Annotated in this window: 224 protein-coding genes, 3 tRNA genes and 2 riboswitches (1 of these 229 only partly in view); of the genes, 114 read left to right on the top strand and 113 right to left on the bottom strand. The window is 71.0% G+C overall.

Annotated features, from left to right (window positions below; all coding sequences use genetic code 11):
• Positions 1–334: the 5' end (the start) of a hypothetical protein gene (locus HCU73_RS09725; protein WP_168623205.1), read on the bottom strand. The gene continues 335 nt to the left of window position 1, outside the view; the window shows 334 of its 669 coding nt (coding positions 1–334); it begins with the start codon at positions 332–334; its stop codon lies beyond the left edge, outside the window.
• A 334-nt stretch (positions 335–668) separates the two neighbouring features.
• Between HCU73_RS09725 and HCU73_RS09720 the strand changes: the two genes are divergently transcribed.
• The 4 genes from HCU73_RS09720 (at position 669) to HCU73_RS09705 (ending at position 6510) form a co-directional block, all read left to right on the top strand.
• On the top strand, positions 669–1301 hold the full coding sequence (locus HCU73_RS09720; protein ID WP_168623204.1) for a tyrosine-type recombinase/integrase: 633 nt from the start codon (positions 669–671) through the stop codon (positions 1299–1301).
• 399 nt (positions 1302–1700) lie between these two features.
• Positions 1701–3611 carry a hypothetical protein gene (locus HCU73_RS09715; RefSeq protein WP_168623203.1) on the top strand — a complete coding sequence of 637 codons (1911 nt, stop codon included), beginning with the start codon at positions 1701–1703 and terminating at the stop codon, positions 3609–3611.
• Positions 3612–3733: 122 nt separating this feature from the next.
• Positions 3734–3991, top strand: coding sequence for a hypothetical protein (locus HCU73_RS09710; protein ID WP_210730548.1), 258 nt, complete (start codon positions 3734–3736; stop codon positions 3989–3991).
• 2 nt (positions 3992–3993) lie between these two features.
• Positions 3994–6510: an Hsp70 family protein gene (locus tag HCU73_RS09705; RefSeq protein WP_168623201.1), complete on the top strand. Its 2517-nt coding sequence runs from the start codon at positions 3994–3996 to the stop codon at positions 6508–6510.
• A 219-nt stretch (positions 6511–6729) separates the two neighbouring features.
• Here HCU73_RS09705 and HCU73_RS09700 read toward each other — a convergent pair whose 3' ends face one another.
• Positions 6730–11370: a DUF3320 domain-containing protein gene (locus HCU73_RS09700; protein WP_239025493.1), complete on the bottom strand. Its 4641-nt coding sequence runs from the start codon at positions 11368–11370 to the stop codon at positions 6730–6732.
• Between the two features lie 517 nt (positions 11371–11887).
• Positions 11888–11990: riboswitch (SAM-I-IV-variant riboswitch) on the top strand.
• 43 nt (positions 11991–12033) lie between these two features.
• Between HCU73_RS09700 and HCU73_RS09695 the strand changes: the two genes are divergently transcribed.
• Positions 12034–12678 carry a hypothetical protein gene (locus HCU73_RS09695; protein WP_168623199.1) on the top strand — a complete coding sequence of 215 codons (645 nt, stop codon included), beginning with the start codon at positions 12034–12036 and terminating at the stop codon, positions 12676–12678.
• 128 nt (positions 12679–12806) lie between these two features.
• Here the strand turns inward: HCU73_RS09695 and HCU73_RS09690 are convergent.
• Positions 12807–12882, bottom strand: a tRNA-Thr gene (locus HCU73_RS09690).
• Positions 12883–13004: 122 nt separating this feature from the next.
• Here HCU73_RS09690 and HCU73_RS09685 point away from each other — a divergent pair.
• Entirely contained in the window at positions 13005–13880 is an 876-nt protein-coding gene (locus tag HCU73_RS09685) for a hypothetical protein (protein WP_168623198.1), read from the top strand.
• 10 nt (positions 13881–13890) lie between these two features.
• On the opposite strand, the gene HCU73_RS09680 is transcribed toward HCU73_RS09685, so the two are convergent.
• Positions 13891–14157 (bottom strand): DUF2312 domain-containing protein, encoded by a 267-nt coding sequence (locus tag HCU73_RS09680; protein ID WP_168623197.1) that lies wholly within the window; start codon positions 14155–14157, stop codon positions 13891–13893.
• A 146-nt stretch (positions 14158–14303) separates the two neighbouring features.
• Between HCU73_RS09680 and HCU73_RS09675 the strand changes: the two genes are divergently transcribed.
• Both HCU73_RS09675 and rsmA read left to right on the top strand, forming a co-directional pair.
• Positions 14304–14519, top strand: a complete 216-nt coding sequence (locus tag HCU73_RS09675; protein WP_168623196.1) for a hypothetical protein — start codon at positions 14304–14306, stop codon at positions 14517–14519.
• A 43-nt stretch (positions 14520–14562) separates the two neighbouring features.
• Entirely contained in the window at positions 14563–15402 is an 840-nt protein-coding gene (gene rsmA, locus HCU73_RS09670; protein ID WP_168623195.1) for a 16S rRNA (adenine(1518)-N(6)/adenine(1519)-N(6))-dimethyltransferase RsmA, read from the top strand.
• Between the two features lie 3 nt (positions 15403–15405).
• Here the strand turns inward: rsmA and HCU73_RS09665 are convergent, their stop codons facing one another.
• The 6 genes from HCU73_RS09665 to HCU73_RS09640 form a co-directional block, all read right to left on the bottom strand.
• Positions 15406–16047: a DUF4167 domain-containing protein gene (locus tag HCU73_RS09665; RefSeq protein ID WP_168623194.1), complete on the bottom strand. Its 642-nt coding sequence runs from the start codon at positions 16045–16047 to the stop codon at positions 15406–15408.
• A gap of 231 nt (positions 16048–16278) precedes the next feature.
• Positions 16279–17130, bottom strand: a complete 852-nt coding sequence (gene prmC / locus HCU73_RS09660) for a peptide chain release factor N(5)-glutamine methyltransferase (protein WP_338052055.1) — start codon at positions 17128–17130, stop codon at positions 16279–16281.
• Positions 17131–17199: 69 nt separating this feature from the next.
• On the bottom strand, positions 17200–18255 hold the full coding sequence (gene prfA / locus HCU73_RS09655; protein WP_168623193.1) for a peptide chain release factor 1: 1056 nt from the start codon (positions 18253–18255) through the stop codon (positions 17200–17202).
• Between the two features lie 31 nt (positions 18256–18286).
• The gene (locus HCU73_RS09650) at positions 18287–18742 is read right to left on the bottom strand and encodes a DUF1499 domain-containing protein (RefSeq protein ID WP_168623192.1); all 456 of its coding nucleotides are present in this window, start codon (positions 18740–18742) and stop codon (positions 18287–18289) included.
• Positions 18743–18747: 5 nt separating this feature from the next.
• Positions 18748–19920, bottom strand: a complete 1173-nt coding sequence (locus tag HCU73_RS09645) for an acetate/propionate family kinase (RefSeq protein ID WP_168623191.1) — start codon at positions 19918–19920, stop codon at positions 18748–18750.
• The gene (locus HCU73_RS09640; protein ID WP_168623190.1) at positions 19917–21290 is read right to left on the bottom strand and encodes a bifunctional enoyl-CoA hydratase/phosphate acetyltransferase; all 1374 of its coding nucleotides are present in this window, start codon (positions 21288–21290) and stop codon (positions 19917–19919) included. Before HCU73_RS09640 ends, HCU73_RS09645 begins: the two co-directional genes overlap by 4 nt.
• A gap of 253 nt (positions 21291–21543) precedes the next feature.
• Here HCU73_RS09640 and HCU73_RS09635 point away from each other — a divergent pair, with 253 nt between their 5' ends.
• A complete protein-coding gene (locus HCU73_RS09635) occupies positions 21544–21750 on the top strand; it encodes a cold-shock protein (protein ID WP_168623189.1) in 207 nt (68 codons plus the stop codon).
• 75 nt (positions 21751–21825) lie between these two features.
• Here HCU73_RS09635 and HCU73_RS09630 read toward each other — a convergent pair whose 3' ends face one another.
• Both HCU73_RS09630 and HCU73_RS09625 read right to left on the bottom strand, forming a co-directional pair.
• Positions 21826–22653: a universal stress protein gene (locus tag HCU73_RS09630; protein WP_168623188.1), complete on the bottom strand. Its 828-nt coding sequence runs from the start codon at positions 22651–22653 to the stop codon at positions 21826–21828.
• Positions 22654–22824: 171 nt separating this feature from the next.
• Positions 22825–24594 carry an IlvD/Edd family dehydratase gene (locus tag HCU73_RS09625; RefSeq protein WP_168623187.1) on the bottom strand — a complete coding sequence of 590 codons (1770 nt, stop codon included), beginning with the start codon at positions 24592–24594 and terminating at the stop codon, positions 22825–22827.
• A 151-nt stretch (positions 24595–24745) separates the two neighbouring features.
• Between HCU73_RS09625 and HCU73_RS09620 the strand changes: the two genes are divergently transcribed.
• The 3 genes from HCU73_RS09620 to HCU73_RS09610 are packed head-to-tail and all read left to right on the top strand — an operon-like array spanning position 24746 to position 29041.
• Entirely contained in the window at positions 24746–25462 is a 717-nt protein-coding gene (locus HCU73_RS09620) for an ABC transporter ATP-binding protein (protein WP_168623186.1), read from the top strand.
• Positions 25463–25470: 8 nt separating this feature from the next.
• On the top strand, positions 25471–27828 hold the full coding sequence (locus HCU73_RS09615) for an ABC transporter permease (RefSeq protein WP_168623185.1): 2358 nt from the start codon (positions 25471–25473) through the stop codon (positions 27826–27828).
• Between the two features lie 4 nt (positions 27829–27832).
• A complete protein-coding gene (locus tag HCU73_RS09610) occupies positions 27833–29041 on the top strand; it encodes an efflux RND transporter periplasmic adaptor subunit (protein WP_168623184.1) in 1209 nt (402 codons plus the stop codon).
• 91 nt (positions 29042–29132) lie between these two features.
• Here the strand turns inward: HCU73_RS09610 and HCU73_RS09605 are convergent, their stop codons facing one another.
• From HCU73_RS09605 to HCU73_RS09570, 8 genes are all read right to left on the bottom strand, one after another.
• Positions 29133–29336, bottom strand: a complete 204-nt coding sequence (locus tag HCU73_RS09605; RefSeq protein WP_168623183.1) for a formate dehydrogenase subunit delta — start codon at positions 29334–29336, stop codon at positions 29133–29135.
• Complete coding sequence (gene fdhD / locus HCU73_RS09600) at positions 29326–30135, bottom strand: formate dehydrogenase accessory sulfurtransferase FdhD (RefSeq protein WP_168623182.1); 810 nt, start codon at positions 30133–30135, stop codon at positions 29326–29328. Before fdhD ends, HCU73_RS09605 begins: the two co-directional genes overlap by 11 nt.
• Entirely contained in the window at positions 30132–33026 is a 2895-nt protein-coding gene (gene fdhF / locus HCU73_RS09595) for a formate dehydrogenase subunit alpha (protein ID WP_168623181.1), read from the bottom strand. The genes fdhD and fdhF overlap by 4 nt, the downstream gene beginning before the upstream one ends.
• Positions 33027–33144: 118 nt before the next feature.
• Positions 33145–34641: an NADH-ubiquinone oxidoreductase-F iron-sulfur binding region domain-containing protein gene (locus tag HCU73_RS09590; RefSeq protein ID WP_168623180.1), complete on the bottom strand. Its 1497-nt coding sequence runs from the start codon at positions 34639–34641 to the stop codon at positions 33145–33147.
• Complete coding sequence (locus tag HCU73_RS09585; protein WP_168623179.1) at positions 34638–35114, bottom strand: formate dehydrogenase subunit gamma; 477 nt, start codon at positions 35112–35114, stop codon at positions 34638–34640. Before HCU73_RS09585 ends, HCU73_RS09590 begins: the two co-directional genes overlap by 4 nt.
• Positions 35115–35246: 132 nt before the next feature.
• Positions 35247–36128: a LysR family transcriptional regulator gene (locus HCU73_RS09580; RefSeq protein WP_168623178.1), complete on the bottom strand. Its 882-nt coding sequence runs from the start codon at positions 36126–36128 to the stop codon at positions 35247–35249.
• Between the two features lie 44 nt (positions 36129–36172).
• Positions 36173–37066, bottom strand: a complete 894-nt coding sequence (locus HCU73_RS09575; protein WP_168623177.1) for a homocysteine S-methyltransferase family protein — start codon at positions 37064–37066, stop codon at positions 36173–36175.
• A gap of 24 nt (positions 37067–37090) precedes the next feature.
• Positions 37091–37175: transfer RNA gene (locus HCU73_RS09570), tRNA-Leu, on the bottom strand.
• 241 nt (positions 37176–37416) lie between these two features.
• Between HCU73_RS09570 and HCU73_RS09565 the strand changes: the two genes are divergently transcribed.
• Positions 37417–37908, top strand: a complete 492-nt coding sequence (locus HCU73_RS09565; RefSeq protein WP_239025492.1) for a Hint domain-containing protein — start codon at positions 37417–37419, stop codon at positions 37906–37908.
• A gap of 4 nt (positions 37909–37912) precedes the next feature.
• Here HCU73_RS09565 and HCU73_RS09560 read toward each other — a convergent pair whose 3' ends face one another.
• A complete protein-coding gene (locus tag HCU73_RS09560; RefSeq protein WP_168623176.1) occupies positions 37913–39511 on the bottom strand; it encodes an NAD(P)H-hydrate dehydratase in 1599 nt (532 codons plus the stop codon).
• Between the two features lie 143 nt (positions 39512–39654).
• Here HCU73_RS09560 and HCU73_RS09555 point away from each other — a divergent pair, with 143 nt between their 5' ends.
• Entirely contained in the window at positions 39655–39993 is a 339-nt protein-coding gene (locus tag HCU73_RS09555; protein ID WP_168623175.1) for a P-II family nitrogen regulator, read from the top strand.
• Between the two features lie 75 nt (positions 39994–40068).
• Entirely contained in the window at positions 40069–41475 is a 1407-nt protein-coding gene (gene glnA, locus HCU73_RS09550) for a type I glutamate--ammonia ligase (RefSeq protein ID WP_168623174.1), read from the top strand.
• A 214-nt stretch (positions 41476–41689) separates the two neighbouring features.
• On the opposite strand, the gene HCU73_RS09545 is transcribed toward glnA, so the two are convergent.
• From HCU73_RS09545 to HCU73_RS09515, 7 genes are all read right to left on the bottom strand, one after another.
• Positions 41690–41884 carry a hypothetical protein gene (locus tag HCU73_RS09545; RefSeq protein ID WP_168623173.1) on the bottom strand — a complete coding sequence of 65 codons (195 nt, stop codon included), beginning with the start codon at positions 41882–41884 and terminating at the stop codon, positions 41690–41692.
• A gap of 109 nt (positions 41885–41993) precedes the next feature.
• Positions 41994–42671, bottom strand: coding sequence for an SMC-Scp complex subunit ScpB (scpB, locus tag HCU73_RS09540; RefSeq protein ID WP_168623172.1), 678 nt, complete (start codon positions 42669–42671; stop codon positions 41994–41996).
• Positions 42668–43471 (bottom strand): segregation and condensation protein A, encoded by an 804-nt coding sequence (locus HCU73_RS09535; protein ID WP_168623171.1) that lies wholly within the window; start codon positions 43469–43471, stop codon positions 42668–42670. The genes scpB and HCU73_RS09535 overlap by 4 nt, the downstream gene beginning before the upstream one ends.
• On the bottom strand, positions 43464–44477 hold the full coding sequence (locus HCU73_RS09530) for a glycoside hydrolase family 3 protein (RefSeq protein WP_168623170.1): 1014 nt from the start codon (positions 44475–44477) through the stop codon (positions 43464–43466). Before HCU73_RS09530 ends, HCU73_RS09535 begins: the two co-directional genes overlap by 8 nt.
• 6 nt (positions 44478–44483) lie before the next feature.
• Positions 44484–45437, bottom strand: a complete 954-nt coding sequence (locus tag HCU73_RS09525) for an SPOR domain-containing protein (protein WP_168623281.1) — start codon at positions 45435–45437, stop codon at positions 44484–44486.
• A 108-nt stretch (positions 45438–45545) separates the two neighbouring features.
• Entirely contained in the window at positions 45546–47276 is a 1731-nt protein-coding gene (argS, locus tag HCU73_RS09520) for an arginine--tRNA ligase (RefSeq protein WP_168623169.1), read from the bottom strand.
• Positions 47277–47339: 63 nt separating this feature from the next.
• The gene (locus HCU73_RS09515; protein ID WP_168623168.1) at positions 47340–48509 is read right to left on the bottom strand and encodes a deoxyguanosinetriphosphate triphosphohydrolase; all 1170 of its coding nucleotides are present in this window, start codon (positions 48507–48509) and stop codon (positions 47340–47342) included.
• A gap of 185 nt (positions 48510–48694) precedes the next feature.
• Between HCU73_RS09515 and HCU73_RS09510 the strand changes: the two genes are divergently transcribed.
• A complete protein-coding gene (locus tag HCU73_RS09510; RefSeq protein WP_168623280.1) occupies positions 48695–49021 on the top strand; it encodes a HesB/IscA family protein in 327 nt (108 codons plus the stop codon).
• Between the two features lie 2 nt (positions 49022–49023).
• Here HCU73_RS09510 and HCU73_RS09505 read toward each other — a convergent pair whose 3' ends face one another.
• Positions 49024–49947, bottom strand: coding sequence for a Hint domain-containing protein (locus HCU73_RS09505; protein WP_168623167.1), 924 nt, complete (start codon positions 49945–49947; stop codon positions 49024–49026).
• Positions 49948–50098: 151 nt separating this feature from the next.
• Here HCU73_RS09505 and xth point away from each other — a divergent pair, with 151 nt between their 5' ends.
• From xth to ugpC, 5 genes are all read left to right on the top strand, one after another.
• Entirely contained in the window at positions 50099–50881 is a 783-nt protein-coding gene (xth, locus tag HCU73_RS09500; RefSeq protein WP_168623166.1) for an exodeoxyribonuclease III, read from the top strand.
• Between the two features lie 184 nt (positions 50882–51065).
• Complete coding sequence (gene ugpB, locus HCU73_RS09495; protein ID WP_168623165.1) at positions 51066–52391, top strand: sn-glycerol-3-phosphate ABC transporter substrate-binding protein UgpB; 1326 nt, start codon at positions 51066–51068, stop codon at positions 52389–52391.
• A gap of 68 nt (positions 52392–52459) precedes the next feature.
• Entirely contained in the window at positions 52460–53347 is an 888-nt protein-coding gene (ugpA, locus tag HCU73_RS09490; protein WP_168623164.1) for a sn-glycerol-3-phosphate ABC transporter permease UgpA, read from the top strand.
• Positions 53348–53360: 13 nt separating this feature from the next.
• Positions 53361–54209 (top strand): sn-glycerol-3-phosphate ABC transporter permease UgpE, encoded by an 849-nt coding sequence (gene ugpE, locus HCU73_RS09485; protein ID WP_168623163.1) that lies wholly within the window; start codon positions 53361–53363, stop codon positions 54207–54209.
• A 3-nt stretch (positions 54210–54212) separates the two neighbouring features.
• Positions 54213–55274: a sn-glycerol-3-phosphate ABC transporter ATP-binding protein UgpC gene (gene ugpC / locus HCU73_RS09480; RefSeq protein WP_168623162.1), complete on the top strand. Its 1062-nt coding sequence runs from the start codon at positions 54213–54215 to the stop codon at positions 55272–55274.
• Positions 55275–55352: 78 nt separating this feature from the next.
• Here ugpC and HCU73_RS09475 read toward each other — a convergent pair whose 3' ends face one another.
• From HCU73_RS09475 to HCU73_RS09450, 6 genes are all read right to left on the bottom strand, one after another.
• Positions 55353–57116, bottom strand: a complete 1764-nt coding sequence (locus HCU73_RS09475; RefSeq protein ID WP_168623161.1) for a SulP family inorganic anion transporter — start codon at positions 57114–57116, stop codon at positions 55353–55355.
• Between the two features lie 61 nt (positions 57117–57177).
• Positions 57178–58851 (bottom strand): bifunctional protein tyrosine phosphatase family protein/NAD(P)/FAD-dependent oxidoreductase, encoded by a 1674-nt coding sequence (locus tag HCU73_RS09470; protein WP_168623160.1) that lies wholly within the window; start codon positions 58849–58851, stop codon positions 57178–57180.
• A gap of 82 nt (positions 58852–58933) precedes the next feature.
• On the bottom strand, positions 58934–59818 hold the full coding sequence (locus HCU73_RS09465; RefSeq protein WP_168623159.1) for an MBL fold metallo-hydrolase: 885 nt from the start codon (positions 59816–59818) through the stop codon (positions 58934–58936).
• 21 nt (positions 59819–59839) lie between these two features.
• Positions 59840–60277, bottom strand: coding sequence for a DUF6691 family protein (locus HCU73_RS09460; RefSeq protein ID WP_168623158.1), 438 nt, complete (start codon positions 60275–60277; stop codon positions 59840–59842).
• A 4-nt stretch (positions 60278–60281) separates the two neighbouring features.
• Positions 60282–60716 (bottom strand): YeeE/YedE family protein, encoded by a 435-nt coding sequence (locus HCU73_RS09455; protein WP_168623157.1) that lies wholly within the window; start codon positions 60714–60716, stop codon positions 60282–60284.
• A gap of 183 nt (positions 60717–60899) precedes the next feature.
• A complete protein-coding gene (locus HCU73_RS09450; protein ID WP_168623156.1) occupies positions 60900–61571 on the bottom strand; it encodes a Crp/Fnr family transcriptional regulator in 672 nt (223 codons plus the stop codon).
• Between the two features lie 221 nt (positions 61572–61792).
• On the opposite strand from HCU73_RS09450, the gene HCU73_RS09445 reads away from it, so the two are divergent.
• From HCU73_RS09445 to HCU73_RS09435, 3 genes are all read left to right on the top strand, one after another.
• A complete protein-coding gene (locus HCU73_RS09445; protein ID WP_168623155.1) occupies positions 61793–63382 on the top strand; it encodes an ABC transporter substrate-binding protein in 1590 nt (529 codons plus the stop codon).
• Between the two features lie 100 nt (positions 63383–63482).
• A complete protein-coding gene (locus HCU73_RS09440) occupies positions 63483–63782 on the top strand; it encodes a hypothetical protein (protein ID WP_168623154.1) in 300 nt (99 codons plus the stop codon).
• Positions 63779–64705 (top strand): DUF6635 family protein, encoded by a 927-nt coding sequence (locus tag HCU73_RS09435; RefSeq protein ID WP_168623153.1) that lies wholly within the window; start codon positions 63779–63781, stop codon positions 64703–64705. The genes HCU73_RS09440 and HCU73_RS09435 overlap by 4 nt, the downstream gene beginning before the upstream one ends.
• A gap of 7 nt (positions 64706–64712) precedes the next feature.
• Here the strand turns inward: HCU73_RS09435 and HCU73_RS09430 are convergent, their stop codons facing one another.
• Positions 64713–65645 (bottom strand): L-lactate dehydrogenase, encoded by a 933-nt coding sequence (locus HCU73_RS09430; protein WP_168623152.1) that lies wholly within the window; start codon positions 65643–65645, stop codon positions 64713–64715.
• Positions 65646–65776: 131 nt separating this feature from the next.
• Between HCU73_RS09430 and HCU73_RS09425 the strand changes: the two genes are divergently transcribed.
• From HCU73_RS09425 to HCU73_RS09395, 7 genes are all read left to right on the top strand, one after another.
• The gene (locus HCU73_RS09425) at positions 65777–66451 is read left to right on the top strand and encodes a lysophospholipid acyltransferase family protein (protein WP_168623151.1); all 675 of its coding nucleotides are present in this window, start codon (positions 65777–65779) and stop codon (positions 66449–66451) included.
• The gene (locus HCU73_RS09420; protein ID WP_168623150.1) at positions 66448–67395 is read left to right on the top strand and encodes a phosphatidate cytidylyltransferase; all 948 of its coding nucleotides are present in this window, start codon (positions 66448–66450) and stop codon (positions 67393–67395) included. The genes HCU73_RS09425 and HCU73_RS09420 overlap by 4 nt, the downstream gene beginning before the upstream one ends.
• A gap of 301 nt (positions 67396–67696) precedes the next feature.
• Positions 67697–69244, top strand: coding sequence for an ABC transporter substrate-binding protein (locus HCU73_RS09415; protein WP_168623149.1), 1548 nt, complete (start codon positions 67697–67699; stop codon positions 69242–69244).
• 172 nt (positions 69245–69416) lie between these two features.
• Positions 69417–70379, top strand: a complete 963-nt coding sequence (locus HCU73_RS09410) for an ABC transporter permease (protein WP_168623148.1) — start codon at positions 69417–69419, stop codon at positions 70377–70379.
• 4 nt (positions 70380–70383) lie between these two features.
• The gene (locus HCU73_RS09405; RefSeq protein WP_168623147.1) at positions 70384–71331 is read left to right on the top strand and encodes an ABC transporter permease; all 948 of its coding nucleotides are present in this window, start codon (positions 70384–70386) and stop codon (positions 71329–71331) included.
• On the top strand, positions 71331–73034 hold the full coding sequence (locus HCU73_RS09400; RefSeq protein ID WP_168623146.1) for an ABC transporter ATP-binding protein: 1704 nt from the start codon (positions 71331–71333) through the stop codon (positions 73032–73034). Before HCU73_RS09405 ends, HCU73_RS09400 begins: the two co-directional genes overlap by 1 nt.
• 151 nt (positions 73035–73185) lie before the next feature.
• Positions 73186–73758, top strand: coding sequence for a peroxidase-related enzyme (locus HCU73_RS09395; RefSeq protein ID WP_168623145.1), 573 nt, complete (start codon positions 73186–73188; stop codon positions 73756–73758).
• 40 nt (positions 73759–73798) lie between these two features.
• On the opposite strand, the gene HCU73_RS09390 is transcribed toward HCU73_RS09395, so the two are convergent.
• Positions 73799–75220, bottom strand: a complete 1422-nt coding sequence (locus HCU73_RS09390) for a tetratricopeptide repeat protein (protein WP_168623144.1) — start codon at positions 75218–75220, stop codon at positions 73799–73801.
• Between the two features lie 180 nt (positions 75221–75400).
• Between HCU73_RS09390 and HCU73_RS09385 the strand changes: the two genes are divergently transcribed.
• The 5 genes from HCU73_RS09385 to HCU73_RS09365 all read left to right on the top strand — a co-directional run bounded on the left by HCU73_RS09385 (position 75401) and on the right by HCU73_RS09365 (position 80989).
• Complete coding sequence (locus tag HCU73_RS09385) at positions 75401–76858, top strand: UbiA family prenyltransferase (protein ID WP_168623143.1); 1458 nt, start codon at positions 75401–75403, stop codon at positions 76856–76858.
• Entirely contained in the window at positions 76855–77286 is a 432-nt protein-coding gene (locus HCU73_RS09380) for a GtrA family protein (protein ID WP_338052052.1), read from the top strand. Before HCU73_RS09385 ends, HCU73_RS09380 begins: the two co-directional genes overlap by 4 nt.
• A complete protein-coding gene (locus HCU73_RS09375; RefSeq protein WP_168623142.1) occupies positions 77283–78605 on the top strand; it encodes an FAD-binding oxidoreductase in 1323 nt (440 codons plus the stop codon). The genes HCU73_RS09380 and HCU73_RS09375 overlap by 4 nt, the downstream gene beginning before the upstream one ends.
• Complete coding sequence (locus HCU73_RS09370; protein ID WP_338052051.1) at positions 78602–79348, top strand: SDR family oxidoreductase; 747 nt, start codon at positions 78602–78604, stop codon at positions 79346–79348. The genes HCU73_RS09375 and HCU73_RS09370 overlap by 4 nt, the downstream gene beginning before the upstream one ends.
• A gap of 198 nt (positions 79349–79546) precedes the next feature.
• Positions 79547–80989 (top strand): hypothetical protein, encoded by a 1443-nt coding sequence (locus tag HCU73_RS09365; RefSeq protein WP_168623141.1) that lies wholly within the window; start codon positions 79547–79549, stop codon positions 80987–80989.
• 109 nt (positions 80990–81098) lie between these two features.
• On the opposite strand, the gene HCU73_RS09360 is transcribed toward HCU73_RS09365, so the two are convergent.
• The gene (locus tag HCU73_RS09360) at positions 81099–82127 is read right to left on the bottom strand and encodes an SUMF1/EgtB/PvdO family nonheme iron enzyme (RefSeq protein WP_168623140.1); all 1029 of its coding nucleotides are present in this window, start codon (positions 82125–82127) and stop codon (positions 81099–81101) included.
• A 2-nt stretch (positions 82128–82129) separates the two neighbouring features.
• Entirely contained in the window at positions 82130–83851 is a 1722-nt protein-coding gene (locus tag HCU73_RS09355; protein ID WP_239025491.1) for a hypothetical protein, read from the bottom strand.
• A gap of 338 nt (positions 83852–84189) precedes the next feature.
• Here HCU73_RS09355 and HCU73_RS09350 point away from each other — a divergent pair, with 338 nt between their 5' ends.
• From HCU73_RS09350 to HCU73_RS09340, 3 genes are all read left to right on the top strand, one after another.
• Positions 84190–84801: a tetratricopeptide repeat protein gene (locus HCU73_RS09350; RefSeq protein ID WP_168623138.1), complete on the top strand. Its 612-nt coding sequence runs from the start codon at positions 84190–84192 to the stop codon at positions 84799–84801.
• A 122-nt stretch (positions 84802–84923) separates the two neighbouring features.
• Complete coding sequence (locus HCU73_RS09345) at positions 84924–86531, top strand: hypothetical protein (RefSeq protein WP_168623137.1); 1608 nt, start codon at positions 84924–84926, stop codon at positions 86529–86531.
• Positions 86528–87124: a DUF3726 domain-containing protein gene (locus HCU73_RS09340; protein WP_168623136.1), complete on the top strand. Its 597-nt coding sequence runs from the start codon at positions 86528–86530 to the stop codon at positions 87122–87124. The genes HCU73_RS09345 and HCU73_RS09340 overlap by 4 nt, the downstream gene beginning before the upstream one ends.
• A 14-nt stretch (positions 87125–87138) precedes the next feature.
• On the opposite strand, the gene HCU73_RS09335 is transcribed toward HCU73_RS09340, so the two are convergent.
• The 5 genes from HCU73_RS09335 to phnD all read right to left on the bottom strand — a co-directional run bounded on the left by HCU73_RS09335 (position 87139) and on the right by phnD (position 91416).
• Positions 87139–87756: a DapH/DapD/GlmU-related protein gene (locus tag HCU73_RS09335; RefSeq protein ID WP_168623135.1), complete on the bottom strand. Its 618-nt coding sequence runs from the start codon at positions 87754–87756 to the stop codon at positions 87139–87141.
• A complete protein-coding gene (gene phnE, locus HCU73_RS09330; protein ID WP_168623134.1) occupies positions 87753–88613 on the bottom strand; it encodes a phosphonate ABC transporter, permease protein PhnE in 861 nt (286 codons plus the stop codon). Before phnE (HCU73_RS09330) ends, HCU73_RS09335 begins: the two co-directional genes overlap by 4 nt.
• Positions 88610–89536: a phosphonate ABC transporter, permease protein PhnE gene (phnE, locus tag HCU73_RS09325; protein WP_168623133.1), complete on the bottom strand. Its 927-nt coding sequence runs from the start codon at positions 89534–89536 to the stop codon at positions 88610–88612. The genes phnE (HCU73_RS09330) and phnE (HCU73_RS09325) overlap by 4 nt, the downstream gene beginning before the upstream one ends.
• Positions 89537–89549: 13 nt before the next feature.
• Entirely contained in the window at positions 89550–90359 is an 810-nt protein-coding gene (gene phnC, locus HCU73_RS09320) for a phosphonate ABC transporter ATP-binding protein (protein WP_168623132.1), read from the bottom strand.
• 136 nt (positions 90360–90495) lie between these two features.
• Positions 90496–91416, bottom strand: a complete 921-nt coding sequence (gene phnD / locus HCU73_RS09315) for a phosphonate ABC transporter substrate-binding protein (RefSeq protein WP_239025490.1) — start codon at positions 91414–91416, stop codon at positions 90496–90498.
• A gap of 383 nt (positions 91417–91799) precedes the next feature.
• On the opposite strand from phnD, the gene HCU73_RS09310 reads away from it, so the two are divergent.
• Both HCU73_RS09310 and HCU73_RS09305 read left to right on the top strand, forming a co-directional pair.
• A complete protein-coding gene (locus HCU73_RS09310) occupies positions 91800–92951 on the top strand; it encodes an alpha-D-ribose 1-methylphosphonate 5-triphosphate diphosphatase (protein WP_168623130.1) in 1152 nt (383 codons plus the stop codon).
• Positions 92951–93784 (top strand): sugar phosphate isomerase/epimerase family protein, encoded by an 834-nt coding sequence (locus HCU73_RS09305; RefSeq protein WP_168623129.1) that lies wholly within the window; start codon positions 92951–92953, stop codon positions 93782–93784. The genes HCU73_RS09310 and HCU73_RS09305 overlap by 1 nt, the downstream gene beginning before the upstream one ends.
• 74 nt (positions 93785–93858) lie before the next feature.
• Here HCU73_RS09305 and HCU73_RS09300 read toward each other — a convergent pair whose 3' ends face one another.
• Positions 93859–95004 (bottom strand): alpha-D-ribose 1-methylphosphonate 5-triphosphate diphosphatase, encoded by a 1146-nt coding sequence (locus tag HCU73_RS09300; RefSeq protein WP_168623277.1) that lies wholly within the window; start codon positions 95002–95004, stop codon positions 93859–93861.
• Between the two features lie 43 nt (positions 95005–95047).
• On the opposite strand from HCU73_RS09300, the gene HCU73_RS09295 reads away from it, so the two are divergent.
• Positions 95048–95734: a DUF1045 domain-containing protein gene (locus HCU73_RS09295; protein ID WP_168623128.1), complete on the top strand. Its 687-nt coding sequence runs from the start codon at positions 95048–95050 to the stop codon at positions 95732–95734.
• On the opposite strand, the gene phnN is transcribed toward HCU73_RS09295, so the two are convergent.
• From phnN to HCU73_RS09275, 4 genes are all read right to left on the bottom strand, one after another.
• Positions 95716–96261, bottom strand: coding sequence for a phosphonate metabolism protein/1,5-bisphosphokinase (PRPP-forming) PhnN (gene phnN / locus HCU73_RS09290; protein ID WP_168623127.1), 546 nt, complete (start codon positions 96259–96261; stop codon positions 95716–95718). The genes HCU73_RS09295 and phnN overlap by 19 nt on opposite strands.
• Entirely contained in the window at positions 96258–96938 is a 681-nt protein-coding gene (gene phnL / locus HCU73_RS09285; protein WP_168623126.1) for a phosphonate C-P lyase system protein PhnL, read from the bottom strand. The genes phnN and phnL overlap by 4 nt, the downstream gene beginning before the upstream one ends.
• Before the next feature lie 4 nt (positions 96939–96942).
• Complete coding sequence (gene phnK, locus HCU73_RS09280; RefSeq protein ID WP_168623125.1) at positions 96943–97713, bottom strand: phosphonate C-P lyase system protein PhnK; 771 nt, start codon at positions 97711–97713, stop codon at positions 96943–96945.
• 178 nt (positions 97714–97891) lie between these two features.
• Complete coding sequence (locus HCU73_RS09275) at positions 97892–98728, bottom strand: alpha-D-ribose 1-methylphosphonate 5-phosphate C-P-lyase PhnJ (protein ID WP_168623124.1); 837 nt, start codon at positions 98726–98728, stop codon at positions 97892–97894.
• A gap of 34 nt (positions 98729–98762) precedes the next feature.
• Here HCU73_RS09275 and HCU73_RS09270 point away from each other — a divergent pair, with 34 nt between their 5' ends.
• Positions 98763–99113, top strand: a complete 351-nt coding sequence (locus tag HCU73_RS09270; RefSeq protein WP_168623123.1) for a hypothetical protein — start codon at positions 98763–98765, stop codon at positions 99111–99113.
• 2 nt (positions 99114–99115) lie between these two features.
• Here the strand turns inward: HCU73_RS09270 and HCU73_RS09265 are convergent, their stop codons facing one another.
• From HCU73_RS09265 to phnG, 3 genes are read right to left on the bottom strand one after another with little or no spacing between them, the layout of a single operon-like run.
• Positions 99116–100207, bottom strand: a complete 1092-nt coding sequence (locus HCU73_RS09265) for a carbon-phosphorus lyase complex subunit (RefSeq protein ID WP_168623122.1) — start codon at positions 100205–100207, stop codon at positions 99116–99118.
• Positions 100208–100210: 3 nt separating this feature from the next.
• Complete coding sequence (gene phnH / locus HCU73_RS09260; protein ID WP_168623121.1) at positions 100211–100777, bottom strand: phosphonate C-P lyase system protein PhnH; 567 nt, start codon at positions 100775–100777, stop codon at positions 100211–100213.
• A 4-nt stretch (positions 100778–100781) separates the two neighbouring features.
• Positions 100782–101234, bottom strand: coding sequence for a phosphonate C-P lyase system protein PhnG (gene phnG, locus HCU73_RS09255; protein ID WP_168623120.1), 453 nt, complete (start codon positions 101232–101234; stop codon positions 100782–100784).
• 97 nt (positions 101235–101331) lie between these two features.
• On the opposite strand from phnG, the gene phnF reads away from it, so the two are divergent.
• Entirely contained in the window at positions 101332–102048 is a 717-nt protein-coding gene (gene phnF / locus HCU73_RS09250; RefSeq protein ID WP_168623119.1) for a phosphonate metabolism transcriptional regulator PhnF, read from the top strand.
• On the opposite strand, the gene HCU73_RS09245 is transcribed toward phnF, so the two are convergent.
• Genes HCU73_RS09245 through pobA form a run of 5 tightly spaced genes read right to left on the bottom strand, consistent with a single transcriptional unit; the run spans position 102045 to position 106260 of the window.
• Positions 102045–103319 (bottom strand): FAD-dependent monooxygenase, encoded by a 1275-nt coding sequence (locus tag HCU73_RS09245; RefSeq protein ID WP_168623118.1) that lies wholly within the window; start codon positions 103317–103319, stop codon positions 102045–102047. The two genes, phnF and HCU73_RS09245, sit on opposite strands and share 4 nt — an antisense overlap.
• A gap of 3 nt (positions 103320–103322) precedes the next feature.
• Entirely contained in the window at positions 103323–103922 is a 600-nt protein-coding gene (gene pcaG, locus HCU73_RS09240) for a protocatechuate 3,4-dioxygenase subunit alpha (protein ID WP_168623117.1), read from the bottom strand.
• Positions 103923–103925: 3 nt separating this feature from the next.
• Positions 103926–104654, bottom strand: a complete 729-nt coding sequence (pcaH, locus tag HCU73_RS09235) for a protocatechuate 3,4-dioxygenase subunit beta (protein ID WP_168623116.1) — start codon at positions 104652–104654, stop codon at positions 103926–103928.
• Positions 104651–105031 (bottom strand): 4-carboxymuconolactone decarboxylase, encoded by a 381-nt coding sequence (gene pcaC, locus HCU73_RS09230; protein ID WP_168623115.1) that lies wholly within the window; start codon positions 105029–105031, stop codon positions 104651–104653. Before pcaC ends, pcaH begins: the two co-directional genes overlap by 4 nt.
• A 59-nt stretch (positions 105032–105090) precedes the next feature.
• The gene (pobA, locus tag HCU73_RS09225; RefSeq protein ID WP_168623114.1) at positions 105091–106260 is read right to left on the bottom strand and encodes a 4-hydroxybenzoate 3-monooxygenase; all 1170 of its coding nucleotides are present in this window, start codon (positions 106258–106260) and stop codon (positions 105091–105093) included.
• 93 nt (positions 106261–106353) lie between these two features.
• On the opposite strand from pobA, the gene HCU73_RS09220 reads away from it, so the two are divergent.
• From HCU73_RS09220 to HCU73_RS09190, 7 genes are all read left to right on the top strand, one after another.
• Positions 106354–107244, top strand: coding sequence for a helix-turn-helix domain-containing protein (locus tag HCU73_RS09220; RefSeq protein ID WP_168623113.1), 891 nt, complete (start codon positions 106354–106356; stop codon positions 107242–107244).
• Between the two features lie 79 nt (positions 107245–107323).
• A complete protein-coding gene (locus HCU73_RS09215; RefSeq protein WP_168623112.1) occupies positions 107324–108172 on the top strand; it encodes a bifunctional allantoicase/(S)-ureidoglycine aminohydrolase in 849 nt (282 codons plus the stop codon).
• A 61-nt stretch (positions 108173–108233) separates the two neighbouring features.
• Positions 108234–108944: a ribonuclease activity regulator RraA gene (locus tag HCU73_RS09210; protein ID WP_168623111.1), complete on the top strand. Its 711-nt coding sequence runs from the start codon at positions 108234–108236 to the stop codon at positions 108942–108944.
• A complete protein-coding gene (gloA2, locus tag HCU73_RS09205; protein ID WP_168623110.1) occupies positions 108941–109345 on the top strand; it encodes an SMU1112c/YaeR family gloxylase I-like metalloprotein in 405 nt (134 codons plus the stop codon). Before HCU73_RS09210 ends, gloA2 begins: the two co-directional genes overlap by 4 nt.
• Positions 109346–109408: 63 nt before the next feature.
• Positions 109409–110596, top strand: a complete 1188-nt coding sequence (locus tag HCU73_RS09200) for an aminotransferase-like domain-containing protein (protein ID WP_168623109.1) — start codon at positions 109409–109411, stop codon at positions 110594–110596.
• Between the two features lie 9 nt (positions 110597–110605).
• Entirely contained in the window at positions 110606–111274 is a 669-nt protein-coding gene (locus HCU73_RS09195; RefSeq protein WP_168623108.1) for an RraA family protein, read from the top strand.
• Positions 111275–111329: 55 nt separating this feature from the next.
• Positions 111330–111746 (top strand): VOC family protein, encoded by a 417-nt coding sequence (locus HCU73_RS09190; protein ID WP_168623107.1) that lies wholly within the window; start codon positions 111330–111332, stop codon positions 111744–111746.
• A gap of 1 nt (position 111747) precedes the next feature.
• Here HCU73_RS09190 and HCU73_RS09185 read toward each other — a convergent pair whose 3' ends face one another.
• The 4 genes from HCU73_RS09185 to denD form a co-directional block, all read right to left on the bottom strand.
• Complete coding sequence (locus HCU73_RS09185) at positions 111748–112803, bottom strand: Ldh family oxidoreductase (protein WP_168623106.1); 1056 nt, start codon at positions 112801–112803, stop codon at positions 111748–111750.
• Entirely contained in the window at positions 112800–113207 is a 408-nt protein-coding gene (locus HCU73_RS09180) for a cupin domain-containing protein (RefSeq protein WP_168623105.1), read from the bottom strand. Before HCU73_RS09180 ends, HCU73_RS09185 begins: the two co-directional genes overlap by 4 nt.
• Positions 113188–113478, bottom strand: coding sequence for a putative quinol monooxygenase (locus HCU73_RS09175; RefSeq protein WP_168623104.1), 291 nt, complete (start codon positions 113476–113478; stop codon positions 113188–113190). The genes HCU73_RS09180 and HCU73_RS09175 overlap by 20 nt, the downstream gene beginning before the upstream one ends.
• Positions 113479–113593: 115 nt before the next feature.
• Positions 113594–114574: a D-erythronate dehydrogenase gene (gene denD, locus HCU73_RS09170; protein ID WP_168623103.1), complete on the bottom strand. Its 981-nt coding sequence runs from the start codon at positions 114572–114574 to the stop codon at positions 113594–113596.
• Between the two features lie 141 nt (positions 114575–114715).
• On the opposite strand from denD, the gene HCU73_RS09165 reads away from it, so the two are divergent.
• The 4 genes from HCU73_RS09165 to HCU73_RS09150 all read left to right on the top strand — a co-directional run bounded on the left by HCU73_RS09165 (position 114716) and on the right by HCU73_RS09150 (position 118570).
• Positions 114716–115780 carry a dipeptidase gene (locus tag HCU73_RS09165; RefSeq protein WP_168623102.1) on the top strand — a complete coding sequence of 355 codons (1065 nt, stop codon included), beginning with the start codon at positions 114716–114718 and terminating at the stop codon, positions 115778–115780.
• 68 nt (positions 115781–115848) lie between these two features.
• Positions 115849–117192 (top strand): aspartate aminotransferase family protein, encoded by a 1344-nt coding sequence (locus HCU73_RS09160; protein WP_168623101.1) that lies wholly within the window; start codon positions 115849–115851, stop codon positions 117190–117192.
• Complete coding sequence (gene kce, locus HCU73_RS09155) at positions 117192–118118, top strand: 3,5-dioxohexanoate:acetyl-CoA acetone transferase (RefSeq protein WP_168623100.1); 927 nt, start codon at positions 117192–117194, stop codon at positions 118116–118118. The genes HCU73_RS09160 and kce overlap by 1 nt, the downstream gene beginning before the upstream one ends.
• The gene (locus HCU73_RS09150) at positions 118118–118570 is read left to right on the top strand and encodes a GNAT family N-acetyltransferase (RefSeq protein WP_168623099.1); all 453 of its coding nucleotides are present in this window, start codon (positions 118118–118120) and stop codon (positions 118568–118570) included. Before kce ends, HCU73_RS09150 begins: the two co-directional genes overlap by 1 nt.
• Positions 118571–118573: 3 nt before the next feature.
• Here the strand turns inward: HCU73_RS09150 and HCU73_RS09145 are convergent, their stop codons facing one another.
• The 3 genes from HCU73_RS09145 to HCU73_RS09135 all read right to left on the bottom strand — a co-directional run bounded on the left by HCU73_RS09145 (position 118574) and on the right by HCU73_RS09135 (position 122532).
• Entirely contained in the window at positions 118574–119731 is a 1158-nt protein-coding gene (locus HCU73_RS09145; protein ID WP_168623098.1) for a DUF1501 domain-containing protein, read from the bottom strand.
• A 4-nt stretch (positions 119732–119735) separates the two neighbouring features.
• A complete protein-coding gene (locus tag HCU73_RS09140) occupies positions 119736–121097 on the bottom strand; it encodes a DUF1800 domain-containing protein (RefSeq protein WP_239025489.1) in 1362 nt (453 codons plus the stop codon).
• A gap of 130 nt (positions 121098–121227) precedes the next feature.
• A complete protein-coding gene (locus tag HCU73_RS09135; RefSeq protein WP_168623097.1) occupies positions 121228–122532 on the bottom strand; it encodes an ATP-binding protein in 1305 nt (434 codons plus the stop codon).
• Here HCU73_RS09135 and HCU73_RS09130 point away from each other — a divergent pair.
• From HCU73_RS09130 to HCU73_RS09110, 5 genes are all read left to right on the top strand, one after another.
• Positions 122531–123454 (top strand): MBL fold metallo-hydrolase, encoded by a 924-nt coding sequence (locus HCU73_RS09130; RefSeq protein ID WP_239025488.1) that lies wholly within the window; start codon positions 122531–122533, stop codon positions 123452–123454. The two genes, HCU73_RS09135 and HCU73_RS09130, sit on opposite strands and share 2 nt — an antisense overlap.
• A gap of 70 nt (positions 123455–123524) precedes the next feature.
• Positions 123525–123599 (top strand) — tRNA-Asn (locus HCU73_RS09125).
• Positions 123600–124039: 440 nt separating this feature from the next.
• Positions 124040–125038, top strand: coding sequence for an isopenicillin N synthase family dioxygenase (locus HCU73_RS09120; RefSeq protein WP_239025487.1), 999 nt, complete (start codon positions 124040–124042; stop codon positions 125036–125038).
• A gap of 200 nt (positions 125039–125238) precedes the next feature.
• A complete protein-coding gene (locus HCU73_RS09115) occupies positions 125239–125586 on the top strand; it encodes a TfoX/Sxy family protein (protein WP_168623094.1) in 348 nt (115 codons plus the stop codon).
• 131 nt (positions 125587–125717) lie between these two features.
• Positions 125718–125882, top strand: coding sequence for a hypothetical protein (locus HCU73_RS09110; protein ID WP_168623093.1), 165 nt, complete (start codon positions 125718–125720; stop codon positions 125880–125882).
• Positions 125883–125963: 81 nt separating this feature from the next.
• On the opposite strand, the gene ndk is transcribed toward HCU73_RS09110, so the two are convergent.
• Entirely contained in the window at positions 125964–126386 is a 423-nt protein-coding gene (gene ndk, locus HCU73_RS09105; RefSeq protein ID WP_168623092.1) for a nucleoside-diphosphate kinase, read from the bottom strand.
• Positions 126387–126488: 102 nt separating this feature from the next.
• Here ndk and HCU73_RS09100 point away from each other — a divergent pair, with 102 nt between their 5' ends.
• From HCU73_RS09100 to HCU73_RS09090, 3 genes are read left to right on the top strand one after another with little or no spacing between them, the layout of a single operon-like run.
• The gene (locus HCU73_RS09100; RefSeq protein ID WP_168623091.1) at positions 126489–128339 is read left to right on the top strand and encodes an ABC-F family ATP-binding cassette domain-containing protein; all 1851 of its coding nucleotides are present in this window, start codon (positions 126489–126491) and stop codon (positions 128337–128339) included.
• A complete protein-coding gene (locus tag HCU73_RS09095; RefSeq protein WP_168623090.1) occupies positions 128336–128953 on the top strand; it encodes a MarC family protein in 618 nt (205 codons plus the stop codon). The genes HCU73_RS09100 and HCU73_RS09095 overlap by 4 nt, the downstream gene beginning before the upstream one ends.
• Before the next feature lie 50 nt (positions 128954–129003).
• Positions 129004–129585, top strand: coding sequence for a retropepsin-like aspartic protease family protein (locus HCU73_RS09090; protein ID WP_168623089.1), 582 nt, complete (start codon positions 129004–129006; stop codon positions 129583–129585).
• Here HCU73_RS09090 and HCU73_RS09085 read toward each other — a convergent pair.
• Both HCU73_RS09085 and HCU73_RS09080 read right to left on the bottom strand, forming a co-directional pair.
• Positions 129582–130040 (bottom strand): DNA polymerase III subunit chi, encoded by a 459-nt coding sequence (locus tag HCU73_RS09085; protein ID WP_168623088.1) that lies wholly within the window; start codon positions 130038–130040, stop codon positions 129582–129584. The genes HCU73_RS09090 and HCU73_RS09085 overlap by 4 nt on opposite strands.
• A gap of 5 nt (positions 130041–130045) precedes the next feature.
• A complete protein-coding gene (locus HCU73_RS09080) occupies positions 130046–131512 on the bottom strand; it encodes a leucyl aminopeptidase (RefSeq protein WP_168623087.1) in 1467 nt (488 codons plus the stop codon).
• A gap of 178 nt (positions 131513–131690) precedes the next feature.
• On the opposite strand from HCU73_RS09080, the gene lptF reads away from it, so the two are divergent.
• The 5 genes from lptF to pdxA all read left to right on the top strand — a co-directional run bounded on the left by lptF (position 131691) and on the right by pdxA (position 138364).
• Positions 131691–132824 carry an LPS export ABC transporter permease LptF gene (gene lptF, locus HCU73_RS09075; protein WP_168623086.1) on the top strand — a complete coding sequence of 378 codons (1134 nt, stop codon included), beginning with the start codon at positions 131691–131693 and terminating at the stop codon, positions 132822–132824.
• The gene (gene lptG / locus HCU73_RS09070) at positions 132821–133915 is read left to right on the top strand and encodes an LPS export ABC transporter permease LptG (RefSeq protein ID WP_168623085.1); all 1095 of its coding nucleotides are present in this window, start codon (positions 132821–132823) and stop codon (positions 133913–133915) included. Before lptF ends, lptG begins: the two co-directional genes overlap by 4 nt.
• On the top strand, positions 133912–136056 hold the full coding sequence (locus HCU73_RS09065; protein WP_168623084.1) for an LPS-assembly protein LptD: 2145 nt from the start codon (positions 133912–133914) through the stop codon (positions 136054–136056). Before lptG ends, HCU73_RS09065 begins: the two co-directional genes overlap by 4 nt.
• A gap of 77 nt (positions 136057–136133) precedes the next feature.
• Positions 136134–137384 carry a peptidylprolyl isomerase gene (locus tag HCU73_RS09060; protein ID WP_168623083.1) on the top strand — a complete coding sequence of 417 codons (1251 nt, stop codon included), beginning with the start codon at positions 136134–136136 and terminating at the stop codon, positions 137382–137384.
• Positions 137381–138364, top strand: coding sequence for a 4-hydroxythreonine-4-phosphate dehydrogenase PdxA (pdxA, locus tag HCU73_RS09055; protein ID WP_168623082.1), 984 nt, complete (start codon positions 137381–137383; stop codon positions 138362–138364). The genes HCU73_RS09060 and pdxA overlap by 4 nt, the downstream gene beginning before the upstream one ends.
• A gap of 9 nt (positions 138365–138373) precedes the next feature.
• Here pdxA and HCU73_RS09050 read toward each other — a convergent pair whose 3' ends face one another.
• Genes HCU73_RS09050 through HCU73_RS09040 form a run of 3 tightly spaced genes read right to left on the bottom strand, consistent with a single transcriptional unit; the run spans position 138374 to position 139198 of the window.
• Positions 138374–138562, bottom strand: coding sequence for a hypothetical protein (locus tag HCU73_RS09050; protein ID WP_168623081.1), 189 nt, complete (start codon positions 138560–138562; stop codon positions 138374–138376).
• A gap of 36 nt (positions 138563–138598) precedes the next feature.
• Positions 138599–138841, bottom strand: coding sequence for a hypothetical protein (locus tag HCU73_RS09045; protein ID WP_168623080.1), 243 nt, complete (start codon positions 138839–138841; stop codon positions 138599–138601).
• Between the two features lie 39 nt (positions 138842–138880).
• Positions 138881–139198: a TraR/DksA family transcriptional regulator gene (locus HCU73_RS09040; protein WP_168623079.1), complete on the bottom strand. Its 318-nt coding sequence runs from the start codon at positions 139196–139198 to the stop codon at positions 138881–138883.
• 166 nt (positions 139199–139364) lie between these two features.
• Between HCU73_RS09040 and HCU73_RS09035 the strand changes: the two genes are divergently transcribed.
• From HCU73_RS09035 to HCU73_RS09025, 3 genes are read left to right on the top strand one after another with little or no spacing between them, the layout of a single operon-like run.
• Positions 139365–139796, top strand: coding sequence for a protein tyrosine phosphatase family protein (locus HCU73_RS09035; protein ID WP_168623078.1), 432 nt, complete (start codon positions 139365–139367; stop codon positions 139794–139796).
• A 5-nt stretch (positions 139797–139801) separates the two neighbouring features.
• Positions 139802–140677, top strand: a complete 876-nt coding sequence (locus HCU73_RS09030) for a DMT family transporter (RefSeq protein ID WP_168623077.1) — start codon at positions 139802–139804, stop codon at positions 140675–140677.
• A gap of 33 nt (positions 140678–140710) precedes the next feature.
• Complete coding sequence (locus tag HCU73_RS09025; protein ID WP_168623076.1) at positions 140711–141628, top strand: lysophospholipid acyltransferase family protein; 918 nt, start codon at positions 140711–140713, stop codon at positions 141626–141628.
• A 7-nt stretch (positions 141629–141635) separates the two neighbouring features.
• Here the strand turns inward: HCU73_RS09025 and HCU73_RS09020 are convergent, their stop codons facing one another.
• A complete protein-coding gene (locus HCU73_RS09020; RefSeq protein WP_168623075.1) occupies positions 141636–142352 on the bottom strand; it encodes a DUF1223 domain-containing protein in 717 nt (238 codons plus the stop codon).
• Positions 142353–142440: 88 nt separating this feature from the next.
• Positions 142441–142890 carry a methyltransferase family protein gene (locus HCU73_RS09015; RefSeq protein WP_168623074.1) on the bottom strand — a complete coding sequence of 150 codons (450 nt, stop codon included), beginning with the start codon at positions 142888–142890 and terminating at the stop codon, positions 142441–142443.
• 233 nt (positions 142891–143123) lie between these two features.
• Here HCU73_RS09015 and HCU73_RS09010 point away from each other — a divergent pair, with 233 nt between their 5' ends.
• The 3 genes from HCU73_RS09010 to HCU73_RS09000 all read left to right on the top strand — a co-directional run bounded on the left by HCU73_RS09010 (position 143124) and on the right by HCU73_RS09000 (position 145496).
• Positions 143124–143936, top strand: a complete 813-nt coding sequence (locus tag HCU73_RS09010) for a hypothetical protein (protein ID WP_168623073.1) — start codon at positions 143124–143126, stop codon at positions 143934–143936.
• An 82-nt stretch (positions 143937–144018) separates the two neighbouring features.
• Positions 144019–144747: a sulfotransferase family 2 domain-containing protein gene (locus HCU73_RS09005; RefSeq protein WP_168623072.1), complete on the top strand. Its 729-nt coding sequence runs from the start codon at positions 144019–144021 to the stop codon at positions 144745–144747.
• A 137-nt stretch (positions 144748–144884) separates the two neighbouring features.
• Complete coding sequence (locus HCU73_RS09000; RefSeq protein ID WP_210730547.1) at positions 144885–145496, top strand: fused DSP-PTPase phosphatase/NAD kinase-like protein; 612 nt, start codon at positions 144885–144887, stop codon at positions 145494–145496.
• Here HCU73_RS09000 and HCU73_RS08995 read toward each other — a convergent pair.
• From HCU73_RS08995 to HCU73_RS08985, 3 genes are read right to left on the bottom strand one after another with little or no spacing between them, the layout of a single operon-like run.
• Complete coding sequence (locus HCU73_RS08995) at positions 145483–146277, bottom strand: glycosyltransferase family 25 protein (RefSeq protein ID WP_168623070.1); 795 nt, start codon at positions 146275–146277, stop codon at positions 145483–145485. The two genes, HCU73_RS09000 and HCU73_RS08995, sit on opposite strands and share 14 nt — an antisense overlap.
• A 1-nt stretch (position 146278) precedes the next feature.
• Entirely contained in the window at positions 146279–147310 is a 1032-nt protein-coding gene (locus HCU73_RS08990; protein WP_168623069.1) for a glycosyltransferase, read from the bottom strand.
• Positions 147307–148059 carry a glycosyltransferase family 25 protein gene (locus HCU73_RS08985; RefSeq protein WP_168623068.1) on the bottom strand — a complete coding sequence of 251 codons (753 nt, stop codon included), beginning with the start codon at positions 148057–148059 and terminating at the stop codon, positions 147307–147309. Before HCU73_RS08985 ends, HCU73_RS08990 begins: the two co-directional genes overlap by 4 nt.
• A 117-nt stretch (positions 148060–148176) precedes the next feature.
• Between HCU73_RS08985 and HCU73_RS08980 the strand changes: the two genes are divergently transcribed.
• Positions 148177–148992 (top strand): glycosyltransferase family 25 protein, encoded by an 816-nt coding sequence (locus HCU73_RS08980; RefSeq protein WP_168623067.1) that lies wholly within the window; start codon positions 148177–148179, stop codon positions 148990–148992.
• 4 nt (positions 148993–148996) lie between these two features.
• On the opposite strand, the gene HCU73_RS08975 is transcribed toward HCU73_RS08980, so the two are convergent.
• The 4 genes from HCU73_RS08975 to acnA all read right to left on the bottom strand — a co-directional run bounded on the left by HCU73_RS08975 (position 148997) and on the right by acnA (position 155102).
• Positions 148997–149875, bottom strand: coding sequence for a Hint domain-containing protein (locus HCU73_RS08975; RefSeq protein WP_168623066.1), 879 nt, complete (start codon positions 149873–149875; stop codon positions 148997–148999).
• A 188-nt stretch (positions 149876–150063) separates the two neighbouring features.
• Positions 150064–150993 (bottom strand): Hint domain-containing protein, encoded by a 930-nt coding sequence (locus tag HCU73_RS08970; protein WP_239025486.1) that lies wholly within the window; start codon positions 150991–150993, stop codon positions 150064–150066.
• A gap of 116 nt (positions 150994–151109) precedes the next feature.
• Entirely contained in the window at positions 151110–151625 is a 516-nt protein-coding gene (locus HCU73_RS18915) for a Hint domain-containing protein (RefSeq protein WP_420853576.1), read from the bottom strand.
• A 717-nt stretch (positions 151626–152342) separates the two neighbouring features.
• Entirely contained in the window at positions 152343–155102 is a 2760-nt protein-coding gene (gene acnA / locus HCU73_RS08960; protein WP_168623065.1) for an aconitate hydratase AcnA, read from the bottom strand.
• 277 nt (positions 155103–155379) lie between these two features.
• Between acnA and HCU73_RS08955 the strand changes: the two genes are divergently transcribed.
• A complete protein-coding gene (locus HCU73_RS08955; protein WP_168623064.1) occupies positions 155380–155526 on the top strand; it encodes a hypothetical protein in 147 nt (48 codons plus the stop codon).
• Positions 155527–155611: 85 nt separating this feature from the next.
• On the opposite strand, the gene HCU73_RS08950 is transcribed toward HCU73_RS08955, so the two are convergent.
• Positions 155612–156352 (bottom strand): YebC/PmpR family DNA-binding transcriptional regulator, encoded by a 741-nt coding sequence (locus HCU73_RS08950; protein ID WP_168623063.1) that lies wholly within the window; start codon positions 156350–156352, stop codon positions 155612–155614.
• 136 nt (positions 156353–156488) lie between these two features.
• Between HCU73_RS08950 and ccmA the strand changes: the two genes are divergently transcribed.
• The 5 genes from ccmA to HCU73_RS08925 are packed head-to-tail and all read left to right on the top strand — an operon-like array spanning position 156489 to position 159298.
• Positions 156489–157109 carry a heme ABC exporter ATP-binding protein CcmA gene (gene ccmA / locus HCU73_RS08945; RefSeq protein WP_168623062.1) on the top strand — a complete coding sequence of 207 codons (621 nt, stop codon included), beginning with the start codon at positions 156489–156491 and terminating at the stop codon, positions 157107–157109.
• Positions 157106–157762 carry a heme exporter protein CcmB gene (gene ccmB, locus HCU73_RS08940; protein ID WP_168623061.1) on the top strand — a complete coding sequence of 219 codons (657 nt, stop codon included), beginning with the start codon at positions 157106–157108 and terminating at the stop codon, positions 157760–157762. The genes ccmA and ccmB overlap by 4 nt, the downstream gene beginning before the upstream one ends.
• Before the next feature lie 56 nt (positions 157763–157818).
• Entirely contained in the window at positions 157819–158550 is a 732-nt protein-coding gene (locus HCU73_RS08935) for a heme ABC transporter permease (RefSeq protein WP_168623060.1), read from the top strand.
• Positions 158550–158705 carry a heme exporter protein CcmD gene (ccmD, locus tag HCU73_RS08930; RefSeq protein ID WP_420853575.1) on the top strand — a complete coding sequence of 52 codons (156 nt, stop codon included), beginning with the start codon at positions 158550–158552 and terminating at the stop codon, positions 158703–158705. The genes HCU73_RS08935 and ccmD overlap by 1 nt, the downstream gene beginning before the upstream one ends.
• A complete protein-coding gene (locus HCU73_RS08925; RefSeq protein ID WP_168623058.1) occupies positions 158702–159298 on the top strand; it encodes a DsbE family thiol:disulfide interchange protein in 597 nt (198 codons plus the stop codon). Before ccmD ends, HCU73_RS08925 begins: the two co-directional genes overlap by 4 nt.
• 217 nt (positions 159299–159515) lie before the next feature.
• Here HCU73_RS08925 and HCU73_RS08920 read toward each other — a convergent pair whose 3' ends face one another.
• The 3 genes from HCU73_RS08920 to HCU73_RS08910 form a co-directional block, all read right to left on the bottom strand.
• Complete coding sequence (locus HCU73_RS08920) at positions 159516–160013, bottom strand: MarR family winged helix-turn-helix transcriptional regulator (protein ID WP_168623057.1); 498 nt, start codon at positions 160011–160013, stop codon at positions 159516–159518.
• Between the two features lie 79 nt (positions 160014–160092).
• The gene (locus HCU73_RS08915; RefSeq protein WP_168623056.1) at positions 160093–160353 is read right to left on the bottom strand and encodes a succinate dehydrogenase assembly factor 2; all 261 of its coding nucleotides are present in this window, start codon (positions 160351–160353) and stop codon (positions 160093–160095) included.
• A gap of 4 nt (positions 160354–160357) precedes the next feature.
• Positions 160358–160762, bottom strand: a complete 405-nt coding sequence (locus HCU73_RS08910; RefSeq protein ID WP_168623055.1) for a helix-turn-helix domain-containing protein — start codon at positions 160760–160762, stop codon at positions 160358–160360.
• Between the two features lie 110 nt (positions 160763–160872).
• Between HCU73_RS08910 and HCU73_RS08905 the strand changes: the two genes are divergently transcribed.
• From HCU73_RS08905 to HCU73_RS08860, 10 genes are all read left to right on the top strand, one after another.
• Complete coding sequence (locus HCU73_RS08905) at positions 160873–162075, top strand: pyridoxal phosphate-dependent aminotransferase (protein WP_168623054.1); 1203 nt, start codon at positions 160873–160875, stop codon at positions 162073–162075.
• Between the two features lie 158 nt (positions 162076–162233).
• Positions 162234–162767, top strand: a complete 534-nt coding sequence (locus tag HCU73_RS08900) for a histidine phosphatase family protein (RefSeq protein WP_168623053.1) — start codon at positions 162234–162236, stop codon at positions 162765–162767.
• Positions 162768–163317: 550 nt separating this feature from the next.
• Complete coding sequence (locus HCU73_RS08895) at positions 163318–163944, top strand: class I SAM-dependent methyltransferase (RefSeq protein ID WP_168623052.1); 627 nt, start codon at positions 163318–163320, stop codon at positions 163942–163944.
• A gap of 132 nt (positions 163945–164076) precedes the next feature.
• Complete coding sequence (locus tag HCU73_RS08890; RefSeq protein ID WP_168623051.1) at positions 164077–165099, top strand: ligase-associated DNA damage response exonuclease; 1023 nt, start codon at positions 164077–164079, stop codon at positions 165097–165099.
• A gap of 49 nt (positions 165100–165148) precedes the next feature.
• Complete coding sequence (locus HCU73_RS08885) at positions 165149–166036, top strand: alpha/beta hydrolase fold domain-containing protein (protein WP_168623050.1); 888 nt, start codon at positions 165149–165151, stop codon at positions 166034–166036.
• Complete coding sequence (locus HCU73_RS08880; RefSeq protein WP_168623049.1) at positions 166033–167631, top strand: ATP-dependent DNA ligase; 1599 nt, start codon at positions 166033–166035, stop codon at positions 167629–167631. The genes HCU73_RS08885 and HCU73_RS08880 overlap by 4 nt, the downstream gene beginning before the upstream one ends.
• Before the next feature lie 88 nt (positions 167632–167719).
• Entirely contained in the window at positions 167720–168073 is a 354-nt protein-coding gene (locus tag HCU73_RS08875; protein ID WP_168623048.1) for a GerW family sporulation protein, read from the top strand.
• A 4-nt stretch (positions 168074–168077) separates the two neighbouring features.
• Positions 168078–168587 (top strand): hypothetical protein, encoded by a 510-nt coding sequence (locus HCU73_RS08870; RefSeq protein WP_168623047.1) that lies wholly within the window; start codon positions 168078–168080, stop codon positions 168585–168587.
• On the top strand, positions 168584–168853 hold the full coding sequence (locus HCU73_RS08865; RefSeq protein ID WP_168623046.1) for a hypothetical protein: 270 nt from the start codon (positions 168584–168586) through the stop codon (positions 168851–168853). The genes HCU73_RS08870 and HCU73_RS08865 overlap by 4 nt, the downstream gene beginning before the upstream one ends.
• 16 nt (positions 168854–168869) lie before the next feature.
• The gene (locus HCU73_RS08860; RefSeq protein WP_168623045.1) at positions 168870–169052 is read left to right on the top strand and encodes a hypothetical protein; all 183 of its coding nucleotides are present in this window, start codon (positions 168870–168872) and stop codon (positions 169050–169052) included.
• Between the two features lie 3 nt (positions 169053–169055).
• Here the strand turns inward: HCU73_RS08860 and HCU73_RS08855 are convergent, their stop codons facing one another.
• The 12 genes from HCU73_RS08855 to HCU73_RS08800 all read right to left on the bottom strand — a co-directional run bounded on the left by HCU73_RS08855 (position 169056) and on the right by HCU73_RS08800 (position 178337).
• The gene (locus tag HCU73_RS08855) at positions 169056–169709 is read right to left on the bottom strand and encodes a helix-turn-helix transcriptional regulator (protein WP_338052064.1); all 654 of its coding nucleotides are present in this window, start codon (positions 169707–169709) and stop codon (positions 169056–169058) included.
• A 22-nt stretch (positions 169710–169731) separates the two neighbouring features.
• Positions 169732–170028 carry a hypothetical protein gene (locus tag HCU73_RS08850; protein WP_168623044.1) on the bottom strand — a complete coding sequence of 99 codons (297 nt, stop codon included), beginning with the start codon at positions 170026–170028 and terminating at the stop codon, positions 169732–169734.
• A gap of 108 nt (positions 170029–170136) precedes the next feature.
• Positions 170137–170823 carry an LCCL domain-containing protein gene (locus HCU73_RS08845; protein ID WP_168623043.1) on the bottom strand — a complete coding sequence of 229 codons (687 nt, stop codon included), beginning with the start codon at positions 170821–170823 and terminating at the stop codon, positions 170137–170139.
• Positions 170824–170948: 125 nt separating this feature from the next.
• Entirely contained in the window at positions 170949–171728 is a 780-nt protein-coding gene (locus HCU73_RS08840) for a gamma-glutamyl-gamma-aminobutyrate hydrolase family protein (protein WP_168623042.1), read from the bottom strand.
• A 122-nt stretch (positions 171729–171850) separates the two neighbouring features.
• Positions 171851–172234: a RidA family protein gene (locus HCU73_RS08835; protein ID WP_168623041.1), complete on the bottom strand. Its 384-nt coding sequence runs from the start codon at positions 172232–172234 to the stop codon at positions 171851–171853.
• A 2-nt stretch (positions 172235–172236) separates the two neighbouring features.
• Positions 172237–172626: a RidA family protein gene (locus HCU73_RS08830; protein ID WP_168623040.1), complete on the bottom strand. Its 390-nt coding sequence runs from the start codon at positions 172624–172626 to the stop codon at positions 172237–172239.
• Complete coding sequence (locus HCU73_RS08825) at positions 172623–173042, bottom strand: GlcG/HbpS family heme-binding protein (protein ID WP_168623039.1); 420 nt, start codon at positions 173040–173042, stop codon at positions 172623–172625. The genes HCU73_RS08830 and HCU73_RS08825 overlap by 4 nt, the downstream gene beginning before the upstream one ends.
• A gap of 110 nt (positions 173043–173152) precedes the next feature.
• Positions 173153–175297 (bottom strand): malate synthase G, encoded by a 2145-nt coding sequence (locus tag HCU73_RS08820; protein ID WP_168623272.1) that lies wholly within the window; start codon positions 175295–175297, stop codon positions 173153–173155.
• A gap of 120 nt (positions 175298–175417) precedes the next feature.
• Positions 175418–176308 carry a Hint domain-containing protein gene (locus HCU73_RS08815; RefSeq protein WP_168623038.1) on the bottom strand — a complete coding sequence of 297 codons (891 nt, stop codon included), beginning with the start codon at positions 176306–176308 and terminating at the stop codon, positions 175418–175420.
• Between the two features lie 43 nt (positions 176309–176351).
• A complete protein-coding gene (locus HCU73_RS08810) occupies positions 176352–176522 on the bottom strand; it encodes a DUF2256 domain-containing protein (RefSeq protein ID WP_210730546.1) in 171 nt (56 codons plus the stop codon).
• Between the two features lie 40 nt (positions 176523–176562).
• Complete coding sequence (locus HCU73_RS08805; protein ID WP_168623037.1) at positions 176563–178104, bottom strand: FAD-binding domain-containing protein; 1542 nt, start codon at positions 178102–178104, stop codon at positions 176563–176565.
• Positions 178105–178157: 53 nt separating this feature from the next.
• A complete protein-coding gene (locus HCU73_RS08800; protein WP_168623036.1) occupies positions 178158–178337 on the bottom strand; it encodes a hypothetical protein in 180 nt (59 codons plus the stop codon).
• Positions 178338–178536: 199 nt separating this feature from the next.
• Here HCU73_RS08800 and pepN point away from each other — a divergent pair, with 199 nt between their 5' ends.
• Positions 178537–181140: an aminopeptidase N gene (gene pepN, locus HCU73_RS08795; RefSeq protein WP_168623035.1), complete on the top strand. Its 2604-nt coding sequence runs from the start codon at positions 178537–178539 to the stop codon at positions 181138–181140.
• A 58-nt stretch (positions 181141–181198) separates the two neighbouring features.
• Here the strand turns inward: pepN and HCU73_RS08790 are convergent, their stop codons facing one another.
• The gene (locus tag HCU73_RS08790) at positions 181199–181963 is read right to left on the bottom strand and encodes an acetyltransferase domain-containing protein (protein WP_168623034.1); all 765 of its coding nucleotides are present in this window, start codon (positions 181961–181963) and stop codon (positions 181199–181201) included.
• 132 nt (positions 181964–182095) lie between these two features.
• Between HCU73_RS08790 and HCU73_RS08785 the strand changes: the two genes are divergently transcribed.
• The gene (locus tag HCU73_RS08785; RefSeq protein ID WP_168623033.1) at positions 182096–182506 is read left to right on the top strand and encodes a hypothetical protein; all 411 of its coding nucleotides are present in this window, start codon (positions 182096–182098) and stop codon (positions 182504–182506) included.
• Between the two features lie 4 nt (positions 182507–182510).
• Here HCU73_RS08785 and HCU73_RS08780 read toward each other — a convergent pair whose 3' ends face one another.
• Both HCU73_RS08780 and HCU73_RS08775 read right to left on the bottom strand, forming a co-directional pair.
• A complete protein-coding gene (locus HCU73_RS08780; RefSeq protein ID WP_239025485.1) occupies positions 182511–183320 on the bottom strand; it encodes a transglycosylase SLT domain-containing protein in 810 nt (269 codons plus the stop codon).
• A gap of 78 nt (positions 183321–183398) precedes the next feature.
• Complete coding sequence (locus tag HCU73_RS08775) at positions 183399–184007, bottom strand: transglycosylase SLT domain-containing protein (protein WP_338052043.1); 609 nt, start codon at positions 184005–184007, stop codon at positions 183399–183401.
• A gap of 172 nt (positions 184008–184179) precedes the next feature.
• Here HCU73_RS08775 and gatB point away from each other — a divergent pair, with 172 nt between their 5' ends.
• The 3 genes from gatB (at position 184180) to HCU73_RS08760 (ending at position 187534) form a co-directional block, all read left to right on the top strand.
• Positions 184180–185694 (top strand): Asp-tRNA(Asn)/Glu-tRNA(Gln) amidotransferase subunit GatB, encoded by a 1515-nt coding sequence (gene gatB / locus HCU73_RS08770; RefSeq protein WP_168623032.1) that lies wholly within the window; start codon positions 184180–184182, stop codon positions 185692–185694.
• Positions 185695–186079: 385 nt separating this feature from the next.
• The gene (locus HCU73_RS08765; RefSeq protein ID WP_239025484.1) at positions 186080–187006 is read left to right on the top strand and encodes a Hint domain-containing protein; all 927 of its coding nucleotides are present in this window, start codon (positions 186080–186082) and stop codon (positions 187004–187006) included.
• A 111-nt stretch (positions 187007–187117) separates the two neighbouring features.
• Positions 187118–187534, top strand: coding sequence for a DUF4177 domain-containing protein (locus tag HCU73_RS08760; protein WP_168623031.1), 417 nt, complete (start codon positions 187118–187120; stop codon positions 187532–187534).
• Here HCU73_RS08760 and HCU73_RS08755 read toward each other — a convergent pair.
• Positions 187531–187788 carry a BolA/IbaG family iron-sulfur metabolism protein gene (locus HCU73_RS08755; RefSeq protein WP_168623030.1) on the bottom strand — a complete coding sequence of 86 codons (258 nt, stop codon included), beginning with the start codon at positions 187786–187788 and terminating at the stop codon, positions 187531–187533. The two genes, HCU73_RS08760 and HCU73_RS08755, sit on opposite strands and share 4 nt — an antisense overlap.
• A 77-nt stretch (positions 187789–187865) precedes the next feature.
• Between HCU73_RS08755 and HCU73_RS08750 the strand changes: the two genes are divergently transcribed.
• Together HCU73_RS08750 and HCU73_RS08745 are read left to right on the top strand one after the other, a co-directional pair.
• A complete protein-coding gene (locus HCU73_RS08750; RefSeq protein ID WP_168623029.1) occupies positions 187866–188495 on the top strand; it encodes a J domain-containing protein in 630 nt (209 codons plus the stop codon).
• Positions 188496–188632: 137 nt separating this feature from the next.
• Entirely contained in the window at positions 188633–189823 is a 1191-nt protein-coding gene (locus tag HCU73_RS08745) for a BaiN/RdsA family NAD(P)/FAD-dependent oxidoreductase (RefSeq protein ID WP_168623028.1), read from the top strand.
• A gap of 102 nt (positions 189824–189925) precedes the next feature.
• On the opposite strand, the gene HCU73_RS08740 is transcribed toward HCU73_RS08745, so the two are convergent.
• Positions 189926–191374 (bottom strand): TrkH family potassium uptake protein, encoded by a 1449-nt coding sequence (locus tag HCU73_RS08740; RefSeq protein WP_168623027.1) that lies wholly within the window; start codon positions 191372–191374, stop codon positions 189926–189928.
• Between the two features lie 212 nt (positions 191375–191586).
• Here HCU73_RS08740 and HCU73_RS08735 point away from each other — a divergent pair, with 212 nt between their 5' ends.
• Both HCU73_RS08735 and HCU73_RS08730 read left to right on the top strand, forming a co-directional pair.
• On the top strand, positions 191587–191811 hold the full coding sequence (locus HCU73_RS08735) for a hypothetical protein (protein WP_168623026.1): 225 nt from the start codon (positions 191587–191589) through the stop codon (positions 191809–191811).
• Positions 191812–191854: 43 nt separating this feature from the next.
• Positions 191855–192181, top strand: coding sequence for a hypothetical protein (locus HCU73_RS08730; protein ID WP_168623025.1), 327 nt, complete (start codon positions 191855–191857; stop codon positions 192179–192181).
• 74 nt (positions 192182–192255) lie between these two features.
• Here HCU73_RS08730 and folE2 read toward each other — a convergent pair whose 3' ends face one another.
• The 4 genes from folE2 to metZ form a co-directional block, all read right to left on the bottom strand.
• Complete coding sequence (gene folE2, locus HCU73_RS08725; RefSeq protein WP_168623024.1) at positions 192256–193347, bottom strand: GTP cyclohydrolase FolE2; 1092 nt, start codon at positions 193345–193347, stop codon at positions 192256–192258.
• Positions 193348–193468: 121 nt separating this feature from the next.
• Entirely contained in the window at positions 193469–194203 is a 735-nt protein-coding gene (locus tag HCU73_RS08720) for a glutamine amidotransferase (protein WP_168623023.1), read from the bottom strand.
• Positions 194200–194697, bottom strand: a complete 498-nt coding sequence (locus tag HCU73_RS18710; protein ID WP_168623022.1) for a GNAT family N-acetyltransferase — start codon at positions 194695–194697, stop codon at positions 194200–194202. Before HCU73_RS18710 ends, HCU73_RS08720 begins: the two co-directional genes overlap by 4 nt.
• Entirely contained in the window at positions 194694–195896 is a 1203-nt protein-coding gene (gene metZ, locus HCU73_RS08710) for an O-succinylhomoserine sulfhydrylase (RefSeq protein WP_168623021.1), read from the bottom strand. The genes HCU73_RS18710 and metZ overlap by 4 nt, the downstream gene beginning before the upstream one ends.
• A gap of 74 nt (positions 195897–195970) precedes the next feature.
• Positions 195971–196049: riboswitch (SAM riboswitch) on the bottom strand.
• Positions 196050–196184: 135 nt separating this feature from the next.
• On the opposite strand from metZ, the gene HCU73_RS08705 reads away from it, so the two are divergent.
• From HCU73_RS08705 to HCU73_RS08670, 8 genes are all read left to right on the top strand, one after another.
• The gene (locus HCU73_RS08705) at positions 196185–197075 is read left to right on the top strand and encodes an alpha/beta fold hydrolase (RefSeq protein WP_168623020.1); all 891 of its coding nucleotides are present in this window, start codon (positions 196185–196187) and stop codon (positions 197073–197075) included.
• 222 nt (positions 197076–197297) lie between these two features.
• On the top strand, positions 197298–198212 hold the full coding sequence (locus HCU73_RS08700) for a 5-bromo-4-chloroindolyl phosphate hydrolysis family protein (protein ID WP_168623019.1): 915 nt from the start codon (positions 197298–197300) through the stop codon (positions 198210–198212).
• Positions 198213–198222: 10 nt separating this feature from the next.
• Entirely contained in the window at positions 198223–199398 is a 1176-nt protein-coding gene (locus HCU73_RS08695) for a toxic anion resistance protein (RefSeq protein WP_168623018.1), read from the top strand.
• Positions 199399–199408: 10 nt separating this feature from the next.
• On the top strand, positions 199409–200341 hold the full coding sequence (locus HCU73_RS08690) for a DUF2927 domain-containing protein (RefSeq protein WP_210730545.1): 933 nt from the start codon (positions 199409–199411) through the stop codon (positions 200339–200341).
• 37 nt (positions 200342–200378) lie between these two features.
• Positions 200379–201503 (top strand): SPFH domain-containing protein, encoded by a 1125-nt coding sequence (locus HCU73_RS08685; RefSeq protein WP_168623017.1) that lies wholly within the window; start codon positions 200379–200381, stop codon positions 201501–201503.
• A 284-nt stretch (positions 201504–201787) separates the two neighbouring features.
• The gene (locus HCU73_RS08680; protein WP_168623266.1) at positions 201788–202879 is read left to right on the top strand and encodes a tyrosine-type recombinase/integrase; all 1092 of its coding nucleotides are present in this window, start codon (positions 201788–201790) and stop codon (positions 202877–202879) included.
• 128 nt (positions 202880–203007) lie between these two features.
• Positions 203008–203586: a TetR/AcrR family transcriptional regulator gene (locus tag HCU73_RS08675; protein WP_210730544.1), complete on the top strand. Its 579-nt coding sequence runs from the start codon at positions 203008–203010 to the stop codon at positions 203584–203586.
• Between the two features lie 60 nt (positions 203587–203646).
• Positions 203647–204657 (top strand): alpha/beta fold hydrolase, encoded by a 1011-nt coding sequence (locus HCU73_RS08670; protein WP_168623015.1) that lies wholly within the window; start codon positions 203647–203649, stop codon positions 204655–204657.
• On the opposite strand, the gene HCU73_RS08665 is transcribed toward HCU73_RS08670, so the two are convergent.
• The gene (locus tag HCU73_RS08665; RefSeq protein ID WP_275403023.1) at positions 204627–205208 is read right to left on the bottom strand and encodes a LysR substrate-binding domain-containing protein; all 582 of its coding nucleotides are present in this window, start codon (positions 205206–205208) and stop codon (positions 204627–204629) included. The two genes, HCU73_RS08670 and HCU73_RS08665, sit on opposite strands and share 31 nt — an antisense overlap.
• Between HCU73_RS08665 and HCU73_RS08660 the strand changes: the two genes are divergently transcribed.
• Positions 205117–205416, top strand: a complete 300-nt coding sequence (locus tag HCU73_RS08660; protein WP_168623265.1) for a DUF4260 family protein — start codon at positions 205117–205119, stop codon at positions 205414–205416. The genes HCU73_RS08665 and HCU73_RS08660 overlap by 92 nt on opposite strands.
• Before the next feature lie 17 nt (positions 205417–205433).
• Positions 205434–205991 (top strand): cysteine hydrolase family protein, encoded by a 558-nt coding sequence (locus tag HCU73_RS08655; RefSeq protein ID WP_168623013.1) that lies wholly within the window; start codon positions 205434–205436, stop codon positions 205989–205991.
• An 11-nt stretch (positions 205992–206002) separates the two neighbouring features.
• On the opposite strand, the gene HCU73_RS18825 is transcribed toward HCU73_RS08655, so the two are convergent.
• The 4 genes from HCU73_RS18825 to HCU73_RS08640 form a co-directional block, all read right to left on the bottom strand.
• Complete coding sequence (locus HCU73_RS18825; protein ID WP_275403015.1) at positions 206003–206137, bottom strand: hypothetical protein; 135 nt, start codon at positions 206135–206137, stop codon at positions 206003–206005.
• 370 nt (positions 206138–206507) lie between these two features.
• The gene (locus HCU73_RS08650; RefSeq protein WP_168623012.1) at positions 206508–208445 is read right to left on the bottom strand and encodes a serine hydrolase domain-containing protein; all 1938 of its coding nucleotides are present in this window, start codon (positions 208443–208445) and stop codon (positions 206508–206510) included.
• A 30-nt stretch (positions 208446–208475) separates the two neighbouring features.
• Entirely contained in the window at positions 208476–208688 is a 213-nt protein-coding gene (locus HCU73_RS08645; protein WP_168623011.1) for a hypothetical protein, read from the bottom strand.
• A gap of 26 nt (positions 208689–208714) precedes the next feature.
• The gene (locus tag HCU73_RS08640; RefSeq protein ID WP_168623010.1) at positions 208715–209365 is read right to left on the bottom strand and encodes a pyridoxamine 5'-phosphate oxidase family protein; all 651 of its coding nucleotides are present in this window, start codon (positions 209363–209365) and stop codon (positions 208715–208717) included.
• Between the two features lie 51 nt (positions 209366–209416).
• Here HCU73_RS08640 and pdxR point away from each other — a divergent pair, with 51 nt between their 5' ends.
• Both pdxR and HCU73_RS08630 read left to right on the top strand, forming a co-directional pair.
• Positions 209417–210880, top strand: coding sequence for a MocR-like pyridoxine biosynthesis transcription factor PdxR (gene pdxR, locus HCU73_RS08635; RefSeq protein ID WP_210730543.1), 1464 nt, complete (start codon positions 209417–209419; stop codon positions 210878–210880).
• 102 nt (positions 210881–210982) lie between these two features.
• Positions 210983–212107 carry an acyltransferase family protein gene (locus HCU73_RS08630; RefSeq protein WP_168623008.1) on the top strand — a complete coding sequence of 375 codons (1125 nt, stop codon included), beginning with the start codon at positions 210983–210985 and terminating at the stop codon, positions 212105–212107.
• A gap of 23 nt (positions 212108–212130) precedes the next feature.
• Here the strand turns inward: HCU73_RS08630 and HCU73_RS08625 are convergent, their stop codons facing one another.
• The 4 genes from HCU73_RS08625 to HCU73_RS08605 are packed head-to-tail and all read right to left on the bottom strand — an operon-like array spanning position 212131 to position 214400.
• Positions 212131–212733: a DUF1349 domain-containing protein gene (locus HCU73_RS08625; RefSeq protein WP_210730542.1), complete on the bottom strand. Its 603-nt coding sequence runs from the start codon at positions 212731–212733 to the stop codon at positions 212131–212133.
• Positions 212730–213635 (bottom strand): GNAT family N-acetyltransferase, encoded by a 906-nt coding sequence (locus tag HCU73_RS18620; RefSeq protein WP_210730541.1) that lies wholly within the window; start codon positions 213633–213635, stop codon positions 212730–212732. The genes HCU73_RS08625 and HCU73_RS18620 overlap by 4 nt, the downstream gene beginning before the upstream one ends.
• Positions 213632–213847, bottom strand: coding sequence for a helix-turn-helix domain-containing protein (locus tag HCU73_RS08610; protein WP_168623007.1), 216 nt, complete (start codon positions 213845–213847; stop codon positions 213632–213634). Before HCU73_RS08610 ends, HCU73_RS18620 begins: the two co-directional genes overlap by 4 nt.
• Before the next feature lie 10 nt (positions 213848–213857).
• Positions 213858–214400 (bottom strand): DUF2975 domain-containing protein, encoded by a 543-nt coding sequence (locus HCU73_RS08605; RefSeq protein WP_168623006.1) that lies wholly within the window; start codon positions 214398–214400, stop codon positions 213858–213860.
• Positions 214401–214496: 96 nt separating this feature from the next.
• Between HCU73_RS08605 and HCU73_RS08600 the strand changes: the two genes are divergently transcribed.
• Both HCU73_RS08600 and HCU73_RS08595 read left to right on the top strand, forming a co-directional pair.
• Positions 214497–215192, top strand: coding sequence for a CPBP family glutamic-type intramembrane protease (locus HCU73_RS08600; RefSeq protein WP_168623005.1), 696 nt, complete (start codon positions 214497–214499; stop codon positions 215190–215192).
• A 73-nt stretch (positions 215193–215265) separates the two neighbouring features.
• Entirely contained in the window at positions 215266–217098 is a 1833-nt protein-coding gene (locus HCU73_RS08595; protein WP_168623004.1) for an SGNH/GDSL hydrolase family protein, read from the top strand.
• The last annotated feature ends 82 nt before the right edge of the window (positions 217099–217180 follow it).

Genomic DNA, 217180 nt, shown 5'->3' with positions numbered 1-217180 from the left:
TGACGTTCCGGTAGGCTCCTTGCTCCTCGCTGCTTCTAACTTCGATGTCCTGCACGTCAAAGCCTACGTATTTCTTGAAGTCATCCCGCTTGATCCACGAAGGCCAGTACTTCACATGCTCAGGCAAGCAACGGCCAAGCGCATAGGCGAGGCGGCTCTCTTTCACCAGTTTCTCGGCTGCTTTAACGGTTTCGTAGGCGTTCTTGAGCTCCGGGTCCGCCTCTGGCCGTGCTGCCTTGTGAGCGGCATCGGAGTAATTCTTAAGTGCGGCGGCGAGAGAGGCTGTCGCCTCTCGGAGAATTTCAGCCTGAGGCTTTGGCGCTTCCGGAGCCATGAGAGAGTCCGGCTTCTCAGGGGCTAGGGGCTGCCTTTTCTTCCAGAACACGGCCTTACACTCCAACCCCTCACGTCCAATTTGGGAAGCTTGCGTTGTCGGAGTTCCCTACTGGAGCGCACATTTAACTCGAGCCTGAGAGGCCATTCCAGCAATTTTTGCCAACAATCGCTTCTCGCGAATGTCCGACCCAGCGAGACAGATCGGTATTCTTGCGTTCGCAGAGAAGGTCCGGTTCCCGCCGGATGCGCGGACAACGCTCCCGGAGTCGTGATATCCTGCGCCTGTCGGCAAGACCGAAGAAGGGTGGGCACGGTGGACAGGGGGTAGTCCCATGTCTGTCGATCTTCTTCCCGTCCTCCGTCCTGTCCGAGTTCCTTGGAACAAGGGCCGCATCATCGGCCAGAAACGTCCGCTCCTGCCGCAGCATGTTTGGTCCATCCGCGTCCGCCTCGACATGGCAGGCAACGCACGCGACCTCGCCCTTTTCAATACGGCTGTCGACAGCAAGCTGCGGGGCTGCGATCTTGTCGGCCTCCGAGTCCGCGATGTCTTCGCCGCCGGGCGCGTGAAGGAGCGGACCTCGATGATCCAGAGCAAGACCGGGAAGCCGGTCCGGTTCGAGATCACAGAGACCACGAGGGTTTACCTCGAGCGCTGGATCGGCGACCCGGAGATGATCGGCCTCGAGTTCCTGTGGCCCAGCCGGATCCACGGCAGCCCGCATCTGTCCACGCGACAGTATGCCCGGATCGTCCGGGGTTGGGTGACGTCGCTCGGCCTCGAGCCGGGCGCCTACGGCACGCATTCCATGCGAAGGACCAAGGTCGCGCAGATTTACAAGAAGACCGGCAACCTGCGTGCGGTCCAGCTGCTGCTGGGGCACACGAAGATGGACAGCACGGTGCGCTACCTCGGTGTCGACATCGAAGACGCCTTGTCACTCTCCGAGGGGATCGACCTGTAAACACTCCACCGGCCGGCACACCATGCGCCGGTCGGCCCAGAGCCGCCACTCCCTTCATTTAGTGCAGCGATCCGAAGCTGCCTTTCGTGGCGCCGTGCAGCATCGTCCGGCAGGTCGAAGGCCGCGGTGCTTACCCTCCGGAACTTCTTCGTGCGAGCTCCTCCCCCTACACCTGACCGGCTAGCCCCGCGCATGACAGGCTCGTGATATCTTAGGCGTGTTCGCCCAAGTTCTGCCATCCAAGAGCGTGATCGATGCGCGCGTCGCGGCTACGCTGCATCGCCGTGATCCCCAGAAAGGGATCCTTTATGCAACCTACCTGCTTGTGACCATTGGGAAATGTGTGACACCTTGCTAAAATCAGGAATCAACCTAGCGTACTCCGTGAACAGGGAGCGCATGCCTCACAAAACCTTTTCCCTGGAGAACAATCCGTTTCGAGTTCTCAAAGCCAATTATAGATCATCTGCAGCCGAGATCTCTGATCTTGTCGAGGATGCGGAACTTGATGGTCTTCACCACGAAGATGAGTTGCAGAAGGCCCGTCAGGCCCTCGTCACTCCGAAGTCACGCCTGCTTTTCGAGCTGTCGTGGTTGCCCGAGCTGAGCCAGCTCCAAAAGAGCAAACTCGAGGAACTCTTGCGTCAGGCCGACCCGGCCGTCATTCTGACCCAAATTGATCACTTTCCAGATCTGGCGAGAGCGAACATCGCCGCACACCTCTGCTCCAAGGGGAATGCCTCAATTGAGGTCGTGCATTCATTGGCTCAAAGTTGGGACGAAATTGATGAGGCACACCTCCTTAAGTTCTTGAATGAGGAACGTCGCTCATCTGGTTTTCCAGCGGTGGAAGAGAACCAGCTCCGGGACGGATTGAGGGATATCCGCCAGCGCCATGCCACCGCCGCTGCGAACTGGATATGGTCGCTGCCGCTTCCAGGGAAGGGGATGAATGGCGTTGTAGAACGGGAGCTGGAGAGGAATCCCGAAGCATCGTTCCTTCGGCACCTTGTCGAAATGTATGACAAGGAGAGTGAACCTCATCTTGCCGTTATCAAGGAATCCGTACTGACTGCGACCACGGCGGCCAGGAAGGTCTCGGCTGATTTGCCTCAACATATCAAGGATATTGAGAAACTACTCGAATCATGGGATTCGATCAATCAGCCAGTCCAAGTGTATTCGCAGTTTCGAGGTCAGGAGGAAGGACGCTCCAAGCAATTATATGAAATCGTCCGCAAGCTGTGCCTTGAGCTTGCCAATGATCACGGTCGTTATGAGGAGGCTTTGAGGCTTTCGAGCGCTCTCCTGACAACGTTTCCAGAGCTTGAATCGGTAGCGGAGTCGCTCAAAGAGGACATCACCGCCCTCGAGTCCTTGTCCCATCAGAAGAAGATCTCCGACAAAGTGGATTCGCTTGTTGAGGCCTGCGAGCGCGCGAAGAAGAACGCATCGCGTTTCGGTCATGCCTTGAGGTCTAATGGCTTTTCTGAGAGCGGTGGCCGAATTCTGAGTGATGTCGTGAAATCCTTTCACGATGCGAGAAAGTCTCTTCCAGAGCCTGGTGTTGCTTACCTCGTCGTGCGGGATTTGGCACTTTCGCTCAACAACGAAAGCAACGATTCGCAGTCTGCATTTCTTTTGGTTGACGCCCTGATTGAACTTGGCATTGGTAAGGGGCCCAAGGAGGTACTCGAAAAGCTGCGGGAAGAGAGAGCTATCCTGCACAAGAACTGGAAGATGAAGGAACTGGAGCGCCAAAGTGGAAATCTGAATGGAATGCTTAAGGTCGTCGATGACATGCTTGTCTTCGCCAACCCTGCGGACCGTCGAGATTTGGAGAAGCTCAAGTCCAAGATTGAAGGCAAGAGGTTTGCCAAGAAAGCAAAGTTCGTGATCTTTGCAGGGATCGGTGCCGTCATTCTCTATTTCGTGCTGATAGATGAGTTCAGCCGACCAGCATCCAGAACTACTTACAGCCCGCCTGTCTCAGAACGAAGCACGGCAGCGGCACTGCCGAGCGTTTCAGATCCATATCAAGAGGACATGCCGCCGGTGGGAACTGGGCGATCCTTAACTCGCAACCAGGTTAGATACTGTATCTTCCAAGGTGTTCGCCTAGACTATATCCGCCCGTTGACTACGACCAACAGCCAAATAGACAGGTTCAACGCCTTGGTGGCGGATTTTAATGCCAGGTGTGGGAATTTTCGCTACACATCCGGAGTACTTGAGTCAATAGAACGAGAGGTAGCGGGTAGAAGCGCTGCGCTAAGAGCCGACGCGCAAAGGATTGTGAGCTCGTGGTAGGGAGTCTTGAGATATCAGGTGTCGATCAGGAGTTGGTCGCACGTCTTTGTGTGGAGTACTGGAAGCTCGTTAGGGCTAGCCAACGTGCAGCCCAGCAAATGCCAGACAAGGATGGAAAGCGCATGGCGGCTCAGGTAAAGTTTTCCGATTTGCAGCTTACGACTATCTCTGGACAGCTTGGCTTGAACCTCGTTTCTTTTGATGGTGAGCCATTTGCGGCCGGAATGCCCGCATCGGCCGACAACGGAGACGACTTCGGCGAAGACGATGACCTCGTTGTCGCCAAGACGATCGAGCCTGCCGTCGTTCGAGAGATGAAGGTGGTCCACAAAGGACGGGTTCTTGTTGCAAAGCGCAGCGATGAAGAGCAGGAGGAATAGCTTTGTACCTGGGTATTGATCTCGGAACGTCCAATTCAGCGGTCGTGGGCAACATCAATGGGTCAACGAGGCTCTTCAAGACTTCAGATGGCTCCGATGTCCTTCCTAGCGTTATCTACCTAGACAAGCGTGGACATCGGTTTGTTGGGAAAGCGGCCCAGGATCGGATCACCTCGGCGCCCGCAAACGTCGCGGCCGGGTTCAAACGGCTGATGGGCACCAAAAGCCCGGTTCGAATTGGAGGCCAAGAGTGGTCTCCCGAAGAATGCAGTGCGGAGATCATCAAGACCCTTGTCGGGCAAGCTCTGACCGAGAGCGGCGAGCGAATGGTTGAGGGAGCGGTGATTACTATTCCCGCGGCCTTCAACCAAATGCAGAGTGAGGCAACGATCACCGCGGCGAGGATGGCGGGCCTAGAGAGAGTGAGCCTCCTCCAAGAACCGGTGGCTGCAGCGATGGCCTCAATCGCGCACAGCAAGCAGAAAGACGGGGTCTTCCTTGTCTATGACTTGGGTGGCGGGACCTTCGACGTCGCTCTTGTGATGAGTACAGGCGGTGCAGTGACAGTGGTTGCACATGAAGGCATCAATATGCTCGGCGGTCGGGACTTCGATCGCATCGTGTTTGATAGCGTGGTACGTCCGTGGCTACTCGACAACTTTTCGTTGCCGTCGGACTTCCAGAAAGATGCAGCGTACAGGCACCTCTCGACAATCGCACATCGTGCAATTGAGAAAGCAAAGATTCAGCTTTCTGCATCGGAAACAGCATCAATTTTTGCAAGTGAAGACGAAGTTCGTGCCGCTGATCAAGATGGAGAGGACATTTACCTGTCCATAGATTTCACCCGCGGACAGCTCGTTTCACTCATCGGGGATCGTCTCGAGGATTCGATCAATCTGTGCAGAAAAGTCATCACAGAAAATGGATATAGCCATGGAGATATTTCCCGCATTGTGCCAATTGGCGGCCCTTCAAAGATGCCAATTGTTAGGGAAATGCTTCAATCCCAACTCGCGATTGAAGTAGAGCAGGGTCTTGATCCCATGACTGCTGTCGCGGTGGGCGCCGCGATATTTGCAGAAAGCAGACAGTGGGAAGGCGATCAGTCAGCCCGTAAGACGAGTCGTGGACAGGAGACCGTAACTGGTACGATTTCGCTGACTTTGGATTTCAAGTCGAGGATCGCGGAAGATAGCGCCCGGGTGAGAGTAACTCCTACCTCTGAGATTCCTAGCGGGTTTGAGATCGAAATCGTGGACGAAGCTGGCGGTACAACTGGTCGGAAGCCATTTGACGGGGTCGTGAATCTGAGCGTGCCGGTTCGGAAAGATGGGGAGAATCGCTTCGTCCTGACAGTTCATAATGCTGCAGGTCGAAGTGTGGAGGACCTTAGACGCGAGATCATCATAGTTCGCACTCAGGCGAGCGCTGCGAGCATTCCCATGACTTACACGCTCGCAGTCAAAACGCAGACAGGCACGGTTGGCTATGAGCGGAACCGTCTGGAGCCGATCCTAAAGAAGAGCACCGCACTGCCTGCTGAAGGGCGGCATAGGTTTCGCGCGGGCAAACCGCTCAAAGCTGGGGAGGATGACTTCATCACTTTCGAATTCTACGAGATGCGCGAAGGTATCGATGATCCTGAGCGCAATCTTCATATTGGTGATTTCAGGATGAATGGTCGGGAGGACCTGGAGCGAGGAGAGCGCATAAACCGCGGAGACGACCTGATTGTTCACTGGAAAATGAGTGATAACGGCACCCTAAGTTTCGCGGTCGAGTTGCCGCACCTCGGGCGCTTGATCGACTCCCATAACCTGTACCTCGCTCCGGGAGGACACATTAACTTCGACGGGCAACAGGGAGCAGAAGTGGCTTCTATGCTTTTGGAGCGGGCCCAAGACGACCTGCAGGAACTCAACGAGACGCTCGGCGGCAAGGCGGATCCGTCAGGTGATCTCCGGGCGCGCATAGAGCGCCTTGATGCCGCGCTCTCCACCTCTGTTGATGCTGATACGCACAGATCCGTTGCGGAAGAGGCGCGCCGGTTGCGGCAGGAGGTGGCTCTACTGCGCTTGGCACCGGAAAATGAAGAACGGGTGCTGACGAAAGAGGTCAATGAGCTCGAGGTTCAGTTTGACGACATTCGGGACGACGCTCACCCGGTTGACGCAGATCGGCATGAGAAGTTGCTGGCGACAACGCGTCGGGCCATCCGCGAGCGTGATTTTGATACTGCGAGGAATTCACTTGATGAAATGCGGAGTATTCGGCTCAAGGTCTTGGCCGAAAGCCCTGAGTTTTTGCTCGCGATCTTCCAGAGCCTCGGAGAAGAGAAATTCCTGGCCATTGATGAGCAGCTGCATGACCGTCTTGTTGCGGCCGGTATTGCGGCGGTGAAATCGAACGATGTGTCTGGATTGAGAGGCGTTATCGGTCAGATGTTTGCCAACAGGGTATCCGGTGGCGGCGACGCTACCGACATCGTCGAACTGGCACACATCCTTGGGGGTTGATGAGGCAGTGGCAGCGGCAGTTTGATCGGAATGTTTGGGGAGGGTGATGATTCTTTTGTGCGTGCTAACCGAGCTCTGTAAGGGCCGGTCACTGCGCATCGCGTCGATCGCCGGGCAAGGCGTGTACGACAGCTGTCTGTGAATTGCCGCGCATGCAATGCCGCAACCTCATGGGCCGCTCTACGCCCCTCGCGCACGCGGCCACGCGCTTGCCTTGAGCTAAATGTTTCGAACAAGCGCGCTTACGATTGCAGCAGACAATTCAGCCCCGACCCTCTGAAATCCCATGAGCCGCGCTACTGCACGGACAAGGTCTTCTTGCGGCACCTCCCCGCTCTCCTGCAGGACAACCCTTGCAGCTGCAGCTATCTCCACTGGGGGCAGGTAAGCAGCCTTGAGAAGTGCCCCTGTTTCCGCGCTTCGATCTCGGACCGGAGGTGCTTCGGCCTGTTTCCGTGTCATCAGAAACGCGCCATCACGTTGCAAGTCCTTGTCCCGCTGCATGGCCGAACGCACAGCGCGGACAGTCGCATCAGCGATGCGATTACCCGTCCGCGACCGCCCGAAGGCCGCTGCGATCCGGCGCGCAACTTCATCGCTATGGATCGGTCCTTCGATCGCCACGATGCGCGATACAAGCTCGGCCAGCTGTTGTACCGGCGCCTCATGGGGTTCGATCGAGGAGCGGATCGACAGATCGGCCCTGACATAAGCGGGCGCCTTCAATGCGAGATGGCCGATGTCGATGGCATCAGGCTGTTTCGCAACAGGCTCGGCCGGCAGCGTGGCGCGTTCGCTTCCGTGATTTGCACCGCGCACCCGGATGCCGTCATCCATGGCGGCGCGAGCGCCTTCCAGCGCGGTCCTGAGACGTTCGATCTCGCGGGCGCGATGGTGGAACCAGTCCGTGCTCCAGATTCTGTGAAAACGCCATCCGAGATTCTCGAGAATGCCCTGCCGGAGCCTGTCGCGTTCCCGCGCCCAGAGCGCCGCATGATAGGCCGCGCCATCGCATTCCACGGCGAGCAGGTACTGGCCGGGCCGGTCGGGGTGGCGCACACCGATGTCGATGCGAAAACCGCGGCTGCCGACCTGCGGATCTGCCAGAAAACCCTGTGCGCGAATGACCCGTGCCACATCCTCTTCGAACGGGCTGTCGGCATCGAGGCCGGTTGGCGCATGGCTTTCGATCTGGCCAGTCTTGGCGAAATCGAGGAAGCGCTTGAGAACACGCGGCCCTTCGCGGCTGCTGCGCGAGGGGTCGATATCGCCCGGATCGAACGAGGCGAAAACCTCGCAGCGCACGCGTGAGCGGGAAAAGAGCACATTCAGCCGCCTCTCGCCACCTTCCCCGTTCACGGGCCCGAAGCTCATGGCGGGCAAGCGCCCATTGGGCTCTTGCGGGCCGTAGCCGACCGAGATCAGGATCACGTCCCGCTCGTCACCCTGAACATTCTCGATGTTCTTGACGAATACGTCCTCCGCCTTGCCCTCACGGAGGAAGCCGTCCAACACCGGGTCGCGGCGACGCTGCAGTTCCAGTACCTCGGTCAGCATCGTCGCCTGCGCCTTCGAAAAGGCGACGACCCCCAGCGACAGGTCGGGCCAGTTCCTTGCATGATCGGCCATCGCGGCTACCACGGCCTCGGCTTCGATACGGTTCGTGCCTTGACGCCCCAGGCCGCTGCCGCCCCGAGCATAAACACCCGGCACGCGGCGGAATTTCAGCCCGTAGTCGGGATCGAGCTGGAGGGGAGAGGGGGGCAGGACCAGCCGATCCTCGTAGAATTCAGCGTTGTTCACCCGGATCAGCGAGGGATCGCGCGATCTGTAGTGCCATTCCAGCATCCGCTGCCGCAAGCCGCGCGCCTCGCACAGCGAAAGGATGCTCTCCATGTCCGAGGCGGTTGCACCGACGACCGTCTCTTCCTCGTCCTCATCGTTCTCTTCGACATCATCAACAAGGCGGTCGAAGAAGGATGTCGGCGGGAGCTGTTTTTGATCTCCGACCACGACGATCTGGCGCGCCCGCGCGATCACGCCGAGGGCATCTTCGGGGCGGATCTGCGAGGCTTCGTCGATCACGAGGATGTCGAACTGTGCGCTGCCCGGAGGCAGGAATTGCGCGACGGAAATCGGGCTCATCAGCATGACGGGTTTGATCCGTTGCACGATCGAGCCTGCGTTGCGCATGACCCAGCGGATCGGCTTGTGCCCGCGCTTGCGTGCAATCTCGCCTCGGATGATGCCCATTTCCCCCATCGTTCCGCGCGGCATCTGTTCGAAATGCCGGGACAGGATCAGGTTGCGCGCTGTGTCGATGCGATCCTTCTCCAGATCGGCGAAAAGGCTGACGAGATCATGCCGGTTCAGTTGGGGCAGGTCGTTCAACTCGGGACGGACGCGTCGGGCGGCTGTCCATCGGGCCTCCGCGCAGGCATAGGCGAACTCCTGTGCCGCACGCGCAGGCGGAACGCGCTCATCGGCCACGGCATCCACGACCCCTTCGGCGCCCGCCGTGACAGCGGTGGCGATAGCCCGGGCAAGACCGACCCAGTCGCTATAGCGATCAGGTTCGGCAGCCATTTGGGCAAACGCATCGCGGACTTCGGCCAAGGACGTGCGGTCGATCGGGCTGCCAAGGTCCGCATGGGTCAGATCAAGCTGCAGGCGCGCGATGGGCGCACTGATCCGTTGGAGGGCAGTGGCCGTCAGTGCTGCAAGGTGGTCGGCGGCCTTGACCGGATCCGGCATGGCATCCAGCGCAGCGCTGAGTTGTTCGCCGTTGGCGATGGCGCCCGTCTTGTTCAACCGGGCCATCCAGCTTGCAGCCGCGGCTGCCTTGGCGAATGGCATTCGTTCACCGCGCCAGGCCGGTCCGAGCGTGGCTTGAAGCCAGGGTTCCTCATCCGCCAGCGCGCGCCGCAGCGCCTGAATCTGCACGATGCGATCCACCAGTGCGATGCGCTCGGCAGCACTTTTGGGCAGAGGTCCTGCAAGAAGACCGGCCAGTTCCCCCGAAGCCCGGCGATAGCCGCCGAACAGGCGCGAGAAGAACGAGGCTTGCCCACGCGCGAGCGCGGCGCGCATCTCTGCGACATCGGTGGTCCATGCGGCGACGGCGAAATCCGCATCGGCTGCCTGCCGAGCCTCAGACCAGGCCGATCCTGTGGCGAGCGCCTCGGCCAATCGGGGCGATCGGGCGTGATCGAACAGGGGCGCGATCCAGTCTCGCGCGTCAGGCGGCTGGCCACCAAGGCTGCGCAGGGAGGCCACAAGGCGGTCGACCTCATCGAGCGTCGTCGGCGCGCGAAGGCCGGTGATCGTGGCCAAGCGCTGGCCTTCGGCCGAGAGCACATCAATCGCACTGATCGCTTCGGCCAACTCATTCTCAAGACGGGCCAGATCCGTCGGTTGAAGATCCAGCGCACCGGTGCCGCGGAAGGGATGCGCCTCGGGCGGGCCGGAACGCCCCAGCGCCTCGGCATAGGCGGTCAAGGCAGCGCAAGCGCGGTCGCGCGTGGTTCGGTCGAGAGATTCCAAGCCATCCAGCGGGACGCATGGTGGCGGCGCCCCGTCGCCGATGAAGCCGACGATTTCGGTGATGGCGCGAAACGGCGTGTCGCCAGTTGGAGATAGGGGATCGTGGAGGAGCGACGTGATCCGGTTCAGCCTGTCGCGGGTGTCGCGCAGCCGGGCCGGGTCGGGCGCGCCGGGCAGCGCCTGGGCGCTGGCCATCAATGTGCGCCCCAGTTCCTGGGCGAGCGCCTTCTTGTTGGCGGTGCGGGAATGCAGTTCGAGGCAGATGTCCCGAAGCCCCGCGCGCACCAGACGATCATGCACGACCGACAGCGCGGCCATCTTCTCGGCCACGAAGAGCACCGATTTGCCGTCATGGGCCGCGGCTGCGATCAGATTGGTGATCGTCTGCGATTTCCCGGTGCCTGGCGGCCCTTGAACGACAAGGCTCGATCCCCGCCGGACTTCTTCGATCACGATCGTCTGCGAGGCATCAGCGTCGATGACCTGCACGATCTCCGCAGGATCGAGAATTTCGTCCAGTCGGTCGCCGGGCCCGAAGATAGGGCTCGGCGCGTCGAAGCCTTCGGCCAGAAGCCCGCGCAGAAGGTCATTCTCTGCAAAGGCACCCTCGGGCCAGGTCGAGGGGTCGAGGTCGCGATGCATGAGCAATTTGGCGAAGGAGAAAAAGCCCAACTGCATGCCATTCGCATCCAGCGTCCAACCGGGTTGACCGGAGACGGCATCTCGCACGGTGGCGAAATAATCCGAAGGCTTCCAATCCTCACTTTCCTCGATCTCGGGCATGGAGATGCCGAAATCGGTGCGCAGGCGCTGCTGCAACGGGAGGTTCGTCGCGATGTCGTCGTCGCGGCATTGGATGTCGTATGTCGAGCTGCGCTCATTCCGCGTCAACTGAACCGGGAGCAGGATCAGCGGCGCCTCGCGCGTTGTCTCGGAGGCCGGGCTCTCGCGCCATTGCAGGAAACCCATGGCCAGGTAGAGGATGTTGAGACCCTGCTCTTCCTCGGCCGTCTTTGCGTCGGTTGCCAGCCGTAGAAGCCTGCGCGCCAAGGCGTCGGGGCCAAGAGGGGTCTCGAGGATCGCATCAGTTAGGCGGTCCGCGCCTTCCGGAATGTCAGGCTCGGGCAGCGCCAGAAGCATGTCTTGCCCTTCGCCACCCTTGTCTTTCCCCATGGCCTTGAAGCGCATCTTGCGGGAAGACGCACGAAGGATCTCGTACACTGCATCGGAGCGCTCGTTGATGATGTTCAGGCAGTTCGCACGGGTATTGGCCCGGTTCACATGGATCAGGCGGTTCCGCGTACCCGTGTCCAGCAACCTGCGACGCGCAGCCTCGAGAACCCTTGAAATCGCTGGATCCGTCAAGACGACCTCGTGAACTAAACTCTCAATTAAAATCAATAAGGTAGAAAATGCCGGAACATGTCAATCCTGCCTCTATCGTGACGTAGTTCCTCAAGCTGTGTCTACCCGAAAGCGCCTGTACGTGTGCTGTTGAATGTAGTCCTGCAAACGGCTCCTTGCCGGCGTTTCATGAGGAGGGCGTCTCGCCGCTCCTGGCGCTATCGCAAACCTTCGCGTCCTTCGGTCGGCTTCCGCCCTTGTCGGAATCATGCTTCCCGCAGCGATCGTCCGGTTTCCGCCCATCGTGGCGGATACTGCTCGGGACACCACAGTTCGAGAAGAGCTCTTTGGGGTCGTTCACTGCGGTCCGCAGCAACGTCTGAACTCCAGCGGTAAACCGACGCTTCGCTGTACCTGGAGGAGGCGCGATCGGGATGCGTAGCTCGGTACGTCAAACCTACTCACTCCCGGCCTTTTCTGATATGAGGTCAACCGTCATCAAGAGCGGGGCGTCGCCCCCACCAACCTGCCCGACCCGGCAAGGTGGTCGTCCTTCGGGAGATGTGGCCGATCCGGCAATCTACGGGTGCAGCCTCATCAGAGTTGCGGTCGCCTTGTCCTTCCACTGAGGATCACATGCTGTCGCGACGAGATTTCCTGGCTGGCACTTCTGCCGTCGCCCTAGCGCCGCACGTGGAGCGCATCCTTGAGCATCACCTGCGCAGCGATGCTCCGCTGTTATCCGCGCCTGCAAGGCCGGAGCGCATCCTCTACATCGATCGCGATCCTGGGCAGCATGGCTTCCAGATCGTCACGGACGCTCTGCCGTTTCCGCGCAGGCTCGTGAAATACGACGTGATCGAGAATGCCTTCGGAGAGGGCGGTTTCCGCAGGCTGACGCAGCGCGATCACTGGCGCCTCATCGATGAAGGTCGTTTTCGTCGCGAGGATACCTTCCAGCCGTGTTTCGGCGACGGGTTTTACGCTGCATGGCTTGCCAACCATTCGCCCGCAGGCGAGGCCGCAGGTCTTCTTCTGGATCTGGGCCTTGGTCCGGAAACCGATGCCCCGGGTGACCACGGTCTCAGGTTCGAGGGGTGCGACGATGACGACGGTCGGAACCCAGCGGTCTGTTGTGAAAGCCCGGCATCGATCAGCCTACTGCGGGCTGTCCTTGACATGAAAGCCTGCATGATCGAGGTGCGGTTCCAGCAGCGTCCCAGCCACGCCGTCACGTGGGATGATCTCTTCCGGAATGGAGGGAACGTATCGGGGATCTAGCAGATGGTTGCCTGATGGCTGCCGGTGATGGTTCGGGCGATCGTCAACACAGGGGTGGCCAAAAAGGTGGACCAATTATAGACTCTTGATAATTAATAGCAAAAATTCAATAATTTAACGGGTTATTGTGGTGCCCCCAGAGAGACTCGAACTCCCGACCCTCTGATTACAAATCAGATGCTCTACCAGCTGAGCTATAGGGGCACGCCCGGCCCGAATACGCCAAGCCCCGCGGCTTCGCAAGCGCGGCGCGGGTTGGCAGCGGGCGGGCGGGCGGTATAGGGTCGCGGCCGGGCAGCAGTCCTTCGGGCAAGGATAAGGGCAACATGCAGGTCGTCTTCCATCTCGGCGCGCCAAGCACCGATCTCGGCCTCCTGCTGTCCTCGCTCCTGAAGAACCGCGTGGCGCTGGCGCGCGAGGGGGTGCAGGTGCCGCCGCTCGGCCGCTTCCGGGCCGTCCTGCGCGACACCGCCCGCGCGCTCCGCGGCCGCGCCGCCACGCCCGAGGTGCAGGAGGCGCTGCTCGAGGCGATCATCGACGACGCGCCGGTCGACCGGCTGGTGTTTTCCGACCCGCGCTTCGTCTGCATCAACCGGCTCGTCGTGCAGGGCGCGCAGATCTGGCCGATGATCGACCGCCAGGCCAGCGGGCTGCGCCGGCTGTTCCCCGAGGCCGATGTCGAGTTCTTCATCGGGATGCGCAACCCCGCGACCCTGATCCCGGCCCTGTTCACCGCCTCGAAGTTCAAGGATTTCCGCGAGTTCACCGACGCGATGCAGCCCCGCGCCGTGGCCTGGTCCGAGATGCTGCGCCGGCTGCGCGCGGCCCAGCCCGACGCGCCCGTCGTGGTCTGGTGCAACGAGGACACCCCGCTGCTGTGGGGCGAGATCATGCGCGAGATGGTCGACCTGCCCTTCGAGGTGCCGCTCGACGGGCTCGACGACCTGGCCGAGACGATCATGGACCGGACCGGCTTCACCCGCATGCAGCGCTATCTCGCCGACAATCCGCCGGCCTCGGAGATGCAGCGCCGGCGCATCGTGGGCGCCTTCCTCGACCGCTACGCGCTCGACGCCGAGATCGAGGAGGAGCTCGACCTGCCCGGCTGGACGCCCGAGCTGGTCGAGGAGATGACCCGCGCCTACGAGGACGACATGGCCGAGATCGCCCGCATCCCGGGCGTCACCCTCCTGACCCCGTGAGGCCCTAAGCTCAGCGCATGCCGAGCGCTTCCTTGTACATCTCCAGCACCGCCTCTTCCTCGGCGATGTCGTCGGGCTGGCGCTTGCGCAGCGCGATCACCTTGCGCATCACCTTGGTGTCGTAGCCGCGCCCCTTGGCCTCGGCCATCACCTCCTTCTGCGCGTCGGTGATGTCCTTCTTCTCGGCCTCCAGCCGCTCGTAGCGCTCGATGAACTGGCGCAGCTCGTCGGCGGTGACGTGGTAGCTGTCGGGGCGGGGGGTCTCGGTGTCGTCCATCGCGTCTCTCGCTCAAGCTGAAGGGGCGCGCCGGGGCGGCGCGGCAAAGCCTTCGTCTAGCCAGCCGCGCGGCCCGCCACAAGCCTTGCCAGCGGGAAAGTGCTGGCCTAGGTCAAGGGTTGCACCTGCAGGAAAGGACAGCGCGGATGGCGGCCCTCGTCTATGTCGGAACCGGCCTCGCGCTGATGGGCCTGCTGGCGCTCGGCTACTGCATCTGGGCCGCAGTTTCGGCGAAACGCGCAGGGCTCCCCGACCCGGAACTGCGCGCGCGCCTGCAGCGGATCGTGACGATCAACATGGGGGCGCTGCTCCTGTCGGTGATCGGGCTTATGTGCGTGGTGCTCGGCGTGTTCCTCGCCTGATCGCGCTTGCGCCGGGGCGCGGTTTCGCGGCAAGGCTTCCCCCATGAGCGCCATCGACAGCCTGCCCCCCCTGCGCGAGGTCATCGCCACCCACGGCCTGTCCGCCCGCAAGGCGCTGGGGCAGAACTTCCTGCTCGACCTGAACCTGACGTCCAAGATCGCGCGGCAGGCGGGTGACCTCACCTCCTGCGACGTGCTGGAGGTCGGGCCCGGTCCCGGCGGCCTCACCCGCGGGCTGCTGGCCGAGGGCGCGCGCCGGGTCGTGGCGGTGGAAAAGGACGCCCGCTGCCTGCCCGCGCTGGCCGAGATCGCCGCGGCCTACCCCGGCCGGCTCGAGGTGCTGAACGCCGACGCGCTGGCCGTCGACTGGGCCGCGCACCTGACCCCGCCGATCAAGGTGGTGTCGAACCTGCCCTACAACGTCGGCACGGAACTGCTGGTGCGCTGGCTGACGCCGCCCGCCTGGCCGCCGCTCTGGCAGTCGCTGACGCTGATGTTCCAGCGCGAGGTGGCCGAACGGATCGTGGCGCCGCCTGGCTCCAAGGCCTATGGTCGGCTTGCCGTGCTGGCCCAGTGGCGCTGCGACGTGCGGATCGCCATGACGCTCCCGCCCGAGGCCTTCACCCCGCCGCCCAAGGTGCGCTCGGCGGTGGTGCACCTGCAGGCCCTGCCCGCGCCGCGCTTCGCGGCCGATCCGGGGGTGCTGGAACGGGTGGTGGCCAAGGCGTTCAACCAGCGCCGCAAGATGCTGCGCGCGGCGCTGAAGGGGCTGACGCCCGACATCGAGGACCGCATCGTCGCGGCCGGGCTGTCGCCCACGGACCGCGCCGAGCAGGTGCCGATCGAGGGGTTCTGCGCGCTCGCCCGCGCGGTGGCGGGCTGAGCCTTATTCGGCCGCTTCCTGCGGCGGGCTGCCCTCGGCGTCGCCGCCACCCTGGCCGCCATCGTCCTGCTTGCGCGGACGGCGCGAGCGGCTGCGCTTGGGCTTCGGCGTGCTTTCGGGGGTCTCGACAAGGCCGGTGTCGGCCTCGGCGCCGGTGTCGATCACCGCATCGAACCCGCCACGGCCCTCGCGCTCGGCGCGCGGTTCGCGGTCGGCCCGGGGCTCGCGCTCGGCCCGCGGTTCACGCTCCGCCCGGGGCTCCCGCTCGGCGCGCTGCTCGCGCTCGGGCTGGCCCGTGTCGGCCTGCGGCTCGCGGTCGCCGCCCTGCTGGCCGCCGCCCTGCTGGCCGTGCTGCTGCGGGCGCTGCTGCTGCTGCTGGTGCTGCTGGGCCTGCTCCTGCTCGCGCTGCGCCTCGGCCAGCATCCGCAGGTAATGCTCCGCGTGCTGCTGGAAGTTCTCCGCCGCCACCCGGTCATTGGCCAGCTGCGCGTCGCGGGCAAGCTGGTTGTACTTGTCGATGATCTGCTGCGGGGTGCCGCGGACCTTGCCCTCGGGGCCGGACGAATCGAACACGCGGTTGACGATGTTGCCGACCGAGCGATTGCGGTTCCCCTTGGACCGCGAGCGGTTCTTCGATGATCTCATGTGTAAAATACGGTTCCAGTTGTCCTGGGTTGGCAGCGGACCGGGCGCAGGGCCCGGGGGACGCTCGTCACCCGTACCGGCGCGGTGGCGGATCGGTACGGAAGATGGGGCAGAGCCGCGGGGGAAGGTCCTGCGACGTTCCCTCCCGCTGGGGCCGAGTAAGCACGCACGGCGGCGCATGACAAGGCGAATCTGCGCGATTCCCGCGGAAAACCACCCGTTTGCGCCGAATTACGGCGGATCGTGGCGCATCGGCATCGTGCCCGACACCACGCGCGGCTTGCCATTGATGTCGGGATGCACGGCCACCGCGTCAAGCCCCGCGGCCGCGAACAGGGCCGCGACGGCCTCGCCCTGCCCCGCCCCGATCTCCACCAGGCAGCGCCCGCCCGGCGCCAGATGCGCGCCCAGCCCCGCCGCGATGGCACGATACGCCGCCAGCCCGTCGCCCCCCGGCGTCAGCGCGCCGCGCGGCTCCCACCCGGTGATCTCGGGGGCAAGCCCGGCATACTCCGCCTCGGTCACGTAGGGCGGGTTCGACACCACGAGGTCGAACACCCCCTCCACCCCGTCCCACCAGTCGGCGTTCAGAAAAGACAACCGCCCCGCCACCCCGTGCCGCGCGGCGTTGCCCTCGGCCACCGCCAGCGTCGCCACCGACAGGTCCGTCGCCACCCCGGTCGCCGCCGGCCGCTCGGCCAGCAGCGTCACCGCGATGGCCCCCGTCCCGGTCCCGAGGTCGATCACCCGACGGAACGGCGCCGCCAGCGCCAGCTCCACCAGCGTCTCGGTATCCGGCCGCGGCGTCAGCGTGTCCCGCGTCACCGCAAAGCGCCGCCCGAAGAACCCCCAGTCGCCCAGGATCTGCGCCAGCGGCTCCCGGCGCATCCGCCGCGCCAGCAACGCGTCCGCCCGCGCCGCGGCACCGGCCTCCAGCGCCTCGCCGCCCGCCACCGCCACCTGCGCCGGGCTCCAGCCCGTCGCGTGGCCCAGCATCAGCCGCGCCTCGCGCGCCGCCGCCTCGGCCCCGATCACCGGGGCCAGCGCCGCCCGCGCCGCGGCCAGCCAGCCGCCCGCGCTCACCCCTTCATCTTTCCCCAAATACGCATTCCTCCGGTGCCGCCCCGCGCACCCGCCGGGGCAAGGGCGCCCTCACGCTTCCATCGCCGCCAGCTGGCGGGCCTGCGCATCCGCCGTCAGCGCGTCGATCACCTCGTCGAGGTCGCCGTTCATCACCGCGTCGAGCTTGTAGAGCGTCAGGTTGATCCGGTGGTCCGTCATCCGGCCTTGCGGGAAATTGTAGGTGCGGATCCGCTCCGACCGGTCCCCCGTCCCCACCTGCGCCCGCCGGTCCGCGGCCATCGCGTCGGCCGCCCGCCGCCGCTCCAGGTCGTAGAGCCGCGCGCGCAGGACCTGCATGGCGATCTCGCGGTTGCGGTGCTGCGATTTCTCGGAACTCGTCACCACGATCCCGGTCGGAAGATGCGTGATCCGCACCGCCGAGTCCGTCGTGTTCACATGCTGGCCGCCCGCGCCCGAGGACCGCATCGTGTCGATGCGGATGTCGGTGGCGGGGATGTCAATCTCCACCTCCTCGGCCTCGGGCAGCACCGCGACCGTCGCCGCCGAGGTGTGGATGCGCCCGCCCGACTCCGTCTCGGGCACCCGCTGCACCCGGTGCACGCCGCTCTCGAACTTCAGGCGGGCAAAGACGCCGTCGCCCTCGATCCGCGCCGTGACCTCCTTGACCCCGCCCAGCTCGGTCTCCTGCAGGTCCACGATCTCCATGCGCCAGCCGCGCGCCTCGGCATAGCGGGTGTACATGCGGAGCAGGTCGCCCGCGAACAGCGCCGCCTCGTCCCCGCCCGTGCCCGGCCGGATCTCGATCATCGCCGGCCGCGCATCGGCCGCGTCCTTGGGCAGCAGCGCCAGCTGCAGCGCGGCTTCCGCCTCGGGCAGCGCGGCGCGCAGGCGCGGCAGCTCCTCCTCGGCCAGCGCCCGCATCTCGGGGTCGGCCAGCATCGCCTCGGCCTCGGCGATGTCGGCCCTGAGCTGCCGCCAGCCGGCGATCTGGGCCACCACGGGCTTCAGCTCGGCGTAATCCCGGCTCACCCGCGCGATCTCGTCGGGCGCCGGGCCGGCATTCAGCCGCGCCTCGAGATACTCGAAACGCTCGGTGATCTGGGTCAGGCGGTCCTCGGGCAGCATGGGCGCGATGTGACGGGCGCGCGAGCGCCGGTCAAGGGCCGGTCTGCGCGCGGGCGGTCGAAATCCAGCGCTCGACCCGGGCCGCGTTCACGCCGATGTCGGAATGGCCGAAGCGCGACCGGGAAAAGATCTCCACCCGCGTGCCCTGCCCCACGGGCACCAGCCGGATCGACACCGCGTCGGGGTAGCCCATCAGCCGCGAGCGCACGATATAGGTCATGTGCCCCTCGGCCAGCGACCCGCCGATCAGCGCCGCGCCCTCGACCGCGGCGATGGCGTCGAGCCGTGCCGCCATCACGTCGGGCGTCGCGTCGAAGACCGGGGCGCGCTCGCCCACGCGCAGGTCGAAGTTCGGCGTGGCCGGCGGCGTGACCGCGGCGGGGTCCACGTGCCAGGTCTCGGCCGGCATCGAGACGGTGCGGAACCAGATCGCCGCGCCGATCGTGGCGGCGGCGAGGACGGCAAGGAGGATCAGGGCGATGCGCATGGCGGTCACTTCGTCTGGTCAGGTGCGGAGGTCAAGAGCGCGCGCGCCGCGGCGCGGGCGATGATGCGCTCCTCGTCGGTCGGGATCACCAGGATCGGCACGGGGCCGGCGTGGATCGCGGGGGCGTTGGCGGCGTTGGCCGCGGGGTCGAGGGCAAGGCCGAGGAACCCCAGCCGCGCCAGCGCCTGCGCCCGCACCGGCGCGGCGTGCTCGCCGATGCCGCCGGTGAAGACCAGCGCGTCGAGGCCGCCCAGCGCGGCGGCCAGCCCCCCTATCTCGCGCGCGAGGCGGAAGGTGAAATAGGCCACGGCCTCCGCCGCCTCGGGCGCGTCCGAGGCCAGGAGCACCCGCATGTCGTGGCTGATCCCGGACAGGCCCTTGAGGCCGCTCTCACTGTAGAGGAGCCGGGTGATCTCGGCCGCGGTCATCCCCTGCCCCATCAGGTAGAGGACGACCCCGGGGTCGAGCTGGCCCACGCGGGTGCCCATCGGCATGCCGTCGAGCGCCGAAAAGCCCATCGTCGAGGCGACGGAGCGCCCGGCCTCGAGCGCGCAGAGCGAGGCGCCGTTGCCGAGGTGGGCGACGATGACGCGGCCCGCCGCGAGGTCGGGGTGATCGGTGGCGAGCCGCCCGGCGATGTAGTCGTAGCTGAGCCCATGGAACCCGTAGCGCCGCACCCCCGCGGCGTAGAAGCGGCGCGGCAGGGCGAAGGTGTCGTTCACCCATGGATGGCCGCGGTGAAAGGCGGTGTCGAAGGCCGCGACCTGCACCGCGTCGGGGAATTCGGCCAGCGCGGCGCGGACGCCCGACAGGTTGTGCGGCTGGTGCAGCGGCGCGAGCGGCGACAGCGTGTCGAGGTGGTCGATCAGGTCGGGCGTCAGCACCCGCGGCCCGTCGATGTCGGGGCCGCCGTGGACGATGCGGTGGCCGACCGCCGCGATGGGCCGCCCGGCGCGGAGCGGCGCCAGCGCCGCGACAAGCCGCGCGAGCCCGGCCGCGTGGTCGGCCGGGCCGATCTCCGTGACCGTCCTCTCGCCGCCCGTTTCGATCTCCAACCGCGCGGCGGGCCCCAGCGCCTCGACCTGCCCGCGCGCCTCCTCGCGGGGCTCGTCGGCGGCGGCATAGAGCCCGACCTTGATCGAGCTCGAGCCCGCGTTCAGGGTCAGGATCAGGCTCACCGCAGGCTCTCGGCATAAAGCGCCGCCACCGCGCAGGACGCGAGCCGCGCCTTGTCGTCGTCGGCCCGGCTTGTCAGGATCACCGGCACCTGCGCCCCCATCACGATGCCCGCCGCCTCGGCATGGGCGAGGAAGGTCAGCTCCTTCGCGATCATGTTCCCCGCCTCCATGTTCGGCGCCACCAGGATGTCGGCCCGCCCCGCCACCAGCCCGGTCAGCCCCTTGGTCCGCGCGGCACCCGGATCGACCGCGTTGTCCATCGCCAGCGGCCCGTCGACCAGCCCGCCGGTGATCTGGCCGCGCTCGGCCATCTTGGACAGGACGGCGGCGTCGAGCGTGGACGGGATCGACGCCGTCACCGTCTCGACCGCCGACAGGATCCCGACCTTGGGCTGCTCCAGCCCCAGCGCGCGGGCGAGGTCGATGGCGTTCTGGACGATCGACACCTTGCACTCGAGGTCGGGGGCGATGTTGATCGCCGCGTCGGTCACGAACAGCAGGTGATCGAGCCCCGGCACGTCCATCACGAAGACATGGCTGAGGCGCCGGTTGGTCCTGAGGCCCCCCTCCTTCTTCAGGATCGCGTGCAGGAGCTGGTCGGTGTGCAGGTGCCCCTTCATCAGCGCCCGGCCCCGGCCCTCATGGATCAGCGCGACCGCCCGGAGCGCTGCGGCGCGGTGGTCGGGCACGTCGACGATCTCGATGCCCGCGATGTCGGCCCCGGCCTCCTGCGCCGCCGCCGCGATCCTGGCCGGGTCGCCGACGAAGACCGGGTCGATCAGGGTGTGGTCGCGCGCCATCACCGCGCCCATCACCGCGTCGGGGCTTTCGGGGCATACGACGAGGGTCGGCAGCGCCGGCAGCGGCTCCGCGCGGGCCAGCAGCGCGTCGAAGTGGCGGTGGGACTGCACCGTCAGGCCCGGCACCTCGACCCCGTCGAAGCGGCGCGCGGCGTCCGGCGCCTGCACGGTCGCCTCGCCCTCGGCGATGCGGCCCGCGGGCCCGTCGACCCAGACCGACAGGCGCACGACGCCGCCCGGCAGCTTTTCGGCCACCCGCACGCCGACGGCGAGCGTCTCGCCCGCGTGGGCCCGCCCGGTGAAGCGCAGGGACTGGCTCAGGTACAGCGTGCCCGGCCCCGGCAGCTGGTTGCCCAGCACGCCCGAGATCAGCGCCGCGACCCAGGCGGACGGCGCCACGGCCTCGGGGCGGCCGTCGCCGTCGCCGTCCAGCTCGGGCAGGTGCATCGGGTTCAGGTTGCCGCTGGCATGGGCGAAGACATAGAGGTCCTCGGCGCGGCAGAGCCGCGTCGTGCCGGCCTCCTGCCCGACGGCCAGGTCGGCCCAGGGCGTGCTCGTGAGAATGGTCATGGGCGGTGTCTGGCTCCCTTGTCCGGCCGGGGCAGACTAACCCGCCGGGATGGGCCGACCTTGACATGGGTCAGCCCGGTTGCCCCGATTTTCCTTTACTTCGCGGCGAAAACGTCGCATCACCCGCGGTGCTATCTCTACTCTATCGACCCCTGTCTTACGCCCATCGGCCAAGACTTGTGCTCTCGATCTGCATGAGTGACGCCGGGCTGCCGCATGGTGCGGGCAGCGTGACAAGACAGGAGACACGGGAATGGCCACTGGCACCGTGAAATGGTTCAACGCCACCAAGGGTTACGGCTTCATCGCCCCCGATGGCGGCTCCAAGGACGTGTTCGTCCACATCTCGGGCGTCGAGCGCTCGGGCCTCAAGGGCCTTCAGGACAACCAGAAGGTGACCTTCGACCTCGAGAAGGGCCGTGACGGCCGCGAGAGCGCCGTCAACATCAAGCTCGTCTGAGACGACGCTTCGTCCGATCGGACCAGGCGGGGGCGCATCGCGGGATGCGCCCCCGTTTTTTTGTTCGGCCGGGCCTCAGCGGCCGCGGGTCACCAGCAGGTCGCAGGGCGGGCGGCGGATCAGCTCGGCCGCGAATCCCCCCAGCGGGTGCAGCGCCGGGCCCGGCCGCGTGTGGGCCCCGATCGCCACGAGGTCGGGGGCGACGGTGGCCAGTTCCCGCTCCAGCACCTCCACCACGCCGCCATGGACGAGCACCGGGCGCGGCAGGCCCGCGGGCAGCCGCGCGGCCCAGTCCTCGGCCAGGGCGCGGGTCTCGGCCTCGACGGCGGGCGCCATCTCGGACCCCGCCCCGCCGGTCAGGCCGCCGAAGGGCACGAGCCAGGCATGGACCGCGCGGCAGCTGGCCCCGGGCGCGATCTGCGCGACCGCCGCCAGCGCCGCCGCGCAGGACGGCGAGAAGGACACCGGCACCAGCGCGCGCGCGTAGGGCCCGGTGGCGAGGTCGCGCACCAGCAGCACCGGCTTGCGCACGCCCTGCACGAGACGCTCCATCGTGGTCTGGCGCAGCCCGTCGAGGAAGGTGCGCGTCCGGTGCACCCCCAGCACGGCCAGGTCGACCTCGGGACCGTTCAGGTGCCGCAGCAGGATCTCGACCACGTCGCCCGCCTCGACATGGATCGTGGTGACGACGTCGTCGCCGGGGCGGGCGTGGTCGAGATGCTGGCGCACCCGCGCCGTGAACTCGTCGCGCAGGGCCGGCGGATAGGCGCCGTCGACGGCGGAGACCACGCTCAGCCGGGCGTCGTGCGCGCGTGCGAGCATCACCGCCCGGTCGAGCGCGCGGTCCGAGCGCTCCGACAGGTCGGTGGCGACCATGATGGTTCGTAACTTGGCGTCGGTCATTCCCGGCCCTCCCCTGCGCCGAGGATAGCGCAGCAATCGGGGCGCCGGTCGTTGATCTCGGTCAAGCGGGGCGGGGCGCGCACGTCCTTGCAAGGACGTGGCGGCCCTTGCAAGGGCCGCGGCAGAGCCTTGCAAGGCTCTGGCCACGGTCTTGCAAGACCGTGGCGCCGCTCAGTGGTTGTCGCGCGGCAGGGTTTCGGCGATGCGCTGGTAGGCCGTCGCCAGCTCCAGGCACCCGCCCTGCGCCAGCTGCCCCACATGGGTTCGGTAGATCTCCTGCCAGGGCGTCTGGTGGAGGATCTCGGGTGGCTGCCACGCGGCGCGGCGGGCCGCCCACTCGGCCGGCTCCACCACCGCGTTCAGGGTGCCGGCCGTCAGGTCCAGCCGCACCCGGTCGCCCGTCTGCAGGAGCGCGAGGCCGCCCCCCACCGCCGCCTCGGGCGAGGCGTTCAGGATCGAGGGCGACTCGGAGGTCCCCGACTGCCGCCCGTCGCCCACCGTCGGAAGGTGCCGGATGCCCGCCCGGATCAGCGCGTCGGGCGGCTGCATGTTCACCACCTCGGCCGAGCCGGGGTAGCCGACGCAACCCACGTTGCGGATGAACAGGATGGTCGTCTCGTCGATGCCGAGGGCGGGGTCGTTGATGCGGTCGTGGTAATCCTCGGGCCCTTCGAACACCACCGCGCGGCCCTCGAACACGCCATTCTTCAGGAACCGCGCGCGGAAGTCGGCCGAGATGACGCTGGTCTTCATCAGGGCCGAGTCGAACAGGTTGCCCGACAGCACCACGAACCCCGCCTCCTCGCGCAGCGGCCGGTCGAAGGGGCGGATCACGTCGTGGTCGAGGCTCCGCGCGCCCGCCAGCGCCTCGGCCAGCGGCTTGCCCGCGGCGGTCATCACCGCCCCGTCCAGTTGCCCCGCGGCCAGCAGTTCCCCCATCACCGCCGGCACGCCGCCCGCGCGGAAGAAGCCTTCGCCCAGGTATTCCCCCGCCGGCTGCATGTTGACCAGCAGCGGCAGCTTCAGCCCGTGCGCCTGCCAGTCGGTCACGTCGAGCTCCACCCCCATGTGCCGCGCGATGGCCTGCAAATGCGGCGGCGCATTGGTCGACCCGCCGATCGCCGTGTTGACCTTGATCGCGTTCAGGAATGCCGCCCGGGTCAGGATGTCGGACGGCTTCAGGTCCGCCTCGACCATCTCCACGATGCGGCGGCCGGTGAAATAGGCCATCTCCATCCGCTCCCGGAACGGCGCCGGGATCGCGGCGGCACCCGGCAGCGTCATCCCCAGCGCCTCGGCTAGCGCGTTCATCGTGCTCGCCGTGCCCATGGTGTTGCAGTGCCCGAGCGACGGGGCCGAGGCGCAGGCGCGCTCCATGAACTCGGCATAGTCGATCTTGCCTTCGGCCAGCAGCCGCCGGCTTTCCCAGATGATCGTGCCCGAGCCCGCGCGCTTGCCCTTCCACCAGCCATCCAGCATCGGCCCGCCGTTCAGCGCGATGGCGGGCAGGTTCACCGTGGCCGCCCCCATCAGCAGCGCGGGCGTGGTCTTGTCGCAGCCCGTGGTCAGGACCACCCCGTCGATGGGGTAGCCGTGCAGCACCTCCACCAGCGACAGGTATTGCAGGTTGCGGTCGAGCGCCGCCGTGGGCCGCTTGCCCGTCTCCTGGATCGGGTGGACCGGGAATTCCATCGGGATCCCGCCCGCGTCGCGGATGCCGGCCTTGATCCGGTCCATCAGGAAGACATGGATCTTGTTGCAGGGCACCAGGTCGCTGCCCGTCTGGGCGATGCCGATGATCGGGCGCTCGGACTGCAGCTCTCCCTTGGTGAAGGTCTGGTTCTGGTAGCGCTCCAGGTAGAGCGCCGTCATGCCCGGGTTGTTGGGGTTGTCGAACCATTCCTGGCTGCGGTAGCGGCGGTTGGCGCGGGTGTCGGACATGGCATGGTTCCAGATAGTGAAACACGGGGCCGGATAGTGAAACCCCTGCCCCAGTGGTAGCGGAGCCGCCCCCCGCCCCACAAGCCCCATCGGGGCCGGTTGAGGCAGATCAAGTCGCCGCGCGGCCGATCATGTGAGACAGTGGGCCATCATGGCCGACCGTCCCGACACCGTCTTCCGCACCGAGGGCCTGACCAAGGTCTACGACACCGGCGGCGCAAAGGTCCACGCGCTGGCCGGCGTCGACCTGGAGCTTTACGCGGGCGAGCTGTCGGTGCTGCTGGGGCCGTCGGGGTCGGGCAAGTCGACGCTCCTGAACATCCTCGGCGGGCTCGACCACGCGACCGGCGGCCGGGTCTGGTTCCGCGATCTCGAACTGACCCGCCTCGGCGACCGGGCGCTGACGCGCTACCGGCGCAACCATGTCGGCTTCATCTTCCAGTTCTACAACCTCGTCCCCTCGCTCAGCGCGCGCGAGAACGTGCAGCTAGTCACCGACGTGGCGCCGAACCCGATGGACGCCGCCGAGGCGCTGGAGCGGGTGGGGCTCAAGCACCGGCTCGACCATTTCCCGGCCGAGATGTCGGGCGGCGAGCAACAGCGCGTGGCCATCGCGCGGGCCATCGCCAAGCGGCCCGAGGTGCTCTTGTGCGACGAGCCCACGGGCGCGCTCGACAGCAAGACCGGCGTGCAGGTGCTGGAGGTGCTGCGCGAGATCAACGACGAGTTCGGCACCTCGACCGTGGTCATCACCCACAACGCCGGCATCCGCGCCATGGCGCACCGGGTGGTGCGCTTCGCCGACGGCCGCATCGCCAGCGTGGAGGTGAACGACACCCGCGTCGCCCCCCACGAGATCAGCTGGTGAGGGCGCGGATGCAGGCGATCGACATCAAGCTGATGCGCGACTTCCGCCGGCTCTGGGTGCAGGGGCTGGCCATCGCGGTGGTGCTGGCCTGCGGGGTGGCGATCCTGCTGACGGCCTTCGGGATGCACACGGCCCTGACCGACACGCGCGCGGCCTACTACGAGCGCAACCGCTTTGCCGAGGTCTTCGCCGACGCCCGCCGCGCGCCCGACCGGCTCCTGCCCGAGATCCGCGAGATCCCCGGCGTCTACTCGGCCGAGGCGCGGGTGCAGGGCATGGCGGTGCTGGACCTGCCGGGCCGGGTCGCGGTGGCGATGGGGCAGATGCTGTCCTGGCCGGCCGACGACGACCCGCTCCTGAACGTGCCGATCCTGCGCACGGGCCTCTACCCCGCGCGGGCGGGCGAGGTGATGGTGACGACCAGCTTCGCCGAGGCCAACGGCTTTCGCATCGGCGACACCTTCCACGCCAACCTGAACGGCCAGCGCCGCGAGCTGACGATCACCGGCACCGCGCTCAGCCCCGAGTTCATCTACACCATCGGCCCCGGCGCGCTGATGCCCGACAACGAGGGCTTCGGCATCATCTGGATGCCCGAGGCCGAGCTGGAGGCCGCCTTCGACATGGCTGGCGCCTTCAACCACCTCGCCCTGCGCCTGACCGCCGACGCGGTGGAGGCCGACGTGCTGGATGCGCTCGACGCGCTCCTCGACCCCTATGGCGGGCTGGGGGCCTACGGCCGGGCGCAACAGGTGTCCGACGCCTTCGTCTCGGCCGAGATCGACCAGCTGCGCGGGATGGCGGTGGTGGTGCCGCCGATCTTTTTCGCCATCTCGGCCTTTCTCGTCGGCATGGTGATGAGCCGGATCGTGGCGCTGGACCGGGCCGAGATCGGGCTCCTGAAGGCGCTGGGCTACACCGACCTGGAAATCTCGCTGCACTACCTGCTGCTGGCCGCCCTGATCGCGGTGATCGGCGTGGGGCTGGGCTGGGGGCTCGGGACACTGCTCGCGCGTGCGATGGCCTGGCAATACGCGCGCTTCTTCGAGTTTCCCTACCTCCTGTTCCGGGTGCCGAGCTGGGTCTACGCCATGTCGGGCCTGGCGGCGCTGGCCACCACGATGCTGGGCGCGCTGCGCGCCGCGCTGATGGCCGCGCGCCTCGCCCCCGCGGTCGCGATGCAGCCCCCCGCCCCGCCGGTGTTCCGCAAGACGATCCTCGACCGCGTGATGGCGGCGGCCCGGCTGAAGCAGACCACCATCATGGTGCTGCGCAGCCTTATCCGCTGGCCGGTGCGCAGCGCGCTGACCATGCTGGGCCTCGGGGCCGCGACGGCGGCGGTGATCTCGGCGAGCTTCATGTTCGACGCCCTCGCCCGCATCATCGACCTCGCCTTCAACCAGTCCTACCGGCAGGACGCGATGGTGCTGTTCGCCGACGACGTGCCCGACACCGCGCTGTCCGACCTGATGCGGCTGCCCGGCGTGATGCAGGCCGAGGCGCAGCAGTTCCACGCCGCCACGCTCCGCAACGGGCCGCGGGAAAAGCGCGTCTCGATCGAGGCGCGGCCCGAGGGCGCGACGCTCAGCCGGGTGATCGGCGCGGACGGCACGCCGATCGACCCGCCGCCGGGCGGCATCCTGCTGTCCGACCGGCTGGCCGCGCAGCTGGAGGTGGGGGTGGGCGATACCCTGGAGGTCGAATTCATGACCGGCCGGCGCGAGACCCACGAGATGGTCGTCGCGGGGCTGGTGGAGCAATATTTCGGCCTCGGCGCCTATGTCGAGATCGGCTACCTCGACCGGCTGTTCCGCCGCGCGCCCACCATGTCGGTGGGCAACATCCTGATCGACGAGCCCGACCTGCCCGCGCTCCACGCCGCGCTGCAGGACACGCCCCGGCTGTCGGGGCTGATCCTGATGCGCGAGAACCGCGCCGCCTTCGAGGACACGATCAGCGAGAATGTCACCGTGGTGAACACGGTCTATGCCGTCATCGCCATCCTGATCACGGTCGGCGTCGCCTACAACGGCGCGCGCATCCAGCTGTCGGAACGCGCCCGCGAACTGGCCAGCCTGCGCATCCTCGGCTTCACGCGGGCCGAGGTGAGCCGGGTTCTGGTGGGCGAGACGATGCTGCTGGCGCTGCTGGCGCAGCCGGTGGGCTGGCTGATGGGGGCCTGGATCGCGCGGGCGCTGGCCTCGAGCTTCACCTCGGATCTCTACGCGATCCCGCTGGTGCTGGAACCCAAAAGCTTCGCCTGGGCGAGCCTGGTGGTGCTGGCCGCCAGCCTCGGCTCGGTGATGATCGTCCGCCGCCGGATCGACCGGATGGACCTCGTCGAAGTGATGAAGACACGGGAGTAACGCCATGGTCTGGACCACGCGCACGATCGCGCTTTCGCTGGCCGGGGCGGCCCTGATCGGGGGGCTGGCCTGGGTCGCCTTTCGCGAGGACCCGGTGCCGGTCGACCTGATCGAGGTGACGGCGGGGCCGATGCAGGTGACCATCGACGCCGACGCGCGGACGCGCATCCGCGAGGTCTACGAGGTGGCCGCCCCCATCGCCGGCACCGCGCTGCGGGCGCCCGTGGTGGTGGGCGACCCGGTGGCGGCGGGCGTGACGGTAGTGGCGCGGGTGGAGCCGGCCTCGCCCGCGCTCCTCGACGCGCGCAGCCGGGCGCAGGCCGAGGCGGCGGTGGCCGAGGCGCAGGCCGCGCTGGAGGTCGCCCGCGCCGACCTGACCCGCGCCGAGGAGGAGCGCGCCTTCGCCGCGATGCAGTTCGACCGCACGCAGGCGCTGGTGCAGCGGGGCGTGTCGAGCGTGACGCAGCTGGAGACCGTGACCCAGCAGCTGGCCGTGGCCGACGCCGCCGTCGCCGCCGCGCGCTCGCGCATCGCCATGTCCACGGGCACGCTGGACCGCGCGCAGGCGGCGCTGATGGGCCCCGAGGGGGGCGCGGCACCGGCGGCCTGCTGCGTCGACCTGACGGCGCCGGCGGACGGGGTCGTCCTGTCCATCGCCACGATCAGCGAACACCCGGTGCAGGCCGGCGCGCCGCTGGTGACGGTGGGCGACCCCGGCGACCTGGAGATCGTGGCCGACCTCCTGTCGTCCGACGCGGTGCGGATCGGGCCCGGCACGCGGGCCATCGTGGAGCGCTGGGGCGGGCCGGGTGCGCTCGAGGCGGTGCTGCGCCGGGTGGAGCCGGCGGCCGAGACGCGGGTCTCGGCGCTGGGGATCGAGGAGCAGCGGGTGGACGTGATCTTCGACCTGGTGACGCCGCCCGAGGCGCGGGCGGGGCTGGGCCACGGCTTCTCGGTGTTCCTGCGCGTGGTGGAGTGGGAGACGGACAGCGCCGTGCAGGTGCCGCTCGGCGCGGTCTTCCGGCGCGGGGACGGCTGGGCGGTGTTCGTGGTGGCCGACGGGCTGGCCGAGGAGCGCGCGGTGACGCTGGGCCGGCGCGGCGCGCGGACGGCGGAGGTGCTGGCGGGGCTGACCCCCGGCGAGCGGATCGTGACCCACCCCAGCGACGCGGTGGCCGACGGGGTCGCCGTGGTGGACCGGCGGGCGATGTGAGGCGGCAAAAGCCTTGCAAGGCTTTTGCCAGAGCCTTGCAAGGCTCTAGCGAGGGTCTTGCAAGACCCTTGCGCCGTCCGACCCCGCGCCGTCAGATCAACGGCAGCGCCCGGCGCACCAGCTCGTCGAGTTCGCCCTCGTGCCCCTTGGCATGGGCCTTCAGCTCGGCGCGCATCCGCGGGTCCCAGTAGTCCTTCAGGTGCTGGGCCACGCGCTCGGCCTGGTCGCGGCCCGGCTGGGTCTTGAAGAAGCCGGCGATCTGGTTCGCCATGCGGGTCAGCTTTTCAGGCGACATCGGTCTGGTCTCCCTGCAGTCTCTCGGAATGGGTGAACACCTCGACCCGCGCGCCGCGGGCGAAGGCGGCCACCGTCAGCCCCGCGGCCTCGGCCAGCCGCAGCGCCTGCGCGGTCGGGGCCGAGGCCGCGATCAGCAGCCCCGCGCCCGCCAGCACCGTCTTTTGCACCATCTCGACCGACACCCGGCTGGTCAGCACGACCGCGCCCGCCGCGGGGTCGATCCCCGCGCGCAAAGCCGCGCCGATCAGCTTGTCGAGCGCGTTGTGACGGCCCACGTCCTCGCGCGCCAGCACGATCCCCCGCCCCGGCATCAGCAGCCCCGCGGCATGGACGGCATGGGTCAGGTCATGGAGCGGCTGGTGCCCGCGCAGCGCGTCGAGCGCACCCGCCGCCTCGGCCCGGGTCAGCGTCGTCCGGGCGCTGACCGGCGGCAGCACCCGCAGCGCCTGCTCCAGGCTCTCGATCCCGCACAGCCCGCAGCCCACCGGCCCCAGCATCGCGCGGCGCCGTGCGCCAAGCTCTGCCGCCGCCTCCTCCGCGATCCAGAGCCGCGCCTCGATCCCGGCCTCCGCCTCGAGGATCTCCACCCGCTCGATCTGGTCGGGCGTGGCGTAGCCCTCGGTTAAGGCGAAGCCCACCGCGAACTCCTCCAGGTCGGCCGGCGTGCACATCATCACGGCCTGCGTCGTGCCGTTGCAGGTGACGGCCACCGGCACCTCCTCGGGCAGCGCGCGGGTCACCTCCCGCGCGCCGTCGGGGCCCAGCGCCGTGGCGCGGATCGAGACGCTCGCCTTCATTCCGCCGCCGGCAGGATGCGGCGCGACCGCTCCGCCTGCGCCTCGTAGCTCTCCTGCCACTCGGTCGGCCCGTTCGACAGCCCGACCTGCACCGCCGTCACCTTGTATTCCGGGCAGTTCGTGGCCCAGTCGGAGTAATCCGTGGTGATGACGTTGGCCTGCGTGCCGGGGTGGTGGAAGGTCGTGTAGACCACGCCGGGGCTGACCCGATCGGTCAGGTGCGCCCGCAGCGCCGTCTCGCCCGAGCGGCTGGCGAGCTTCACCCAGGCGCCCTCCGTGATCCCCCTGACCTCGGCGTCATGGGGATGGATTTCCAGCACGTCCTCGGTGTGCCAGACCGTGTTCGCCGTCCGCCGCGTCTGCGCGCCGACGTTGTACTGGCTCAGGATGCGCCCGGTGGTCAGCAGGAGCGGGAAGCGCGGCCCGGTCCGTTCCTCGGTCGCCACGTATTCGGTGACGATGAACCGCCCCTTGCCGCGCACGAAGCCGTCGACATGCATGATCGGCGAGCCCTCGGGCGCCGCGTCGTTGCAGGGCCACTGCACGCTGCCCCGCTCCTCCAGCATGGCGTAGTCGACATGGGCGAAGCCCGGCGTCGTCGCCGCGATCTCGTCCATGATCTGCGAGGGGTGAGTATAGTGCCAGCCCGCGCCCATCGCGTTCGCCAGCAGCTGGGTGATCTCCCAGTCCGCGTAGCCGTTCCGCGGGGCCATCACCTTGCGCACCCGGTTGATGCGCCGTTCGGCATTGGTGAAGGTCCCGTCCTTTTCCAGGAAGGTCGAGCCCGGCAGGAACACATGCGCGTAGTTCGCCGTCTCGTTCAGGAACAGGTCGTGGACGATGACGCACTCCATCGCCGCCAGCCCCGCCGCGACATGCTTGGTGTCGGGGTCCGACTGCAGGATGTCCTCGCCCTGGCAGTAGAGGCCCTTGAACTGCCCGTCGACGGCCGCGTCCAGCATGTTGGGGATGCGCAGGCCCGGCTCGGGGTCGATCTCGATGCCCCAGGCGGCCTCGAAGATCGCCCGCACATCGGCGTTCTTCACATGGCGATACCCCGGCAGCTCGTGCGGGAAGCTCCCCATGTCGCAGGAGCCCTGCACGTTGTTCTGGCCGCGGAGCGGGTTCACCCCCACCCCCTCGCGCCCGATGTTGCCCGTCAGCATGGCGAGGTTGGCAATCGCCATCACGGTGGTCGAGCCCTGGGAATGCTCGGTCACGCCCAGCCCGTAGTAGATCGCCCCGTTGCCCCCGGTGGCGTAGAGGCGCGCGGCGGCGCGCAGCGCGTCGGCCGGCACGCCGGTCAGCATCTCGGTCATCTCGGGGGAATGGCGGACGTCGCTGACGAACTCCGCGTACTCCTCGAACTCGTCCCAGTCGCAGCGGCTGCGAATGAAATCCTCGTCGAACAGCCCCTCGGTGACGATCACATGCGCCATCGCGGTCACGACCGCCACGTTGGTCCCGGGCCGCAGCGCCAGGTGATGCGCCGCCTCCACATGGGTCGATTTCACTAGGTCGATCCGGCGCGGGTCGATCACGATCAGCTTCGCGCCCTGCCGGAGCCGCTTCTTCAGGCGGCTTGCGAAAACCGGGTGCCCGTCGGTCGGGTTCGCCCCGATGATGACGGCGACATCGGTGTGCATCACGCTGTCGAAATTCTGGGTGCCCGCGCTGGTGCCGAAGGTCTGGCCGAGGCCGTAGCCCGTGGGCGAATGGCACACCCGCGCGCAGGTGTCGGTGTTGTTGTTGCGGAACACCGCGCGCGCCAGCTTCTGCACGAGGTAGGTTTCCTCGTTGGTGCAGCGGCTCGACGTGATCACGCCGACCGACTTGCGCCCGTGCTTCTCCTGGATGCCCCTGAGCCGTGCCGCCGCGAACCCGATCGCCTCCTCCCAGCTCACCTCGCGCCAGGGCTGGTCGATGCTGTCGCGGATCATCGGGTTCAGGATGCGGTCGGCATGTTGCGCATAGCCCCAGGCGAACCGCCCCTTCACGCAGCTGTGCCCCCGGTTCGCCGCCCCGTGCTTGTAGGGCACCATCCGCACCAGCTCGTCGCCGTTCAGCTCGGCCTTGAAGGAACACCCCACCCCGCAATAGGCGCAGGTGGTGATCACCGACCGCGTCGGCGTGCCGAGTTCGATGACGGATTTCTCCTGCAGCGTCGCCGTCGGGCAGGCCTGCACGCAGGCGCCGCAGCTGACGCAGTCAGATGACAGGAAATCATCTCCCGCGGCCCCCGCCGACACCCGGCTCTCGAAGCCCCGGCCTTCGATGGTCAGCGCGAAGGTCCCCTGCACCTCCTCGCAGGCCCGGACGCAGCGGTTGCAGACGATGCATTTCGCCGGGTCATAGGTGAAATACGGGTTGCTGTCGTCCTTCGGCAGCCACTCGGGGTTCGCCTCGCCGCTGGTGTTCCGGGCGAAATGGGTGCGCATCCCGTCCTCGGGCGCGGTGTAGCGCACGTCGCGCAGGCCCACGGCGCCGGCCATATCCTGCAACTCGCAATCGCCGTTCGCGGCACAGGTCAGGCAATCCAGCGGGTGGTCGGAGATATAGAGCTCCATCACCCCCTTGCGGATCTTCTTCACCTGCTCCGACTGGGTGCGCACCACCATCCCCGCCGCCACCGGCGTCGTGCAGGAGGCCGGCGTGCCCCGCCGCCCCTCGATCTCCACGACACACAGCCGGCACGACCCGAAGGCCTCCAGGCTGTCGGTCGCGCAGAGCTTCGGCACCTGGATGCCCGCCAGCGCCGCGGCCCGCATGACGCTCGTGCCCTCGGGCACCGTCACCTCGAACCCGTCGATCGTCAGCGTGACCGGCGCGCCCTCCCTGGCGGGCGTGCCCATGTCACGGTCGTCGTTCCAGGGAATGATGAAATCCTTCATGGCCTTGCAGCCTCCCTGCCCATCTTTGCTTCCAAAATACTCCGGGGGAGCGCGAGGGGGCTGGCCCCCTCGCCCGGGTCGACGCCGCAGGCGGCGACCCCATGTGTCCTCGACCCGCTCACTCCGCCGCCTCCCGCAGCAGCCCGAACTCCTCGGGGAACTGCCGCAGCGCGCTCATCACCGGGTAGGGCGTGAAGCCCCCCAACGCGCAGAGCGACCCGTGCTTCATCGTCTCGCAGAGGTCCACGAGCAGCGGCACCGCCGCCGCATCCCCCGCCCGGATCCGGTCGATGGTCTCCACGCCGCGCACCGCGCCGATCCGGCAGGGCGTGCATTTCCCGCAGCTCTCGACCGCGCAGAACTCCATCGCGAAGCGCGCCATCAGCGCCATGTCGACGGTGTCGTCCGCCACCACGACGCCCGCGTGCCCGATCAGCCCGCCCTGCCCGTCGAACTCCTCGTAGGCGAAGGGCGTGTCGAACTTCGCCGGCGCGAACCAGGCGCCCAGCGGCCCGCCGACCTGCACCGCCTTCACCGGGCGCCCGCTGGCCGTGCCGCCCGCGATGTCGTGGACCAGCTCGCCCAGCGGCATCCCGAAAGCGGTCTCGAACAGCCCCCCGCGCGCCACGTTGCCCGCGATCTGCACCGGCATGGTGCCCCGGGACCGGCCCAGCCCGAAGGACGCGTAGTGATCCGCCCCCTTCTCCAGGATCACCGGAACGGTGGCCAGCGAGATCACGTTGTTCACCACCGTCGGCCGGCCCAGAAACCCCTCCAGCGCCGGCAGCGGCGGCTTGGCCCGAACCACCCCGCGCTTGCCCTCGAGCGAGTTCAGGAGCGAGGTCTCCTCGCCGCAGACATAGGCGCCCGCACCCACGCGGATCTCGATATCGAACGCATGCGATGCATGAACACCGCCCCCGAGAATTTTGTTTTTCCTCGCGATCTCCACCGCCCGCGTCATCACCGCGATGGCGTCGGGATACTCCGACCGGATGTAGACGAAGCCCTTCGTCGCCCCCACGGCCAGCCCCGCGATCGCCATGCCCTCGATCAGCGTGAAGGGGTCGCCCTCCATCAGCATCCGGTCGGCGAAGGTGCCGCTGTCGCCCTCGTCGGCGTTGCAGACGATGTATTTCCGGTCGCCCGGGGCGCGGGCCACCGTCTCCCACTTGATCCCGGTCGGAAACCCCGCCCCGCCGCGCCCGCGCAGCCCGCTCGCCTTCACCTCGGCCAGGATGCCCTCGGGCCCCAGCGCCCGCGCGCGGCGCAGGCCGGCCAGCCCGCCATGGGCCTCGTAGTCGGCCAGGTCCAGCGGGTCGATCAGGCCGCAGCGCGCGAAGGTCAGGCGCTGCTGACGGCCGAAGAAGGGGATGTCCTCGACCCTGCCGAGGCTTTCGGCGCGACCGGCGAGGATCGCCGGCACATCCCCCGCCGCGACCGGCCCCCAGGCCCGGCGGACGCCGTTTTCCTCAATTTCCACAAGGGGTTCCAGCCAGATCATCCCGCGCGACCCGTTGCGGATGACGGCATGGCCCGCGGCCTCGAAGGCGGCGGCGACAGCATCGGCGCCCAGCGCGCGGGCGGCGGCGTCGCGGGGGACGTAGACCCTCATGCGCCCACCTCCGCCAGCAGCGCGTCCGCCCGCACGCGGCCGCGCGGCTGGCCATCGACCATCGCCGCCGGCCCGCAGGCGCAGAGGCCGAGGCAATAGACCGGCTCCACCGTCACGCGCCCGTCGCGCGTGGTGCCGCCCCAGTCGAGGCCGAGCCGCGCCAGCACCGCCTCGGACAGCGCGCCGGCGCCGACCGCCTGGCAGGCTTCGGCGCGGCAGATCCTGACCACGTGAACGCCGGCCGGTTTCTCCCTGAAATCATGGTAGAAACTGATGACCCCATGCAGCTCGGCCCGGGTGATGTTCAACGCCTCGCAGATCGGCGCCTGCGCCGCGGCGGGGACATGGCCGAAGCGCGCCTGCAGCGCGTGCAGGATCGGCAGCAGCGGCCCCTCGAGATGCAGGTGATCGGCCACGATGCGGGCGATCTCGGCGACCCGGTCGGCGTCGGGCAGGCGGGCAGTGGTCGTCATGGCAGGCTCCGGAACTCTGGCCGCAGCTTGCGCGTTTTCGATCGACCATCAATATCGCTGTTCCGTCAATCGATCGGAATTTTCAATGAAACACCGCCGACCCTCTGCGCGCCGAAACCGACACCGCCGGGGTCAGGCGGCGAGGTCCGCGGCTTCCGCGAGGAGCGCCTCGAGCACGGGCGTATGGGGCTCGCGGTAGGGCGCGACGAGCCCGACCTTGTGCTCGACGTGGCCGCCCGCGATGGGCACGATGGCAAAGCGTTTCCCGGACGCCAGAAACCGTGCCATTTCAGCGGGCAACACGGTGACCCAGCCGCCCTCCTCGACATGGGCGGCCAGCACGACGGTGGAATTCGACTCGACCAGCGCATCGGGCGTCACGTCGGCCTCCATGAAGCACTGGTTGATGATGCGCCGGTTCTGCATGTCGGGGGTCAGCAGGCACAGCCGCTCGCCGGCCAGGTCGGCCCACGTGACCTCGGTCTCCAGCGCCAGCGGGTTGTCGGCGTGGCAGACCAGCGTGTAGCGCTCGGTGTAGAGCGGCGCGGTGGTGACGCGGCCCAGGGGTTCGTTGTCGAGGTAGGACAGCCCGGCGTCGACCTCCAGATTCTCCAGCATCTTAAGGATCTCGGCCGAGGTCCGCGACAGGATGGTGAAGCGCACCTTGGGGTGCCGCGCGGCGAAGCGCGCCGACAGCTTCGCGGCCCAGGTCAGCGCGGTGGGGATCACCGCCAGCCGCAGGTGGCCCGACAGCCCGTGGCGGCTGACGCGCATCTCCTCGCGGAAGGTGCGGCTGTCCGACACCAGCCGCCGCGCCCAGACCAGCGCGCGCTGCCCCTCGGGCGTCAGACCGCCGTAGCGCGACCCGCGGAAGATCAGCTGCACGCCCAGCTGTTCCTCCAGCTGCTTGATGCCGGTCGAGAGCGTCGGCTGGGTGATCCCGAGACTTTCGGCGGCACGGCCGAAATGCCCCTCCTTGGCCACCGCGATGAACATTTCGAGCTTGTTGATCATGCGCGGCAGTATGCAATCGAACGCGCAAGGATCAATCGAAATCCTCAATCGTGCAGGCCGGCCTCCCGCAGGCGGCGGGCGATCTCGGCGATGTGGGCCGGGCCGGTCTCGCAGCAGCCGCCGAGGATCGTGGCGCCCTGCCCGACCCAGCCCATGGCGTGGTCGGCGTAGGCCACGGGCCCGAGGTCGCGGCGGGGCGACAGGGCGTCGACGGTCGGGCGGTCCTGCAGGAACGCCTTGGTGATCCGGGCGAAGCCGTTGGCGTAGGCGCCGAAGGGCAGCCCCGCCCGCGCCAGGATGTCGAGCCCCGCCGGCATGGCCTCGGGCGCCGAGCAATTGGCCAGGACCGCCGCGGCGCCGCCCTCCGTCACCACCGGAAGCACCTCGGCCAGCGACTCGCCCGAGCGCAGGCGCGTGCCGTCCTCGTCATCGAGCGTGACGGCCAGCCACACCGGCCTGCCCGCCGCCACCGCCCCCTCGAGCGCGGCGCGGGCATGGGCCACGGAGGCGACCGTCTCGACCAGGATCAGGTCGACCCGCGGCGCGAGGAGCCGGGCGACCTCGGCATAGAGCGGCACCGCCTCGGCGTGGGGCGGGTGCAGGTCGGGCCGGTAGCTCGCCCGCAGCGGGCCGATCGACCCGGCGATGCGGCCGCGGCCGTGGGCGGCGCGGGCCGCCGACGCCTCGCCGAGCGCGGCGGCCATCAGCGGCGCGAAGGCCTCCTCCAGCCCGTCCGGGCGCAGCCGGTCGCGGTGGATGGCGTAGGTGTTGGTGGTGGCGATGTCGGCGCCCGCGGCGAAGTAATCGGCGTGGATCTGCTGCAGCAGCCCCGGGTGGTCCATCATGGCCCGCGTGGACCACAGCGGCGTCGGCCGGTCGCCCGCGCGCGCCACCATCTCCTGCCCGATCCCGCCATCGAGAAGCGTGACACCCGCCATCGCGGCCCCCTCCTGCCTGTCGCCTGGTGCGGGTGGAGGGACTTGAACCCCCACGCCTTGCGGCGCCGGAACCTAAATCCGGTGCGTCTGCCAATTCCGCCACACCCGCCTGGAGCGCGCTCTAGCAAAGCCGCGGCCCGAGGGCGAGATGGAAAACGCGGGGTCCGTTTACCCGGCGCTAACCCGGCCCCGGCAGTCTGGCGGCCATGACCGCCCGACTTTCGCGCAACACTTCCCCCCGCATCCCCCCGTCCCGGCGGGATTTCCCTGTGCAGGCCGGGGGGGCCGCGCTAGGGTTTATCCACAACCAACAGGGCGCACAAAGCGCCCGTGACCGAGCAGGTTTCGACATGATGCACTTGATCCCGACTGCGGCCGGGCTCCGGGTGGACGACATGGGCCAGGCCAGCCCCGTCGCCCTCGCCCCCGGCAGCACCGTGCTGACCCTCGACGGCGCGCTGCCGGTCGAGCATCTCTACGCCGGCGACCGGCTGGTGACGCGCCACGGCGCGCGGGCGCTGGTGGCGATCGACCGGGTGACGCTGCCGGCGGGCACGCCCATCGTGGAAATGACGCGCAACGCCCTCGGCGGCCGGCCGGACCGCGACGTCTGGCTGCCCGCGGCGCAGCGCGTGCTGATCCGCGACTGGCGCGCCAAGGCGCTCTACGGCCAGGCGCAGGCCTGCGTGCCGGCGGGGCAGCTGGTGGATGGCGAGTTCATCCGGCTGGCGGAGCTGGAGGCCGAGGTGACGGGCTTCGCGCTGCGCTTCGGCCGGCCCGAGGTGCTCTATGCCGACGGTCTGGAGCTGGCCTCGGCGGATGTGCTGACGGTGCCCGCCTGAGCCGTCAGGCCCCCAGCGGCCGCAGAACGCCCGGCAGCGCCTCTGGCAGATCCTCGGCGATCAGGCCGGGGCCAAAGGTGCGCGCGGCCTCCACATGCAGCCAGGCCGCGGCGCAGGCGGCGTCGAAGGGCGCGTGTCCCCGCGCGATCAGCCCGGCGATGAGGCCCGCCAGCACGTCGCCCGCCCCCGCCGTCGCCAGCCAGGGCGCGGCGCGGTCGTAGGCGGCGGCGTGGATCGCGGCGGTCCCATCGGGCGCGGCGATCACCGTGTCGGGCCCCTTGAGCAGCACGACGCAGCCCGCCCGCGCGGCGGCGGCACGCGCGGCGTCGAGGCGGGACCAGGCCGGGCCGCCGCCTGGCTCGGCCTCCAGCCGGCTGGCCAGGTCGGGGAACAGCCGCGCGAATTCGCCGTCATGGGGCGTCATCACGCAGCCGCCCGCCGCGGTGATTTCGGCCAACAGCTTCTCCCGCTTCTCGGGCGGCCACGAAAACAGCGTCAGCGCATCGGCATCGAGGACGATCCCGCGGCCCTTCGCCAGCGACCGCATCTGCAGCGCGGTCAGCACCATGGCCCGGGCCTCGGTCTGCCCGGCGCCCTCCGGCGCGAGGCCCGGACCGAGGCAGACGGCATTGATCCGGTCATCCGCGAGCAGATCGCACAGGTCGTTCGACCCGTCCGCCTGCCGCAGCATGATCGCCGTCAGCTGCGCCGCGCATTCCGGCATCGCGGCGGCAGGCGCGGCCACCGTCACCAGCCCCGCCCCGACCCGCAGCGCCGCCCGCGCCGCCAGACGCGCGGCCCCGGTGCGGCCGAACCCACCCGCCACCACCAGGGCATGGCCATGCCTGTACTTGTGCCCGCCGGTCTTGGCCGTCCGGCGCGCGGCCCAAGGCCCGATCCAGCGCACGGCCCCCGGGACCGGCGCGTCGGGCAGGCCGATGTCGGCGATGACCAGCCGCCCGCACAGCGCCGGGCCGCGGTCGAGGACATGGCCGGGCTTGGCGCGGTGGAAGGTCACCGTCAGGTCGGCGGGCAGCGGGCGGCCGAGCGGGCGGCCGCTGTCGGCGCAGAGGCCCGAGGGGACATCGACCGCCACGGTCAGGGACCGGCCCGGGTCGCTGTCACGGGCGCCGCGGACGGCGTCCAGAACCTGCTCCAGCCCGGTCGGCAGGGGCCGCCCGATCCCGGTGCCGAACACCGCGTCGACGACCAGGTCGGGCGGCGCCGCGTCGCGGGCGGCCGCCATCGGCTGCACTGGCCCGGTCCGGGCCCAGGCGTCGTGATTGGCGCGCGCGTCGGGCGGCAGGCGGTCGGGGTCGCCCATCAGGTGCACATCGACCGTCCAGCCCCGCGCCGCCAGGAGCCGCGCGATGACGAAGCCGTCGCCGCCGTTGTTGCCGGGCCCGCAGAGGACCAGCGCCCGGTGCGCGCCCTCGGCCAGCGCCGGGCGCTCGGCCAGCGCCGCCGCGACCACCCCCGCGCCCGCGCGCTCCATCAGCTGCAGCCCGGTGACGGACCCGCCGTCGATGGCCGCGCGCTCCGCCGCGCGCATCTGGGCGGCGGTCAGCAGCTCTGCCCGGCCACCGGATTCAGTTTCGTCCATTTTCGGAGCGCTTTGCCTATTTTTTCATCACATGCCGTCGGAATCCCGGGGATCGCGACCGGCCGCCACCGTAGCGCATGGACGCCCCCCGCTCAAAGTGCTGTCAGGGGTCCGCGCATGTTGGCGAGGAGGCTCCGCGACCGATGAAGAAGATCGAGGCGATCATCAAGCCGTTCAAGCTCGACGAGGTGAAGGAGGCGCTCCAGGAGATCGGCATCCAGGGCCTGAGCGTCACCGAGGTCAAGGGCTTCGGCCGCCAGAAGGGCCACACCGAGCTCTACCGCGGGGCCGAATACGTCGTGGATTTCCTGCCCAAGGTGAAGATCGAGGTGGTCCTGTCCGACGACATGGCCGACGCCGCGATCCAGGCGATCATCGACGCCGCCAAGACCGACAAGATCGGCGACGGCAAGATCTTCGTCTCCGACATCAGCCAGGCCATCCGCATCCGCACCGGCGAGACCGGCGACGACGCGATCTGAGCGCAGCCCGTTTTCGCGGCCCCGCCGGGCCGCACACCGAACACCACAGGACCACTACGTCAAGGGAAGGTCACGATGAGCAAGAAACACGTCCTGAACATGATCAAGGAGGAGGATGCCGCCTACGTCGACATCCGCTTCACCGATCCGCGCGGCAAGCTGCAGCACGTCACGGTGATGTCCGAGCTGGTCGACGAGGACTTCCTTGAGGAAGGCTTCATGTTCGACGGCTCCTCGATCGCCGGCTGGAAGGGCATCGAGGCCTCCGACATGAAACTGATGCCGGACACCGAGTCGGCCTATGTCGACCCGTTCTATGCCGAGAAGACGATCTGCATTCACTGCACCGTCGTCGAGCCCGACACCGGCGAGTCCTACAACCGCGACCCGCGCGGCACCGCGCTCAAGGCCGAGGCCTACCTGAAGTCGTCGGGCATCGGCGACGTGGCCTACTTCGGCCCCGAGGCCGAATTCTTCGTGTTCGACGACGTGCGCTACGCCGTGTCGATGAACAAGGTGTCCTTCGAGGTCGACGCCGTGGACGGCGCCTGGAACACCGACACCGAGTACGAGATGGGCAACACCGGCCACCGCCCGGGCATCAAGGGCGGCTACTTCCCGGTCAACCCGATCGACCCCGGCCAGGACCTGCGCTCGGAAATGCTGTCGACGATGAAGCGCATCGGCATGAAGGTCGACAAGCACCACCACGAGGTGGCGTCGAACCAGCACGAGCTGGGCCTGATCTTCGACAGCCTGACCAAGCAGGCCGACGAGCTGCAGAAGTACAAGTACGTCATCCACAACGTGGCGCACGCCTACGGCAAGTCGGCGACCTTCATGCCCAAGCCGATGTCGGGCGACAACGGCACCGGCATGCACTGCAACATGTCGATCTGGAAGGACGGCAAGCCGCTCTTCGCGGGTGACAAGTATGCCGACCTGTCGGACGAGGCGCTGTACTTCATCGGCGGCCTCCTCAAGCACGCCAAGTCGCTGAACGCCTTCACCAACCCGTCGACCAACTCCTACAAGCGTCTGATCCCCGGCTTCGAGGCCCCGGTTCTGCGCGCCTACTCGGCCCGCAACCGGTCGGGCTGCATTCGGATCCCGTGGACGGAGAGCCCGAAGGCCAAGCGCGTCGAGGCCCGCTTCCCCGACCCGTCGGCGAACCCCTACCTCGCCTTCGCAGCCCTGCTGATGGCCGGCCTCGACGGCATCGAGAACAAGATCCACCCCGGCGAGCCGTCGGACAAGGACCTGTACGACCTGCCCCCCGAGGAGCTGGCCGGCATCCCCACCGTCTGCGCCAGCTTGCGCGAGGCGCTGGAGACGCTCGAGAAGGACCACGACTTCCTGCTCAAGGGCGGGGTGTTCGACAAGGACCAGATCGAGGCGTACATCGCGCTCAAGTGGGACGAGGTCTATGCCTTCGAGCACACCCCGCACCCGGTCGAGTACAAGATGTACTACAGCTGCTGATCGCGGCGGACAGGATTACGGGAACGGGCGCCTTCGGGCGCCCGTTTTCGTTTGCGTCGGAGGGTGAAGGGGGCGTTTTGCTGCAGCAAAACGCACCGGAAAACCGCAGTTTTCCGGTGCGAAAAACTCGAGTTTTTCGCTGCCTCAGGAATGAAGCGGGCACCTCGGGTAGCGGCGGGCGACCCTCAGAAGCGCCCGATCCGGCGGGCGTCTCTCAGAAGCGCCCGATCCGGCGGGCGACGCGCATCGCCTGCTTGGCGGTCCGCGCGCTCTGGCGGGCCTGCGCCTGCTGTTCGGGCGTCAGGTCGCGGCCCGAGCCGCGGGTGGCGCGCTCAATCCCGGCGTCGACGCCGCGGTTGATCAGCCGCCCGAGCACGCGGTTGATCAGCATGTTGATGATCCGGTCCATCCTGTCGCCTTTCCGCTGCCCCCGCCGACCGCGAGGGGCGATGATCGTGCCGTCAGCGTCAGATATAGCACGACTGTGGCGAAATTCTGCCCCCCGTAACGGCGCCGGCTCAGTCCTCGCCGTCGTCACCGGCCGGCCAGGCCTCGGCGTCGTCCTCGAACATGTCGCCGGTGTCGCCGTCGCGCGGTTCGGGCGGCTCGGCCCCCTCGGGCGGGCGGCTGTCGAGAAGCCCCGCCTCGCGCAGCTCCTTCAGCCCCGGCAGGTCGCGGGCGCTTTCCAGCCCGAAATGATCGAGGAAGCCCTGCGTCACCACGTAGGTCACCGGCCGGCCCGGCGTCATCTTGCGGCGGCCGAAGCGCACCCAGTCCAGCTCGATCAGCTGGTCCACCGTGCCCCGGCTGACCGAGACGCCGCGGATCTCCTCGATCTCGGCGCGGGTCACGGGCTGGTGGTAGGCGATGATCGCCAGCGTCTCGATCGCGGCCCGGCTGAGCTTGCGCGTCTCCACCGTCTCGCGCGCCATCAGAAACCCGAGGTCGGCCGCGGTGCGGATGGCCCAGGCCTCGCCCACGCGGGTCACCTGCACCCCACGCCCCTCGTAGCGGCGGCGCAGGAGCTGCAGCGCCTCGGCGGCGTCGCAACCGTGGGGCATCCGCGCCTCCATCTCGGCCAGGGTCAGCGGCGTGGGGCTGGCGAACAGCATCGCCTCGACCATGCGCTCCTGCTCGGCCAGGGGCGGCGCGCGGAACAGGCCGTCGCGCCTGGGGTCGGCGGGCGCGTCGGTCATCGGTCGTCCCTGCGGCGCAGCTGGATCGGCGCGAAGGTCTCGGACTGGCGGATCAGAACCTTGCCCGCCTTGGCCAGCTCCAGCGCCGCGGCGAAGCTGGCCGCCGTGGCGGACCGCCGCCGCTTGGGGTCGCCGCGCCAGTCCTTGGGCAGGTAGCTCGACAGGTCAGTCCAGTCGCCGGCATAGCCGATCAGGCCGCGCATCCGTTCCAGCGCCTCCTCCATGGTCAGCACGTTGTCGCGGTCCATGACATAGGGGCGGAACTCGTCGCGGGTGCGGATGCGGGCGTAGGCCTGCATCAGGTCCAGAAGGCCCGCGGTGTAGGTGATCCGGCGCGAGGTGGCGATCTCCTGCGCCGCGCCGCGCGGGAAGCGGTCCTGGAACAGCCGGTCGCGCGCCATCAGCTTGGCCGCGCAGTCGCGCATCGCGGCGAGGCGTTCCAGCTGGAAGGCCAGATAGGCCGCCATCTCCTCGCCGGTCGGGCCTTCCTCGGTCGGGTCGGGGGGCAGCAGCAGGCGCGATTTCAGGAAGGCGAGCCAGGCCGCCATCACCAGGTAGTCGGCGGCCAGCTCGATGCGCAGCTCGCGGGCCTGCTCGATGAAGGCGAGGTACTGTTCGGTCAGCTGCAGGATCGAGATGCGCCGCAGGTCCACCTTCTGCGTGCGCGACAGCGTCAGCAGCAGGTCGAGCGGCCCCTCGAACCCGTCGACGTCGACGATCAGCGCCTCGGCCGCGCGGCGCGAGGCGACGGCGTCCCACTCGGGCGCGGCGTCATTGGCGGCGACGGGCCTGTCAGCCATAGACCTCTCCGTCCAGAAGGTCGGCAAGGTCGGCCTCGGCCGCCTCGATGTCAAGCGGCTCGGGGTCGCGCCGCAGGGCCAGCGCGGCCTCGGCCCGGATCAGCGCGGCGCCGTCGAGCGTGCCCGACGCGGCCACCACCGGCGCCATCTCGGCGCGGTCGCCGTTGCAGTGCAGGATCAGGTCGCAGCCCGCCGCCCGCGCCCGCGCGGCACGCTCGCCGATCGGCCCCGGCAGGGCGCCCATCGACAGGTCGTCGGTCATCAGTGCGCCGTCGAACCCGATCTCGTCGCGGATCAGCCGGATCATGTCGGGCGAGAAGGTGGCGGGCAGCGCCTCGCCGAACGCCTCGTAGACGATGTGGGCCGTCATCCCCAGCGGCAGGTGGGCCAGCGGGCGGAAGGCCGCGAAGTCGACGCGGCGCAGCTCCTCCAGCGGCGCAGAGACGCGCGGCAGGGTCAGGTGGCTGTCGACCTCGCCCAGCCCATAGCCCGGCAGGTGCTTGAGCACCGGCAGCACGCCGCCTGCGACCAGCCCCTCGGCCACGGCGCGGCCGGCGCCGATGACGCTGTCGGGGGCGCTGCCGTAGAGGCGGTTCTTCAGCACCGGGTGCGTCGTCTCGCGGGCGACATCGGCCAGCGGCATGCAGTTCACGTCGATGCCGACGGCGCGCAGCTCGTGCGCGATCAGGCGGGCGCGCAGATACATGGCGCGGGCGGCCCGCGCGGGGCCGGCCTGCGCCATCTGGTCCAGCGCCGGGCGCCACTGCCGCCAGTGCGGCGGGCGCAGGCGCTGGACGCGGCCGCCCTCCTGGTCGATCAGGATCGGCGCGTCGCGCCCCACCGCCGCGCGCAGGTCCGAGGTGAGCGCCCAGAGCTGGGTCGGGTCGACCACGTTGCGGGCGAACAGGATGAAGCCCCAGGGCTGCGCCTCGGAGAAGAAGCGCGCCTCGTCGGGCGAGAGGTGCGGGCCCTCGCAGCCGAGGATGGTGGCCGAGAGCCCCGCCACGGCGCCCTAGCGGACCGTCACGGGGATGCAGGGGGCGTTCTGGGCCATCAGCGCGGCGCAGAAGCGGCGCGAGGCGGCGAGGTCCTCGAACCCCGCGGCGCGCAGCCGGTAGAAGGCCGAGCCGCCCGAGGACGCCTCCTGGATCACGCGGGCGCGGCCGTCGAAGTAGTCGGGAAAGCGGTCGGTCAGGCGCGCCCATTCGGCGCGCGCGATGTCGGGCGTGTCGAAGGCGCCCAGCTGCACCAGCCGCGTGCCTTCGGGCAGGGTCGCGGCGTCGATCTCCTCGGTCACGGGCGCGGCCGCGACGGGCGTGGGGGCGCGGGCCTCGACGCCGGCGGGGCGCGAGGCCGGGCGCAGCGACCGGGCGACGCCGGGCACCGAGGCGGGGATCACCTGCGCCGTCGCGGGGTCGGCGGCCACGGCCGGCAGCACCTCGGGCTCGGCCCCGGGTGCAGGCAAGGGCGCAGGCGCGGGCAGCGCGGCGGCCTGCGGGGCGACGGGCGCCAGCGGCTCGGCGCGGGCGATCAGGCGGTCGATCAGGGCCTGCGTCTGGGCGCCGGCGGCGGCGGGCGTCGGCATCTCGGGCGCACGCGGCGCGGCGGTCGAGGCCGAGGCGAGCTGCACCGCGGCAAGGTCCACGGGCGGCGGCGCCAGCACCAGCCTGTCGGGCACAGGGCCCGCTTCCGCGCCTTCGGCGAGGCGGTTGACGGCAAGGCCCTGGTGTTCGGCCTGCACCCCGCCCGGATCGGCCGGCGGCACGCGCATCGGGCCTTCGAGCGCCCGGATCACCGGCACCCCCGACACGTCGCGCATCGTCAGCTGGAAGGCCCAGACGGCCATGCCCACCACCAGCCCAAGCGACACAAGCGCCCCGGCCCAGTTGACCAGAAGCCCGAGCCGCGGGGGCTGCGCGCCCGCGGACCGGGCGCGGTCATCCTCGAAATACTCGATATCCGCCATAGCCACCTGCCATGCCTGCCCTAGCGCCCCTCTTGTGATTGCGCCCGAATGGGCGCCCCGGGGGCTGTCTTGCCTGTCGGACCCGGCCGGCGGGAGGTCTGCGGCGCCTCACATCTTCTCGGCCGGGGTCACGCCCAGAATACCAAGACCGTTGGAAATGACAATCGCCACGGACCGAATCAGGGCCAATTTCCCGCGGGTTGCCGCCGGGTCGTCTTCCTGCAGGAAGCGCAGGGAGGGGTCGGCGTTGCCCTTGTTCCACAGCGCGTGGAATTCCGAGGCGAGGTCGTAGAGGTAGAAGGCGATGCGGTGCGGCTCGTGCGCCTCGGCCGCGCCCTCGACCATCCGGGGCCAGTGGGCCAGCCGCGCGACCAGCGCCAGTTCCGACGGATCGGCGATGGCGGCAAGGTCCTCGGGCCCGCCGGGGAAATGCCCGGCCTCGGCCGCGCGGCGCAGCACCGACTGGATGCGGGCGTGGGCGTATTGCACGTAGAAGACCGGGTTGTCCTTGGACTGCTCGCGCACTTTGTCCACGTCGAAATCGAGCGGCGCGTCGTTCTTGCGGGTCAGCATGACGAAGCGGGTCACGTCGGGGCCGACCATGTCGACCACGTCGCGCAGCGTGACGAAGGTGCCCGCGCGCTTGGACATCTTCAGCTCCTGGTCGCCGCGCCGCAGCTTCACCAGCTGCATCAGATTGATGTCGAGCGGCACGCGGTTGCCCGAGAGCGCCGCGACGGCCGCCTTCATGCGCTTGACGTAGCCGCCGTGGTCGGCGCCGAAGATGTCGATCAGCTCGTCGAAGCCTCTGGAAATCTTGTCGTAATGATAGGCGATGTCGGGGGCGAAATAGGTCCAGCTGCCGTCCGACTTCATCACCGGGCGATCGACGTCGTCGCCGTAGCCGGTGGACTTGAACAGGGTCTGGCTGCGCGGCTCCCAGTCCTCGGGGGTCTTGCCCTTGGGCGGCTCCAGCACGCCCTCGTAGATCAGGCCCTTGCCGCGCAGGTCGTCGAGCGCCGCCTCGATCCGGCCGGTGCCGTAGAGGGATTTCTCGGAATAGAAGACGTCCATCTTCACGCCCAGCGCCGCCAGGTCCTCGCGGATCAGCTCCATCATCCGGTCGGTGGCGAAGTCGCGGATCTCGGCCAGCCAGGTCTCCTCGGGCTGCCCGACATAGGCGTCGCCCACCTCGGCGGCCAGCGCTTCGCCGACCTCGATCAGGTAGTCGCCGGGATAGGTGCCGTCCTCGAAGGCGACGGTCTGGCCGTGGGCCTCGAGGTAGCGGAGGTAGACGGACCGGGCCAGCACCTCGACCTGCGCGCCGCCGTCGTTGATGTAGTATTCCCGCGTCACGTCATGGCCGGTGAAGGCCAGCAGGCTGGCCAGCGCGTCGCCGAACACCGCGCCGCGCGTGTGGCCCACGTGCAACGGGCCGGTGGGGTTGGCCGAGACGTATTCGACGTTGACCCGCCGCCCCTGCCCCATGCCCGACCGGCCATAGGCGTCGCCCGCGGCCAGGATCGCGGCGACCACGCCGCGCCAGGCGTCGGGCGTCAGCCGCAGGTTCAGGAAGCCGGGGCCCGCCACCTCGGCGCCGGCGATGCGGGGGTCGGCCATCAGCCTGCCGGCCAGCGCCTCGGCGATGTCGCGCGGCTTCATGCCCGCGGGCTTGGCCAGCACCATCGCGGCGTTGGTCGCCATGTCGCCATGGGCCGGGTCGCGCGGCGGCTCCACCGCGACGGCGGCGGTGTCGAGGCCGGCGGGCAGCGCGCCCTCGGCGGCGAGCGCGTCGAGCGCGGACAGGACGGCGGCGTGGATTTCGGCGAACAGCGTCATCTTCAGGTCCTCGGGAACGATCCCGAGCCTCCTACCACGGTGGCGGCAGAGGTCAATCAGCCCTCAGGCCCAGACCCCGCGCGCCGTCACCGTGCGCCCGAACAGCCGCGCGTGGGTCTGCAGCGCGAAGCGGTCGGTCATGCCCGAGATGTAGTCGCAGACGATGCGGGCGAGCTCCGTCTCGTCGCCCGCGACGGCCTCCACGTCCTTGCGCCACTGTTTCGGCAGCTCGTCGGGGTGGGCCATGAAATGCGGGAACAGCTCGCGCACCACGGCGGTGACCTCGGCCCGCATCTCGACCACGGCGGGGGCGCGGTACATGCGGTGGAACAGGAACTCTCGGATCACCTTGAGATCGGCGAACAAGGGCGCCGAGAAGCGGATGATCGGCCGGCCCGCGCCGCGGATGTCGGCGGGGTTGCGGGGGTCGAGGGCGGCCAGCTCGGCATGGGCGTAGGCGATCACGTCCTCGACCAGCACCCCGAAGAAGCGGCGCAGCGCCTCGTGCCGGCGGCGGTAGTAGTTGAGGCCGGGGTAGAGGCGGTCGACCTCGGCGAAGCAGCCGTCGAGGATCGGCAGCCCGGCCAGCTCGTCGGTCGAGAACAGCTCGGCCCGGAGACCGTCGTGCAGGTCGTGGTGGTTGTAGGCGATGTCGTCGGCGATGGCGGCGACCTGCGCCTCGGCGCCGGCGTGGGTGGCCAGTTCCAGGTCGTGGCGGTGGCAGTAGCCGGCCAGCGCCCAGGGGATCGGCGGCGCCACGGGACCGTTGTGTTTCGCAATGCCTTCAAGGGTTTCCCAGGTCAGGTTCAACCCGTCGAACTCGGCGTAGTGGCGTTCGAGGTGGGTGACGATACGGATCGCCTGCGCGTTGTGGTCGAAGCCGCCATGGGGCGCCATCAGCGCCTGCAGCGCGTCCTCGCCGGTGTGGCCGAAGGGCGGGTGGCCGAGGTCATGGGCCAGCGCCACCGCCTCGGTCAGATCCTCGTCGAGACCCAGCGCGCGCGCCATGGTGCGGGCGACCTGCGCCACCTCGAGGCTGTGGGTCAGGCGGGTGCGGAAATAGTCGCCCTCGTGCTCCACGAAGACCTGCGTCTTGTGCTTGAGGCGGCGGAAGGCCGAGGAATGGATGATCCGGTCGCGGTCGCGCTGGAAGGGCGAACGGAATGTGCTCTCCTCCTCGGGGACGAGGCGGCCGCGGCTACGCGTCGGATCGCAGGCATGGGGGGCGCGCATCGGGCCAGCCTTTCAACACCGGGTTCGGGCGCCTTATAGGTCGGAAAGATCAGCGAATACAGGGGGGCAAACCCGGCCCATCACGGGGCCGGCGCGGCGGGCGGCGGCACGCCCCATTGAGGCGGCGGCGCAGGGTCCATATATTCCCCCGCAGGAGTTGCCGGAGCCTCGCCATGACCCTGACCCTGACCGTGCCCCCGAAAGTGACCGACCGCGCCTTTGCCCGGCTGGCCGAGATCAACGCGGCCATGGGCGAGACCAAGGCGCTGCGCGTCGCGGTCGAGGGCGGCGGCTGCTCGGGGTTCCAGTACGAGATCAAGCTCGACGAGCCCGCGGCGGACGACCTCGTTCTGGAGAGCCAGGGGCAGAAGGTGGTGGTCGACGCGGTGTCCCTGCCCTTCCTCGCCGACGCGGTGATCGACTTCACCGAGGAACTGATCGGCGCCCGCTTCACGATCGAGAACCCCAACGCCACGTCCTCCTGCGGCTGCGGCACGTCGTTTTCGATGTAGCCTCAGGCGGCCCGCGCCAGGGCGGGCGACTGCAGCAGCGCCGCCTCGTGCCGGCGCAGGATCCGGCGCGCGGGCGTCAGCATCGCGGTGCGGCCGGCCATCCCGGGAAAGAGCGCCGCCATCTCGTCGCCGAGTTCGGTGCCCTCGCGGCACAGGTAGGCGCCGGGCAGGAAGCTTTCGGTCGCCAGCCCCTCGGCCCGCAGGATCTCGTGCGCGTCGAGCAGGATGTGGAGATAGGTGACCGCGGTGCAGGGGGCCGGGCGGATCAGGGCGCCGTCGACCAGCATGTGCGCCGCGCAGAGCACCGACGCCTCGCCGAAATACAGCTCGGCCCGCCAGTCATCGACCAGGACGCGGTGCTGCGGCGACAGGCAGAGCGCGCCGTGATCGCCCAGCGCCCCCGCGGCGAAGCGGATCGGGGCGAAGGCGCCGCGCCCCGTGACCCGGCGCCGGCCGATCCAGCGGATCGGCCGAGGGCCATGGTCCAGCGTCTCGACCAGGTCGCCGACGCGCAGATCCTCGACCCGCGCGAGCCCGCCCGGCACGGCGATCCGCGTGCCGAGGGTGAAGCAGGGCGGCCCGAGGTTGCCGACCGGGAACTGCGTGCTGGCGGTGACGAAGGTCACCCGCGTCGCGGTGCCGCCATCGGTCAGCACCGACCCGTCGGAGGGCGTGAAATAGCGCCCGCCGTCATCGGTGTAGAAGGTCACCCCGGTGATGCGGACGCCGTTGATGGTGACGGTGTCGCCGACCCAGACGGCGTTGACGTTGCTGCCGTTGATGGTGTCGCCCGAGTTGGGCCGGATGAACCCGTCGCCGTTGGCGTCGTTGATCGTCATGGTCACGACGGAGATCGTCGTGGGCAGCGGGGGCGGCACACCGGGGTCGAAATTGCCCGCGATGGTCTGGTCGGTGTAGATCGGCATACGGCAGTCTTGCCCTTCAATCGTTGACCGAGCCCTAACGGCGGGATCGGCCCCGATTGCGGAAAGACCCGGGCAGCTTTATGGAATTGACCGGCAAGGACGGCCGCCGCCGCGGCCCGCCCCTCCCTGACCCCGAAAGGCGGGACCGCCCATGAAGATCGCGACGTTCAACATCAACGGCATCAAGGCGCGGATCGCGGCGCTGTCGGACTGGCTGGCCGAGGCGCGGCCGGACGTGGCGCTGTTGCAGGAGATCAAGTCGGTCGACGAGGGTTTCCCGCGCGAGCATTTCGAGGACATGGGCTACCGGGTCGAGACCCACGGCCAGAAGGGGTTCAACGGCGTCGCGATCCTGTCGCGGCTGCCGCTGGAGGACGTGGCCCGCGGCCTGCCCGGCGACGACAGCGACGAACAGGCGCGCTGGATCGAGGCGACGGTGATCGGCGACGCGGGCGCGGTGCGGGTCTGCGGCCTCTACCTGCCCAACGGCAACCCGGTGCCGGGGCCCAAGTTCGACTACAAGCTGGCGTGGATGGCGCGGATGGAGGCCCATGCCCGCGCCCTGCTGGCGACCGAGATGCCGGTGGTGCTAGCCGGCGACTACAACGTGATTCCCCAGGACGAGGATGCCGCCCGCCCCGAGGCGTGGCGCGACGACGCGCTGGCCCGGCCCGAAAGCCGCGCCGCCTTTCGCCGGATCCTGAACCTCGGCTTCACCGAGGCGATCCGCGCGCGCACGCAGGCCCCCGGCCTCTACAGCTTCTGGGACTACCAGGCCGGCGCCTGGGAGCGGAACAACGGCATCCGCATCGACCACCTGCTGCTCAGCCCGCAGGCCGCCGACCTGATGCAGGACGCGGGGATCGAGGCGGCCGTGCGCGGGCGCGACAAGCCCTCGGACCACGTGCCCGTCTGGGTGGATCTGGCCGCCTAAGGGCCGCGCCCGCCCCGTTTTTTACCGTTTGGTCTGATTGTGACAAACGGTCTTGCGCGATCTTTCTGCCCGCGTAACATGCCCGTCACAAACGAGCGCTAAGCGCCACGCAGAGGGGGGCATCCTCTCCCCTTTGCACTCCAACAGCACTGACGCCGGACATCCCGGCCGGAGGAGAGACAGAATGGATATCCGCAAACTCGCGGCGCTCGGCGCCGTCAGCACCCTTGCCCTGGGCACCGCCGCCGCGGCGCAGACGCAGATCGACTGGTGGCACGCCATGGGTGGCGAGCTGGGCGAGAAGACCGAGGCGCTGGCCACCGCCTTCAACGCGACCCAGTCCGAGTTCGTCGTGGTGCCGAGCTACCGCGGCTCCTATACCGAGACGATGACCGCCGCGATCGCCGCCTTCCGCGCCGGCGAGCAGCCCGACATCGTGCAGGTGTTCGAGGTCGGCACCGGCACCATGATGGCCGCCGAGGGCGCCATCGTCCCGGTCTACCAGCTGATGGCCGACGCGGGCGTCGCCTTCGACCCCTCCGCCTTCCTGCCGGCCGTGGTCGGCTACTACACCGACCCGCAGGGCAACATGCTGTCGATGCCCTTCAACTCGTCGACGCCGATCCTCTACTACAACCGCAACGTCTTCGAGGCCGCCGGGCTCGACCCGGACACCCCGCCCGCGACCTGGGCCGAGGTCGAGGCGTTCTCGCGCCAGATCATGGAATCGGGCGCGGCCGAGTGCGGCTTCACCACCGGCTGGGTCAGCTGGGTGCAGCTCGAGAACTTCTCGGCCTGGCACAACCAGCAGATCGGCACGATGGAGAACGGCTTTGCCGGCATGGAGACCGAGCTGACGGTCAACGGCCCGGTGCAGGTGCGCCACTGGGAGAACCTGGCGCGCTGGCAGGAAGAGGGCGTGTTCCAGTACGGCGGCCCCGGCGGCGGCAACGATGCGCCCCCGCTGTTCTATGCCCAGACCTGCGCCATGTACATGAACTCGTCCGCCTCGCGCGCGGGCGTGCTGGCCAACACCCCCGACTTCGAGGTCGGCTACGGGATGCTGCCCTACTACGACGACGTCGAGGGCGCGCCGCAGAACTCGATCATCGGCGGCGCCACCCTGTGGGTGCTGTCGGGCGGCAGCGACGAGGAGCAGCGCGGCGTGGCCGAGTTCTTCCGCTTCCTGTCCTCGCCCGAGGTGCAGGCCCAGTGGCACCAGGACACCGGCTACCTGCCGATCACCCAGGCCGCCTATGACCTGTCGACCGAGCAGGGCTACTACGCCGCCAACCCCGGCGCCGACATCTCGATCCAGCAGATCACGCTGAACGAGCCGACGCCGAACTCCAAGGGCCTGCGCTTCGGCAACTACGTGCAGATCCGCGGCATCATCGACGAGGAGTTCCAGCGCCTGCTCGCCGGCGACGTGGACGCCCAGGGCGCGCTCGACGCCGTGGTGGCGCGCGGCAACGCGCTGATCCGCGACTTCGAGGCCGCCAACAACTGATCCCCTCGTGATCCCGTGGCCCGCGCCCCCGACCCGGGCGGCGCGGGCCCGCTTTCTGCGGAGACGGCATGCAGACCAAGCGCACGATCTTCGGCAACAAGGGGCTGCCCTACCTGCTGCTGGCCCCGCAGCTTGCCATCACCGCGGTGTTCTTCCTGTGGCCGGCCGGGCAGGCCGTCTACCAGTCCTTCCTGCGCGAGGACGCCTTCGGGCTGTCGACCACCTTCGTGGGGATGCGCAACTACGAGGCGCTGTTCAACAGCTCGGAATACCTGAATTCGCTGCAGGTCACGGTGGTGTTCTCCATCGCCACGGTCATCGCCTCGCTCGGCATCGCGCTCCTGTTGGCGCTGGCCGTCGACCGGATGATCCGCAGCGCCGCGCCCTACACCACGCTGCTGGTCTGGCCCTACGCGGTGGCGCCCGCGGTCGCCGGCATCCTGTGGTGGTTCATCTTCAACCCCGCCATCGGCATCCTGCCCTACGCGCTGGAGATGACGTTGGGCTATGACTGGAACCACAACCTGAACGGCAACGACGCCATGATCCTCGTCGTCGTCGCCTCGGTGTGGAAGCAGATCAGCTACAACTTTCTGTTCTTCGTGGCGGGGCTGCAGTCGATCCCGGCCTCCCTGCGCGAGGCCGCCGCCATCGACGGCGCGGGCCCGGTCAAGCGGTTCTGGACCATCACCCTGCCGCTCCTGTCGCCCACGACCTTCTTCCTGCTCGTCGTGAACGTGGTCTACACGCTGTTCGACACCTTCGCCGTGATCCACGCGACCACCTCGGGCGGGCCGGCGCAGGCGACCAACACGCTCGTCTACAAGGTGTTCGACGACGGCTTCATCGGGCTCAACCTCGGCTCCTCGGCGGCGCAGTCGGTCGTCCTGATGTGCCTCGTGATGCTCCTGACCTTCGTGCAGTTCCGCTACGTGGAACGCCGGGTCACCTACTGAGGGGGGCGGAGACATGGTCGAAAACCAGCGCTGGCTCGACATCCTGGCCCATGCCGTGCTGATCTGCGGCGTGGCGCTCGTGGCCTTCCCGGTCTACGTCGCCTTCATCGCGTCGACGCACGAGCCCTCGGCCTTCGCCACCGGCACCATCCCGCTCCTGCCGGGCGACAACATCGCCACCAGCTACACCGGGGTCATGGCCGGCGGCATCTCCTCGCAGATGTCGGTGCCGATCAGCCTGATGCTGTTCAACTCGATGGTGATGGCGCTGCTGATCGCGGTGGGCAAGATCGTGATCTCGATCGTCTCGGCCTTCGCCATCGTCTATTTCCGCTTTCCGTTCCGGGTGCTGGCCTTCTGGCTGATCTTCATCACCCTGATGCTGCCGGTCGAGGTGCGGATCCTGCCGACCTACGAGGTGATCGCCGATCTGGGAATGCTGAACAGCTACACAGGCCTTACCGTGCCGCTGATGGCGTCGGCCACGGCCACCTTCCTGTTCCGGCAGGTGTTCCTGACCATCCCCGACGAGATGATGGAGGCCGCCCGGATCGACGGCGCCGGCCCGATGAAGTTCTTCCGCGACATCCTGTTGCCGATGTCGCAGACCAACATCGCGGCGCTGTTCGTGATCCTCTTCATCTACGGCTGGAACCAGTATCTCTGGCCGATCCTCGTGACGACGGACGACAGCTTCTACACCATCGTCGCGGGCATCAAGCGCATGGCCGACGTCGTCGACAGCGAACCGAACTGGAACTACATCATGGCGGTCACCGTGCTCGCCATGCTGCCGCCCGTCGCGGTGGTGATCCTGATGCAGCGGCTCTTCGTGAAGGGCCTCGTGGACAGCGAGAAATAACGCATGGCCGAGTTGAAACTTCGCAACGTGGGCAAGACCTACGCAGGCGGCGTGACCGCCGTCACAGGCGCCTCCGTCGACATCGCGGACGGGGAATTCATCGTGCTGGTGGGCCCCTCGGGCTGCGGCAAGTCGACGATCCTGCGCATGATCGCGGGGCTGGAGACGATCACCGAGGGCGAGGTCGAGATCGCCGGCCGCGTGGTGAACCGGCTGGAGCCCGCCGAGCGCGACATCGCCATGGTGTTCCAGAACTACGCGCTCTACCCGCACATGTCGGTGCGGCGGAACATGGAATACGGGCTCAGGAACCGCGGCACCCCGCGCCCCGAGATCGACCGGCGCATCGCGGCGGCCGCCGAGACGCTGCAGATCACCCAGTACCTCGACCGCAAGCCGCGGCAGCTGTCGGGCGGCCAGCGCCAGCGCGTCGCCATGGGCCGCGCCATCGTGCGGGAACCTGCCGTGTTCCTGTTCGACGAGCCGCTGTCGAACCTCGACGCCAAGCTGCGCACGCAGCTGCGGGCGGAACTCAAGGACCTGCACGCGCGGCTCAAGGCGACCTTCGTCTTCGTGACCCATGACCAGGTCGAGGCGATGAGCCTGGCCGACCGCATCGTCATCATGTCCGAGGGCCGGATCGAGCAGATCGGCACGCCGATGGACCTGTACCAGCGCCCGGCCAGCCGCTTCGTGGCGGAATTCATCGGCGCGCCGCCGATGAACGTCTACGAGGCGGGCACGGCGGGCGGCGCGGCGGTGGCGACGCTGGGCGGCGGGCTCCGGCCCGGGGCGGCGGCGCTGGGGGTGCGGCCCGAGGCGCTGCGCATCTCGCGCGAGGGGCCCGAGGCCCGCGTGGTGCTGGTCGAGGCGCTGGGGGCCGAGACGCTGGTGCACCTGGCGATCGGCCCGGACCGGATGATCCTGCGCGACGGGCACGGCACGCAGATCCGCGAGGGGCAGACGCTGCGCCTCGGCGCGGACCCCGAGGCGGTGCTGTTCTTCGACGCCGAGGGGCGGGCGATGGAGCGCGGCAGCCGCCCGGCGCTGAGCGTGGTGGACTGACGGGGGCGTTTTGCTGCAGCAAAACGCGGCGGAAAACTGCAGTTTTCCCGTGCGAAAAACTGCGGTTTTTCGCCCCCTTTACTCCGCCGCCTGGCGCTCGGGTTCCGGCGCGGGCGCCTGCGTCAGCGCCACCCAGGCGTCGAACTGCGCGAGGAACACGCGGCCCGTCAGGTCGTGCAGGAAATGCGACCGCTGCAGCCGGTCCATCACCGGGCCCTTCACCTCGGACAGGTGCAGCGTGATGCCCATGTCCTTGAGCCGCAGGTTCAGCGCCTCGAGCGCCTCGAGCGCCGAGAAGTCGATCACGTTCACCGCCGAGCACATCAGCACGACGTGTTTCACCGCCTTGTCGCCTGCGACGCGGTTCAGGACGTAATCCTCCAGGAACCGGGCGTTCGGGAAATACAGGCTCTCGTCGATGCGGATGGTCAGGACGGCCGGGTCGGTGTCGACCGCGTGGCGGTGGATGTTGCGGAAATGCTGGGTGCCGGGGACGAGGCCCACCTCGGCCACGTGCGGCTTGGACGTCTTGTAGAGGTGCAGGAGGATCGACAGGAGCACCCCGGCGGTCACGCCCGTCTCCACCCCCATGCCCAGCGTCAGCAGGATGGTGGCGGCGACGGCGGCGAAATCGGCCTTGGAATAGCCCCAGCTGGTCTTGAGGATCGAGAAGTCGACGAGGCTCAGGACCGCCACGATGATGGTGGCCGCCAGCGTTGCCTTGGGCAGGAAGAAGATCAGCGGCGTCAGCGCCAGCGCCGCGATGGCGAGGCCGACGGCGGTGTAGGCGCCGGCCGCCGGCGTCTCGGCGCCCGCGTCGAAGTTGACGACCGACCGGGCAAAGCCGCCCGTCACCGGGTAGCCGCCGGTGAAGCCCGCGCCGAGGTTGGCGGCGCCCAGCCCGATCAGCTCCTGGTCGGGGTCGATGCGCTGGCGCTTCTTGGCGGCCAGCGTCTGGGCGACCGAGACGGATTCCACGAAGCCGATCACCGAGATCAGCAGCGCGGGCACGAACAGCGCCGAGACCAGGTCCGCCGACAGGTCGGGCATCGTCAGCGGCGGCAGCGACTGCGGCACCGCGCCCACGATGGCGACGCCCTGCTCGGCCAGCCCGAAGGCCCAGACGATCAGCGTGGTGACGACCACCGCGCCCACCGGCCCCGCCTTCTGCGCGATGTCGGCCAGGCGCGGCCGCACGCCCATCCGCAGCAGGAGCGGCTTAAGCCCCTTGCGCACCCAGAACAGGAAGCCCAGCGCCCCCAAGCCCAGCGCTATGGTGACCGGGTCGGCGTCGTTCATGTTCTCGTTGAGGGTATAGAGCACCTCGGGCAGCGTGTGGCCGTGCGCGTCGATGCCGAGGATGTAGCGGACCTGGGAGGCCGCGATCAGGATGCCGGACGCGGTGATGAAGCCCGCGATGACCGGGTGGCTGAGGAAATTGGCCAGGAACCCCAGCTTCAGCAGCCCCATCGCCAGCAGGATGCCCCCCGACAGCACCGCCAGCGTCAGCGCGGCCACCGCGTAGCCCGCCGTTCCCTGCTCGGCCACCTGCCCGATCGCCGCCGCCGTCATCAGCGACACCACCGCCACCGGCCCCACGGCCAGCGCGCGGGAGGTGCCGAAGATCGCGTAGAGCACGATGGGCAGGATCGAGGCGTAAAGCCCCGCCTCGGGCGGAAGCCCCGCCAGGAGCGCGTAGGCCAGCGACTGCGGGATCAGCATGATCGTCACGATCACCGCCGCCAGCAGGTCGTTCTGGAACGCGTCGCGGGTGTAGCTGCGGCCCCAGTCGAGGACGGGAACGTAGCGTTTCGCGAGGGCGAGGATGTCGGTGCGGGTCATGCCGGTCGTCTTTCTTGTGCTCGGGCGGCCCCGGTCGCGGGGCCGCCGCCTCGGTGTCGTGTCAGCGGGCGGTGACCTTCTCGGGCTTCACCATCCACTCCTTCCCGCGCAGCATCGCCTTCCAGTAGAAGGGCGGCAGCACGGTCTCCTTCAGGAACCACGCCGCGCGGGTCGGCTTGGTGCCGTCGATCAGCCAGCGCGGGAAGGACGGCAGCAGCGTGCCGCCATAGCCGAACTCGGCCAGCACGATCTTGCCCTTCTCCACCGTCAGCGGGCAGGAGCCGTAGCCGTTGTAGATCGCGGTGGGGGACCGCCCGTCGATGTCGTCGGCCACGTTCTCGGCCACGATGGGCGCCTGCATCCGGGCCGCCGCGGCGGTCTTGGCGTTCGGCGCGTTCATCACGTCGCCGAGCGACCAGATGTTCTCGTAGGTCTTGTGGCGCAGCGTCGCCTGGTCCACGTCGACCCAGCCCGCGGCGTCGGCCAGCGGCGAGACCCGGATGAAGTCGGGCGCGGTCTGGGGCGGCACGACATGGATCATGTCGAACTCCACCTCGACGGTGCGGGCCTCCTTCTCGGGCTCCTTCACCTCGAACCACGCCTTTTTCGCAGGCCCGTCGATGGCCTTGAGATTGTGGAAGAAATTCAGCTCGGCCTTGTAGCGGTTCATGTAGGACTGCAGCGCCGGGACATAATCCTTGACCCCGAACAGCACGCCGCCCGCGTTCATGAACTGGATGTCGATCCGGTCGAGCACGCCCGTGCGGAACCAGTGGTCGCCCGAGAGATACAGCGCCTTCTGCGGGGCGCCGGCGCACTTGATCGGCATCGGCGGCTGGGTGAACACGGCGCGGCCCTGTTTCATCCCCTTGACCAGTTCCCAGGTGTAGGGGGCGAGGTCGTAGCGGTAGTTCGAGGTCACGCCGTTCTGGCCCAGCGTGTCGACCAGACCCTCGACCTTGTGCCAGTCGAGCTTCAGCCCCGGCGCGACGATCAGGCGGCGGTATTTCACCACGCGGCAGCCGTCGAGGATGACGGCGTTGTCCTTGGGCTCGAAGGCCGCGACGGCGGACTTGATCCAGTGAACGCCCGCGGGGATCAGGCTGCCCATGGTCTTGGCGGTGGTCGCGGCGTCGAACACGCCGCCGCCCACCATGGTCCAGCCGGGCTGGTAGTAATGGATGTCGGCGGGGTCGATGATCGCCATCTCCAGCCCCGGCTTGCGCGCGCGGAGCGAGGCCGCCACCGCGATGCCCGCGGCGCCGCCGCCCACGATCACCACGTCGAACTGCGCGTCGGCGCGGTCGGTGGGCGTCTTGCCGCCGTTGGCGATGCGGCGCACCACGCCGCCCATGTCGTAGCCCGCCGCCTTGGTCGCGGCGAGGATGTCGGCCACCGGCTTGTCCTTGGCCACGGCCAGCGACCACAGCGTCGCCGACCGCGTGCCGGTGCGGCAGTAGGCCAGCACCGGGCCGGGCAGTTCCGTCAGGAGGCGGCCGAAGGCGGCGGCGTCCTCGTCCATGACCTTGCCCGCCGTGATCGGCAGGTAGCGCGCCTCGAGGCCGAGGGCCTTCGCGGCGGTCTCGATCTCCTCGAAGTTGGGCTGGTCCATGCCCTCGCCGTCGGGGCGGTTGCAGATGATCGCGCGAAAGCCGTGGTCCTTGGCCGTCCGCAGGTCGTCGGCGGTTATCTGGGGGCTGACCGACAGGCCAACCGTGATCGTCCGGGCATCCATGGCGGTGCCTCCTCCTCAAGGGGCCCCTCGCCCCCGGGTTGCGTGGGGCGGGCGCGTCCTGCGCCCGCCCGCCTGGCAGGGATCAGAGCGCGTTGACCGGCACCTTGAGCATCGGGCGGCCATCGCGGTCCTTCGGCACCTCGCCCGCGCGCATGTTCACCTGCAGCGAGGGGATGATGAGCCGCGGCATGTCGAGCTGCGCGTCGCGCTCGGTGCGGAACTTGACGAATTCCTCCTTCGTCTTTCCGCCGCCGACGTGGATGTTGTGCGCCTTCTCGTCGCCGACCGTGGTCTCCCACTGGATGTCGCGGCCGTTCGGGCCGTAGTCGTGGCACATGAACAGGCGCATCTCGTCGGGCAGGGCCAGCACCTTCTGGATCGAGTCATACAGCGTGCCCGCGTCCCCGCCGGGGAAGTCGGCCCGCGCCGAGCCGCCATCGGGCATGAACAGCGTGTCGCCGACGAAGGCCGCGTCGCCCATCACATGGGTCATGCAGGCCGGCGTGTGGCCCGGCGTGTACATCGCCACCGCGCGCATCCCGCCGATCTCGTAGCTGTCGCCGTCATCGAACAGCGCGTCGAACTGCGAGCCGTCGCGCTGGAACTCGGTGCCCTCGTTGAACACCTTGCCGAAGGTGTCCTGCACCACGGTGATGTTGCGGCCGATGCCGATCTTGCCGCCCAGCTTGTCCTGGATGTAGGGCGCGGCCGACAGGTGGTCGGCGTGGACGTGGGTCTCGATCAGCCACTCGACCTTGAGGCCCTTGTCCTGGACATAGGCGATGATGGCGTCGGCGCTTTCGTAGGTGATGCGGCCGGCGGCGTAGTCGATGTCCATCACGCTGTCGACGATGGCACAGCTGTTGGAGTTGGGGTCCTTCACGACGTAGGAGATCGTGTTGGTCGCGGGGTCGAAGAAGGGCTCGACCTCGGGGTGGACGTTCATGTTCACGGGATAGTCGGTCATTTACAGGGTCCTCCGGGGTTCTCAGGAAGCCGCCTGCGCCTTGGGGCGCGACAGCGATTGCAGGTATTTCGCAGCGAAGATGCCGCCGAGCATGGCGATCACGAACAGGATCACCTCGGTCCGGCCGGTGCCGAGCGCGGGCAGCGCGCCGCCCGGGCAGAAGCCCGCGATGCCCCAGCCGACGCCGAAGACGGCGGACCCGCCGATGAGGCGCGCGTCGAGGTTGCGGGCGGTGGGCAGCATGAACTTGCCCTCGAAGATCGGCCGGCCGCGCAGGAACACGAGGCGATAGCCGATGGCCGCCACGATCAGCGCGCCGCCCATCACGAAGGCGAGGCTGGGATCCCAGCTGCCGGCCACGTCGAAGAAGTTGATGACCTTGGCGGGGTTGGCCATGCCCGACACGACGATGCCGGTGCCGAAGACCACGCCGATGAGGTAGATCAGGATCAGGTGCATCGCATTACCCTCCGATGACGTGGCGGACGACGAAGACGGTGACGGCGGTCGTGGCCATGAAGGTCAGCGTCGCCGCGATGGACCGCGGCGACAGCCGCGCCATGCCGCAGACGCCGTGGCCCGAGGTGCAGCCCGACCCGTAGGTCACGCCGACGCCGACGATAAAGCCGCCGACCAGCAGCATGGGCGTGGAGACCGGGACGGTGATCTCGGGCATGCCGCCCGTGACCAGCCAGAACACGGCCGGGCCAGTGACCATGCCCGCCAGCAGCGCCACGCGCCAGCTCAGGTCGTAGACCGAGGCCGGGGCGAAGATGCCGGCCAGAACGCCGGTCGCGCCCATGATGCGGCCCGCGACGAGCATCAGCAGCACCGCCGCCAGCCCGATCAGGGCGCCGCCGCCCAGCGATTGCCAGGGTGTGAACGCGGTTTCGATCATGCCTTTCCCCCCGATGCGAATCGCATCTGATTCCGAATGATTTCAGCCATTTGTGCTGACTCCTTGCCTGTTCGCAGGGTCAGATATACCGGCGCGGGCCGGCCCGGTCTGTGATTAGGTCACACAGCAGGATCGGACGGCGCGGCGCGGCCGGCCTTGATGCAGGTCAACCGTTGGCGGCGATCAGCTTTCGGCCAGCCCGCGCAGCCCGTCGCAGTCGAGGATCTCGATGGCGCCGCGCGACTGGGCGATCCAGCCGCGGCGCTGGAACTCGGCCAGCTGGCGCGAGATCACCTCGCGCGCGGTGCCCAGTTCCGCGGCGAGCTGGGCGTGGGTGGCCTTGAGCACGCCGGTGTCCGCGCGCTCGATGATCTTCTGCGCAAGGCGGATGTCCATGCGGCGGAAGGCGATGTCCTCGATCACGTGGAACAGGTCGGTGATCCGCCGCGAATAGGCGCGGAACACGAAGTTGCGGAATTCCTTGGACGACGCGATCAGGTCGTCGAACACCGCCCGCGGGATCGCCGCGGCCTCGATGTCGGTCTCGGCCACGCCCTCGGCGGCGTAATCCTCGTAGGCCAGCATGCAGGCCGTGGTCAGCACGCAGCTTTCGCCCGCCGTGACGCGGTAGAGCACCACCTCGCGCCCGTTCTCGGCCAGCTGCTGCACCCGCACCGTGCCGTGCAGCAGCAGCAGCAGGTTGTCCGGCGACTTGCCCGGCCCGAAGATCACCGTGCCCGCCGGCACCCGGATCACCTGGCTGCGCGCGGTCAGCAGGTCGCGGACCCGCGGCTCGAGACGGCTCAGCCCCTCGAACCGCTCGATCCAGTCCCCTTGCTTGGCGGTGGCGGTCATGGGTGTCTCCCCCGGGATCAATCGCTGCGCAGTCTGCACCTATATGGGGCGGAGACAAGATGCATCCCCCGGCCGGCTTCCCGCCTTGCGGGAATTGCCCTTGCGGGCATCCCGCCGGGGTTGTTCCGTGGACCGGACGGTCGGCCCTCGGCTGGACAAGCGGGAAAACCTATCCATACTCGGCCGCCGGAACGCCAACACCAAGAACAGGGAGTCTTTCAATGACCATGCGTTTTGCCGCCTTCGGGGCGGCGCTTCTGGCCACGACCGCGCTGACGACCGCGGCCGCCTCGGCCGAAACCATCCGCTGGGCGCGCGCCGCCGAGGCGCTGACGCTCGACCCGCACGCCCAGAACGAGGGCCCGACCACCACGCTGATGCACCAGATCTACGAGCCGCTGATCGTGCGCAACCACGCCGGCGAGATGGAGCCGGCGCTGGCGCTGAGCTGGGAGCCCTCGGCCGACGACCCGAACGTCTGGGTGTTCCAGCTGCGCGAGGGCGTGACCTTCCACGGCGGCGAGACCTTCGACGCGGAGGACGTGGTGTTCTCGCTCAACCGCGCCCAGTCCGAGACGTCGAACTTCAAGGAACTGCTGACCGGCGTGACCGAGGTGCGGGCCGCGGGCCCCTACACCGTCGAGATCGTGACCGACGGGCCGAACCCGCTGCTGCCCAACAACCTGACCAACATCATGATCATGGATGCGGGCTGGGCCGCGGCGAACGGCGCCGAGGAGGCGCAGGACTACGCCGCCGGCGAGGACACCTACGCCGCGCGCAACACCAACGGCACCGGCCCCTACGTGCTGCAGAGCCGCGAGGCCGACGTGCGCACGGTGATGACGCTGAACGAGACCTACTGGGGCATCGGCACCTTCCCGATGGACGTGACCGAGATCATCTTCACCCCGATCCAGAACCCCGCGACCCGCGTCGCAGCGCTGCTGACGGGCGAGGTCGATTTCATCCAGGACGTGCCGGTGCAGGATCTTGCCCGCGTGGCCGAGGCCGACGGCATCGGGCTGGCCACCGCGCCGCAGAACCGGGTGATCTTCTTCGGCATGAACGTCGGCGACGCCGACCTGACGCTGGACAGTGTCGAGGGGGCGAACCCGCTGGCCGACCTGCGCGTGCGCCAGGCGATCGACATCGCGATCAACCGCGAGGCCATCCAGCAGGTCGTGATGCGCGGCCAGTCGGCGCCCGCCGGCGTGATCTCGCCCCCGCCGGTGAACGGCTGGACGGCCGAGCTCGACGCCTACCCGGCCTATGACGTCGAGGCCGCCCGCGCCCTGATGGCCGAGGCGGGCTACGCCGACGGCTTCTCGATCCAGCTCGACTGCCCGAACGACCGCTACGTCAACGACGAGGCGATCTGCCAGGCCGCCGTCGGCATGCTGGCGCAGATCGGGATCACGGCGAACCTGTCGGCCCTGCCCCGCGCCCAGCACTTCCCGCTGATCGCGAACCTGGAAACCGACTTCTACCTGCTCGGCTGGGGCGTGCCGACCTATGACGCCGAGTACATCTTCAACTTCCTCTACCACTCGCGCACCGAGGGCCGGGGGTCGTGGAACGGCACCCGCTACCTCAACCCCGAGATGGACGCGATGATCGAGTCGCTGACCTCGAACACCGACCTCGCGGCCCGCAACCAGACCATCGCCGAGCTGTTCGCGATGGCCGAGGAAGAGCTGATCTACATCCCGATCCACAACCAGGTGCTGAACTGGGGCATCTCGGATGCCTGGACCACGCTGGTGGACGCCGACGACTCGGTCAGGTTCAAGTATTTCGAGATGAACTGACCGGTCCGGCATGACCGACAGGGGCCGCCCCGGGCAACCGGGGCGGCCTTTTCTTGTCACCCCTCTGGCGCGGGCGCGGGCGGCGCCCCAGATTCCCGGCATGGACAGGCTCATGGCCCTCTGGCGGGGCGATCTTTCCCTCGGCGAGGCGTTCTGGACCTGGGCGGTGCTGGGCGCGCTCGTGGTCAACGTCACGACCAGCGTGGCGTTCCTCGCCCTCGTCTCGGCCGACCGGCCCTGGCTGGCGCTGGCGGCGGGCTATGCCCTGTCGGTGCCCTACAACCTTGTGGTGCTGGTGGGGGTCTGGCGCGCGGCGGCGCGGGACGAGGGGCCGGCGCTCTGGGCCGACCTCGCGCGGGTGGCCAGCCTTGTCCTCTTCGCCGTCCTGAGCCTGACATGACCGCGCCCGCCCCCGACATGGCCCCAAGGGCCCGGCGCGCGCAGGTCGAGGCCTTCGTCGCCCGGCACTTCCGCTGGCCGGGCAGCCTGCGCCTGCACCGCGCGGCGCTGGGGCGCGACATCCTGCGGGCGCCGGTGAACGTGGTGCTGTCGCCCGTCCTCGTGCTGACCCGCCTCGCGGCGCTGGTGGCCCGGCTGACCGGCGCCCGCCGCGCGGCGGCCTGGCTCGGGGGGCGCCGGCTCCTGCTGCGCACCGCGGTCGCGGCGCGCGTCGAGGCCGCGGTGCTGGAGGACCTGCTCGAGGTGCCCCTGCCCGACGGTCCGCCGGCCGACGCCGCCGCCCTGTCGCGCGCGATCCTGTCGGCACCGGCCTACGCCGAGGCGCTGCGCCGCCAGGGCAGCCCCGAGGGCGCCGCGGCCATGGCCGACCGCATCGCCGGGGCGCTGGCCGACTACACGGCCACGCGCTCGGCGGTGGCCGAGATCACCACGGCGCTTCTGGCGGTGGCGGTCGGTGCGGCGCTGTTCCAGACGCTCACGCCCGGCATGGTCTCGATGGCGCCCGGCGTCGCCGAGGCGGTGGCCCGGCACACCGCCATCGCCGATTTCCCGCTGGGCGACCGGCTGGGGCGGCTGTGGTACGGGGTGATCCCGGTCGGCCCCTCGCCGGGCCTTGTCGCGGCGACGCTGGCGGGGCTCCTTGCCACGGGCGCGGTGGTGGCGGCCTTCGCGGGCGCGCTGGCCGACCCGGTGCTGGCGCGGCTGGGCGTGCACCGGCGCCGGCTCCTGCGGCTCATCGCGCGGGTCGAGGCCGAGACCCGGGGCCGGCCGGGCGCACCGGGGCTTGCCGGCGAGCACCTGCTCGCGCGCGGCTTCGACCTGTGGGACGCGACCCTGTCGATCCTGCGCCTGTTCCGCGGCTGACGCGGGCCTAGAAGCGCAGCGTCTCGACCTGCGCGCGCAGGATCGTGGCCGAGGCCAGGAGCGCCCCGGTCTCGGCATCGTCGAGTTCGGGCCAGAGCGTCGCCGTGACCCCCTCGCGCCCCACCAGCCGGGGCAGCGACAGGGCGACGGGCCCGACGCCCAGCACCTCGGGCTCGACCGTCGATACCGACAGCACCGCCTGCTCGTCGCCCCGGATCGCCGCCACGATCCGCGCCAGCCCCGCCCCGATCCCGTGCCAGGTGGCGCCCTTGCCCGCGATGATGGTGTAGGCCGCGCGGCGCACGCCCTCGTCGATGCGCTCGCGCACGGCGGCGGTCAGCGGCGCGCCGACCTGCGCGGCGAAGCTTGCCAGCGGGACGGACCCCGCCCGCGCGTTGGACCAGGCCAGCACCTCGCTGTCGCCGTGCTCGCCCAGCACATAGGCGTGGACCGAGCCCGGCGAGATGCCGAGGTGCCGGCCGACCAGCCAGCGGAACCGCGCGGTGTCGAGGATGGTGCCCGACCCGATCACGCGCCCCGGCGGCAGGCCCGACAGCGCCTGCGCCACCTGCCCCATGATGTCGACCGGGTTGGTGGCGACCAGCAGGATCGCGCCCGGGCAGGCGGCCATCACCGCGCCGACCACCTCGCGGAACACCGCCGCGTTGCGTTCCAGCAGCGCCAGCCGCGTCTCGCCCCGCTTCTGCGACACCCCGCAGGCGAGGATGACCACCCCCGCCCCGTCCAGATCGTCGAAATCGCCCGCCCGCACCACGGCGGGGGCGGCGAAGGGCACGGCATGGGCGATGTCCTCGGCCTCGGCCCGGGCCCGGGCCGCGTCGCGGTCGACCAGCACCAGCTCGGTCGCGATGCCCTTGAGGATCAGCGCGAAGCCCGCCGCCGACCCGACCATGCCCGCGCCCACGATCCCGACCTTCATCGCGCACCCATTACAAGACTCACCGTCGTGACGAGATGGGAGCACAAGTTTCGCGGCGGAGCCAGCGTGTGCTGAGGCCTTGACGCCGCATCGGGGGCGTCGTCACTGTCGCACCCCAAGGGAGGACGGACATGGCGGCACAGACACCCCGGCGCAGCCTGCCGCGGCGCGTCGCGGCGCGGGCGGTCGGCCATGTGCTGGTGTTCGTCGCGCGCTTCATCACCGCGGTGCGCGCAGACTGGCGCGGGGTGGAGCCGGTGGCCCGGCAGCGGGTCTACTACGCCAACCATGTCTCGAACGCCGACATGCCGATGATCTGGGCCTGCCTGCCCGCCCATATCCGCCGCCGCACCCGGCCCGTGGCCGCCGCCGACTACTGGCTCAAGACGCCGCTGCGCGCCTTCGTCGGGCCCGAGGTGTTCAACTGCGTGCTGGTGGACCGCCGCCGCGAGGAACGCACCGAGGACCCGATGGAGGCGATCCTGGCCGCGCTCGACGAGGGATCGAGCCTGATCATCTTTCCCGAGGGCAACCGCAACATGGGCGACGAGCCGTTGCTGCCGTTCCGGGCGGGGCTCTACAACATCGGCAAGGCCCGGCCCGACGTCGACCTGGTGCCGGCCTGGATCGCCAACCTCAACGAGATCATGCCCAAGGGCGAGGTCATCCCCCTGCCCCTGATCTGCACCGTGACCTTCGGCGCGCCGGTGCGGGTGGCCGAGGGCGAGAACCGGGGCAATTTCCTGGCCCGCGCCGCCGCCGCGCTGGTGGCGCTGCGCCCCGAGCCGCCGGACACCGCGCCATGACCAGCCAGACGACGCTCGACATCCTGCTGCTGTCCTTCGGGGTGATCGGCCTTTTGACCGCGCTGACGCTGCTTGGCGAGTTCCTGCGCGCCCGCCAGCCCGAGGGCCGCGCCGACCCGGTGGTCGAGACCTTCATGACCCGCGTCCATTCGTGGTGGGCGATGGTGATCCTGTTGTCGCTGGCGGTGCTGACGGGCGAGGTGGCGGTGCTGCTGCTGTTCGCCTTCGCCAGCTTCGCGGCGCTGCGCGAGTTCCTGACCTACGCCTACAAGCGCCGGGCCGACCACCTGTCGCTGGCGCTGGCGGCCTTCGTGATCCTGCCGCTGCAATACGTCTTCGTCGGGCTGGGGTGGACGGGCCTGCTGGCCGTGTTCATCCCGGTCTACGCCTTCCTGCTCCTGCCGATCGTCTCGGCGCTGCGCGGCGACCCGCAGCGGTTCCTGGTGCGCGTGGCCGAGATGCAGTGGGGGCTGATGATCTGCGTGTTCTGCGTCAGCCACGTGCCCGCGCTCCTGACCTACGAGGTGGGCGACGGGGCCGAGGACCGGTCGGTGCTGCTGATCGTGTTCCTGGCCATGGTGGTGCAGTTCGGCGAGTTCTTCGACTACTACGCCGGCCGCCGCTTCGGCCGCCGCAAGCTGGCGCCGGCGGTGTCGCCCAAGACGCTGGAGGGGGTGCTGACGGGCATCGCCGCGGCGGCGCTGATCGGGGCGGGCCTGAGCTGGATCACGCCCTTCGGCCTGGCCGGCGCGGCGGCGATGGCGGCGATGGCGGCGGCGGCGGGGATGTTCGGCAGCCTCGTCTTCGCCGCGATCAAGCGCGACAAGTGCGTCAAGGACTGGTCGCACCTGATCCCCGGCCAGGGCGGGTTCCTCGACCAGCTGGCCGGCGTGATCTTTGCCGCGCCGCTGTTCTACCACGTCACCCTGCTGGTTTGGGGGTGAGGACCGATCCGGCCCCCCAGGGGCCGGTGGAGGCTCCAGTGGAGCCTCCAAGGTCCGAACGGGCGGAGCCCCGGGAGACAGGACCGGTCCGCCCCCCCCCGGGGCCGGTGGAGGCTCCGGTGGAGCCTCCAAGGTCCGAACGGGCGGAGCCCCGGGACAGGACCGGAGCGCCCGCTCGTTGACAGGGACCATCACGCAGGTGTGAGCGTCCGCAGGGTTCCCTTTCCCGCGCGCGGCGGGCCAGTCTTGCGGCCCGCGCGCGCGGCCCGCGCCTGCGCACCGTTCATGAAGGGACAATCGCATGACACGCCTGTTCGCGGCCGCCACCCTGGCGGCCGGCCTCGCCTTTCCCGCGGCGGCCGAGACCTTCCGCTGGTCCTCGACCACCGACCCCTCGACGATGGACCCGCACGCGGTGTCGTCGACGCCGGTGCTGGGCTTCCTGACCAATGTCTACGAGGGGCTGGTGCGGCGCGGCCGCGACATGACGATCGAGCCCGCGCTCGCCACCCGGTGGGAACCGCTGCCCGACGGCGCGGGCTGGCGGTTCTACCTGCGCGAGGGCGTCACCTTCCACGACGGCGCGGCCTTCACCGCCGAGGACGTGCGCTTCAGCTACGAGCGCGCGGCCAGCGAGGCCTCCGACGTGCGCAGCTGGTTCGCCCCCGTCAGCGACCTTGTGGTGGTCGACGACTACACCGTCGACATCCTGACCAGCACGCCGCAGCCGATCTTTCCCGACTCCATCGCCAACTGGATGATGATGGACAGCGGCTGGGCCGAGGCCAACGGGGCCGTCGCCGTCGCCCGCGACGCCGAGAACTTCGCCACGCTGAACGCCAACGGCACCGGCGCCTTCCGCCTGGTGTCGCGCCAGCCCGACCTGGAAACGGTGCTGGAGCCCTTCGCCGGCTGGTGGGGCGAGGTCGAGCACACGGTCACGCGCGCCGTCTTCACCCCGATCCAGAACCCCGCGACGGCGGTGGCCGCGCTCCTGTCGGGCGAGATCGACATGATCAACCCGGTCCCGGTGCAGGACGCCGAGCGCATCGACGCGGCCGACGGCACCACGGTGCTGCGCGGGATCGAGACGCGGGTCATCATGCTGGGCTTTGCCCATGACCATGCCGAGCTGCAGGGCGGCGGCGACAACCCGTTCAGCGACGTCCGCGTGCGCCGCGCGGTGGCCCACGCCGTCAACGTGCCCGCGATCCTGCAGACGATCATGCGCGGCTCGGCCGAACCGGCCAGCCAGCTCGTGCCGCCCTCCGCCCGCGGCTTCAGCCCCGCGCTCGACAGCCGGCCGGCCTACGACCCCGAGGCGGCCCGCGCGCTGCTGGCCGAGGCGGGCTATCCCGACGGTTTCGCCTTCTCGCTGTCCTGCACCAACGACCGCTACATCAACGACGAACAGGTCTGCCAGGCGGTGACGGGGATGCTGGCGCAGGTCGGCATGACCGCCACGCTCGAGGCGATGCCGGTCTCGAACTACTGGCCGGAACTGCGGGCGGACAACTTCGACATGTACCTGCTGGGCTGGTCGCCGGGCACCTTCGACGCCGAGCACCCGCTGCGGTTCCTCGTGCACACGGCGGGCGACCGGCTCGGCACCTGGAACTTCGGCGGCTACACCAACCCCCGCATCGACGAGCTGCTGCCGATGATCCAGTCCGAGATCGACGACACCGCCCGGCAGGCGATGCTCGACGAGGCCGCGGCCACCGTGCAGGACGACATGGTCTACGTGCCGCTCTACGTGGAGCCGCTCCTGTGGGGCCTGCGCGACGGGATCGAGGTGACCCAGCGGCCCGACAACTTCTTCGTGCTGCGCTGGGTGAACCACCGCTAGGCCCCGCGCTTTCCAACCTGCCGCCCAAGGCGGCGCGGCGCCCGCCCGGCGCCGCGCCCTGCATCGCCCGGGGGCGGCGGACGCCCGCGCCGCGCCGCCCCCGGCCTCCAAGGCTTGACGGGCGGCGGCGCAGCGGGCAGTCCTGACCCTCGCGAACAGGGATGCCAGGCACATGCTCAGCTATATCTTCCGCCGAATACTCCAGTCGGTGCTCGTGCTGCTCGTGGTGGGGCTTGTCGCCTTCGCCATGTTCCGCTTCGTCGGCGACCCGGTCGAGACGATGCTGGGCCAGGAGCGCACCGTCGAGGACATCGAACGCCTGCGCGAGAACCTCGGGCTGAACGACCCGTTCTTCGTGCAGTACTGGAATTTCCTCGTCCGCGCCGTGCAGGGCGATCTCGGCATCTCCTACAGGCAGGGCCGGCCGGTGGCCGAGATCATCGCCGAACGCCTGCCCGCCACGCTGGAGCTGGCCGCGGTCTCGGGCCTGTTCGCGCTGGTCTTCGGGATCGTCTTCGGCGTCTTCACCGCGATCCGGCGCGACGGCTGGGCGGCCAACGCGATCATGACCCTCAGCCTGATCGGGGTGTCGCTGCCGACCTTCCTGATCGGCATCCTGCTGATCTACGTCTTCGCGGTGGAACTGTCCTGGCTCCCCTCCTTCGGGCGCGGGGAGGTCGTCCAGCTCGGGGGCTGGTCCACCGGCTTCCTGACGCAATCGGGCCTGATCGCGCTGATCCTGCCGTCGATCACGCTGGGGCTGTACCAGATGACGCTGATCATGCGGCTGGTGCGGTCCGAGATGCTGGAAGTGCTGCGGCAGGACTACATCCGCTTCGCCCGCGCGCGCGGGCTGTCGCAGAAGGCGATCAACTTCCGCCACGCGCTGAAGAACACGCTGGTGCCCGTCATCACCGTGACGGGTCTGCAGCTGGGGTCGATCATCGCCTTCGCCATCATCACCGAAACCGTGTTCCAGTGGCCGGGCGTCGGCCTTCTGTTCATCAACGCGATCCAGTTCGTCGACATCCCCGTGATGGCCGCCTACCTGATGCTGATCTCGGTCATGTTCGTGGGCATCAACCTGATCGTCGACCTTCTGTACGTCGCCATCGACCCGCGGCTGAGGAGCTGAGGCCATGACCGACACGCCCACCCCCGTGACCCGCCCCCGCTCGCGCCTGTCGCTCGCCTGGGACAGCGACGTCGCCCATTCCTTCCGCCGCTCGCCGGTGGCGATGGTCTCGGCGGCGGTGACGGTCCTCTTGATCCTGTCGGCGGTGTTCGCGCCGCTGATCGCGCCGCACGACCCGTTCAACCCCGCCACGCTGAACCTGATGAACGGCTTCACGCCGCCGAACGCGCCCAACATGTTCACCGGCGAAAGCTTCCTGATGGGCACCGACGACCAGGGGCGGGACGTGTTCTCGACCATCCTCTACGGGCTTCGGATCTCGCTGTTCGTGGGCTTCGCCGCGGTCGGCTTCGCCATGGTGCTGGGGATCACCCTGGGCCTGATCGCGGGCTATGTCGGCGGGCTGGTCGAGACGATCATCATGCGCGTCGCGGACGTGCAGCTGACCTTTCCGGCGATCCTTGTGGCCATGCTGATCTTCGGCATCGCCAAGGGGATCACGCCGCCCGAATACCGCAACGACGTGGCGATCTGGGTGCTGATCATCGCCATCGGCCTGTCGGACTGGGTGCAGTTCGCCCGCGTGGTGCGCGGCGCGACGCTGGTCGAGAAATCCAAGGAATACGTGGCCGCCGCCCGGCTGATCGGGCGCTCGCCCGCCGCGATCATGCTGCGCCACATCCTGCCCAACGTGCTGTCGCCGGTGCTGGTCATCGCCACCATCTCGCTGGCGCTGGCCATCATCGCCGAGGCGACGCTGTCCTTCCTCGGGGTGGGCGCGCCGCCGACCGAGCCGTCGCTCGGCACGCTCATCCGCATCGGGCAAGGCTACCTGTTCTCGGGCGAGTGGTGGATCCTGTTCTTCCCCGCCTGCACGCTGCTCGCGCTGGCGCTCGCCGTGAACCTGCTCGGCGACTGGCTGCGCGACGCGCTGAACCCGAGGCTGCGCTGATGGCTTTGCTTGAAATCGAGAACCTGACGGTCGAGTTCCCGACGCGGCGCAAGACCTTCGTCGCGGTCAAGGACGCGCATCTGACGGTGGAGCCGGGGCAGATCCATGGCCTTGTCGGCGAGAGCGGCGCGGGGAAATCCACCATCGGGGCCGCGGTCATGGGCCTTCTCGATCCGCCGGGGCGGATCTCGGCGGGGCTGATCCGGTTCCGCGGGCAGGAGATCTCGGGGCTGGATGCGGCCGCGATGCAGGCGCTGCGGGGCAGGAAGATCTCGATGATCTTCCAGGATCCGCTGACCTCGCTGAACCCGCTGTTCACGGTGAAGCAGCAGCTGGTCGAGACGATCCAGGCGCACCTCGGGCTGTCCGAGGCCGAGGCGGGCGCGCGGGCCGTGGCGCTGATCGAGCGGGTGGGCATCCCCGACGCCGCGAACCGGGTGAACCAGTACCCGCACCAGTTCTCGGGCGGGATGCGGCAGCGGGTGGTGATCGCGCTGGCGCTGTGTTCGGAGCCCGACGTGATCATCGCGGACGAGCCGACGACGGCGCTCGACGTGTCGATCCAGGCGCAGATCCTGGAGCTGATCAAGGAACTGGCGCGCGAGCGGCAGGTGGGCGTGATCCTGATCACCCACGACATGGGCGTGATCGCCGACACCACCGACGTGGTGACGGTGATGTACCAGGGCGAGGTGGTGGAAAGCGGCCCGACCGCGCAGGTGCTGGGCCGGCCCGAGCACCCCTACACCAAGTCGCTGATCGCCGCCGTGCCACGGCCGACGGTCAAGCTGCACCGCTTCCCGCTGATCGCCTATGGCGGGCGCGTGACGGGCTTCGCCATCGAGGATCTCGCGCGCAGCTGGCCCAAGAGCGAGGCCGCGCGGGGCACGCCCCTGATCGAGGCGGAGGGGCTGACCAAGCGCTTCGTGTCGAAGCGGGCGCTGTTGCCGTCGAACCGGGAGTATTTCACCGCCGTGGACGGGGCGAGCTTCGAGATCCGGCAGGGCGAGGTGTTCGGGCTGGTGGGCGAGAGCGGCTCGGGCAAGTCGACCATCGCGCGGATGATCGCGGGGCTCTATGCCGTCGACGGGGGCAGCGTGCGCTTTGGCGGCCGCGACGTGACCGCGACGGCGCGGGGCGTGCCCGACTGGTACCGGCGCGAGATCCAGATGATCTTCCAGGACCCCTATTCCTCGCTGAACCCCCGGATGCGTGTGGACGAGATCGTGGGCGAACCCGCGAAGCACCACGGCATCCTGAAGGGCGCGGCGCTGAAGGCGCGGGTGGCGGAATTGCTCGACCGGGTGGGGCTCGGGGCCGAGGCGGGGCTGAAGTACCCGCACGAGTTCTCGGGCGGGCAGAGGCAGCGGATCTCGATCGCCCGCGCGCTGGCGACCCAGCCGCGGTTCCTGATCTGCGACGAGCCGACCTCCGCGCTCGACGTGTCGATCCAGGCGCAGATCCTGAACATTCTCAAGGATCTGCAGGAGCATCTTAACCTGACCATGCTGTTCATCTCGCACGACCTGCCGGTGGTGCGGCAGATGTGCGACCGGGTCGGCGTGATGAAGAACGGGCAGCTGGTGGAGGTCGCCGACACCGAGACGCTGTTCGCCGAGCCGCAGCATCCCTACACGCGCGAGCTGTTGTCGCTGATGCCGCGGCTGGACGGGCTGAGCGACGAGGGGCTGGCGGTGGCCTGAGGGGTTTCGCCTGCTTGCGCAGGCGACCCGTGCGAGGGGGCTGTCTGCCCCCTCGCGCTCCCCCGAGAGTATTTCGGAAGCAAAGATGGGAGGGGTTGCGGCCCGATGCCGGCCGGACCAGTCTGGCGGCGTCCGAGGAGGAGGAGCCGCCATGCCGCAACCCGATCACGTCTCATTCTACGACCTGCCCGATCCCGCAGACCTCGACGAGGACATGCGGCGGTATTTCGAGATCTGCGAGGAAAAGCTGGGGATGGTGCCGAACGTGTTGCGCACGTTTTCACGCAACCAGGACAAGCTCCGGGCCTTTGCGCAATACTACAACACGTTGATGCTGGCGCCCTCGGGCCTGTCCAAGCTGGAGCGCGAGATGGTGGCGGTGGTGGTGTCGTCGGCGAACCGCTGTTTCTACTGCCTCGTGGCGCATGGGCAGGCGGTGCGGAAGCTCTCGGGCGAACCGCAACTGGGCGAGATGCTGGTGATGAACTACCGGGTGGCGCCGCTGGAGGCGCGGCAGCGGGCGATGCTGGATTTCGCCTGGAAGCTGACCACCGCGCCCTGGGAGGTGGACGAGCCGGACCGGCAGGCGCTGCGGGAGGCGGGGCTGAGCGAGGGGGAGATCTTCGACCTCGCCGACGTGATCGGGTTCTTCAACATGTCGAACCGCTTTGCCATCGCGTCGGACATGATGCCGAACCCCGAGTATCACGGGATGGATCGCTGAGGGATTTCAGCGGGTTCCGCAGCGATCCTCATGTGAAACCTTAATCCCCGAGCTCCCGCGCACCGCCCAGCGTGCCGGGGCCGACGATGCCGTCGATGGCGCCCTGGTAAAGACCGCGGGCCTGCAGGATCAGCTGGAACTCGATCGCCGTCTGGCGGTCCCAGCCGGGGGGACGCGGGCCGCCCGCGGCGCGGAGGTCGTCGACATCGACCTCGCCGGTTTCCAGCGCGGCGACATAGCCCTGCGCGGCGGCGACCGGGTCGGCGGGGGCGCCGAGGCCCTGTTCGCGCAGGTAGGCCAGCGCCGCGATGGCGGGCGGGTGGCCGGCCTCGGCGGCGACGCGGGTCCAGCGCAGGCGCGAGGGGGCGTTGGGCGGCACGCCCTCGGCGCCATCGGCGTAGAGCCGGGCGAGCGCGAGCGCCGCGTCCATGTTGCCCGCGCGGGCGGCGGCGGCCAGGAGCGGCACGGCGGCGCGCGGGTCGGGGATGCCGAGGGCCGCGTCGCTGCCCCCCGGCACGCCCTCGCCGGTCAGGTAGGTCTGGGCGAGGTTGACCTGCGCGAAGTGGTAGCCCTGGTCGGCGGCGGCGCGGAACAGGCGGATCATCTCGGCCGGGTCGCGCGACACGCCGCGGCCGAGGCGGTACATGAAGGCGAGCGTCGCGGTGCCGGCGGGGTCGTCCAGATCGGTCGCGGCGCGGTAGGCGGCGATGGCGCGGTCGAGGTCGGGGCGGATCGGGCCGATGCCGAAGTTGTAGTAGTCGCCGAGGCGGGTGTGGGCGGCGCCGATGCCGGCGGCGGCGGCACGCTCGTAGAGGGCGACGGCCTCGCGGTGCTGGCCGCGGGCCTGGGCCACGGTGGCGAGGTGGAAGAGCGGCCCGCCGGCCTCGGGGGCCAGTTCGGCCGCCTCCTCGCAGGCGGCCAGCGCGGTGCGGAGCCGGTCGAAGACGGCGCGCTGGGCGGCCTCGCTGACCGGCACCCCGGCCGAGGCGGGGCCGGCGGCGTCCATGCAGGCGGCGACGGCGGCCTCGGCGCGGGCGCGGGCGGCGCGCTCCTCCGCCAGCCGGGCGAGTTCGGCGGCGATGGCATCGCGGCGGGCGGCTTCGGCGGCCTCGGCTTCGGCCGCGGCGGCGGCCTGGGCGGCGGCGCCCGAGGCGGCGGCGGCGGCGGCCTCGGCGGCCAGACGGGCGGCCTCGCGCTCGGCGGCGAGGCGGGCGATCTCGGCGGCGATGGCGGCGCGGCGGGCCTGCTCGGCGGCCTCGGCCTCGGCCAGCGCGGTGGCCTGGGCCGCAGCGGCGGCCGCGGCCGCGGCGGCGGCGGCCTCGGGGGTCACGGCGGGCTCGGCCGCGGGGGCGGGCGTCTCGGCGGCGACCTGCGCCTGCAGGGGGGCGAGTGGCGCGAGGACAAGGCCGGCGGCAAGGCCGAGGGGGCGCAGGCGGGGCAGCGGCAGGGCGAGGGGCGGCACGGCAAAATCCTTGGGCTGCAAACGGATAGCGGCAGGATAGCCGCGCGGGAGGCCGGCTGTCGAGGGCGGTGCACGGCAGAAAGCGCTGGCTTTGGCCTGCGCGCTGGTGCAGGGTCTGGCGCGATTGAAAACGCAGGGAAAAACCGAAGGGAGCCCGCCCTGAATGCGTCGCAGGATCCGATGACCGGGGCAAGCCCGGTGGCGCCCGGGCCGGCGGCGGGGGGCCGGGTGCTGGTCGTCGACCTCGACGGCACGCTCCTGCGCTCGGACATGCTGCACGAATGTTTCTGGAACGCGCTGTCGCGCAACCCCCGCGTGCTGGCAGGCAGCGTGGCGGCGCTGCGGGGCGGGCGGGCGGCGCTGAAGGACTGGCTCGCGGCGCGCTGCGACATCCCGGTGGCCACCCTGCCCTACGACCCCCGCGTGATCGCGCGGGTCGAGGCGTGGCGGGCCGCCGGCGGGCGCACGGCGCTGGTGACGGCGACCGAGGCGCGCATCGCGCGGGCCATCGCCGACCACCTCGGCCTGTTCGACGAGGTGCACGGGACGGCGGAGGGGGTGAACCTCAAGGGCGCGGCCAAGGCCGATTTCCTGACGCGGACCTACGGCGCGCGGGGCTTCGACTACATCGGCGACAGCGCGGCGGACCTGGCCGTCTGGGACGTCGCGGAGGGCGCGGTGAGCGTCGGCGCCGCGCCGCGGGTGCGGGCGGCGCTCGACCGGCGCGCGGGCGCGCGGGCGGAGCACCTGCCGCCGCTGGCGCCCGCCGGCCCCGCGATCCGCCGGGCGCTGCGGCCGCAGCAGTGGCTGAAGAACCTGCTGGTCTTCGTGCCGATGCTGGCGAACCTGCACGTCGACCCCGCGGCGCTGCTCGCGGCGGTCGGGGCCTTCGTCGCGCTGAGCCTGACGGCGTCCTCGGGCTACGTGCTGAACGACCTGCTCGACCTGACCGACGACCGCAGCCACCCGCGCAAGCGCCTGCGCCCGTTCGCGCAAGGATCCCTGTCGGCGGCGACGGGAACCTGGCTGTTCCCCGTGCTGCTGGCGGCGGGGCTGGCCGTGGCGCTGGCGGTGGGGCCGCTGCTGTTCGCCGTGGTGGCGCTCTATTTCGTGGCGACGATGGCCTATTCGGTCAGCCTGAAGCGGCACACGATGGTCGACATCTGCATGTTGGCCACGCTGTTCACCCTGCGCATCATCGCGGGCGGCGTGGCGATCGGGCTGGAACTGTCGGTGTGGCTGTTGGCCGTCTCGATGTTCCTGTTCTTCGCGCTGGCGGCCGTGAAGCGGCTGGCGGAACTGACCGACCTGCAGGCCGCGGGCCGCGACGTGTCGCGGCGCGGCTACCGGGTCGAGGACCGGGGGGTGTTGAGCCAGATGGCGGTCGCCTCGGGCTACCTCGCGGTGCTGGTGCTGGCGCTCTACATCGACGAGCCGGGCGTGCAGGAGAAATTCGGCGCGCCCTGGATGCTGTGGGGGGTGTGCCCGCTCCTGATCTTCTGGATCAGCCGGATGGTGATGCTGGCCGCGCGCGGCGAGATGCAGGACGACCCGATGGTCTGGGCGCTGGAGACGCCGACCAGCCGCAAGGTGCTGGTGCTGATCGCGGTTTTCGTCGTGCTGGCGGTGGTGCTGTGAGCGGCCCGCCGCGGGGGCCCGTGCTGGCGCTGCGCTACGCGGGGTTCGCCGTGGTGGCGACGCTGGCCAACCTGGGCGCGCAACGGGCGGTGCTGGCGCTGGGCGACCGCGAGGCGGCGGCGGTCTTCGCCGTGGCGATGGTGACGGGCACGCTGGTGGGGCTGGTGGTGAAATACCTGCTCGACAAGCGCTGGATCTTCTACGACCGCACCGCGGGCGTGGCCGCGCAGGGGCGGCAGTTCGCGCTCTACACGCTGATGGGGGTGGCGACGACGGCGATCTTCTGGGTGACGGAAACCGCCTTCTGGCTGACCTGGCGCACCGACGCGGCGCGCGAGGCCGGGGCGGTGATCGGGCTGACCATCGGTTATGTCACGAAATACCTGCTCGACCGGCGCTTCGTCTTCCGCGAGGGCGGCGCGGCATGACGCGGCTGGCGGGATGGGGCCGGTTCCGGCCGGTCGAGGCGCGGGTGGCGCGGATGCGGTCGGAGGCCGACGTGGCGGTGGCGCTGGCGGCGGGCGGGCCGGTGATCGCGCGCGGGAACGGGCGCGCCTATGGCGACAGCGCGGTGAGCCCCGGCGTCACGCTCGACATGCGGGGGATGGACCGGATGCTGGCCTTCGACCCCGCGACCGGCGTGCTTGTGGCCGAGGCCGGGGTGCTCCTGTCCGAGATCATCGCCTGCCTGTTGCCGCGGGGCTGGTTCCCGTCGGTCACGCCGGGCACGCGCTATGTCACGCTGGGCGGCGCCATCGCGGCGGATGTGCACGGCAAGAACCACCATGTCGACGGGGGCTTCGGCGCCTTCGTCGACTGGGTCGAGGTGATGGGGCCGGACGGCCGCGTCACCCGCGCCGAGGCGGGGAGCGATCTGTTTTCCTGGACCGTGGGCGGCATGGGCCTGACCGGCGTGATCCTGCGGGCCGCAATCCGTCTGAGGCGGGTCGAGACGGGCTGGATCTGCCAGGAGACGCGGGCGACCGCGGGCCTCGACGAGGCCATCGACGTCTTCGAGGGCGCGATGGACGCGCCCTATTCGGTGGCCTGGATCGACTGCGTGACCGAGGGGCCGCATCTGGGCCGCAGCCTTGTCATGCTCGGCCGGCACGCGGGTGTCGGCGACCTGCCGGCGGCGCGGCGGCGCGATCCGTTCGGGGTGCCGCGCAAGCGCCGGCTGACCGTGCCGCTGGACCTGCCGGGTCTGGCGCTGAACCGCTGGACCGTGGGCGCCTTCAACGCGGCCTACTATCGCCTCGGCGCGCGCAAGCCGGGCCCGGCGCTGGTGCCCTGGGACAGCTATTTCTACCCGCTCGACGCCATCGGCGACTGGAACCGGATCTACGGCCGGCGCGGCTTCGTGCAGTTCCAGTGCGTGCTGCCCGAGGACAGCGCGCGGCGCGGGCTGCACCGGCTGGTCGAGGTGATCGCCGCCTCGGGCCAGGGCTCGTTCCTGTCGGTGCTGAAGCGCTTCGGGCCGCAGGACAGCCGCTTCGCTTTTCCCCGCGCGGGCTACACGCTCGCGCTCGATTTCCCAGCCCATGACGGGAGCCTAGACCTGATGCAGACACTGGACCGGATCACGCTGGAGCACGGCGGGCGCTTCTACCTCGCCAAGGACGCGCGGATGCCGCGCGCGGTGCTGGAGGCCGCCGACGACCGCGTGGCGGCCTTCCGCGCGATGCGGGCGGCGACGGGCGCGGCGGGGCGCTTCGTGTCGCTGCAGTCGGAAAGGCTGGGCCTGTGAGCGGGCGGGTGCAGGGGCCGGTCCTGATCCTCGGGGCCACGTCGGACATGGCGCGCGCCATCGCGCGGGACTTCGCGGCGCGGGGCTGCGACATCCAGCTGGCGGCGCGCGAGCCTGAGCGGCTCGAGGCCGACCGGGCGGATCTCGTGACGCGCTACGGCGTGGGTGTCACGCTGCACGCGGTGGACGCGCTGGACGTCGACAGCCACGCGGGATTCGTGGCGGGTCTGCCCGCCCTGCCCCGCGTCGCGGTCTCGGCCATCGGGCTGATGGGCGAGCAGGCGGAAAACGCCGCCGACATGACCAGGGCCGCCACCATCCTGCGCGCGAATTTCGAGGGGCCGGCGAGCCTCATGGGTGTTCTGGCCAACGCGATGGAGGCCCGCGGGTCGGGCACGCTGGTCGGGATCAGCTCGGTCGCGGGCGAGCGCGGGCGCGCGTCGAACTACGTCTACGGCAGCGCCAAGGCGGGGTTCACGGCCTACCTGTCGGGGCTGAGGAACCGGCTGGCCAAGAAGGGCGTGCATGTGGTGACGGTGCTGCCGGGCTTCGTGGCGACCAGGATGACCGAGGGCATGGACCTGCCCGCGCGGCTGGTCGCCCAGCCCGAGGAGGTGGGCGCGGCGGTGCTGGCCGCCGTCGAAAAGGGGCGCGACGTGATCTACGTGCGGCCGGTCTGGCGGCTGATCATGGCCATCATCCGGGCCCTGCCCGAGCGGGTGTTCAAGAAGACCTCGATCTGAGCCCGTGCCCCGCCCGGGCGGGCCGGTTTCCGCGCAGGACCCCGCCGTTCTGGCGGATTTCCGCCGGAATCCGGGGGGCACCGGGTGAATGGCTTTGCGGATTATTGTGATCTTTACCGGTTCCGCGTACCCAAGGTTCCCATGAATGGGACAGTGTTGGCGCAGCCTCAGGCGCGCAGTTCGGGCCGTATCTCCCGCATGATCGAAACGCCGAATGCCGTGATCGCGGCTCTGGTGCTGTCGACCTGCGTGGCGGCCATATCGGGATACGCCGTGGTGACGGCAGCCTGGCCGCACCTGCTGCGGCCGGAGGCGGGGGCCGAGCTGGCCGCCGTCGATGCCCCCGTCCGGCCGATGCCGCGCCCCGCGGCGGCGATGCGCCCGGCCCTGCCGGTGGCGCCCGACGGGGCGACCGCGACGCTGGGCTTCGCCGATCCGGGCCTCGCCCGCCGCGCCCCCGACGCGCTGGCCGAGGCGACGGTGCAGGACCCGCCGCGGCTGGCCGCGCCGGTCCGCGTGATCGCGGGCCGCCCGGCGGTGCTGCCGTCCCCGCGCCCCGAGGCCGGCAGCGGCCTTGTGACCCTCGCCCGCAGCCTGACGCCGGCCCGCGCCCTCGGCCTGCCCGGCCCGACCGCCCGGCCCGCGGGGCTGGGCGCAGCCCCGGCCCCGGCGCCCGTCGCGGTGGCCGACGCCGCCGCCGCGCGCCCGGCGCAGCGCCCGGTGACCCTGTCCACCCGCGCCCCCGCCCCCGAGGAGGCCGGGATCGTGCTCGCCGCCGCCAGCCCCGACGCGGCCGAACCCCGCGTCTCCCCCCGCCTGTCTGACCCGGTACCGCCGCGCGCCGGCGCCAACCCCTGCTCGTCGCGCCTGTCGCGGGAGATCCCGCGCCGGCCCGGCAACGCCCGCGGCGGCGCGGCCGTGATGGCCGCCGTCGGCAACGGCTCGGGCTCGGGCCGCGACGACGCGCTGGTGGCCGAGGCGCTGCGCGGCAACATCCCCGATTTCCTGCGCGACCTGCAGCCGGTGCGCTTCACCGGGCTGGTCGGCGGGCGCCAGACCGAGATCACGCTCTGCGTGACGCCCGACTACCTGGCCATCGGCTCGGACGCCGACCACGTGCGGGTGCCGCTGGGCCTGCCCGCCGCGCTCCGCGTGGCCGATGCCTTCGACATGATGCTGCCGACGACGCGCATGGTCGACGCGATCTACGCGCAGGCCGACGTGCGCGTCGCGCCCTCGCCGATGCCGCCGACCTCGGCGATGTCCTCGACCGACTACTTCCTGCGCCACGACGCGACGGTGGACGCCCAGTTCGCCCGCGCCGGCGCCCGGCCCGGCCTGCTGGTAGCCGGCCACAAGAAGGACGTGGTCATCGCCAACCGGCTGGCGAACGCGCCGGGGCGCGTGGCGATCTACGGCTGGCACCGCACCAACGGCAGCCCGATCCAGCCCCTGTCGACCGTGCACGGCGAATACTACGCCGACTACAGCCACGGCATCCGGCTGGTGGCGCGCACGGCCTATGTCGACGGGCGCGCGGTGGACCTGCGGGGCCTGCTGACCGACGGGCAGTATGCCGGGCTTCTCAACAGCGACGGGCCGCTCAACGGCCCGACGGTGCGGCTGGCCTCCCTGCGCTGACGGCGCGGCGCCACGGTCTTGCAAGACCGTGGCCAGCCTCTTGCAAGAGGCTGGCAGAGCCTTGCAAGGCTCTGGCAAATCCCTTGCAAGGGATTTGCCGCGCCCCGGGTCAGCGCACGTCGCGGAAGCAGCGGAAGCCCAGGTGGTAGTTCCGGTGGCTGCCCTCCGACATCACCCGGCTGCCGTGCCAGAACGGCGCCCGCCAGCGCGCCCAGTGCTCGTGCGCGCGCACCGTGTCCCAGATGAACCACGACCCCTTCATCTCGGTCACGCCCAGGCTGGTCGAGCCGCGGCTGGCCATCTGGTCCTCGCTGAGGGGCAGGTTCATGTGCTCGGCCGCGTTGCCGTCGATGTCGTAGACCCCGAGCGGCGAGCGGCAGTCGGGGAAGGACCCCGCCGGGTAGGTGTTCGACCCGCAGCCGGTGAAGGACCCGCCGTTGCACGACGCGTTCTTGAAGCTGCCCGTCGCGCAGACGCCCGAGCGCCACTGGCCGATCGAGTAGAGGTTCGAGGTGCTGGCGTAGCGCGCGTTGTGCAGGCCGCGCATGGTGTTCACCGCCGCCGAGCCGCTCATCCCGCGGATGCGGTCGAAGGGGTAGTCGGGCGGCAGGAGCTGGCCCGCCGCCGCCCCCTCCCACTCGTGGGCGTCGCCGATGCGCTTGCCCTCGGCGGCGCAGAGCTGGGCGGCCTCCATGGCGCGGACCCAGACCACCGGGTAGGCCATCGGGATGTTGGGGTACTCGAACATGTCCGCGCAGACCGTGGCGTCGCGCGGGGTCTGCGTCTCGGGGTCGTAGAGCGGCACCATGAAGGGCTCGCCGCAGATGCGCTCGTATTCGCGGTTGCGGTAGCTCTGCTGCACCTGCGCCACCGACCCGCCCAGCCGCGCCGCGGCCTCCTCGGGGGTCAGCGGGTGGCGCGTGACCGCCGGGTTGCCCTGCCCCATCCAGCCGTTCGGCGAATTGGCGAAGATCTCGCGGATGCGGGCGATCTCGGCGTTGGTGACGCCGCGCACCTCCTGCATCTGGCGGAACATCGCCTCGTTGCGCTCGGCCAGGCTCTGCGCGCCCGCCGCCCCCGCCATCACCACGCCCGCCAGCGCGGCCAGCGCCGTTTTCAGCATCGGTCGGACCTTCATCCTCACTCCCTCCGGACCAGGTAGAAGAAATCGCGATTATCCGGCGCCTCGACGAAGCGCGGGATGCGCCCGCCGTTGTCGCGCGGGTCGCTCTCGGCCATGCCCGAGACCAGGTGGTGCGTCTCCAGATCTCCGTCGTCGCGGGTGTAGACGGCGAGGTAGGTCAGCTCCTGGCTGTTCATGTCCAGGAGCATCGCGTAGTCGCACTGGTAGGCCTGGAAGGTGCGCGCCATGCCCGAGGGCGTCGCGGTCGAGAAATAGGCGTAGATCAGGAAGGGCCGGTCCCCGACCGTGCGCAGGCAGGCGCCCGCGCGCAGCGTCCGCAGGTCCGCCTCGGCCGAGCCCGACCAGTTGCCGCCGCCCCAGCTGGTCACGCGGTCGCCCGGCACCCCGTTCTCGATCAGCGGCACGCCGTTCTGGCGGGCAAAGACCATCCGGTCGAGCATGTCGGCGTCGTCCTCGGTCCAGGTGCGCATCCCCACCGTGCCGTCGTCGAGCACGTAGAGCGTGGCGAGGTTCGGCCAGAGCCGCGAGAACAGCACCCCGTGGGTCAGGAAGCCGTAGTGGTGGCCCCAGTTGAAGGTCGCGTAGTCGCCGAAGCGCCAGGCGCCGTGGTCGCGCTTGAAGCCGCCGGTGAAGGTGGCCGCCACGCGCTCGTAGAGGTTCGGCGACAGCATCCCGTTGAACACCAGCGGGTCGGGCCGGTCGAAGCCGTCGGGCCCCGGCCCCTGGTAGTGGCGCCCGCCGCCCGAGGGCCGCGAGGACCAGCCGAGGCTCGGGTGGTCGGTGCCGACCTCGTAGCCCAGCTCGAACTGGGTCAGGTCGAAGGCGACGAGGTAGACGTCGGCCCGGTTCTCGACCCCGTCGAGCCCGTTGGCGCCGCGCACGTCGAAGACCTCGCGGGCGATCATGCCGGGCTGCATGACGCTGGCGTAGACGCCGGGCGCATCCTCGACCGCGTACCAGTTGCCCGCCGTCATCGCGCCGCCGTCGGTGCCCTCGAGGTCGAAACCCATCGAGGGGCGCATCTGCGGCGTGGAGGACAGGAGCGCGCTGCCCAGAAGCGCGACGCCGTCCACCTCCTCCTCGGCCTCGAAGCCCTCGGAGGAGACCATGAAGGCGTCCTCGTAGAAGGCGCCCTTGATCAGGTTCACGATGGAATCGCCGAACAGCACGTTGTCGCGCAGGAACTGCGACACCGCCTCGCGGGTGGTGCGGTTGCCGCGCACCGGGTTGCGGACGAACAGCGACCAGTCGCAGACCGGGGCGAAGGGCAGGTCGCTGGCGCGGGCCTCCTCCAGCTCGCCGTCCTCCCAGGGGCGGCACTGCATCTCGTCGCCGTCGCGGTCGATCACCAGCGCCGGCGCGTCGCCGGCGGCCAGCGACAGGGCGATGGCGGCGGGATCGCCGCTTTCGAGGTGGTAGCTGGCCGAGCGGCCCGAGGCCGGGGCGACCTCGAGCACGAACCACGCGTTCACATGCGGGTTCAGCGAGGTCAGCGTGTAGGTGGTGCCGTCGGCGGCAGTGGCCGTCTGGGCGTTGCGATAGGGGTTCAGCGCCCAGATCGAGCCCGGCACGGGGCGCTCCATCTCGGCCATCTGCGCCTCGAGCTGCGCCGCGTCGGGCAGCCCGATCCCCTCGGCCGTGACCGTCGCGGGCGACATGCCGGCGAGCGCGACGGACAGGACGGACAGGGAAAACAGGACAGGCAGGGGCCGGGGCAAGGCAGACTCCATGGCAGCGGACAACGCAGGGGCGATCGGGGCAGACCGCGCGACACCCTGAGTGTTGCAGCAACTCGGCCCATGACGCAACGGCGGCAAGGAAAACCTTACCCCCGGCGGCGCAGGGCCCGGCACCGGCGGCGCGGCGCCGATCGCCGCCCGGACGACGAGAAGCGGATTCTCAAACCGTTAACCAAGTGTTAACCGACCTCGGCAAGGCTTCGGAGCGGGGGGCCAGGCGGGCACGCGGGCGGGAATCGGACGACCGATCCGGCGACAGGCGCGGCTGACCCGGGCAGGCTGCCCCGACAGGACAGGCGGGAACCGGGGGGCTGGGCATGGCGCGACACACGGCGATCGAGGAGCATCTGGCCGAGGCGGCCGGCTGGCAGGCCGCGGGCGCGCATGACCGGGCGGCCGAACGGGCGGCGGCGGGGCTGGCCCAGGCGCCGGATGCGCCCGAGCTGCTGCGGCTCCTGCTCAGGGCGGAACTGTCGCGCGGCGCGCTCGACGCGGCGCGGGACGCCGCCGGGCGGCTGGCCGCGCTGACGCCGCAGGGCCGGGCGCTCGACCTTCTGGTCGAGACGGCGCTCGATCTCGGGCAGGGCCAGACGGCGCGGACGCTGCTGGCCGGGGCCGAGGCGGACGGCACGGCCGCCCCGGCGCAGGCGGCCCAGCTCAAGGCACGGATCGCGATGGCCGCGGGCGACCTCCTGGCCGCCAAGGCGATCCTCGTGACCGCGATCGAGGCGGCGCCGGACCTGCCGGCGCTGCGCGCGCTCCTGGCCGAGGTCATGGTGGCGGCCGGCACCGCCGCCGACGCGCGGGCCGTGCTGACCCATGTCGGCCAGCCGCCGGTGAACCCCGCCCCGCCCCCGGACGACGCCGGGGCCACGGAGGACACCGGGGCCACGGCAGACGACGGCCTGCCGGACAGCCGGATCGGCTGAGGCGCACGCGCGCGGGTTTGGTTTGACCTTCGCCCCGGCCCGTGCCCATGGTGCCGGGGAAGGACGGGACAGCCGATGCGCACCGACAGGCGACCCCACGCGACAAGGACCGGCCCGGCCCGGTGCCGGTCGATCCTCTGCGCGCCGAGGGGGCCTGCGCGATGACCGGGCCGACGGGACTGGGCCTTGCCGGCCACGCGCGCCCGCCCGAGCAGGTGATGCGGCTGTCGCGCCTCGGCGCGCAGCTGCCGTGCCGCCTGGGCTTTGCGCGGCAGCTGACGCGGCGGATGGCGCGCAGGGGCTGGCGCATCGCCTGCGCCGACTGGGCGCTGGACGCCGCGGGGGCCGGCCATGCCGTCTACAGCATCGACACCGGCGCACGGCGCTACGCGGTCGTGGCCGTCACCACCGCCGGGTCCGGGCCGGGGCCGGCCGCCGGGGCCATCCTGGTCGACGGCCTGCCCGGCCCCGCCGACATCGCGCGGCTTGCCGACGCCCTGCGCGGGAGCCCCGCGCCCCGGCTGACGGCGCGCGAGCTCTGCCTCGTGCAGCTCGCCGGGGCAGCGCCGGTCTGGGAGCGGTTGATCGACACCCTCGCCGCCGGGCAGCAGCCCGACGCCGCGTGGCACGCGGACGCGGGCGGCGTGCTGTTGCGGGCGACGGCGGTCCATGCGGCGGGGCGCTGCGGCACCGCCGACCACGGCGTGCTCGCGCACCGGCCCGAGCTGCACGCGCCGTTCCAGGCCGAGCTTCTGACGCTGTACCTGGCGCGGGTGTTCGCGCGCGACCTGGCCGATCACCTGGCCCGCGCCCGCGGCGGGGACGGGGCGGCGCGGCTCGACCCCGGGGCCGCCGGGCGGCTCGGCATCGGCACCACCATCGGGGCCGACATGGCGCCGTTCCTCGTCGCCCACCCCTGCCTGTGCAACAACTGGGTCATGGCGCGCGAGGAGGCGATCGCCCGGGTCTCGGCCCTGCCCGCCGTGACCGACGCGCAATGGCAGCGGGTGGCGGGGCTGGCGGCCCGCCTCGGCGCGGGCGCGGGGGCGGCGCTTGCGGCCGATCTGCCCCGGCTGGGCGACCGGATGGCGGCCGGGCCGCGCGGCCCGCGGCCCTGGGTGCGGCTCCTGTCCTGGGCCGACACCGCGCTGTCGGCCGAGGGGCAGGAGGCGCTGGCGTCGCTGATGCTGGAGCCTTACGGCGCGCTGGTCGACGGGCTGGGCCACTGCATGTCGGACGCGCTGGACAGCGGGTTCCGCATCGACGGGGCGGTGCCCGTGGCGCGGATGCGGGAGCTGATCGAGGGCGTGTTCGGCCCCGCGCCGGCGCGCAGCCCCGAGGCCGAGGCGGCGGCGGACGGCCGGGCCGAGACCCCGGCGGCCGTCGCGCGCGACGCGGGACTGGCGCGCCGGGCGATGGCGGGCTGGCCGGGCGAGGCGCCGGTCGCGGCCTTCCTGCTGCGCCACCCCGAGCACCGGCGGGCGATCCGGCGGGCACAGATCGCGGGCTTCGCGCCCTATTCCGAGATCCGCGACGACCTCGGTGCCGAGGCCGGGGAGGCCGCCCTGCACGCGCTGGTGCGGGCGATCCTGGCCTTTCTGGGCGCGACGGACGTCGTGCCCCAGCCCGGCGGCGCGGTGCGCGGCCGGCTGTTCGCGGGCGCGCCCTACCCCGAGACGCTGGCGACCGGCACCGCCGATCTCTGGCCCCTGTCCGATACCCGGCCATGACCGGGGATCGCGCCCTGAGCGAGGTCGAGGCGCTGGCGCGGCGGGCGGCGCGCGGGGCGGGCCTGCCCTGGGGGCTGGCCGACGAAGCCGGGCGCGCGGTGCGCGGGCTGGCGCTTGCCGAGGTCGACGGCTGCGCGCTGCTGGCGCGGCTCCTGGCCGAGACCGCGCCGCGGCCGCACCAGACGCTGGCGCCGGCGCGGCTCGACCGCGGGGCCTGGCAGGCCGCGGACGGCCCGCTCTGCCCGATCCGCACCGGCGCCAGCCTGTCCGACATGGCGCGGATGCTGCCCGCCGAGGGCATCGCGCTGCGGCAGGTGCTGGTGCCGGCGCTGATCCTGCCCTTCGTGGGCGACATGGCCGGGCTGCAGGACGGGCCGGTGACGCTGTCGTGGCAGGGCGGCATCATCGGGATCGGGCCCGAGGGGCTGCCGCGCACGGCGGGCATCGTCAAGCTGGTGGAGGTGGACGAGACCGACCTGTTCCTGCATCCCGGCGGCCCGGCCCTGCCCGCGGCCCCGGCGGCGGCCCGCGCCCGCCCCTCCGCCGCCGCATGGGCCGCGCTCGAGGCGCTGGCGGCGCGGGCCGGCCCCTGAGGCCGGCCGCCCGCTCAGGGGCGGTATTTCTCGATGAAGGCGTCGATCGGGAGCGCGCGGAAATCCGGGATCGCGGCGCCGAAGCGGTCGTGGTCCCAGTCCCACCAGGCGATGTCCATGAGCGCGGCCTCCTGCGCCTCGGTGAAGCGGCGCCGGATCGGGCGCGCCGGCGCGCCGGCGACCACGGTGTAGGGCGCCACGTCGCGCGTCACCACCGCGCCCGCGCCGACAACGGCCCCGGTGCCGATGCGGACGCCCGCCGTCACGGTCGCGCCGTGGCCGATCCACACGTCATGGCCGACCGTCACCCAGTGCGCCCGGCGCCAGTCGAAGAAGGCGTCCTCGTCCGCGCCGAAGCCGTACATCGACGCGCGGTAGACCGCGTGGTGCTGGGTGGCGCGGTCCATCGGGTGGTTGCCCGGGTTCAGCCGCACCATGTTGGCGATGTTGGTCCACTTGCCCACGCTGGTCCAGATCACGTGGCCGAAGTCGCAGATGTAGGAATAGTCGCCCAGCTCGCAGTGGCTGAGGCTGGTCATGCGGCCCACCTCGGTCCAGCGGCCGAGCGTGACGCCGGGGCCGACCTCCGCCTGCGGGTGGACGGTCGGCGCCTCGGACAGTCGCTTGGTCATGGGTGGTGCCTCTCGCCGATGGCCCAGAGACGCACGCGCCTGGACAGCCAGTCAATCGCGAAGATCAGGACCAGCACGTTCAGCACCACGAAGGCGACCTGGTCGTAAAGCTGCGCGCGGAAGCGTTCGATGATGATCATGCCGATGCCGCCCGCGCCCACGATGCCGAGGATGGTGGCCGAGCGCGTGTTGCTTTCGAGGAAGTAGAGCGACTGCGAGATGAACACCGGCAGCACCTGCGGCACCACGCCGAAGCGGATCACCGACAGCGGCCCGGCGCCGGTGGCGCGCACGCCCTCGACCTGCTTGCGGTCGATGTTCTCGATCGCCTCGGCATAGAGCTTGGACAGGGTGCCGAGGTCGGACACGAAGATGGCGAGCACGCCGGCCAGCGGCCCGAGGCCCACCGCGCGCACGAAGACGAGGCCCCAGACCAGCTGGTCGATGCCGCGCAGGACGTCGAGGAGCCGCCGCACCGCCTGCCGCAGCAGCCAGACCGGCGTCACGTTGCGCGCCGCGAGGAAGCCCAGGACCAGCGCCCCGAGCGTGCCCAGCAGCGTGCCGAGAAACGCCATCGCCAGCGTCTGCGCGATGCCGAGGTAGATCGCGCCGTAGGACCAGGTCGCCATGTCCTCCCAGACCACGAAGTTGGTCAGGAGCACCCAGACCCGGCCCGACGCGTCGAGAAAGCGGCCGATCTCGAAGAACCACAGCGACCAGACCAGGTAGGCCAGCGCCAGCGCCCAGGGCCCCCAGCGGCGCAGCTGCGCCCCGGCCGAGCCGAAGGCGCCGGGGTGGGCGGCGCGGAGTTCGGCCACCTCGGCGTCGGTGAGGGCGGACAGGGATGCGATGCTCATGCCGGGGTCTCCCGCCCGATGTAGGCCAGCCGGATGCGCTCGGACACGAGGTCGATGATCGTGACCATCAGCACCACCAGGATCAGCACGGCCAGCACCCGGTCATCCGAGTAGAACGAGATCACCCGGTTCAGCTCCTGCCCGATGCCGCCCGCGCCGACGAAGCCGATGATCGACGAGGCGCGCACGTTGATCTCGAAGCGCAGGAGCGCGTAGCTGAAGAAATTGGGCGCGACCTGGGGCACCACGCCGTAGGCCATCTGCTGGGACCAGCTGCCGCCGACCGCGGCGATGCCCTCGACCGGGCGGGGCGAGGCGTTCTCGTTCACCTCGGCGAACAGCTTGCCCAGCGCGCCGGCGGTGTGGATGGCGATGGCGATCACGCCCGCCAGCGGGCCGATGCCGATCATGAACACCAGCACCAGCGCCAGCAGGATCTCGGGGATGCCGCGGCAGAGCTCGAGGAACCGGCGCGAGACCCAGTAGACCCGGCCGTTCGGCGCCAGGTTCGCCGCCGCCGGGAAGGACAGCACGAAGGCGACCCCCGCCCCCAGCAGCGTGGCGGTGATCGCCATCAGGATGGTTTCCCAGATCAGCTCAAGGTAGGTCCACAGGTCGGCATACCAGAACGTGAGCGAGCCCGGCACGGCGCGCCCCTCGGCGGTGCGGCCCTCGAACAGCAGGTCCCACCGCAGGTCGGGCAGGATGGTGCCGAAATACTCGAAGATGCGCGGCAGCCCGGCGGCCAGCCGGTCGGGGTAGAACTGGCTGACCCAGACCGACAGCCCGAGGCACAGCCCGAAGGCGCCCAGCGCGATGACGGTCCAGACCCGGCGCGCGGCGCGCAGCTCGGCCCGGTGGCGCTCGAACACCGCGACGGCGTCGCGCGGCGCGTCGTCGCCCGCAAGGGGAAGATCGGTCATCGGCCCGGGCCCATCAGGCGGGGACGCGCTGGCGCGCCGCGGACGGGGCGAGCGCGGTCGAGGTCGCGGTCTCGTCGAAGGCGGCGTCGGCCTCGGCGCCGTAGATCTCGCGCGCCATCTGCGTGGTCAGCAGGTCGGGGGTGCCGTCGAACACGATGCGCCCGGCCTGCATCCCGATGATCCGGTCGCAATACTGCCGCGCGGTGTCGAGGGTGTGCAGGTTGCAGATCACCGTGATCCCGTCGCGGCGGTTGATGTCGCGCAGCGCGTCCATGACGATGCGCGCGTTCAGCGGGTCGAGCGAGGCGATCGGCTCGTCGGCGAGCAGGATCCTCGGCTCCTGCACCAGCGCGCGGGCGATGGCGACGCGCTGCTGTTGGCCGCCCGACAGGGTCTCGGCGCGCTGCAGCGCGGTGTGCGCCATGCCCAGACGGTCGAGCGCCCGGATCGCGAAGGCGCGCTCGCGCGGGGTGAAGACCTGCGCCATCGCGCGCCACGGCGGCATCTCGTGCAGCCGCCCGGTCAGCACGTTGGTCAGCACGTCGAGCCGGCCGACCAGGTTGAACTGCTGGAAGATCATGGCGCAATCCGAGCGCCAGGCCCGGAGCTCGCGCCCCTTGAGCGCGGCGACATCGGTGTCGCCGTAGGTGATATGCCCCTCGGAGGGATCGACGAGGCGGTTGAGCAGCCGCAGGAGCGTGGACTTGCCCGCGCCCGAGCGCCCGATGATGCCGACCATCTGGCCGTCGGGGATGTCGAGGCTGGCGGCATGGACGGCGGTGGTGTCGCCGAAACGGCGGGTCAGCTTGTCGAGTCTCAGCATGGATCGCGTCCCCTGTGTGCGGTGGTCGGTGGGCCCCGTCTGGCGCCGCGCCCTCCCCTCGGCGCGCGGCCGGGCCCCGGCTGCGGGATCGGGGCCGGTCGTGGACCGGCCCCGCCCGCCGTGGCGTGGCCCCGGATCAGCGGCTCTCGGTCTGCATCCGGCGCATCTCGACCACCGGCTCGAAGAAGCTGTGGTCGACGGCGACGAAGCCCTGCCCCTCGCCCGCGGTTACCGCGTAGTAGCAGGCCGGGTCGTCCTGCAGCAGCGAGTCGAGGTAGTCGACGATGATGGTGCGGGCCTCCTCGGGGATGCCCTGGCGCACCACGATCGGGCCGTTCGGGATCTGGCTCGACTGCCAGATGATCCGCAGGTCGGCCATGTTCAGCAGCCCGTTGTCGATCATCGAGCGCAGGTTGCCGCGGGTGTAGCCCTCGGCCGGATCGCCGACGCCCGACACCCAGGTCACGCCGGCGTCGTACTGGCCGTTCAGCACCGCGACCACGGCCTGCTCGTGGCCGCCGCCGAAGCCGGTCTCGGAGAAGTAGCTGCCGATGTCGATGCCCTGCCGGGTCAGCTCGGCCTGCGGCACCAGGTAGCCCGAGGTCGAGTTCGGGTCGGCGAAGGCGAGGCTGCGGCCGGCCATGTCCTCGAGCGAGGCGATGCCGCTGTCGGCGCGGGTGTACATCACCGCGAAGTAGCCGGTGGACCCGTCCGATTCGGCGGACACGAACAGCGGCTCGACCGCCTCGGGGTCCTGCAGGTAGATGCCGGCATAGGCCGAGGCACCCAGCTGCGCATAGTCGAGCTGGTCGGCCAGCAGGCCCTGCATGACGCCGGCGTAGTCGGGCGCCGGGAACAGGTCGACCGGGATGCCCAGCAGGGCCTCGAGGTCTTCCTCGAGGCAGGCGTTGTCGCGCAGGCGGTCGGCGTCGTTCTCGCCGCCGAGCAGGCCGACGCGGAGCACGGGCAGCTCGCTGCGCCAGTCCTGCGCGAGGGCCGCGGTGGAGGTGAGGGCGGTCGCGCCCAGGGCAAGGGCGGCAAGGGTCGTCTTGAACATCATGGCAATCCTGTCAGAGGCGTCGATGACCGCGGAGCGACGCAACCGCGCCGCCCCGATCGACCGCAGGCCTAGGCGGCTTGCGTGATGGGTCGGTAACGGGCCGGTGAAGAGTTGATGACAGGGGGCCAAGCCGTTCGGCCGCCTCGGAAACCCTCCCCGCACCCCGCGCACCGACGCCGCCGCGGCGCTGTCCCTGACCCGACAACCGGCGGATCTGTCGAAAAAAAACACGCCCAAGGGCTGCACCGCCGCGGCCGACCTCGCCCGGGGGTGGCGAATCGCGGCGCCGGCGGCCCCGCGCCGTCACCAAAGCATCACCGCCGCGCCATCGCCCTGTTACACTGCTCGCGTTGAGAGGCGTCACCGCCAGGGAGAGACCCATGTTCGACGCGCAGCTGCCCCCCGCGCTCACGCTCAGCCACGCCCGCATCGTGACGCCCCGCGGCATCGTCGAGGGGTCACTGACCATCGAGGGCGGCCGTATCGCGGGGCTGGGCCGCGCCCGCGACGGGATCGACCTGCGCGGCGCCTTCCTGATCCCCGGCATCGTCGACCTGCACACCGACCACGTCGAGCGCCACACCCATCCGCGCCTGTCGGTGACCTGGCCCTGCCTGCCGGCGCTGCTGGCCCATGACGCGGTGGTGATCTCGGGCGGCACCACCACGGTGTTCGATTCGCTCTCGGTCGGCGCCTCGATGAAACGGCCCGAGCGCCGCGAGATCCTCGGGCCGCTGATGGCCGCGCTGGCCGAGGGTCAGGCCGCCGGCGCCTTCCGGGCCGAGCACCTGGTGCACCTGCGCTGCGAGGTGTCCGACCCCGCGACGGTCGCGCTGGTCGATGCCGCCATCGGCCATCCGCTGACCCGCCTCGTCTCGGTCATGGACCACACGCCCGGCGACCGGCAGAGCCCCGACATCGGGCAATGGTTCCGCCACATGATCCACGAGATGGAGGTGGACGAGGCCACGGGGCGCGCGATGATGGACGACCTGTTCGAGCGCTCCCGCAGCCGCGGCGCCGCGGTGCGCGCCCATGTCGCCGCCGCCGCCCGCGCCGCCGCGATCCCGCTGATGAGCCATGACGACCGGACCGCGGCCCATGTCGACCTCGCCCGCGCCGAGGGCTGCGCGATCTCCGAGTTCCCCACCACGCTGGCCGCCGCCCGCCGCGCCCGCGCGGCCGGCCTCTCCATCGTCGCCGGCGCGCCGAACTACCTGCGCGGCGGCTCGCAGTCGGGCAACGTCTCGGTGGCCGAGCTTCTCGCCCACGGCCTCGTCGACGCGCTCGCCTCCGACTATGTCCCTCGCTCGCCCCTCGACGCCGCCTTCCGCCTCGCCGCAGACCCCGCCCTGCCCATCGACCTGCCCGCCGCGCTCACCCTCGTCACCGGGGCGCCCGCCCGCATGACGGGGCTCGACGACCGCGGGCGGATCGACGAAGCTCTGCGCGCCGACCTCGCCGCGGTGCGCCTCATCGACGGACAGCCGGTGGTGCAGGCGGTCTGGCGCGAAGGGAGACAGGTGTTCTGATGCTGCCCCTCAAGATCGGCGCGGCCCTGATGGTCTCGCATCTTCCCACGTACCGCGACTGGCTGATCGAGGCGCAGCGCGACCTCGAGATCCAGGATTTCTTCCGCCCCGAGGTGCTGCTCGGCGACTGGCGCGGCCTGGTGGCCGAGGCGCGCCGCCAGCTCGACGGCTTCGAGGGCCGGCTCGGCATCCACGGCCCCTTCTACGACCTCCCCCTCGACACCGCCGACCCCGAGATCGCGCCGATCGTCTCCCGCCGTTACCGCACGGCGGTCGAGGCCGCCGCCGCCCTCGGCGCGACGCAGATGGTCGTCCACTCCCCCTTCACCACCTGGGACTGGTTCAACTTCGGCGACCACCCCCGCCGCGGCAACGCGCCCTCCGACCGCGAACGCAAGATCGCCCGCACCCAGGCGCTGCTGCGCGACGCCGTGGCGCTGGCCGAGGCCGAGGGCGTCACCCTTGTCATCGAGAACATCGAGGACATCGACCCCGCCTACCGCCGCGACCTCGCCGCCAGCTTCGCCTCCGACGCCGTCCGCCTGTCCATCGACACCGGCCACGCGCATTACGCCCACCACGCCACCGGCGCGCCGCCCGTCGACTATTTCGTGACCGACGCGGGCGCCATGCTCGCCCATGTCCACCTGCAGGACGCCGACGGCTTCGCCGACCGCCACTGGCCGCCCGGCCGCGGCACGGTGAACTGGCACGCGGTGTTCCGCGCCATCGCCGCGCTGCCCCAGCGCCCGCACCTCGTGCTGGAACTGCGCGACGCCGCCGATATCCCCGCGGCCATGACATACCTGACCCGCGAGGGGCTCGCCTGCTGAGCCCGCCCTTGCCCCTTCATCTTTCCCCAAATACGCCCTTCGGGGGCACCGCCCGCGCGCGCGCGAGACGTGGCTCAGGCGACCCGCGCCCCCGCCGCCCAGACCCCGCGCAGCACCGGCACGCCGTCCACCAGACGGAACCGGATCACGTCGGCCCGCATCCCCTCGGCGATCACGCCGCGGTCCACCAGCCCGGCCGCCCTTGCCGGCGCGGCGGTGACCGTCGCCATGGCGCAGGCCATGTCGCCCCAGAGCTCCCCCAGCAGCACGGCGGCATAAAGCAGCGCCGCGGGCACGTAATCCGACGAGACAACGTCGAGGAGGCCCTCGCCCGCCAGCGCCATCGCCGAGACATTGCCCGAATGCGACCCGCCCCGCACCAGGTTCGGCGCCCCCATCATCACCGCGATGCCGTGGCTCCGGCACGCCCGCGCGGCCTCCACCGTGGTCGGGAACTCGGCCAGCGCGATGCCATGCGCCGCCGACCGCACCACATGCGCGACCTCGGTGTCGTCGTGGCTCGCCAGCACGGCGCCAAGCCGCTGCGCCGCCTCCACCGCCGCCGCCTCGTGGGCATCGCGCACCGCCGCGCCCAGCGCTACCCGGGTCCGCACATGCTCCTGGAACACCTCCTCCGACAGCCCGTGCTTGCCCTTCATGTAGGTCGCGTACTGCCCGATGTCGGCGAACTGCCGCTGGCCCGGCGTATGGTCCATCAGGCTCAGGATGCCGACCCGGTCCTCGGGCCCGAACTGCGCCAGCTCCTCCACCAGCGTGTGCGAGCAGATCTCCGCCCGCAAATGGATGTGGTGGCTGATCTTCAGCGCCCCGGCCGCCCGCATCGCCAGCAGCTCGTCGGCGAGATCGCGCGCATAGCGCGACCAGCCGACGCCCCCCTTGCCCTCGATCGACCCCACCCGGATCGCGTCGAAGACGGTGGTGATCCCGCAGGCCGCCAGCTCCGCGTCATGGGCCACGATCGCGGGCTTGTGCGGCCAGTGCGCGGATGGCCGCGGCCGGATGTGCCGCTCCAGGTTGTCGGTGTGCAGCTCCACCAGCCCCGGCGCCACGAGGTCGCCGCCGCAATCGACCGCGCCCGCGGGCACCGCGCTGCCGCCCGCGACCTCCACGATCTCGCCGCCGCGCAGCGTCACGCGGCCCGTCATCTCGCCGCCCGGCAGGATGAGCCGGGCATTGGCAAGGGTCAGCGTCTCGGGCATCGGGGCATGGTCACGGGGCATGGGCGGCTCTGAAAGGAACGGAATGGACGGCTTCGCACGATACGGTCTCTACGTGGTGCCCGGCGGCGCGCTCTACCGCGCGGGCGCGGACTGGCTCGGCTGGGACAGCGTGGCCGGAACCGCGGTCGCGCAGCCCGACCTGCCCGGCCTGCCGGACGCGCCCTCGCGGCTGACCGCCACCCCCCGCAAATACGGCTTTCACGGCACCGTCAAGCCACCCTTCCGGCTGGCCCCCGGCGCCACGGCGGCCGCGCTCGACGCCGCGGCCCGCGCCTTCTGCGCCACGCGGCCGCCGGTCACGGTCTCCCGCCTCGCCGTCCGCCGCCTCGGATCCTTCGTCGCCGTGGTCCCCGACGCGCCCGCGCTCGATCTCGCCGCGCTTGCCGCCGCGACCGTCGCGGCCCTCGACCCCTTCCGCGCGCCCCCGACCGAGGCCGAGCTCGCCCGCCGCCGCAAGGCCCGCCTCACCGACCGGCAGGAGGCGCTGCTCGCCCGCTGGGGCTATCCTTACGTGATGGAGGAATTCCGCTTCCACATGACCCTCACCGGCTCCCTCCCGCAGGACCAGGCCGAGGCCGCCCGCGACGCCCTCGCCGCCCATCTCGCCCCGGTCCTGCCCGCGCCCTTCGCCATCGACAGCCTCTGCCTGATGGGCGAGGACGACGCGGGGATGTTCCACCTCGTCCACCGCTACACCCTCGCGGGATAGAGCGCCGCCAGCGCCGCGGCGACGGCCTCGTCCAGCCGCCCGGAATTGTCGATCTCGGTCACGCGCAGCCCCTCGGGGAACGCCGGCGCGGGCCGCGCCAGCCGCCGCGCGATCTCGGCCCGCCCCTCGCGGCCGCGCCCCGCCAGCCGCGCCGCCAGCACCTCGGGCCGGGCGGTGATGTGCAGCACATGCAGCTCCGGGAACACCCGCGCCGCGCGGCCCAGCATCGCCCGCGACAGGTTGGCCAGCGCATCCTGCCCGCGGCCCAGCACATCGTGCACCTCGCGCGGGATGCCGTAGAACAGCCCGTGCGCCTGCCAGTGCAGCGCGAAATCGCCCCCCGCCGCGCGCGCCGCGAACAGCGCGGGGCTGATCCCCTCGAACTCCTCGCCGCCCGCATCCGCCGCCCGCGTGATCACCCGGCGCACCCGGACAAGATCGGGGCGCGCGGCGACAAGCGCCTCCATCACGCTGTCCTTGCCCACGCCGGACGGGCCCACCACCGCGATGAGGCGCCCGGTGCTCATGCCGCCCCCGGGGTGAAGGCCGACACGTCCACCTCCCGGTCCGCGACCCGCGCCCGCGCGGCAAGGTCATGGAAGATGCCGACGATGGCGGCCCCGCCCGCCTTCGCCTCCTCGATCAGCTCCAGCACCGTCTCGCGGTTCACGGCATCGAGGCTGGCCGTCGGCTCGTCCAGCAGCAGCGCCGGATAGGCATGGGCGAACCCGCGCGCGATGTTCACCCGCTGCTGCTCGCCGCCCGAAAAGGTGGTGGGCGACAGCGACCAGAGCCGCTCGGGGATGCGCAACCGCGCCAGCAGTTCCCGCGCGCGGTCCAGCGCCTCCGCCTCGGGCCGGCCCAGCGCCAGCAGGGGCTCGGCCACAACCTCCAGCGTCGGCACCCGCGGCACCACGCGCAGGAACTGGCTCACGTAGCCCAGCGTCTCGCGCCGCAGCCGCAGGATCTCCCGCGGCTCGGCGCGGGTGATGTCCACCCCCCCGATCCGCACCGACCCGCCCTGCGCCAGGTAGTTGCCGTAGAGGATGCGCAGGACGGTGGATTTCCCCGCCCCGCTCTCGCCCGTCAGGGCCACGCACTCGCCGGGCGCGACGGTAAAGCCCGCGCCCGCGATCACGGGGATGACCGCGCTGCCCTGCGTGTGCAGGGTGAAGGACTTGGCCAGGTTTTCCACGTGGATCATGGGCTTACGCCTGCAAGACGGAGCTGACGAGCAGCTGCGTATAGGGCGCCTGCGGGTCGTCCAGCACCTGGTCGGTCAGCCCGGTCTCGATCACGCGGCCGTCCTTCATCACCATCAGCCGATCCGCCAGCAGCCGCACCACGGCCAGGTCGTGCGTCACCACGATGGCCGACAGCCCCATCCGCCGCACCAGCCCCCTGATCAGGTCGAGAAGCCGGGCCTGCACGCTCACGTCGAGGCCCCCCGTGGGCTCGTCCATGAACACCAGCCGCGGCCCCGTCACCAGGTTGCGCGCGATCTGCAGCCGCTGCTGCATCCCCCCCGAGAAGGCGCTCGGCCGGTCGTCGATCCGCCCCTCGGCGATCTCCACCCGCGCCAGCCAGTCGGCGGCCTGCGCCCGGATCTCCCCGTAATGCCGCGCGCCCACCGCCATCAGCCGCTCGCCCACGTTGCCACCCGCGGAAATCCGCATCCGCAACCCGTCGCGCGGGTTCTGGTGCACGAAGGCCCAGTCGGTCCGGCCCAGCATCCGCCGCTCGGGCTCGGTCATCGCCAGCACGTCGCGCGGCCCCTCACCCCGCGTGTCGAAGATCACTTGGCCCGCATCCGGCGCCAGGTGCCCCGCAAGGCAGTTGAGCAGCGTCGACTTGCCCGACCCGCTTTCGCCCACGATCCCCAGCACCTCGCCGGGCCAGAGGGTGAAGGACACCTCGGCACAGCCGATCCGCCCGCCATAGGCCTTGGTCAGGCCCCGCACCTCGAGCAGCGGCGTCATGCGCCCCTCCCCTTCATCTTTCTCCAAATGCGCCCTTCGGGAGCGACATCGCCGACCCCGCACCCCGCCCCGGAAAGGGCGCCGTTTTGCTGCAGCAAAACGGACCGGAAAACTGCAGTTTTCCGACCCGGAAATCCCGGGATTTCCGGCGCGAAAAACGCGCGTTTTTCGCCCCCGCTCATGCCGCTGCCTCCCGCCGCCCGGCGCAGTAATCCGTGTCGGAACAGACGAACATCCGCCCCCCCGCGTCGTCCACGATCACCTCGTCGAGATAGCTGTCCTCCGCCCCGCACAGCGCGCAGGGGTGCGCCGCCTTCGACGGGTCGAAGGGGTGATCCTCGAAATCGAGGCTCACTACCCGGGTATAGGGCGGCACCGCGTAGATCCGCTGCTCCCGCCCCGCCCCGAACAGCTGCAACGCCGCCGACTCGAGCTTCGGGTTGTCGAACTTCGGGATCGGCGAGGGGTCCATCACGTAGCGCCCCTCCACCTTCACCGGGTAGGCATAGGCGGTGGCTATCTCGCCATGCCGCGCGATGTCCTCGTAGAGCTTCACGTGCATCAGCCCGTAGTCCTCCAGCGCGTGCATCTTGCGGGTCTCGACCTCGGAGGGTTCGAGGAACCGCAGGGGTTCGGGGATCGGCACCTGGTACACGAGGATCTGGTCCTCGGTCAGCGGCAATTCGGGGATGCGGTGGCGGGTCTGGATCACGGTGGCCTCGGCCGTCCGCTCCGTCACCGCCACGCCCGCCGTCTTCTGGAAGAACTTGCGGATCGACACCGCGTTGGTGGTGTCGTCGGCGCCCTGGTCGATCACCTTCAGCCGGTCCTCGGGCACCAGGCAGGCCGCCGTCACCTGCACGCCGCCGGTGCCCCAGCCATAGGGCATCGGCATCTCGCGGCTGGCAAAGGGCACCTGGTAGCCCGGCACCGCCACCCCCTTCAGGATCGCGCGGCGGATCATCCGCTTGGTCTGCTCGTCGAGATAGGCGAAGTTGTAGTCCGTGCCGCTCATGTCATCCCCGCGAAATCGCCATCATGATGCCGGATTGATCGCCCAGACCCGCGCCACGTCCCGCAGCCCCGGACCGCCCGCCATGTACGCGCTGATCTTCGCCATCCTCTGGACCGTGGTCAGCACGGCGCTGATCCTCGGCACCCTGTCCGAGCTGGCCGATTGGGAACGGGCGCTGGCGATCCTCGTCCCGGTGTTCGGCCTGTTCGCGATCCGCGCCAGCTGGCTTGCCCTGCGCCGGCGGCGGAGCCTCCGGGTCGAGCAGGAGGGCGGGCTGTCCGTCTACGTGTGGATCGAGATGGACGGGACCGAGCGCCGCTCCACCCGCGACCCGCGCGACGACTGGGATGGGGACGGCGACGGCGACGGGGATGGCGGCGACTAGGCTCATTCCGCTGCCTCCCTCTGCGCCGCGCCCATCGCCTCGGCCCTGAGCCGCCGGACCAGCTCCAGCTCGGACTGGAAATCCACGTAATGCGGCAGCTTGATGTGTTCGAGGAACCCCGTCGCCTGCACGTTGTCGGCGTGGTACAGCACGAATTCCGCGTCCTGCGCCGGCGCGCCGACATTGTCCTCGCCCAGCTCCTCCCAGCGCAGCGCCCGGTCGACCAGCGCCATGGAGATCGCCTTGCGCTCGGTCTGCCCGAAGACGAGGCCATAGCCGCGGGTGAACTGCGGCGGCTCGGTCTTCGAGCCGGTGAACTGGTTCACCGTCTCGCATTCGGTCAGCATCACCTCGCCGATCTCGATGGCAAAGCCCAGCTCGGGGATGTCCATCTCGACCGCCACCGTCCCGATCCTGAGTTCGCCCACGAAGGGGTGGTTGCGCCCGTAGCCGCGCTGGGTGGAATAGGCCATCGACAGGACGAAGCCCTCGTCCCCACGGGTCAGGGCCTGCAGGCGCAGGGGCCGGTCGGCGGGGAAATCCAGCGGCTCGCGGGTCAGGTCGCGGGGCGTGGCCGGGCCCTCGGGCTCGGGCTGGATCAGGTCCTCGGCCGCGAGGAAGCCGGTGACATGGGGCACCGGGGCGGCCGACGCCTCGGCCTGCGGGGCCGCCGGCGGGTCCAGCCCCTCGGCCGCCAGCGCGAAGTCGAGCAGCCGGTGGGTATAGTCGAAGGTCGGCCCGAGGATCTGGCCGCCGGGCAGGTCCTTGAAGGTGGCACTGATGCGCCGGTCGCAGGCCATGGCGCCGGTGTCGACGGGGTGCGAGGCGCCGAAGCGGGGCAGCGTGGTACGGTAGGCGCGGATCAGGAACACCGCCTCGATCAGGTCGCCACGCGCCTGCTTGATCGCCAGCGCCGCGAGGTCGGGGTCGTAAAGCGAGCCCTCGGCCATCACGCGGTTCACGGCCAACGCCAGCTGTTCGCGGATCTGCGGCAGCGACAGCTCCGCGACGGACGGATCGCCCCGCCGTTCCTCGGCCAGCCAGGCGTGGGCGTTGTCGATGGCGCGCTCGCCGCCCTTGACCGCGACATACATGGCCTAGCCCTCCGCCTGCGTGCTGCGCGGCAGGCCGGCCAGCCGGTCGCCGCAGGTGAAATAGCTGTCGAAGCCGAGGGGAAAGCGGCGGCGGTTCTGCCGGAACGCCTCCGTCTCGGGCAGCGACAGGCGCGCCTCGGTCTTAATGCCGGGGCCGGTGAGGGTGGCGCCCTCGTTCGTCAAGACGTCCACCTCCACGATCAGTGTGGCCGAGCGGTCGGGGTATTCCGCCGTGCCGATGGCGAAGCGGGTGACGGGCTGCAGCGCGGCCCAGGTGCCCAGCGCGAACATCGCCTCCGCAGCCCCCACCAGCGGCGCGCCGGTGTGGAAGGTGATCCAACCGCGCAAGGCGGGGTCGTCATGGGACGGCGCGAGAAACAGCGGCGTGGTGGTGTCGCAGAGCGTCAGGATCAGCGCGCCGGCGGCCACCGAACAGGGCGCGGGCGGCTGGACCCCCGCCACGACCTCGATCCGCCCCGGCCGCGCCATCGCCTGCAACGCGGCGCGGAAGGCATGGGCCGCGTCGCGGGCGGGGTCGGCGAAACCGCCCTCCAGATGGGTCACGTCCATCGCGCTATTCCCCCCGGACCATGGTGAAGAACTCGACCTTCGTCGCCGCGGCCCTTGCCGCCCGCGCGGCCTTGCGCGCCGCGTCCTCGGCGCGCAGGGGCGCAAGGATCGCGGCCTCGACCGCTTCCCCCTGCCCGTCCTCGGCCAGCGCGTCGATCAGCGCCGCCGCCAGCGCCGCCGCCTTGTCGCGCCCCTGCACATGGCCGTGGCCCACCGCGCCCGAGGCCAGCCGCACCGAACAGCGCGTCACCGTCATCTCGCCAAGGTTGAAGGGCGCGCCCGTGGCCCCCGCCCGGCCGCGCACCATCACCGTGCCGATCTCGGGCGCGCGCAACAGCCGGTGCGCGGGCGGCTCGGGCGCATGGGCCCGCCAAAGCGCCAGCAGCCGGTCGGCCGGCGCGCGGGCCAGCGTCGAGAGGCGGGCCTTGCGGGCCTCTAGGGGATCTTGCGCAGACATCTTGGCAAGTTGTCCAATTATTATACAACTATACAAACTCCATCGCACAGGGCCCGAGTCGGTTCAAGCCTGCCCTCGTGAAACTTCGGTGACAGCCATGGGCCGCAGCCCCCTCTGGACCTCGATCCGCGACCAGATCTCGGCCGAGATCGCGCGCGGCCACTACGCCCCCGGCGACCGGCTGCCGACAGAGGCGCAGCTGGCCGACCGTTTCGGCGTGAACCGCCACACGGTGCGGCGCGCGCTGGCCGACCTCGCCGCGGCCGGCACCGTCCACGCCCGCCGTGGCGCGGGCGTCTACGTGCGGCACCGGCCCACCGCCTACCCGCTGGGCCGCCGGGTGCGGTTCCACCAGAACCTGCTGGCCGCCGGCCGCGTGCCGGAGAAGCGCATCCTGATGCTGGACACCCGCGCCGCCGACGCCGAGGAGGCGGCCGCCCTCGCCCTGCCCCCCGGCGCGGCGGTGCATGTCTACGAGGGCCTCAGCCTCGCCGACGGCGCGCCGATCGCGCTGTTCCGCTCGGTGTTCCCGGCCGACCGCCTGCCGGGAATGCTGGCGGCGCTGCGGGCCCACCCCTCCGTCACCGCGGCGCTGGGGGCGCAGGGCGTGGCCGACTACACCCGCGCCACGACCGAGATCACCGCCAAGCCCGCCACGCCGACGCTGGCCGCGCAGCTGCAGCTGCCCGCGGGCGCGGCGATCCTGCGGACGGTGGCGGTGAACGTCGATGCGGAGGGACGGCCGGTGGAATTCGGGCGCAGCTGGTTCGCGGGCGAGCGGGTGGCGCTGACGCTGGGGCCCGAGGGGCTCTAGCCGACCCGCGCGCCGGGCGGGATCGTGGGGGGCGCGGCGTTGAGCGTGTCCTTGGCGAAGCCGGCGGCGGCCTTGTAGCCGGCCATGAAGGCCGCGCGTTCCTCGGGCGGGATCACGGCGTCGATGTCGTCGAACACGCCGCCGCAGCGGTCGTTCAGAAGCGTCAGCAGGCCAAAGGGCCCCGCGCCCCGGTTGCGGAGTTGGAGCGCCGAAACAGGGGCGCAGAGCCTGTCGTCATAGGCGGCCAGCGCCGCCGGGGTGACGCCGTGGGCGAGAAGCATCGCGCCGAGCGTCCGGGCATCGACGATGGCCTGGCTCGCGCCGTTCGAGCCCGTGGGATACATCGCGTGCGCCGCATCGCCCATCAGCGCCAGGCGCCCCTGCACCCATGTCGGCAGCGGCTCCCGGTCGATCATCGGGTTCTCCCAGGCCGCCTCGGCACCCTCCAGCATCGCCGGCACGTCCAGCCAGTCGTAGCGGAACCCGTCGAAATGATGCACGAAATCGGCCACGGCCACGGGGCGGAACCAGCCCTCCTGCTGCCAGCCGTGGGCGGGGTCCACCGTCACCTCGGCGATCCAGTTGATCAGCGCCATGCCGTCGGCATCCGGCGCCGAAATCGGGTAGATCACCATGCGCTGCCGGTGCGTCCCGAGGCCGACGAAGGACGACCCGGTGCGCAGCGGATTCGCCCGGACCGTGCCGCGCCACATGATCCCGCCGCCCCATTGCACCCCGGGGTCGTCCGGGTGCATCTGCGCCCTGAGCGCCGAATGGATGCCGTCCGCCCCGATCAGCAGCGCGCCCTGCACCTCCGACACCGCGCCGTCAGCATGGGCAAGCCGCAGCGTGACGCTGTCCGCCGTCTGCGCATAGCCCGTGGCCCGCGCCCCCAGCGTCACCGCCCCGGGCCCCAGCCGGTCCCGCACGGCGTCGTACAGCGCCATGTGGAACGCGCCCCGGTGCACCGCGTATTGCGGCCAGTCGTAGCCGGCGAAGGTGCCGCGCGGCTCGGCATAGACCTCGCGCCCGTTCAGGCCCACCAGCGCCCATTCCCGCACCGGCACGCCGACGCGGTCGAGGACATCCGCCCCGAGGCCAAGGTCATACAACTCCCGCACCGCGTTCGGCTGCAGGTTCACGCCCACGCCCAGCGGCCGCATCTCGCGCGCGGCCTCGAACACCCGCACCGGCACGCCGACCTGGTGCAGGGTCAGCGCCAGCGCCAGCCCGCCGATGCCGCCGCCCGCGATGAGAACCGGCCCGGTCACGGCTCAGAGGTCGAGGAACACGGTCTCGCCCGCGCCCTGCAGGCGGATGTCGAAGCGGAACCGGCCCTCGCCCGTCTTCTTCGCGATCAGCGTCTCGACGCGCGGGCGCTGTTCGATCCGGGCGAGCAGCGGGTCGGCGGAATTGTCCTCGTCCTCGAAGTAGATCCGCGTCTGCAGCCCGATGTTGATGCCGCGCGCCACGATCCAGAGCGAGATGTGCGGCGCCATCCGCCGCCCGTCTGGCAGCGCGACCGCGCCGGGCCGCACGGTGCGCAGCGTGAACTCGCCCGTGTCCTTGTCGGCGGCGAAGCGGCAAAAGCCCGACACATGCGGGTCGGCGCCGGGCGTGCCGGGATAGCGGCCCTGGGCGTCGGCCTGCCAGCTTTCCAGCATCGCGTCGCGCATCGCCCAGCCCATGCCGTCATGGACCGCGCCGGTGATGGTGACGATCTCGCCCTGCGCCCCCTCCGCTATGGGTGACAGGCCAAGGTCCTCGGGGTAGACACCGGCCAACCCCGCGAAGCTGGGGATGCAGCCGATATGGACGTAGGGCCCCGCCGTCTGGCTGGCGGTTTCCACAAGCAGGTCAATCGGTTGCACCATGGCTCACATCCCTTGCGGCTTGTTCTCGAACATCGTCTGCCGGCGGCCGCGCAGGACGATGTCGAACTTGTAGGCGAGGTAGTCCATCGGGCGGGAATTCTGCAGGTCGAGCGGCGCCACCAGCCGGTCGAGCTGGGACCGGTCCCTGACCGTCGCGGCGATGGGGCAGCGGGCGATCAGCGGGTCGCCCTCGAAATACATCTGGGTGATCAGGCGCTGGCCGAAGGCGTGGCCGAATACGGAAAAATGGATGTGCATCGGCCGCCAGTCATTGGCCCGGTTAGGCCAGGGGTAGGCGCCGGGGCGGATGGTGAGGAACTCGTAGCGGCCCTCGCCATCCGTCAGCGTCCGCCCGCAGCCGCCGAAATTCGGGTCGAGCGGCGCGAAGTAGGTGTCCTTGACGTGCCGGTAGCGCCCGCCGGCATTGGCCTGCCAGATCTCGACCAGGGTGTGGGGCACCGGGCGGCCGGTCTCGTCCAGCACCCGGCCATGGACGCGGATGCGTTCGCCCACAGCCGGCGCCTGACCCTGGGTGAAGTTCAGGATCAGGTTGTTGTCGAGCGGCCCGATCAGGGAATGGCCGAAGCGGGGGCCGGTTTCCTCGGACGGGGTCGATTCCATCGACAGGAGCGGCCAGGTCGGCGCGCGGCTGACCGAGGTCTTGTAGTCGGGGTCGCTGGCGACGGGGTGGACCTCGCGCCGGCGGGGCATCAGGCGGCCGGTGCCGGTCATGCCGCGCCCTCCCCTTCGGCGAAGATGCGCTTGGCGATGCGGATCGCGCTGTTGGCCCGCGGCACGCCGGCGTAGATGGCGACGTGCTGGAACACCTCCATCACGTCGCGCTGCGTGGCGCCGGTGCGGGCGGTGGCGCGCAGGTGCAGCGCCAGCTCCTCCTCGTTGCCGAGGCCCGCGAGCAGCGCCAGCGTCAGCATCGAGCGTTCCCGCCGGGTCAGCGCCTCGGACGCCCAGACGGTGCCCCAGGCGGTTTCGGTGATCATCTGCTGAAACGGCGCGTCGAGGTCGGTCTTGGCGGCCTCGGCGCGGTCGACATGGGCGTCGCCCAGAACGGCGCGGCGCACCTCCATGCCCTTCGCGTGGCGGTCTGTCATCGCAACTCCTCCCCTTCTCCCCTTGTGGCACGGTCCGCCGCGCCGGGAAATGCCCGCCGTCAGAACGGCAGGCCGATGTAGTTCTCCGCGAGATCTCGGCGCGCGGTCTCGGACTGCGACAGGTGCAGGAGCGTCGCCTTGCGCATCTGCGCGGCAAAGCTGTCCTCGCCGTCGAAGCGGTGCAGCATCATGGTCATGGACCAGGAAAACCGCATCGCCTTCCAGATCCGGGCCAGCGCGCGGGCGGAATAGGCGTCGATCCCGGCGGTGTCGCCCCGGCGGATCGCGGCGATCAGCGCCTCGTGCAGGTAGTAGACGTCGGAGACGGCGAGGTTCAGGCCCTTGGCGCCCGTGGGCGGCACGATGTGGGCGGCGTCGCCGACGAGGAACAGACGGCCCCAGCGCAGCGGTTCGCAGACGAAGGAGCGGAGCGGCGCGATGGATTTCTCGACCGACGGGCCGGTGACGAGGGTGGCGGCCACCTCGGCGGGCAGGCAGGATTTCAGCTTGTCCCAGAAACGGTCGTCGGGCCAGTCCTCGACCCGCTCGGTCAGGGGCACCTGCACGTAGTAGCGGCTGAGCATCGGGTTGCGCATGGAGGCGAGCGCGAAGCCGTTGCGCGAATTGGCATAGATCAGTTCCGCGTGCGCGGGCGGGGTGCGGGACAAAAGGCCGAGCCAGCCGAAGGGGTAGACGCGCTCGAACTCCTGCCGCTTGTCGGCCGGGATCGTCTTGCGGCTGACCCCGTGGAAGCCGTCGCAGCCCGCGATGTAGGCGCAGTCGATGCGCCGCGGGGCGCCGTCCTGTGTGAAGGTGACGTAGGGCGCGTCGGTGTCGGCGTCGTGTATCGCCACGTCGGCCACCTCGTGCAGGATCGTGGCGCCCATGGCGTCCTGCGCAGCGTAGAGGTCGGCGGTCACCTCGGTCTGGCCGTAGACCATGACGCCGGTGCCGGTCAGGTCGCGGAAATCGACGCGGACCATCAGGTCGTCGTCGCTGAAGATGCAGCCGTCGTGCGGGATGCCCTCGCGGTCCATCCGGTCGCCCGCGCCCGCCTCGCGCAGCATCCGCACGGTGCCGGCCTCCAGCACGCCCGCCCGGATCCGAGACAGCACATGGGCGCGGCTTGCGCGTTCCAGCACCACCGTGGCGACGCCCGCCCGGTTCAGGAGCTGCGACAGCAAAAGGCCCGAGGGCCCGCCGCCGATGATCACGATGTCGGTCTTCAAGGCTCCGTCCTCCCCCGGGGCTTGTGTGCATCCTAGGCGCGGGCGGGCGCGGACCGAATGGACGGCACCGGCCGGCACTGGTAGGAATCGGACATGACCGAGGCCGCGCCCATCCCCGTCTTCACCCTGTTCGGGGAAACCGCGCCCTTTCCCGACATCCTGCACGTCGAACGCATCGCCGACCGCGCCCCGGCGCTGGGCTGGACCATCGCGCCGCACCGGCACGGGCAGCTGGCGCAGCTGTTGCTGATCGAGACCGGCGCGGCGGCGGCCATGCTGGACGGCGCGGCGCTCGACCTTGGGGCTGGCGCCTTTCTCTACGTGCCGCCGGGAGTGGTGCATGGCTACGGGTTTCGCCCCGGCAGCACGGGGCATGTGGTGACGCTGACCCGGGCGGTGCTGGCCTCGGCCGCGCCCGGGGCGCCGGGACTGGCCGCCGCGCTGGCCCGGCCACGCCACGGGGCGGCGGACGACAGGCTGGTGCAGCTGGTGCGGCTCCTGTCCGACAGCTTCGGCGACACGGGTAGATTTCGCGCACAGGCCGTGCTGGGGCTGGCGCAGGCGCTGCTGGCGCGGCTGGCCGAGACGGCCGAGGGCGGCGGCCCCGGCGCGGCGGCCGACCCGCGGCTGGCGCGGCTCGACGCGCTGATCGCGGCGCAGATGGCCGAGGGCTGGCAGGCGGCGGATTACGCCGCCGCCCTGTCGGTCTCGACCGGGCACCTGAGCCGGCTCTGCCGGGCCGCCCGCGGCGTCGGGGCCAAGGCCTACATCGAGCAGGCGGTGATGGAGGAGGCCTGCCGCCTGCTTGCCTTCACCACCCTGCCCGCCGCCGGGATCGGCTACCGGCTGGGCTTCGACGACCCGTCGCATTTCTCCAAGCGGTTCCGCGCCGCGCGGGGCCTGTCACCGACCGAGTACCGCCGCACGCTCGAGGGCCGCGGCGCGCCGGCACGGCCGGAAGAAAATCCGCCGCCGCCCCCGTGACGCCGCCCGGCTTTTGCGCCATCGTCGCCGCCGCGCCCGCGCGGCAGAGTCGCCCGCGCCCGACAGACGGACCCCGCCCATGACCGACACGCCCCACCCCGCCCGCGTCTACCAGGGCCCCATCGGCGGCCTGCCGCCGCAGACCCAGGTGATGACCGACCGCGCCGTGTTCACCGAGGCCTACGCGGTGATCCCCAAGGGCGTGATGCGCGACATCGTCACCAGCTACTTCCCCTTCTGGCGCGACACCCGCGCCTGGATCCTCGCCCGGCCTTTGACCGGCTTTGCCGAGACCTTCTCGCAATACATCCTCGAGATCGCCCCCGGCGGCGGCTCGGACGCGCCGGAACCCGACGCCGGGGCGCAGGGCGTGCTGTTCGTGACCGCGGGGGCGGTCGTGGTGACGCTGGACGGCGCCGACCACGCGCTGGAGCCCGGCGGCTACGCCTACCTGCCCGCGGGCAGCGGCTGGACGATCCGCAACGCCGGGGACGCACCCGCGACGCTGCACTGGGTGCGCAAACGCTACCGGGCGGTGCCGGGGCTGGACGCGCCCGAGGCGTTCTTCACCAACGAGACCCGCGTCGCCCCCGTGGCGATGCCGGGCACGGACGGGCGCTGGGCCACCACGCGCTTCGTCGACCCGTCCGACCTGCGCCACGACATGCACGTCAACATCGTGACCTTCGAGCCGGGCGCCTGCATCCCCTTTGCCGAGACCCACGTGATGGAACACGGGCTCTACGTGCTCGAGGGCAAGGCCGTCTACCGGCTCAACAAGGACTGGGTCGAGGTCGAGGCCGGGGATTTCATGTGGCTGCGCGCCTTCTGCCCGCAGGCCTGCTACGCCGGCGGGCCGTGGCGGTTCCGCTACCTGCTCTACAAGGACGTGAACCGCCACGCCGAGCTGCCCGGCGGCTTCGGCTGACGCGCGCTCCGATCACACCGGGCCGGGCGAGGCCCGCACCATACCACCAGAGGGGACATTGATGACACTCGACGCCACCACCATCGAGACGCTCAAGGGCGTCTCGACCGCCACGCTGACCACGATCCTGCTCAAGAAGGGCCTGCGCAACGTCTGGATCCGCGGCGCCATGCCGATCCGCGAGGGCCAGCCGCGGCTGGTCGGCCGCGCCTTCACCCTGCGCTTCGTGCCCGCGCGCGAGGATCTGGCCACGCCCGCCAGCTGGGGTTCGCCGATCTCGACCCGGGCCGCGATCGAGGCGATGCCCGAGGGCTGCATCGCAGTGGCCGACGCCATGGGCATCACAGACGCCGGCATCTTCGGCGACATCCTGTGCAACCGCATGGTGCAGCGGAAGGTCGCGGCCCTGATCACCGACGGGGTGGTGCGGGACGCGGCGGGCGTGCTCGGCACCGGCCTGCCGGTCTGGTCGCGCGGCATCGCGGCGCCGCCGTCGGTCGCGGGCCTGACCTTCGTCGGCTGGCAGGAGCCCATCGCCTGCGGCGGCGTGGCCGTCTTCCCCGACGACGTGATCGTGGTCGATGACGACGGCGCGGTGCTGATCCCGGCGGCCTTCCTCGACGAGGTGCTGGCCGAGGCCCCCGAGCAGGAGCGGATGGAGGCCTGGATCATGACCGAGGTCGACCGCGGCGTGGAACTGCCCGGCCTCTACCCGATGAACGCCGAGACCAAGGCCCGCTACGAGGCGTGGAAGGCGTCGCAGGGGTTGTGAGCCACGGCGCGCCGATCCTGCGGGGGATCCACCACGCGGCGATCATCTGTTCCGACTATGCGCGGTCCCGCGCCTTCTACACGGAGGTGCTGGGGCTGCGCGTGATCGCGGAAAACCACCGCGCCGAGCGGGACAGCTGGAAGCTCGACCTCGGCCTGCCGGACGGCGGGCAGGTCGAGCTGTTCTCCTTCCCCGATCCGCCGCCGCGCCCCACCACGCCCGAGGCGCAGGGTCTGCGGCACCTCGCCTTCACGGTGGCCGACGTGGCCGCGACCAAGGCGTGGCTGGAGGCGCAGGGCGTGGCGGTGGAGCCGGTCCGCATCGACCCCCACACCGGGCGCGCCTTCACCTTCTTCCGCGACCCCGACGGCTTGCCGCTGGAGCTCTACGAGGCCGGCTAGCCCCCCTTGCGCCCGGCCGCGTGGCGGTATCCTCTGGGCCCGACCGACACCGGAGGCCCCCCGATGACCCCACGCTTCGCCGCCCGCATGGACCGGGTCCAGCCCAACGCCATCGGCGAGTTGCTGGCGCTGGGGGCCGACCCCGGGATCATCTCCTTCGGTGGCGGCTACCCCGACCCCACCCTGTTCCCCGCCGCGGCGCTGGAGGCGGTGTTCTCCGAGGTGATCCGCGCGCCGGGCGGCCTGTCGATGCAATACGCACCCTCGGACGGGCTGCCGCGGCTGAAGGAACAGGTCGCCGCCCTGATGACCGCGGACGGCACGCCCTGCGGGGCCGACGACGTGCTGATCCTGCAGGGCAGCCAGCAGGGCCTCGATTTCGCGGCCAAGATGATGGTCGACCCGGGCGACGTGATCGTGACCGAGGATCCCACCTTCCTCGGCGCGCGCATCGCCTTCGACCCCTGCGAACCGGCCTATGCCGCGATCCCGATGGATGCCGAGGGGATGCGCATGGACGTGCTGGCCGAGGTGCTGGCCCGCACGCCCCGGGCCAAGATGATCTACACGGTGCCCGAGTTCCAGAACCCGACCGGCGTGACCCTGTCGCTCGCCCGCCGCAAGCGGCTGATCGAGATGGCCAACGCCCACGACCTCGTGGTGCTGGAGGACACGCCCTACCGCCAGATCCGCTTCGAGGGCGACCATCTGCCCACGCTGAAGTCGCTCGACACGCAGGGCCGCGTGATCCACCTCGGCTCCTTCTCCAAGGTGCTGGTGCCGGGGCTGCGGGTGGGCTGGGCGGTGGCGTCCCCGGCGCTCCTGCACAAGATGAAACTCCTGAAGCTGGCCGCCGACACCCAGACCTCGACCCTGAACATGGCCGCCGCCAGCCTGTTCCTCGACCGCCACGACCTGTCCGCCCACATCGACCTGCTGCGCGCCGCCTACCGCCGCAAGAAGGACGTGATGCTGGACGCCATCCGCCGGCATTTCCCGCAGGATGTGGCCGTGACCGACCCCGAGGGCGGGCTGTTCACATGGGCCAGTTTCCCCGAAGGCTTCGACGCCACCGCCTTCATGCGCGACGTGGCCCTGCCGAAGGCGCGGGTCGCCTACGTGCCGGGCGGCAGCTTCTTCCCGGTGACCGAGCGGCCGAACCACGCCCGCTTCAACTATTCCGCCCAGTCCGAGGCGCGGATCGAGGCGGGTATCGCCGCCCTCGGCGCCGCGCTGAAGGCGCAGATGTAAGGCCCGCCCATGTCCGTGACGCTCCACCCCGCCCCCGCCCCCCTGCCCGACGCCGCCCTTGCGCCCTGGCGCGAGGTGCCCGTGGCGCTCGCTGTCGACTGCGCCCCGGGCGCGCGGCAGATCGACCCCGCGATCCGGCCCCTGCGCCCGGCGGGGCAGCAGCCGCGGCTGTTTGGCCGCGCGGTCACGGTGCAGGTCAGCCCGCCCGATTTCGGCGCGATGCTATACGCGCTCGACGTGGCGGGGCCGGGCGACGTGCTGGTGGTGGACGCCGGCGGCGACGCCGTCACCGCGATGATCGGCGAGATCCTGTCGGGCCACCTGCGCCGGAGGGGCGTGGCGGGGATCGTGCTTGATGGTGCCGTGCGCGACGTGGGCACGCTGGCCGGATGGGAGGATTTCGCCGTCTTCGCCCGCCACGTCACACCGCGCGGGCCCACGGGCGCGGCGGGCGGCACGCTGAACGCAAAGGTGACGGTCGGCGGCGTGACCGTGGCGCCGGGCGACCTGATCCTTGGCGACGACGACGGCCTCGTCTGCCTGCCGCCCGCGACGGTCCGGGACGGGCTCGGGCCGGTGCAGGCGAAGGCCGGGAAGGAGACGGAGTGGGAGCGCCGCCTCGCCGCCGGGGAAAGCGCGGCGGCGGTCTTCGGCCTCGCCCCGCCCGCCCGCGGTTGACCCGCCCGCCCCGCCGCGCCAAGCCTTGAGCCCGACCCCGCAGGGAGGCCCGCCGATGAAGCTCGAGTTCCACCACATCAACTACGTCGCCGAGGACGTGGAGCGGCTGCACCGCTTCTACACCGAGGTGCTGGGCCTCGACGACATCCCCATCGCCAGCTTTCCCCGGCCCGAGGTCAAGGACGGCAAGGGCTTCGGCGGCACGATCCGCTTCGCCACCGACGGCAGGATGCAGATGCACCTGGCCGAGAAGGACCTGACCGTCGCCTTCCGCAACGGCGCGGTCATCAACCCGGTGGAGCGCGGCCACATCGCGTTCCGCACCGACGACATCGACGGCTTCAAGGCGATGCTGGACGCGCGCGGTATCCCCTATTCGGACTACGGCACGGCCTTCGCCAAGGAATGGCACCAGGTGTTCTTCCACGACCCCGAGGGGAACGTGATCGAGGTCCACCAGCAGGTGGCGTGACCTACGCGAAGGGCGGCGTGACCCCCAGCCGGGCCGCCCCAGCGGCCAGTTCGGCCGCCACGTCGCGCGGCAGGATCAGCCCCCCGGCGCGGGCGGCGGCGTCGGCGCGGGCCTCCATCTCGCCGGGGTAGAAGATCTCGGCCACGCCCGGCGCACGGGGGGCGGATTTCAGGGTGGCGATGAGCGCCTCCATGTCGGCCTCGAATTCCGCCAGCGGGCGCAGCCGCGCGATGTCGATGGCCATGGCGAAATGCCCCGCGCCCGACCGGCCCTCGGGCTTGTAGGGGCCGACCACGTCGGGGGCGAAGGCGCTGCCCGACAACAGGCCCGACAGCACCTCCATCGCCACCGTGATCGCATAGCCCTTGTGCCCGGCCATCGGCAGGATCGTCCCCGCGATGCCCGCCGCGGGGTCGGTCGTGATCCGGCCGTCGGCGTCCATCGCCCAGCCCTCGGGGATCGCCTCGCCGCGGGCCTGCGCGACGTAGAGCTTGCCGCGGGCCACGGCCGTGTTGGCCATGTCGACCATCATCGGCGCGTGCCGCCCCGCCGGCGCGGCCCAGGAAAACGGGTTGTTCCCGATCCGCTTTTCCCGCCCGCCCCAGGGCGCCATGGCGGGCGAGGCGTTGGTCGACAGGAACCCGATGCAGCCCGCCTCGGCCGCCATGCGGGTGAAATACATCGCGGTCCCGAAATGACCCGAGTTGCGCACGGCGACCGCGCCGATCCCGTGCCGTTTCGCGGCGCGGATCGCCTGCTCCATCGCGGCCCGCGTCACCACCTGCCCCACGCCGTCCTGCCCGTCGATCAGGCTGAGCGCGCCCGGTTCGGCCTCGGTCACGGGCGCGGCGGTGCCGGACATGGCGCCCGTCTCCAGCCGCTTGCCGTACCAGAACAGCCGCATCACCCCGTGCGACGGGTGCCCCCAGAGATCCGCCTGCACCAGCGTGTCGGCCAGCAGCGCCGCGGGATCGGGCGCAAGGCCCAGCGCGGCATAGCAGTCCGCCGCGAAGGCCCTCAAAGCGCCTGCGTCCACCCGGACGCCCGCGGCGGTCATTCCGGCACCGGCGCGATGCGCAGCACCTCGCCCGTCTCGACCAGCGTGCGCGTCGCCTCGGCCGAGGCGTAGGTCCAGAAGATGCGCAGGGGCGTGTCGGGGGACGGGTTGGAAAAGCGGTGCCTCAGCCCCGCCGCCACCCAGACCACGTCGGAGGGGCCGGCGCGGCGGGTCTCGCCCTCGATCTCGACCAGCGCCTCGCCCGCCACGATCAGCACGCTTTCCTCGCAATTGTGCAGGTGGAGGGGGATGCCGCCGCCGGGCGGGATGTCGGTGAAGCCGTTCAACAGCGCCGCCGCGCCGGTGTCGGGCGTGATCATCTGCACGGTCGAGGCCCCGCCGCCGCGCGCGATGCGGGGGCGATCGGCCTCGCGCCGGATCGCGCTACCGGGGGTCGAGGACATGGGTCTGCACCTCCTTGTCCTGCACCAGCGCCGCGGACCGGTCGCGGAACACGGCGTAATGGGGCGTGGCCAGATGCGAGTCGAAGGCCGCGCGGTCATCGTAAAGCTCGTAGAGGAAGAAGCGGCCGGGCGCGCCTTCGGTCTCGCAGACGTCGAAGCGGCGGCAGCCGGGTTCGTCCGCGACCGACCGCGCGGCGTTCTCGGCCAGCACGGCGCGCAACTCCGCGGCGCGGCCCGCGACGGCGGTGAGCGATACTGTGACGACATACATGCGCGCCCCTCCTCCTTGTCCCCGGCACAGGAGTAGGCGCGGCTCCCGCGCCTGTCCATGCCCCGTGCCGGCGACCGGAACTCTTCTACAAGAAACCTCCGGCCGCCGACGCCCGTCAGCCCCGCGGCGCGTCGTCGGCGCGGTAGACGGCGATCAGCTCGTCCACCGTGGTCTCGGCGGTGAAGCCCAGCGCGCGGGCCGCGGCGGGGTCGAAGGCGCGGGGCCAGTTGTCGATGATCGCCGCGATGGCGGGGTCCGGCGCATGGTCGATCAGCGCCACGGCCTGCGGCCCCGCCGCCCGCTCCAGCGCCGCGATCTGGTCGCCGACGCTGCAGGCGACGCCCGGCATGGTCAGCGTCCGGCGCGGGCCCACCGCCACGCCATCCAGCCCCGCGGCGTGGATCAGGAACCCCACCGCGGCGCGCGGGCTGGCCAGCCAGTGCCGCGTCGTCTCGGGCACGGGCAGCGTGCTGCGCTGCCCCGCCAGCGGCTCGCGCAGGATGCCGGAAAAGAACCCCGAGGCCGCCGCGTTGGGCCGGCCCGGCCGGATCACGATGGTCGGCAGGCGCAGGCCGATGCCGTCCATGAAGCCGCGCCGGGTGTAGTCGTCGATCAGCAGCTCGGCGATGGCCTTCTGCACCCCGTAGCTGGTGCGCGGTGCGCGGATGTGATCGTCGGGGATCACGTCCGGCAGCGGCGCGCCGTAGACGGCCAGCGACGAGGTGAACACCAGCCGGGGGCGGTAGCCGTCGGCCAGATGCGCGTGGCGGATCGCCTCGAACAGCGCGCGGGTGGCGTCGAGGTTGACGCGGTAGCCCTTCTCGAAATCGGCCTCGGCCTCGCCCGACACCACCGCGGCGAGGTGAAAGATCACGTCGGGCCGCCGGGCGACCAGCGCCGCGGCGACGCCATCGTCGGACAGGTCGGCGGCCTGCGACTGCGCCAGCGCCCCGGCCCCCGCGGGCACCGGCGGCGCGGCGATGTCGACGAGGTCGAGGCGGGTCAGCGCCCGGCCCGCCAGCGCGCCGTCGCCCGCGATCCGCGCGGCCAGCTTCGCGCCGATCATGCCGCCGGCGCCGATGATCAGGACATGCATGGCGGTTCCCCTCCCCCGTTCGACCCTGCGCCCCGGTGTAGCGCAAACCGTTGCGGCGGAAAGCCATTTTCGCGCCCCCCCTCGACGCGCGCCGGCCCCTGTCACAGTATCCGCCCGCCCGCATCCCCCGAAAGGCCCGCCATGACCGCCCCGATCCCCTTCTTCGACGGCCACAACGATGTCCTCCTGCGGCTGATGACCTCCGCCGCCCCGCGCGACGAGGTCTGGCTGGGCGACACCGGGGCCGGGCACCTCGACCTGCGCCGGATGCAGGCGGCGGGCTTCGCGGGCGGGCTGTTCGCCATCTTCGTGCCGTCCCGGCCGGCGGGGCCGCCCACCGATTTCCGCAAGCTGATGGCCGAGCCGCCCTACGCCCTGCCCCTGCCCGATCTGATGGACCACGCGGCCGCCCAGCCCGTGGCGATGGCCATGGCGGGCCTGATGCACTGGATGGAACGCGCCGCGCCCGACGCCTTCCGTGTCTGCCGGACCCCTGCCGAGATCCGCGCCGCGATGGCCGCGGGCGCCATCGCGGGGGTGATGCACATGGAGGGCGCCGAGGCGATCGGCCCCGACCTCGACGCCCTTTACCTGTTCCACGAGATGGGGCTGCGGTCGCTCGGCCCGGTCTGGAGCCGACCCACGATCTTCGGCCACGGGGTGCCGATGGCGTTTCCCGGCACGCCCGACACCGGGCCGGGCCTGACCGACCGGGGCCGCGACCTTGTCCGGCTCTGCGACGAGCTGGGCATCCTGATCGACCTGTCGCACCTGAACGAGAAGGGGTTCGACGATGTCGCCGCCGTGTCGTCCGCGCCGCTGGTCGCCACCCATTCCAACGCCCACGCGATCTGCCCCTCGACCCGCAACCTGACCGACCGGCAGCTGCACATGATCCGCGAGCGCGGCGGCATGGTGGGGCTGAACTTCGCCACCTTCTTCCTTGCCCCGGATGGCCGCTCGGGTCCCGGCCTCGGCTGGGAGGTGATGCTGCGCCACCTCGACCACCTGATCGAACAGGCGGGCGAGGACCATGTCGGCCTCGGCTCCGACTTCGACGGCTGCGTGGTGCCCGACTGCATCGGCGACGTGACCGGCGTGCCCGCCCTGTTCGACGCGATGGCGCGGCACGGCTACGACGCCGCGCTGATCGCGAAACTCGCCCGCGGCAACTGGCTCGCCTGCCTCGACCGCTGCCTGCGCTGAGGCGATCCCCCGTTGTGTCCCGCCCGCCGCCGGCGCACCCTGCGGCCATGCCCCTGCAGGAGCCCGCCATGCCCGACGCCCCCGGCACCGACACGCTGAAATCGACCGACGCCCTGCCCCGCGTGGTGCGCGCGTGCGGCGCCTACCTGTGGGATGCCGCCGGCAAGCAATACATCGACGGGTCGGGCGGCCCGGCCGTCTACTGCCTCGGGCACGCCCACCCCGAGGTGAACCGCGCGATCTGCGACCAGCTCGAGGCCATCGCGCATGGCTACCGCTACAACTTCACCACCGACGCGCTGGAGGAGCTGACGGCCATCATCCGCGCGCGGGTGGGCGGCACGCTGTCCGAGATGGTCTACGTCACCGGCGGGTCCGAGGCGGTGGAAAGCTGCCTCAAGATCGCGCTGCAGTACCAGACGGCCATCGGGCAGAAATCCCGCCGCGTCTTCATCAGCCGCGAGCGGTCCTGGCACGGCAACACGCTGGGCGCGCTGGGGCTGTCGGGCTTTGCCGAGCGGACGGCGGCCTACGAGGGGGCCTTCATCCCCTCGGTCAAGATCCCGCCCGCCAACGCCTACCGCCCCCTGCCCGGCGCCACGGCCGAGACCGCGGGCGCCGCGGCGGCGGCGGAGCTTGAGGCGGCGATCCTGCGGGTCGGCCCGGAGAAGGTCGCGGCCTTCGTGTTCGAGCCGGTGGTCGGCGCGGCCGGTGGCTGCGTCCCCGCGCCGCCGGGTTACGCCAAGGCCGTGCGCGAGATCTGCACCCGCCACGGCGTGCTGGTGATCGCCGACGAGGTGATGTGCGGCGCCGGGCGCTGCGGCACCTGGCGGGCGCTGGAACATGACGGGGTGGAGCCCGACATCATGGCCGTCGCCAAGGGGCTGGCGGGCGGCTACCAGCCGCTGGGCGCCGCGATCTGCACCACCGCCGTGTGGGAGGCGATCCGCGCCGCCGACGGGGCCTTCGGCACGGGCCACACCTTCACCGGCCACACCGCGGCCTGCGCGGCGGGTGTCGCGGTGCAGCGGATCGTGGAACGCGAGGGGCTGGTGGACCGCGTCGCCGCCAACGGGCCGCGCCTGATGGGCTGGCTGGCCGAGGCGCTGGCGGGGGTCGAGGCCATCGGCGACATCCGCGGGCGGGGGCATTTCATCGCGCTGGAGCTGGTGGCCGACCGCGCGACCAAGGCCCCCTTCGACCGCGACCGGCGGCTGTTCATGAAGATCCGCGCGCAGGCGATGGCGAACGGGCTGATCTGCTATCCCGTGGGCGGCAACGTCGACGGGCATTCGGGCGACATCGTCATCTTCGCGCCGCCCTACAACGCCACCGACGACGAGCTGGCCGAGATCGTGGACAAGGGCGCGACCTCGGTCCGGCAGGTGCTGGCGGCCGAGGGGCTGGCCTGATGGGCAAGATCATCATCTCCTGCGCCATCACCGGGTCGATCCACACGCCCTCGATGTCGCCGCACCTGCCCGTCACCGCCGACCAGATCGCCACGCAGGCGATCGACGCAGCGCAGGCCGGGGCCGCCATCCTGCACCTGCACGCCCGCGACCCCGCCGATGGCCGCCCCTCGGCCGACCCGGCGCACTGGATGGGGTTCCTGCCGCGCATCAAGGCGGGCTGCGACGCCATCGTCAACATGACGACGGGGGGCAGCGCGGTGATGACGCTCGACCAGCGCCTCGCCGCGCCGCTGATGGCGGAACCCGAGCTCTGCTCGCTCAACATGGGGACGATGAACTTCGCCCTCTACCCGATGCTGGGCAAGCGCACCGACTGGCTGCACGACTGGGAGGAGCCGTTCCTGCGCAACTCGGACGACCTGGTGTTCAAGAACACGCCGCGCGACATCGCGGGCGTGCTGACCCGTATGGGCGCCGAGCGCGGCGCGCGGTTCGAGTTCGAATGCTACGATGTCGGCCACCTCCACATGCTCAGGCATTTCGAGGACCGCGGGATGATCCGCGCGCCGATCTTCCTCCAGTTCGTGATGGGGGTGCTGGGCGGCATCGCGGCCGAGCCCGAACACCTGACCCACCTGAAGGAGACCGCCGACCGGCTGTTCGGCGACCGCTACCTGTTTTCCGTGCTGGCCGCGGGGCGGCGGCAGATGGCCATGGCCGCAATGGCGGCGGGCATGGGCGGGCATGTGCGCGTGGGGCTGGAGGACAACCTCTACATCGCGCAAGGGCAGCTTGCGACGTCGAACGCGGAACAGGTCGCCAAGATCCGCCGCATCGTCGAGGAGCTGGGCCGCACCGTCGCCACCCCCGACGAGGCGCGCGCGATGCTGGGCACCAAGGGCGCGAACAAGGTGGCGTTCTGATGGTCACCTTGCTGGACGACCCGGCCCCCGAGGCCGTGGCGCAGGCGCTGCGCGCACTGGCCCGCGACGTGGGCGACCCCTACCGGATGGACGACGCGGTGCTGGCCCGCGCGCTTGGGCGTGGCACGGCGGCGGTGCTGGCCGAGGCGGGCGGCGCGCCGGTGGGCGTGGCGGTCTACGTGGTGTTCCCCTCGACCACGCGGGGGCGGATGGGGGCCTTCGTCACCGACCTTTGGGTGGCCGAGGGGCAGCGGGGCACGGGGCTGGGCCGGCGCCTGCTGACCCGCGTGCGCGACCGGGTGGCGGCGGAGTGGGGCGCGACGTTCCTGCGGCTGAACTACTTCGCCGACAACCCCGGCGCGGTGGCCTTCTACACCCGGCTCGGATTCCGGCCGATGCCGGGCGAGACCTGGGTGACGCTGGAGGGCGCGGCGCTGGACGCGCTGGTCTGAGGGCTATAGCACCACGCCCGGGTCGGCGCCCAGCTCCAGCCCCGGAAAGACCGCCCGCTGCACCAGCCCGGTGTCGAGCCCGAACAGCCCCGCCATCGCCCAGCCGGCATAGGCGCGCAGGTCGCGCGTGGGCCTGAGGTCGCGGCGGTCGTAGAGGTCGGCCTCCTCCAGCCCCGGCCAGTCGGCGTGGACGCGCCCGCCCCGCACCGCGCCGCCCGCCAGCAGGAGCGCGCCGCCGGTGCCGTGGTCCGTCCCGCCCGAGCCGTTCAACCGCGCGGTGCGCCCGAACTCCGTCATCGCCAGCACCGCCGTCCGCCCCCAGACCGGCCCGAGCCCGTCGCGCAGGGTCAGGATCGTGTCGGCCAGCCGCGCCAGCAGCCCCGGCATCCGCCGCGCCTGGTGGCTGTGGGTGTCCCAGCCGCTGAGCGAGAAGCTGGCGATGCGGGTGTCGCCGCGGAGCCGGGCGGCGGCAAACTCGGCCAGCGCGCGGTCGGGCGACCCACCGCCCCCGCCCGGCGCGACCGAGCGGGCCAGCGCCACCGCCTCGGCGGCGGCGTCGTGGAACAGCGGGTCCGAGCGGTAGGCCAGCGCCAGCAGCTGCTCGGCCGACTCTCCCAGCGCCAGGCGCGTCTGCGGCGACCAGTTGGCCACCGGCGCGGCGCCGGTCAGGATGCGCAGGTTCTCGCGCCCGATGGCAAAGCCCGTCTCGGCCTCGGCGCCCGGCGTCGCCTGCAGCAGCCGGTTCAGCCAGCCGTCGCGCAGCCCGCCGTCGCCCGGCGCGGCGCTGCCGCCGGCCTCGAGGATGTCCTGCCCGTCGAAATGGCTGCGCCCGTCGCGGTAGGGGGTCGACACCGCGTGGGCGAAGGCCAGCTCGCCCGCCTGCCACAGCGGCAGCAGCGGCGACAGCCCGTCATGCAGCGCGAACCGGCCGTCGAGCGGCGTCGCCGTCCCGCCCGGGTCGGGGCGCAGGGCGGCGAAGCCCGGATCGCCCACCGGCCGCAGCACGTCGAGCCCGTCCATCGCGCCGCGCAGGACGATCACCACCAGCCGCGCGTCCCAGGGCGCCGAGGCCAGCGTGATCCGCGTCATCAGCGGAAAGGCCGCGGCCGAGCACCCCAGCGCCCCCAGCAGCTGCCGCCGCGTCGTCGCCGCGTGGTCCATCGCGCTACCTCCTGTTGAACTCGGCCGAGGCCAGCACCAGCGCCACCGCCTCGCGCCGGGTCTCGGCCGCGCCGACGGCAAAGCGCAGGTCGGGCCCCGCCAGCCCCGGCAGCATCGCGTCGAGAAAGCCGCGCGGGTCGCCGAGCCGGTCGACCAGCCGCCCCGCCAGCGCCGTCGCCCAGCCGATCCGCGCCGCCAGCCCCTGCGGCGTGATCCAGTCGCCCGGCGCTTCGGGCCAGCCATCGGGCCCGCGCGGCCGCTGGAAGGGCTGGCCCATGTGGGTCAGCGGCACGTCGAGGAGGCGGCGGACCTCGCCGGGTTCCAGCGCCGCGACCTCGGCCGCCGTGACCCCGCCCGCGACCAGCGCCGAGGCGACGAATTCCAACGGCGGCTTGACCTTGGCCAGCGTCGGCGCCAGCGCCAGCGGATGGGTCACCAGCGCCCCGGTGACCGCCATCAGGTCGCCGCCCTGCGCCGCGTAGACCGCCGCCAGATCCTCGACCAGCGCCGCGGGCGGGTCGTCGGCCACGAAATGCACCGCCAGCTTGCGCGCGAGGTGCCGGGCGGTGGCGGGATGCGCCGCGAGATCCCCGAGAAAGGCGTCGATGTCCTCGATCCGCGCCGGCCCGTCGCCGCCGTAGCGCCGCCCGAGGACGGTCTCGGCCCCCGGCTCGGCGGCGGCGGGGCGGAACACGAAGGCGCGGTCGCGGTCGATCATGAGCCCGGTCAGCAGCTCGGCCGCTGCGCGCACGTCGGCCTGGGCATAGCCGCCGCCGACCCCCAGCGTGTGCAGCTCCAGCAGCTCGCGGGCGAGGTTCTCGTTCAGGCCGCGCCCGCCGCGTGCCGCCGCCGCCGATCCCGGCCCGTAGGACAGGTGCTGGTCGAGGTAGACCAGCATCACCGGGTGCCGGATCACCGCCCTCAGCATGTCGGCGAAGCGCCCCGTGACATGCGGGCGGATCGCCTCGTCGACAAAGGCCGGCACCGCGGCGCGGCCGGTCGGGCCGGCGGCGGCGACGGTGAAATGGTCGGCCCAGAACCACACCAGCCGCTCGCGCAGGGGGGCGTCGGTGTCGAGAACCCGCGCCAGCACCGCCCGCAGCCCCGCGCGGCCGGCCGCGACCAGCGCCGCGTTGGCCGCGTCGCGCCGGGCCTCGGCGCCCGCCTGCCCCTCGCGCAGCGCGGCGTTTGCGGCCTGAAGCTCGGCGCGCAGGGCCGCGGTTTCGGCGTAAGGTGCCACCGGGTGGCGTCGGGCGGCACGGTCGGGGCGGCCCAGCGCTGCCAGCATCGCCGCCGCGGTCAGCGCCGGCCGCCCGGGCCCGAACCCGTGACCGAAGCGGATCTGGGCGATTTGCGATCCGTCCAAGCGCTGCTCCGTCCCAAGGGGCCCGGCCCCATCACCGTCGGACCGTCCGGCGAAGCATAACACCCCGCGGCCCCCCGGGGCTATGGCGCGGAGGCCGCGGGCCGGGGCGTCGGCGGGGGGCCGCCACGGGCTAGCGCGGCAGCACGAGGTCCACCCGCAGCCCCCCCAGATCGGCGCTTTCGCCCAGCGACAGGCTGCCGCCGTGGCGCTGCGCGATGTCGCGCGCGATGGCGAGGCCGAGACCCACCCCCGAGCCCTTGTCCTGGTTGCGCGCCGCGTCGAGGCGGGCGAAGGGCTTCAGCGCCTCCTCGCGGCGGTCGGCGGGGATGCCCGGCCCGTCGTCCTCGACCGTGAAGCGGATCGCCCGGTCCGGCAGCGCCACCGTCAGCCGCGCGGTCGTGCCGTAGCGCAGCGCGTTGGACAGCAGGTTCATCACGCAGCGCCGCACCGCCTGCGGGCGCAACAGCAGCGTGGTGCCGGGATCGGGGGCGGCCAGCGTCACCCGCCCGCCGCCCCGCGCGGCGTCGGCGACAAGCCCGCGCGCCAGCGCGACCGGGTCGGTGGGCACCGGGTCGTCCAGCGCCTCGCCCCGGGCGAAGTCGAGAAAGGTCTCGAGCAGCGCCTCCATCTCGGCCACGTCCCGCGACAGCGCCGCGACCTCGGGGTCCTGGTCCAGCATGCTGAGGCCCAGCTTCATCCGGGTGAGCGGCGTGCGCAGGTCGTGGCTGACCCCCGACAGCATAAGGGTGCGCTGTTCCAGCATCCCCTCGATCCGCCCGCGCATGTCGAGGAAGGCGCGCCCTGCGCTGCGCACCTCGGTCGCGCCCGAGGGGTTGTAGGGCACCACCCGCCCCTTGCCGAAGGCGTCCGCCGCCTCGGCCAGCCGCTTGATCGGCTTGAGCTGGTTGCGCAGGAACAGGTAGGCGACCCAGGTCATGAACAGGCCGGTGAAGATCATCAGCACCAGCAGCTGGTGCGGGTTCGACGCCGACATCCGCTGCCGCGTCACCGACAGGGCGACGGGGCCCGCGCGCCCCTCCAGCACCACGACGGGCCGGCGCCAGTCGGTCGACAGGTCCACCGCGACCAGCTGCGGGAGATTGCGGCGCAGCACCCGGATCGCCTCGATCCCGGTCAGGTCGTAGACCGCGCGGCGGTCGGCGGTCAGCCCCGCGGGCGGCGGCCCGATCCCGATCTGCAGCGCCGCGGCCACCGCGGCCGCCGCCTCCGGCCCGCCGCGGTCGATCTCGTCCAGCACCAGCGCCAGGTCGAGCGCCAGCGCGGCGCTCATCTGGCCCGCGACCTCCTGGAAATAGCGTTGCAGGATCTGCGCCGAGACGACAATCTGCAGGGTGACGATCGGCACGAGCAGGATCAGCGCGGCCCGGCCATACAGGCCCCGCGGCATCATCCGTTTGAGCCAGGCGAATTCCATGGGGCCAGTTAACCGGGCGGGCGCGGGGATGGAAAGCGAAAGCGCGGCCGTGCGGCTGGAACCGGGGCTGAGGCGGATCACCGCGCCGAACCCCTCGCCGATGACCTTCCGCGGGACGAACACCTACCTGGTCGGCGAGGGCGAGGTGGCGGTGATCGACCCCGGCCCCGCCGACCAGCGGCACCTGTCCGCGATCCTCGGGGCGCTGGCGCCCGGCGAACGGGTCGGCGCGATCCTCGTGACCCATTCCCACCGCGACCACGCCCCCCTCGCCCGGCCGCTGGCCGATGCGACGGGCGCCCCCGTGCTGGCCGCCGGCCCGTCGGACTGGGGCCGGTCCCCGGTGATGGCGCGGCTGGCCGCGGCGGGCGGGATCGGCGGCGGCGAGGGGGTCGACGACGGCTTCGCCCCCGACCGGCAGATCGCCGAGGGCGACCGCGTGGCGGGCGGCTGGGGCGAGATCGCGGTGCTGGAAACGCCGGGCCACATGGCCAACCACCTCAGCTTCGCGTGGGAGGGGGCGCTGTTCACCGGCGACCTGATCATGGGCTGGTCGACCTCGCTGGTGTCGCCGCCCGACGGCGACATGGGCGCGTTCCTCGCCTCCTGCCGCCGGCTGGCGGGGCGCGCCGACCGCGTCTACCACCCGGGCCATGGCGACCCGGTGACGGACCCCCAGGCGCGCGCGGCCGAACTGGTCGCCCACCGCGAGGCGCGCGAGGCCCAGATCCTCGCCGCCCTCGCCATCGGCCCGCCCGCCACCGCCGCCGAGCTCGCCGCGCGCATCTACACCGAGGTCGCCCCCGCCCTCCTGCCAGCCGCCGCCCGCAACGTTCTGGCGCATCTCGTTGATCTTGCGAGCAGAAATCGGGCCGCGCCCGACGGCGCGATCACCGCCGGCACCCGGTTCTCGCGGGCCTGAGCGCGGCGGGCAACTTTTTGCCCCGACCCTCTGGACGCTCGGAATCGCAGTTGCTATACGCACCGCCAGTTCCGGCGTAGCTCAGCGGTAGAGCAGTTGACTGTTAATCAATTGGTCGTAGGTTCGATCCCTACCGCCGGAGCCAATCCTTCCCGCACAATCCGCTGATCCCGCGCGGCCGTCATGGCCGGGCACGGTCATGGCTTCGCACCCGCCTGCGCATCCCTGATCCCCGGCGATTCTGCCCGATCCGTTGCAAGACCGCCGCGCGCTGGCTCTTGCTGCAGCGCAGAGCGCCCAAGATGCGGGCAGATGATGAATCCCGCATCGAAAGTAGGCCCGCCGCCTTCCCCCGCGGCCAGACCGACCCCATTCTCGACTTGTCAGCCACCGGGTCGCTTCTCCTCCCTTCCTTACCGGCCCGACTGTCTGACGCGAAAACCCTTCTGGCGGCCCGCCTCCTCGTCTCTCTTCCACACTGGTCGGGTCGCCAGCTTTTTTCGGAGTAGAAGCTGGCAGGGGCACGCCGCCCCGGGTCATTGCTCCCTTCCCCCGGCGCCCCCGCGCCCAGTGAAGGAGGCCATGATGGCGCAGCCCTACGGCTACGACGAACTCAACCGCGAATCCCGCATCGGCGGCATGGGCACCGAGGGCACCCACGCGGTGGCCCTGATCGACCTGTCCGACTTCGACGCCCGCAAGCCCGAGATCGCCGACCAGCTGTGGCAGGCGGCGACCACGCTGGGGCTGTTCCAGCTGACCGGCCACGGCATCCCGATGGCGCAGATCGAGGAGGCCTTCGCGCTGTCCGAGGCGTTCTTCGCCCAGCCGATGGAAGCCAAGGCCGGGATGCCGCTGCGCCCCGGCACCAATGCCGGCTGGGAGTTCAAGGCGCAGGTCCGCCCCTCGACCGGCACGCCGGACCAGAAGGAAAGCTACCAGATCACGCGGCCCCGCATGGACGGGCTCTGGCCCGACGAGGCGGCCATTCCCGGCTTCAAGGAAAAGATGCTGGCCTTCGAGGCGGCGAACTGGGCCGTGGCGATGAAGGTGCTGTCCTGCTTCGCCCTCAAGCTCGGCTTCGACGCGGACCTGTTCACCCGCGCCCATGATCCGGCCTCGCCGGAATACCAGTCGACGCTGCGGCTGATCCACTACCTGCCGATGACGGATGCCAAGCCCGAGGATTTCACCGGCTGGCGGGCGGGCGCGCACACCGATTTCGACTGTCTGACGCTCCTGCACCAGAAGACGGGACAGGGCGGGTTGCAGGTCTGCCCCGGCCACGCCGCCGAGGAGGGCGCCTGGACCAGCGTGGAACCCGTCGCCGGGATCATCACCTGCAACATCGGCGACATGCTGATGCGGTGGTCCGACGACAGGCTCCTGTCGAACCCGCACCGGGTGCGGATGCCCCGGCCCGACGAATACCTCGGGCCGCGCTACTCGATCCCCTTCTTCGCGCAGGCGAACAAGGACTTCGTGCTGCAGGGCCCCGACCGGAAATACCCCGCGATCACGGCGGGCGACTACATCCTCGAACGGATCCGCGCGAACTACGATGCGCTGAAGGCACGGGGGTAGACCGGGGGCCGGGCCTGCCATTTTCCCGCCACATTCGGCGCGCAGCCTTTCGGGATCGAGCACAATGAGAGGGAGTATCCCCCATGCCGGCCCCCGCCCCCAAGCCCAAGCCGCCCAAGCCCGAGACGGACCGCCCGGTTCCCGTGGCCTTCAAGGACTGGGCCAGCATCTGATAGGCTCCGGGCCGGAGGTGCCCGGAGATGACAGAGCCCACGGACGGTGACCCGGTCACCGCGATCCGACACATCGGCCCCGCGCAGGGCGCCGAGCTGGCCCGCGCGGGCATCACCACCGCGACCCGGTTGCGGCAGGTCGGTGCCCATGACGCCTATCGCGCGATGATGGCGACGGGCACCCGGCCCCATTTCATCGGCTACTACGCGCTGCACATGGCGTTGCAGGGACGGCCCTGGAACGACTGCAAGGGGCCGGAAAAGGACGCGCTCCGGGTGCGGTTCGACGCCCTCAAGGCCGAGCTCGCCGGGGCGCCCACCGACAGCGTGCTGGAACGGATGCTGGACGAGATCGGCACCGGCCGCCGGCGCTGAGGCGGAAAGGCGCCTGTGGGGCCGGCACCCCCCGCGAATCCCGCTTGACGGACCCCGGTGCCGGGCCCCATGCACCGCGCAGCCCGCAGGACAGGCGGGCGCCGCACACAACGTCCTTTCGAGGCAGCAGAATGACCGCGCAGACCACCACCCCCCAGCCGGGCGCCGGGCCGCAGGGCCAGACCCAGCCGCAGGCCGGCACCCCCGCGCAAACGGGCCAGGGCCAGACCCAGCAGCAGGGCCAGCAGGCGCAGCAGCCGGGCGCCCCCCGCTTCACCGACTGGGCCAGCATCTGACCGCCGGCCACCACCGGCGCAGATGAGAAAGGGCCGCCCCCGACGGGGCGGCCCTTTTCGTTTTCCGGCGATGTAAGGCGTTCAGCCGACCAGCTCGATGCCCGCGAAGAAGTAGGCGATCTCTTCCGCAGCGGTTTCCGGCGCGTCCGAGCCGTGGACCGAGTTCTCGCCCTTGGACAGCGCGAATTCCTTGCGGATGGTGCCCGCATCTGCGGCGGCCGGGTCGGTCGCGCCCATCACTTCGCGGTACTTGGCGATGGCGTTCTCGCCTTCCAGCACCTGCACCACGACCGGGGCGGAGGCCATGAACTCGCACAGCTCGCCGTAGAAGGGGCGCTCCTTGTGGACGGCGTAGAACTGGCCGGCCTGGGCGGGGGTCATGTGGATGCGCTTCTGCGCGACGATGCGCAGGCCCGCGGCCTCGATCTTGGCGTTGATCGCGCCGGTCAGGTTGCGGCGGGTGGCGTCGGGCTTGATGATCGAAAAGGTACGCTGGATGGCCATGAAAAGCTCCGTGGGTTGGATTTGGGCGGGCACCTAGCACGCGGCCCGGGGGAAGAAAACCCGCACGTTGACAGCACCGCGGCGGCCCGTCAGACAGCGCCCATGCTGCGCATCTCAGACATCTCCTACGCCATCGCCGGGCGCCCTTTGCTTGAAGGGGCCAGCGCCACGATCCCCGCCGGCCACAAGGTCGGCATCGTGGGGCGCAACGGCGCGGGCAAGACGACGCTCTTCCGCCTGATCCGGGGCGAGCTGACGCTGGATGGCGGGTCGATCGAGCTGCCGTCACGCGCGCGGATCGGCGGCGTCGCGCAGGAGGTGCCGGGGTCCGAGGTGTCGCTGATCGACACGGTGCTGGCAGCCGACACCGAACGCGCAAGCCTGATGGCCGAGGCCGAGACCGCCACCGGCCACCGCATGGCCGAGATCCAGGCCCGTCTGCAGGACATCGACGCCTGGTCGGCCGAGGCGCGGGCGGCCAGCATTCTCAAGGGCCTGGGCTTCACCGACGAGGAAAGCCGGATGCCCTGCTCGGCCTTCTCGGGCGGCTGGCGGATGCGGGTCGCGCTGGCCGGCGTGCTGTTCGCGCAGCCCGACCTCCTGCTGCTGGACGAACCGACCAACTACCTCGACCTCGAAGGCGCGCTGTGGCTCGAAAGCTACCTCGCCCGCTATCCCCACACGGTGCTGATCATCAGCCACGACCGCGGCCTTCTGAACCGGGCGGTGGGCCATATCCTGCACCTCGAAGGGCGCAAGCTGACGCTCTACACCGGCGGCTACGACGCCTTTGCCCGCGCCCGCGCCGAGGCGCGCGCGGTGCAGTCCGCCGCGGCCAAGAAGCAGGAATTGCAGCGCGCGCACCTGCAGGCCTTCGTCGACCGCTTCAAGGCCAAGGCGTCCAAGGCGAAACAGGCGCAATCCCGCGTGAAGATGCTGGAGAAGATGACGCCGATCCGCATGCCCGAGGACGCGGCGCGCACGGTCTTCACCTTCCCGAAGCCCGACCAGCTGTCACCGCCCATCCTCGCGCTCGACGGCGGCGCGGTGGGCTATGACGGCAAGCCGGTCCTGTCGCGGCTGTCGCTGCGCATCGACCAGGACGACCGGATCGCGCTGCTGGGCCGGAACGGCGAGGGAAAATCCACGCTGTCCAAGCTCTTCGCGGGCAAACTTCAACCGCTGGAAGGCACCCAGACCGCGGCATCGAAGCTCCGCGTCGGCTATTTCGCCCAGCACCAGGTCGACGAGCTGCACCTCGACGAGACGCCGCTCCAGCACATCCAGCGCGAGCGCCCCGACAGCCCCCCGGCCAAGCTCAGGGCGGTTCTGGCCGGGTTCGGGCTGATGGCCGAGCAGGCTGAAACCGAGGTCGCGCGGCTGTCGGGCGGGCAGAAGGCGCGGCTGTCGCTCTGCCTTGCCACGCTGGACGCGCCGCACCTGCTGATCCTCGACGAACCGACCAACCACCTCGACATCGAAAGCCGCGAGGCGCTGGTCGAGGCGCTGACCGACTATTCCGGCGCGGTGATCCTGGTCAGCCACGACATGCACCTGCTGTCGCTGGTGGCCGACCGGCTGTGGCTGGTGAAGGACGGCCGCGTCACGCCCTATGACGGCGACCTGGAAAGCTATCGCACGCTGCTGCTGAAGGGTGAAGAAAAGCCCGTAAAGCCCCAGAAAGACGAGAAAAAGAAAAAGGTCTACAGCCTCGACGAGATCAAGGAGCTGCGCACCGAGGTCCGCCGCTGCGAGGCGCGCGTGGCCAAGATCGAGGAGATGCGCGGCAAGCTCGCCACCAAGCTGGCCGACCCCGACCTCTACGAGAGCGCGCGGGTGGGCGAGCTTGAGACCTGGCAGAAGAAATACGCCGAGGTGATGGAGGGGCTCGACCGGGCCGAGGCGCTCTGGGTCGCGGCCGCCGAACGGCTGGAGGCCGCGGAAACAGCATGAACATCCTCGACTACATCCCTGCTTTCGTAGCGCTTTTCGTGGTCATAGACCCGATCGGCCTGGCGCCCCTGTTCGTGGCGCTGACGCAGGGCATGACCGTGCGCCAGCGCCGCATCGTGGGCCTGCGCGCCTGCCTTGTCGCCATCGGCATCCTCACGCTGTTCGGGCTGGCGGGCGAGGCGGTGCTGAACTTCCTCGGCATCTCCATGCCGGCCTTCCGCATGGCGGGCGGCATCCTGCTGTTCCTGACCGCGCTCGACATGCTGTTCGAGCGCCGCACCCAGCGCCGCAAGGGCACCGCCGACCAGGACCACCCGAACGACCCGTCGGTGTTCCCCCTCGCCATCCCGCTGATCGCGGGGCCGGGCGCCATCGCCACCATGATCCTGCTCACCGGTCAGGACGGCAGCAGCGCCACCCATGTGCTGCTGGTGCATGTCGTCATGCTGGCGGTGCTGGCCGTGGTGATGACCCTGTTCCTGCTGGCAGCACCGCTGGAGCGCCTCCTCGGCCCCACCGGCATCAACGTGGTCACCCGCCTTCTGGGCATGTTGCTGGCCGCGCTGTCGGTGCAGTTCGTCATCGACGGAATGCGCGACCTGCAGGTGATCTGAGCGCCCCCGCGCCCTATATTGTGCCCCGAGAGGCCAGAGGGGTGCCCGCCATGACCGGGGAACAGATCGGATCGCTTGCCTATCTCCTGCTGCTCGGGGTGGTGATCGCCGGCTGGCACTTCGCCGCCAACCGCAAGAACCTCGGCCGCCTCGCCCAGCAGGCGGCGGTCTGGGTGTTCCTGTTCCTCGGCGCCATCGTCGCGGTCGGGCTCTGGTCCGACATCCGCGACACGGTGGTGCCGCGTCAGGCGCTGATGCAGGACGGCCGGCAGGTGGTGGTGCCGATGGCGCCCGACGGGCATTTCTACCTGACGCTCGAGGTGAACGGGGTGCCGGTGCGCTTCGTCGTCGACACCGGCGCCTCCGAGGTGGTGCTGTCGGGCGAGGATGCGGCGCGGGTCGGCCTGTCGCCCGACGGGCTGATCTTCTCGGGGCGCGCCTTCACCGCGAACGGCATGGTCGAGACCGCGCCGGTGCGGCTTGAGACGGTGGCACTCGGCCCGCATGTCGACACCGGGCTCCGCGCCGTGGTGAACGCGGGCGAGCTGACCGAAAGCCTGCTTGGGATGAGCTACCTGCGGCGGTTCCAGCGGCTGGAGATCTCGGGCGGCGAGCTGGTGCTGGAACGCTAGCTTTCGGCCTTCATCTCCCAGCGGCCGCCCGCCTCGGACCAGTATTTCGCCTTGGCGCCCGCCGCCGTCAGCGCCCGCCACTGCGCCCGCGCGGCCTCGACCGCGCCGGGTTCGCGCTCGTCGAACAGGATCATCGCGCGGGCGAGCGCCGCCGCCTCCTCCGCCGCGATCTCGGCGCCCTCGACGCTCACCACGCAGTCGGGCCGGTTCGCCGCCGCCCGCCCCGTGGTCAGCAGCACCGGCTGGTCCGCGTCGTGCGGCCCGCCCGCGCGCCCGTGCGGCAGGAAGCCCTCCTCGTCACCCAGCCACAGCGCGGCGTCGAGCCGGTCGAGCGCCTCGTCGGTCCGCCCCCGCACCGCGACGCGCCAGCCGGCGGCCAGCGACCGCTCCAGCAGCGTGCGCAGCGTCGCGTCGGGCGGGCTGCGCGTCAGGTGGTAGAAGAAGACCTCGCCCAAGCGCCTCAGCCCTCGAACCTGTCCCGCACCAGCCGGTCGAGCGCCAGCACGCCCCAGCCCGTGGCCCCCTTGGGCGCCAGCGCGGTGTCGGACTTCACGCTGGCCACGCCCGCGATGTCGAGGTGGACCCACGGCGTCTCGGGCTTGACGAAGCGCTGCAGGAACTGCGCCGCCGTGATCGCGCCCGCATCGCGGCCGCCCACGTTCTTCATGTCGGCGATGCGGCTTTTCAGCTTGTCGTCGTAGGCCTTGCCCAGCGGCATCCGCCACGCGCCCTCGCCCTCGGTTTTCGCGGCCTTGAGGAAGGCGTCGCAGAGCGCGTCGTCGTTCGAGAAGACGCCCGCGTTCTCGTGGCCGAGCGCGATGATGATGGCGCCCGTCAGCGTGGCGAGGTCGATCATGCCGGCGGGCTTGAAGCGGTCCTGCGCGTACCACAGCACGTCGGCCAGCACGAGGCGCCCCTCGGCGTCGGTGTTGATCACCTCCACGGTGTCGCCCTTCATCGACTTGACCACGTCGCCCGGCCGCTGCGCCCGGCCCGACGGCATGTTCTCGACCAGCCCGACAAGGCCGACCACGTTGGCCTTGGCCTTGCGCAGCGCCAGCGCGCGCATGACGCCCGCCACCACGGCGGCGCCGCCCATGTCCATGGTCATGTCCTCCATGCCGGCGGCGGGCTTGAGGCTGATGCCGCCGGTGTCGAACACCACGCCCTTGCCGATCAGGGCCAGCGGCGCGCCCTCGGCGCCGCCCTTCCACTGCATGACGACGACCTTGGAGGGGCTGTCCGACCCCTGCCCCACGCCCAGGAGCGCGCCCATGCCGAGCGCGGCCAGCTGGTCCTCCTCCAGCACCTCGACCTCGATGCCCAGCGCGCCCAGCGCGACGAGGCGGGCGGCGAAATCCTCGGTCGTCAGCACGTTGGCGGGCTCGTTCACCAGGTCGCGGGTGAAGAACACGCCCTCGGCCAGCGCCATGGCCGCGGCGGCCTCGGCCTCGGCTTCGGCGGGCTTGGCGACGAGGATGGTCGCGCCCTTGGGCGTGTCCTTGTCGCCGGTCTTGTGCGGGGTGAAATCATAGGCCCGGAGCGCCAGGCCCAGCGCGATCTCGGCCACCTTCGCGGTCGGGCCCGCGGCCAGCGTCAGCGCCTCGGCGCCCTTGAACTTGGCCAGCTCCGCGCCGGCCTTGCGCGCCTCCTCGACGCTGGGCCGGCGCGCCAGCTTGACCGCCATGAGCGCCGAGGCCGCCAGACCCGCGGGCCAGCCGAGGCTTGCCCCCTCGCCCGGCTTCAGCTTGCCCCAGGCCTCCGACCCCACCAGCCGCGACAGCGCGCCCCGCGTCAGCCGGTCGAGCCGGCGGCCCGCCGGGTCCAGCTTGCCCTCGGGCGAGACCACCACGGCGATCCTGCCCTCGGCGTCCTTCAGCGCGTCGAGGTCGATCTCGGCAAAGGCGATGGCGGTCGGTGCGGTCATGGGCGGCTCCTCGTGGCGGCAGGGTCTGGGTCCGGGCGCGTGGCCCGATTGCCGCGCAGACTAGGGCGCACATCCGGGAATGGCCAGATCACCCTCGCGCGCGCGGCCGCTTTCCCCTAGAACCGGATCACGCACCGCGCTGCCACGCGGGACGCAAGGTATCGGGGGATGTCGCGCCTTGGGGCGGTATGATCGCTATATCCTGTCCCAGCTGATCGTTCTGTTCGGCTTCTTCAGCCTCGTGCTGATCTCGGTCTACTGGATCAACGAGGCCGTGGACCTGTTCGATTCGCTGATCGCGGACGGCCAGACCCTGTCGGTGTTCCTGGAATTCACCGCCCTGACCCTGCCGCAGATCATGCTCTTGGTGCTGCCGGTCGCGGCCTTCGTGGCGACGCTCTACATCTTCAACCGCATGATCGGCGAAAGCGAGATGGTCGTGCTGCAGACCGCGGGGCTGTCGGCGGCGCGGCTCCTGCGGCCGGTGCTGGTGTTCGGGCTGACCGTGGGGCTGCTGATCGCGGTGCTGGGCAACCTGCTCGCGCCGATCGCGCGCACCCAGTTCATCGACCGCAGCCAGGAGGTGCAGGAGGACCTGACCGGCCGCTTCCTGCGCGAAGGGCAGTTCATCCACCCTACCGAGGGGCTGACGGTCTACATCCGCGACATCACCGAGCTGGGCGAGTTCCGCGACCTGTTCCTGCAGGACCGCTCGGACCCGCGGGCCGAGACCACCTACACCGCCACCCGGGCGCTGCTGGTGCGGTCGGACACGGGGCCGCGGCTGGTGATGTTCGACGGGCTGGCGCAGACGCTGAACCTGTCGACCCAGCGGCTGGCGACCGTGCGCTTCGACGATTTCACCTACGACATCGGCGCGCTGATCGGCGACGGCGGGTTCCGCAGCTACGACCTGCGCGAGCTGCCGACCTGGGTGCTGATCACCGCCGACGCGCAGGTGGCCGAGCAGCTGAACCTGTCGCTGCCGCAGATGCGCTTTGCCGGGCATGACCGCATCGCGCGGGCGCTGTTCGTGATCTTCCCGCCGCTGATCGCCGCGGCCTGCCTGATGCTCGGCGGGTTTTCGCGCTTTGGCGTCTGGCCGCAGATCATGCTTGCGGTGGGTCTCGTGATTCCCCTCCAGATGATCTGGAACGTGGCGGAGACGGCGGCGATCCGGGATGCGAGCCTGTCCTACCTGGCCTATCTGCAGCCGGCCATGGCCGCGGCGATGGCCGGCGTGCTGACCTGGGGCGCGATGCGCCGCCGGCGGCGCCGGCGCGACCGCGCCGACGGGGCGGTGCCGGCATGATCCTGCACCTCTACATCGCCCGCCGCTTCCTGCGCGCGCTGGGGATCGTGACGGCGGTGTTCGTGGCGATCCTGCTGCCCATCGACATGGCCGAGCAGCTGCGCACCATCGGCCCCGACCAGGGCCTCGGGCCGGTGGCGGAGCTGGCGCTGCTGAACCTGCCCGGCGCGCTCTACGAGATGATCCCGCTGTTCGTGCTGCTGGCGACGCTGCTGCTGTTCCTCGGGCTGGCGCGGACGTCCGAGCTGGTGGTGATCCGCGCCTCGGGGCGGTCGGCGCTCAGGGCGGCGGCCTCGCCGGTGCTGGTGGCGTTCCTGTTCGGCGCGCTGGCGGTGGCGGTCCTGAACCCCATCGTCGCCACCACCGAGGCGCAGGTCGACCTGCGCACCGCCCGCTATCTCGGCGCCGAGGAGCGGACGGTCTCGGTCACGTCCGAGGGGCTGTGGCTGCGGCAGGGCACGCCGACCGAGCAGACCGTGATCCGCGCCGGCGCGACCAATTCCGACGGCACGCACCTGTTCGACGCGAGCTTCTTCCAGTTCGACGCCGAGGGCCGCATCGTCACCCGCCTGACCGCCCGGCAGGCGCTGCTGGTCGACGGCGCCTGGGAGCTGAGCGGCGCGCGGCGCTGGCCGCTGGCGGGCGCCGGCAACCCCGAGGCCGCGGTCGAGGCCTTCGAGACCCTGACGCTGCCCTCGACCCTGACGCGGGAGCAGATCCGCGACAGCTTCGGCAAGCCCGAGACGGTGCCGATCTACGAGCTGCCGGGCTTCATCGCGCAGCTGAACCAGGCGGGCTTTGCCGGGCTCCAGCACCGGGTCTGGCTGCAGTCGGAACTGTCCTCGCCGCTGATGCTGGCCGCGATGGTGCTGATCGGGGCGGTGTTCACCATGCGCCACACCCGCTTCGGCAAGACCGGGGTGATGGTGCTGGCGGCGATCCTGCTGGGCTTCGGGGTGTTCTTCATCCGCTCCTTCGCGCAGGTGCTGGGCGAGACCGGGCAGCTGCCCGTCGCGCTGGTGGCCTGGACGCCCCCGGTCGCCGCGATCCTGATGGCCGTGGGCCTGCTTTTGCACACGGAGGACGGATGACGCGCGCCCCCCTCCGCCTCGCCGCCGCCGCGCTGACGGTGCTTGCGCTGGCCCTGCCCGCGGGCGGCCAGCAGACGCAGCCGCCCGCCACGCTGATCGCCGACGCGATCCGCTTCGAGCAGGGCAGCCAGGTCATCCGCGCCACCGGCAGCGTCGAGATCTTCTACCAGGGCGCCCGGCTGCGCGCCGCGGCCGTGGTCTACGACGGCGCGACCGACACGGTGCAGGTCACGGGCCCGATCACGCTGACCGAGGAAAGCGGCCGCACGGTCGTCTTCGCCGAGTTCGCCGAGCTGTCGGCCGACCTGCAGAACGGCGTCCTGCGCTCGGCCCGGCTGGTGCTCGACCGCCAGCTGCAGATCGCCGCCACAGAGATCGAGCGCTCGGACGGCCGCTACACCCAGCTCTACCAGGGCGTCGCGTCGTCCTGCGAGGTCTGCGCCGACCGCCCCGTGCCGCTGTGGGAAATCCGGGCGCAGCGCGTGATCCACGACCAGCAGGAGCGGCAGCTCTACTTCGACAACGCCTCGTTCCGGGTGATGGGCGTGCCGGTCGCCTGGGTGCCGCGGATGCGCCTGCCCGACCCGACGCTGGAGCGCGCGACCGGCCTGCTGACGCCGTCGCTGCGCGCGAACGACGACACCGGCACCCACCTGCGCCTGCCCTATTTCATCACGCTGGGCGACCACGCGGACCTGACCCTTGTGCCCTGGATCGGCGCCGGCGCGACCGACACGGTGGAACTGCGCTACCGCCAGGCCTTCCGCGGCGGGGAGATCGAGGTGCAGGGCGCGCTCAGCCGCGACGACATGACGACCGAGGACCAGCGCGGCTATCTCTTTGCCGCGGGCGCCTTCGACCTGCCCCGCGGCTACCGGCTCGACTTCGCGCTGCAGGGCGTCACCGACCGCGGCTACCTGACCACCTACGGTTTCCCCGACCCCGACCTGCTGGAAAGCTACGTCCGCGCCAGCCGGGCGACCCGCGACCAGTATGTCGAGATCGGCGCCACCTCCTACGTGTCGCTGCGCGAGGGCGACGACAACGAGACGCTGCCGACCCAGGTCCTGAATGCCGAGATCACCCGCCGCTTCGTGCCGGGCGCGATCGGCGGCATCGCGACGGTGGGGCTCGAGGCCTTCGGCTACGCGCGGCTGTCCGACGCCGACGGCTTCGACGGGCGCGACGTGGCGCGGCTGTCGGGGTTCCTCGACTGGCGCCGCGACACGGTGCTGCCGGGCGGCCTGCTGATGGCGGTCGAGGGGGCGCTCTACGCCGACATCTACAACACCTGGCAGGACCCCGCCTTCGACGGCACCCGCACCCGCGTCGCGCCCGTCCTGGGCGTCGAGCTGCGCTACCCGCTCGCCCGCAGCACCGCGGGCGGCGTCACGCACCTGATCGAGCCCGTGGTGCAGCTGGCCTGGTCCGATGTCTCGGGCGACGCCGTGCCGGCCGAGGACAGCCGGATCGTGGAGTTCGACGAGGCCAACCTCCTCGCGCTCGACCGCTTTCCCGGCGCCGACCAGCGCGAGACCGGCCTGCGCGCCAGCATCGGCTTCGGCTACACCCGCACCGACACGCTGGGCTGGTCGCTGGGCGTCGCGGCCGGGCTGGTGCTGCGCGAGACGGACACGGGCCAGTTCACGTCCGGCTCGGGCCTCGACGGGATCCGCTCGGACTACCTGCTGGCCACCCATTTCAGCCAGGGCGACCGCTGGCGCGTCATCAACCGGGCGCTGTTCGATTCCGCGCTGGATTTCACCTCGAACGAGCTGTCGCTGGGCTGGCAGGGCGACCGCCACGCGCTCGAGACCAGCTACACCTGGCTCGCCGCCGACCCGGCCGAGGACCGGCCGCTCGACATGGCCGAATGGGCGCTCGACGCCGAATACGAGATCCGCGCGGGCTGGCTCGCCTCGGCCAACTGGCGCTACGACTTCGTCGAGAACGCGCCGACCCGGGCGGGCCTCGCCGTCGCCTATGCCAATGAATGCGTCGACATGGAATTCTCCGTCGCGCGGCGCTACACCACCTCCACCACCCTCACCCCCGCCACCGAGGTCGGCTTCACCGTGTCGCTGAACGGCTTCGGCGCCCAGCGCGGCGGGCGCAGCCACACGCGCAGTTGCCTTCGCTAGGGCTTCGGGCCAAAAGAGGGACAGGGGGACACCAGACCATGACAGCCCGCCCCAGAGCAGACCGGACGACAGACGCGATGACCGAGACATCCCAGACCCCGATCCGCCGCCGCCTGCGCGCCCTTGCGCTGGCGCTGCCCCTGGGGCTCGCCATGCTGGCGGGCGCCGGGCCGGCAACGGCGCAGTCGCCCTTCTCGGCCGCGGTGCGGATCAACGACGGCATCGTCACCTGGTACGAGGTCGACCAGCGCGCCCTGTTCCTCGAGGTGGTGCGCACCCCCGGCGACCTTCGCGCCGAGGCGCTGGAGACGCTGGTGAACGAGCGCCTGCAGGTGCAGGAGGCCCGCCGCATGGGCGTGGTCGCCACCCCCGAGGAGATCGAGGCCGGCGTCGTCGAGTTCGCCGCCCGCGCCGACATGGGCCCCGAGCAGTTCCTGCGCGCCATCGGCGAGGAGGGCGTCGCGCCCGAGACCTTCCGCGACTTCGTGGCCAACGGCATCTCCTGGCGCAACGTGGTCCAGACCCGCTTCGGCACCCGCGCCCGGGCGCAGGTCACCGACGCCGCGGTCGAGGCCGCGCTGGCCTACACGCCGCGGCTGGAGGGGGCACAGATCCTGCTGGCCGAGATCGTGATCCCGGTCACCCCCGAGAACCAGGAGTCGCTGCGCGCCGACCTCACCCAGGCCGCCGCCGACCTGAACTTCAACGTCGACGACTTCTCCGAGGCTGCCCGCCGCTTTTCCGCCGCCTCCACCCGCGAGGACGACGGCCTGACCGGCTGGCGCCCGCTGAACGCGGTGCCGCCGAACCTGCGCGAGGACATGGTCCTGCTGGCCTATGGCGAGACCTACGGGCCGGTCCCGCTCGGGCCCGCCATCGCCATCTTCCAGATGCGCGGCCTGTCCGAGGGCGCCTTTCGCGGGCCGACCGTGACCTCGGTCGACTACGCCACCGTGGCCCTGCCCTCGCGCGCGACCGAGGAAGGCGCGGCCGCCGCCGCCGCGCTGCGCGCCGAGATCGACGTCTGCGACGACCTCTACGGCCAGCGGCCGGCCGGCAGCTTCGAGCGGGTCGACCAGCCGCTCGGCGCGATCCCGGGCGACATCGCCATGGCGCTGGCCGCGCTCGACCCCGGCGAGATCAGCTTCGACGTGACCCGCAACGGCGGCGCCACGACGCTGGCGGTGATGCTCTGCGCCCGCACCGTCGCCGAGCCCGAGGCCGGCCTCGAGGCGGTGCGCCAGCAGGTCTATGTCCAGGCCCTGCAGCGCTATGCCGACGCGCTGCTGGAAGAGCTGCGCGCTGACGCGATCATCGCCTACGAATGAGCGGCCCGGCCCCGATCGCCGTCACCATCGGGGAACCGGCCGGCGTCGGCCCCGAGATCGCGGCCAAGGCCTGGGAACGGCTGGGGGCGCGCCTGCCCTTCTTCGTCATCGGCGACCCCGCGCACCTGTCGGGCCTCGGCGTGCGGCCGGTGCCCATCGCCCGGCCCGCCGACGCCGCCCATGCCGCGCTGACCGGCCTGCCGGTCCTCAACCACCCCTTCCCCGCCCCGGCCACCCCGGGCCGCCCCGAACCCGCGAACGCCGCCGCGGTGATCGAGGCCATCGCCCGCGGCGTCGAGCTGGTGACGCGCGGCGAGGCGGCGGCGCTGACCACGCTGCCGATCCACAAGAAGGCGCTGAAGGACGGGGCCGGCTTCCGGTTTCCGGGCCATACCGAGTACCTCGCCCATCTGGCGGGCGTGGACCGGGTGGTGATGATGCTGGCCTGCCCCGAGCTGCGCGTGGTGCCCACGACCATCCACATCCCGCTGGCCGAGGTGCCTGCCGCGCTGACGGCCGAGCTCCTGCGCGACACGATCCGCATCACCGAGGCGAGCCTGCGGCGGGATTTCGGGGTGGAAAGCCCGCGCATCGCCGTGGCCGGTCTGAACCCCCACGCCGGCGAGGGCGGCGCCATGGGCCGCGAGGAGATCGAGCTGATCGCCCCCGTGATCGCCGCGCTCAGGGCCGAGGGGCTGGGCCTGACCGGCCCGCATTCGGCCGACACGATGTTCCATGCCGCCGCGCGGGCGGGCTATGACGCGGCCGTGGCCATGTACCACGACCAGGCGCTGATCCCGATCAAGACCATCGACTTCGCCGGCGGCGTGAACGTGACGCTGGGGTTGCCCTTCATCCGCACCTCGCCCGACCACGGCACCGCCTTCGACATCGCGGGCACCGGCCGGGCGGACCCCACCAGCTTCATCGCCGCGCTGCAGATGGCGCGCGAGATGGCCGAGGCCCGCCGCGCGGCCTGAGCCCGCAGCCTAGACCGGCATGTCGTTGAACAGGTCGTCGGCGCCGTCCTCCAGCGTCTTGGCCAGCGTCTCGGCCGAGGTGCGCGGCTGCAGCTTCGGGGTGGCAGGCGCGGCGGGGGCGGCCTCGGGCTCGTCCCGCTTGCCGCGGCGCAGTTCGGTGTGGGCCTTACGGGCCGGCTTCGGATCGGTCTGGGTCATTCGCCTCTCATCCTCCGTGTTGCTCGTGTCCGTCGGTCAGTTCGCCCGCGCCCAGGGCGAGGGCGCGAGGCCGGACTGCCGGGCGTCGTCGGCACCGTCGACCTCGAGGTCGTAGGCGCGGCGGGCGCGGCGGGCCCGCATCTCGGCGATCAGCATTCGCGCCTGCCAGTCGGCCGCGTTGTCGGTCAGCGCCTGCGCCACGGCGCGGCCCGCATGGGGCGAGGCCAGCAGGGCCTCGATGGCGCGGGTCATGTCGGGTCTGTGGGCAGGTTTCGTCATCGGCCCACCTCCTTCAGAGGGGCGATGCGGGGGCGGCGGCTAGCGGGCGCAGCTCCGGCAGAACGGGGTGTAGGGCAACAGGTCGAGCCGCTCCTCCGAGATGTCGGCGCCGCACGTCACGCAGACACCATACTCGCCCGCGTCCATCCGCGCCAGCGCCGCGCGGATCTGCGCGATCTCCGACTGGCCCGACTGGCCCAGCCGCTCCAGCACCTCGTCGCCCTCGCGTTCGGTCGCCAGTTCCTCCCAGTCCTTCGACTGGTGGCTGTCCAGTTCGGCGTCGATCTCGTGCAGGCGCGCGTCGAGGAAGGCCAACCGGTCCTCGAGCTGGGCGCGGCGGATGGCAAGATCGGTCATGTCGGTCTCCTCTTCCGGCGGGACGGCGCACGGGGCGCAACCCTCCCCGCGACTCTAGCAGCGCCGCGGCGCGTCGGACCTTGACCTGCATCAACGTGGCCTTTCCCTCGGCGCGCGGCTGCGGCATGGTGCGGCGCGAGCCAAAGCCCCCCGGAGGACCCCGCCGATGACCCTGCGCCAGATCACCGACAGCTACAGCGTCAGCCCGCAGATGGAGCCCGGCGACATGGCCGCGCTGGCCGCCGCGGGCGTGACCACCGTGATCTGCAACCGCCCCGACGCCGAGAACCCGCCGCCCCTGCAGGCCGCCGCGATGCAGGCCGCCGCCGAGGCCGCGGGGCTGCACTTCGTGTTCAACCCGGTGGTGGGCGGCCAGCTGACCATGGGCAACGTCGAGGAACAGGCCGACGCGATCGACGCTGCCGAGGGGCCGGTGGTCGCCTACTGCGCGTCGGGCAACCGGTCGACCATCGTCTGGGCGCTGGGCATGGCCGGCGAGATGCCCACCGACGAGATCATCGCCCGCGGCGAGAAATGGGGCTACCAGCTGGAGTGGCTCCGCCCGCAGATCGAGGCGCTGGCGGCCCGCAAGGGCTGACCCGCTTGTCCCGCCTCAGCCCGACCGCGCAGGGCATCGTGCTGATGCTCGGCGCGATCTTCCTGTTTTCGGCGATGGACGCCACCGCCAAGATGCTGATGCAGCGCTACGCGCCGATGCAGGTGGTCTGGGCGCGCTATGCCGGCATGATGCTGGTGGTCGCCATCATCCTCGCCCCGCGGCTGGGGCCGCTCCTGCGCACGCGGCGGGTGGGGCTGCAACTCCTGCGCTCGGGCTTCCTGTTCGCGGCCACGCTGTCCTTCTTCACCGCGATCAGCGTCATGGACATCGCGGCGGCGACCGCCGTGATGCAGGTGCACCCGGTCATCCTGACGCTGGGCGCCGCGCTCCTGCTGCGCGAGCCGCTGGGGCCGCGGCGCCTGTTCGGCATCGCCGCGGCGCTGACCGGCGCGCTGATCGTGATCCGGCCGGGGTCGGACATCTTCACCCTGTCCGCGCTCCTGCCGCTGCTGGGGGGCGTGTTCTACGCCTCCTACGCGCTGACCACGCGGTTCCTGGGCCGGGACGAGCCGATCCTGACCTCGTTCCTCTACACCGCGATCATCGGCACAGTGGCCGCCAGCCTTCTGACCATTCCCGTCTGGCAGCCCCCTGCCCCCTCCGACACGCTGATCTTCCTCGCCCTCGGGGCCACCGGGGCGCTGGGCCAGTTCCTGCTGATCCGGTCGCTCACGCTGGCCGAGGCCGGTGCGGTCGCCCCCTTCGGTTATGCCGGCGTGGTGTTCGCCACGGTGTGGGGCCTTGTCGCCTTCGACGAGGTGCCCGACGGCTGGACGCTGGTCGGTGCGCTTGTGATCGTGGGGGCGGGCGTCTATGTCTGGCACCGCGAGACCCGGGCCCGCGCCAGCGCCGCGGCCTGACCGCGCGCCGAGACGAACCGCCCGAAGGACCGGATGCCGAAACCCCGCCGCCTCTGGCTCGACTGGACGGTCGACCGCATCGCCCGCGGGCTGCTGTGGACGGCGCTGCGCCTGCCCTACGAGACCCGCGTGCCGATGATGGGCCGGGCGCTCCGGGCGCTCGGCGGCGTCACCGGGTTCCGCAGGCGCGCGATGGCGCAGCTGGCCTACATCTTCCCCGAGATGCCCGCGCCCGAGCGCCGCCGCGTCGCCGACGCCGTGCTCGACAATTTCGGCCGCGTGCTGATCGAGAACTATTCCACCGCCGACCAGCTGGCCCGCGCCGCCCGCTGGCAGCCCCGCGGCCCGGGCCTCGGCCCCTGCGAGGAGGCCCGCGCCGCCGGCCGCCCGATCCTGTTCGTCTCGGGGCATTACGGCAACTACCAGGCCGCCCGCGCCGCGATGAACGTGCGCGGCTATGCCATGGGCGGGCTCTACCGGCTGATGAACAACCCCTATTCCAACGCCCATTACATCGCCTCGGTCGAGGGCGTGGGCGGCCCCGCCTTCGCCCGCGACCGCCGCGGCCTTGCGGGCTTCGTCAGGAACCTGCGCGACGGCGGCCAGGGCGCGATCCTGATCGACCAGTATTTCGCCGATGGCGAGCTTCTGGATTTCCTGGGCAAGCCCGCGCCCACGGTGCTGTCGGCGGGCGAGATGGCGCTGAAATACGACGCGCTGCTGGTGCCGATCTATGCCGAGCGGCAGGAGAACGGGCTCGACTTCGACGTGACGGTCGAGGCGCCGATCCCGCCCTCGGACGCCCGCACCATGACCAAGGCCCTGAACGACAGCCTGTCGGCCCGCGTGCGCGCCCGGCCCGGCCAGTGGTTCTGGGTGCACCGCCGCTGGAAACCGGACCGTCAGGCGAAATACTTCGCCGCGCCCGCGCCCGGGCCCGAGGACGCCTGAGCCGCCCTCAGTCGAGCCGCGCCGCGCCCAGGATCGGCCCGTAGCCCGCCTGCTGCACGATCAGCACATGGGGCACCGCCGCGTCCTGCGGCGTGATCCGCGCGACGAAGGGCGCCGCGCCGTCCCACTCGGCCACCACCTGCCACGAGGTGACGACGTTGTAATGATCGCCCACCGTGCCCGCGCGCTCGCCGCGGTCGATCGGCACCTCCTCGTGCGGGATGTAGGTGACCAGCTGCACCACCATGCGCGGCCGCGGCGGGTCCATGCGCGCCTGGGCCTCGACGGCGTAGCCGCCCGCCTCGGGCGTGACCGCGATGACCACGGGGTCGGGCTGGGCGCGGTGGGCCTGGATCAGGTCGGCCACCGCCATCGCCCGGGTGCCGACGACGTGGTCCTGCCCGCCGACGATCATCTGCGGCGTGTAGACCACCGTGGAGCCCGCCGCGTGGCCGTAGCCGTGCTGGCGCGCGGTGAATTCCGGCCGGGCGAAGGTGTCGCGCCAGCCGATGTAATCCCAGTAGTCGACATGCAGCGCCAGCGCGATCACGTCGTCCCGCGCGGACAGCTCGCCCAGCAGCGCATCCGCCGGCGGGCAGGACGCGCAGCCCTGCGAGGTGAACAGCTCCACAACCACTGGCGCCTCGCCGTCCTGCGCGGCGGCACCCGCCGCCGACAGGGCCACAAGCCCCGCCCAGATCCATCCCGCGGCTGTCGATCGCATCGCGACCCCCGTTTCCGTCATCCCCAAGTCTCGCCCAGAGGTAGTCGCTCCCCGCGCCCGCCGCCAATCAAGCCTTTGCGAGACCGCGTTACAGCCAACGCCGCGTGCGGTCGAGATAGTCATGCGCCTCGGCCCCGAAGGCGCGCCGCAGCGCGGCCTCCTCGGGCGCGATGAAGCGGCGGGTCAGGATGGCGGCGAAGGCGAAGGGCAAGGGCAGCCCGCTCAGCGCCCCGTGCCAAAGGACGGCGCCGGTCAGGATCGCGAGCATCCCGAGGTAGATCGGGTTGCGGCTGAAACGGTAGGGCCCCTCGACGATCAGGCGCCCGGGCTCGTGGTGCGGCTCGATCGTGGTGCGCTTGCGCCAGAACCACCAGGCTGCCCACAGGATCAGGCCGGTGCCGGCGAGCGCCAGCAGCACGCCCGCCGCCTGCCAGGCCGGCCCGAACAGCCGCACCAGCGGCAGCCAGGTCGCCAGCACCCAGGCAAGGACAAGCCCGAGCAGCAGCCAGACCGGGGGCAGGTCGGGGAAGTGTTTCATGGTCGGACCGGGCTCCACCAGCGGCTTCTTGCCGGTGCGGGTTGCGAAATCCGGCCAACACCGGCAAGGGTGTCCGAAAATTCTACAAGAATCGAGCAGCGATGCAAAAGCGGCCAGTACCGGTCTTCTTCGTCTACCGTCGTAGCGCCACATACCTCGGTTCGACCCTGATGCGGGGGTTCCAGCTTTGCGACATACTGCGCGCGCATGGCAGCGGCCGTTTTTCTTACGGGATGCTGCCGCTTCGCAATCTCGTTCTCGAGGCGATGCGCGTCGCCTGGGTCAGGACACGCCCGCGGGCCGCGATCTTCGTGTTCATCAAGGACAGCATCGACCGGCTGTCCCCGGCAGCGCTCAGCACTCTGCATGACCGAAGCCTGGCGATCCTGCACGACCCCATCGACCGGCCAATCTCGGCCACGCCGCGCGCCCATGTCGATCTGCACATCGCCAGTTCCCAAGCCCAGGCCAAGGCCCTGACGGCCTTGTTGCGCGCCTGGGGCAGGACGTCGGCCAAGGTCGGGCTTGTCCTGCACCAGCCCGATCTGCGGTTGTCCGCCGCGACCCCGCCCCCGCGCGACCGGTTGCGGGCCGCCTATTTCGGCAATCCGGACAACGCCCACCTGCCCGGTGACCTGGCGGATCGCGTCGCCGTGCATGACGTGGGCTTCTCGGACGGCATGGCGCGGAACCTGCAGCTGTTCGGCACCGCGAACTTCCATTTCGCCGTGCGACCCGAGGCGCAGGCGCGGTCCGACGACGTGATCAAGCCCCTGACCAAGGCGGTGACGGCCGCCGTCTGTGGCGCGCCGATCCTGATCAACCGGCATAGCCACGATGCCGAAGACCTGCTGGGGCATGACTACCCCTACCTGGTGAACCGCGGCGATGCCGACACCATCTCCGGGATGCTCGACGACGCCGCCTCGGGGTTCGGGGGCCCCACCTGGCGCGAGGCCGAGGACCGGATGCGCCAGCTGCGCGCGCGCACCACGCCCGAGCGCACCGCCGCGGACTTCGAACGCGCGCTGGGGTCGGTCCTGTGACCCGCGCGCCGCGCCGCGCCCTTGCCTTGCCCGGGCAGCGTTGGCAAAGCGGCGCGCGGACGTCCCCCGCGAGGAGCCTGCCATGCCCGTCTACGTGATCAACGGTCACCGCGTCTGGTTCTCGCACATCCCCAAGACGGCGGGGTCGAGCATCCATGCCGCCCTCGGCGCACTGGCGTCCGAGGTCGACCTGCACGACGACACCTGGACGCGGTACTGGCGGCGCGGGGGCGGCTGGCGCGACCCCGATCGCCGGTCGTCGCCGCAGCACATGACCTGGCGCGAGGCGCAGGACCGGCTCGGGCCCGCGCTGCCCGCCCTGCGGTTCGCCGTGTGCCGCGATCCCGTCGCGCGGCTGCAGAGCGAGTTCAAGTATCAGGCCCAGCGCAGCCGCGCGCGCCGGCGGATCACGCGGTTCGGGTTCCCGGCCTGGCTGCGGATGTCGCTGGCCGCCGCGCGGCACGACCCCAGCTACATGGACAACCATTTCCGCCCCCAGGTCGAGTTCTTCGACGACAGCTTCCGGGTGTTCCCGCTCGAACAGGGGCTGGGTGCCGTGTTCGACTGGATCGGGCACGAAACCGGCGCGCGCGTGCCCACGGATATCCCGGTTCTCAAGAAATCGACGCAGCCGGCGATCCGCCTGGCGTCGTCCGACATCGCGCTGATCGAGGCGCGCTACGGGGCCGATTTCCGGGCCCTCGGCTACCCGGCGTCCGCCGCAGAGGCTGCGCCGGAGATCGCCGGCACCCTGTTGCAGCGGGCGGCGGGGCGGATGCTGGCGCGGCTCTACGCCTCGGGCAACCTCTAGGGGCGTGCGCCGGCCGGGAATGCCGCAGGGGTCCGTCGCCGGACCGCGGCGGGGGCGCGCTTGTCCCGCGGCGCCGGTCCGTGCTAGCAGGCCCGGATCGGAGTGACTGGGGCATCGGCGTGACGAAACAGGCCAAGTTGGGCGCATCTGACGTCGACACGCACCGCATGACCCCCTGGCGGGTGTTCTACCGCTACTGGGTGCGCGACCACGCGTGGCTCCGGGTGCTGCTGCCGAACTTCTACCGGGTCGATGCCGACCTCTACCGCGGCAACCACCCCGGCTACCGCCGCCTCGCCCGCTACAAGGCGCTGGGCATCCGGTCGGTGCTGACGCTGCGCGGCGAGGACGACAACACGCCGAACCTGCTCGAGCGCGACGCCTGCGAGCGCCTGGGGCTGGAGCTGCGCGCCGTCCGCCTGCGCACCGTCTACGTGCCGCCGCCCGCGACCCTGCTGGAGCTGGTCCGCCTCCTGCGCGAGATGCCCAAGCCGATGCTGGTGCACTGCAAGTCGGGCGCCGACCGCACCGGGCTTGCCGTCACGCTCTACCTGCATGTCATCAAGGGCCAGCCGCTGGAGGAGGCCCGCCGCGCGCTCAGCTGGAGATACGCGCATTTCTCCTTCGGCAAGGCCGGGGTCGTGCACCGGATGCTCGACGCCTACGCCGCCGACCGCGCCGCCACCGGCATCGACTTCGAGGACTGGGTCGCCACCCGCTACGACCCCGCCGCGTTCAACGGGCGCTGAGGTCGACCCACGGCCCCTCGGGCTGCACCTCGCGCCGCGTCCCGTCCAGCGCGTGGCGGACCAGCCGCCCCCCCATCGCCAGCTGCGCCGCGATCCGCCGCGCCCGGTAGGCCCGCCGCACGGCGGGCGTCAGCGCCGCAACCGGCGGCTTGGCCACCGCGTCGATCAGGGACTTGGTCGGGATCGCCTGGGGCACACCGTAGCGGCCGCAGATATCGAGCTGCACCGCCAGCGCCGGGTCGGCCTGCCAGCTGCGCAGGCCCGGGGCCGAGGAAATCAGCGCATCCGACGGCGCGCCCGCGCGGGCGGCGGCGGCGATCAGCTTCCGCGCCCCCTCGGGCCGCACGACGTAGGCCGCCGAGCCGGTCCGGTCCTGCCACAGCCGCCGGATCGGCGCGGCCAGATGGGGCGCCCGGGCCACCAGCTTCCTGCGCCCCCGCGTCTCGAGGCTCAGGTGCTCGACCTCCGCCAGCCCCGCCACCGCCTCGAGCAGCGCCGGCAGGCGCGTCGAGAGGACGGCGTCGTCCTCCAGCACCAGGCAGGGCGCGTCCAGCGCGATCACCCGCCGCCAGGCCGCGACATGCGAGGCACAGAGCGCCATCTCGGTCACCCGCATCGGCCGCTGCCAGCGGTGCCAGACCGGGTCGCCCTCGGGCGGCTCCAGCGTCGCGGGCGTCACCGCCTCCAGCCGCTCCCACGCGATCCCCAGCGCGTCGAGCTGCGCCGCCATGACCCCCATGCGCTCGGTCGCCACGCCCATGTTGATGACCAGCGCGCGCATGTCACAGCTTTCCGTCGAACAGGTCCATGTAATGCTCGATCACCCGCGCCCTGGTGAACTTCGCCTCCAGCGTCGCCGCCCCGCCGGCGACCAGCCGCTGCGCCAGACCCGGCTCCTCGCGGACCCGCGCGATGGCCGCGGCCATGGCCGTCACGTCGTCGATGTCGACCATCAGCGCGTCCTGACCGTCGGTGGCGAACCAGCTCGGCCCCTCGGACCGGGTCGAGACGACGGGCACACGCGCGTGCCACGCCTCGAGGATCACGTTGCCGAGCGGCTCGTGCCGGGACGGCATGACATAGACATCCGCCGCCGCGACGTAGTGCATCGGCTCGTCCACCCAGCCGAAGAACCGCGTGCGCGGCAGGATGCCCAGATCGGCCGCCAGCGCCTTGAGCTCGGCCTCCCGCTCGCCCGCGCCGGCCAGCCACAGCCACGCCCCCGGCACCGCGGCGGCCGCGCGCACCAGCGTGTCGAACCCCTTGCGCCCGACGAAGCGCCCCGACCCCGCGATGACGAAGGCGTCCTCGGGCGTGCCGTGATCGGCGCGGGCCACCGGCCGGACCTCCACCTGCCGGGCAAAGTTCGACACGACATGCAGGGGCCTGGTCCAGCCCAGCTCGCGGCAGCGTTCCGCGATGCCCGGCGTGTTCGCCACGATCACGTCGTTGTGGCGGAAGTGCCTGAGGTGGCGGGGATAATCCCCCAGCCGCGTCAGCTTCACCGCCCCCGGCCAGTCGGGGATCAGCCGCGAGGACCGCGACATCCACGCCATGATCACGTCGGGCCGCCAGTCCCGCACCATCCGGCGCACCCGCCAGGTCAGCCACAGGCTGCTGGGGTCGAGGCGGCGGTAGTGGTTCTCGATGATCGGCCCGAGGTCCGCGATCTCGTCGCGCCAGAGCCGCCCGGGCCGGGTGATGAAGCGCTGCTCCATCCCCGCCTCGCCGAAGGCGTGCACGAGGTTGACGAAGAACCGCTCCGCGCCGCCCTCCTTGCCGAAATGCATGTGCAGGATCTTCTTGCCCGTCATCCTTGCCGCTCCTGCCGGCGGTGGCGCCTCAGCCGCCGCGTGTAGTCCCACTGGTAGCGCAGGTTGTGCAGCGCCTGCCCCAGCGCCGTCCGCCCCGACCGCGTCGCGCGGCGCACCGAACCGATGGTGCCGGTCTGCGCCTCCTGGTCGCCCACCGTCACGGGCGGCGGCAGCACCAGCGCCACCCGCAGGCCCGTTTCCCAGACGAATTTCTGGTCCTCGTCCACGGGGCGAAAGAAGGGGATCGCGCGGGCCGCCAGCCGCGCCGCGGCCTCCCGCGTGATGCCGTAGCCGATCAGGCAGGTCGGCACCCGGTAGGGGATGCCGATGCGCCAGTCGCCCAGCGGCGCCTCGGCCACCAGCCGCGGGGCGGGGTCGAAGGAGAAGAGCTTGACCATGTCCCACATGCCCTGCGGTTCGGACAGGAGCGCCAGCTTGGCGGCCAGCGTGTCGTCGGCGGCGAAGTCGTCCTCGAAGACGAAACCGCCGGTCGCGTCGCCGGCGGCGATGGCCTCCCAGGCGCGGATGTGGCTCAGGTAGCAGCCGATCTCGGGCAGGATGAGCGCGTGCTTGCCCTCGCGCGCGTTGCGCCCCGCGTCGTAGACCCGCGCGACCTCGTCGGCCGGCAGGGCGCGGCCCAGCACGCCCTCGATCCGGTGCCACGGCACGCCCGCCGCGTCCAGCGCGGCGGCGCTGCGGGCCATCCGGTGCGTGTTGTCGGCAAGGTTGATGACGTAGGAGGGCCACATGGGCGCAACGGGGTCCGGGCTTGGGGCGCGACTGGCCCCTGCCCTTACTGGCGCGCGGGCCCGGTGGCAAGCGCGGGCCCCTTGCACCGGAGCCGCCCCCATGCGATGCGCGCGGCCATGGCCCAGGCGATCCCTGTCTACGTCATCAACCTCGACCGCCGCCCCGACCGGCTTGAGCGGATCGGCGCCCACCTCGCCGCGCGGGGGGTCGCCTTTCACCGCCAGCCCGCCTGCGACGCGCAGGCCGTCCCCGAGCCCGAGATCGCCGCCGTCGTCCGCACCCACGGCCCCTTGGGCCAGCTCGGCCTAGGCGACCGCGCCTGCACGGTCAGCCACACGCGGGCCTGGGAGGCGTTCCTGGCCTCCGACGCGGCCCACGCCCTGTTCCTCGAGGACGACATCACGCTGGCCGCCGACATCGCGGCCGTGCTGGCCGACGATGCGTGGATCCCGCCCGGCTGCCACGCCGTGAAGCTGGAGAAGTTCAACGCCGGCGCCTCGAAGCTGCTGCTTGCGCCCGAGATCGGCCACACCCCGACGGGCCGCGCGCTGCACCCGATGCGGTCGCGCCACGTCGGCGGCGGCGCCTACATCCTGTCGCGCGAGGGCGCGCGGCTGGCGCTGGCCCACAAGGGCCGCTTCCGCGTGCCGGTGGACCATTTCCTGTTCAACGACACGGTGTCGCCCATCCGCCGGGGCTTGGGCGCCGCCATCGTCGTGCCCGCCATGGCGACCCAGCGCGCGCAGGCCTACGAAAGCGACATCGCGCCGCTCGGCAAGGCGATCCGGCCCGAGGGCTGGAAGAAACGCCTCCGCGCGCTGCGCCGGGGCCTTGCCGAGTTGAACCAGGCCCCCCGCCAGCTCTGGCAATGGGCGACGGGACGGGCGCGGATCGTGTCGGTCGCCTACGCCGAGGACCCGCCCGCGCCCTGACCTCTCAGGCCGCCGTGCCAATCCCCAGCCGCGCCTTCAGCGCAGGGGGCAGGAAACGGGGAGAGGAGATGCGGGGCCAGGGCGCCTCGGTGATGAGCCGCCGCTCGCCGTAGAGGGCGACATACTCGGCGTAGTTCTCGAAGGCTTGCCGCCCCACGTAATCCACGTAGGTTTCCGCCGCCGCGCCGTTGGCGAGGATGACGTCGTGGCCCTCGGTCTCGATGTGATAATAGGTCACGCGCTCGGGCAACTCCGCCAGCGGCACCCAGTCGATGCTGCTGCCGTTTACCAGCGCCCCTGCGTTGATCGCGAGACCGTCGAGGATCAGCGCGTGATCGGCGGTGACCGTCAGGTCGCTATGCGGGAGGCCTTCACCGAGGGCCCCGGCCCGGATCCGCACCGGCATCATCCGGTCGCCGGCAAAGATCTTCTGCACGATCTGTCGGCCGATCCAGATCACCTCGACGCACCGGCCGTCCGCCGTGAGGATCCCATCGCCGATCGCCAGTGTCTCGACCGCGCGCTCGCCGTTCGGCGTGGCGATGCCGGTGCCGGCGGCAAAACAGACCGTGAAGCTGGATGTATCGGCAAGAGGCAGCGTCAGCGAAGCCGGGAAGTTCATCTCCGCAAGGGGTTTGTACGATGCGATAAGGTACACGCCGTTTCCGAACCCTGTCTGGAATACCGGATATTCGATGCCGTCGATGACGACCTTTCCCTTGTATTGGACGTCGGTCTGCGGGTGGGCGAGGGCTTCGTTCAGCTCAAAGGTCGTCTCGCCCGGCTTGCCGTCGGAGAGGATGACGTCGTCGTCAAATGCACCAATAAGTGTCTGTGTGGACGAGCTGTACTGCGCAGTTGACGAAACGAAGTAGCTCGCCATGCCGTTCCCCCAAAGCATCGACATCCGCCGACCAGCCGCGCCGCGACTCAGACGCGTCGTCCGTTGTCGCACGGTCGCACGCCGGTATGCGAATTCAACGGTTTTCTTGGAGTGCCACAGCGGAACAGGCACGCCGCAGACGCAGCGACCATGACAGCCTGTCCTGCGGTCGTGCGATATCGCGCCCCTCAGGCCGCCTTGCCGATCCCCAGCCGCGCCTTCAGCGCCGGGGGCAGCAGGCGGGGGGTGGAGATGCGCGGATAAGGCGCCTCGGTGATGATCCGCTCCTCGCCGTAGAGGGCGACATACTCGGCGTAGTTGTCGAACACCTGCCGTCCAACGTAGTCAATGAAGGTCTCGGCCGGGGCGCCCTCGGCGAGGATCAGGTCGTGGTCCTCGGTCTCGACATGGTAGACGGTGAAGCGCGCGCCGAGTTCCGACAGGGGCACCCAGTCGATGCTTCCCCCGTTCACCAGCGCGCCCGCGTTGATCAGGAGATCGTCGACCAGCAGCGCGTGATCCGCCGTCAGGGTCAGGTCGCGCCGCGGCAGCCCCTCGCCCAGCGCGCCCTGCCGCACCCGCACCGGCATCAGCCGCTCGGGCGGACCGAACAGCGTCGACAGCGTCTGCCGCCCGACCCAGCGCACCGGCACCGCGCGGCCGTCGGCGGTGGTCACGAGGTAGCCGATGGCGAGCGTCTCGACCGCCACCTCGCCATTGGGCGTCGCGATCAGGGTGCCGGGCAGGAAGCAGACCGGGTTGCCGGTGGGTTCGAAGTCGGTGAGCTGGAACAGGCTGGTGCTGCCCGGCCCGTTCATTTCCTCGGCGAGGTCGTAGTCGGCTGCGTTGTAGGGGATGCGGTAGCCATTGCCGTAAGCACCGATGAAGATGGCGTAGGTCTTGCCGTTCTGGGCCTCGTAGTAGAAGCCGGAGAAGAAACTGTTGCCCTCCAGGAAGTCGCCGCCGCTGCCGGTCCCGTCGAGGTTTCCATCCCCGTTCCGATCATTGATGTCGATGCCGCCCGGCACAGCCAGCGACTGGGTGCTGATCCAGCTCAGCGTGCCGCCCGACTGGGTGGCGCCGAACGAGATGACATGGGTGAAGGAGACAAGCGACATTCCGGGCACCGGGCAAAGGTCATGACGGGGTCGCCCCGGCGCTGCCGGGGTCGGTCCCTGCCCTTCTACCTTCCGGCTGCGGCCGGCCTACCCCCTGAACCGGGGGGAGGCCGTTGTCAGGCCGCCTTGCCGATCCCCAGCCGCGCCTTCAGCGCCGGGGGTAGCAGGCGGGGGGTGGAGATGCGCGGATAGGGCGCCTCGGTGATGATCCGCTCGTCGCCGTAAAGCGCCACGTACTCCGCGTAGTTGTCGAAGGCCTGCCGCCCGACGTAGTCGACGAAGGTCTCGGCGGGCGCGCCCTCGGCGAGGATGATGTCGTGGTCCTCGGTTTCGACGTGGTAGACGATGAAGCGCGCGCCCAGCTCCGACAGGGGAACCCAGTCGATGGTGGACCCGTTCACCAAAGCGCCCGCGTTGATCAGGAGATCATCGACCAGCAGCGCATGATCGGCCGTCAGCACGAGGTCACGCTTTGGCAGCCCGTCGCCCAGCGCACCGGCCTGCACCCGCACCGGCATGAGCCGCTCGGGCGGGCCGAAGCGCGTCACCAGCGTCTGCCGACCGACCCACTTCACCGGCACGCTGCGGCCGTCCGCCGTCAGGACGAGGTCGCCGGGCCGCAGGTCTTCCACGGCGCGCGCACCATCCGGGGTCGCGATGCCCGTTCCGGCCAGGAAGCAGATCGGATTGCCCGTGGGAGAGAAATCGTTCGCCTGGTACAGCGCTGTGCTTCCGGAAGACAGGAAACCTGACCCAAGGTTAAATTCTGCAGAATTATAGGGGATATAGTAATTCCCTGACCCATTTGAGTAGATCGCGTAAGTCGATCCATTCGTGGCCTGAAAATAGAAACCAGAAAAGACTGATCCGGCGTTATCAAAATAATCATTTGAATCGACGTTATCATCATTATCAACGTTAGTTACATTCCATGGACCCGGAAAACTTATTGCTTCCGTCCATGTCAACTCGATGGTATCGTCCGACCCGGTCAAAAACATTGCGTCGGTGAACGTCGTGTTCGCCATGTGGAACAGTCCTAGTTAACACTGCGCGGCCAGCACCATGCTGAAGCCGTCACACCTTCCCCCGGCTCAGATTTCGCGTTCCCATTTTCCGGTCAAGCACGACGACAAAACGGCCCGGCACCGGCCATTCCGCCTGCATCTGTCGCCCAAGAAATCATCACCAACCGTCTTGCGCCCCCCCCCGCGACGCGTCTGGACCCCCGCTTTCGCGGAGAGACGGGCGAATCACGTCGAACTCGCCGCAACGGCGCGCCCGGGGCCGTGAACAGCAAAAGGGCACCCGCGAAGGGCGCCCTTTGCCGAAGCACGTTCTCCGTGGCCTCACTCCGCCGCGACGGGCGCCTTGGCGAGGTTGCGCAGCACGTAGTGCAGCACGCCGCCGTGCTCGATGTACTCGATCTCGACCGCCGTATCGATCCGGCACTTGATCGTGATCTCCTTCACCGACCCGTCGCCGTAGGTGATCGTCGCCGTCACCTCCTGCAGCGGCTGGATGGTGTCGAGCCCGTGGATCGAGACCGTCTCGTCGCCCTTGATCCCCAGCGACTTGCGATTGTCGCCGCCGGTGAACTCGAAGGGGATGACGCCCATGCCGACCAGGTTCGAGCGGTGGATGCGCTCGAAGCTCTCGGCGATCACGGCCTTGACGCCCAGCAGCGCCGTGCCCTTGGCCGCCCAGTCGCGCGAGGAGCCCGCGCCGTACTGCTCGCCGGCGAAGATCACCAGCGGCACACCGGCCTCCTGGTAGGCCATCGCGGCGTCGTAGATCGAGGTCTGCTGCCCGTCCGGCCCGAGGGTGTAGCCGCCCTCGACCCCGTCCAGCATCTCGTTGCGGATGCGGATGTTGGCGAAGGTGCCGCGCATCATCACCTGGTGGTTGCCGCGGCGCGCGCCGTAGCTGTTGAACTCGCGCTGGGGCACCTGCCGCTCGGTCAGGTAGCGGCCGGCCGGCGTGGTGTCCTTGAACGAGCCCGCGGGGCTGATGTGGTCGGTGGTGATCATGTCGCCGAGGATCGCCAGCACGCGGGCGCCCTCGATGTTCGAGATCGTGCCCGGCTCCGCCCCCATGCCCTGGAAGTAGGGCGGGTTCTGGATGTAGGTCGAGGTCGCCGGCCAGTCATAGGTCTCCTGCTGGGGAACCTTGACGCCCTGCCACTTGTCGTCGCCCTTGAACACGTCGGCGTACTTGGTCTGGAACGCCTGCCGGGTCACGGTCTGCTCGACGAGTTCGGCCACCTCCTGCGTGGTCGGCCAGATGTCCTTGAGGTAGACATCCTTGCCGTCCGGCGTCTGGGCGATGGGCTCGTTGGCGAGGTCGATGTTCAGGTCGCCCGCGATGGCATAGGCCACCACCAGCGGCGGCGAGGCGAGGTAGTTCGCCCGCACGTCGGGGCTGATCCGGCCCTCGAAGTTGCGGTTGCCCGACAGGACGGCCGTGGCGATCAGGTCGTTGTCGTTGATCGCCTTGGAGATTTCTGGCTGCAGCGGGCCCGAGTTGCCGATGCAGGTGGTGCAGCCGTAGCCGACCAGGTTGAAGCCCACGGCGTCGAGGTCTTCCTGCAGGTTCGCGGCCTCGAGATAGGCCGACACGACCTGCGACCCGGGCGCGAGCGAGGTCTTGACCCAGGGCTTGCGCGTCAGGCCCAGCGCGCGGGCCTTGCGGGCCACGAGGCCGGCGCCGATCATCACGTAGGGGTTGGAGGTGTTGGTGCAGGAGGTGATCGAGGCGATCACCACCGAGCCGTCGCGGATCGTGTAGTCCTCACCCTCGACCTTCGCGGTCTTGCGCGGGTCGGCGGCGGGGGTCGGCGCCGGGCCTTCCGAGGCCATGTCGGCGGCGGGCAGCGTGGCGTCCGAGCCGCGGAACTCGGCCACGGTCTTGAAGAAGCCCGCGGCGGCGCGGTCGAGCGGCGTGTAGTCCTGCGGCCGCTTCGGCCCCGAGATCGCCGGCACGATGGTGCCCATGTCGAGGCTGAGGGTGTCGGTGTAGACCGGCGCATAGTCGGCGCCGCGCCAGAAGCCGTTTTCCTTGGCATAGGCCTCGACCAGCGCCACGACCTCGTCGGGGCGGCCGGTGTTGCGCAGGTAGCGGATGGTCTCGGCGTCGATCGGGAAGAAGCCGCAGGTCGCGCCGTATTCGGGGGCCATGTTGGCGATGGTCGCGCGGTCGGCCAGCGGCAGGCGGTCGAGGCCCTCGCCGTAGAATTCCACGAACTTGTTCACCACGCCCTTCTTGCGCAGCATCTCCACGACCTTGAGCACGAGGTCGGTGCCCGTGGTGCCCTCGCGCATCGCGCCGGTCAGTTCGAAGCCCACCACCTCGGGGATCAGCATGGAGATCGGCTGGCCCAGCATCGCGGCCTCGGCCTCGATGCCGCCCACGCCCCAGCCGAGCACGGCCGCGCCGTTCACCATGGTGGTGTGGCTGTCGGTGCCGACCAGCGTGTCGGGGTAGGCCACGACCGCGCCGGTCTGGTCCTTGTCCGACCACACGGTGCGCGACAGGTATTCCAGGTTCACCTGGTGGCAGATGCCGGTGCCGGGAGGCACCACGCGGAAGTTGTCGAACGCGGTCTGCCCCCATTTCAGGAACGTGTAGCGCTCCATGTTCCGCTCGTATTCGCGGTCCACGTTCATCTGGAAGGCGCGCGGGTTGCCGAACTCGTCGATCATCACCGAGTGGTCGATCACCAGGTCGACGGGGTTCAGCGGGTTGATCCGCTGCGGGTCGCCGCCCAGCGCCTTGATCCCGTCGCGCATCGCGGCGAGGTCGACCACGGCGGGCACGCCGGTGAAGTCCTGCATCAGCACGCGGGCCGGGCGGTAGGCGATCTCGCGCGGGTTCTGGCCACCCATCTTCGCCCAGTCGGCAAAGGCCTTGATGTCGTCCACGCTGACCGTCTTGCCGTCCTCGAAGCGGAGCATGTTCTCCAGCACCACCTTCAGCGCGGCGGGCAGCTTCGAGAAATCACCCAGGCCCGCCGCCTCGGCCGCGGCGATGGAGTAATAGGCGTAGCTCTTGTCACCGACCTTGAGCGTGCGGCGCGTCTTGGCGGTATCTTGGCCGACGGTAATGGGCATGGAAGCCTCCCTTCATCCGGTCATGTGGGGGTCGTCATCTCGACGCTCGCGATGCCACCGCGCGGCCTTTCGATCAAGGGCTAAGCGGTCGCCTGCGACATTAATGTATGCGATTGCATACCGCCTTGCCAGCCCCCTCCCCGGGGCCGTTCCGGGCGCGCCGCGGGCCGGTGCCATGATCTTGCCGCATTTCTGCGGATCATGGGGCGTTCGACCCGGGGCAACCGGGCGCAGGCGGCCCTGAGTCGGGCCGGACACAGGCATCGGAGCAGGACCCATGGACATCATTCACGACACCAGCCGCCAGCTGGCGGCAACGGCCGCGCTGATGGAGCCGCACATGCTGGTTCCGCTTGCGGCGCTTCTCGCCGCCGCCGGCCTCGGCGCCTGGCTGCGCCGCCGCCGCAAGGGCGACCGCGCCTGAGGCGGGCGCAGGGCGGGGCGCGCCCCGCCGCTTCCCAACCCCCTGATCTCCCACACCCCTGCCCCGCCGGACAGCGGCGCGGGCCTTACAGCTGCGCCATCACCTCGTCCGAGATCTCGAAGTTCGCCGTCACGGTCTGGACGTCGTCGTCGTCCTCCAGCGCCTCGATCAGCTTCATCAGCTTCTGCGCGTCCTCCAGACCCAGCTCGGTCGTGGTGCCGGGGCGCCACACCAGCTTGGCCGACTCCGATTCCCCCAGGCTCGCCTCCAGCGCCGCCGAGACCTCGCCGAGGTCGGTGTCGGCGCACCAGATCACGTGCTCCTCCTCGCCGCTCTCCACGTCCTCGGCGCCGGCCTCGATCGCGGCCATCATCACCGTGTCCGCATCGCCCGCCGCGGCGGTGTAAATCACCTGCCCCTTGCGCTCGAACATGAAGGACACCGAGCCGGTCTCGCCGAGGTTGCCGCCATGCTTGCCGAACAGCGAGCGCACGCTCGAGGCGGTACGGTTGCGGTTGTCGGTCATCGCCTCGACGATCACCGCCACGCCGTTGGGCCCGTAGCCCTCGTAGCGGATCTCCTCGTAGTTCTCGGCGTCGCCGCCCTGCGACTTCTTGATCGCGCGGTCGATCACGTCCTTGGGGACCGAGCTCGACTTCGCTTCCTTCACCGCCAGCCGCAGGCGCGGGTTCTTGTCGGGGTCGGGGTCGCCCATCTTGGCCGCCACGGTGATTTCCTTGGCGAGCTTGGAGAAGAGCTTGGAGCGCGCGGCGTCCTGCTTGCCCTTGCGGTGCTGGATGTTCGCCCACTTGGAATGGCCGGCCATGGGTCCCTCGACATGCTGGATGGTCCTGATCGGGCGCTCCTTTACCCCAAGCCCCGCATCCTCGGCAATGCCTGCCCCGCGCGGGGCCGATCCGCCGCGCTTCCCCTCCCCGCCCCTTTGGGCTACCGCTGACCCCATGAACCTGCGCGTCACCGACCTCGCCTGCGCCCGCGGGCCCGCCCAGATCCTCGCCGGCGTGTCCTTCGCCGTCGCGCCGGGGCAGGCGCTGATCCTGCGGGGGCCGAACGGGGCGGGCAAGACCACGCTCCTGCGCACGCTGGCGGGGCTGACCCCGCCGCTGGCCGGCACCATCGAGGCCGAGCCCGACGCCATCGCCTACGCCGCCCATGCCGACGGGCTGAAATCGGCCCTGACGGTCGAGGAGAACCTGGCCTTCTGGGCTGCGGTCTTCGGCACCCGCGACCCCGCGCCCGCGATCGAGGCGTTCCACCTCGGGCCGCTGCTGCAGCGCCGGGCGGGCGAGATGTCGGCGGGGCAGAAGCGACGGCTGTCGCTCGCCCGCCTCCTCGTCACCGGCCGCCCGGTCTGGTGCCTCGACGAGCCCACGGTGTCGCTGGACACCGAGAACGTCGCCCGCTTCGCCGCCGCGGTCACGGCGCACCTGAAGGGCGGCGGATCGGCTGTGATCGCCACCCACATCGACCTCGGCCTGCCCGCGGCCGAGACGCTCGACATCACCCGCTTCGTGTCCAAGCGGCTGCGCGCCGACGACCCCTTCGCGGAGGCGATGGCATGATCGGCCTGTTGCGCCGCGACCTGACGCTCGCGATCCGGGCGGGCGGCGGCTTCGGCCTGTCGCTCGCCTTCTTCCTGATCTTCACCACGCTGGTGCCCTTCGGCGTCGGCCCCGAGACCGGCATCCTGTCCGAGATCGCGCCGGGCGTGCTGTGGCTGGGCGCGTTGCTCGCCTGCCTGTTGTCGCTCGACCGCATCTTCCAGCTCGACTGGGAGGACGGCACGCTGGACCTGATGGCCACCAGCCCGGTGCCGCTCGAGGGGCTTGCCGCGATGAAGGCGCTGGCGCACTGGATCACCACCGGCCTGCCGCTGGTGGCGGCCGCGCCGGTGCTCGGCCTCCTCCTCAACCTGCCCGGCCCGGCCTACCCGTGGCTGGTGGCATCCCTCGCCCTCGGCACGCCCGCGCTCAGCGCCATCGGCACCTTCGGCGCGGCCCTGACCGTGGGGATCAAGCGCGGCGGGCTCCTGCTGTCGCTGCTCGTCCTGCCGCTCTACGTGCCCACGCTGATCTTCGGCGCGCTCTGCGTCAGCCGCGCCACGACCGGCCAGGACCCGCTCACGCCGCTCCTCCTCGTGGCCGGGATCACGGCCGGCAGCCTCGCGCTGCTGCCCTTCGCGGCGGCCGCCGCCCTCCGCGTCAATCTGCGCTAGTTCTGCGCCCGTCTGCCCCATTGTGAGCGCCACCAGCCCTGACTAAGTTCCGCGCCATGGCGTCGATCTGGGAATACGCGAACCCGCGCAAGTTCATGGCGACATCCGCCTTTCTCCTGCCGTGGACGGCGGGGATCGCGGGCGTGTGCCTCGTGGTCGGCCTGGTCTGGGGCTTCTTCTTCACCCCCGACGACTTCCGCCAGGGCTCGACGGTCAAGATCATCTACGTCCACGTCCCCTCGGCGATCATGGCGATCAACGCCTGGCTGATGATGCTGATCACCTCGCTGATCTGGGTGATCCGGCGCCACCACGTCTCGGCGCTGGCGGCCAAGGCGGCGGCGCCGGTGGGCATGGTCTTCACCCTCATCGCGCTGGTCACCGGCGCGATCTGGGGCCAGCCGATGTGGGGCACCTGGTGGGAATGGGACCCGCGGCTGACGTCGTTCCTGATCCTGTTCCTCTTCTACCTCGGCTACATGGCCCTGTGGGAAGCGATCGACAATCCCGACAGCGCGGCCGACCTCACCTCGGTCCTCTGCCTCGTGGGCTCGGTCTTCGCGATCATCTCGCGCTATGCGCTGGTGTTCTGGAACCAGGGCCTGCACCAGGGCGCGACCCTGTCGCTCGACCGGGAACAGAACATCGCCGACGTGTTCTGGTACCCGCTGGTGATCACGCTGGCGGGCTTCGGCTTCCTGTTCGTCGCGCTGGTGCTCTACCGCACCCAGACCGAGATCCGCGCGCGGCGCCTGAAGGCGCTGATCGCGCAGGAAAGGATGGCATGATGCCCGATCTCGGCGCCTATGCGGTCCCCGTGCTGTCGGCCTACGCGGTGTCGATCGCGCTGATCGTCGTCGTCGTCGGCGCCTCCATCCTCAAGGCCCGCCGGGTCCGCGCGCGGCTGGAAGAGGTCGAACACCGCCGGGGACGGGCGGCATGAAGATCAACTGGCTGATGGTGCTGCCGCTGGCGCTGACCGCCGGGTTCTTCGGCATCGCGGGCTGGCAGCTGATGAACAACCAGAACGCGCTGCAGCAGGGCGTGGACACCCAGGCGCTGCCCTCGGCGCAGCAGGGGCGCCCGGCACCGGGGCTGGCGCTGGAGCCGATGGGCGACACGCCGCTGCTGACCCGCGCCGACCTCGAGGGCAATGGCCTCGTCATGGTGAACTTCTTCGCCAGCTGGTGCCCGCCCTGCCGCGCCGAGCACCCGGTGCTGACGGCGCTGGCCGAGGCCGGCACGCCGCTCTACGGCGTGAACTACCGCGACCGGATCGACCAGGCGACGGGGTTCCTGGCCGAGCTTGGCAATCCCTATGACCGGATCGGCCGTGACGAGCTGGCGCGCAACGGCGCGGACTGGGGCGTGGTGGCGATGCCCGAGACCTTCTTCATCGACGGGACCGGCACGGTGGTGCTGCATTTCCGCGGGCCGGTGACCGAGCGGTCGCTGCGCACCCAGATCCGGCCGGCGCTGGCCGAGGCGGGGCACGAGTTGCCGCCGCTGCCGGGCGAGGCCGCCGGGACGAACTGAGGGCGGCCCCGTCGGCGCACGGGCCACCTATCCCCACGATCCGATCCCGCGCGCAGAGCCTTGCAAGGCTCTGCTCCGTCCCTTGCAAGGGACGGGGCAGTCTCTTGCAAGAGACTGCCGGCGCGCCGCCCTACCCTCACGCCCCGATCCCCACCGTCGCGCGGGCAAGAGCCTTGCAAGGCTCTTGGCGTCCCTTGCAAGGGACGCAGCGCCGCCGTCAGTAGATATAGCGGATCTGGTCCGACCAATACCGCTCGATCCGTTTCAGCGAGTGGTTCACCCGGTCGATCCCGTCGGTGCCGAGGATGCCGTGCTTCTCCAGCCCCTCGGCATGGCGCGCGAAGAGCGCCCCGACCACCTCGCGCACGTGCCGGCCGCGCTCGGTCAGCCGCACCCGGACGGACCGCCGGTCGATCTCGCAGCGCTGGTGGTGCATGTAGCCCATCTCCACCAGCTTCTTCAGGTTGTAGGACACGTTCGAGCCCTGGTAGTAGCCGCGGCTCTTCAGCTCGCCCGCCGTCACCTCGTGCTCGCCGATGTTGAACAGCAGGAGCGCCTGCACCGCGTTGATGTCGAGGATGCCCAGCCGCTCGAACTCGTCCTTGATCACGTCGAGCAGGAGCCGGTGCAGCCGCTCCACCAGCGACAGGGATTCGAGGTACCCGGTCAGGAATCCCGACCGGGAGGACGTCGCGAAGGGCGCGTGCAGGCTCATCATGGACTCCGCATCAGGGGCTTCGTGCCCCGTGATGCCCCCGGAATCGGAAAGATTGCGTTAAAGCGCGCCGAAAACCTCAGGCCGCCCCGCCGATCCCCTCCGACAGCCGCCCGAGGAAGGGCCTGAGCGCCGCCGGCGCCTCCGCCTGCCCCGTCACCCAGCGGTAGAGGTCCTGGTCGGCCTCGGCCAGCACCGCCTCGAAGGCGTCCAGCGTGGCGTCGTCCGCCCCGGCCAGATGCGCGTCCGCCCAGCCCCCCAGGATCAGGTCCATCTCCTTGATGCCCCGGTGCCAGGCCCGCATCCGCAGGCGTTTCAGCCGGATCTCGCGTGTCTCCATCGTCTCACACCCCCTGGCTCAGCGCGAGCCGCAGCCGCTTTTCCAGCCGGCCCAGCTGCTCGGCCACCCGTGCCTGCTCCACCTTGACCCGGCGCAGCTCGGCCAGCAGGTCCGTCAGCTCCTCGGGCAGCGCCTCGCGCTCCCCGGGCCCGTCGAGCCCGTCGCCCTCGCCGGTCAGGAGCCACATGATCGACACCCCCAGCATCCCGGCCAGCATCTGCAGCCGGTTCGCCCGCGGCTCGGACTGGTCGTTCTCCCAGGCGCGGATGGTCTTGACCTTCACCCCCATGCGCCGGCCGAGCTCGGCCTGGCTCAGCCCCGCGGCCTCACGCGCGCCCGTCATCCGGTCGCCGAAGGTCGCCGTGTCGGCGTCGTACCAGCCCTTCGCCTCGTCCTCTGCGTCGGTCATGTCGCATCCCCTCCCGGCTTGATCGCGGATCGGGCGCACCCTAATGGTGGCCCGATCGAAATGCCACCGGACACCCTAACGCAGGGCCCGGACCAACCCGGAGCGACCCGATGCCCTTCCTTTCCGACACGCTCGCCCGCGTGAAGCCCTCGCCCACCATCGCCGTCACCAACCTCGCGGCCGAGCTCAAGGCGCAGGGCAAGGACGTGATCGGCCTCGGCGCGGGCGAGCCCGATTTCGACACGCCCCAGAACATCAAGGACGCCGCCGTCGCCGCCATCGCGGCCGGCAAGACGAAATACACCGCCGTCGACGGCATCCCCGAGCTGAAAAAGGCGATCTGCGCCAAGTTCAAGCGCGACAACAACCTCGACTACACGCCCGCGCAGGTCTCGGTCGGCACGGGCGGCAAGCAGATCCTCTACAACGCGCTCATGGCCACCCTGAACCCCGGCGACGAGGTCATCATCCCCGCGCCCTACTGGGTCAGCTACCCCGACATGGTGCTGCTCGCGGGCGGCACGCCGGTCTTCGTCGAGGGCCCGAGCCAGAACGCCTACAAGATCACGCCGGCCGACCTCGAGGCCGCGATCACGCCAAAGACCAAGTGGTTCATCTTCAACTCGCCCTCGAACCCCACCGGCGCGGGCTACACGGCGGAGGAGCTGAAGGGCCTGACCGATGTCCTGATGCGCCACCCCCATGTCTGGGTAATGACCGACGACATGTACGAGCACCTCGTCTACGACGACTTCAAATTCGCCACCCCCGCCGAGGTCGAACCGGGCCTCTACGACCGCACCCTCACCTGCAACGGCGTGTCCAAGGCCTATGCCATGACCGGCTGGCGCATCGGCTATGCCGCGGGGCCGGTCGAGCTGATCAAGGCGATGGGCAAGGTCCAGTCGCAGTCGACGTCGAACCCCTGCACCATCTCGCAATGGGCCGCGGTCGAGGCGCTGAACGGCCCGCAGGACTACATCGCGGCCAACAACGCGCTGTTCAAGCGCCGCCGCGACCTGGTGGTCGAGATGCTGAACGCCGCCCCCGGCATCACCTGCCCGGTGCCCGAGGGCGCCTTCTACGTCTACCCCTCGATCACCGGCTGCATCGGCAAGACCACGCCCGCGGGCACCCTGATCGACACCGACGAGACCTTCGCCCGCGCGCTGCTGGAGGAAAAGGGCGTCGCGGTCGTGTTCGGCGGCGCCTTCGGCCTCTCGCCCTGCTTCCGCGTCAGCTACGCCACCGCCGACGAGACGCTGCGCGAGGCCTGCCGCCGCATCCAGGACTTCTGCGCCGCGCTGGCCTGACATACCCCGTGACCGGGGGGCGCGCCGGGCCCACCCCCGGCGCGCTTCCCGGACGACGCCGCGCCGGCCTTGCCCCGTGCGCCCGCACCCGGCATCCTGCCCCCGGTGATGCGGCCCCGCCGGCGCGCCGCACCGGCACAGACCCAAGGGGCGATGGCATGACGCTCCCACGCAGAACCGTTCTGGTCGGGGGGCCGCTGGCCCTCCTGTCGCTCCCCGTCCTGTCCGCCTCGGCCCGGGCCGAGGCCGCGGCGCGGACCCTGCCGCCGGGCACCCGGCTCCTGCTCCTGCGCCACTTCGACCGCGACGGCGCGCATCTCGGCGCCGCCGGCCTCGCCCGCGCGGCCGCCCTGCCCGGGGTCATCGCCGACCTGCCGCTGCAGGCGCTCTACACCCGTCCCATCGGCCGCAACCAGGACAGCGCCCGCCCGCTGGCCGAGGCCCGCGGGCTCGAGATGCAGCTTCTCGGCACCGCCTCCGGGGACGACGGCGTCGCGCCGCAGCTGCTCGACCTGGCCGCCGGCCGGTCGGTGATCTGGATCGGCAACACCACGAACCTGCGCGCGATCTGGGAGCTGCTGGGCCTGCCCGGCCCGGCGCCGACCGGCTATGGCGAGCTGGTGGTGGTGGAGCCCGGCCCGGACGGCCGCGCCCGAGTCACCGACCGCCGCACCGTGCCGGCAACGGGCTGAGCGGCTGCGCGCCAACCGGGTGCCCCGGCCGCCCCCGGCCGCCCCCGTCCGGCGCGGTGACGGCACACACGCCCCGCCCCCGACAGGACCGCCGCCACCGGACCAGACCGCCGCCACAGCCGGGAGCGTCCGCGCGCCCTGACCGAAGCCCCGACCGCCTGCGCGGACCCCACCGCAGGTCGAGCGCCGCACGGAGCGCCCATCGCCCAAACCCCGCGCGTCGCCGATGCCCGCGCCCCCCCCCTGCCCCGACGCAACCCATTTCACCGCCCCGCCACCAGCCACTGTCCCAGCCGACGCCAAACCGGACCGCCCACCTCCAAGACCTGGGCGGGTCTCCACCACATCCGGCAGGGACCGGGCCTGCCCGAACCAGCCATCCCGACCAAGGGCGAGACCTCCGTCGCACCCGACCCGTGCATGACCCGCGGTCGCGCCCCGCCCGCCCGATCGCCGCCGGCGGCACGGCACCGCGGACAACCTCCACCTCCCCCGCAACCGCGCGGCGCTGCCCCCTTGCCTCCGCGCGCGCCCCGGTCCACCAAGACCCATGCCCCGGGAAACCCCGCAAGCCGCCTTCTGGAACCGCGTCGCCCGGCGCTACGCGGCGATGCCCATGCGCAACCCCGCCGCCTGGGAGGAGACGCTGGCGCTCACCGCCGCCCGCCTCGCGCCCTCCGACCGGGTGCTCGAGATCGGCTGCGGCACCGGCTCCACCGCGCTCCGCCTCGCCCCCGACGTCGCCCGCTACACCGCCACCGACGACGCCGCCGCCATGATCGCCATCGCCACCGAACGCGCCGCGGGCACCCCCACGCTCCACCCCCTGCAGGCGCGCCCCGGCGACGGCTCCCTGCCCGCCGGCCCCCACGACGCGATCCTCGCCTTCAACCTCCTCCACCTCCTGCCCGACCTGCCCGCCGCGCTGGCCGAGCTGCACGGCCTCCTGAAACCCGGCGGCCTCCTCATCACGAAAACCCCCTGCCTCGGCGGCCCCTGGCTCGCCCTCTGGCCGCCGGTTCGCCTCCTCCGCGCCTTCGGCAAGGCCCCGCCCCTGCGCTTCCTGACCACCACGACCCTGGAACGCCGGATCACCGCCGCGGGCTTCACCATCGAGCACCGCGCCGACCTGCCCCGCCGCCCGCCCTCGCGCTTCCTCATCGCCCGCCGCGCCTGACCCCCCTCATCCTTGCTTTCCAAATACTCCCTGGCGCGATCGCGGCGTGCACGGGCGGGGCCTCGGCACCAAAGCACGACGGGGGCAGCGCCCCCACCTTGCGCCGCCGGCCAAAGCGCCTACCCTCCGCCCATGGTCCTGGAATTCCGAGACGCCGGCATCTACTGCCCCGCCGCCGATGCCTACATCGACCCATGGCGCCCCGTGGACCGGGCGCTCATCACCCATGGCCACTCCGACCACGCCCGCTGGGGCCACCGCCGCTACCTCTGCACCGAGGCCGCCGCCCCGGTGATCCGCCACCGCCTCGGCGACATCTCCCTGCAGACCATCCCCTACGGCGCCCCCCTGCGCATCGGCGACGCCACCGTCAGCTTCCACCCCGCGGGCCATGTCCCGGGCTCGGCCCAGATCCGCGTCGAGGTGAAGGGCGAGACCTGGGTCGTCTCGGGCGACTACAAGACCGCCGCCGACGGGCTGAGCGAGCCGTTCGAGCCGGTCCGCTGCCACGCCTTCATCACCGAATCCACCTTCGGCCTGCCGGTCTACAGCTGGCCCTCCGAGGCCGAGCTCGCCGCCCAGATCAACGCCTGGTGGGCCGAGACCCGCGCCGCCGGCCAGACCCCAGTCCTCGGCGTCTACGCGCTGGGCAAGGCGCAGCGGGTGCTGGGCCTGCTCGACCCCGCCATCGGCCCGATCCTGACCCACGGCGCGGTCGAGGCGACGACGCAGGTGCTGCGCGCCCAGGGCCTGCGCTTGCCTGCCACCATCCCCGTCACGCCCGCCCTCGACCTCAAGGCGCATCGCGGCGCCATGGTGCTCGCGCCGCCCTCGGCCCTCGGCTCGGCGTGGATGCGGAAATTTGGGCCGGTCTCGACGGGTTTCGCCTCGGGCTGGATGCGGCTCCGGGGGGTGCGCCGGCGGCGGGCGGCGGACCGCGGCTTCGTGGTGTCCGACCACGCCGACTGGGCCGGGCTGAACGCCGCCATCGCCGCCACGGGCGCCGCCCGCGTCTTCGTCACCCACGGCTACACCGCGCAGTTCTCGCGCTGGCTCGCCACCCAGGGCTACCAGGCCGGCATCGTGCGCACCGAGTTCGGCGGCGAACCCGAGGACGAGCCCGACGTGACCCCCGCCGCCGAGCCCTCCGCATGACCCGGCCCCGCCCCCCGCGACGAGGCCGGCAGGCCGAGGAGAGGCCCGCATGACCGCCCCGACCCGCACCGACAGGCTCTGGCGCGCGCTCGCCCGCCACGTCGACCGGACCGCCCTCGACCTCATCCCCTCCCAGCCGGCCCTCCGCCGCCTGCTCGACCTCTCGGCCCGCCTCGGCACCGCGCTGCCCCCCGGCACCACCGCCACGCGCGACCCCGACGGCACCCTCCACCTGCGCCCGCCCGGCACCGCGGCGGACGCGCCCGTCCTCCTCTACATCCACGGCGGCGGCTTCACCCTTGGCTCCCCCCGCGCCTATGCCGCGCTCGCCGGCCACCTCGCCCAGGCGGCGGGGATGCGCGCCGTGCTGCCCGCCTACCGCCTCGCCCCCGAACACCCCTTCCCCGCCGCCCGCGACGACGTGATCGCCGCCCACGCCCGCCTCCTTGCCGCGGGCACGCCCCCCGCGGCGCTGGCGGGCGACAGCGCGGGCGGCTGCCTCGCCCTCCTCCTCGCCCGCCACCTGCGCGACACGGGGGCGCCCCTGCCCGCCGCCCTCGGCCTGATCGCCCCCATCGGCGACCTCTCGGGCGACATCGGCGCCCGCTTCGCCGCCGCGCACGACGAGGTCCTGATCCCGCCCGCCTGGGCGCGCCGCATCCGCGCGGCCTACCTGCCCGCCACCGACCCCGCTGACCCCGCCGTCTCGCCGCTGCTGTCGGACCTCTCGGGCCTGCCCCCCGCCCTGATCCAGGCCGCCACCGGCGAGGCGCTGGCCGCCGACGCCCGCCGCCTCGCCGCGGCGCTGGACGACGCCACCCTCGACCTCTGGCCCGGCATGGCCCATGTCTGGCACTTCCACGCCGGCCGCTCCCACGCCGCGAACACCGCGCTGCGCCGGATGGGCGCCTTCCTCGCGGACAAGGCCGCGCGATGAAGGACTTCGCCGCCCTCTTCACCGCGCTGGACCAGACCACCAGGACCGGCGTCAAGACCGCCGCGCTGGCCGACTACTTCCGCAGCGCCCCCGACGCCGACCGGCTCTGGACCATCGCGCTCCTGTCCGGGCGCCGGCCCCGCCGCACCATCACCACGACGAAGCTCCGCGAATGGGCCGCCGAGCGCGCCGGCATCCCGCTCTGGCTGTTCGAGGCCTGCTACCCGGTGGTGGGCGACCTCAGCGAGACCATCGCCCTCGTCCTGCCCGAGCCTACCACCCGCATCGACAAGCCCCTGAACCAGTGGATCGCCGAGCTCCGCGCCCTGGATGCCGCCGACGAGGCGACCCGCAAGGCCTTCATCCTCGCCGCCTGGGACGGGCTGCCCCCGGTCGAACGCTTCGTGTTCAACAAGCTCCTCACCGGGGGCTGGCGCATGGGCGTGAGCCAGAAGCTGATGACCCGGGCCCTCGCGCAGGCCACCGGCATCGACGAGGCGGAACTGACCCACCGTCTGATGGGCGACTGGTCGCCCGACACGACCAGCTTCCACGCGCTGGTCGAAGCCCCCGACCCGGGCGCAGACCTGTCGCGCCCCTACCCCTTCGCGCTGGCCTACCAGGTCGAGGACGACCCCGCCACGCTCGGCCCCGTCACCGGCTGGCTGGCGGAACGGAAATGGGACGGCATCCGCGGCCAGCTGATCCTGCGCGGGGGCGAGCACTGGCTCTGGTCCCGCGGCGAGGAGCTGATGACCGACCGCTTCCCGGAGCTCGCCCAGTTCCGCGATTTCCTGCCCGAAGGCACGGTGATCGACGGCGAGGTGCTGGCCTGGGACCATACCGCCGACCGCCCGCTGGGGTTTTCCCGGCTGCAACCCCGGATCGGCCGCAAGACCGTGCCGAAGAAGCTGCTGGCCGAGGCGCCCGCGATGCTGGTGGCCTACGACCTCCTCGAACACGGGGGCGAGGACATCCGCCCGCAGCCCCTGTCCGACCGCCGCGCGCGGCTGGCCGCGCTGCTCGCCGACCTGCCGCCGCGAGTACCGGTCCGCCTGTCGCCCGCGGTCGAGGCGCCGGACTGGCCCGGCCTCGCCGCCGCCCGCGCCGCATCGCGCGAGATCGGGGCCGAGGGGCTGATGCTCAAGCGCATCGATGCGCCCTACCTCGCCGGGCGGCGCAAGGGCGACTGGTGGAAATGGAAGCTCGACCCGCTGACCATCGACGCGGTGATGATCTACGCGCAGGCGGGCTCGGGCAGGCGCGCCACGCTCTACACCGACTTCACCTTCGCGGTGCGCGACGGCGAGGCGCTGGTGCCCTTCACCAAGGCCTATTCGGGCCTGACCGACGCCGAGTTCCGCGAGATCACCGCCTGGGTGCGCAAGAACACGACCGACCGCTTCGGCCCCGTCCGCGCGGTCAAACCCGAGCACGTGTTCGAGATCGCCTTCGAGGGCATCCAGGCCAGCCCCCGCCACAAGTCGGGCGTCGCCCTGCGATTCCCGCGCATGGCGCGCTGGCGCCGCGACAAGCCGGTGGCCGAGGCCAACACGCTCGACGACCTCAAGGCGATGCTGGCGCAGTACGGCTGACCCGCCGCGATTGACACCGGTCAAGGTGCGGCGGGGCCGGGCCGGGGATGATGGGCCAGAGGATCCCCAAAGCCCGGAGGCCCAGGCCATGACCGACGTGAACGACCTGCTGGAGAAAACGGTGGCGGAGCTCGACCGCCTGCTCAACGCGCGCAACGTGCTGGGCGACCCGATCGAACGCGACGGCATGGTGGTGGTGCCGATCGTGTCCTACGGCTTCGGCTTCGGCGCGGGCAGCGGCACCGGCGACGGCAAGGGCACCGGGGGCGGCGCGGGCGCGGGCGGCGGGATCAAGCCGCTGGGCGCGATCATCCTCGACGCGCACGGCGCGCGGGTCGAGGGGATGAAGGGCACGGTCAGCTCGCTGGTGCAGACGCTGGCCGACGCGGCGGGCCGCGTGATGGCCGCGCGCGACGGCAAGGCGCCGGAGACCGAGGGCTGAGGCGGTGGCCGTCGCGGCCGGCATCGTCGGCGCGCTGATGGCGCTGCTGCTGGCGGCGGCGCTCCTGCCCTGGCATCTGCGCGTCGAGGCGACCACGGCACCGCCGCGGCTGCGGCTGAGCCTGCGTCTCCTGGCCGGGATCGCGCCGGCCATCCCGCTCGCACCGGGCGGGCCGAGGACGCGGCGGCCCGCGCCGCGGCGGACGAGGCGGCCGCCCTCGCTCCACCGCCTGCAAGGGACCGGGCGCCTCGTCGCCGCGCTCCTCGGCGCGGTCGGGCTCCGGCGCCTGCGCCTCTCGGGCCGCTTCGGCCTCGACGACCCCGCCGACACCGGCGCGCTCTACGGCCTCGTGCAGACCGCCCGCGCCAGCGGCGCCGCCCTCGACCTCGCCCCCGACTTCTCCGGCCCCTGCCTCGACCTCGCCGCCGAGGGCACCCTGATCCTGCGCCCCGCCCGCGTCGCCGCGGCGCTGATCCGCTTCGGCTGGACCAACCGGGGGGCGCTCTGGCCATGACCCGCCTCGCCCTCGGCCCGATCCGCCGCCACGGCCCCTTCACGCTGGCCGCGGTGGCGGAGACGCGCCTGTCGGCCCACGCGATTGGCCAGACCCTGGCCTTTCATGCTACAAAGACGCCCCGCGCGCTCCTGATCCTCGGCCCCGCGGGCCTGAGCGTGGTGGACGCGCAGGGCGACCCGATGCCGGAGGCGGTGCTCGACCGCCTCTGCCCCGGCGCCGCGGAGACCCTCCGCGCCGCCGCCTGTCCCGACCCGGGACGCTGACCAGGAGGAGACCCCGATGGACCACGCCGACATCGTGCAATACGCGCGCAGCCTCTACACCGCCCATGGCGACAAGGCCGAGGCCGAGGCCGCGCAGAAGGCCGCGGCCGCCAAGGGCGCGGGCGACCTGACCGAGGCCGGGCGGTGGGAAAAGATCCGCCTGCACATCAAGGAGCTGCGCGGCGCGCGGCAGACCTGAGCCTCAGCCCATCGCGGCAAGGTAATCGGCATAGCGCCGCCCCGGCCGGTCGGGATAGACCGCGCCGGTCGGGGTGAGCCGCGCGATCCGGTCGACCCGGAAGGCGCGGAAATCGGCGCGCAGCGCGCACCAGGCGGTCAGCGTCCAGGCGCGGCCCCAGAACTCCAGGTGCAGCGGCCAGACCTCGCGCCGCGTCTCGGCGCCGTCGAGCGCGGTGTAGACGAGGCTCAGCACCTGCCGGTCGCGGATCGCGGCGCGCAAGCCCGGCAGCATCGCCAGCGCCCCCTCGGGCGCCGGCGCATGGATCGTGGTGCCGGCGGCATAGTCGCGCCCCTGCCGGGCGTCGGGCAGCACCGCGTCGACCTTGCCGCGCAGGCCGTCGGCGGCCTGCGCCAGCGTGGCGTCGCCGCTGCGGGCCACCAGCGCGAGGCCGAGGTGCAGCGCCTCCAGCTCGGCCGTGGTCAGGGTCAGCGGCGGCAGGAACACCGGCACCCGCAGGACATAGCCCACCCCACGCTCGCCCTCGATCGGCACGCCCGAGGCGACCAGCCGGTCGATGTCGCGGTAGAGCGTGCGGAGCGACACGCCGAGCCGCTCCGCCAGGTCCGCCCCGCGCCAGAGCCGCCCGCCCCGGAACAGCTGCACCAGCTCGAACAGGCGGTCGGGGCGGGCCAGGGTCTCAGCCCTTCCAGCGCATCCGGTGGTGGCGCATCTCCACCCCCGGCGCGATCGCCTGCCCGAAGGGCGCCAGCCGCGGCTCGGTCATCATCGCGCTCGCCGCCGCCTCGGCGGCCGCCATCCCCGTCCACTCGACATGGTCGAGCCATTCGCCGTCCGCCCCCTCCGACAGGGTGCGGGCGACGAAGCCGGGCTGCTCGGCCAGCCACGCCTCCACCGCGCGGTTGGCCTCGAGGAAGCTGTCCACGGCGGTGCCGGGGGCAAGGCGGAAGCGGACGTTTTCGATCACGTGGGTCATCTCTGGTCTCTCCAGTCTGGGTGTCGATGCCCCATCCTGGCCGCAGGCAACTGACACGAACCTGTCAGTTGCCTGCCCGCCCCGCAATCCCCCGCGCCGCCGGATCCGTCAGCGGAACAGGAAGGACCGGTCCCAGGCCCCGTAGTCGCTGGAGGCGATGCCGCCGCGCGCCGAGCCGGCAAAGGCATCCTGACGGCCCAGCACCAGCACCTGCACCACGCCGCCCGCCCCCGGCGCGATCACGCCGCGATGCTGCGCGGCCATGCAGATCGCGCTGTCCGAGGTGTAGAGATCGGTGCCCCAGACCCCTGCCGCGCCGGGCTGGCCGGGCGGGCAGAGGAAGGCCAGCGTCGCGCCGACCGCGCCGGCCTGCCCGGTGGCGTCGAGGCTGGTGTCCCAGCCGATCGGCATCGGCCCCGCCGGCACCGGCGCGGCCGCCGACGCGCCCGTCACCATGAAGCTCAGGCTCCAGGCCCCGTAGGTCATCGAGGACACGCCGTTCTGCGTCGCCCCCGGGTAGGAGGGCTGGCCCGGCAGGGTCTGGAACGTGACCGTCCCGCCCGCCGCGGGCGTGATCAGCCCCATGTGCACCGCCGCGGAACAGATCGAGCTGTCCGAGGTGTAGGCGCCCACGCCCCAGATCGGGCCGGGGCTCCCGCCTGCCGGGCAGGCCACGCTGCCGGCCTGGCCGGGCGCGGTGAAGCCCATGGTGATCGGGGATTGCGCCCAGTCGGCCAGTGCCGGGCCGGCTAGGGATACCGCGGCCAGCGCCGCGGCCGCCAATGTCCGTGTCATGTCGATACCGTCCTCTGTCGCGCGATTCGGGGGCACGGGCGCCCGCGACCTCGCGGCGAAAGCTGACGCCACGTCGGCTGCATCGCAAAGCGGAGTCTTGCGCGACGGCGGGAAACCCCACCCGATCAGGCGACCTCGGCCACCGAAACCGGGCGCTGGCCCTTCATCCAGGCGCGGGCGGCCGCGCCGAAGGCCTCGAACAGCGGGCGGCTCACCGGGTCCTGCGCCGCGCGGTACTCCGGGTGCCACTGCACCGACAGGGTAAAGCCCGGCGCGTCCTTGACGTAGATCGCCTCGGGCGTGCCGTCGGGGGCATGGCCGTCGATCACCACGCGGGCGCCCGGCCGCTTGATCCCCTGCCCGTGGAGCGTGTTGGTCATCACCTCGACCGCGCCGAACAGGCGGTGGAACGGCCCGCCCTCGGTAAAGCTTACCGTGTGGCGCAGGGCGAACTTCTCCTCGATGGTGCCGTCGGGCGGCATCCGGTGGTTCATCCGCCCCGGCAGGTCGCGGATCTCGGGGTGGAGCGACCCGCCCAGCGCCACGTTCACCTCCTGGAACCCGCGGCAGACGCCGAGGAAGGGCTGGCCGCGCTCCACGCAGGCCCGGATCAGCGGCAGCGCCACCGCGTCGCGGGCCCGGTCAAAGGCGCCATGGGCCTCGGTCGCGCATTCGCCGTATTCCTCGGGGTGCACGTTCGGCCGGCCGCCGGTGAACAGGAAGCCGTCGCAGACCTCCATCAATTCCTTCACGCAGACGAATCGCGGATCGGCCGGGATCACCAGCGGCAAGCCGCCCGCCACCTCGGCGATCGCCTCCGAGTTCATGGTTCCGCCCGCATGGGTGGAATACTGGTCGTTGATCAGGTGGTGGTTCCCGATGATGCCGATGACAGGCCGCGCCATGTGCGTTTCCCCTTTCCCGGCTACCAGATGTAGCGCCAATCCTTGCGGACGGAAAGATGGCGCCGGGGCACGGATGCCCTGCGGTGCTGCAGATGCCCAAGGAACGGGCAGCGCGCGGGGGGTCAGGCCCGCGCCGCCCGCACCATGATCTCGACCGTCCAGTCGGGATGGGCAAGCCCCGCCACGATCAGCGTCGCCGCCGCGCGGTGGTCGCCCAGCGCCCGCTCGCGTTCCTCGCGGAACAGCGGCACGCCCTCGGGGCCGGTCACGATGCCCACGATCTCGGTGATGTCCGACAGCCCCATGCCGCCCGCGGCCAGGATCGCCGCGACATTGGCCCAGGCCTGCCGGTGCTGCGCCCGCGCGTCGCCCGCCAGCCGGCCGTCGGGCGTCACGCCGACCTGCCCGGCCACGGTGATCTGCCGGGCGCCCGCCTCGATCTCCACCCCCTGCGCATAGGCGGAAAAGGGCGGCGGCGCGGCGTCGGTGGCGATCTCCCTCGGCATTCTCAGTCCCCCTGCGGCAGGCGCGCCGTCACCTCGATCTCGATCTTCATGCGCGGGTCCTGCAACCCCGCCACGATCATCGTGGCCGCGGGCCGCGCCTCGCCCAGCCAGCGCCGCGTCACCGGCCAGCACTCCGGCCAGACCGCGGCATCGGGCAGGATGTAGTGCACCCGCACCACGTCGGCCATGGCCGCGCCGGCCTGCCGCAGCGCCACGTCGATGTTGCGGAAACTCTGCTCGGCCTGCGCCGCCACATCCTCCGAAATCGCCATCGTGACGTAGTCGAAGCCCGTGGTCCCCGCGACGAAGACCCAGCCATCGGCCACCACCGCCCGGGAATAGCCGATCTCCGCCTCGAAGGCCGACCCCGAGGAGATCAGCCGCCGGCTCATGCCAGCGCCGCGTAGCCCGCCGCCGCGATCCCCGCCACGGCCGCCGCCGCATCGTTGTCCGAGGTGTCGCCGGTCACGCCCACGGCGCCGACCACCGCGCCGTCCTTCAGCACCAGCACGCCGCCCGGCACCGGCACCAGCCGCCCGTCGTAGACCCCGTTCAGCGCCGCCATGAAATAGCCCTGCTCCTCGGCCCGCGCCTTCTGCGCCGACCCCGGCAGCCCGGTCATCACCGCGCCATAGGCCTTGCCGCGCGCGATCTCGAACCGGCCGGGGCTGGCCCCGTCCTCGCGCTCGAAGGCCAGCAGGTGCCCGCCCGCATCCAGCACGCAGACCGACAGGGGCTTCAGCCCCAACGCCCGCCCCTTGGCCCGCGCCTCGGCCACCATCACCCGCGCCTCGTCCAGCGTGATCATCCCGTCATCTCCCGTTAAGGTTAACGCGCCACCGGACCCCGGCCCGGAAACGCCCCTCTCATCTTTGCTTTCCAAATACTCCGGGGGCTTGGGGGCAGAGCCCCCAATCCTCACGCCGCCTTCAGCTCCAGCCGCCGGGCATGGAGCACCGGCTCAGTATAACCGCTCGGCTGCTCGCGGCCCTTGAACACCAGGTCGCAGGCCGCGGCGAAGGCGATGCCGTTGAACCCGGGCGCCATCGGCACATAGGCCGGGTCGCCCGCGTTCTGGCGGTCCACCACCGCCGCCATGCGGCGCAGGATCTCCATCACCTGCGCCTCGCTGACCACCCCGTGATGCAGCCAGTTGGCGATGTGCTGGGCCGAGATCCGGCAGGTCGCGCGGTCCTCCATCAGCGCCACGTCATTGATGTCGGGCACTTTGGAGCAACCCACGCCGGCGTCGATCCAGCGCACGACATAGCCGAGGATGCCCTGCGCGTTGTTCTCCACCTCGCGGGTGATCTGCGCCTCGGTCCAGCGCTGGTAGGCCGCCAGCGGGATGTCGAGGAGCGCGTTCACATAGGCGCGCCGCCCGCCCTTCTCCAGCTTCTCCTGCACCGCCGCCACGTTCACCTGGTGGTAGTGCAGCGCGTGCAGCGTCGCGGCCGTGGGCGACGGCACCCAGGCGCAGTTGGCGCCGGCGCGGGGATGCTCGATCTTGGTCTCCAGCATCTCGGCCATGGCGTCGGGCTTCGCCCACATGCCCTTGCCAATCTGCGCCCGGCCCCTGAGCCCGCATTCCAGCCCGATGTCGACGTTCTGGTTCTCGTAGGCGGTGATCCAGGACTTCCGCTTGATGAAGTCCTTGCGGCTGAACGGCCCGGCCTCCATCGAGGTGTGGATCTCGTCGCCGGTGCGGTCGAGGAAGCCGGTGTTGATGAAGGCGACCCGGTGCTTGGCCGCCCGGATGCATTCCTTGAGGTTCACCGAGGTGCGCCGCTCCTCGTCCATCACGCCGAGCTTGACGGTGTAGCGCTCCAGCCCCAGCACCTCCTCGACCTTGGTGAAGGTCTCGTCGGCAAAGCCCACTTCCTCGGGCCCGTGCATCTTGGGCTTCACGACATAGACCGACCCCGCGACCGAGTTCCGCGCGCCCCCGTCCTTCTGCAGGTCGTGCAGCGCGATCAGCACGGTGATCATGGCGTCCATCAGCCCCTCGTAGGCCTCCGAGCCATCCTCCAGCAGGATCGCGGGGTTGGTCATCAGGTGGCCCACGTTGCGCACCAGCATCAGCGCGCGGCCCTTCACCGTCATCGGGCTGCCGTCGGGCGCCACGTAGCCGAGGTCGGGCGCCAGCGCGCGGGTCATCCGCTTGCCGCCCTTGTCGAAGGTCTCCTCCAGGTCGCCCTTCATCAGGCCCAGCCAGTTGCCGTAGGCCAGCACCTTGTCCTCGGCGTCGACGCAGGCGACCGAATCCTCGCAATCCATGATCGCGGAGACCGCCGCCTCCATCCGTACGTCGGCCAGACCCGCCTGGTCGCGCGACCCGATCGGGTGGGTGCGGTCGAACACCAGCTCCACGTGCAGCCCGTTGTTGACCAGCAGCACCCGCTCGGGCGCCTTGGGATGGCCCGCGTAGCCCGCGAATTTCGCGGGGCTTTCCAGCGGCTTGTCGTCGATCAGCAGCTGGCCGCGGTCGACGTGGTAGCGCCGGGCGTCGGCGTGGCTGTGGCCCTCGATCGGAAAGGCGCTGTCGAGGAAGACGCGGGCGCGCGCCACCACGCGGGCGCCGCGGCCGCGGTCGTAGCCGCCGGGCCTGGGCAGGCTGCCCATCGCGTCGGTGCCGTAGAAGGCATCGTACAGGCTGCCCCAGCGCGCGTTGGCCGCGTTCAGCGCAAAGCGGGCGTTGGTGATCGGCACCACCAGCTGCGGGCCGGCCACCATGGCGATCTCGGGGTCGATCCTGGTGGTGTCGATGCGGAACGCCTCGCCCTCGGGCAGGAGGTAGCCGATCTCGCGCAGGAACGCCTCGTAGGCGTCGCCGTCATGGGGCTGGCCGCGGCGGGCGATGTGCCAGGCGTCGATCCTGGCCTGCAGGTCCTGCCGCTTGTCCAGAAGCGCCCGGTTCTTCGGCGCGAAGCCGTGCAGCAGGTCCGAGAACCCCGCCCAGAACCCCGCCGGGTCCACCCCGGTGCCGGGCAGCGCCCGCGCTTCGAGGAACTCCGCCAGTTCGCCGGCCACCTGCAGCCGCGCGCGCGTCACGTATCCGCCCATGAAACCCTCCGCCATGTCTCGCCGCGGCACCGTATCCCGCGGCATACCGCGTCGCGGATTACGGAAAAAGTTTCCGATCGGCAACAGGCCGTGGTCAGATTTCCTGACCGGACGGCCCGCTCAGCCCAGAACCGCGGCGGCCTCGGCCTCGGCCAGACGCGGCAGGGCGGGCGCCGCGGGCACCGCGTAATCCGCCGGCCAGTCGGCGGGTCGGCCGTGGCGCAGCACCGCGGGCGCCCACAGGCTCTCGACGGGCAGGCCGTGGGCAAAGATGATCCGGTGCCCCGGCAGCAGCAGCTGGTGCCAGGTGACGGTGGCGCCGAACTCGCGCCCGGCCCGGCCGGCTGCCTCTAGCGCGGCGGCGGGCACCAGGACCGGGCCGGCGGCGCCGTCGATCCGCAGGTGCTGGTTGCCCGCCAGCACAAGGTCCTCGGCCAGCCCCAGCGTGCCCCGCCGCAGCCGCACCGGCGCCGCGAGGCCCCGGGCGGGCAGCGTCTGCACCCCGTGCCACAGCACCGGCTGGAACCCGTCGCCATCGGTCCAGACCATCTGGCCCGGGCGGATGTCGTCGACCAGGCTCTTGCCGTCGCGGGTCAGGACGCGGGTGCCGGCCGCAAGCCCGCCGGCCAGCGGCATCGCCCCCGGCTCGCCCACCGGCAGCGACAGCGCGTAGCTCTGCCCCGGCGTCAGCGGCAGGGCCGATGCGATGACGATGCAGGGCGCGGCCCCGCCGCCGGCGGCCTCGATCCGGTAGGCCGTCAGCCGCGCACCCTTGGCGGGATCGACCAGGCTCCACAGCTGGCCGGCGCCGTCGCCCGCGGCGAAGACCTGGCCGCCGATGCGCAGGTCGGCCGCCAGCCGGTCGCCGCCGATCTCCATCCGGGCGGCCGCGGCCGCGCGCGACAGCGTTACCGTCAGGCTGGCGACGGTCTGCACGGCGGCGACGGGATCCGCGGGCAGACTCTGCCCGAAGTCGGTCGCCAGATAGGCGTAGTGCGTGGTTCCCGTCATTCCCACCGCCGGTGCGCCCGCAAGCGGGCGGCGGCCCTCCCCGTCAGTCCCGCCGCGGCGCCGTCCCGTCCCCACGGCGCGCGCCCCGGCAACGGTCCGAGCAATAGCGGACCTCGTCCCAGACCTTTTCCCACTTCTTCCGCCACGTAAAGGGGCGTCCGCAGGTGAGGCAGGTCTTTTGCGGCAGGTCGGATTTCTTGCGCATCTTGGCCATGGCGCGGGAGGTAGCGGCGCCCCGCGCCCCGTCCAGAGGGTCAGAGGTCGAGGCTCAGCTGGCCCGGCGCCGCCCCTTTTGCCCGCCGCCGGGGCGCGCGGTCGTTCACGAAATGCCGCCCGGCGCCGCCGTCCTTGCGGCTGGCGTGCTTCTCGACGATCCGCCCCGCCTCGGCGCGGAAGGCGTCGCCCCGGCGCACCCCCCAGACCGCGTCGCGGGCGGCGCGGGCGGCGGCGGCCACGTCGACCACCGGCGCGGGGTAGCGCCGGCCGATCACCGCGCCCGCCCCGTCCCAGCGCCAGGGCTCCTGCAGGTGGGCGTCGGGCACCTCGCGCAGCTCGGGGCACCACTGGCGCGTGAAGGCGCCGGTCGGGTCCTGGTCGCGGCCCTGCTTGACCGGGTTGTAGAGCCGCACGGTGTTCATCCCCGTGGTGCCCGACTGCATCTGCATCTGCGGCCAGTGGATGCCGGGCTCGTAGTCGGTGAACATCCGCGCCAGGTGCGGGCCCGTCGCGCGCCAGTCGAGCCACAGGTGGTAGGACGCCACCGACACCAGCATCGCCCGCATGCGGAAATTCAGCCAGCCGGTGGCGATCAGCGACCTCATGCAGGCATCGACGAAGGGCAGCCCGGTCTCGCCCTTCTCCCAGGCGGCCAGCCGCGCGGCGTCGGGGGTGGCGGGGCGCAGCCCCTCGTAGGCGGAATGGAGGCAGCGGTGCTCTAGCGCCGGCTCGTCCTCCAGCTTCTGCATGAAATGGTCGCGCCAGGCGAGGCGGGCCTCGAAGCTCTGCATCGCGCCCGACCAGCCGACGCGCGTGCCCTTGGCCTGCCGTTTCCGCTCGGCCGCCGCCTGCGCCGCCGCGCGCGGCGACAGCGTGCCCCAGGCCAGGTGCGGGGACAGGCGCGAGCACGCCTCGGCCCCTTCCAGCGGCGAGGACATGGCGCGGCGGTAGTCCTGCCCGCGCGTGGCGAGGAACGAGGCAAGCAGCGCCTCGGCCTCGGCGCGCCCGCCCTTCTGCCGGCCCGGGCAGGGGTCAAAGGGCAGGCGCAGGTCGCGCGCGTCGGGGATCGCGCCGGGGTCGAGGTCGAAGCCGCGCAGCGCCTCGGGCGCGGGGATCATCTCGGCCCGCATCGCCCGCTCGCGCCGCGCGGCCCAGCCGTCGCGGCCCTTCAGCCGGCGCACGACGCCCCATTGCGGCAGCTCGGTCCAGACCACGCCCTCGGCCCCGAGCCACGCGCCCACCGCCCGGTCGCGGGCGTAGCTCCAGCCGTTGCCGGTTTCCTCGACGCTCACCACCTCGCGGATGCCGGTTTCGGCGAGAAGCGCCCCCAGCACCTCCCGCGCCGCCCCGACGCGCACCACGAGGGGCGCGCCGAGCCGCCCGAGATCGGCGCGCAGCGCGCCCAGGCTCTCGGCCACGAAGCGCCACTGGCGGGCGGAGGCGTCGGGCTGCGCCCAGGCCTCGGGCTCGACGATGAAGACGGGCAGCACCCGGCCCCCGCGCGCGGCGGCCAGCGCCAGCGCCGGGTTGTCCTGCACCCGCAGGTCGCGCTTGAACCAAACGAGAACATCCGTGCCCATGGGCGGCCAGATAGCAGGCCCGCGGGCGCAGTCAAAGCCCTGTCTGCGCCGCGTCAGTCGGTGGCGGCCGGCGCGCTGAAGCCCTCCTCCGGCACCTCGTCGCTGCCGGCGATCTGCAGCGCGACGAAGCCCACCAGGACCAGCGCCGCCAGCCCGATCAGGGCGCGCAGCACGGTCAGCACCGGCTTGTGGCGGCGTTCCTGCGTTTCGACATTGGTGCGTGGGGCGGACATGGCTGTCTCCTTTCGGCCTTGCGTGTCGAACGATCCGAAACCCGGCGGGGCCCCGGCATGAGGGGTGCCACCTAACCACCCCCGCCGCCGGCACAACGAAACCTCACGGGTCCGTGATCGGATGTGACCGCGCCGCCCCGCTTGCGGCCCCCGCCGCGCCGCCCTAGCCTCCGGCGTGCCCAACCCCCCGAGGTCCCCGATGAAAGACGCCGCGCCCCAAGCCATCCGCCTGGCCGACCACCGCCCGCCCTCGCACCTGGTGGAGAGCGTGGCGCTGACCTTCCGGCTGGCGCCGCGGGGCACCCGCGTCCTGTCGACGATCCGGTTCCGGGCGAATCCCGACGGGCTGGCCGACGGCAACCTGCGGCTCGACGGCGAGAACCTGCGGCTGATCTCCTGCGCCATCGACGGCCAGCCGCTGACCGCGCTCGACTACCTGCTGACGCCCGAGGGGCTGACCGTGCCGGCCGAGCGCCTGCCCGGCCCCGCCTTCACCTGGACGGCCGAGGTCGAGATCGACCCGGCCGACAACACCGCGCTGGAAGGGCTCTACACCTCGGGCGGCATGTTCTGCACCCAGTGCGAGGCCGAGGGCTTCCGCAAGATCACCTTCTACCCCGACCGCCCCGACGTGATGGCCCCCTTCACCGTGCGGATCGAAAGCGACCTGCCGGTCCTGCTGTCGAACGGCAACCCCGGCGCCTCGGGGCCCGGTTGGGCCGAATGGCACGACCCCTGGCCCAAGCCCGCCTACCTCTTCGCGCTGGTCGCGGGCGAGCTGGTGGCGCAGTCCGACAGCTTCACCACGATGTCAGGCCGGCAGGTCGACCTGAACGTCTGGGTCCGCCCCGGCGACGAGGGCAAATGCGCCTACGCGATGGACGCGCTGAAACGCTCGATGCGCTGGGACGAGGAGGTCTATGGCCGCGAATACGACCTGGACGTGTTCAACATCGTGGCCGTGGACGACTTCAACATGGGGGCGATGGAGAACAAGGGGCTGAACATCTTCAACTCCAAGTACGTGCTCGCCAGCCCCGAGACCGCGACCGACCGCGACTACGAGTTCATCGAAAGCATTGTCGCGCATGAATATTTCCACAACTGGACCGGCAACCGGATCACCTGCCGCGACTGGTTCCAGCTGTGCCTCAAGGAGGGGCTGACCGTCTTCCGCGACCAGCAGTTCAGCGCCGACACCCGCAGCGCGGCGGTGCAGCGGATCGAGGACGTGCTGCAGCTGCGCGCGCGCCAGTTCCGCGAGGACGCGGGACCGCTGGCGCACAACGTGCGGCCCGACAGCTATGTCGAGATCAACAATTTCTACACCGCGACCGTCTACGAGAAGGGCGCCGAGGTGATCGGGATGCTGCGCCGGCTGGTGGGCGCGCAGGGCTACCGCGCGGCGCTGGACGAATATTTCCGCCGCCACGACGGGCAGGCCTGCACCATCGAGGACTGGCTGGCGGTGTTCCAGGACGTGACCGGCCGCGACCTGTCGCAGTTCAAGCGCTGGTACACCCAGGCCGGCACCCCGCGCGTCACCGCCCGCTGGACGGTCGAGGGCGCGCGGCTGCGCCTGACGCTCGCGCAGGAGGTGCCGGCGACGCCCAGCCAGCCGCTGAAGGAGCCCGCGGTGATCCCGGTGGCGATGGGGCTGCTGGCGCCCGACGGGACCGAGCTCTTGCCCGAGACGCTGGCGGTGCTGGACGGGCCCGAGACCACGCTGGAATTCGACCTGGCCGGGCTGGCGGCGCGGGCCGGCGTGCCGGTGCCCGACCGTGCGATCCCCTCGCTCCTGCGCGGGTTCTCGGCGCCGGTGATCCTCGACGCGGGGCTGAGCCGCGAGGACCGGCTGGTGCTGCTGGCCCACGACCCCGACCCGTTCAACCGCTGGGAGGCCGGCCGCAGCCTGATGCGCGGGGCGCTGATGGCGATGCTGACCGACGGCGCGGCGCCCGATCCCGCGCTTTTCGACGCGCTCGGGCGGCTCCTCGCCGACGAGCGGCTCGACGCCGCGTTCCGGGCCTTGTGCCTTGCCCTGCCCTCCGAGGACGATCTGGCGCAGGCGGCCCATGACGCGCGGCTGGTGCCCGACCCGACCGCGATCCACGCCACGCGCCGCGCGATGCAGACCGCGATGGCCGCGGCGCTGCGGGAGCCGCTGGCCGCGCTCTACGACGCGATGGACCCCGGGCCCGCCTACAGCCCTGAGGCGGGCCAGGCGGCGAAGCGGTCCTTGCGCAACACCGCGCTGGCGCTGCTTGCGCGCGTCGAGGGGCCGGCCCGCGCCCGGGCGCATTACGACGCGGCGACCAACATGACCGACGAGATCGCGGCGTTCACCGTGCTGCTGGAGGCCGGCGACACGGAGGTCGCGGGGCGTTTCCACGACCGCTGGAAGGGCGACCGGCTGGTGATGGACAAGTGGTTCATGGCGCAGGTCGCCCATGCCGCGCCCGAGGCCGCGGTGGCGACCGCCGAGGCGCTGACGCGGCATCCGCTGTTCGACTGGACCAACCCCAACCGGTTTCGGTCCGTCATCGGCGGGCTGACGGCGGGCAATCCGGCGGGCTTCCACGACCCCACGGGGGCGGGCTACCGGTTCCTCGCCGACTGGCTGATCCGGCTGGATGCCAAGAACCCGCAGACCGCCGCGCGGATGTCGACGGCCTTCGAGACCTGGCGCCGCTACGACGCCGACCGGCAGGCGCTGATCTCGGCCGAGCTTGACCGGATCGCGGGGGCCGACGGCCTCAGCCGCGACCTCGGCGAGATGGTGGCGCGGATGCGGGGGGCCTGAGCGCCCCTGACTTGCGTTGCCCCCGAAGGGCGTATTTGGGGAAAGATGAAGGGATAGGTCAGCGCAGCTGGGCCGCCGTCCACACCAGCGCGATCAGTACCGGCTGGTGGACCAGGTAGACCGCGAGGCTGTGCCGGCCCGGCCAGGCCAGCGCGCGGGCGAGCGGCGGGGCCTGCCAGCGCGACAGGCGTTCCCACAGCCCCGCGCGGCTCATCAGCCGGCCGGCGGCGAGGCCGAGGAGCACCGGGCCGAACCACGGGAAGATCGGCACGTAGTCGACCGAGCGGACGGCGGTCGCCTGCAGGCCGGTCCACCAGAGCCAGGGCGGGTCGAACAGGTCGAAGCGGGCCAACTGGGGCAGCCAGAGCACGGCGAGGCCGAGGGCGATCAGCACGAGCGCGGGCAGGCGCAGGAAGGCCAGGCCCAGCAGGCTTGCCACCGCGATGCAGTGCAGGATGCCGAAGAAGATGAAGGCGTGGGGCATGGCCACGAAGGTCGCCGCCGTGATGACGCCCGCGGCGCCGGCGATCATGGCAAGGCGCGTCCAGACCCCGCGCCAGCGGATGCCCTGCCCGTGCGCCAGCCAGAGGCTGACGCCGACGAGGAACAGGAAGCTGCCCGCGGTCAGGAAGGCGAGCCAGCGCCAGCCGGGCTGCATCGTGGTGCCGGGGGGCGCGAAGCCGAACAGCTCGAGGTCGAAGGCGAGGTGGAACACCGCCATGGCCAGGAGCGCGGCGGCGCGCGCGAGGTCGAGGGCGAGGATCCGCCCCCGCACCACCCCGGCCTCCGCCGGGCGCTCGAAGATGTGCCCCGTGTCGCGCATGCGGGCCCGAGCCTAGCAAGGGTCGCGGGGCTTGCCCATGGGCCTTGTCGCGGGCGCGGGCCGGCGGGCGCGTCCAAACCGGGCCACGGCCCTGCCCGAATTCCGGCACAATCCGCGGGCCTCATCGCGGGCATGGACCAGACCCGACTCATCTCCGCCCGTCCCGGCAGCCTCGGCCTCAGCCTGTTCTCCGTCATCGGCCTCGGCTGCCTCGGCGCGGCGCTCTGGCCGGTGGCCTCGGGCTACGTGCTCCTGCTGCTTGTGCCGGCGCTGGCGGTCAGCGTCGCGCAGCTGGCGGTGACGCCGGTCTACGGGCTGCGGCTGGGGCCGCGGCAGTGGACGGTGATGGCCGCCGAGGGCGACCGGGCCGTCGCAGCCGACGAGATCTCGCACCTGCGCGTCACCGACCGGGGCGAGGTCGCCCAGGCCGTGCTGGTGCTGCGCGACGGCAGCGAGGTCCGCATCCCCTTCGAGGTGGCGCCGAACCCCTTCGCCCTGATCCAGGCCGTGACCGAACGCGGCATCCCGGTGCGGACCGGCTGACCCCTCAGCGCGGGCTGCCCGCCATGACCAGGAGCGGCGCGTCGGGCGCCGGGCGGTCGGGCCGCATCGCGGGCCGGGTGCGCGACTGGCAGTAGTCCTGCGACCGGACCCAGTTGCGCATGTCCTCGCGCTTGCGGCTGGAATGGAACGGGCCCCAGTCGGCCGCGACCCCGCGCATCCCCTCGGCCACCACCCCGTCGCGGGGGACCGTCGCGGCCATGATCCGCACCCCGCAGCGCAGGTTCGCCACCCCGTCCAGCAGCGCCTCGCCCGAGCCCACCTCGCAGCCCCGCCAGCGGGCGGTGGAGGGCGCGATCTGCACCAGCCCGAACCAGAGCCCGCCGCCGCCGATCGCGCGCGGGCGGTGGGTGCTCTCGTGCCAGGCCAAGGCCGAGATCAGCCCGGCCCAGAAGGCCGCGCGCTGGCCGCGGCCGGCCTGCGGGTAGGCCGGGCACCAGTCGGCGATGTCGCGCGGCACCACGTCGAGCAGCGGCGCGCCGTGGCTGCGCAGCGCGCCCATCACCGCCGCGCTCCAGCGGGGCGCGCGCGGCTGGCCGTCCCAGTGCAGGCGGGGCATGGCCCAGTTGGAGCGCTGGGCCGGGCGCGGGCTGCGCTCGGGGGCGTGGCTGCCGGGCAGGCCGGCAGGGCGCGGCAGGGGCACGGTGCGCGGGCTGACCCGCATCTGCGCCGCGGTCACGGCGACGCCCCCGGCCTCCGCCCCGGTCGCCGCGGTCGTGTCGGCCGGCGCGGCACCGGGCAGCCAGGCCCAGACTAGGGCCGTGATGACAAGACAGGCGGCGCGGACGCGCGGCATGCGGCTCCTCCCCAGGCGACGCGCACCGGGGGAGACTGCCCTCAAGCAACCGTCATTGCAAGGAAAACAGGCGGTGCCTCAGCCTTGGCAATAGGGCTGGTCGAGCATCCAGGCGCGGATGTCCTCGCGCTTCTGGGCCTGGCTGGGGTGCATCGGCCCCCAGTCGGCGGCCACGCCGCGGGTGCCGGTCGCCACGACGCCGTCGCGCGGCACCGTCTCGGACCAGATCCGCAGCGCGCAGCTCACGTTGGCCGCGCCGTCCAGCAGCGCCGCGCCGCTGGTGGCCTGGCAGCCGTAGTGCCGCGCCGTCGCCGGGCTGATCTGCACGAGGCCGAACCACTGCCCGCCGCCGCCCACGGCCTGCTCGTTCCAGGTGCTCTCGTGGCGCGCCAGCGAGGACAGCAGGCCCAGCCAGAACGCCGCGCGCTCCTCCTCGGAGGCGTCGGGGTAGCCGGGGCACCAGGCCTCTATGTCGGCGGGCACGATCTCGGGCAGGACCGCGGCGTAGGTGTCCAGCGCGGCAAAGCCCGCCTGTTCCCACTCGGACGAGGCCGGGACATGGTCCCAGCGCATCGCAAAGCCATCCTCGGGGACGTTCCTGGAACTCATGCTGGGCAGCATCGCGCAGCCCGACAGGGCCACCGCACAGAGCGCCGCACCGGCGGCAAGCTTGATCGAAATCCCCACCGGGATGCCTCGTAACGCTGTTTCAGACAGCGCCTCGTGCCCGATCGCTGACGCGGGCGGCAACCGTCTTGCCGCGAAACGCCCGTTTTGCGCGAGTTCCCGCCGATGCCGGCCCCTTGCCCCGCACCGCCCCCTGACCTAAACGCTGGGCAACAGCCGAACGGAGGCACGGATGCTCGACCTGACCTACGAGACCCCGAAACCCAAGGTGATCGCGGGCGCCAAGCACGACTGGGAGCTGGTGATCGGCATGGAGGTCCATGCCCAGGTCTCGTCGAAATCCAAGCTGTTCTCGGGCGCCTCGACCCGCTTCGGCGCCGAGCCGAACTCCAACGTCGCCTTCGTGGACGCCGGGATGCCCGGGATGCTGCCCGTCATCAACGAATTCTGCGTCGCGCAGGCGGTGCGCACCGGCCTTGGCCTCAAGGCGCGGATCAACCTGACCTCGGCCTTCGACCGCAAGAACTACTTCTACCCCGACCTGCCGCAGGGCTACCAGATCTCCCAGCTCTACCACCCCATCGTGGGCGAGGGCGAGGTGCTGGTCGAGATGGGTGACGGCACCGCCCGGCTGGTCCGCATCGAGCGCATCCACCTGGAACAGGACGCCGGCAAGTCGATCCACGACATGGACCCGGCCCTGTCCTTCGTCGACCTCAACCGCACCGGCGTGGCCCTGATGGAGATCGTCAGCCGCCCCGACATCCGCGGGCCCGAGGAGGCCGCGGCCTATGTCTCCAAGCTGCGCCAGATCATGCTCTACCTCGGCACCTGCGACGGCAACATGCAGAACGGCAACCTGCGCGCCGACGTGAACGTGTCGGTCTGCCGTCCGGGCGCCTACGAGCGCTACCAGGAGACGCAGGATTTCGGCCATCTCGGCACCCGCTGCGAGATCAAGAACATGAACTCGCTGCGGTTCATCCAGGCCGCCATCGACTTCGAGGCGCGGCGCCAGATCGCCATCCTGGAGGCCGGCGGCGAGGTGGTGCAGGAAACCCGCCTCTACGACCCCGACCGCAACGAGACCCGCTCGATGCGGTCCAAGGAAGAGGCGCACGACTACCGCTACTTCCCCGACCCCGACCTGCTGCCGCTCGAGATCGAGCAGGGCTGGGTCGACGACATCGCGGCCAACCTGCCGGAACTTCCCGACGCCAAGAAGGCGCGCTTTGTCGGCGACTACGGGCTGTCGGACTACGACGCCAGCGTCCTGACCGCCGACCTCGACGCCGCGCATTACTTCGAGGCCGTGGTGGCCGAGGCCGGCGACGGCAAGGCGGCCGCGAACTGGGTCATCAACGAGCTCTTCGGCCGGCTGAAGAAGGAAGAGCACACGATCACCGACAGCCCGGTCAGCCCCGCGCAACTGGGCGGCATCATCCGGCTCATCAAGTCGGGCGACATCTCGGGCAAGATCGCCAAGGACCTGTTCGAGATCGTCTACACCGAGGGCGGCGACCCCGCCGCCATCGTCGAGGCCCGCGGCATGAAGCAGGTCACCGACATGGGCGCGATCGAGGCCGCGGTGGACGAGATCATCGCCGCCAACCCCGCGCAGGTGGAAAAGGCCCGCGCCAACCCCAAGCTGGCGGGCTGGTTCGTGGGCCAGGTGATGAAGGCCACCGGCGGCAAGGCCAACCCCGCGGCGGTGAACGAGATCGTCACGGCGAAACTGGGGCTGTAGACCGGGCCTCGGCCCGGGTCTCACGGCGGGCGGACGGGGCGCCGGGGCCGGACCTCCAGACACCACCGGCCGGACGGTGTGCACTGAGTGCGCCCAACTCTGCGGCCCTGCAGTTCGTGGCTGAAACACAGGGCGCATTCCGTACTCTGCTCGAACCTGAAATGTTTCTTGCAGGCAACCCAACTCGCGGGGTCAGCCGCAATCTGTGCCCAAATCTTGGCCCACTGCCGAGATTCTCATCGCAATAGCCAGTGGCGGCAGTCTTGGGCAATCAAGCGTGCACCACTGGCAATTTGAGGTTGGCTTGAAGCGATCCCATTGCCTATCCTGACGGTTCATTGATTGACCCCGGCATTATCCGCGCCCAAGGACGAGGCAACTTTAGTTGGCAACCTTCACGGCAAATTATGTCCTTGAGAGCAGCACTGGCTCGGGATCCCTGAATTTCACGCTCAATCAACCGGCGACCTCTCCTTTACCTGTGCTTACTGACGAACTGGATTACGGCGCCCCACCCCGCGAAGGCGTCGACCCCACGCAGTTCGAACTCTACGAGTACCTGAGGCTGACAGGGACCTCCGTTGACTATGCCTACCAGGGAACCGTCCTCATCAACGGCGAAACCTTCATCGTCACGTTCATTCCCCAAGGCAATGTATATACCCTGTGGGGAAACGTCGCCGATCCGGCCACCTTCGATCCGGGAACGTCGTGGAATGCCAGCGATATCGATGATGGCTCCGTCAATCCGTCGACCGTCTGCTTCGCTGCCGGCACACTGATCGCCACGCCCCAGGCTGAGCGCCCGGTCGAAACCCTGCAGATCGGTGACCGCATCCTGACCGCCGACGGCCGCACCGTCCCCGTCAAATGGATCGGTCGCCAGACCGTGGTCGGCCTGTTTGCCGGTGACCGCGCCCGCCCCGTCCGCGTCGCCGCGGGTGCGCTGGGCGATGGGCTCCCCCGCACCGACCTCGTGCTGACGGCCGACCATGCCCTGATCCTCGACGGTCTCGCCATCAACGCCGGCGCGCTGGTGAACGGCACCACGATCGCCTTCGATCCTGCGCCCGAACGGGCCACCTACTACCACATCGAGACCGAGGACCACGACGTCATCCTTGCCAATGGCGCGGCGGCGGAAACCTTCGTCGACTATGTCGGGCGGCAAGCCTTCGACAACTACGCCGAATACGTCGAGTTCTACGGCGACGAGCGGATCATCACCGAGATGCCCCTGCCCCGCATCAGCACCGCCCGCCTGGTGCCCCCCGCGCTGCGCAAGCGCGTCGCCGGCGACGCGGCGGCCTGATCTTTCCCATCCGGTGTACGCCCGGTGTACGCCCGGTGTACGCTGTTCACAGCCCCCTTGCCCGCCCCGCCCCCGCCCGGCTAAACCCGGTCCGAGCCAGAGGGAGCCCCGATGCCGCGCTACGAATACAAGCTCGTCCCCGCGCCGGAAAAGGCCACCAAGCACAAGGGCCTCAAGGGCGCGGCGCTGTTCGCCGCCACGCTCGAGGACGCGATGAACGCGCTCGGCGCCGAGGGCTGGCACTACCTGCGCGCCGACACCCTGCCCGAGGAGGTCCGCAGCGGCCTCACCTCGCGCACCACCACTTACCGCAACATCCTGGTTTTCCAGCGGGAATTGCCCGAGCCCGAGGCGCCGGCGGCCGCCGCCCCGGCCCCGGCCCGCGCCGAACCGCCGCCGCTGCGCACCGCGCCCCCGCCCGCCGCACCGCCCGCGGAGGACGCCGACGCGGACGAGGACGAGCCCTCGCTCGCCAACATCTTCTCCGACCCGCCGGCCCCCGGCCCGCGGCCGCCGTCGCGCTCCTAGGCGCGGATCGTCAGCGCCAGCGCGTGGATCTCGGCCACGAGGTCACGACCCAGCGCCTCGTGCACCGCCCGGTGCTGCGCGATGCGGCTCAGCCCCGCGAAGGCCCCGCTCTCGATCGTCACCCGGTAATGGCTCTGCCCGCCCTCCTGGTAGCCCGCGTGGCCACGGTGCCGCTCGCTCTCGTCCACGACCTCCAGGACCCGCGGCGCAAAGGCCGCCTCCAGCCGCTGCCTGATTTTCTCTCCGCGCGTCACGATTTCAGCCTCCTTGCCTCTTCACCTTGCCGTCCGAAACACTAGACTTGCCGTTCCGAGTCGAGAAGGGAAGGCCCATGCCCGACAAAGACCCGTTCAACTTCGACCTCCGCGTCTCGACCGACAAGAAGAAGCGTCGCTCGGGCCGGCGCGGCATGTCCGGCGCCTTCGAGACCTCGCAGCGCGTCTGCGAACACGAGGGCTGCGAGGAGGCCGGCCAGTACCGCGCCCCGAAAAGCCCCGACAATCTCGAGGAATACCGCTGGTTCTGCCGCGACCACGTGCGCGAGTACAACCTCAAGTGGAACTTCTTCGAGGGCACCACCGAGGCCGAGATGGAAGCCCAGCTCGACCGCGACCGGGTCTGGGACCGCCCGACCAAGCCCTTCAAGCAGACCGTCGAGGAACGCGCCTGGGCGCGGCTCGGCGTCGACGACGCCCACCAGGTGCTGGGCGGCAACGCCACCCGCAACCCCGGCCGCGCCAACGGAAACGGGCGCAAGCTGCCCCCGACCGAGCGGCGCGCGATCGAGATCCTTGAGGCGCGGGACAGCTGGACCAAGGCCGAGATCCGCAAGAGCTACAAAGCGCTGATCAAGGTCCTGCACCCCGACATGAACGGCGGCGACCGCTCCGACGAGGAGCGCCTGCAGGAGGTCGTCTGGGCCTGGGACCAGATCAAGGACAGCCGCAACTTCCCCGACTGAGGCGGACCCGCCCTATCTTTGCTTTCCAAATACTCCCGCCGGAGGCTCCCGCAGTCCCAACCCGCTTGCTGTCAAACGCACGGGCGCGGCGCGCGCCCGGGCGGCGGCGCAGCCGGCGCAACCCCTGATCGGACCCGATGGCCCAGCCCGATGTCACGACCCTGATCCTCGGCGCGGGCGCCGCCGGCATGATGTGCGCGGCTCATGCCGGCGCGGGCGTCATCGTCATCGACCACGCCAGGGCGCCCGGCGAGAAGATCCGCATCTCGGGCGGCGGGCGCTGCAACTTCACCAACCTGCACGCCGCGCCCGAAAATTTCCTCTCCGAGAACCCGCATTTCTGCAAATCCGCCCTCGCCCGCTACACCCAGTGGGATTTCCTCGACCTCGTCGCCCGCCACCGCATCCCCTGGCACGAGAAGACCCTGGGCCAGCTGTTCTGCGACCGCTCCGCCAAGGACATCATCGCGATGCTGCGCGCCGAGATGGCGGCGGCCGAGCTGTGGCTCGAGACCTCCGTCGACGAGATCGGCCATGACGGCACGCGGTTCCGCGCGCGGCTGACCCGCGAGGGGCGGCCGGTCACCGTCACCGCCCGCCACCTGGTGCTCGCCACGGGGGGCAAGTCGATCCCCAAGATGGGCGCGACCGGCCTTGCCTACGACATCGCGCGGCAGTTCGGCCACGGGCTCACCGAAACCCGGCCCGCGCTGGTGCCGCTCACCTTCGACGAGGCGCAGAAGGCGGTGTTTGCCGGGCTCGCCGGCACCGCGGTCGACACCCGCATCGCCTGCAACGGCACCGCCTTCGACGAGGCGATGCTGTTCACCCACCGCGGCCTGTCGGGGCCCGCCGTGCTGCAGGTCTCGTCCTACTGGCGCGAGGGCGACGCGCTGCACGTCCGGCTCCGCCCCGACCTCGACCTCTACGCCCAGCTCCGCGCCCGCCGCACAGAGGCAGGGGCGAAGGCGGTCACCACCGCGCTGGCCGAGATCCTGCCGAAGAAGCTTGCCCAGCACCTCGCCGCCGCCTGGGGCCTGCAGGGCACGCTGGCCGACCAGTCCGACGCCGCGCTGCGGGCGCTGGCCGACCGGCTGGCCGACTGGACCCTGACCCCGACCTCGTCCGAGGGCTACCGCACCGCGGAGGTGACGCTGGGGGGCGTCGCGACCGACAGGGTCAGCTCGCGCACGATGGAATCGGCGCTTGTGCCGGGGCTGTTCGTGATCGGCGAGGCGCTCGACGTCACCGGCTGGCTCGGCGGATACAACTTCCAGTGGGCCTGGTCCTCGGCCGTCGCCGCCGGCCGCGCCATCGCGGGGCGGTGAGCGTGCAAGGTCCTTGCAAGGACCTTGCCCCGTCCCTTGCAAGGGACGGCCAGAGCCTTGCAAGGCTCTGGCGATCCCTTGCAAGGGATCGCGCCCGGCCCCTCAGTCGCGCCAGAAGCGGACGGTGAAGATCACGAAGACCACCATCAGCTCCAGCCGGCCGATCAGCATCGCCCCGATCAGGATCCACTTGGCGCTGTCGTTCAGCGTGGCGAAGTTCCCCGCCGGCCCGATGATCGGCCCCAGCCCCGGCCCGATATTGCCCAGCGCCGTCGCCGCCCCGGACACCGAGGTCACGAAGTCGAGCCCGGTCAGCCCCAGGAGGACCGCCACCACCAGCAGGGTCACGAAGAACAGCGCGAAGAAGGCCATCACCGAGGACACGATCGCCTCGCCCACCGGGCGCCCCTCGAAGCGCGGCTCGAACACGCCGTGGGGCGCGTAGATCCGGCGCACCTGGGTCGCCACCGAGGCGAACAGGATCTGGTAGCGGAACACCTTGATCGAGCACGAGGTCGACCCCGCGCAGCCCCCGATCAGCCCGATGAAGAAGAACAGCACCACCGGCACCGGCCCCCAGAGCTGGTAGTCGACGCTGGCATATCCGGTGCCCGAGATGATCGAGCTGACGTTGAAGATCCCCTCGCGGAACCCGTGCTCCCAGTGGTCGTCGTTGACGACGACCCGGTAGAGCGTCAGCACCACGGTCAGCGCAAGGATGGTGCCGACATAGGCGCGGATCTGGGTATCCACCAGGATCGGCCGGGCGGTGCCCGCGACGACCTGGATGTAGCGCACGAAGGGCAGGCTCGCGAGGATCATGAACACCGCGGCGACGTATTCCAGCGGCCCCTGGTAGACCCCGAAGGACGCGTCGCGGGTCGAGAAGCCCCCGGTCGACAGCGTCGTCATCGCGTGCACCACCGCGTCGAAGAACGGCATCCCCAGCGCCCCGTAGGCGATGGCGCAGAGCACCGTCAGCGCGAGGTAGATCACCGAGATCCGCGCCGCGATCTCGGTCGCCCGCGGCAGGATCTTGCCCATGGTGTCGAAGGCCTCGGAGCGGAAGATCTGCATCCCGCCCACGCGCAGCTCGGGCAGGAACACCATCGCCACCACGATGATGCCGATGCCGCCGAACCACTGCAGCAGCGCGCGCCACAGGTTGATCCCCGCCGGCAGAGCGTCGAGCCCGGTGAAGACGGTGGAACCGGTGGTGGTCATGCCCGACATCGCCTCGAAGAAGGCGTCGACCAGCCGCGCGTCGGTGGCCCCGAGGATGAAGGGGATCGCGCCGAACAGCGGCAGCACGAACCAGACCCCCGAGGTCAGCAGGAAGGTCTGCTGGATCGACAAGCCCTGCGTGACCCCGTTGGCGCAGGCCAACGTCAGCATCAGCCCGATCATCGAGGTCACCGCGGCGCTTTCCGCGAAGGCCCCCCAGTGGTCGTTTCCGACCATCAGGTCGGCCACCATCGGCACGAGCATCGAGACCCCGAGACAGAGGACCAGGAGGCCGAGCACGTAACCCACGGGGCGCAGATCGAACATGGGCCGGAGCGTTGGCCCCGCCGCGCCGGGCTGTCAAGCGTCCGCGCCGCCGCGTCCGGGCCCCGCCCCCGCCCCCCCTGTTCGGAGGGGGTCGCGCGATAATTGATTGATTGCAGACCCGGAACAGGGCAGGCTCCCGCCGTCGAGACCGGACCGGGCGGCATGCATCGCCCGGCCAGCCAGCCGGCCCCGCCTGTGCGGGGCCAAGCCAGATGGGGGACGGACTCTTGGGCGACACCAGCTCGAAGAAGACGCTGAGCGACAGTGACATCGCCACGTATCAGCGGCGCGGCGGCCCGTCGGGCGGGGCGCCCGGCACCGATGCCGACACCCACGCCCACACCGATGCCGACACGCAGGCCCAGACCGATTCGGACACCGCGCCCAAGGCGCACAGCGACCGCGACGCGGTGCCCGCGACGGACCGGGACGCCTGACCCCTTTTTCGAGACCGCAACGTGCCCAACGGAGGACTGAGGAATGAGTGACACGCCCGAAGACAAGAACGCCAAGGCCACGCAGACGCTGGACGACGGCCAGATCGAAAGCCGCCGGGGCGTGAGCCGCCGCAGCATGCTGCGCGGCTTCGGCATCGGCACGCTCGGCCTCGGCGCGGCGGGCGTGGCGGGCTGCGTGCCCACCACGACGACCACCGCCTACATCGGCTCGGGCTACACCGACGCCGACAACGGCCCCATCGTCGACCCCGCCGGCTTCGGCCGCGGCCCGCGCCGCGCCTACCGCACCGGGATCACCGATGCCGACAACGGCCCGATCGTCGACGCCGTGGGCTTCGGCCGCGGCTGACGCCCGCGCCAGCGGCAATGAAAAACGCCCGGTCGCCGACGCGGCCGGGCGTTTTGCTGTTCAACGGGCCGCGGTCAGCCGCGGTGGATCAGGCTGCCGAACAGGTGCGGCTCGAGGCTGGCGTGCGCGAAGGTCGCGCCCTCGGTCAGCACGCTGACGGCATCGTGGCTGTGCAGGCTTTCCTGGTGGCTGGCGACCACCCGGAAATCGCCCACCCGCGGGTCGGCGTGGAGCTGCTCGGCAAACAGCCGCGCCGCGTCCTCGACGAAGATCGGGTTCGCGGCATTGAGTTCCGCAAAGGCCTGCTCGTCCTCGCGCTTGACCATCACCTGCGTCTCGGTCGGCACTGCGGCGCGGGCCATCTCGATCAGGTCCTCGAACCACAGGCAGCCCTGGCCCGGCGCGACCTCGACCGAGATCCGCGCGACCGAACGCTGCGAATGGGGCGTCGCCAGCTGGTTGCGCGTGGCGCGCGCGTGCTCGGACAGCTCCAGCGAGCAGGGGCAGGTCGAGGAATAGACGTAGTCGAGGTGCACGATCTTCTGGCGCACGCCGTTCCGCTCGACCAGCTCCAGCGCGATGTCGTAATACTGGTAGCCGGACAGGCCCGAGCGCAGGCTGCGCACCTTGGCGGGGAAGGACAGGCGCATCTGGATGCGGGCGTCGAAGCTTTCGAGGTCGGACTTGTAGTCGTCCAGCGCCGCCTCGATCACCTCGAAGCTGAAGGTCTTTTCCGCGTGGGCATAGAAGGACCGCATGATGCGGCTCATGTTGATGCCCTTCTTGTCCGCCTCCAGGCTGACGGTGCCCGTCACGCTGGTTTCCAGCGTCAGGTCGCCGTTGTCGCGGGTGTGGTAGCGGATCGGCAGGCGGAAGTTCGAGATGCCGACATGCTGGATCTGCCGGTTCGCGCCCTTGATCAGCGAGGACGGGCCGTTCTGCAGGTCGGGCAGCGTCGCCTTGTAGGCGGCGTCGGCGGTGAAGCCCTGCGGGTAGCGCCGGCGGAACTGCGGGTAGCCGGTGCCGATCAGCCGGGCGATGGCCGGGTCGAGACCCGCGATCTCGTCCTCGGTGGCCGCCTCGGCCCAGGCCTTGAGCCGCGCCAGCGCCGTTTCCGCTTCGGCCCGCGAGGGGGCGTCGCGCATTTCCGTCACGTGGATGTTCATGTCGGTCGTTCCTTTCCACCCGGTCACGCCGCGGCAAGATAGGGGCCGCGGGCGTCCTGCCCAATCTTGTCTCTCGGTTTTTTTACGCTAACGGGCCCGAAACGGATCACGTTTCAGACATTTACACCCGAAACCGTCGGACGAAGCCCGACAGGATGCGCTGCGGCACCGTGATCTCCTCGGCGAGGCAGGCGGCGGTCAGGCGCGCGGCATCGGCCGGGTCGAAATAGCCGCGATCCTTGTAGATGGCGATGCGGGAGGCGAAATTCACGCCCTCCGCCTCGGGGTGGAACTGGGTCGCGTAGACGTTGGCGCCTGCGCGGATCATCTGGAACGGGCAGGGCCCCGAGGCGACGAGGTGGACGGCGCCGTCGGGCAGCGCCTCGACCGCCTCCTTGTGGCCGACAAGCGCCCGGAAGGTGCCGGGCAGCCCGGCCAGCAGCGGGTCCTGCGCGCCGGCCTCGGTCACGGCGCAGTCGACGCCGCCGATGGGCTCGCCATAGCGGCCCTTGCCGACCGGCGCGCCGAGGCTGTGGCCGAGGATGCCCATGCCGTAGCAGCAGCCGAGGAACGGCATGTCGCGGGCCAGCACCTCGGGCATGAGCGACAGGATGTCGGCCTCGATGCGGGCCTCGAGCGGATCCTTCGTCTCGGGCGGGTCGCTGACGCAGCCGGGGCCGCCGCCGACGATGACGCCGGCGTAGTCGTCCAGCGACAGGGCGGGCAGCGGGCCCTCGTCAAGCCGGACGCGGTGCACATCGGCCTCGGCCAGCCCGCCGCGCTGGAGGAAGGCGCCGAATTCCTCGTCGGCGGCCTCCGTCTCGGGGCGGAGCTGGAGGACGAGGAACCGCCTCACGCGGCGAATTTCCGGGCGCGGGTCAGGGATTTCTCCATCACCGCGTTGGGGATGCGGACGCCGTGGCGCTCCACCTCCTGCCGGCGCAGGACGCGCCAGCCGCGGCGCAGGAAGAAGCGTTCGGCCAGAAGGCTCGCCTCGGTCTCGAGCCGCGTGAGGCCCGCGACCCGCGCGCGGCCCTCCAGCACGGCATAGAGGGTTTCGGCCACCCCCTGCCCCATCGCCTCGGGCGCGACATAGGCGAAGTCGAGGAACCCGGTGTCCATGTCCATGGTCATGAACCCCAGCAGCCGGTCGCCCTGTTCGGCGACCATGGTCTGCGCCTCCACCAGCCGCCGGCGCCAGTCCTCGCCCTGCGGCGGCGCGGGCGACCAGGCCGCGCGCTGGGCCGCGTCGTAGTGCCGGCCCGTCCCCTCGCGCACGGCGCGGTGGTAGAGGTCGGCCAGCCCCGGCGCGTCGGTGACGCGGCAGGGCCGGATCAGCAGGCCGTTCACGGCCGCGCCGCCGCCAGCGCGGCGGTGAGGTCGGCGATCAGGTCGCCGGTGTCCTCCAGCCCCACCGACAGCCGCAGGAGGCCCCGGGTGATGCCCAGCGCCTGCCGCTGGTCCTCGGTCAGGCGCTGGTGCGTGGTGGTCGCGGGGTGGGTGATGATCGACTTGGCGTCGCCGAGGTTGTTGGAGATCGTGATGATCTCCAGCGCGTTGAGCAGTCGGAAGGCCGCCTCCTGCCCGCCCTCGACCTCGAAGGCGATCACGGTGCCGCCGGCCTCCATCTGCGCGGCGGCGAGGTCGTGCTGCGGGTGGCTCGGCAGGCCGGGGAACAGGACGCGGGTCAGCCCCGGCGCCCCCTCCAGCGCCTCGGCGATGGCCAGGGCCGAGGCCGCCTGCGCCCGGCAGCGCAGTTCCATCGTCTCCAGCGACTTGAGCATCACCCAGGCGGTGAAGGGCGACATCGCGCCGCCGGTGTGCTTGAGGTAGGGCTCGACCGTCTTGCGGATGAACTGGCGCGTGCCGAGGATCACGCCGCCCAGAACCCGGCCCTGCCCGTCGATGTGCTTGGTCGCGGAATAGACCACCACGTCGGCGCCGAGGCCGAGCGTGTCCTGGAACACCGGCGTCGCAAAGACGTTGTCCACGATCACCAGCGCCCCGACCGCGTGGGCCAGCCGCGAGACGGCGGCGATATCAATGACTTCCAGCGTGGGGTTGGAAATCGACTCGAAGAACACCGCCTTTGTGCCTGGCCGGATTGCCTTTTCCCACTGCGACAGGTCGGTGCCGTCGACGAAGCTGACCTCCACGCCGTAGCGCGTCAGCACCTCCTCGAGGATGTAGAGGCAGGAGCCGAACAGCGCGCGCGCCGCGACCACGTGGTCGCCCGCGCGCAGCATCGACACCAGCGCCGCGTTCACGGCGGCCATTCCGCTGGCGGTGGCGAAGGCGTCCTCGGCCCCCTCCAGCGCGGCGATGCGCTCCTCGAACATGCGGACGGTGGGGTTGCCGTAGCGGGCGTAGATGAACTCGTCCTCGCCCAGCTCGACGAAGCGCGCCTCGGCGGCCTCGGCGGTGTCGTAGACGAAGCCCTGGGTCAGGAAGATCGCCTCGCTGACCTCACCGTACTGGCTGCGGCGGGTGCCGGCGTGGACGGCGCGGGTGCGCTTGTTCCATGGCCGGGCGCCGGTGGTGTCCTTCATGCCCCTCTCCTTTCGCATCGGGTCCGGGGGACAGGCCCCCGCATGGCTGTCACGACGGTCGGGGGCGAGCGGAAGGCTGGGCGTCCACGACCTCTTTAGCGGTTTGTTTAACGTGGCCCGCAATCCGGTTCACAAATCGCCACGGTGGCGACTGGCTACGCCGCCGCCGGGGCTCCGTCAAGCCGGGATGATGCCGCCGCGCCACGTCACCGAACTGTTGTCCCGCGGTCACCGGGGCGTCGTGCGCGCGCCCTAGGCAGCCCGCGAGGACAGGCAGGGACGATCGGCATGGCGCTGGTTTCCGTGAACGCGACCGAGGCCGGATGGGACAGCGCGGCGCCGCTGGCGCCGGCGCTGGCCGCCCTTCCGGCAGGCGCGGCGGTGACGGTGATGATCCACGGCTACCGCTTCGCCCCCGGCGCGGGGTCCCACGACCCGCACGGGCATGTCCTGTCGCTGTCGCCCACCCCCGCCTGCTGGAAGGCGGTCAGCTGGCCGCGCCACCTGCACCTCGACCGGGCGGGCGCGGGGCTGGGGATCGGCCTTGGCTGGCCGGCCCGGGGGACGGTGCCACAGGCCGCGCGCCGCGCCTTCGGGATCGGGCGGACGCTGGCGGCGATGCTGCGGGAGGTCGGGGCCGCGCGGCCGGACCTGCGGTTCAACCTTTTCGCCCATTCGCTGGGGGCGCGGGTGGCGCTGGCGGCGCTGGCCGATCTGCCCCGGGGCGCGGTGCACCGGGTGATCCTGCTGTCGGCGGCGGAATACCGGGGCCATGCGCTGGCCGCGATGGCCGGCCCCGCGGGGCGCGGCGCGCAGGTGCTGAACGTGACGGGCCGGGCGAACGCGCCCTTCGACCTGGGGTTCCGGCTTGCGGTGCCGGCGCCGCGGCTGTCGGACTGGCCGCTGGCGGCGGGTCTGCCGGGTGTGCCGGGCTGGACCGACCTCTGCATCGACGACCCGGACACGCTCGCCGGCCTCGCCCGGATCGGCCTGCCGACCCGCGGCCGCCTGCCGCCCGTCTGCCACTGGTCGAGCTACCTGCGCCCCGGCCTCTTCCGCCTGTATCGCGGGGTTCTGGCCGCGGGGCCTGCCGACCCCCTGCCCCGCCTCGCCGCGCTGGCCGCCCCGCCCGCGCGCGCCCCGGCGCGGGGACCCCTGCCGCGGCTTTCCCCCTTGTGAGCGGGCCCGGCCGTTCCGATCTGCAGGGAAGGCTGGCGGGAAACCACCAGCCGGTGCAGCAATTGCTGGTTTTCGCACGGAATCCTTTCTAACGTGAGGATCGTGACCGGCAAACGACCGACGGGGGTGGCATGAGTGGGAGCTTTCTGCAGGGCGTGTCCTTTTTCGCGCTCGTCGTGGTCGTGGTGATGGCCACCTTCGGTGGGTTCGGGGCGTTCTGAGATGTCCAAGCGCTATGGCGGAGACTTCAGCCCCGAGGGCCGGCGCGACCCGGCCGCCCCGCGCGAGCGCGTGACCGCCGAGCGGCTGGAGGTGCCCAGCTTCCGCGGCCGCAAGCCGATGCGCCACGGCGCCAAGCTGAACATCCTGTTCCTGCTGCCGCTCCTGACGCTGCTCACGGCCTTCGTGCAGCCGGTGGCGGCGATGGCCACCGACCTGGCCGGCGGCGCGACGCTGATGCTGGCGGCCTGGCTGACGCGCGACGGGGTGCGGGCCGAGGACGCCTTCAACGAGCGCAAGGTCGCCCGCCGCCCGGCGATCCCGCGCAAGATCTTCGGCTCGGTGCTGACCGGGCTGGGCGTGGGCCTGCTGGTCTACGGCGGGCAGTGGGCGCTGGCCCCGGCCATCGTCGTGGGCGTCATCGCGGCGGCGCTGCACCTGGGCGCCTTCGGGCTCGACCCCATGGCCGACAAGGGGCTGGAGGGCGTCGACCGGCTGGAGACCGACCGCATCGCCCGCAAGATCGAGGAGGCGGAAAAGGTGCTGACGCAGATGACCGACGCCATCCGCCGCGCCCGCGACCGCGAGCTGGAAACCCGCGTCGGCGCCTTCGAGGACACGGTGCGCGGCCTGTTCCGCCAGGTCGAGGCCGACCCCCGCGACCTGCCCGCCGCGCGGCGCTACCTGGGCGTCTACCTGCAGGGCGCGCGCGACGCGACGGTGCAGTTCGCCGACCTCTACGCGCGCAACCGCGACGCGCAGGTGCGCGCCGACTACGTCGCCTTCCTGGACGACATGGAAACCAATTTCGCCAAGCGCACCAGCGCGATGCTGACCGACGACCGGACCAATTTCGACATCGAGACCGAGGTCCTGCGCGACCGCCTGAACCGTGAAAACCTGCATATCGAGGGATGAGGACAGACCCATGACCACGGAAATCCGCCAGCAGGCCGAAGAGGCCGCCAAGCTCATCGACGAGATCAACGCCGTCGTCCTGCCGTCGCCCTCGGCCGACCTCGTGCCGCTGCCCGCCGCCGACGCGCCCACCGCCGAGCAGATCCGCGCGCGCATGGCGCAGATCGACATGACCGACACCAATTCCATCGTCACCTTCGGCTCGTCCGCCCAGGCCGAGCTGCAGCAGATCAGCCAGGCCATGCTGCAGGGCGTGAAGAACAAGGACGTGGGCCCGGCGGGCGATAGCTTGCGCGAGATCGTCGGCACGATCCGCGGCTTTTCGGTGGACGAGCTCGACCCCAACCGCAAGCAGAGCTGGTGGGAGCGCCTGTTCGGCAAGGCCAAGCCGATCCATGATTTCATGGCGAAATACGAGCAGGTGCAGGACCAGATCGACCGGATCACCGACAACCTGCTGAGCCACGAGCACACGCTGATGAAGGACATCAAGGCGCTCGACAAGCTGTATGAAAAGACGCTCGACTTCTACGACGAGCTGGCGCTCTACATCGCCGCCGGCGAGGAAAAGCTGCGCGAGCTGGACGAGGAAACCATCCCGGCCAAGGAGGCCGAGGTGACCGCCGCGCCCGAGAACGACCAGGTCATCAAGGCGCAGGAGCTGCGCGACCTGCGCGCCGCCCGCGACGACCTGGAGCGCCGGGTGCACGACCTCAAGCTGACTCGCCAGGTGACGATGCAGTCGCTGCCCTCGATCCGGCTGGTGCAGGAAAACGACAAGTCGCTGGTCACCAAGATCAACTCGACGCTCGTGAACACCGTGCCGCTGTGGGAGACGCAGCTGGCGCAGGCGGTGACGATCCAGCGCTCGACCGAGGCGGCCAAGGCCGTGCGCGAGGCGACCGACCTGACCAACGAGCTGCTGGAGCGGAACGCCGCGAACCTGCGCGAGTCGAACCGCATGGTCCGCGAGGAGATGGAGCGCGGCGTCTTCGACATCGAGGCGGTCAAGCGTGCCAACGCCGAGCTGATCGCGACGATCCAGGAAAGCCTCCAGATCGCCGACGAGGGCAAGCGCCGCCGCGCCGAGGCCGAGGTCGAGATGCAGAAGATGGAGGCCGAGCTGCGCGACACGCTGGCCTCCGCCTCGGCCCGCGCCACCGCCGCCCCCGCGGCGTCGGCCTGAGCGGGGGGCCATGCGCCACGGTCTGACCCACCTCATGTCGGGCGCCGCGCTGCTGGCCCTTTCGGCCTGCGTCGTCGCGCCGGCGCCCGACCTCTCGCCCCGGCCCGAACCCCGGGCCGAGGCCCCGGCCCCCTCGGCCGAAAGCCAGGCCTTCGCCCGCTACTACCGCAGCGTCGAGGCGCGGCTGGTGTCGGACGGCCTCCTGCGGACCGACGGCGGGCAGACCGACGCGCCGTTCTCGGCGGCGACCTTGGCCGCGAATTTCGAGCGCATCGCGCTTTACGACGAATACACGCTCTCGGGCGGGCGCTTCGTGCAGCAGCAGACGCCCTCGCGCCTGCGCCGCTGGGAACAGCCGGTGCGCATCGAGGCGCATTTCGGCCGCTCCGTCGACGCCGCGCAGCAGGCCGAGGACCGCTCGGTCCTGTCGACCTACGCCAGCCGGCTTGCGCGCGTGACCGGCCACCCGATCAGTACCGTCACCTCGGGCGGGAACTTCCATGTGCTCTACCTCGACCGCGACGACCAGCGTTCGGTGGGCGAGCTGGTGCGCCGCCTGGTGCCCGGCGTCGGCCCCGAGACCATCGCCGAGATCGAGGCGTTGCCGCGCTCCACCTTCTGCTCGGTCTACGCGTTCTCGGAGTCGGGCAGCCGCCCGGTCTATGTCGCCGCCATCGCCATCATCCGCGACGAGCACCCGAGCCTCCTGCGCCGCTCCTGCGTGCACGAGGAGGTCGCGCAGGGCCTCGGCCTGCCCAACGACAGCCCCGCGGCGCGGCCCTCGATCTTCAACGACGACGAGGAATTCGCGCTGCTGACGCCGCACGACGAGCTGCTCCTGCGCATCCTCTACGACCGGCGCCTCAGCCCCGGCCTGCAGCCCGCCCAGGCGCGGCCGCTGGTCAGGACCATCGCCGAAGAACTGCTTGGCGGGCCGAGCTGACCCGCGCTAGCCTGAACCCCGAAGGAGGGCCCGACACATGCCGTTCATGGATTTCCTCAAAGACCAGTTCATCGATGTCATCGAATGGACGGACGACAGCCGCGACACCATGGTCTGGCGCTTCGAGCGCTACGGCCACGAGATCAAGTACGGCGCCAAGCTGACGGTGCGCGAGGGGCAGACGGCGGTCTTCATCCACGAGGGCCAGCTCGCGGACGTGTTCACCCCCGGTCTCTACATGCTCGAGACCAACAACATGCCGATCCTGACGAACCTGCAGCACTGGGACCACGGCTTCGCCTCGCCCTTCAAGTCCGAGATCTACTTCGTCAACACCAACCGCTTCACCGACCTGAAGTGGGGCACGAAGAACCCGATCATGCTGCGCGACCCGGAATTCGGGCCGACCCGGATCCGCGCCTTCGGCACCTACACGGTCAAGGTCGCGGACGCCGGCCGCTTCATGACCGAGATCGTGGGCACCGACGGCGAGTTCACCACCGAGGAGGTGACGAGCCAGATCCGCAACATCATCGTGCAGCAGTTCAGCCAGACGGTGGCGGGCTCGGGCATCCCGGTGCTCGACATGGCGGCGAACACCGGCGAGTTCGGCAAGCTGGTCGCGGGCCGCATCTCCGACACCATCGCGGAATACGGGCTGACGCTGCCCGAGCTCTACATCGAGAACATCTCGCTGCCCCCCGCGGTCGAGGAGGCGCTCGACCGCCGCACCTCGATGGGCGTGGTGGGGGACCTGTCGAAATACACCCAGTTCCAGACCGCCGAGGCGATGCGCGCGGCGGCCGAGAACCCCGGCGGCGACGGCGGCATGGGCGCGGGGCTCGGGATGGGCATGGGCATGGCGATGGCCAACCAGATGGCCAACACCATGTCCGGCCCCTGGGGCGCGGCGCCGGCCCAGGCGCGGCCCGCCGCCCCGCCGCCGCCGCCGGTCGAACATGTCTGGCACATCGCCGAGAACGGCCAGACCAAGGGCCCGTTCTCGCGCGCCGACCTCGGGCGCATGGCGGGCACGGGCGAGCTGACCCGGCAGACCCATGTCTGGACGCAAGGCCAGGACGGCTGGAAACGGGCCGAGGAGGTGGCGGAGCTGGCCCAGCTCTTCACCGTGATGCCCCCGCCGCCCCCGCCCCCGGCCTGATCCCGCGCCGTCCCGGCCGCGCCCCCGCACCGGCCGGGGCGGGCGCGCGGCGCATGGGTCCGCGATCGGGTCGGAAACCTTGACTGGCCCTGCCGCATCCAGTACCGGCTCGGGGCGCGGCGGGTGTGATGTAATGGTAGCCTGTCAGCCTTCCAAGCTGATTTGCTTGTTTTCCCGGAGCTTCCTCATCATTCTAATATATTCTTTTTATTGACATCTTGTGTTCTCTTCGTGTCCTGTCGGTGCATGTGATTTCCCGCCAAAACCGACAAAAATCCGACAACATGCCAAAGCTGACTGAGACCTTCGCAAGCAAGCTGCCCTTCTCCAAACAGGGCACAGAGAAGTACTGGGACACCGAGATCAAGGGCTTCGTGCTCTACGTCGGCAAGCGGTCGAAGACCTGGTACTACCAGCGAGACATCGGCGGTCGCACGCAGCGCGCGCTGATCGGCAGGTTCCCGGTGATCTCAGCGGCGGCCGCCCGGCAGACGGCGCTTGGCTTTGCGCTGGAATGGGGACGCGGCGCCGGGAAAGCGATCCAGCTCGGCGCGCCCACACTTCAGAAGGCGATGGAGGCCTACCTCGCGCGGCCAAAGCTCCGATCCGACGCGCATCGCTCAGGATTGCGACAGCAGTTCGAGCTTCATCTCAGGGATTGGCTAAACCTGCCGCTCGACGAGATCAGCAAGACGATGGTCGTCGCCAAGCACAGGTCCATGGCGGATCGGCCTTCCGCAGCCAACCACACGTTCAAGTACTTCCGCACCGTCTGGAACCATGCGCGCCGCACCTCGGATCTGCCCGAATGCCCGACGATGGCGATCGAGTGGTATGAGGAGCGACCGAATGGATCGATCATCGAGGACCTGCCTCAATGGCGGCGGGCCGTGGACGCGCTGCCAAACCCGATCCATGCGGTCTTCTACGAACTCCTCCTGTTCACGGGGTTGCGCAAGACCGAGGCGCTGACGCTGGAGTGGAAGAATGTCCACGAGGACCGCATTCACCTGCCCATGACGAAGAATGGCCGGAGCTTCGACCTGCCGATCCTGCAGGTTCACCACGAAATCCTGGCGCCGCTCCGCGGTCTGCACCGTCGGTGGGTCTTCCCCTCCCCCAAGGGCCCGGAAGGAAGGCTCACGTCACCACAGAGCATACCTTGGAGCCCGCACGCCCACCGGCGCACCTTCGCGACGGTCGCCATGGAGGCCGGCGTCCTCGAAGAGATCGTTGGCCGCCTGCTCAACCACACACCCCTGTCCATCACAGGCCAACGATATGTTCGCCCATCCCTCGCTGCGCTGGTCCCGAGCATGGAGATGACCTGCGATGAACTGCGCATACGGCTTGGTCGAAAAGACGCGATTGAATAGGTGGGTCAGGGCAATCCCTGTCGATCGGTCGACTGGCTCGATGAGATCATCCGCGCATTCCGCAGAAATGTGTTGCTCGCAATGTAGCAGAATGTTATAGGACGGGTGTCCGTTTTATAGGTGAGTCGATGCCGAGGATCACCCCGGAAGCCATGGAAGAACGCCGCGCCAAGATCATCGCTGCGGCCCGGCGCGTGTTCGCCGCGAAGGGCCTGTCCAAGGTCACCCTCCGCGACGTCTTCCGCGAAGCGGGCCTGAGCGCCGGTGCGGTCTACAACTACTTCCAGTCGAAGGACGATCTGATCCTTGCCGTGACCGAGGCGGGCATGGCCGAGGCCTTATCAGCCTTCGGCGGGGGTGCGGGCCCTGCCGCCGACCTTGACGCGATCATCGAAACCTTCCTCGATGGCCTCGCCAGGATGGACCCGGCCGAGGCGCCCCGCGTCGACCTGATGATCGCCGCCGAGGCACTGGCCAACCCAGACGTGCACCGGGCCGTGACCGGCAACCGGGCCGCCGTCCGGGCCGCCCTCGTCGCCCTGGTCGAACGCCGGCAGGCCGGCGGTCGGTGGACGGGGCTGCCGGCCCATGCCCTAGCCGACCTGCTCTACGCGACTTACCAGGGCCTAATCCTGTCGGTCGCGCTGGGCGAACGGCCCGACATCGCCGGGGTCCGCACGGCGCTGATTTCGATGCGCTTCGACTGACCCTCCTCATTTTCTTATCCTAAAAACCGGACGGACATCCGATCTACAAAGGACTGAACCATGACAATGACCCTCCCCTCTCCCACCACCGCCAGACCCGCCCTGCGCCGCGCCGCGCGCCTCGCGGGCCTTGCCTTGGCGGGCATCGCGCTCGTTGCCGGGGCGCAGGAAACTGCCCGTCATTGGGCGCACCAGGCGCTGGCCGGCGATGCCGTCCTCGCCAGCGCGGGCACCCATGACCTGCGTCTGCACTGCACCGGCGCAGGCGACACGACTTACGTGCTCGAGGCCGGCGCCACCGGCTTTGCCGAGACCTGGACTTGGGTGCAGGCGGCGCTCGATGACGACGCCCGCGTCTGTTCCTACGACCGCGCCGGGATGGGCCTGAGCGACCCCGCGCCAGACGGCTTCGCACCCGGCCAGACCGCCCGCGACCTGCGGACGGCACTGGCCGCTGCGGGCGAGGCCGGGCCCTTCGTCCTCGTCGGCCATTCGCTTGGCGGCTTCTTCGTGCGGGATTTCGCGGCGCAGTTCCCCGCCGACACCGCCGCCGTCGTGCTGGTGGACAGCTCGCACGAGGACCAGCTCGAGGCCTTCAGCCCCGACATGGTGGCAGAGTTCCGCGCCTTTCCCGGCCTGCTCTCGGCCCTGTCCGGCGTCTCGATGACCGGTCTATTGCACCTGTGGAACCCGCTCGCCGCCGGGGCCACGGGCCTAGAGGGCGAGGCGATGGCCGCGGCCCGCGCGTTCGCCGGCGACCGTGTCCATCTCTCCACCTCGGCTGAGGAACTCCGCCACTGGGACGCGATCACCGCCCGCGCCGCGGCGCAGGTGCTTCCGACCGACCTGCCCGTCCTCGCGGTCACCGCCGGGAGCCCGGTGCCGGGATCCGCCGATTTCTCGCACCTCGTGGAGCCGCTGCACCGCGAGATCGCGGGCCGCTTCACAACCGGGGAACAGGTGACGATGCCCGACGCCGACCACTTCTCGATCCTCATGGACCCGGTGCAGGCGCGCACCCTCGCCGCGCTGATCTCGGGCTACGTCGCGCGTCGGGTTACCGAGGGCTGAGGCGAAAGCCGCCCTTCGGCCAGCAGCGCAGGGAGCACGACCGACAGGTGGTCCGCCACGCGGCGGACCATCGGCAGCCGGCGCAGGTCGTCGTGCAGGACCAGCCAGGCCTCGAGGCTCCAGCCGATGATGCCCGGCAGCACGGGCTCGAGGCCCTGCTCCCGCGCGGCGATACCCGCCTGAATCACCCCGATCCCGAGACCCGCCCGGACGCTCGCGATCTGGGCCGCCTCGCTGTCGCTGCGCAGGCGCAGGGCCGCCCGGTCCTGGAGGCCGCCGAAGGCTGCGAGCCCGGCCAGTGCCGTGGGATCGGCATCGGGTCCGATCAGGACATGCTCCACGAGGTCCTCGGGCCGGTTCGGCCGTCCGGCCCGGTCGAGGTAGGCGCGCTGCGCGAACAGCCCCAGCGGCACTGGCCCCAGGCGCTGCGCGACGAGACGCGCCTGCGTCGGCCGCAACATCCGGACCGCGAAATCCGCCTCCCTCCGGACAAGATCGGCGCTGTCGTTCGACAACGACAGCTCCACCGCGAGACATGGATGCTCGGCCAGGAGCGGCGCGCGGCTCTACAACCTTGCCCACACCTACCTCGCACCCGCGCTCCTTGGGGCGCTCGGGGTTGCTCTGGTTCCGCCCCTCCTTCCGGTCGCCTGCGTCTGGTTCGCCCATATTGGAGTCGACCGCGCGCTCGGCTACGGGCTCAAGTCCGAAACATCCTTCGGTCTGACCCATCTGGGCCGGATCGGCCGCGCCGCCTGACCTCCGAGGAGACCGCCATGCCCCTGTCTGACAAGACCCTGATCCTGATCGACATCCAGCGCGGGTTCGACGACCCGGTCTGGGGCCAGCGCAACAACCCCGACGCCGAGGCCAACGCGCTGGGGCTCCTCGCCGCGGTGCGGGCGGCGGGCGGGCGCGTCCTCCATGTCCGCCACCTGAGCCGGGAGGCCGGCTCGCCGCTGGCGGGCCCCGGCGCGGCGTTCAAGCCGGGCTTCGAGCCCGATCCTGGCGAGGCAGTCTACGAGAAATCGGTGAACTCGGCCTTCATCGGCACGACGCTCGAGGCCGACCTGCGGGCGGCCGGCGCCGAGGCGCTGATCATCTGCGGGCTGACCACGCCCCATTGCGTGTCCACCACCACACGGATGGCGGCGAACCTCGGCTTCCCGGTGGAGCTCGCCCATGACGCCTGCGCCGCCTTCACCCGCAACGCCGATGTCGGCTTCGACGGCGGCCCGGCCCCGTCGGCCGAGGAGATCCACCGCGCCGCTGTCTACCATCTGCACGGCGAATTCGCGCAGGCGCGACGGACGGCAGACCTCATCGCCGGCTGAGCGGGACGGCGTTACCCGTCGATGACCACCAGGTCTGACAGGCGCACCCAGCCTTCCCAGCCGCCCTGCCGGATCCTCTGCCAGCCCTCCACCCGGTAGGACAGGAGGGCGATGCCGCAGCTTCGGGGGGCGAGCCGGGTCAGCACGCGCGAGCGATCCGAGGGCCAGGCCCGGAGCGCGGCTGCCTGCGGCCGGGTGAGCGGGCTGAGGCAGTGCGTCGGGCGGGAGACGGCGGCGATGTGGCGGCGGTGGACCCAACCGGCTGGTGTCCGTCCTCGACCGGGCACCAGCTGCCCCGGCAGGGTGACGAGACGACCAGGCCGCACCGCGCGGTGGGCAGCCGGGCCAGCACCGGGTGCCCCGGGCCGGGACCGGCCCGGCGGTTGAATTGATCGTCGGGCGCGACGCGCACGACGCAATGCTTGGCCCCGGGGCGGACAGGGTCGGCGGCGGCTTCGCCCTGCAGGCCGACGACGGCGAGGCCGGCGAGCCGAAGGGAAAGCCGACGGGCATGTCTCATCGCTCGGCCTCGAACACGTAGTGCGTGGCGCCCTCACCAAAGATCAGCGCCCCGGTTGCCGGATCCTGCGCAAGCGGCATGGGGAACAAGGGCCCCTCCCACAGGATCCAGCGGTCGGGCTGCCGGGGATCGACGCGAACCTCGCCGGCCATCTCGCCGATGTCGAAGATCAGCCGCGCGCCGTCGCGGCGCAGGGTGATCTCGCCCAGCACATCGGATCGGTAGCGGCCCACGGCCCGCTCCGCCGCGACGGGATCGACAGGCACCGCGCCGGCCCAGTCCGCCGCCCGGCGCGCGGCCTCGGCGCGGGCGATCAGGGCCCCGGCGTGATGCACGGGCGGCAGGTCGAACAGGAGTTCGAGGAACCTCGCGCGGACGGCCTGCACGAAGTCGTTGGCGCGCCCGGCATTGGTGAGGATCACGATCCCGGCCCCCGCCTCCGGCAGGAAGGCCAGTTCGCTGGTGAAGCCGAAAGTATTGCCGCCGTGATGGACAAGGCGCTGGCCGCGCCAGTCCTCCACGAACCAGCCGAGCCCGTAGGACATGGTGGCGCTGACCGGCACCTGCGGGGTCGTGAGATGTGCGAAGCCCTCGGACGACAGGAGGCCGGTGCCGTCCTGCAGGTCGATCAATGCCTGAAGGTAGCGCGCCATGTCCGCGCCGGAAGACCAGTGGGCCCCCGCCGGGGCGACCGGCAGCAGCGCGGCCTCTGTCTGCAAGGGGAGCGGCAGACGGGTGCCCGTGCCATGCGGGGCATGCGGCTGCGCCACGTCGGCATCGGCCAGAACCTCGGCGAAGTCGAGCGTCGAGCGTGTCATGCCGAGGGGCGCGAACACCCGGTCCTGCAGCGCCGCGGCGTAGCCCGCATCAAGGTCGCCCCAGCGCGCGCCGGTCGCGGCTGCCGCGACCCACCCGCCGGTCGCGACCAGCTGGTTGGAATACTGGAACGCCTCGCCGAAACCGGTGAAGAAGGCGAAACCGGCAAGCGAGCCGATCACCGCCTCCGCGTCCAGCTCGTCGGCGTTGAACAGGAACTCCATGTCGCGCCGGGGAACGCCTGAGCAGGCACAGACGAGGTTCTGCACCGTGATCGTCCCGGACAAGGCCGGGTCTGCCACGGCGAATCCCGGAAGGAGATCGCGGACAGGCTGGTCCCACGCCAAGCGCCCGTCCTCCACCAGCCGCGCCATCAGGAGCGTCGTCATGGTCTTGCCGACCGAGCCGACCATGAGGCGGGTGTCAGGTGTCATCGGGCCCGCGGAGCCTTGGGCCCGCACGCCGTAGCCTTGCAGGAGCCGCAGCTCGCCGTCCTGCACCACGGCCACCACGGCCCCCGGCACGTCGAAGAGCGGCATCGCCTCCGTCACATAGGCGTCGAGCGCGGCAAGGTCCGCGGCGTCGAGGCGGGCAGGCGCGACCCCGGCAAGGTCCGGGCCGCCCGCGCCTGCCGGCAGAAAGCCGGTCACCGCGATGTTCACTTGCGCGCCGCGTCGGTCGAGGGCGGCGCGGGTGCCACGGATCAGGGTGACATGCAGATCCCCGTCGCGTGCTTCCGCGATGGCCTGCCGGATCACCTCGCCCTCCGGCGCGTAAACGAACGCCGTCGCGGTCTCGACGCCATCCCGTGGCGGCGCGGGAACGGCGGCCTCGGGCTGGATCCCGGGCTCGCCCACGATCGACCAGGCGTCGGCGACCACGGCGGCCGGGTCTGCTGCGTCGCTTAGCCCGAACCACAGGGTGATATCGCCGTCGGGGCTTGTCAGGGACACGAGCGGCCCCGCGGCGATCTGCTGCCAGCCCTCGGGCAGGACGAGGGCGATGCGGCCCTCCGGCTCGATCCATCCGGACTGGGTGCCGTCATCGGCGGATAGGAAAGTGGCCTGTCCGATCAGGGCAGCGCCGGCAAGGGTCGGGATGAGGCGGGCGTGGGTCATGGCACAGGGTCTCCTCTCGTCAGCCGGGGATCAGCGCCACGCCAGCATGGCAATGCGCGCGGCCGCCTCGTGGGGCTGCTCCGCGAGATCGATCAGCGGCGGCAGGCCGATGTCGGCGCGCAAGCGGTTGTCGAGATGCGCCACCGCCTCGGCGATCTCGCGGCTGCGCATGCAGGTGGACGTGGCATCAGACAGGGCAGTCGGCCAACGGACAATCGGGAACAGGGGAGCGATAAAGGTCACGGACAGGATCCTCTTGAACGGGTGGCTCAACGGGCGAACCGCGCGCGTGCGCGGGCGATGGAGGGGGGCTCGGCGAGGCCCGCGGGGGTGTGAGAATCCGGGATCGCACGGCCGAGGGCGGTGACGACCGGCACGACACCGGCCCATAAACCGAGGCCGTGATCGGCCGGGTCGTCCACCGGCGGGCCGGAGCGCATCTTGGCGCTGGCCGCCTCGACGGTCAGGGCGATCACGCCGGTCGCCTTGCGCTCCTGCGCGGTCATGGCGCGGATCTCGGCGTGGCGCCCGGGCAGCAGGTGCTCGGTGATCGCCTGCAACGCCGCGTCATGCTCCGCGGCGTCCGTCACCAGCCGCCCGGTGCCATGGACGACGGCGGACCGATAGTTGACCGAGTGGTGGAACCCCGACCGCGCGGCGACGATCCCGTCGAGCAGCGTCACCGTCATGGATAGGGCCGCGCCATCGGCGAGCTTCACGATCCGCGCCTTGGAGGCTCCGTGCAGCCATATGCAGCCCGGGCCGCGGGCATAGGCCATCGGCATCACCATCGGCCGCCCCTCGGCGACGAAACCGACATGGCCGACGAGGCCGGCGTCGAGGATCGCGTCGATGGCGGCGGCGTCCTGCGTGGCGTGCTTCGGATTGCGGGCGCGGTTGAATCGCGGCTGGTCGGTCATGGGGCGATCTCCTCTATCGGATGGCCCGCATCTGCTCCATGATGCGGTTCCATGGAGGAGCCAGTCCGAAGGGATTTCGTGGAACCAGATGTCTTCGCCAGCCTCGTGGCGCTCGACCCCGCCGGCCCCGATACGCTGGTGGCGCAGCTTTACCGCGGCATCCGGCAGGCGGTGCTTGACGGGCGCCTCGCGGCCGGCGAGGCGCTGCCGTCCTCCCGCGCCGCGGCGGGGCTGCTGGGGGTCGGCCGGAACACGGTGAACGCGGCCTACGACCTCCTGCTAGCCGAGGGCGTCATCGAAGTGCGCCCTGGCGCGCGGCCCCGCGTGGCGGCGATGACGCGGCCCGCCGCCCCGGCGGACAACGGTCCGCCACGCCTGTCGCAGCGGGCGGCAAAGGCGGCTGTCGTCCTGCGGCGCGGCCTTGCCGAGGGGCCGCTGGCCCCCGGCTCCCCCGATCCCCGGCTGTTTCCCGCGGATGCCTGGGGCCGCGTGCTCCGCCGCGCCGCGCGCCACCGGCAGGACGGCGCCGAGGGCTATGCCCATTTCGAGGGGCTGCCCGAGCTCCGACAGGTGTTGGCCGACCAGCTGCACCGCCACCGCGGCCTCGTCTGCGCCCCGGAGGACATCATCGTCACCCCCGGCACGCAGGCGAGCCTCGTGCTGGCCGCCGCCGCCTTCGCCGATCCGGGCGAGGTCGCGCTGGTCGAGAGCCCCGGCTACATCGGCGCGCGGGCCGCCTTCGAGGCCGCCGGGCTGACCTGCCGCGCCCTGCCGGTCGACGGGACCGGCGCGGACCCCGACCGCGCGGACCTCTCGGACGCCCGGCTGATCTACGTCACCCCCACCACGCAGTATCCGACCGGCGTGCGCCTGCCGATGCAGCGGCGCCTCGGGCTCCTGTCGGCCGCGCAGGCCGCAGGTGCGGTGATCGTGGAGGACGACTACGACGCCGAGTTCCTCTGGGAAGGCCGCGGAATCGCGGCGCTGGCGGCCCTGCCCGGCGCGGGCCATGTCGTCTACCTCGGCAGCGCCGCGAAGAGCCTCCTGCCGGGGCTGCGGCTGGGCTGGCTGGTGGCGCCCCCCGGCAGCGCCCCGGCACTCCGCGCGATCCAGGCCCGGCTCGGGCTTGCGGCGAATGTCCATGCACAGGCCGCGCTGGCCGAGTTCATGGCCTCGGGGGGCTACCGGGCGCATCTCGCGGCGATCTCGGCCGCCTACCGCGACCGCCTCGCCCTCGTCACCGGCGCCCTGTCCGACCGGCTGGGCGCGCGCGCCCGCCTGTCCGCGCCCGCCGGCGGCCTGCAGATTGCCATCGACCTGCCGGAGCTGGCGGAGGACCAGACCCTGAGATCCCGGCTGAACGCCGAGGGCTTCGCAGTGGGCGCTCTCTCGGATTACTGCCTAGACGCCCCCCTGACGGGTCTGGTGGTCGGCTTCGGCACCGCGACCGAGCGGGAGGCCCGCCGCTTCGCCGAGGCGCTGGATCGCCATCTCGGACCGGTCGAGGTGGCCTGAGCGCAGACTGGCCCCCTCCAATTGCGGCCAACTGGACCTGTTGGATCAGCCTGTTTCGCGGCACATGCAGCGCCAGTTCAGACAAGCCGAGGCGCGAGGCCGATGACCACCGCAACTGTCCCCTTCCACGCGGCACCGGGCCGCCCGGCCGCCCTGTCCCCTCCCGCGCGCGCCGTGTGGATCGACCGGCTGCGGGCCTGCCTGACGGGTCTCGTGATCGTCCACCACGCCGCGATCACCTACGGTGCGAGCGGCAGCTGGTTCTTCAAGGCGACAGACGAGACCAATATCGGGCTCACCTTTCTCGCCGCCGTGAACCAGGCCTTCTTCATGGGCTTGTTCTTCTTGCTTTCCGGCGCGCTGGCGGTGCCGTCGCTCGATCGCAAGGGGCCGGCCACCTTCTTCGCCGACCGCGCCCTGCGGCTCGGCCTGCCGGCGCTGCTGTTCGGTTTCCTCCTCGGCCCGCTGACCGTCTCCCTGGCCACGGCTCCGATGGAAGACATCCTCGCGGACGCGCAGGCCCGCATCCTGGAGGGTCGCTTCGTCCTCGGGCCGCTGTGGTTCCCCGCCGCGCTGCTGGTCTTCTCGACGGTCTTCGCGGCGCTGCCCCGCCCCGTCGTCTCCCGTCTCCAAGTGCCACCCTTCAAGCACTGGATCGCCCTTGCGTTGGCGACGGGTCTGGCGGCCTTGGCGATCCGGCAGGTCGTCCCCGTCGGCGCGACGGTGGCGGGGTTCCAGCTGGGCTACTTCGCCTCCTACGTCGTCCTTTTCGCCCTCGGAATCCGGGCCGCGCGGCAGGGGTGGCTCGACCGCCTCCCGCGCGGGGGCCTTGTCGGCGCGGTCGCGGCGGGCCTCGTGGCCCTTCCGCTCCTGCCCGCCGTGCTCCTCGCGTCCGAGGCGCCCCGGTTCGAAACCGGCCTCTCCGCCGCCGCCGTAGCCTATGCTCTGTGGGAGCCCTTGATCGCCCTTGGCGCCATCGCGGGGCTCCTCCTCTGGAGCCAGGCGCGCGGCGGCAGGGCGGCCCGGGTCTGGGGCTGGGCCGCCGCCAACAGCTACGGCGCCTTCGTCCTGCATGCCCCGATCCTCGTGGCGGTCTGCCGCTCGCTCGACGCGGTCGGCACGTCGCACGGGGCGGCTCTGCCCCTGTCGATCGTGGCGACGACCCTCGCCGCCTTCGGCCTCACCGCCGTGCTGCGCCGGTCGGCACTGGTGCGGCAGGTGATCTGAGCCGCTCCACGGCAGCTGGTGCATCAAGATGGCGAGGCCGGGCTTTCGTCGTGGAGGGCCTGAGAGACCGCGGGCCCTAGCGTGAACTCCGTGAACCGCGCGCGGAACCCGCCGCGCTCGGGCGAGCAGGCCATGGGCCCGACCTGCGCCGGCCCCTCGGGGAAGGGCGCCACGCGCAGGAGCTGCCAGCGGTTGGCGGCGTTCCGCGCCTGGATGACCACGGCGCCGCCGAGCCGGGTCAGCCGCAGCCGCTGCGGGCCCGGCGAAGGCCCGAGCGCGAGCGTCGACCAGTCCGACGCCTCCCGCGTCACCACGACCGACAGGTTGGCGACCCCGTCCGACTGCTCGATCCCAGCCTTGATCCAGTGCGCGCCATCCCGGCGCAGCATCAGCCCGGCCTGGTCGTAGAGTGCTGCGTAATCGCCGTCGAACCTGAGATGCGCCGTGAAATCCCCCTCCACCGGCAGGAGGAGGGCATGGCCGCTGTCGCGCCGGAACCCGTAGAGCGTGTCGCGCCAGAAATCCGTGCGGTCCCCGGTCTCGACCGTCAGCGCCGCGGCGGTCAGGGACCAGGCTGGCGGCGGGTTGAGCCAGGTCGCGGACTCGAGCGCGGCAAGCATCGTCATGTGCTGCGCCCCCCGTCCAGGGTCATGCGGATGAGCGGCAGGGCCCGCCCGTGATCGTCCCGCTCGCGCCGGCCCGCCGGGACGAACCCGCAGGCGGCGTAGAAGGCGCGCGCCTCGCGGTTGGCCTCGTAGACCTCCACCTCGAGCCGCCCCTTGCCCTGCAGCGCCGCGGCGATCAGCGCCCGGCCCGCACCGGTGCGATGCGCCGCCGGGTTGACGAAGAGCCCGCCCACCAGGTCCCCCAGCAGGGCGACGAAGCCGATCACCCGACCGCCGCGCTCGGCCACGGTGACCTCGGCGGCGGGCATGTAGATGTCGCGGATCACCTCGGCATCCGCGTCGAGCGTGGCGGCGTCGAGGAAGGGGTGCCCGACCTCGGAGGCCGCGCGCCAGAGGGCGAGGCAGCGGTCGAGGTCGCGCGTGGCGTCGTAGGGCCGGAGCGTGACGGCCGCGACCCCACCCAGATGCGGGCGCAGGATCGTGGCGAGGTCGCCCGGATGCACGATGTCGGAGGTCTGCTCCAGCGCGTCGAGCGACCACCATCTGTGCCGGTCCAGCACCTCGGCCTCGTGCGCCGTGCGTCCTGCAGGGGCAAGGTCGCCGCCCGCCCTGCGGACCAGGTAGAAGCGTTCCTGCGCCTCGACCCAGCTGCCGTCCGGCATCTGCAGGGGAAAGTCGCGCGCATGAACCGGCGGACCGGGGTCCGTCGCCACGATCCCGGTTTCCTCGAAGAGTTCCCGGAGCGCCGCGGCCTCCCAGCTTTCGCCGGGCTCGAGCGCGCCGCCGGGCGTGGCCCAGTAGACCTGCCCGGCCAAGGGGCCCGTCCGGTGGTTGAAGCGCAGGAGCAGGACGCGGCCCTCGGGGTCGACGACCAGCAGACGGGCGGCGGGACGCGGCGTCATCCCTCGCCCTCCCCGAGGTATTCGAGCAGGTCGCCCGGCTGACAGTCGAGCTCCCGGCAGATGGCCGCGAGGGTCTCGAAGCGCACCCCCTTCACCTTGCCGGACTTCAGGAGCGACAGGTTCTGCTCGGTGATCCCGATGCGCTCGGCGAGGTCCTTGGACTTCATCTTGCGGCGAGCGAGCATCACGTCGAGCGTCACGTTGATCGGCATCGGGCGCTCCTCAGACGATCTGGGCGTTGTCGTCGGCGATCCGCGCGGCCTCGGCCATGACCCAGCCGACCGTCAGGATCAGGAGACCGGCCGCGGCCAGCATCGCATGGGCGGGGTCGACCGAGATCGACAGGACCCGCTCGCCCGGCGGGTTGCCGAGCGTGAGGAGGACCGAGGCGACGGCGGACCCCAGCATCTGCGCCGGCAGCACCAGCGCGAAGGCCAGGCCGATGCGGAACAGCCGCGCGCCGCTTTCGGGCACGAGGATCTCGCCACGCGCGAAGGCCGCGAACAGGCGATGCGCCTGCCACAGCGCGACAAGCAGGAGGCCGAGGACGAGATGCCCCATCACGAAGCCCCCCGCGAGCGCCACGGGCGTCAGCGCGTAGGCCGTGCCCTCTGGCAGGAGCAGGGCCGCGCCCCGTTCCAGCGCGTCGCGGTCGAGCCAGACCAGCACGTCGAGCAACACGAGGAGCGCCCCCAGCCCGAGGGCAAGGCGCGAGAAGAAGCGGGACAGGCGCTGCACGCGCGCCAGGGGTGTCGGATCTGGCATGACGGAACTTCTTAATCTCTTGGTTGACTAAATTATTGTAAAACAGCAATTGATGGCCGTCAAATGCGAATCAGTTTTGCCGAGGCGTTTTCTCCCATGTCCGATCTCCCCCGCTATTCCGCCCGAGCCGGCCGGGCGCTCTTGCTCGGCCTGCCCGGCGTGGCTGCCCTGCCACTCCTCGTCCCCGTGCCGGCGGGCGTTCCGCCGCTCGCAATCGCCCTCTCGCCACTCCTCCTGCTCGGCCTTGCGGCGCTGTCAGGGGGCTGGGCCGCGCCCAAGATGGGCCTTCGGTCGCGGCTGGTCCTCGGGTCGACGCTGCCGGGACGGAGCCTCGTAGCCGCCACGGTTGCAGGCCTCGCCCTCGGCCTTGCCGTCGCGCTAGCCGACCACGCCACGGCGCCGCTCTGGCAGGTGCCGGGACTGCCGACGCTGCGGGAGGAGCGCGGGGTCGGCACCTTGGCCCTCGGCCTCCTCTACGGCGGCCTGACCGAGGAGGTGCTGATGCGCTGGGGCCTCCTCACCGCGCTTGCGCTCGGCCTGTCCCGTTTCCTGCCGCACCGGGCCGCGCTCTGGCTGGCCGCGGGCCTCGCCGCGCTGGCCTTCGCGGCGGCGCATCTGCCCGCCGTGCAGCTGGAGGCCGGCGCCATGACACCCCTGCTGACCGCCCGGACCCTGATCTGGAACGCGCTTCTCGGCCTCGCCTACGGTGCCGCCCTTCTGCGGGGCGGGCTCGAGGCGGCCATCCTCGCCCACATCGGCACCCATCTCGGCTTCGCGCTCGTCGCCCTCTGACGGCGGGCCGGTCTTTCCTCCCTAACGATCACACAACCCCGGTGCCACGGCACCGGCCGAAAGGATACATCCCATGACTCCCCTGCAGCGACAGTCCGCGGGGCTGATGCTCTGTGCCTCCGCCCTTGCCCTCCTCGCCGTCCAGACCGCGCGCGCCGACAGCTGGCTCGCCTTCGGGGACAGCCTGACCGACACGGGCAACGCCTTCGCCCTGACAGGGGACGCCGTTCCCGATCCGCGCTTCTACGACAACGGCCGCTTCTCCAACGGGCCTCTCTGGTTCGACCGGATCGCCGGCGAACACGGGCTCATGGCCGACCACCTCCTCGGCACGTCCGATCCCACCCAGCACAGCTGGAACTTCGCCGTGGCGGGCGCGACCAGCGGCACAGAGGCCCTCGATCCCGCGACCGCGACACCGCCGGGCCTGCGTGCACAGGTGGACATGGCGCAGGCCCTGATCGGCGCTGGCGCGGTGCAGGCGGGCGCGGACACCACGGCGGTGCTATGGGCCGGGGCCAACGACCACGGGCTCTGGCTGACCGCACCGGGCCGCGATGCGGCGCTGGACGGGCTGGTGGCCGATGCGGTCGCGGCCAACATCGACGCCGCGACGCGCGGGATCGCCGAGGCCGGGGTCGGACGGGTCGCCGTGCTGAACCTGTTCGACTTCTCGCTGGCGCCCACCACCGCCCTCCTGCCTCCAGAGGTCCAGGCCGCGGGCGACGCCATGGTCGCCCGCCACAATGCCGCGCTCCTGAGGCAGGCCGAGGCGGCGGACGTCGACACAGGCGCGCAGGTGCTGCTGGTCGATGTCCACGCCCTCTTCGACGCGATCGCCAGCGACCCGGCCGCCTGGGGCTTTGACACTCTCGCCCCCTGCCTGCCCGACGGCGGTGCCCCCGACTGCACCGCGCCGGGCAGTGCCGAGCGCCGGGTGTTCTGGGACGGCACGCACCTGACCGCGACGGCGCAGGGTCTTGTCGCGGGGATGGTGCAGGGCACGCTGGCAGCGGCCCACGACCTGCCGCGCCTCTCTGGAGAGACCACGGCACTGGCCGCCACGATCGCCGACCGCCACATAGACGACGTCCGTCGGCAGGCCCGCTACGGTGCGCGGGGCGGATGGGTGGAGGCGACCCGGGTCACGCTGACGGCCGGGCGCCAGTCGGGGCAGGTCTCGGGCCTTGCCGGGGGCTGGTCGGACAGCGCGGGCGGGCTGAGCTGGGGCGCGAGCCTTGGATGGGGCTCCGGCGAGACCGGGGGTGGCGCGATCGACGCCGAGGCGTGGACCGCCGCCGCCTACCTGCGGCAGGAGATCGGCTGGCTCGGCCTGACGGCGCAGGTTGGCCTCGGCCATGCCGGCATGGATGTCATGCGCGACACGGGGTTCGGTCCGGCCCCGCGCGCGACGGGTCGGGCGGAGGCCGACACTCGCATGATCGACCTCGGCGCCGACCTCCGCATCGCGGCGGGAGGTGCGACGCTCCTCCTCGATGGCGGCCTGACCTGGGCCGAGACCAGGCGCGATAGCTATGCGGAAGCGGGGGGCGGCCTGATGAACGGCCGGATCGATGGCCAGCGACTGGAAACTCTGTCCGTGCGCCTCGGCGCGACGGCGGCGATGGAGCTCGACGCGGGTCCCCTGCCCCTCAGGGCCTTTGCCCGCGTTGCGTGGGAGGACGTGCTGCTCAGCGACCTGGCCGGTGGCGGCGTCACGCTCGCCTCGGGACAGCGGATCGAGGGCAGCGGTGTTTCCGGGATCGTCGAGGGCACCGAGATCGAACTCGGCTTGTCAGGCCGCGTGGGCGACAACCTCACCGCGCGCGCGTCGTGGTCGCTGTCGCCCTTCGACGACGCGCTGTCGGACGGTCGCGCGGCGGTTTCGCTCGGCTTGCGCTTCTGACACCAACACGGGCGGGGCCGATATTTTGTCAACTAAGTTGACATTTTTCACTCACCCTTGTATCGCGCGCCGGCCAAGGCGG

It is taken from the genome of Roseicyclus persicicus (assembly GCF_012395815.1).
GTDB classification, from domain to species: domain Bacteria; phylum Pseudomonadota; class Alphaproteobacteria; order Rhodobacterales; family Rhodobacteraceae; genus Roseicyclus; species Roseicyclus persicicus.
The sequence above is the reverse complement of the archived record's forward strand: the minus strand, read 5'-3'. Positions and strand labels throughout refer to the sequence as shown.

Excerpts from the sequence above, each read along its gene's own strand:
- HCU73_RS08970 (WP_239025486.1), bottom strand. The coding sequence starts at position 150,993 with ATGTCGCTTGTCTCCTTCACCCATGTCATCTCGTTCGGCGCCACCCAG.
- HCU73_RS08850 (WP_168623044.1), bottom strand. The coding sequence starts at position 170,028 with ATGACCCACGTGATCGAAAACGTCCGCTTCCGCCTTGCCCCCGGCACC.
- HCU73_RS09425 (WP_168623151.1), top strand. The coding sequence starts at position 65,777 with ATGGCGGCACAGACACCCCGGCGCAGCCTGCCGCGGCGCGTCGCGGCG.
- ugpC (WP_168623162.1), top strand. The coding sequence starts at position 54,213 with ATGGCCGAGTTGAAACTTCGCAACGTGGGCAAGACCTACGCAGGCGGC.
- HCU73_RS09050 (WP_168623081.1), bottom strand. The coding sequence starts at position 138,562 with ATGACCCAGACCGATCCGAAGCCGGCCCGTAAGGCCCACACCGAACTG.
- phnK (WP_168623125.1), bottom strand. The coding sequence starts at position 97,713 with ATGACGCCGCTGCTCGAGGTGCGGGGCCTGACCAAGGCCTATGGCGGG.
- kce (WP_168623100.1), top strand. The coding sequence starts at position 117,192 with ATGGGCAAGATCATCATCTCCTGCGCCATCACCGGGTCGATCCACACG.
- HCU73_RS09395 (WP_168623145.1), top strand. The coding sequence starts at position 73,186 with ATGCCGCAACCCGATCACGTCTCATTCTACGACCTGCCCGATCCCGCA.
- HCU73_RS09035 (WP_168623078.1), top strand. The coding sequence starts at position 139,365 with ATGACCCTGCGCCAGATCACCGACAGCTACAGCGTCAGCCCGCAGATG.
- HCU73_RS09080 (WP_168623087.1), bottom strand. The coding sequence starts at position 131,512 with ATGACCGCACCGACCGCCATCGCCTTTGCCGAGATCGACCTCGACGCG.
- HCU73_RS08815 (WP_168623038.1), bottom strand. The coding sequence starts at position 176,308 with ATGACGGGAACCACGCACTACGCCTATCTGGCGACCGACTTCGGGCAG.
- pcaC (WP_168623115.1), bottom strand. The coding sequence starts at position 105,031 with ATGACAGACCGCCACGCGAAGGGCATGGAGGTGCGCCGCGCCGTTCTG.
- HCU73_RS08605 (WP_168623006.1), bottom strand. The coding sequence starts at position 214,400 with ATGCCAGATCCGACACCCCTGGCGCGCGTGCAGCGCCTGTCCCGCTTC.
- fdhD (WP_168623182.1), bottom strand. The coding sequence starts at position 30,135 with ATGAAGGCGAGCGTCTCGATCCGCGCCACGGCGCTGGGCCCCGACGGC.
- ugpA (WP_168623164.1), top strand. The coding sequence starts at position 52,460 with ATGCAGACCAAGCGCACGATCTTCGGCAACAAGGGGCTGCCCTACCTG.
- HCU73_RS08950 (WP_168623063.1), bottom strand. The coding sequence starts at position 156,352 with ATGGCCGGCCATTCCAAGTGGGCGAACATCCAGCACCGCAAGGGCAAG.
- HCU73_RS08915 (WP_168623056.1), bottom strand. The coding sequence starts at position 160,353 with ATGGAGACACGCGAGATCCGGCTGAAACGCCTGCGGATGCGGGCCTGG.
- HCU73_RS09145 (WP_168623098.1), bottom strand. The coding sequence starts at position 119,731 with ATGGACCACGCGGCGACGACGCGGCGGCAGCTGCTGGGGGCGCTGGGG.
- HCU73_RS08820 (WP_168623272.1), bottom strand. The coding sequence starts at position 175,297 with ATGGGCGGATACGTGACGCGCGCGCGGCTGCAGGTGGCCGGCGAACTG.
- phnG (WP_168623120.1), bottom strand. The coding sequence starts at position 101,234 with ATGTCTGCGCAAGATCCCCTAGAGGCCCGCAAGGCCCGCCTCTCGACG.
- HCU73_RS09210 (WP_168623111.1), top strand. The coding sequence starts at position 108,234 with ATGACACTCGACGCCACCACCATCGAGACGCTCAAGGGCGTCTCGACC.
- HCU73_RS09200 (WP_168623109.1), top strand. The coding sequence starts at position 109,409 with ATGACCCCACGCTTCGCCGCCCGCATGGACCGGGTCCAGCCCAACGCC.
- HCU73_RS09580 (WP_168623178.1), bottom strand. The coding sequence starts at position 36,128 with ATGATCAACAAGCTCGAAATGTTCATCGCGGTGGCCAAGGAGGGGCAT.
- HCU73_RS08890 (WP_168623051.1), top strand. The coding sequence starts at position 164,077 with ATGGTCCTGGAATTCCGAGACGCCGGCATCTACTGCCCCGCCGCCGAT.
- HCU73_RS09135 (WP_168623097.1), bottom strand. The coding sequence starts at position 122,532 with ATGGAATTCGCCTGGCTCAAACGGATGATGCCGCGGGGCCTGTATGGC.
- HCU73_RS09110 (WP_168623093.1), top strand. The coding sequence starts at position 125,718 with ATGACCGCGCAGACCACCACCCCCCAGCCGGGCGCCGGGCCGCAGGGC.
- HCU73_RS09335 (WP_168623135.1), bottom strand. The coding sequence starts at position 87,756 with ATGACCAAGCGACTGTCCGAGGCGCCGACCGTCCACCCGCAGGCGGAG.
- HCU73_RS09695 (WP_168623199.1), top strand. The coding sequence starts at position 12,034 with ATGCTGTCGCGACGAGATTTCCTGGCTGGCACTTCTGCCGTCGCCCTA.
- HCU73_RS09375 (WP_168623142.1), top strand. The coding sequence starts at position 77,283 with ATGACGCGGCTGGCGGGATGGGGCCGGTTCCGGCCGGTCGAGGCGCGG.
- HCU73_RS09400 (WP_168623146.1), top strand. The coding sequence starts at position 71,331 with ATGGCTTTGCTTGAAATCGAGAACCTGACGGTCGAGTTCCCGACGCGG.
- phnL (WP_168623126.1), bottom strand. The coding sequence starts at position 96,938 with ATGATCCACGTGGAAAACCTGGCCAAGTCCTTCACCCTGCACACGCAG.
- HCU73_RS08740 (WP_168623027.1), bottom strand. The coding sequence starts at position 191,374 with ATGTTCGATCTGCGCCCCGTGGGTTACGTGCTCGGCCTCCTGGTCCTC.
- HCU73_RS08760 (WP_168623031.1), top strand. The coding sequence starts at position 187,118 with ATGCCGCGCTACGAATACAAGCTCGTCCCCGCGCCGGAAAAGGCCACC.
- HCU73_RS08695 (WP_168623018.1), top strand. The coding sequence starts at position 198,223 with ATGACCACGGAAATCCGCCAGCAGGCCGAAGAGGCCGCCAAGCTCATC.
- HCU73_RS08790 (WP_168623034.1), bottom strand. The coding sequence starts at position 181,963 with ATGCGCGACACGGGGCACATCTTCGAGCGCCCGGCGGAGGCCGGGGTG.
- HCU73_RS08880 (WP_168623049.1), top strand. The coding sequence starts at position 166,033 with ATGAAGGACTTCGCCGCCCTCTTCACCGCGCTGGACCAGACCACCAGG.
- HCU73_RS09040 (WP_168623079.1), bottom strand. The coding sequence starts at position 139,198 with ATGACCGATCTTGCCATCCGCCGCGCCCAGCTCGAGGACCGGTTGGCC.
- HCU73_RS09545 (WP_168623173.1), bottom strand. The coding sequence starts at position 41,884 with ATGGACCGGATCATCAACATGCTGATCAACCGCGTGCTCGGGCGGCTG.
- acnA (WP_168623065.1), bottom strand. The coding sequence starts at position 155,102 with ATGCCCATTACCGTCGGCCAAGATACCGCCAAGACGCGCCGCACGCTC.
- HCU73_RS09415 (WP_168623149.1), top strand. The coding sequence starts at position 67,697 with ATGACACGCCTGTTCGCGGCCGCCACCCTGGCGGCCGGCCTCGCCTTT.
- HCU73_RS08685 (WP_168623017.1), top strand. The coding sequence starts at position 200,379 with ATGCCGTTCATGGATTTCCTCAAAGACCAGTTCATCGATGTCATCGAA.
- HCU73_RS09120 (WP_239025487.1), top strand. The coding sequence starts at position 124,040 with ATGGCGCAGCCCTACGGCTACGACGAACTCAACCGCGAATCCCGCATC.
- fdhF (WP_168623181.1), bottom strand. The coding sequence starts at position 33,026 with ATGAAGGATTTCATCATTCCCTGGAACGACGACCGTGACATGGGCACG.
- HCU73_RS09220 (WP_168623113.1), top strand. The coding sequence starts at position 106,354 with ATGACCGAGGCCGCGCCCATCCCCGTCTTCACCCTGTTCGGGGAAACC.
- HCU73_RS08910 (WP_168623055.1), bottom strand. The coding sequence starts at position 160,762 with ATGACCGACGCAGAGGACGAGGCGAAGGGCTGGTACGACGCCGACACG.
- HCU73_RS09630 (WP_168623188.1), bottom strand. The coding sequence starts at position 22,653 with ATGACCGACGCCAAGTTACGAACCATCATGGTCGCCACCGACCTGTCG.
- HCU73_RS08980 (WP_168623067.1), top strand. The coding sequence starts at position 148,177 with ATGGCCCAGGCGATCCCTGTCTACGTCATCAACCTCGACCGCCGCCCC.
- HCU73_RS08975 (WP_168623066.1), bottom strand. The coding sequence starts at position 149,875 with ATGGCGAGCTACTTCGTTTCGTCAACTGCGCAGTACAGCTCGTCCACA.
- HCU73_RS09640 (WP_168623190.1), bottom strand. The coding sequence starts at position 21,290 with ATGACCATTCTCACGAGCACGCCCTGGGCCGACCTGGCCGTCGGGCAG.
- HCU73_RS08905 (WP_168623054.1), top strand. The coding sequence starts at position 160,873 with ATGCCCTTCCTTTCCGACACGCTCGCCCGCGTGAAGCCCTCGCCCACC.
- HCU73_RS09420 (WP_168623150.1), top strand. The coding sequence starts at position 66,448 with ATGACCAGCCAGACGACGCTCGACATCCTGCTGCTGTCCTTCGGGGTG.
- HCU73_RS09585 (WP_168623179.1), bottom strand. The coding sequence starts at position 35,114 with ATGACGACCACTGCCCGCCTGCCCGACGCCGACCGGGTCGCCGAGATC.
- HCU73_RS09465 (WP_168623159.1), bottom strand. The coding sequence starts at position 59,818 with ATGACCGACTATCCCGTGAACATGAACGTCCACCCCGAGGTCGAGCCC.
- HCU73_RS09020 (WP_168623075.1), bottom strand. The coding sequence starts at position 142,352 with ATGCGATCGACAGCCGCGGGATGGATCTGGGCGGGGCTTGTGGCCCTG.
- HCU73_RS09650 (WP_168623192.1), bottom strand. The coding sequence starts at position 18,742 with ATGCGCATCGCCCTGATCCTCCTTGCCGTCCTCGCCGCCGCCACGATC.
- HCU73_RS08995 (WP_168623070.1), bottom strand. The coding sequence starts at position 146,277 with ATGCGCGCGCTGGTCATCAACATGGGCGTGGCGACCGAGCGCATGGGG.
- HCU73_RS08885 (WP_168623050.1), top strand. The coding sequence starts at position 165,149 with ATGACCGCCCCGACCCGCACCGACAGGCTCTGGCGCGCGCTCGCCCGC.
- HCU73_RS09555 (WP_168623175.1), top strand. The coding sequence starts at position 39,655 with ATGAAGAAGATCGAGGCGATCATCAAGCCGTTCAAGCTCGACGAGGTG.
- HCU73_RS09100 (WP_168623091.1), top strand. The coding sequence starts at position 126,489 with ATGCTGCGCATCTCAGACATCTCCTACGCCATCGCCGGGCGCCCTTTG.
- HCU73_RS08690 (WP_210730545.1), top strand. The coding sequence starts at position 199,409 with ATGCGCCACGGTCTGACCCACCTCATGTCGGGCGCCGCGCTGCTGGCC.
- rsmA (WP_168623195.1), top strand. The coding sequence starts at position 14,563 with ATGAGCGCCATCGACAGCCTGCCCCCCCTGCGCGAGGTCATCGCCACC.
- ugpB (WP_168623165.1), top strand. The coding sequence starts at position 51,066 with ATGGATATCCGCAAACTCGCGGCGCTCGGCGCCGTCAGCACCCTTGCC.
- HCU73_RS09475 (WP_168623161.1), bottom strand. The coding sequence starts at position 57,116 with ATGACCCGCACCGACATCCTCGCCCTCGCGAAACGCTACGTTCCCGTC.
- HCU73_RS09010 (WP_168623073.1), top strand. The coding sequence starts at position 143,124 with ATGCTGCCGCTTCGCAATCTCGTTCTCGAGGCGATGCGCGTCGCCTGG.
- HCU73_RS09505 (WP_168623167.1), bottom strand. The coding sequence starts at position 49,947 with ATGCCGATCTACACCGACCAGACCATCGCGGGCAATTTCGACCCCGGT.
- HCU73_RS09440 (WP_168623154.1), top strand. The coding sequence starts at position 63,483 with ATGGACAGGCTCATGGCCCTCTGGCGGGGCGATCTTTCCCTCGGCGAG.
- HCU73_RS09275 (WP_168623124.1), bottom strand. The coding sequence starts at position 98,728 with ATGAGCGGCACGGACTACAACTTCGCCTATCTCGACGAGCAGACCAAG.
- HCU73_RS08830 (WP_168623040.1), bottom strand. The coding sequence starts at position 172,626 with ATGAGCCGGCGGCTGATCTCCTCGGGGTCGGCCTTCGAGGCGGAGATC.
- HCU73_RS09435 (WP_168623153.1), top strand. The coding sequence starts at position 63,779 with ATGACCGCGCCCGCCCCCGACATGGCCCCAAGGGCCCGGCGCGCGCAG.
- HCU73_RS08600 (WP_168623005.1), top strand. The coding sequence starts at position 214,497 with ATGTCCGATCTCCCCCGCTATTCCGCCCGAGCCGGCCGGGCGCTCTTG.
- HCU73_RS08925 (WP_168623058.1), top strand. The coding sequence starts at position 158,702 with ATGAAGATCAACTGGCTGATGGTGCTGCCGCTGGCGCTGACCGCCGGG.
- HCU73_RS08655 (WP_168623013.1), top strand. The coding sequence starts at position 205,434 with ATGCCCCTGTCTGACAAGACCCTGATCCTGATCGACATCCAGCGCGGG.
- HCU73_RS09150 (WP_168623099.1), top strand. The coding sequence starts at position 118,118 with ATGGTCACCTTGCTGGACGACCCGGCCCCCGAGGCCGTGGCGCAGGCG.
- HCU73_RS08745 (WP_168623028.1), top strand. The coding sequence starts at position 188,633 with ATGGCCCAGCCCGATGTCACGACCCTGATCCTCGGCGCGGGCGCCGCC.
- HCU73_RS09715 (WP_168623203.1), top strand. The coding sequence starts at position 1,701 with ATGCCTCACAAAACCTTTTCCCTGGAGAACAATCCGTTTCGAGTTCTC.
- ccmD (WP_420853575.1), top strand. The coding sequence starts at position 158,550 with ATGCCCGATCTCGGCGCCTATGCGGTCCCCGTGCTGTCGGCCTACGCG.
- HCU73_RS09430 (WP_168623152.1), bottom strand. The coding sequence starts at position 65,645 with ATGAAGGTCGGGATCGTGGGCGCGGGCATGGTCGGGTCGGCGGCGGGC.
- HCU73_RS08810 (WP_210730546.1), bottom strand. The coding sequence starts at position 176,522 with ATGGCCAAGATGCGCAAGAAATCCGACCTGCCGCAAAAGACCTGCCTC.
- HCU73_RS09185 (WP_168623106.1), bottom strand. The coding sequence starts at position 112,803 with ATGACCGCCGCGGGCGTCCGGGTGGACGCAGGCGCTTTGAGGGCCTTC.
- HCU73_RS09445 (WP_168623155.1), top strand. The coding sequence starts at position 61,793 with ATGACCATGCGTTTTGCCGCCTTCGGGGCGGCGCTTCTGGCCACGACC.
- HCU73_RS09615 (WP_168623185.1), top strand. The coding sequence starts at position 25,471 with ATGCAGGCGATCGACATCAAGCTGATGCGCGACTTCCGCCGGCTCTGG.
- HCU73_RS09635 (WP_168623189.1), top strand. The coding sequence starts at position 21,544 with ATGGCCACTGGCACCGTGAAATGGTTCAACGCCACCAAGGGTTACGGC.
- ccmA (WP_168623062.1), top strand. The coding sequence starts at position 156,489 with ATGAACCTGCGCGTCACCGACCTCGCCTGCGCCCGCGGGCCCGCCCAG.
- HCU73_RS09310 (WP_168623130.1), top strand. The coding sequence starts at position 91,800 with ATGTTCGACGCGCAGCTGCCCCCCGCGCTCACGCTCAGCCACGCCCGC.
- phnH (WP_168623121.1), bottom strand. The coding sequence starts at position 100,777 with ATGGACGTGACCCATCTGGAGGGCGGTTTCGCCGACCCCGCCCGCGAC.
- HCU73_RS08955 (WP_168623064.1), top strand. The coding sequence starts at position 155,380 with ATGGACATCATTCACGACACCAGCCGCCAGCTGGCGGCAACGGCCGCG.
- HCU73_RS08865 (WP_168623046.1), top strand. The coding sequence starts at position 168,584 with ATGACCCGCCTCGCCCTCGGCCCGATCCGCCGCCACGGCCCCTTCACG.
- HCU73_RS09365 (WP_168623141.1), top strand. The coding sequence starts at position 79,547 with ATGATCGAAACGCCGAATGCCGTGATCGCGGCTCTGGTGCTGTCGACC.
- ccmB (WP_168623061.1), top strand. The coding sequence starts at position 157,106 with ATGATCGGCCTGTTGCGCCGCGACCTGACGCTCGCGATCCGGGCGGGC.
- HCU73_RS08675 (WP_210730544.1), top strand. The coding sequence starts at position 203,008 with ATGCCGAGGATCACCCCGGAAGCCATGGAAGAACGCCGCGCCAAGATC.
- HCU73_RS09360 (WP_168623140.1), bottom strand. The coding sequence starts at position 82,127 with ATGAAGGTCCGACCGATGCTGAAAACGGCGCTGGCCGCGCTGGCGGGC.
- HCU73_RS09095 (WP_168623090.1), top strand. The coding sequence starts at position 128,336 with ATGAACATCCTCGACTACATCCCTGCTTTCGTAGCGCTTTTCGTGGTC.
- HCU73_RS08845 (WP_168623043.1), bottom strand. The coding sequence starts at position 170,823 with ATGACACGGACATTGGCGGCCGCGGCGCTGGCCGCGGTATCCCTAGCC.
- HCU73_RS08705 (WP_168623020.1), top strand. The coding sequence starts at position 196,185 with ATGGCGCTGGTTTCCGTGAACGCGACCGAGGCCGGATGGGACAGCGCG.
- HCU73_RS08895 (WP_168623052.1), top strand. The coding sequence starts at position 163,318 with ATGCCCCGGGAAACCCCGCAAGCCGCCTTCTGGAACCGCGTCGCCCGG.
- HCU73_RS09180 (WP_168623105.1), bottom strand. The coding sequence starts at position 113,207 with ATGTCCTCGACCCCCGGTAGCGCGATCCGGCGCGAGGCCGATCGCCCC.
- HCU73_RS09115 (WP_168623094.1), top strand. The coding sequence starts at position 125,239 with ATGACAGAGCCCACGGACGGTGACCCGGTCACCGCGATCCGACACATC.
- pdxR (WP_210730543.1), top strand. The coding sequence starts at position 209,417 with ATGGAGGAGCCAGTCCGAAGGGATTTCGTGGAACCAGATGTCTTCGCC.
- HCU73_RS09340 (WP_168623136.1), top strand. The coding sequence starts at position 86,528 with ATGACCGGGGATCGCGCCCTGAGCGAGGTCGAGGCGCTGGCGCGGCGG.
- HCU73_RS09090 (WP_168623089.1), top strand. The coding sequence starts at position 129,004 with ATGACCGGGGAACAGATCGGATCGCTTGCCTATCTCCTGCTGCTCGGG.
- HCU73_RS09675 (WP_168623196.1), top strand. The coding sequence starts at position 14,304 with ATGGCGGCCCTCGTCTATGTCGGAACCGGCCTCGCGCTGATGGGCCTG.
- ugpE (WP_168623163.1), top strand. The coding sequence starts at position 53,361 with ATGGTCGAAAACCAGCGCTGGCTCGACATCCTGGCCCATGCCGTGCTG.
- HCU73_RS09350 (WP_168623138.1), top strand. The coding sequence starts at position 84,190 with ATGGCGCGACACACGGCGATCGAGGAGCATCTGGCCGAGGCGGCCGGC.
- HCU73_RS08780 (WP_239025485.1), bottom strand. The coding sequence starts at position 183,320 with ATGCCGCGCGTCCGCGCCGCCTGTCTTGTCATCACGGCCCTAGTCTGG.
- HCU73_RS08650 (WP_168623012.1), bottom strand. The coding sequence starts at position 208,445 with ATGACCCACGCCCGCCTCATCCCGACCCTTGCCGGCGCTGCCCTGATC.
- HCU73_RS08835 (WP_168623041.1), bottom strand. The coding sequence starts at position 172,234 with ATGCCGAGGGAGATCGCCACCGACGCCGCGCCGCCGCCCTTTTCCGCC.
- HCU73_RS09590 (WP_168623180.1), bottom strand. The coding sequence starts at position 34,641 with ATGAGGGTCTACGTCCCCCGCGACGCCGCCGCCCGCGCGCTGGGCGCC.
- HCU73_RS09160 (WP_168623101.1), top strand. The coding sequence starts at position 115,849 with ATGCCCGACGCCCCCGGCACCGACACGCTGAAATCGACCGACGCCCTG.
- HCU73_RS09065 (WP_168623084.1), top strand. The coding sequence starts at position 133,912 with ATGACGCGCGCCCCCCTCCGCCTCGCCGCCGCCGCGCTGACGGTGCTT.
- HCU73_RS08985 (WP_168623068.1), bottom strand. The coding sequence starts at position 148,059 with ATGTGGCCCTCCTACGTCATCAACCTTGCCGACAACACGCACCGGATG.
- HCU73_RS08670 (WP_168623015.1), top strand. The coding sequence starts at position 203,647 with ATGACAATGACCCTCCCCTCTCCCACCACCGCCAGACCCGCCCTGCGC.
- HCU73_RS09005 (WP_168623072.1), top strand. The coding sequence starts at position 144,019 with ATGCCCGTCTACGTGATCAACGGTCACCGCGTCTGGTTCTCGCACATC.
- HCU73_RS09190 (WP_168623107.1), top strand. The coding sequence starts at position 111,330 with ATGAAGCTCGAGTTCCACCACATCAACTACGTCGCCGAGGACGTGGAG.
- scpB (WP_168623172.1), bottom strand. The coding sequence starts at position 42,671 with ATGACCGACGCGCCCGCCGACCCCAGGCGCGACGGCCTGTTCCGCGCG.
- HCU73_RS09045 (WP_168623080.1), bottom strand. The coding sequence starts at position 138,841 with ATGACGAAACCTGCCCACAGACCCGACATGACCCGCGCCATCGAGGCC.
- phnD (WP_239025490.1), bottom strand. The coding sequence starts at position 91,416 with ATGTTCAAGACGACCCTTGCCGCCCTTGCCCTGGGCGCGACCGCCCTC.
- HCU73_RS09515 (WP_168623168.1), bottom strand. The coding sequence starts at position 48,509 with ATGCGCGCCCCCCATGCCTGCGATCCGACGCGTAGCCGCGGCCGCCTC.
- HCU73_RS09300 (WP_168623277.1), bottom strand. The coding sequence starts at position 95,004 with ATGCCCGAGACGCTGACCCTTGCCAATGCCCGGCTCATCCTGCCGGGC.
- HCU73_RS09175 (WP_168623104.1), bottom strand. The coding sequence starts at position 113,478 with ATGTATGTCGTCACAGTATCGCTCACCGCCGTCGCGGGCCGCGCCGCG.
- HCU73_RS09455 (WP_168623157.1), bottom strand. The coding sequence starts at position 60,716 with ATGATCGAAACCGCGTTCACACCCTGGCAATCGCTGGGCGGCGGCGCC.
- HCU73_RS09625 (WP_168623187.1), bottom strand. The coding sequence starts at position 24,594 with ATGTCCGACACCCGCGCCAACCGCCGCTACCGCAGCCAGGAATGGTTC.
- HCU73_RS09410 (WP_168623148.1), top strand. The coding sequence starts at position 69,417 with ATGCTCAGCTATATCTTCCGCCGAATACTCCAGTCGGTGCTCGTGCTG.
- ndk (WP_168623092.1), bottom strand. The coding sequence starts at position 126,386 with ATGGCCATCCAGCGTACCTTTTCGATCATCAAGCCCGACGCCACCCGC.
- HCU73_RS08640 (WP_168623010.1), bottom strand. The coding sequence starts at position 209,365 with ATGACCGACCAGCCGCGATTCAACCGCGCCCGCAATCCGAAGCACGCC.
- phnN (WP_168623127.1), bottom strand. The coding sequence starts at position 96,261 with ATGAGCACCGGGCGCCTCATCGCGGTGGTGGGCCCGTCCGGCGTGGGC.
- HCU73_RS09130 (WP_239025488.1), top strand. The coding sequence starts at position 122,531 with ATGGGGCCAGTTAACCGGGCGGGCGCGGGGATGGAAAGCGAAAGCGCG.
- prfA (WP_168623193.1), bottom strand. The coding sequence starts at position 18,255 with ATGCTGCCCGAGGACCGCCTGACCCAGATCACCGAGCGTTTCGAGTAT.
- denD (WP_168623103.1), bottom strand. The coding sequence starts at position 114,574 with ATGCATGTCCTGATCATCGGCGCCGGCGGCATGATCGGCGCGAAGCTG.
- HCU73_RS09665 (WP_168623194.1), bottom strand. The coding sequence starts at position 16,047 with ATGAGATCATCGAAGAACCGCTCGCGGTCCAAGGGGAACCGCAATCGC.
- xth (WP_168623166.1), top strand. The coding sequence starts at position 50,099 with ATGAAGATCGCGACGTTCAACATCAACGGCATCAAGGCGCGGATCGCG.
- HCU73_RS08680 (WP_168623266.1), top strand. The coding sequence starts at position 201,788 with ATGCCAAAGCTGACTGAGACCTTCGCAAGCAAGCTGCCCTTCTCCAAA.
- HCU73_RS09565 (WP_239025492.1), top strand. The coding sequence starts at position 37,417 with ATGATGCACTTGATCCCGACTGCGGCCGGGCTCCGGGTGGACGACATG.
- HCU73_RS09385 (WP_168623143.1), top strand. The coding sequence starts at position 75,401 with ATGACCGGGGCAAGCCCGGTGGCGCCCGGGCCGGCGGCGGGGGGCCGG.
- HCU73_RS08920 (WP_168623057.1), bottom strand. The coding sequence starts at position 160,013 with ATGAGCCTGCACGCGCCCTTCGCGACGTCCTCCCGGTCGGGATTCCTG.
- HCU73_RS08935 (WP_168623060.1), top strand. The coding sequence starts at position 157,819 with ATGGCGTCGATCTGGGAATACGCGAACCCGCGCAAGTTCATGGCGACA.
- HCU73_RS08825 (WP_168623039.1), bottom strand. The coding sequence starts at position 173,042 with ATGATCACGCTGGACGAGGCGCGGGTGATGGTGGCCGAGGCGCGGGCC.
- pcaH (WP_168623116.1), bottom strand. The coding sequence starts at position 104,654 with ATGACCGGCACCGGCCGCCTGATGCCCCGCCGGCGCGAGGTCCACCCC.
- HCU73_RS08630 (WP_168623008.1), top strand. The coding sequence starts at position 210,983 with ATGACCACCGCAACTGTCCCCTTCCACGCGGCACCGGGCCGCCCGGCC.
- HCU73_RS09610 (WP_168623184.1), top strand. The coding sequence starts at position 27,833 with ATGGTCTGGACCACGCGCACGATCGCGCTTTCGCTGGCCGGGGCGGCC.
- HCU73_RS09470 (WP_168623160.1), bottom strand. The coding sequence starts at position 58,851 with ATGGATGCCCGGACGATCACGGTTGGCCTGTCGGTCAGCCCCCAGATA.
- HCU73_RS09525 (WP_168623281.1), bottom strand. The coding sequence starts at position 45,437 with ATGGCGGATATCGAGTATTTCGAGGATGACCGCGCCCGGTCCGCGGGC.
- lptG (WP_168623085.1), top strand. The coding sequence starts at position 132,821 with ATGATCCTGCACCTCTACATCGCCCGCCGCTTCCTGCGCGCGCTGGGG.
- phnE (WP_168623134.1), bottom strand. The coding sequence starts at position 88,613 with ATGAGCATCGCATCCCTGTCCGCCCTCACCGACGCCGAGGTGGCCGAA.
- glnA (WP_168623174.1), top strand. The coding sequence starts at position 40,069 with ATGAGCAAGAAACACGTCCTGAACATGATCAAGGAGGAGGATGCCGCC.
- HCU73_RS09015 (WP_168623074.1), bottom strand. The coding sequence starts at position 142,890 with ATGAAACACTTCCCCGACCTGCCCCCGGTCTGGCTGCTGCTCGGGCTT.
- HCU73_RS09460 (WP_168623158.1), bottom strand. The coding sequence starts at position 60,277 with ATGCACCTGATCCTGATCTACCTCATCGGCGTGGTCTTCGGCACCGGC.
- HCU73_RS09605 (WP_168623183.1), bottom strand. The coding sequence starts at position 29,336 with ATGTCGCCTGAAAAGCTGACCCGCATGGCGAACCAGATCGCCGGCTTC.
- HCU73_RS08700 (WP_168623019.1), top strand. The coding sequence starts at position 197,298 with ATGTCCAAGCGCTATGGCGGAGACTTCAGCCCCGAGGGCCGGCGCGAC.
- HCU73_RS18620 (WP_210730541.1), bottom strand. The coding sequence starts at position 213,635 with ATGACGCCGCGTCCCGCCGCCCGTCTGCTGGTCGTCGACCCCGAGGGC.
- HCU73_RS09165 (WP_168623102.1), top strand. The coding sequence starts at position 114,716 with ATGACCGCCCCGATCCCCTTCTTCGACGGCCACAACGATGTCCTCCTG.
- HCU73_RS09295 (WP_168623128.1), top strand. The coding sequence starts at position 95,048 with ATGGACGGCTTCGCACGATACGGTCTCTACGTGGTGCCCGGCGGCGCG.
- gatB (WP_168623032.1), top strand. The coding sequence starts at position 184,180 with ATGCTCGACCTGACCTACGAGACCCCGAAACCCAAGGTGATCGCGGGC.
- HCU73_RS09405 (WP_168623147.1), top strand. The coding sequence starts at position 70,384 with ATGACCGACACGCCCACCCCCGTGACCCGCCCCCGCTCGCGCCTGTCG.
- HCU73_RS08800 (WP_168623036.1), bottom strand. The coding sequence starts at position 178,337 with ATGTCCGCCCCACGCACCAATGTCGAAACGCAGGAACGCCGCCACAAG.
- metZ (WP_168623021.1), bottom strand. The coding sequence starts at position 195,896 with ATGAAGGACACCACCGGCGCCCGGCCATGGAACAAGCGCACCCGCGCC.
- HCU73_RS09215 (WP_168623112.1), top strand. The coding sequence starts at position 107,324 with ATGACCGACACGCCCCACCCCGCCCGCGTCTACCAGGGCCCCATCGGC.
- HCU73_RS08625 (WP_210730542.1), bottom strand. The coding sequence starts at position 212,733 with ATGACGATGCTTGCCGCGCTCGAGTCCGCGACCTGGCTCAACCCGCCG.
- HCU73_RS09265 (WP_168623122.1), bottom strand. The coding sequence starts at position 100,207 with ATGTATGTCGCGGTCAAGGGCGGCGAGCGCGCCATCGACAACGCCCAC.
- HCU73_RS08610 (WP_168623007.1), bottom strand. The coding sequence starts at position 213,847 with ATGCCGATCAACGTGACGCTCGACGTGATGCTCGCTCGCCGCAAGATG.
- pcaG (WP_168623117.1), bottom strand. The coding sequence starts at position 103,922 with ATGGTGCAACCGATTGACCTGCTTGTGGAAACCGCCAGCCAGACGGCG.
- HCU73_RS09680 (WP_168623197.1), bottom strand. The coding sequence starts at position 14,157 with ATGGACGACACCGAGACCCCCCGCCCCGACAGCTACCACGTCACCGCC.
- HCU73_RS09450 (WP_168623156.1), bottom strand. The coding sequence starts at position 61,571 with ATGACCGCCACCGCCAAGCAAGGGGACTGGATCGAGCGGTTCGAGGGG.
- HCU73_RS08840 (WP_168623042.1), bottom strand. The coding sequence starts at position 171,728 with ATGGCGCGGCCTGTCATCGGCATCATCGGGAACCACCACCTGATCAAC.
- HCU73_RS08750 (WP_168623029.1), top strand. The coding sequence starts at position 187,866 with ATGCCCGACAAAGACCCGTTCAACTTCGACCTCCGCGTCTCGACCGAC.
- HCU73_RS09060 (WP_168623083.1), top strand. The coding sequence starts at position 136,134 with ATGACCGAGACATCCCAGACCCCGATCCGCCGCCGCCTGCGCGCCCTT.
- HCU73_RS09305 (WP_168623129.1), top strand. The coding sequence starts at position 92,951 with ATGCTGCCCCTCAAGATCGGCGCGGCCCTGATGGTCTCGCATCTTCCC.
- HCU73_RS08900 (WP_168623053.1), top strand. The coding sequence starts at position 162,234 with ATGACGCTCCCACGCAGAACCGTTCTGGTCGGGGGGCCGCTGGCCCTC.
- HCU73_RS09535 (WP_168623171.1), bottom strand. The coding sequence starts at position 43,471 with ATGGCTGACAGGCCCGTCGCCGCCAATGACGCCGCGCCCGAGTGGGAC.
- HCU73_RS09720 (WP_168623204.1), top strand. The coding sequence starts at position 669 with ATGTCTGTCGATCTTCTTCCCGTCCTCCGTCCTGTCCGAGTTCCTTGG.
- folE2 (WP_168623024.1), bottom strand. The coding sequence starts at position 193,347 with ATGAACATCCACGTGACGGAAATGCGCGACGCCCCCTCGCGGGCCGAA.
- argS (WP_168623169.1), bottom strand. The coding sequence starts at position 47,276 with ATGACGCTGTTCGCCGAAATCCACGCCGCCGTCCTGTCCGCGCTCGAC.
- HCU73_RS09575 (WP_168623177.1), bottom strand. The coding sequence starts at position 37,066 with ATGGCGGGTGTCACGCTTCTCGATGGCGGGATCGGGCAGGAGATGGTG.
- pepN (WP_168623035.1), top strand. The coding sequence starts at position 178,537 with ATGAAAGACGCCGCGCCCCAAGCCATCCGCCTGGCCGACCACCGCCCG.
- HCU73_RS09195 (WP_168623108.1), top strand. The coding sequence starts at position 110,606 with ATGTCCGTGACGCTCCACCCCGCCCCCGCCCCCCTGCCCGACGCCGCC.
- HCU73_RS08735 (WP_168623026.1), top strand. The coding sequence starts at position 191,587 with ATGGGGGACGGACTCTTGGGCGACACCAGCTCGAAGAAGACGCTGAGC.
- HCU73_RS08860 (WP_168623045.1), top strand. The coding sequence starts at position 168,870 with ATGGACCACGCCGACATCGTGCAATACGCGCGCAGCCTCTACACCGCC.
- phnC (WP_168623132.1), bottom strand. The coding sequence starts at position 90,359 with ATGCTGAGACTCGACAAGCTGACCCGCCGTTTCGGCGACACCACCGCC.
- HCU73_RS09685 (WP_168623198.1), top strand. The coding sequence starts at position 13,005 with ATGCAGGTCGTCTTCCATCTCGGCGCGCCAAGCACCGATCTCGGCCTC.
- HCU73_RS09620 (WP_168623186.1), top strand. The coding sequence starts at position 24,746 with ATGGCCGACCGTCCCGACACCGTCTTCCGCACCGAGGGCCTGACCAAG.
- HCU73_RS09025 (WP_168623076.1), top strand. The coding sequence starts at position 140,711 with ATGCCGAAACCCCGCCGCCTCTGGCTCGACTGGACGGTCGACCGCATC.
- phnE (WP_168623133.1), bottom strand. The coding sequence starts at position 89,536 with ATGACCGATCTTCCCCTTGCGGGCGACGACGCGCCGCGCGACGCCGTC.
- HCU73_RS08805 (WP_168623037.1), bottom strand. The coding sequence starts at position 178,104 with ATGGGCACGGATGTTCTCGTTTGGTTCAAGCGCGACCTGCGGGTGCAG.
- phnF (WP_168623119.1), top strand. The coding sequence starts at position 101,332 with ATGGGCCGCAGCCCCCTCTGGACCTCGATCCGCGACCAGATCTCGGCC.
- HCU73_RS08730 (WP_168623025.1), top strand. The coding sequence starts at position 191,855 with ATGAGTGACACGCCCGAAGACAAGAACGCCAAGGCCACGCAGACGCTG.
- HCU73_RS09560 (WP_168623176.1), bottom strand. The coding sequence starts at position 39,511 with ATGGACGAAACTGAATCCGGTGGCCGGGCAGAGCTGCTGACCGCCGCC.
- HCU73_RS09710 (WP_210730548.1), top strand. The coding sequence starts at position 3,734 with ATGGCGGCTCAGGTAAAGTTTTCCGATTTGCAGCTTACGACTATCTCT.
- HCU73_RS08875 (WP_168623048.1), top strand. The coding sequence starts at position 167,720 with ATGACCGACGTGAACGACCTGCTGGAGAAAACGGTGGCGGAGCTCGAC.
- HCU73_RS08990 (WP_168623069.1), bottom strand. The coding sequence starts at position 147,310 with ATGACGGGCAAGAAGATCCTGCACATGCATTTCGGCAAGGAGGGCGGC.
- HCU73_RS08595 (WP_168623004.1), top strand. The coding sequence starts at position 215,266 with ATGACTCCCCTGCAGCGACAGTCCGCGGGGCTGATGCTCTGTGCCTCC.
- HCU73_RS08785 (WP_168623033.1), top strand. The coding sequence starts at position 182,096 with ATGGACCAGACCCGACTCATCTCCGCCCGTCCCGGCAGCCTCGGCCTC.
- pdxA (WP_168623082.1), top strand. The coding sequence starts at position 137,381 with ATGAGCGGCCCGGCCCCGATCGCCGTCACCATCGGGGAACCGGCCGGC.